The 224,370-nt window shown below is 62.2% G+C and carries 221 protein-coding genes, 1 other RNA gene, 3 pseudogenes and 1 riboswitch (1 of these 226 running past the window's edge); of the genes and pseudogenes, 106 read left to right on the top strand and 119 right to left on the bottom strand.

What is annotated here, in order from left to right; all coding sequences use genetic code 11:
• The first annotated feature begins 265 nt into the window (after positions 1-265).
• Together J3P96_RS02175 and J3P96_RS02170 are read left to right on the top strand one after the other, a co-directional pair.
• Positions 266-544: a ribbon-helix-helix domain-containing protein gene (locus J3P96_RS02175; protein ID WP_434602091.1), complete on the top strand. Its 279-nt coding sequence runs from the start codon at positions 266-268 to the stop codon at positions 542-544.
• Positions 544-857 (top strand): annotated as a pseudogene (locus tag J3P96_RS02170) (type II toxin-antitoxin system RelE/ParE family toxin). The gene J3P96_RS02175 and the pseudogene J3P96_RS02170 overlap by 1 nt, the downstream one beginning before the upstream one ends.
• 479 nt (positions 858-1,336) lie before the next feature.
• On the opposite strand, the gene fba reads toward J3P96_RS02170, so the two are convergent.
• From fba to tkt, 6 genes are all read right to left on the bottom strand, one after another.
• A complete protein-coding gene (gene fba / locus J3P96_RS02165) occupies positions 1,337-2,401 on the bottom strand; it encodes a class II fructose-bisphosphate aldolase (protein WP_003177554.1) in 1,065 nt (354 codons plus the stop codon).
• Between the two features lie 276 nt (positions 2,402-2,677).
• Positions 2,678-3,013, bottom strand: coding sequence for an MliC family protein (locus J3P96_RS02160; protein WP_434571249.1), 336 nt, complete (start codon positions 3,011-3,013; stop codon positions 2,678-2,680).
• Between the two features lie 56 nt (positions 3,014-3,069).
• On the bottom strand, positions 3,070-3,294 hold the full coding sequence (locus J3P96_RS02155) for a hypothetical protein (protein WP_434571247.1): 225 nt from the start codon (positions 3,292-3,294) through the stop codon (positions 3,070-3,072).
• A 31-nt stretch (positions 3,295-3,325) separates the two neighbouring features.
• On the bottom strand, positions 3,326-4,489 hold the full coding sequence (locus J3P96_RS02150) for a phosphoglycerate kinase (RefSeq protein ID WP_434655046.1): 1,164 nt from the start codon (positions 4,487-4,489) through the stop codon (positions 3,326-3,328).
• 24 nt (positions 4,490-4,513) lie between these two features.
• Positions 4,514-5,569 (bottom strand): erythrose-4-phosphate dehydrogenase, encoded by a 1,056-nt coding sequence (epd, locus tag J3P96_RS02145; protein WP_434655043.1) that lies wholly within the window; start codon positions 5,567-5,569, stop codon positions 4,514-4,516.
• A 150-nt stretch (positions 5,570-5,719) separates the two neighbouring features.
• On the bottom strand, positions 5,720-7,717 hold the full coding sequence (gene tkt, locus J3P96_RS02140; RefSeq protein ID WP_434571242.1) for a transketolase: 1,998 nt from the start codon (positions 7,715-7,717) through the stop codon (positions 5,720-5,722).
• A 254-nt stretch (positions 7,718-7,971) separates the two neighbouring features.
• Here tkt and J3P96_RS02135 point away from each other — a divergent pair, with 254 nt between their 5' ends.
• Positions 7,972-8,967, top strand: coding sequence for an ArsR/SmtB family transcription factor (locus J3P96_RS02135; protein WP_434655041.1), 996 nt, complete (start codon positions 7,972-7,974; stop codon positions 8,965-8,967).
• A 19-nt stretch (positions 8,968-8,986) separates the two neighbouring features.
• Positions 8,987-10,177, top strand: coding sequence for a methionine adenosyltransferase (metK, locus tag J3P96_RS02130; RefSeq protein WP_030137860.1), 1,191 nt, complete (start codon positions 8,987-8,989; stop codon positions 10,175-10,177).
• Between the two features lie 130 nt (positions 10,178-10,307).
• Here the strand turns inward: metK and J3P96_RS02125 are convergent, their stop codons facing one another.
• Positions 10,308-10,928, bottom strand: a complete 621-nt coding sequence (locus tag J3P96_RS02125) for a LysE family translocator (protein WP_434560370.1) — start codon at positions 10,926-10,928, stop codon at positions 10,308-10,310.
• Between the two features lie 206 nt (positions 10,929-11,134).
• On the opposite strand from J3P96_RS02125, the gene ligB reads away from it, so the two are divergent.
• Positions 11,135-12,805 (top strand): NAD-dependent DNA ligase LigB, encoded by a 1,671-nt coding sequence (gene ligB, locus J3P96_RS02120; RefSeq protein WP_434655037.1) that lies wholly within the window; start codon positions 11,135-11,137, stop codon positions 12,803-12,805.
• Positions 12,806-12,894: 89 nt separating this feature from the next.
• Positions 12,895-13,290, top strand: a complete 396-nt coding sequence (locus J3P96_RS02115; RefSeq protein ID WP_434655035.1) for a DUF1090 domain-containing protein — start codon at positions 12,895-12,897, stop codon at positions 13,288-13,290.
• 15 nt (positions 13,291-13,305) lie between these two features.
• Here J3P96_RS02115 and J3P96_RS02110 read toward each other — a convergent pair whose 3' ends face one another.
• Entirely contained in the window at positions 13,306-13,755 is a 450-nt protein-coding gene (locus J3P96_RS02110; RefSeq protein ID WP_434655032.1) for a c-type cytochrome, read from the bottom strand.
• Between the two features lie 122 nt (positions 13,756-13,877).
• Between J3P96_RS02110 and mltA the strand changes: the two genes are divergently transcribed.
• Positions 13,878-15,065 (top strand): murein transglycosylase A, encoded by a 1,188-nt coding sequence (mltA, locus tag J3P96_RS02105; protein WP_434655029.1) that lies wholly within the window; start codon positions 13,878-13,880, stop codon positions 15,063-15,065.
• A gap of 131 nt (positions 15,066-15,196) precedes the next feature.
• Here the strand turns inward: mltA and J3P96_RS02100 are convergent, their stop codons facing one another.
• Entirely contained in the window at positions 15,197-15,580 is a 384-nt protein-coding gene (locus J3P96_RS02100) for an MAPEG family protein (protein WP_249877090.1), read from the bottom strand.
• 285 nt (positions 15,581-15,865) lie between these two features.
• On the opposite strand from J3P96_RS02100, the gene J3P96_RS02095 reads away from it, so the two are divergent.
• On the top strand, positions 15,866-17,035 hold the full coding sequence (locus tag J3P96_RS02095) for an MFS transporter (protein ID WP_434655026.1): 1,170 nt from the start codon (positions 15,866-15,868) through the stop codon (positions 17,033-17,035).
• Here J3P96_RS02095 and J3P96_RS02090 read toward each other — a convergent pair.
• Positions 16,986-17,870, bottom strand: a complete 885-nt coding sequence (locus tag J3P96_RS02090) for a formate/nitrite transporter family protein (RefSeq protein ID WP_434560358.1) — start codon at positions 17,868-17,870, stop codon at positions 16,986-16,988. The two genes, J3P96_RS02095 and J3P96_RS02090, sit on opposite strands and share 50 nt — an antisense overlap.
• A 176-nt stretch (positions 17,871-18,046) precedes the next feature.
• The gene (locus J3P96_RS02085; RefSeq protein WP_030137870.1) at positions 18,047-18,448 is read right to left on the bottom strand and encodes an acyl-CoA thioesterase; all 402 of its coding nucleotides are present in this window, start codon (positions 18,446-18,448) and stop codon (positions 18,047-18,049) included.
• A 189-nt stretch (positions 18,449-18,637) separates the two neighbouring features.
• Positions 18,638-18,744: riboswitch (S-adenosyl-L-homocysteine riboswitch) on the top strand.
• 23 nt (positions 18,745-18,767) lie between these two features.
• On the opposite strand from J3P96_RS02085, the gene ahcY reads away from it, so the two are divergent.
• The 4 genes and pseudogenes from ahcY to J3P96_RS02065 all read left to right on the top strand — a co-directional run bounded on the left by ahcY (position 18,768) and on the right by J3P96_RS02065 (position 24,244).
• Positions 18,768-20,177 carry an adenosylhomocysteinase gene (gene ahcY / locus J3P96_RS02080; RefSeq protein ID WP_305498222.1) on the top strand — a complete coding sequence of 470 codons (1,410 nt, stop codon included), beginning with the start codon at positions 18,768-18,770 and terminating at the stop codon, positions 20,175-20,177.
• A gap of 169 nt (positions 20,178-20,346) precedes the next feature.
• Positions 20,347-21,192 carry a methylenetetrahydrofolate reductase [NAD(P)H] gene (gene metF, locus J3P96_RS02075; RefSeq protein ID WP_305498220.1) on the top strand — a complete coding sequence of 282 codons (846 nt, stop codon included), beginning with the start codon at positions 20,347-20,349 and terminating at the stop codon, positions 21,190-21,192.
• Positions 21,193-21,326: 134 nt separating this feature from the next.
• Positions 21,327-22,138 (top strand): annotated as a pseudogene (locus J3P96_RS02070) (substrate-binding periplasmic protein); the annotation flags it as partial.
• A 231-nt stretch (positions 22,139-22,369) separates the two neighbouring features.
• Entirely contained in the window at positions 22,370-24,244 is a 1,875-nt protein-coding gene (locus J3P96_RS02065) for a DEAD/DEAH box helicase (protein WP_434658063.1), read from the top strand.
• 244 nt (positions 24,245-24,488) lie between these two features.
• On the opposite strand, the gene J3P96_RS02060 is transcribed toward J3P96_RS02065, so the two are convergent.
• From J3P96_RS02060 to J3P96_RS02050, 3 genes are all read right to left on the bottom strand, one after another.
• The gene (locus J3P96_RS02060) at positions 24,489-25,070 is read right to left on the bottom strand and encodes a YceI family protein (protein WP_434655022.1); all 582 of its coding nucleotides are present in this window, start codon (positions 25,068-25,070) and stop codon (positions 24,489-24,491) included.
• A gap of 32 nt (positions 25,071-25,102) precedes the next feature.
• A complete protein-coding gene (locus J3P96_RS02055) occupies positions 25,103-25,654 on the bottom strand; it encodes a cytochrome b (protein WP_434655019.1) in 552 nt (183 codons plus the stop codon).
• Positions 25,655-26,268: 614 nt separating this feature from the next.
• Positions 26,269-28,029 (bottom strand): flavin monoamine oxidase family protein, encoded by a 1,761-nt coding sequence (locus J3P96_RS02050; protein WP_434655017.1) that lies wholly within the window; start codon positions 28,027-28,029, stop codon positions 26,269-26,271.
• 222 nt (positions 28,030-28,251) lie between these two features.
• Here J3P96_RS02050 and J3P96_RS02045 point away from each other — a divergent pair, with 222 nt between their 5' ends.
• Together J3P96_RS02045 and J3P96_RS02040 are read left to right on the top strand one after the other, a co-directional pair.
• Entirely contained in the window at positions 28,252-29,658 is a 1,407-nt protein-coding gene (locus J3P96_RS02045) for an adenosylmethionine--8-amino-7-oxononanoate transaminase (protein ID WP_434627430.1), read from the top strand.
• 181 nt (positions 29,659-29,839) lie between these two features.
• A complete protein-coding gene (locus J3P96_RS02040) occupies positions 29,840-30,559 on the top strand; it encodes a 16S rRNA (uracil(1498)-N(3))-methyltransferase (protein ID WP_434655014.1) in 720 nt (239 codons plus the stop codon).
• Between the two features lie 128 nt (positions 30,560-30,687).
• Here J3P96_RS02040 and trhA read toward each other — a convergent pair whose 3' ends face one another.
• A complete protein-coding gene (gene trhA, locus J3P96_RS02035) occupies positions 30,688-31,305 on the bottom strand; it encodes a PAQR family membrane homeostasis protein TrhA (protein WP_305498208.1) in 618 nt (205 codons plus the stop codon).
• A 282-nt stretch (positions 31,306-31,587) separates the two neighbouring features.
• On the opposite strand from trhA, the gene J3P96_RS02030 reads away from it, so the two are divergent.
• Positions 31,588-32,502: a LysR family transcriptional regulator gene (locus tag J3P96_RS02030; protein WP_305498207.1), complete on the top strand. Its 915-nt coding sequence runs from the start codon at positions 31,588-31,590 to the stop codon at positions 32,500-32,502.
• A 237-nt stretch (positions 32,503-32,739) separates the two neighbouring features.
• Complete coding sequence (locus tag J3P96_RS02025; RefSeq protein WP_434623735.1) at positions 32,740-33,687, top strand: IS110 family transposase; 948 nt, start codon at positions 32,740-32,742, stop codon at positions 33,685-33,687.
• A 104-nt stretch (positions 33,688-33,791) separates the two neighbouring features.
• On the opposite strand, the gene madM is transcribed toward J3P96_RS02025, so the two are convergent.
• The 17 genes from madM to J3P96_RS01940 all read right to left on the bottom strand — a co-directional run bounded on the left by madM (position 33,792) and on the right by J3P96_RS01940 (position 52,511).
• Complete coding sequence (gene madM, locus J3P96_RS02020) at positions 33,792-34,556, bottom strand: malonate transporter subunit MadM (RefSeq protein ID WP_014340652.1); 765 nt, start codon at positions 34,554-34,556, stop codon at positions 33,792-33,794.
• 5 nt (positions 34,557-34,561) lie between these two features.
• Entirely contained in the window at positions 34,562-34,954 is a 393-nt protein-coding gene (madL, locus tag J3P96_RS02015) for a malonate transporter subunit MadL (protein WP_434655011.1), read from the bottom strand.
• Between the two features lie 66 nt (positions 34,955-35,020).
• Entirely contained in the window at positions 35,021-35,941 is a 921-nt protein-coding gene (mdcH, locus tag J3P96_RS02010) for a malonate decarboxylase subunit epsilon (RefSeq protein WP_434655008.1), read from the bottom strand.
• Positions 35,938-36,561, bottom strand: a complete 624-nt coding sequence (locus J3P96_RS02005; protein WP_434655005.1) for a malonate decarboxylase holo-ACP synthase — start codon at positions 36,559-36,561, stop codon at positions 35,938-35,940. The genes mdcH and J3P96_RS02005 overlap by 4 nt, the downstream gene beginning before the upstream one ends.
• The gene (gene mdcE, locus J3P96_RS02000; protein WP_434655003.1) at positions 36,555-37,358 is read right to left on the bottom strand and encodes a biotin-independent malonate decarboxylase subunit gamma; all 804 of its coding nucleotides are present in this window, start codon (positions 37,356-37,358) and stop codon (positions 36,555-36,557) included. The genes J3P96_RS02005 and mdcE overlap by 7 nt, the downstream gene beginning before the upstream one ends.
• Positions 37,355-38,206, bottom strand: coding sequence for a biotin-independent malonate decarboxylase subunit beta (locus J3P96_RS01995; RefSeq protein WP_434655000.1), 852 nt, complete (start codon positions 38,204-38,206; stop codon positions 37,355-37,357). Before J3P96_RS01995 ends, mdcE begins: the two co-directional genes overlap by 4 nt.
• Positions 38,199-38,498, bottom strand: coding sequence for a malonate decarboxylase subunit delta (locus tag J3P96_RS01990; RefSeq protein WP_305498200.1), 300 nt, complete (start codon positions 38,496-38,498; stop codon positions 38,199-38,201). Before J3P96_RS01990 ends, J3P96_RS01995 begins: the two co-directional genes overlap by 8 nt.
• The gene (locus J3P96_RS01985) at positions 38,498-39,373 is read right to left on the bottom strand and encodes a triphosphoribosyl-dephospho-CoA synthase (protein WP_434654998.1); all 876 of its coding nucleotides are present in this window, start codon (positions 39,371-39,373) and stop codon (positions 38,498-38,500) included. Before J3P96_RS01985 ends, J3P96_RS01990 begins: the two co-directional genes overlap by 1 nt.
• Positions 39,374-41,044: a malonate decarboxylase subunit alpha gene (gene mdcA, locus J3P96_RS01980; protein ID WP_434654995.1), complete on the bottom strand. Its 1,671-nt coding sequence runs from the start codon at positions 41,042-41,044 to the stop codon at positions 39,374-39,376. It lies immediately after the preceding gene.
• Between the two features lie 219 nt (positions 41,045-41,263).
• Positions 41,264-41,686 carry a hypothetical protein gene (locus J3P96_RS01975; protein WP_434654992.1) on the bottom strand — a complete coding sequence of 141 codons (423 nt, stop codon included), beginning with the start codon at positions 41,684-41,686 and terminating at the stop codon, positions 41,264-41,266.
• Complete coding sequence (locus J3P96_RS01970) at positions 41,649-42,278, bottom strand: nucleotidyltransferase domain-containing protein (RefSeq protein WP_434654990.1); 630 nt, start codon at positions 42,276-42,278, stop codon at positions 41,649-41,651. The genes J3P96_RS01975 and J3P96_RS01970 overlap by 38 nt, the downstream gene beginning before the upstream one ends.
• A 65-nt stretch (positions 42,279-42,343) precedes the next feature.
• A complete protein-coding gene (locus tag J3P96_RS01965) occupies positions 42,344-42,805 on the bottom strand; it encodes a chemotaxis protein CheW (RefSeq protein WP_434654987.1) in 462 nt (153 codons plus the stop codon).
• Positions 42,798-48,719, bottom strand: a complete 5,922-nt coding sequence (locus J3P96_RS01960; protein ID WP_434654984.1) for an Hpt domain-containing protein — start codon at positions 48,717-48,719, stop codon at positions 42,798-42,800. The genes J3P96_RS01965 and J3P96_RS01960 overlap by 8 nt, the downstream gene beginning before the upstream one ends.
• A gap of 185 nt (positions 48,720-48,904) precedes the next feature.
• Positions 48,905-50,965, bottom strand: coding sequence for a methyl-accepting chemotaxis protein (locus J3P96_RS01955; RefSeq protein WP_305498193.1), 2,061 nt, complete (start codon positions 50,963-50,965; stop codon positions 48,905-48,907).
• 153 nt (positions 50,966-51,118) lie between these two features.
• Positions 51,119-51,658: a chemotaxis protein CheW gene (locus J3P96_RS01950; protein ID WP_434654981.1), complete on the bottom strand. Its 540-nt coding sequence runs from the start codon at positions 51,656-51,658 to the stop codon at positions 51,119-51,121.
• Positions 51,659-51,668: 10 nt separating this feature from the next.
• Entirely contained in the window at positions 51,669-52,034 is a 366-nt protein-coding gene (gene pilH / locus J3P96_RS01945; RefSeq protein WP_186612056.1) for a twitching motility response regulator PilH, read from the bottom strand.
• Between the two features lie 48 nt (positions 52,035-52,082).
• The gene (locus J3P96_RS01940; RefSeq protein WP_434571200.1) at positions 52,083-52,511 is read right to left on the bottom strand and encodes a response regulator; all 429 of its coding nucleotides are present in this window, start codon (positions 52,509-52,511) and stop codon (positions 52,083-52,085) included.
• Positions 52,512-52,735: 224 nt separating this feature from the next.
• On the opposite strand from J3P96_RS01940, the gene gshB reads away from it, so the two are divergent.
• From gshB to J3P96_RS01905, 7 genes are all read left to right on the top strand, one after another.
• Positions 52,736-53,689, top strand: a complete 954-nt coding sequence (gene gshB / locus J3P96_RS01935; RefSeq protein ID WP_434627385.1) for a glutathione synthase — start codon at positions 52,736-52,738, stop codon at positions 53,687-53,689.
• Positions 53,690-53,765: 76 nt separating this feature from the next.
• Positions 53,766-54,662 carry a TonB family protein gene (locus J3P96_RS01930; RefSeq protein WP_434571196.1) on the top strand — a complete coding sequence of 299 codons (897 nt, stop codon included), beginning with the start codon at positions 53,766-53,768 and terminating at the stop codon, positions 54,660-54,662.
• 214 nt (positions 54,663-54,876) lie between these two features.
• On the top strand, positions 54,877-55,446 hold the full coding sequence (locus tag J3P96_RS01925) for a YqgE/AlgH family protein (RefSeq protein ID WP_305498183.1): 570 nt from the start codon (positions 54,877-54,879) through the stop codon (positions 55,444-55,446).
• Positions 55,446-55,883 carry a Holliday junction resolvase RuvX gene (gene ruvX, locus J3P96_RS01920; RefSeq protein WP_305498182.1) on the top strand — a complete coding sequence of 146 codons (438 nt, stop codon included), beginning with the start codon at positions 55,446-55,448 and terminating at the stop codon, positions 55,881-55,883. Before J3P96_RS01925 ends, ruvX begins: the two co-directional genes overlap by 1 nt.
• An 82-nt stretch (positions 55,884-55,965) precedes the next feature.
• Positions 55,966-56,472 carry a bifunctional pyr operon transcriptional regulator/uracil phosphoribosyltransferase PyrR gene (gene pyrR / locus J3P96_RS01915; RefSeq protein ID WP_434654978.1) on the top strand — a complete coding sequence of 169 codons (507 nt, stop codon included), beginning with the start codon at positions 55,966-55,968 and terminating at the stop codon, positions 56,470-56,472.
• Between the two features lie 24 nt (positions 56,473-56,496).
• Positions 56,497-57,501 carry an aspartate carbamoyltransferase catalytic subunit gene (locus tag J3P96_RS01910; protein ID WP_434654976.1) on the top strand — a complete coding sequence of 335 codons (1,005 nt, stop codon included), beginning with the start codon at positions 56,497-56,499 and terminating at the stop codon, positions 57,499-57,501.
• Positions 57,498-58,769, top strand: a complete 1,272-nt coding sequence (locus J3P96_RS01905; RefSeq protein WP_434654974.1) for a dihydroorotase — start codon at positions 57,498-57,500, stop codon at positions 58,767-58,769. The genes J3P96_RS01910 and J3P96_RS01905 overlap by 4 nt, the downstream gene beginning before the upstream one ends.
• Before the next feature lie 132 nt (positions 58,770-58,901).
• On the opposite strand, the gene J3P96_RS01900 is transcribed toward J3P96_RS01905, so the two are convergent.
• Entirely contained in the window at positions 58,902-59,330 is a 429-nt protein-coding gene (locus tag J3P96_RS01900) for an NINE protein (protein WP_434571190.1), read from the bottom strand.
• A 249-nt stretch (positions 59,331-59,579) separates the two neighbouring features.
• On the opposite strand from J3P96_RS01900, the gene J3P96_RS01895 reads away from it, so the two are divergent.
• Positions 59,580-60,191, top strand: a complete 612-nt coding sequence (locus tag J3P96_RS01895; RefSeq protein ID WP_434654972.1) for a C40 family peptidase — start codon at positions 59,580-59,582, stop codon at positions 60,189-60,191.
• A 147-nt stretch (positions 60,192-60,338) separates the two neighbouring features.
• Here the strand turns inward: J3P96_RS01895 and J3P96_RS01890 are convergent, their stop codons facing one another.
• Positions 60,339-61,373 (bottom strand): type IV pilus twitching motility protein PilT, encoded by a 1,035-nt coding sequence (locus tag J3P96_RS01890; RefSeq protein WP_434571187.1) that lies wholly within the window; start codon positions 61,371-61,373, stop codon positions 60,339-60,341.
• 55 nt (positions 61,374-61,428) lie between these two features.
• Between J3P96_RS01890 and J3P96_RS01885 the strand changes: the two genes are divergently transcribed.
• From J3P96_RS01885 to J3P96_RS01845, 9 genes are all read left to right on the top strand, one after another.
• A complete protein-coding gene (locus J3P96_RS01885) occupies positions 61,429-62,121 on the top strand; it encodes a YggS family pyridoxal phosphate-dependent enzyme (protein ID WP_434654969.1) in 693 nt (230 codons plus the stop codon).
• Positions 62,122-62,149: 28 nt separating this feature from the next.
• Positions 62,150-62,968: a pyrroline-5-carboxylate reductase gene (gene proC, locus J3P96_RS01880; RefSeq protein ID WP_434571183.1), complete on the top strand. Its 819-nt coding sequence runs from the start codon at positions 62,150-62,152 to the stop codon at positions 62,966-62,968.
• Between the two features lie 10 nt (positions 62,969-62,978).
• Positions 62,979-63,569, top strand: coding sequence for a YggT family protein (locus J3P96_RS01875; protein ID WP_434571181.1), 591 nt, complete (start codon positions 62,979-62,981; stop codon positions 63,567-63,569).
• A gap of 239 nt (positions 63,570-63,808) precedes the next feature.
• Positions 63,809-64,948 (top strand): homoserine O-succinyltransferase MetX, encoded by a 1,140-nt coding sequence (gene metX, locus J3P96_RS01870; RefSeq protein WP_434654967.1) that lies wholly within the window; start codon positions 63,809-63,811, stop codon positions 64,946-64,948.
• Between the two features lie 7 nt (positions 64,949-64,955).
• On the top strand, positions 64,956-65,576 hold the full coding sequence (gene metW, locus J3P96_RS01865; RefSeq protein WP_305498166.1) for a methionine biosynthesis protein MetW: 621 nt from the start codon (positions 64,956-64,958) through the stop codon (positions 65,574-65,576).
• Between the two features lie 26 nt (positions 65,577-65,602).
• Positions 65,603-66,037, top strand: a complete 435-nt coding sequence (locus J3P96_RS01860; RefSeq protein ID WP_305498164.1) for a DUF4426 domain-containing protein — start codon at positions 65,603-65,605, stop codon at positions 66,035-66,037.
• Entirely contained in the window at positions 66,034-66,630 is a 597-nt protein-coding gene (rdgB, locus tag J3P96_RS01855) for an RdgB/HAM1 family non-canonical purine NTP pyrophosphatase (protein ID WP_434627368.1), read from the top strand. Before J3P96_RS01860 ends, rdgB begins: the two co-directional genes overlap by 4 nt.
• On the top strand, positions 66,627-67,826 hold the full coding sequence (gene hemW / locus J3P96_RS01850; RefSeq protein ID WP_434654963.1) for a radical SAM family heme chaperone HemW: 1,200 nt from the start codon (positions 66,627-66,629) through the stop codon (positions 67,824-67,826). The genes rdgB and hemW overlap by 4 nt, the downstream gene beginning before the upstream one ends.
• Before the next feature lie 18 nt (positions 67,827-67,844).
• On the top strand, positions 67,845-68,168 hold the full coding sequence (locus J3P96_RS01845) for a DUF3392 domain-containing protein (protein WP_014340681.1): 324 nt from the start codon (positions 67,845-67,847) through the stop codon (positions 68,166-68,168).
• A gap of 145 nt (positions 68,169-68,313) precedes the next feature.
• Here the strand turns inward: J3P96_RS01845 and trmB are convergent, their stop codons facing one another.
• From trmB to thiS, 3 genes are all read right to left on the bottom strand, one after another.
• Positions 68,314-69,039, bottom strand: coding sequence for a tRNA (guanosine(46)-N7)-methyltransferase TrmB (trmB, locus tag J3P96_RS01840; protein ID WP_434627364.1), 726 nt, complete (start codon positions 69,037-69,039; stop codon positions 68,314-68,316).
• Positions 69,040-69,048: 9 nt separating this feature from the next.
• Positions 69,049-69,843 (bottom strand): thiazole synthase, encoded by a 795-nt coding sequence (locus J3P96_RS01835; RefSeq protein WP_434654960.1) that lies wholly within the window; start codon positions 69,841-69,843, stop codon positions 69,049-69,051.
• Positions 69,844-70,033: 190 nt separating this feature from the next.
• Positions 70,034-70,234 (bottom strand): sulfur carrier protein ThiS, encoded by a 201-nt coding sequence (gene thiS / locus J3P96_RS01830; protein ID WP_434654957.1) that lies wholly within the window; start codon positions 70,232-70,234, stop codon positions 70,034-70,036.
• A gap of 242 nt (positions 70,235-70,476) precedes the next feature.
• On the opposite strand from thiS, the gene J3P96_RS01825 reads away from it, so the two are divergent.
• A complete protein-coding gene (locus J3P96_RS01825) occupies positions 70,477-72,462 on the top strand; it encodes an acyltransferase family protein (protein WP_434654954.1) in 1,986 nt (661 codons plus the stop codon).
• Positions 72,463-72,465: 3 nt separating this feature from the next.
• On the opposite strand, the gene J3P96_RS01820 is transcribed toward J3P96_RS01825, so the two are convergent.
• Positions 72,466-72,837 carry a DUF423 domain-containing protein gene (locus tag J3P96_RS01820; protein ID WP_434654952.1) on the bottom strand — a complete coding sequence of 124 codons (372 nt, stop codon included), beginning with the start codon at positions 72,835-72,837 and terminating at the stop codon, positions 72,466-72,468.
• 73 nt (positions 72,838-72,910) lie between these two features.
• On the opposite strand from J3P96_RS01820, the gene mtgA reads away from it, so the two are divergent.
• Complete coding sequence (mtgA, locus tag J3P96_RS01815; RefSeq protein ID WP_434627357.1) at positions 72,911-73,633, top strand: monofunctional biosynthetic peptidoglycan transglycosylase; 723 nt, start codon at positions 72,911-72,913, stop codon at positions 73,631-73,633.
• Positions 73,634-73,831: 198 nt separating this feature from the next.
• Here the strand turns inward: mtgA and rpoH are convergent, their stop codons facing one another.
• The 4 genes from rpoH to ftsY form a co-directional block, all read right to left on the bottom strand.
• Positions 73,832-74,686, bottom strand: coding sequence for an RNA polymerase sigma factor RpoH (gene rpoH / locus J3P96_RS01810; protein WP_305498153.1), 855 nt, complete (start codon positions 74,684-74,686; stop codon positions 73,832-73,834).
• Between the two features lie 112 nt (positions 74,687-74,798).
• Positions 74,799-75,821, bottom strand: coding sequence for a permease-like cell division protein FtsX (gene ftsX / locus J3P96_RS01805; RefSeq protein WP_305498152.1), 1,023 nt, complete (start codon positions 75,819-75,821; stop codon positions 74,799-74,801).
• Positions 75,818-76,489 carry a cell division ATP-binding protein FtsE gene (gene ftsE / locus J3P96_RS01800; RefSeq protein ID WP_024778908.1) on the bottom strand — a complete coding sequence of 224 codons (672 nt, stop codon included), beginning with the start codon at positions 76,487-76,489 and terminating at the stop codon, positions 75,818-75,820. Before ftsE ends, ftsX begins: the two co-directional genes overlap by 4 nt.
• Positions 76,486-77,919 carry a signal recognition particle-docking protein FtsY gene (ftsY, locus tag J3P96_RS01795; protein ID WP_434654949.1) on the bottom strand — a complete coding sequence of 478 codons (1,434 nt, stop codon included), beginning with the start codon at positions 77,917-77,919 and terminating at the stop codon, positions 76,486-76,488. Before ftsY ends, ftsE begins: the two co-directional genes overlap by 4 nt.
• Before the next feature lie 343 nt (positions 77,920-78,262).
• Between ftsY and J3P96_RS01790 the strand changes: the two genes are divergently transcribed.
• The 4 genes from J3P96_RS01790 to J3P96_RS01775 are packed head-to-tail and all read left to right on the top strand — an operon-like array spanning position 78,263 to position 82,738.
• On the top strand, positions 78,263-79,618 hold the full coding sequence (locus J3P96_RS01790; protein ID WP_434654946.1) for a M16 family metallopeptidase: 1,356 nt from the start codon (positions 78,263-78,265) through the stop codon (positions 79,616-79,618).
• Positions 79,611-81,101: a M16 family metallopeptidase gene (locus tag J3P96_RS01785; protein ID WP_434654943.1), complete on the top strand. Its 1,491-nt coding sequence runs from the start codon at positions 79,611-79,613 to the stop codon at positions 81,099-81,101. Before J3P96_RS01790 ends, J3P96_RS01785 begins: the two co-directional genes overlap by 8 nt.
• A complete protein-coding gene (rsmD, locus tag J3P96_RS01780) occupies positions 81,101-81,712 on the top strand; it encodes a 16S rRNA (guanine(966)-N(2))-methyltransferase RsmD (RefSeq protein ID WP_434654940.1) in 612 nt (203 codons plus the stop codon). Before J3P96_RS01785 ends, rsmD begins: the two co-directional genes overlap by 1 nt.
• A gap of 21 nt (positions 81,713-81,733) precedes the next feature.
• On the top strand, positions 81,734-82,738 hold the full coding sequence (locus tag J3P96_RS01775; protein ID WP_434654937.1) for a hydrolase: 1,005 nt from the start codon (positions 81,734-81,736) through the stop codon (positions 82,736-82,738).
• A 177-nt stretch (positions 82,739-82,915) separates the two neighbouring features.
• Here J3P96_RS01775 and J3P96_RS01770 read toward each other — a convergent pair whose 3' ends face one another.
• Together J3P96_RS01770 and J3P96_RS01765 are read right to left on the bottom strand one after the other, a co-directional pair.
• Positions 82,916-83,770 (bottom strand): sulfurtransferase, encoded by an 855-nt coding sequence (locus tag J3P96_RS01770; RefSeq protein ID WP_434654934.1) that lies wholly within the window; start codon positions 83,768-83,770, stop codon positions 82,916-82,918.
• 34 nt (positions 83,771-83,804) lie between these two features.
• Complete coding sequence (locus J3P96_RS01765; protein WP_434571157.1) at positions 83,805-84,476, bottom strand: TetR/AcrR family transcriptional regulator; 672 nt, start codon at positions 84,474-84,476, stop codon at positions 83,805-83,807.
• A 149-nt stretch (positions 84,477-84,625) separates the two neighbouring features.
• On the opposite strand from J3P96_RS01765, the gene J3P96_RS01760 reads away from it, so the two are divergent.
• From J3P96_RS01760 to J3P96_RS01740, 5 genes are all read left to right on the top strand, one after another.
• Entirely contained in the window at positions 84,626-86,056 is a 1,431-nt protein-coding gene (locus tag J3P96_RS01760; RefSeq protein WP_434654931.1) for a coniferyl aldehyde dehydrogenase, read from the top strand.
• Between the two features lie 26 nt (positions 86,057-86,082).
• The gene (locus J3P96_RS01755) at positions 86,083-86,628 is read left to right on the top strand and encodes a twin-arginine translocation pathway signal protein (protein ID WP_434627342.1); all 546 of its coding nucleotides are present in this window, start codon (positions 86,083-86,085) and stop codon (positions 86,626-86,628) included.
• A gap of 162 nt (positions 86,629-86,790) precedes the next feature.
• A complete protein-coding gene (locus tag J3P96_RS01750) occupies positions 86,791-88,386 on the top strand; it encodes a GMC family oxidoreductase N-terminal domain-containing protein (protein WP_434654929.1) in 1,596 nt (531 codons plus the stop codon).
• A 115-nt stretch (positions 88,387-88,501) separates the two neighbouring features.
• Positions 88,502-88,981, top strand: coding sequence for a pantetheine-phosphate adenylyltransferase (gene coaD, locus J3P96_RS01745; protein WP_007897855.1), 480 nt, complete (start codon positions 88,502-88,504; stop codon positions 88,979-88,981).
• A 133-nt stretch (positions 88,982-89,114) separates the two neighbouring features.
• Positions 89,115-89,366 (top strand): YfhL family 4Fe-4S dicluster ferredoxin, encoded by a 252-nt coding sequence (locus tag J3P96_RS01740; RefSeq protein ID WP_434571149.1) that lies wholly within the window; start codon positions 89,115-89,117, stop codon positions 89,364-89,366.
• Between the two features lie 149 nt (positions 89,367-89,515).
• Here J3P96_RS01740 and J3P96_RS01735 read toward each other — a convergent pair whose 3' ends face one another.
• The 3 genes from J3P96_RS01735 to J3P96_RS01725 are packed head-to-tail and all read right to left on the bottom strand — an operon-like array spanning position 89,516 to position 91,550.
• The gene (locus J3P96_RS01735; protein ID WP_305498139.1) at positions 89,516-89,836 is read right to left on the bottom strand and encodes a multidrug transporter; all 321 of its coding nucleotides are present in this window, start codon (positions 89,834-89,836) and stop codon (positions 89,516-89,518) included.
• Positions 89,837-89,891: 55 nt separating this feature from the next.
• Positions 89,892-90,704: a bifunctional DNA-formamidopyrimidine glycosylase/DNA-(apurinic or apyrimidinic site) lyase gene (mutM, locus tag J3P96_RS01730; RefSeq protein WP_434654927.1), complete on the bottom strand. Its 813-nt coding sequence runs from the start codon at positions 90,702-90,704 to the stop codon at positions 89,892-89,894.
• 30 nt (positions 90,705-90,734) lie between these two features.
• Positions 90,735-91,550, bottom strand: coding sequence for an HDOD domain-containing protein (locus J3P96_RS01725; RefSeq protein WP_434574069.1), 816 nt, complete (start codon positions 91,548-91,550; stop codon positions 90,735-90,737).
• Between the two features lie 231 nt (positions 91,551-91,781).
• Between J3P96_RS01725 and J3P96_RS01720 the strand changes: the two genes are divergently transcribed.
• The 4 genes from J3P96_RS01720 to ilvD all read left to right on the top strand — a co-directional run bounded on the left by J3P96_RS01720 (position 91,782) and on the right by ilvD (position 97,170).
• Positions 91,782-92,321, top strand: coding sequence for a type 1 glutamine amidotransferase domain-containing protein (locus J3P96_RS01720; protein ID WP_434654925.1), 540 nt, complete (start codon positions 91,782-91,784; stop codon positions 92,319-92,321).
• A gap of 109 nt (positions 92,322-92,430) precedes the next feature.
• Entirely contained in the window at positions 92,431-93,627 is a 1,197-nt protein-coding gene (locus J3P96_RS01715; protein WP_434654923.1) for a class I SAM-dependent rRNA methyltransferase, read from the top strand.
• A 228-nt stretch (positions 93,628-93,855) separates the two neighbouring features.
• Positions 93,856-95,061 carry an MFS transporter gene (locus J3P96_RS01710; RefSeq protein WP_434654921.1) on the top strand — a complete coding sequence of 402 codons (1,206 nt, stop codon included), beginning with the start codon at positions 93,856-93,858 and terminating at the stop codon, positions 95,059-95,061.
• A 267-nt stretch (positions 95,062-95,328) separates the two neighbouring features.
• Positions 95,329-97,170 carry a dihydroxy-acid dehydratase gene (gene ilvD / locus J3P96_RS01705; RefSeq protein ID WP_434654919.1) on the top strand — a complete coding sequence of 614 codons (1,842 nt, stop codon included), beginning with the start codon at positions 95,329-95,331 and terminating at the stop codon, positions 97,168-97,170.
• Positions 97,171-97,387: 217 nt separating this feature from the next.
• Here ilvD and J3P96_RS01700 read toward each other — a convergent pair whose 3' ends face one another.
• Positions 97,388-98,443, bottom strand: coding sequence for a haloacid dehalogenase-like hydrolase (locus J3P96_RS01700; RefSeq protein ID WP_305498132.1), 1,056 nt, complete (start codon positions 98,441-98,443; stop codon positions 97,388-97,390).
• 240 nt (positions 98,444-98,683) lie between these two features.
• On the opposite strand from J3P96_RS01700, the gene J3P96_RS01695 reads away from it, so the two are divergent.
• A complete protein-coding gene (locus tag J3P96_RS01695) occupies positions 98,684-100,075 on the top strand; it encodes an L-cystine transporter (RefSeq protein WP_434654917.1) in 1,392 nt (463 codons plus the stop codon).
• A gap of 119 nt (positions 100,076-100,194) precedes the next feature.
• Here the strand turns inward: J3P96_RS01695 and J3P96_RS01690 are convergent, their stop codons facing one another.
• Entirely contained in the window at positions 100,195-100,707 is a 513-nt protein-coding gene (locus J3P96_RS01690; RefSeq protein ID WP_434654914.1) for a dihydrofolate reductase, read from the bottom strand.
• 77 nt (positions 100,708-100,784) lie between these two features.
• Here J3P96_RS01690 and J3P96_RS01685 point away from each other — a divergent pair, with 77 nt between their 5' ends.
• On the top strand, positions 100,785-102,152 hold the full coding sequence (locus J3P96_RS01685) for a DUF2868 domain-containing protein (RefSeq protein ID WP_434654912.1): 1,368 nt from the start codon (positions 100,785-100,787) through the stop codon (positions 102,150-102,152).
• Positions 102,145-103,518: a GTPase/DUF3482 domain-containing protein gene (locus J3P96_RS01680; protein WP_434654910.1), complete on the top strand. Its 1,374-nt coding sequence runs from the start codon at positions 102,145-102,147 to the stop codon at positions 103,516-103,518. The genes J3P96_RS01685 and J3P96_RS01680 overlap by 8 nt, the downstream gene beginning before the upstream one ends.
• A 160-nt stretch (positions 103,519-103,678) precedes the next feature.
• Here the strand turns inward: J3P96_RS01680 and J3P96_RS01675 are convergent, their stop codons facing one another.
• Together J3P96_RS01675 and J3P96_RS01670 are read right to left on the bottom strand one after the other, a co-directional pair.
• Positions 103,679-104,170, bottom strand: a complete 492-nt coding sequence (locus tag J3P96_RS01675) for a DUF523 domain-containing protein (protein ID WP_434654907.1) — start codon at positions 104,168-104,170, stop codon at positions 103,679-103,681.
• 2 nt (positions 104,171-104,172) lie between these two features.
• Positions 104,173-104,805 carry a 2OG-Fe(II) oxygenase gene (locus J3P96_RS01670; protein WP_434654904.1) on the bottom strand — a complete coding sequence of 211 codons (633 nt, stop codon included), beginning with the start codon at positions 104,803-104,805 and terminating at the stop codon, positions 104,173-104,175.
• A gap of 140 nt (positions 104,806-104,945) precedes the next feature.
• Between J3P96_RS01670 and J3P96_RS01665 the strand changes: the two genes are divergently transcribed.
• Entirely contained in the window at positions 104,946-105,689 is a 744-nt protein-coding gene (locus J3P96_RS01665) for a DUF2059 domain-containing protein (RefSeq protein WP_305498122.1), read from the top strand.
• Between the two features lie 126 nt (positions 105,690-105,815).
• Here the strand turns inward: J3P96_RS01665 and J3P96_RS01660 are convergent, their stop codons facing one another.
• The gene (locus J3P96_RS01660) at positions 105,816-106,763 is read right to left on the bottom strand and encodes an alpha/beta hydrolase (RefSeq protein WP_434654902.1); all 948 of its coding nucleotides are present in this window, start codon (positions 106,761-106,763) and stop codon (positions 105,816-105,818) included.
• A 108-nt stretch (positions 106,764-106,871) separates the two neighbouring features.
• On the opposite strand from J3P96_RS01660, the gene J3P96_RS01655 reads away from it, so the two are divergent.
• The 14 genes from J3P96_RS01655 (at position 106,872) to J3P96_RS01590 (ending at position 116,612) form a co-directional block, all read left to right on the top strand.
• A complete protein-coding gene (locus J3P96_RS01655) occupies positions 106,872-107,447 on the top strand; it encodes a DUF6436 domain-containing protein (protein WP_434602146.1) in 576 nt (191 codons plus the stop codon).
• A gap of 406 nt (positions 107,448-107,853) precedes the next feature.
• Positions 107,854-108,777 (top strand): sigma 54-interacting transcriptional regulator, encoded by a 924-nt coding sequence (locus tag J3P96_RS01650; protein ID WP_434602147.1) that lies wholly within the window; start codon positions 107,854-107,856, stop codon positions 108,775-108,777.
• 92 nt (positions 108,778-108,869) lie between these two features.
• Positions 108,870-109,079, top strand: a complete 210-nt coding sequence (locus J3P96_RS01645; protein WP_003206573.1) for a hypothetical protein — start codon at positions 108,870-108,872, stop codon at positions 109,077-109,079.
• 59 nt (positions 109,080-109,138) lie between these two features.
• Positions 109,139-110,068 carry a type III secretion protein gene (locus J3P96_RS01640; protein ID WP_434654899.1) on the top strand — a complete coding sequence of 310 codons (930 nt, stop codon included), beginning with the start codon at positions 109,139-109,141 and terminating at the stop codon, positions 110,066-110,068.
• 28 nt (positions 110,069-110,096) lie between these two features.
• Positions 110,097-110,471, top strand: a complete 375-nt coding sequence (gene sctI / locus J3P96_RS01635) for a type III secretion system inner rod subunit SctI (protein ID WP_305498116.1) — start codon at positions 110,097-110,099, stop codon at positions 110,469-110,471.
• A 13-nt stretch (positions 110,472-110,484) separates the two neighbouring features.
• The gene (gene sctJ, locus J3P96_RS01630) at positions 110,485-111,360 is read left to right on the top strand and encodes a type III secretion system inner membrane ring lipoprotein SctJ (protein ID WP_434654895.1); all 876 of its coding nucleotides are present in this window, start codon (positions 110,485-110,487) and stop codon (positions 111,358-111,360) included.
• Positions 111,357-111,944 (top strand): hypothetical protein, encoded by a 588-nt coding sequence (locus J3P96_RS01625; RefSeq protein WP_434654892.1) that lies wholly within the window; start codon positions 111,357-111,359, stop codon positions 111,942-111,944. The genes sctJ and J3P96_RS01625 overlap by 4 nt, the downstream gene beginning before the upstream one ends.
• Positions 111,922-112,503: a type III secretion system stator protein SctL gene (sctL, locus tag J3P96_RS01620; RefSeq protein WP_434654889.1), complete on the top strand. Its 582-nt coding sequence runs from the start codon at positions 111,922-111,924 to the stop codon at positions 112,501-112,503. The genes J3P96_RS01625 and sctL overlap by 23 nt, the downstream gene beginning before the upstream one ends.
• A gap of 263 nt (positions 112,504-112,766) precedes the next feature.
• Positions 112,767-112,991, top strand: a complete 225-nt coding sequence (locus tag J3P96_RS01615; protein ID WP_434602154.1) for a serine kinase — start codon at positions 112,767-112,769, stop codon at positions 112,989-112,991.
• Positions 112,978-113,403 (top strand): type III secretion system chaperone, encoded by a 426-nt coding sequence (locus J3P96_RS01610; protein ID WP_434627297.1) that lies wholly within the window; start codon positions 112,978-112,980, stop codon positions 113,401-113,403. The genes J3P96_RS01615 and J3P96_RS01610 overlap by 14 nt, the downstream gene beginning before the upstream one ends.
• A complete protein-coding gene (sctC, locus tag J3P96_RS01605; RefSeq protein ID WP_434654887.1) occupies positions 113,396-115,546 on the top strand; it encodes a type III secretion system outer membrane ring subunit SctC in 2,151 nt (716 codons plus the stop codon). Before J3P96_RS01610 ends, sctC begins: the two co-directional genes overlap by 8 nt.
• The gene (gene hrpT / locus J3P96_RS01600) at positions 115,543-115,752 is read left to right on the top strand and encodes an HrpT family type III secretion system protein (protein ID WP_434571108.1); all 210 of its coding nucleotides are present in this window, start codon (positions 115,543-115,545) and stop codon (positions 115,750-115,752) included. Before sctC ends, hrpT begins: the two co-directional genes overlap by 4 nt.
• 6 nt (positions 115,753-115,758) lie before the next feature.
• A complete protein-coding gene (locus J3P96_RS01595) occupies positions 115,759-116,136 on the top strand; it encodes a type III secretion protein HrpV (RefSeq protein WP_434571107.1) in 378 nt (125 codons plus the stop codon).
• Positions 116,137-116,162: 26 nt separating this feature from the next.
• The gene (locus tag J3P96_RS01590; protein ID WP_434654882.1) at positions 116,163-116,612 is read left to right on the top strand and encodes a type III secretion system chaperone; all 450 of its coding nucleotides are present in this window, start codon (positions 116,163-116,165) and stop codon (positions 116,610-116,612) included.
• Between the two features lie 171 nt (positions 116,613-116,783).
• Here the strand turns inward: J3P96_RS01590 and J3P96_RS01585 are convergent, their stop codons facing one another.
• The 12 genes from J3P96_RS01585 to J3P96_RS01530 all read right to left on the bottom strand — a co-directional run bounded on the left by J3P96_RS01585 (position 116,784) and on the right by J3P96_RS01530 (position 127,783).
• On the bottom strand, positions 116,784-117,302 hold the full coding sequence (locus J3P96_RS01585; protein WP_434654881.1) for a type III effector: 519 nt from the start codon (positions 117,300-117,302) through the stop codon (positions 116,784-116,786).
• 116 nt (positions 117,303-117,418) lie between these two features.
• Positions 117,419-118,519 (bottom strand): type III secretion system export apparatus subunit SctU, encoded by a 1,101-nt coding sequence (gene sctU, locus J3P96_RS01580; protein ID WP_434654878.1) that lies wholly within the window; start codon positions 118,517-118,519, stop codon positions 117,419-117,421.
• Between the two features lie 15 nt (positions 118,520-118,534).
• Positions 118,535-119,332, bottom strand: coding sequence for a type III secretion system export apparatus subunit SctT (sctT, locus tag J3P96_RS01575; protein WP_434654877.1), 798 nt, complete (start codon positions 119,330-119,332; stop codon positions 118,535-118,537).
• A complete protein-coding gene (sctS, locus tag J3P96_RS01570) occupies positions 119,332-119,586 on the bottom strand; it encodes a type III secretion system export apparatus subunit SctS (protein WP_305498097.1) in 255 nt (84 codons plus the stop codon). Before sctS ends, sctT begins: the two co-directional genes overlap by 1 nt.
• A gap of 9 nt (positions 119,587-119,595) precedes the next feature.
• A complete protein-coding gene (sctR, locus tag J3P96_RS01565) occupies positions 119,596-120,249 on the bottom strand; it encodes a type III secretion system export apparatus subunit SctR (protein WP_305498095.1) in 654 nt (217 codons plus the stop codon).
• On the bottom strand, positions 120,246-121,346 hold the full coding sequence (gene sctQ, locus J3P96_RS01560) for a type III secretion system cytoplasmic ring protein SctQ (protein ID WP_434654875.1): 1,101 nt from the start codon (positions 121,344-121,346) through the stop codon (positions 120,246-120,248). The genes sctR and sctQ overlap by 4 nt, the downstream gene beginning before the upstream one ends.
• Positions 121,343-121,897 (bottom strand): type III secretion protein, encoded by a 555-nt coding sequence (locus tag J3P96_RS01555; protein ID WP_434654872.1) that lies wholly within the window; start codon positions 121,895-121,897, stop codon positions 121,343-121,345. Before J3P96_RS01555 ends, sctQ begins: the two co-directional genes overlap by 4 nt.
• Positions 121,887-122,306, bottom strand: a complete 420-nt coding sequence (locus J3P96_RS01550; protein ID WP_434602163.1) for a hypothetical protein — start codon at positions 122,304-122,306, stop codon at positions 121,887-121,889. The genes J3P96_RS01555 and J3P96_RS01550 overlap by 11 nt, the downstream gene beginning before the upstream one ends.
• Positions 122,293-123,651, bottom strand: a complete 1,359-nt coding sequence (locus J3P96_RS01545) for a FliI/YscN family ATPase (protein WP_434654870.1) — start codon at positions 123,649-123,651, stop codon at positions 122,293-122,295. The genes J3P96_RS01550 and J3P96_RS01545 overlap by 14 nt, the downstream gene beginning before the upstream one ends.
• Positions 123,651-124,544 (bottom strand): FHA domain-containing protein, encoded by an 894-nt coding sequence (locus tag J3P96_RS01540; protein WP_434654867.1) that lies wholly within the window; start codon positions 124,542-124,544, stop codon positions 123,651-123,653. Before J3P96_RS01540 ends, J3P96_RS01545 begins: the two co-directional genes overlap by 1 nt.
• Positions 124,545-124,703: 159 nt before the next feature.
• On the bottom strand, positions 124,704-126,791 hold the full coding sequence (gene sctV, locus J3P96_RS01535; RefSeq protein ID WP_434627275.1) for a type III secretion system export apparatus subunit SctV: 2,088 nt from the start codon (positions 126,789-126,791) through the stop codon (positions 124,704-124,706).
• Positions 126,788-127,783, bottom strand: coding sequence for a TyeA family type III secretion system gatekeeper subunit (locus J3P96_RS01530; RefSeq protein ID WP_434571086.1), 996 nt, complete (start codon positions 127,781-127,783; stop codon positions 126,788-126,790). The genes sctV and J3P96_RS01530 overlap by 4 nt, the downstream gene beginning before the upstream one ends.
• A 451-nt stretch (positions 127,784-128,234) precedes the next feature.
• Here J3P96_RS01530 and J3P96_RS01525 point away from each other — a divergent pair, with 451 nt between their 5' ends.
• Together J3P96_RS01525 and J3P96_RS01520 are read left to right on the top strand one after the other, a co-directional pair.
• Positions 128,235-128,786, top strand: a complete 552-nt coding sequence (locus tag J3P96_RS01525; protein ID WP_305498082.1) for an RNA polymerase sigma factor — start codon at positions 128,235-128,237, stop codon at positions 128,784-128,786.
• Positions 128,783-129,379 carry a GNAT family N-acetyltransferase gene (locus tag J3P96_RS01520; protein WP_434654864.1) on the top strand — a complete coding sequence of 199 codons (597 nt, stop codon included), beginning with the start codon at positions 128,783-128,785 and terminating at the stop codon, positions 129,377-129,379. The genes J3P96_RS01525 and J3P96_RS01520 overlap by 4 nt, the downstream gene beginning before the upstream one ends.
• Before the next feature lie 111 nt (positions 129,380-129,490).
• Here J3P96_RS01520 and J3P96_RS01515 read toward each other — a convergent pair whose 3' ends face one another.
• Positions 129,491-130,705: a cytochrome P450 family protein gene (locus J3P96_RS01515; protein ID WP_434654862.1), complete on the bottom strand. Its 1,215-nt coding sequence runs from the start codon at positions 130,703-130,705 to the stop codon at positions 129,491-129,493.
• Between the two features lie 166 nt (positions 130,706-130,871).
• Between J3P96_RS01515 and J3P96_RS01510 the strand changes: the two genes are divergently transcribed.
• Positions 130,872-132,029: a serine hydrolase domain-containing protein gene (locus J3P96_RS01510; RefSeq protein ID WP_434654859.1), complete on the top strand. Its 1,158-nt coding sequence runs from the start codon at positions 130,872-130,874 to the stop codon at positions 132,027-132,029.
• 160 nt (positions 132,030-132,189) lie between these two features.
• On the opposite strand, the gene J3P96_RS01505 is transcribed toward J3P96_RS01510, so the two are convergent.
• Entirely contained in the window at positions 132,190-133,308 is a 1,119-nt protein-coding gene (locus tag J3P96_RS01505) for a transglycosylase SLT domain-containing protein (protein WP_434627264.1), read from the bottom strand.
• Between the two features lie 149 nt (positions 133,309-133,457).
• Between J3P96_RS01505 and J3P96_RS01500 the strand changes: the two genes are divergently transcribed.
• From J3P96_RS01500 to J3P96_RS01485, 4 genes are all read left to right on the top strand, one after another.
• Positions 133,458-133,946: a CesT family type III secretion system chaperone gene (locus J3P96_RS01500; protein ID WP_434654857.1), complete on the top strand. Its 489-nt coding sequence runs from the start codon at positions 133,458-133,460 to the stop codon at positions 133,944-133,946.
• Positions 133,947-133,961: 15 nt separating this feature from the next.
• Entirely contained in the window at positions 133,962-136,085 is a 2,124-nt protein-coding gene (locus J3P96_RS01495; RefSeq protein WP_434654855.1) for a type III effector, read from the top strand.
• Positions 136,086-136,431: 346 nt separating this feature from the next.
• Positions 136,432-138,840 carry a penicillin acylase family protein gene (locus tag J3P96_RS01490; protein ID WP_434654852.1) on the top strand — a complete coding sequence of 803 codons (2,409 nt, stop codon included), beginning with the start codon at positions 136,432-136,434 and terminating at the stop codon, positions 138,838-138,840.
• Positions 138,841-138,929: 89 nt separating this feature from the next.
• On the top strand, positions 138,930-139,271 hold the full coding sequence (locus tag J3P96_RS01485; RefSeq protein ID WP_014340738.1) for a carboxymuconolactone decarboxylase family protein: 342 nt from the start codon (positions 138,930-138,932) through the stop codon (positions 139,269-139,271).
• 2 nt (positions 139,272-139,273) lie between these two features.
• On the opposite strand, the gene J3P96_RS01480 is transcribed toward J3P96_RS01485, so the two are convergent.
• The gene (locus tag J3P96_RS01480) at positions 139,274-140,239 is read right to left on the bottom strand and encodes a GlxA family transcriptional regulator (RefSeq protein ID WP_434654850.1); all 966 of its coding nucleotides are present in this window, start codon (positions 140,237-140,239) and stop codon (positions 139,274-139,276) included.
• A 185-nt stretch (positions 140,240-140,424) separates the two neighbouring features.
• Between J3P96_RS01480 and J3P96_RS01475 the strand changes: the two genes are divergently transcribed.
• Entirely contained in the window at positions 140,425-141,063 is a 639-nt protein-coding gene (locus tag J3P96_RS01475; protein ID WP_434658059.1) for an HD domain-containing protein, read from the top strand.
• A gap of 174 nt (positions 141,064-141,237) precedes the next feature.
• On the opposite strand, the gene J3P96_RS01470 is transcribed toward J3P96_RS01475, so the two are convergent.
• The 8 genes from J3P96_RS01470 to J3P96_RS01435 all read right to left on the bottom strand — a co-directional run bounded on the left by J3P96_RS01470 (position 141,238) and on the right by J3P96_RS01435 (position 150,428).
• Positions 141,238-142,125, bottom strand: coding sequence for an ABC transporter permease subunit (locus J3P96_RS01470; protein ID WP_305498066.1), 888 nt, complete (start codon positions 142,123-142,125; stop codon positions 141,238-141,240).
• Positions 142,122-143,042: an ABC transporter permease subunit gene (locus J3P96_RS01465; protein ID WP_434571068.1), complete on the bottom strand. Its 921-nt coding sequence runs from the start codon at positions 143,040-143,042 to the stop codon at positions 142,122-142,124. Before J3P96_RS01465 ends, J3P96_RS01470 begins: the two co-directional genes overlap by 4 nt.
• Positions 143,039-144,181 carry an ABC transporter ATP-binding protein gene (locus tag J3P96_RS01460; RefSeq protein ID WP_014340741.1) on the bottom strand — a complete coding sequence of 381 codons (1,143 nt, stop codon included), beginning with the start codon at positions 144,179-144,181 and terminating at the stop codon, positions 143,039-143,041. The genes J3P96_RS01465 and J3P96_RS01460 overlap by 4 nt, the downstream gene beginning before the upstream one ends.
• Before the next feature lie 71 nt (positions 144,182-144,252).
• Positions 144,253-145,350, bottom strand: coding sequence for a polyamine ABC transporter substrate-binding protein (locus tag J3P96_RS01455; protein ID WP_434627251.1), 1,098 nt, complete (start codon positions 145,348-145,350; stop codon positions 144,253-144,255).
• Positions 145,351-145,534: 184 nt separating this feature from the next.
• Complete coding sequence (locus tag J3P96_RS01450; RefSeq protein ID WP_434658057.1) at positions 145,535-146,632, bottom strand: polyamine ABC transporter substrate-binding protein; 1,098 nt, start codon at positions 146,630-146,632, stop codon at positions 145,535-145,537.
• A gap of 198 nt (positions 146,633-146,830) precedes the next feature.
• Positions 146,831-148,195, bottom strand: coding sequence for an aspartate aminotransferase family protein (locus J3P96_RS01445; protein ID WP_434627249.1), 1,365 nt, complete (start codon positions 148,193-148,195; stop codon positions 146,831-146,833).
• A gap of 57 nt (positions 148,196-148,252) precedes the next feature.
• On the bottom strand, positions 148,253-149,611 hold the full coding sequence (locus J3P96_RS01440) for a glutamine synthetase family protein (protein ID WP_434602179.1): 1,359 nt from the start codon (positions 149,609-149,611) through the stop codon (positions 148,253-148,255).
• 40 nt (positions 149,612-149,651) lie between these two features.
• Positions 149,652-150,428, bottom strand: coding sequence for a gamma-glutamyl-gamma-aminobutyrate hydrolase family protein (locus J3P96_RS01435; protein ID WP_434602180.1), 777 nt, complete (start codon positions 150,426-150,428; stop codon positions 149,652-149,654).
• Positions 150,429-150,706: 278 nt separating this feature from the next.
• Here J3P96_RS01435 and J3P96_RS01430 point away from each other — a divergent pair, with 278 nt between their 5' ends.
• Together J3P96_RS01430 and J3P96_RS01425 are read left to right on the top strand one after the other, a co-directional pair.
• On the top strand, positions 150,707-152,083 hold the full coding sequence (locus J3P96_RS01430; protein WP_305498052.1) for a glutamine synthetase family protein: 1,377 nt from the start codon (positions 150,707-150,709) through the stop codon (positions 152,081-152,083).
• Positions 152,084-152,361: 278 nt separating this feature from the next.
• Positions 152,362-152,994 (top strand): TetR/AcrR family transcriptional regulator, encoded by a 633-nt coding sequence (locus J3P96_RS01425; RefSeq protein WP_434571059.1) that lies wholly within the window; start codon positions 152,362-152,364, stop codon positions 152,992-152,994.
• Between the two features lie 77 nt (positions 152,995-153,071).
• Here the strand turns inward: J3P96_RS01425 and J3P96_RS01420 are convergent, their stop codons facing one another.
• The 7 genes from J3P96_RS01420 to J3P96_RS01390 all read right to left on the bottom strand — a co-directional run bounded on the left by J3P96_RS01420 (position 153,072) and on the right by J3P96_RS01390 (position 158,689).
• Positions 153,072-153,287: a TOBE domain-containing protein gene (locus J3P96_RS01420; protein WP_003177394.1), complete on the bottom strand. Its 216-nt coding sequence runs from the start codon at positions 153,285-153,287 to the stop codon at positions 153,072-153,074.
• A 24-nt stretch (positions 153,288-153,311) separates the two neighbouring features.
• Complete coding sequence (gene ssuB / locus J3P96_RS01415; protein ID WP_434654846.1) at positions 153,312-154,118, bottom strand: aliphatic sulfonates ABC transporter ATP-binding protein; 807 nt, start codon at positions 154,116-154,118, stop codon at positions 153,312-153,314.
• A complete protein-coding gene (gene ssuC / locus J3P96_RS01410; RefSeq protein WP_434571056.1) occupies positions 154,115-154,897 on the bottom strand; it encodes an aliphatic sulfonate ABC transporter permease SsuC in 783 nt (260 codons plus the stop codon). Before ssuC ends, ssuB begins: the two co-directional genes overlap by 4 nt.
• Positions 154,898-154,904: 7 nt before the next feature.
• Entirely contained in the window at positions 154,905-156,053 is a 1,149-nt protein-coding gene (gene ssuD / locus J3P96_RS01405) for an FMNH2-dependent alkanesulfonate monooxygenase (protein WP_434654843.1), read from the bottom strand.
• A 24-nt stretch (positions 156,054-156,077) separates the two neighbouring features.
• The gene (locus J3P96_RS01400; protein ID WP_434654840.1) at positions 156,078-157,043 is read right to left on the bottom strand and encodes a sulfonate ABC transporter substrate-binding protein; all 966 of its coding nucleotides are present in this window, start codon (positions 157,041-157,043) and stop codon (positions 156,078-156,080) included.
• A 91-nt stretch (positions 157,044-157,134) separates the two neighbouring features.
• A complete protein-coding gene (ssuE, locus tag J3P96_RS01395; protein WP_305498044.1) occupies positions 157,135-157,728 on the bottom strand; it encodes an NADPH-dependent FMN reductase in 594 nt (197 codons plus the stop codon).
• 322 nt (positions 157,729-158,050) lie between these two features.
• Complete coding sequence (locus J3P96_RS01390; protein WP_003206652.1) at positions 158,051-158,689, bottom strand: peroxiredoxin; 639 nt, start codon at positions 158,687-158,689, stop codon at positions 158,051-158,053.
• Positions 158,690-159,021: 332 nt separating this feature from the next.
• Between J3P96_RS01390 and mntA the strand changes: the two genes are divergently transcribed.
• Entirely contained in the window at positions 159,022-159,417 is a 396-nt protein-coding gene (gene mntA, locus J3P96_RS01385) for a type VII toxin-antitoxin system MntA family adenylyltransferase antitoxin (RefSeq protein WP_434654838.1), read from the top strand.
• A complete protein-coding gene (gene hepT / locus J3P96_RS01380; protein WP_434654836.1) occupies positions 159,407-159,835 on the top strand; it encodes a type VII toxin-antitoxin system HepT family RNase toxin in 429 nt (142 codons plus the stop codon). The genes mntA and hepT overlap by 11 nt, the downstream gene beginning before the upstream one ends.
• 79 nt (positions 159,836-159,914) lie before the next feature.
• Here hepT and J3P96_RS01375 read toward each other — a convergent pair whose 3' ends face one another.
• The 3 genes from J3P96_RS01375 to argE all read right to left on the bottom strand — a co-directional run bounded on the left by J3P96_RS01375 (position 159,915) and on the right by argE (position 164,256).
• Entirely contained in the window at positions 159,915-161,249 is a 1,335-nt protein-coding gene (locus J3P96_RS01375; RefSeq protein WP_305498041.1) for an OprD family outer membrane porin, read from the bottom strand.
• 418 nt (positions 161,250-161,667) lie between these two features.
• Positions 161,668-162,966 carry an amino-acid N-acetyltransferase gene (argA, locus tag J3P96_RS01370; protein WP_434571047.1) on the bottom strand — a complete coding sequence of 433 codons (1,299 nt, stop codon included), beginning with the start codon at positions 162,964-162,966 and terminating at the stop codon, positions 161,668-161,670.
• A 132-nt stretch (positions 162,967-163,098) separates the two neighbouring features.
• Positions 163,099-164,256, bottom strand: coding sequence for an acetylornithine deacetylase (gene argE / locus J3P96_RS01365; RefSeq protein ID WP_434654833.1), 1,158 nt, complete (start codon positions 164,254-164,256; stop codon positions 163,099-163,101).
• Between the two features lie 159 nt (positions 164,257-164,415).
• Between argE and J3P96_RS01360 the strand changes: the two genes are divergently transcribed.
• The gene (locus J3P96_RS01360; protein WP_434654831.1) at positions 164,416-165,783 is read left to right on the top strand and encodes an inorganic triphosphatase; all 1,368 of its coding nucleotides are present in this window, start codon (positions 164,416-164,418) and stop codon (positions 165,781-165,783) included.
• Positions 165,784-165,911: 128 nt separating this feature from the next.
• Here the strand turns inward: J3P96_RS01360 and J3P96_RS01355 are convergent, their stop codons facing one another.
• Positions 165,912-166,382, bottom strand: a complete 471-nt coding sequence (locus tag J3P96_RS01355; protein ID WP_434654829.1) for an Lrp/AsnC family transcriptional regulator — start codon at positions 166,380-166,382, stop codon at positions 165,912-165,914.
• Positions 166,383-166,508: 126 nt separating this feature from the next.
• Here J3P96_RS01355 and J3P96_RS01350 point away from each other — a divergent pair, with 126 nt between their 5' ends.
• The 3 genes from J3P96_RS01350 (at position 166,509) to J3P96_RS01340 (ending at position 169,190) form a co-directional block, all read left to right on the top strand.
• Positions 166,509-166,847, top strand: coding sequence for a hypothetical protein (locus J3P96_RS01350; protein WP_434602191.1), 339 nt, complete (start codon positions 166,509-166,511; stop codon positions 166,845-166,847).
• Positions 166,848-166,998: 151 nt separating this feature from the next.
• Entirely contained in the window at positions 166,999-168,783 is a 1,785-nt protein-coding gene (locus tag J3P96_RS01345; RefSeq protein WP_305498037.1) for a GspE/PulE family protein, read from the top strand.
• A gap of 86 nt (positions 168,784-168,869) precedes the next feature.
• Positions 168,870-169,190 (top strand): DUF2388 domain-containing protein, encoded by a 321-nt coding sequence (locus tag J3P96_RS01340; protein ID WP_186707601.1) that lies wholly within the window; start codon positions 168,870-168,872, stop codon positions 169,188-169,190.
• A gap of 170 nt (positions 169,191-169,360) precedes the next feature.
• On the opposite strand, the gene gcvH is transcribed toward J3P96_RS01340, so the two are convergent.
• The 8 genes from gcvH to J3P96_RS01300 form a co-directional block, all read right to left on the bottom strand.
• Positions 169,361-169,744 (bottom strand): glycine cleavage system protein GcvH, encoded by a 384-nt coding sequence (gcvH, locus tag J3P96_RS01335; RefSeq protein WP_434602192.1) that lies wholly within the window; start codon positions 169,742-169,744, stop codon positions 169,361-169,363.
• 52 nt (positions 169,745-169,796) lie between these two features.
• Complete coding sequence (gene gcvT, locus J3P96_RS01330) at positions 169,797-170,879, bottom strand: glycine cleavage system aminomethyltransferase GcvT (protein ID WP_434654826.1); 1,083 nt, start codon at positions 170,877-170,879, stop codon at positions 169,797-169,799.
• A 161-nt stretch (positions 170,880-171,040) separates the two neighbouring features.
• On the bottom strand, positions 171,041-172,663 hold the full coding sequence (locus J3P96_RS01325) for an ABC transporter permease (protein ID WP_434654824.1): 1,623 nt from the start codon (positions 172,661-172,663) through the stop codon (positions 171,041-171,043).
• 187 nt (positions 172,664-172,850) lie between these two features.
• Positions 172,851-173,855 carry an extracellular solute-binding protein gene (locus tag J3P96_RS01320; protein WP_434654821.1) on the bottom strand — a complete coding sequence of 335 codons (1,005 nt, stop codon included), beginning with the start codon at positions 173,853-173,855 and terminating at the stop codon, positions 172,851-172,853.
• 216 nt (positions 173,856-174,071) lie between these two features.
• Positions 174,072-175,289: a 2-octaprenyl-3-methyl-6-methoxy-1,4-benzoquinol hydroxylase gene (locus J3P96_RS01315; RefSeq protein WP_434658054.1), complete on the bottom strand. Its 1,218-nt coding sequence runs from the start codon at positions 175,287-175,289 to the stop codon at positions 174,072-174,074.
• A gap of 61 nt (positions 175,290-175,350) precedes the next feature.
• Positions 175,351-176,538, bottom strand: a complete 1,188-nt coding sequence (ubiH, locus tag J3P96_RS01310) for a 2-octaprenyl-6-methoxyphenyl hydroxylase (protein WP_434654819.1) — start codon at positions 176,536-176,538, stop codon at positions 175,351-175,353.
• Positions 176,535-177,869 carry a Xaa-Pro aminopeptidase gene (gene pepP, locus J3P96_RS01305; protein WP_434654817.1) on the bottom strand — a complete coding sequence of 445 codons (1,335 nt, stop codon included), beginning with the start codon at positions 177,867-177,869 and terminating at the stop codon, positions 176,535-176,537. Before pepP ends, ubiH begins: the two co-directional genes overlap by 4 nt.
• A 27-nt stretch (positions 177,870-177,896) precedes the next feature.
• The gene (locus tag J3P96_RS01300) at positions 177,897-178,451 is read right to left on the bottom strand and encodes a YecA family protein (protein ID WP_047226083.1); all 555 of its coding nucleotides are present in this window, start codon (positions 178,449-178,451) and stop codon (positions 177,897-177,899) included.
• A gap of 130 nt (positions 178,452-178,581) precedes the next feature.
• Between J3P96_RS01300 and J3P96_RS01295 the strand changes: the two genes are divergently transcribed.
• From J3P96_RS01295 to J3P96_RS01280, 4 genes are all read left to right on the top strand, one after another.
• Positions 178,582-178,791, top strand: a complete 210-nt coding sequence (locus J3P96_RS01295; protein ID WP_003177365.1) for a TIGR02449 family protein — start codon at positions 178,582-178,584, stop codon at positions 178,789-178,791.
• Complete coding sequence (locus tag J3P96_RS01290; protein ID WP_039590276.1) at positions 178,788-179,105, top strand: cell division protein ZapA; 318 nt, start codon at positions 178,788-178,790, stop codon at positions 179,103-179,105. The genes J3P96_RS01295 and J3P96_RS01290 overlap by 4 nt, the downstream gene beginning before the upstream one ends.
• Before the next feature lie 30 nt (positions 179,106-179,135).
• Positions 179,136-179,315: non-coding RNA, 6S RNA (ssrS, locus tag J3P96_RS01285), on the top strand.
• 119 nt (positions 179,316-179,434) lie between these two features.
• The gene (locus tag J3P96_RS01280; protein WP_434571030.1) at positions 179,435-180,040 is read left to right on the top strand and encodes a 5-formyltetrahydrofolate cyclo-ligase; all 606 of its coding nucleotides are present in this window, start codon (positions 179,435-179,437) and stop codon (positions 180,038-180,040) included.
• A gap of 32 nt (positions 180,041-180,072) precedes the next feature.
• Here the strand turns inward: J3P96_RS01280 and J3P96_RS01275 are convergent, their stop codons facing one another.
• Positions 180,073-180,219 carry a hypothetical protein gene (locus J3P96_RS01275; RefSeq protein ID WP_305498028.1) on the bottom strand — a complete coding sequence of 49 codons (147 nt, stop codon included), beginning with the start codon at positions 180,217-180,219 and terminating at the stop codon, positions 180,073-180,075.
• Positions 180,220-180,414: 195 nt separating this feature from the next.
• On the opposite strand from J3P96_RS01275, the gene J3P96_RS01270 reads away from it, so the two are divergent.
• Positions 180,415-180,867 (top strand): EVE domain-containing protein, encoded by a 453-nt coding sequence (locus J3P96_RS01270; RefSeq protein ID WP_434654815.1) that lies wholly within the window; start codon positions 180,415-180,417, stop codon positions 180,865-180,867.
• A gap of 132 nt (positions 180,868-180,999) precedes the next feature.
• On the opposite strand, the gene J3P96_RS01265 is transcribed toward J3P96_RS01270, so the two are convergent.
• Entirely contained in the window at positions 181,000-181,416 is a 417-nt protein-coding gene (locus J3P96_RS01265; RefSeq protein ID WP_434571024.1) for a flagellar basal body-associated protein FliL, read from the bottom strand.
• A 150-nt stretch (positions 181,417-181,566) separates the two neighbouring features.
• Between J3P96_RS01265 and J3P96_RS01260 the strand changes: the two genes are divergently transcribed.
• Both J3P96_RS01260 and glpT read left to right on the top strand, forming a co-directional pair.
• Positions 181,567-182,544 carry an NADPH:quinone oxidoreductase family protein gene (locus J3P96_RS01260; protein WP_434571022.1) on the top strand — a complete coding sequence of 326 codons (978 nt, stop codon included), beginning with the start codon at positions 181,567-181,569 and terminating at the stop codon, positions 182,542-182,544.
• A gap of 215 nt (positions 182,545-182,759) precedes the next feature.
• Positions 182,760-184,109: a glycerol-3-phosphate transporter gene (glpT, locus tag J3P96_RS01255; protein WP_434627207.1), complete on the top strand. Its 1,350-nt coding sequence runs from the start codon at positions 182,760-182,762 to the stop codon at positions 184,107-184,109.
• On the opposite strand, the gene J3P96_RS01250 is transcribed toward glpT, so the two are convergent.
• From J3P96_RS01250 to J3P96_RS01225, 6 genes are all read right to left on the bottom strand, one after another.
• Positions 184,085-184,753 (bottom strand): gamma-glutamylcyclotransferase, encoded by a 669-nt coding sequence (locus J3P96_RS01250; protein WP_434654813.1) that lies wholly within the window; start codon positions 184,751-184,753, stop codon positions 184,085-184,087. The genes glpT and J3P96_RS01250 overlap by 25 nt on opposite strands.
• A 309-nt stretch (positions 184,754-185,062) precedes the next feature.
• Entirely contained in the window at positions 185,063-186,031 is a 969-nt protein-coding gene (locus J3P96_RS01245; RefSeq protein ID WP_434654812.1) for a CDP-6-deoxy-delta-3,4-glucoseen reductase, read from the bottom strand.
• Entirely contained in the window at positions 186,031-187,497 is a 1,467-nt protein-coding gene (gene ubiD / locus J3P96_RS01240; protein WP_434571014.1) for a 4-hydroxy-3-polyprenylbenzoate decarboxylase, read from the bottom strand. Before ubiD ends, J3P96_RS01245 begins: the two co-directional genes overlap by 1 nt.
• A gap of 119 nt (positions 187,498-187,616) precedes the next feature.
• Positions 187,617-188,876, bottom strand: coding sequence for a transcription termination factor Rho (gene rho / locus J3P96_RS01235; protein WP_003206716.1), 1,260 nt, complete (start codon positions 188,874-188,876; stop codon positions 187,617-187,619).
• 241 nt (positions 188,877-189,117) lie between these two features.
• The gene (gene trxA, locus J3P96_RS01230) at positions 189,118-189,447 is read right to left on the bottom strand and encodes a thioredoxin TrxA (RefSeq protein ID WP_003206727.1); all 330 of its coding nucleotides are present in this window, start codon (positions 189,445-189,447) and stop codon (positions 189,118-189,120) included.
• A 121-nt stretch (positions 189,448-189,568) separates the two neighbouring features.
• Entirely contained in the window at positions 189,569-190,276 is a 708-nt protein-coding gene (locus J3P96_RS01225) for a FadR/GntR family transcriptional regulator (RefSeq protein ID WP_434571012.1), read from the bottom strand.
• Between the two features lie 254 nt (positions 190,277-190,530).
• Between J3P96_RS01225 and J3P96_RS01220 the strand changes: the two genes are divergently transcribed.
• From J3P96_RS01220 to ppx, 5 genes are all read left to right on the top strand, one after another.
• Positions 190,531-191,316 carry a transporter substrate-binding domain-containing protein gene (locus tag J3P96_RS01220; RefSeq protein WP_305498011.1) on the top strand — a complete coding sequence of 262 codons (786 nt, stop codon included), beginning with the start codon at positions 190,531-190,533 and terminating at the stop codon, positions 191,314-191,316.
• A 21-nt stretch (positions 191,317-191,337) separates the two neighbouring features.
• Entirely contained in the window at positions 191,338-192,006 is a 669-nt protein-coding gene (locus J3P96_RS01215; protein ID WP_434654810.1) for an amino acid ABC transporter permease, read from the top strand.
• Positions 192,003-192,653, top strand: coding sequence for an amino acid ABC transporter permease (locus tag J3P96_RS01210; RefSeq protein ID WP_434627201.1), 651 nt, complete (start codon positions 192,003-192,005; stop codon positions 192,651-192,653). The genes J3P96_RS01215 and J3P96_RS01210 overlap by 4 nt, the downstream gene beginning before the upstream one ends.
• A complete protein-coding gene (locus J3P96_RS01205) occupies positions 192,640-193,374 on the top strand; it encodes an amino acid ABC transporter ATP-binding protein (RefSeq protein ID WP_039590243.1) in 735 nt (244 codons plus the stop codon). Before J3P96_RS01210 ends, J3P96_RS01205 begins: the two co-directional genes overlap by 14 nt.
• A gap of 258 nt (positions 193,375-193,632) precedes the next feature.
• Positions 193,633-195,135 (top strand): exopolyphosphatase, encoded by a 1,503-nt coding sequence (ppx, locus tag J3P96_RS01200; RefSeq protein ID WP_434627199.1) that lies wholly within the window; start codon positions 193,633-193,635, stop codon positions 195,133-195,135.
• A gap of 197 nt (positions 195,136-195,332) precedes the next feature.
• Here the strand turns inward: ppx and ppk1 are convergent, their stop codons facing one another.
• Together ppk1 and hemB are read right to left on the bottom strand one after the other, a co-directional pair.
• Positions 195,333-197,549: a polyphosphate kinase 1 gene (gene ppk1, locus J3P96_RS01195; protein ID WP_434602202.1), complete on the bottom strand. Its 2,217-nt coding sequence runs from the start codon at positions 197,547-197,549 to the stop codon at positions 195,333-195,335.
• 17 nt (positions 197,550-197,566) lie between these two features.
• Entirely contained in the window at positions 197,567-198,580 is a 1,014-nt protein-coding gene (hemB, locus tag J3P96_RS01190) for a porphobilinogen synthase (protein ID WP_434571002.1), read from the bottom strand.
• A gap of 204 nt (positions 198,581-198,784) precedes the next feature.
• On the opposite strand from hemB, the gene J3P96_RS01185 reads away from it, so the two are divergent.
• Positions 198,785-199,408 carry a DedA family protein gene (locus tag J3P96_RS01185; protein ID WP_305498000.1) on the top strand — a complete coding sequence of 208 codons (624 nt, stop codon included), beginning with the start codon at positions 198,785-198,787 and terminating at the stop codon, positions 199,406-199,408.
• On the opposite strand, the gene J3P96_RS01180 is transcribed toward J3P96_RS01185, so the two are convergent.
• The gene (locus tag J3P96_RS01180; RefSeq protein ID WP_434654807.1) at positions 199,389-200,624 is read right to left on the bottom strand and encodes a sterol desaturase family protein; all 1,236 of its coding nucleotides are present in this window, start codon (positions 200,622-200,624) and stop codon (positions 199,389-199,391) included. The genes J3P96_RS01185 and J3P96_RS01180 overlap by 20 nt on opposite strands.
• Before the next feature lie 122 nt (positions 200,625-200,746).
• Between J3P96_RS01180 and elbB the strand changes: the two genes are divergently transcribed.
• Positions 200,747-201,415 carry an isoprenoid biosynthesis glyoxalase ElbB gene (gene elbB, locus J3P96_RS01175; protein WP_434570998.1) on the top strand — a complete coding sequence of 223 codons (669 nt, stop codon included), beginning with the start codon at positions 200,747-200,749 and terminating at the stop codon, positions 201,413-201,415.
• 119 nt (positions 201,416-201,534) lie between these two features.
• Here the strand turns inward: elbB and J3P96_RS01170 are convergent, their stop codons facing one another.
• Both J3P96_RS01170 and J3P96_RS01165 read right to left on the bottom strand, forming a co-directional pair.
• A complete protein-coding gene (locus J3P96_RS01170; RefSeq protein WP_434602204.1) occupies positions 201,535-201,990 on the bottom strand; it encodes a YaiI/YqxD family protein in 456 nt (151 codons plus the stop codon).
• 93 nt (positions 201,991-202,083) lie between these two features.
• A complete protein-coding gene (locus tag J3P96_RS01165) occupies positions 202,084-203,982 on the bottom strand; it encodes an FTR1 family protein (protein ID WP_434654805.1) in 1,899 nt (632 codons plus the stop codon).
• Between the two features lie 312 nt (positions 203,983-204,294).
• On the opposite strand from J3P96_RS01165, the gene J3P96_RS01160 reads away from it, so the two are divergent.
• The 4 genes from J3P96_RS01160 to J3P96_RS01145 all read left to right on the top strand — a co-directional run bounded on the left by J3P96_RS01160 (position 204,295) and on the right by J3P96_RS01145 (position 207,567).
• Positions 204,295-205,689, top strand: a complete 1,395-nt coding sequence (locus tag J3P96_RS01160) for a COG3014 family protein (RefSeq protein ID WP_434654803.1) — start codon at positions 204,295-204,297, stop codon at positions 205,687-205,689.
• A gap of 18 nt (positions 205,690-205,707) precedes the next feature.
• Positions 205,708-206,079, top strand: a complete 372-nt coding sequence (locus tag J3P96_RS01155) for a DUF1425 domain-containing protein (protein WP_434627189.1) — start codon at positions 205,708-205,710, stop codon at positions 206,077-206,079.
• A gap of 153 nt (positions 206,080-206,232) precedes the next feature.
• The gene (gene lpoB / locus J3P96_RS01150) at positions 206,233-206,820 is read left to right on the top strand and encodes a penicillin-binding protein activator LpoB (protein ID WP_305497989.1); all 588 of its coding nucleotides are present in this window, start codon (positions 206,233-206,235) and stop codon (positions 206,818-206,820) included.
• A 3-nt stretch (positions 206,821-206,823) separates the two neighbouring features.
• Positions 206,824-207,567, top strand: a complete 744-nt coding sequence (locus J3P96_RS01145; protein WP_434654801.1) for a penicillin-binding protein activator LpoB — start codon at positions 206,824-206,826, stop codon at positions 207,565-207,567.
• A gap of 140 nt (positions 207,568-207,707) precedes the next feature.
• On the opposite strand, the gene rhtB is transcribed toward J3P96_RS01145, so the two are convergent.
• The 3 genes from rhtB to abc-f form a co-directional block, all read right to left on the bottom strand.
• Positions 207,708-208,340 (bottom strand): homoserine/homoserine lactone efflux protein, encoded by a 633-nt coding sequence (gene rhtB / locus J3P96_RS01140; RefSeq protein ID WP_434570989.1) that lies wholly within the window; start codon positions 208,338-208,340, stop codon positions 207,708-207,710.
• A 94-nt stretch (positions 208,341-208,434) separates the two neighbouring features.
• Complete coding sequence (locus J3P96_RS01135; RefSeq protein WP_434654799.1) at positions 208,435-209,016, bottom strand: mechanosensitive ion channel domain-containing protein; 582 nt, start codon at positions 209,014-209,016, stop codon at positions 208,435-208,437.
• Positions 209,016-210,926, bottom strand: a complete 1,911-nt coding sequence (abc-f, locus tag J3P96_RS01130; RefSeq protein ID WP_434654797.1) for a ribosomal protection-like ABC-F family protein — start codon at positions 210,924-210,926, stop codon at positions 209,016-209,018. Before abc-f ends, J3P96_RS01135 begins: the two co-directional genes overlap by 1 nt.
• 50 nt (positions 210,927-210,976) lie before the next feature.
• Between abc-f and J3P96_RS01125 the strand changes: the two genes are divergently transcribed.
• Positions 210,977-211,441 carry a TIGR02444 family protein gene (locus tag J3P96_RS01125; protein ID WP_434602208.1) on the top strand — a complete coding sequence of 155 codons (465 nt, stop codon included), beginning with the start codon at positions 210,977-210,979 and terminating at the stop codon, positions 211,439-211,441.
• Here J3P96_RS01125 and J3P96_RS01120 read toward each other — a convergent pair.
• Positions 211,438-212,514 (bottom strand): AlgP family protein, encoded by a 1,077-nt coding sequence (locus J3P96_RS01120; protein ID WP_434654794.1) that lies wholly within the window; start codon positions 212,512-212,514, stop codon positions 211,438-211,440. The two genes, J3P96_RS01125 and J3P96_RS01120, sit on opposite strands and share 4 nt — an antisense overlap.
• 193 nt (positions 212,515-212,707) lie before the next feature.
• On the opposite strand from J3P96_RS01120, the gene J3P96_RS01115 reads away from it, so the two are divergent.
• The gene (locus J3P96_RS01115) at positions 212,708-213,373 is read left to right on the top strand and encodes an FKBP-type peptidyl-prolyl cis-trans isomerase (RefSeq protein WP_434654792.1); all 666 of its coding nucleotides are present in this window, start codon (positions 212,708-212,710) and stop codon (positions 213,371-213,373) included.
• 57 nt (positions 213,374-213,430) lie between these two features.
• Here J3P96_RS01115 and rsd read toward each other — a convergent pair whose 3' ends face one another.
• From rsd to J3P96_RS01080, 7 genes and pseudogenes are all read right to left on the bottom strand, one after another.
• Positions 213,431-213,889: a sigma D regulator gene (rsd, locus tag J3P96_RS01110; RefSeq protein ID WP_305497980.1), complete on the bottom strand. Its 459-nt coding sequence runs from the start codon at positions 213,887-213,889 to the stop codon at positions 213,431-213,433.
• Positions 213,890-214,053: 164 nt separating this feature from the next.
• Positions 214,054-214,608, bottom strand: a complete 555-nt coding sequence (locus J3P96_RS01105; protein WP_434654790.1) for a disulfide bond formation protein B — start codon at positions 214,606-214,608, stop codon at positions 214,054-214,056.
• A 252-nt stretch (positions 214,609-214,860) separates the two neighbouring features.
• On the bottom strand, positions 214,861-216,096 hold the full coding sequence (locus J3P96_RS01100) for a heme biosynthesis protein HemY (protein WP_434627172.1): 1,236 nt from the start codon (positions 216,094-216,096) through the stop codon (positions 214,861-214,863).
• The gene (locus J3P96_RS01095; protein WP_434574331.1) at positions 216,093-217,223 is read right to left on the bottom strand and encodes a uroporphyrinogen-III C-methyltransferase; all 1,131 of its coding nucleotides are present in this window, start codon (positions 217,221-217,223) and stop codon (positions 216,093-216,095) included. Before J3P96_RS01095 ends, J3P96_RS01100 begins: the two co-directional genes overlap by 4 nt.
• An 84-nt stretch (positions 217,224-217,307) precedes the next feature.
• Positions 217,308-217,946: pseudogene (locus tag J3P96_RS01090) on the bottom strand (uroporphyrinogen-III synthase); the annotation flags it as partial.
• A 56-nt stretch (positions 217,947-218,002) separates the two neighbouring features.
• Complete coding sequence (hemC, locus tag J3P96_RS01085) at positions 218,003-218,944, bottom strand: hydroxymethylbilane synthase (RefSeq protein ID WP_434570974.1); 942 nt, start codon at positions 218,942-218,944, stop codon at positions 218,003-218,005.
• A gap of 124 nt (positions 218,945-219,068) precedes the next feature.
• Complete coding sequence (locus J3P96_RS01080) at positions 219,069-219,815, bottom strand: LytR/AlgR family response regulator transcription factor (protein WP_305497976.1); 747 nt, start codon at positions 219,813-219,815, stop codon at positions 219,069-219,071.
• Positions 219,816-220,276: 461 nt separating this feature from the next.
• Here J3P96_RS01080 and argH point away from each other — a divergent pair, with 461 nt between their 5' ends.
• Entirely contained in the window at positions 220,277-221,671 is a 1,395-nt protein-coding gene (gene argH, locus J3P96_RS01075; RefSeq protein WP_434570970.1) for an argininosuccinate lyase, read from the top strand.
• Positions 221,672-221,796: 125 nt separating this feature from the next.
• Here the strand turns inward: argH and J3P96_RS01070 are convergent, their stop codons facing one another.
• A complete protein-coding gene (locus J3P96_RS01070; protein WP_434654787.1) occupies positions 221,797-222,456 on the bottom strand; it encodes a glutathione S-transferase family protein in 660 nt (219 codons plus the stop codon).
• Between the two features lie 124 nt (positions 222,457-222,580).
• Between J3P96_RS01070 and J3P96_RS01065 the strand changes: the two genes are divergently transcribed.
• From J3P96_RS01065 to J3P96_RS01055, 3 genes are all read left to right on the top strand, one after another.
• Positions 222,581-222,865 carry a hypothetical protein gene (locus J3P96_RS01065; RefSeq protein ID WP_434570967.1) on the top strand — a complete coding sequence of 95 codons (285 nt, stop codon included), beginning with the start codon at positions 222,581-222,583 and terminating at the stop codon, positions 222,863-222,865.
• Between the two features lie 238 nt (positions 222,866-223,103).
• Entirely contained in the window at positions 223,104-223,349 is a 246-nt protein-coding gene (locus tag J3P96_RS01060) for a TIGR02647 family protein (RefSeq protein ID WP_150724924.1), read from the top strand.
• A gap of 175 nt (positions 223,350-223,524) precedes the next feature.
• Positions 223,525-224,370, top strand: the 5' end (the start) of a protein-coding gene (locus tag J3P96_RS01055) for a class I adenylate cyclase (RefSeq protein ID WP_434654784.1). The gene runs 1,998 nt beyond the window's last position; 846 of the gene's 2,844 nt are visible here — the first part of the coding sequence; it begins with the start codon at positions 223,525-223,527; the stop codon falls past the right edge of the window.

Raw genomic sequence — 224,370 nt, 5'->3', positions numbered from 1 at the left:
AGGGCCGTCCCTGGCCCAGCGCGGCTAACCCGGCATCCATGCCGGGTTGCCCACTGCGCAATACCTGCGTTCGGCCAGCGTGGTTAACGGGGCGCCCGAGATCAACGTCCACCGCGAGGCGGCCTGGTAGCCGACCTGGTTCTTGATGGGGTCCGCGTTCCTCCTGTGGGAGCGAGCCTGCCAAGCTACAGATGATGACAGGAGGTCATGTGCATATTCTTCTGAGCAGAGTAGGATTAAATCCTATCTCCTCAAGGGGTCCGTCATGCGTAGCACTCAACAATTCAGCATCACCCTGCCCAACCAAATGGCCGACCTGGTGAAAGCCAAGGTGGCCGCTGGCGAGTACGCGACTGAAAGTGAAGTCATTCGCGATGGCCTGCGCGCGCTACTGGCTCGTGATCGTGCTTTGGAAAACTGGCTTATAGGCCAGGTAGCTCCTGCTTACGATGCCTTGAAAGTAGATCCGTCGCGTGCACTAAGCGCTGATGATGTGCGCTCCCGATTGGCGGCAGAGCACCAGAACCTCACTGCTGAATCCTGATGGTCTATACCGTCAAGTTTGCACCGGAAGCCCTTGAGCAATTAGCTGCGCTCTATCGCTACATTGCCGCAGCGGCTTCGCCGAAAATTGCCCATAGGTGTACCGACGCTATTGCAACCTACTGTGAAGACCTACGGACATTCCCGCACCGAGGGACCAGAGGGACGATATACGGCCGGGGTTGCGTATAACAAACTACCGCAAACGGACTGTGATCGCCTTTGTCGTTGAACCCGAACAGGTTTTCATCCTGGGCGTGTTTTACGGCGGACAGGACTTCAAGGTCGCTTTGCAGACCGAGCAGGAAGATTGACGCAAGCAGCTCACCAGGAAGCCTGCTTATCCAATATCCTCATCGACTGACACCCCGCCTTCGCGAGCAGGCTCGCTCCCACAGGGGCAACGCGAACCTCATCCAGAACCAGGTCGGCTACCAGGCCGCCTCGCGGTAGACGTTGATCTCGGGCGCCCCGTTAACCACGCTGGCCGAACGCAGGCATTGTGGAGTGGGCAACCCGGCATGGATGCCGGGTTAGCCGCGCTGGGCCAGGGACGGCCCTTCGCGGCGGGCCCACGGAGCAATGCCGGAGTGAGGGCATGCCGAGCCTAGGCGAGGCACCGAGTGGTGGGGCAAAAGCGCTTTGGTTACTTTCGCGCTTTTCGAAAGTGACCCGCTGTAAGAGCGGAACCATGAGCAGCCATCACCAAAAAAACGGATATATACACAAAACCACGACATCCCAAGCATAAAAAAACCCGCATCACTGCGGGTTTTTCAACAACGCTAAACCATCAATTAACCTTAGCGTTCAACTCACCCTTCAAATACCGCTGATACATGGCTTCCAGCGAGATCGGCTTGATCTTCGACGCATTACCCGCCGTACCAAACGCCTCATAACGCGCGATACACACATCACGCATCGCCGTCACCGTCGCACCGAAGAACTTACGCGGATCAAACTCGCTAGGATTGGTCGCCATCAGACGACGCATGGCACCGGTGGAAGCCAGGCGCAGGTCAGTGTCGATGTTGACCTTGCGCACGCCGTACTTGATGCCTTCGACGATTTCCTCGACCGGCACGCCGTAGGTTTCCTTGATGTCGCCACCGTACTGGTTGATGATCGCCAGCCACTCCTGCGGTACCGAAGAGGAGCCGTGCATCACCAGGTGAGTGTTGGGGATACGCTTGTGGATTTCCTTGATGCGGTCGATGGCCAGCACGTCGCCGGTAGGCGGCTTGGTGAACTTGTAGGCGCCGTGGCTGGTGCCAATGGCGATCGCCAGGGCGTCGACCTGGGTTTTCTTGACGAAGTCGGCGGCTTCTTCCGGGTCGGTCAGCATCTGGCTGTGATCCAGCACGCCTTCGGCGCCGATGCCATCTTCTTCACCGGCCATGCCGGTTTCCAGCGAGCCCAGGCAACCCAGCTCACCTTCCACCGAGACGCCGCAGGCGTGGGCCATGGCGACGGTTTGCTGGGTGACACGGACATTGTATTCGTAGTCGGTCGGGGTCTTGCCATCTTCGCCCAGGGAGCCGTCCATCATTACCGAGCTGAAGCCCAGTTGGATGGAGCGCTGGCAGACGTCAGGGCTGGTGCCGTGGTCCTGGTGCATGCACACCGGGATGTGCGGGAATTCTTCGATTGCCGCCAGGATCAGGTGACGCAGGAACGGCGCGCCGGCGTATTTGCGAGCGCCGGCCGAAGCTTGGACGATCACCGGGGAGTCAGTCTTGTCAGCGGCTTCCATGATGGCGCGCATCTGCTCAAGGTTGTTGACGTTAAAGGCTGGGACGCCGTAGCCGAACTCGGCTGCGTGGTCCAGCATCTGACGCATGCTGATAAGTGCCATTAGTGTGTCTCTCCCGGTCGAGGGTCGTTAATCGTGCCAGCCTGCCGGAGCGGCGGCGGCTATTCAAGTCATTGCGGGTCGGGGCTGGCCCGAGCCTGCGTGTTCCGTATCGCCAAACCCAAACATTGGCGCGATCCCTGTGGGAGCGAGCTTGCTCGCGATGAGGGTGGCACATTCAACATCTCTGTTGCCTGATAGACCGCTATCGCGAGCAAGCTCGCTCCCACATGGGATCTGCTTTCCCTATTCAGATCTGTGTGAATCAGCTGAATCCTGTCAATCGGCCTTGCAGCCCCGCCCAATCAGATCATTGGTGGCGACCCAATACGCCAGGCCTTCCTCACCCTTGATGTGCAACGCCAGCATGTCATCGCTGTACAGCGAACCTTCGGCGCCGGGCTCAAGCTTGAGGCGATAAACCTTGTCAGCGCCGCCCAGCCGGACATCGACTTCCTTGCGCGCTGCATCGGCATAACGCCAGAGCACCTTGGCCTCGCTGTCACATGTCCAACTCGTCCAGCCCTCTGCAGCAGGCTCGGACGACTGCAAAAAACCCAGTTGCGAGCAACCGGCCAACAATGCCAACGCCACGACGGCGATAAAGCCTTTCATCCGTGTTCCTCGACGGGCGGCCCGTGCCGCTCGCCATGAGTTAAGAGTCTGACCCGTCAAGGGCAACCATGTTCCTTGACCGGCGCCTGCGTCTCGTATTTATCCAGGCCGTCCGGCCCGGAACGCTTGTTCAGTACCGGGTTGGTCTCGGCCTGCCAGTCAGCCTGATAACAACCTTGCTCAGGCACTGGCGCCGCCGTATCCGGCGCGGTGGCTTGCGGGCTGCTCGAGCAAGCCACCAACAGCGTCGCGGCCATCAGCGACATGAACGTCTTGACCATCGGAACACTCCTTTGCCTGGTCAACGTCGCCTCAGGCCTTGGCCCGGCTTTCCAGGACTTCCACGGCAGGAAGCACTTTGCCCTCGACGAATTCGAGGAACGCGCCACCACCGGTAGAAATGTAGGAGATCTGCTCGGCTACGCCATATTTATCGATGGCAGCCAGGGTGTCGCCACCGCCCGCGATGGAAAACGCAGCGCTTTCGGCGATCGCCTGGGCCAGCACCTTGGTGCCGTTGCCAAACTGGTCGAACTCGAACACACCGACCGGACCGTTCCACAGGATGGTCTGGGAGGATTTCAGCAGTTCGGCGAAGTTCGCCGCGGTTTGCGGGCCGATATCGAGGATCATATCGTCCTCGGCCACATCGTCGATCAGCTTGACGGTGGCGGTGGCACTTTCGGCGAATTCCTTGGCAACCACCACGTCCACGGGCAACGGTACGCTGACCTTGGCGGCGATTTCACGGGCGGTGTCCAGCAGATCCGGCTCGTACAGGGACTTGCCTACCGGGTGACCGGCGGCGGCGAGGAAGGTGTTGGCGATGCCGCCACCGACGATCAACTGGTTGCAGACCTGGCTCAGGCTGTTGAGCACGTCCAGTTTGGTCGAAACCTTGGAGCCGGCAACGATGGCGGCCATCGGCTGGGCTGGCGAGCCCAGGGCCTTGCCCAGCGCGTCCAGCTCGGCCGCCAGCAATGGACCCGCGGCGGCGACTTTGGCGAACTTGGCCACGCCGTGGGTCGAGCCCTCGGCGCGGTGCGCGGTACCGAAGGCGTCCATCACGAACACGTCGCACAGGGCGGCATATTGCTGGGCCAGCTCATCGGCGTTCTTTTTCTCGCCCTTGTTGAAGCGCACGTTTTCGAACAGCACGACATTGCCAGCCTTGACGTCGACGCCGCCCAGGTAATCGGCGATCAACGGCACGTCGCGGCCCAGGGCCTTGCTCAGGTAATCCGCCACCGGCTTGAGGCTGTTCTCGGCCGAGAATTCACCTTCGGTCGGACGGCCCAGGTGCGAGCAGACCATCACCGCCGCGCCTTTTTCCAGGGCCAGCTTGATGGTCGGCAGCGAGGCCAGGATGCGCGCGTCGCTGGTGACAACACCGTCCTTGACGGGGACGTTGAGGTCTTCGCGAATCAGTACGCGCTTACCTTGCAGATCGAGGTCGGACATCTTCAACACGGTCATGGGTCGCAATTCCTGGGTAACTGTTTAGAGAGCAGGTTTATTGGAAGCGGTTTTCAGGTAATGCTCGGCAACGTCCAGCATACGATTGGCAAAACCCCATTCGTTGTCGAACCAGGCCAGGATGTTTACAAGCCTGGGCCCGGAAACGCGGGTCTGGCTGGCATCGACGATGGCCGAATGTGGGTCGTGGTTGAAATCACAACTGGCGTGAGGCAACTCGGTGTAGGCCAGGAGGCCTTTGAGCGGGCCGCTGGTGGCGGCTTCGCGCAGGATCCGGTTGACCTCGATGGCGTCGGTATCGCTCACAGTCTGCATCGTGATGTCGAGGCAAGACACGTTGACCGTCGGCACCCGCACGGCTTTGGCCTGAATTCGCCCGGCAAGTTCCGGCAACAGCCGTTCAATGCCGCGCGCCAGACCAGTGGACACCGGAATCACCGATTGGAAGGCCGAACGGGTACGGCGCAAATCCTCGTGGTGATAGGCGTCGATCACCGGCTGATCATTCATCGCCGAGTGGATGGTGGTGATCGACACGTATTCCAGGCCGATAGCCTGGTCCAGCAGGCGCAACAGCGGCACGCCGCAGTTGGTGGTGCAGGACGCGTTGGACACCAGCAGCTCTTCGCCGGTCAGGCAGTCCTGGTTCACACCGTAGACGATGGTGGCGTCAACGTCGGCCTCGCTGGCCATCGGCTGGGAGAACAGCACCCGTGGCGCGCCGGCAGCGATGAACCGCTGGCCATCGTCACGGGTGTTATAGGCGCCGGAGCACTCAAGCACCAGATCGACGTTCAGGGACGCCCAATCGATGCCTTCGGGCGTGGCGCTGCGCAGGACCTTCACGCAGTCGCCATTAATGTGCAGACAATCGCCCTCGACCCGCACTTCGCCGGGAAACCGGCCGTGGGTGGAGTCAAAGCGTGTCAGGTATTCGATGCTGGCCATGTCGGCCAGATCGTTGATGGCCACAATCTCGAACCCGGCCTCCGCCCCTCGCTCGAACAACGCACGCAAGACGCAACGACCAATGCGGCCGTAGCCGTTGAGTGCAACTTTGTAGGGACGCGGTTGGGGCATGGGGTTCTCGATTACCGTGGTGAATCCTTCAGCTCAGTATTGCCCGAGCCACCGCTTTCGCGAGCAAGCCCGCTCCCACATTGAAATGCAATCTCATGTGGGAGCGGGCTTGCTCGCGAAGGCGGCAGTCCAGACGACACAATTAGCGGATCAGTCTTCCAGCAGCTCTTCAGCCTGCCCCAGAATGTTCTCCAGGGTGAAGCCGAACTCTTCGAACAGCGCCGACGCAGGCGCCGACTCACCGTAGGTGGTCATGCCGATCACGCGGCCTTCCAGGCCGACGTACTTGTACCAGTAATCGGCGTGAGCGGCTTCGATGGCAATGCGCGCGCTGACCTGCAACGGCAACACCGCTTGCTTGTAGCCGGCATCCTGGGCGTCGAACACGCTGGTGCAAGGCATGGAGACCACGCGCACGTTGCGGCCCTGCCCGGTCAGCTTGTCGAAGGCCTGGACGGCCAGGCCGACTTCCGAACCGGTGGCGATCAGGATCAGCTCAGGCTCGCCGATGCAGTCCTTGAGCACATAGCCGCCACGGCTGATGTCGCCGATCTGGCCGGCATCGCGCTCCTGGTGCTGCAGGTTCTGGCGCGAGAAGATCAACGCCGATGGGCCATCGTTGCGCTCGATGGCGTGTTTCCAGGCCACAGCGGACTCCACGGCGTCGCATGGGCGCCAGGTGTCCAGGTTCGGCGTGCAGCGCAGGCTCGCCAGTTGCTCGATCGGCTGGTGAGTCGGGCCGTCTTCGCCCAGGCCGATGGAGTCGTGGGTGAACACGTACAGGATGCGTTTTTTCATCAGCGCCGACATACGCACAGCGTTGCGGGCGTATTCCATGAACATCAGGAAGGTCGCGCCGTAAGGCACCAGGCCGCCGTGCAGGGCAACGCCGTTCATGATCGCGCTCATGCCGAACTCACGAACACCGTAGTACATGTAGTTGCCGCTGGCGTCTTCGGCGGTTACACCCTTGCAGCCTTTCCACAGGGTCAGGTTGGAGCCGGCCAGGTCGGCCGAACCGCCCAGCAGTTCCGGCAGCAATGGGCCGAAGGCGTTCAGGGTGTTCTGGCTGGCCTTGCGGCTGGCGATGGTTTCGCCCTTGGCCGCGACTTCGGCGATGTAGGCAGAAGCTTTCTCGGCGAAATCGGCCGGCAACTCGCCGCTGAGGCGACGTACCAGTTCGTTGGCCAGCTCAGGGAATTCGGCGGAGTAGGCTGCAAAACGCTGGTCCCACTCGGCTTCGGCCGCGCGGCCTTTTTCCTTGGCGTCCCACTCGGCATAAATGTCGGCCGGGATTTCGAACGGGCCGTGTTCCCACTTCAGCGCGGCGCGGGTCAGGGCGATTTCCTCGGCACCCAGTGGCGCGCCGTGGCAGTCTTCCTTGCCCTGCTTGTTCGGCGAACCGAAACCGATGGTGGTCTTGCAGCAGATCAGTGTCGGCTGGGCGCTCTTGCGCGCAGTCTCGATGGCGATCTTGATTTCTTCCGGGTCGTGACCGTCGACGTTGCGGATCACCAGCCAGTTGTAGGCTTCGAAGCGCTTGGGGGTGTCGTCGGTGAACCAGCCTTCGACCTCGCCGTCGATGGAAATGCCGTTGTCATCGTAAAAGGCGATCAGCTTGTCCAGGCCCAGGGTACCGGCCAGGGAAGCGACTTCGTGGGAAATGCCTTCCATCATGCAGCCATCACCCAGGAACACGTAGGTGTGGTGATCGACGATGTCGTGGCCAGGACGGTTGAACTGCGCCGCCAGGACTTTTTCCGCCAAAGCGAAGCCCACGGCGTTGGCCAGGCCCTGGCCCAACGGACCGGTGGTGGTTTCAACGCCTGGGGTGTAGCCGTATTCCGGGTGGCCCGGGGTGCGGCTGTGCAGCTGGCGGAAGTTCTTCAGGTCATCGATCGACAGGTCATAGCCGGTCAGGTGCAGCAGCGAGTAGATCAACATCGAGCCGTGGCCGTTGGACAGCACGAAGCGGTCGCGGTCGGCAAACGATGGGTTGCTCGGGTTGTGCTTGAGGTAGTCGCGCCAAAGCACCTCGGCGATATCCGCCATACCCATGGGGGCACCGGGATGGCCGCTGTTGGCTTTCTGCACGGCATCCATGCTGAGGGCACGAATGGCATTGGCACGCTCACGACGGCTGGGCATCGCTGATCTCCTGGTTTTTGAATAACGAAACTGAAAAAGGCGAGCATTTTCCCTCACCCACCCGCCTCGGGGCAATCAGATACTCGTCCAAAGGCGATATTTGCGCCGGATAAAGCCGCATCGGTCAGGTGAAACCTTTCCGCTGTTGCTGGGTAGAGTCAAGCTGCTGCTGGGAAGTGCCATTTATCGAGCAATATCAAAACTTTTTGATATTGACCTTGCGATGCGCCAGACCCGTCACTAGACTGCCGCCCATGAATTTACGCGTGCCTTCCATTCGCCATGACGATTGCGATGAGCTGGCGGCCCTTTGCAAGGCCGGCGGCGATCCGCTGCGGCTCAATGTATTGCGCGCCCTGGCCAACGACTCGTTCGGCGTTCTGGAACTGGCGCAGATCTTCGGCATCGGCCAGTCCGGCATGAGCCACCATTTGAAGGTGCTGGCCCAGGCCGACCTGGTGGCGACGCGCCGTGAAGGCAACGCGATTTTCTACCGCCGCGCCCTGCCCCACACCGAACTGCTGGGCGGCAAGCTGCACGCAGCGCTGCTTGAAGAGGTGGACGAACTGGACTTGCCGCTGGACGTGCAAGCCCGCATCGCCCAGGTACACGGGCAACGAGCCGCCGCCAGCCAGGATTTTTTCGCCCGGGTGGCGGAGAAATTTCGCGCCCAGCAGGACCTGATCGCAGGACTGCCGCAATACCGTGACAGCGTCGTGGCGCTGCTGGACAAGCTCAGCTTCGAGCCCACCGCCACAGCGATGGAAGTCGGCCCCGGCGACGGTGCATTCCTGCCGGAACTGGCGCGGCGCTTCAGCCAGGTGACCGCGCTGGACAACAGCCCGGCGATGCTCGAACTGGCCCGCCAGGTGTGCGAACGTGAGTCCCTGGCTAATGTCCGCCTGCAACTGGCCGATGCCCTCAACGGTGTGAGCCTGCAGGTCGACTGTGTTGTATTGAACATGGTGCTTCACCATTTTGCCGCGCCGGCCGATGCACTCAAGCACATGGCCAACCTGCTGCAACCGGGCGGTAGTCTGTTGGTGACAGAGTTATGCAGCCACAACCAGAGTTGGGCCAAGGAGGCCTGCGGTGATCTCTGGCTGGGGTTTGAACAGGACGATCTGGCCCGTTGGGCCACCGCTGCGGGCCTCGTGCCCGGGGAAAGCCTCTATGTAGGCTTACGTAATGGTTTCCAGATCCAGGTTCGCCATTTTCAGCGACCGGCTGGCGACACTCACCATCGGTAACTTGTAGGAAAACATCGAGATGAGCGAATACTCCCTTTTCACCTCCGAGTCCGTGTCTGAAGGGCATCCGGACAAAATCGCCGACCAGATTTCTGATGCGGTGCTGGACGCCATCATTGCTGAAGACAAGTTCGCCCGCGTGGCGTGCGAGACTCTGGTGAAAACGGGCGTGGCGATCATCGCCGGCGAAGTCACCACCTCGGCCTGGGTCGACCTGGAGCAGATCGTTCGCGACGTGATCCTGGGCATCGGCTACAACAGCTCCGACGTCGGCTTCGACGGCGCGACCTGCGGCGTGATGAACATCATCGGCAAGCAGTCGCCGGACATCAACCAGGGCGTTGACCGCGCCAAGCCGGAAGACCAGGGCGCCGGCGACCAGGGCCTGATGTTCGGCTACGCCAGCAACGAAACCGACGTGCTGATGCCGGCACCGATCACCTTTTCGCACCAGCTGGTCCAGCGCCAGGCTGAAGCGCGCAAATCCGGCCTGCTGCCTTGGCTGCGCCCGGACGCCAAGTCCCAAGTGACCTGCCGTTACGAAGGTGGCAAGGTGGTTGGCATCGACGCGGTCGTGCTGTCGACCCAGCACAACCCCGAAGTGTCCTACAAAGACTTGCGCGAAGGCGTGATGGAGCTGATCGTCAAGCACGTGCTGCCTGCCGAACTGCTGTCCAAGGACACCCAGTTCCACATCAACCCGACCGGCCAGTTCATCATCGGTGGCCCGGTGGGTGACTGTGGCCTGACCGGTCGCAAGATCATCGTCGACAGCTACGGCGGCATGGCCCGTCATGGCGGCGGCGCGTTCTCTGGCAAGGACCCGTCCAAGGTTGACCGCTCGGCCGCCTACGCCGGTCGTTATGTGGCCAAGAACATCGTTGCCGCCGGCCTGGCCGAGCGCTGCGAGATCCAGGTGTCCTACGCCATCGGCGTCGCCCAGCCTACGTCGATTTCGCTGAACACCTTCGGCACCGGCAAGATTGGCGATGACAAGATCATCCAATTGGTCCGTGAAGTGTTCGACCTGCGTCCGTACGCGATCACCACCATGCTTGATCTGCTGCACCCGATGTACCAGGACACCGCAGCCTACGGCCACTTCGGCCGCACGCCGCAGACCAAGACGGTGGGTGACGACACCTTCACCACCTTCACCTGGGAAAAAACCGACCGCGCCGACGCCCTGCGCGCCGCTGCCGGCCTGTAATACCCCGCGGCTGTGAAAAGCCCCTGCCGACTCGGTCGCCAGGGGCTTTTTTACGCCTTCGTGGCGAGGGAGCTTGCTCCCGCTGGGGTGCGAAGCGCCCCCCTTCAAACCTCAGGGTGTATCAAGCTTTTCAAGTCCGCCGCGCCACCAACAAAAACGAAGCCGCGCTCGCCAGTAACCCCGCGCACATCCGGTTGAACAACCGCTTGCCACTCGGCCGGGCGAACAGCCGCCGGGCATAAATACCCATGTAGCAATACAAGCCAATGGCAACGCATTCCAATGCCAGGAACAGCCCGCCCAGCACCGCGAACTGCTGGGTGACGGTGCCCGCGCGGTCAACGAACTGCGGCAGGAAAGCGGTAAAAAGCAGGATTGCCTTCGGATTGCCGATCGCCACGAGGAATTCCTGGCGCGCCAGGCTGGCCATGCTCATCGAACTGGCCTCTGCCTCGCCGGCGGCTTCAGGTTGCGCACGCCACAACTGCACAGCGAGATAAAAAAGATAACCGGCACCGACGAGCTTGATGCCGAGGAACAACAGCTCCGAGGTGTGCAACACCGCCGTCAGCCCCACCGCCGCCAGGGCGATCATGATCGCAAACGCCAGCAGGCGGCCGATGCCACCGCTGCAGGCGCGAACGAAACCATAACGCGAGGCGTTGCTGATCGACAGCAGGTTGTTCGGGCCCGGCGCCATGTTCAGCGCAAAGCAGGCCGGGATAAAGACCGCGAGCGTGGTCAGGTCCATCGGTTGCACTCCTGGCAGAGCGGATCGAGTGTCCATTCTGCACCGCTCACCGACGTGTTCAAGGCACAGTTGCCCGAGCAAATCACCGCCGACTGTACCGCCACAGCTGCGCCATCGCGCTTGGCAAAACCCGGTAACGCACTGGACCTCGCGCCTTTTGCAACACTGACTAGCCTTCCAGTACTTCACCTGGCAAGGATGCTTCGATGCTGTCGTTATTGCGCGCACTTGTAGGCTTTTTACTGGCCATGCCCGTCATCGCGGCCCCCTGCCCGAGCGGGCCACCCGAACGCGCCCAGGCACAGGTCGACGTCCTCCAGCAACAGATTGACGCATGGGATGACGCCTATCACCGCCTCGGCCACTCCCTGGTGGCCGATGAGCTTTACGATCAGTCCCGGGCGCAACTGGAACATTGGCGCAACTGCCTTGGCCTCGAGTCGCCGGGCACGCCCTTGCGCTCCGCTGGCGGGAAAGTTGCCCACCCGATCGCTCATACCGGCCTGGATAAACTCAAGGACGCCGATGCCGTGCGCAGCTGGTTGGACGGTCGCGACGACGTCTGGGCCCAGCCGAAAGTCGATGGCGTAGCGGTTACCCTGGTTTATCGCAGTGGGCGCCTACACCAGGCGATCAGCCGCGGCGATGGCCTCCAGGGACATGACTGGACCAACACTGCACGAAAGATCCGCGACATCCCTCAACGGTTGCGCGAACCTGCGGACCTGCTCGTCCAGGGGGAGCTCTACTGGCGGCTCGACGATCACGTACAGGCCGTCAGCGGCAGCCTTAACGCTCGATCAATCGTGGCGGGACTGATGGCCCGCAAGGACCTGAGCGCGGAACAAGCGTCTGGCATCGGTCTGTTCGTGTGGGAGTGGCCGGAAGGGCCGGCGACCCTGCCTGAACGGATTGCCGCGCTGAACGAACTGGGTTTCGCCAATGCGACCGCTTATAGCCAGCCCATCCAGGCATTGGCCGATGCGCAACACTGGCGCAACCACTGGTACCGCACGCCGCTGCCGTTCGCCAGCGACGGGGTCGTCTTGCGCCAGAGTCGACGCCCGCCCGCCGACCGCTGGCAAGCCCGGGCGCCCTCGTGGAGCGTGGCCTGGAAATACCCACACGCCCAGGCGCTGGCCGAGGTGCGGGATGTGCGTTTCAAGATCGGCCGCACCGGGCGTATTACGCCGGTGCTGGAGCTTGCGCCGGTGATGCTCGACGACCGCCAGATTCGCCGGGTAAGCGTCAGCTCACTCAAGCGCTGGGAAGGCATGGATATCCGTCCCGGCGACCAGGTCGCCATCAGCCTGGCCGGGTTGACCATTCCGCGGCTCGACAGTGTCGTGCTGCGCAGTGTCGAGCGCCGGAGCCTCGACATCCCCGCCGCTGCCGATCATCACTTCTTGAGCTGCTGGCAACCGACGCCTGGCTGTGAAAGCCAGTTCCTCGCGCGCCTGAACTGGCTCAGCGGCAAGCACGGGCTCGCCCTGCCCCATGTTGGCCCCGGCACCTGGGAGCAACTGCTGGCCGCCGGCCAGCTCGACGGATTGCTGGATTGGTTGACCCTTGATGCCGCCGAGCTTGCTAACATTGCCGGTTTCGGCGAACGCAACAGCGCCCGTCTGCTCGCCAGCCTGGACAGCGCCCGGCAGCGCCCCTTCCGTCAATGGCTCAAGGCGCTTGGCGTACCGCCCACCGGAGGGGCAAGGCTCGAGGAGCGCTGGGAGGTCCTGGCTGAACGCGACACTGAACAATGGCAAGCCGAAACGGGTATCGGGCCGGGACGCGCCGCGCAACTGAGCGCTTTTTTTCGCGCCCCGCAGGTACTGGCCTTGAGTGAAACATTACGCACCGCAGGGGTCGATGGCTTCTAGTCCGGCCCGTGCGGTTGAACCCAAGAGACGGGAGGCGCTCCAACTGCGCATCTGTCCCGACCGCTCGTGAGTTTTTATACGGAGTTGCTATGAATTTCCTGTACCCCGTTGCCCTGCTGGCCTTATGCGGTGCCATGGCCGCCCCCTTGATGGCGGATGAACAGAGCCCGGAACTGACCGGTTGTGCAGCCAAGCGCCAAGGCATCATCAACCAGATCGAACTGGCCAAGTCCCGAGGCAATCAGGACCAGCAGGCCGGACTGGAAACAGCCCTGGCCGAAGTCACCACCCACTGCACCGATGCTTCCCTGCGCAAGGAGCGTGAAAACAAGGTGCTGGAGGCCAAGCATGAAGTCAGTCGCCGTCAGGCCGATTTGGAAAAGGCCATGAAAAAAGGCGATGCGGAAAAAATCAACAAGCGCAAGGACAAGCTGGCGGCGTCCCGCAAGGAGCTGCAGGAAGCGGTAGACGAGTTGGATAAATAAGCACCGGACTGGATTTCAATAGTCCCGGAATTCCTTATGACAGGCACTGCACGCATCCTCGACCTTCTGCACCGCCGGACCCAGGTTACTGGCCCGGTAGGGCTGGACCCGACTGGCGATCACCAATTCGGCGGTGGCCGCTTCGAGACTGCGGGCCAGTTCCTGGAAACGCGCCTGCTTCTGCCAGACTTCGTCCCGGGCGCTGGTGTGATCCTGCTCACGCACCTGCGGAAAATGTTTCCACGGTTCGTGGGAAAGTTGATCCAGTCGCACCGCGCCTTCGGCGAAACGCGTGCCATCGAACGGAACACGACCACGCAACATGCCACCCAACTCTTCGTTGGTCTTGAGCATATGCTTGAAAATCGTCTTGCGCTGGCCCAGTGGTGAGTTGGGATCGACACCACCACAGGCGGACAGCATCAGGCAGGCCAGCACTGCCATGGAAAACCGTCTTACAAACATTTTGGCCTCTGGACAGAAAACGACCGCTAGTATCCCCGGGTCGTCGGAAAACACCAATGGCCCTATCAACAATACGGGTGCCAGGCGCATGACAGCGCCTGGACGACCGCAAAGGAAATATCATGAACAGCCGCTTCAAGTCCTGGCGCACGGGCCTGGCGTTGACCTTACCGCTGATTGCACTGCTAGCCGGCTGCAACCGCGGCGAAAAGGTCGAGGAGCCTCAGACTCATGCCCTCGCCACCTACGTCAGCGCGCCCTGGGAGGCACTGCCGTCGGTAGCCGATGAAGACCTGCTGGCCGGCTTCGGCGCCTGGCGCAGCGCCTGCACCCGCCTCAAGGCCGATGCGGCCTGGGGGCCGAGCTGCGCGGCGGCGGCCAATGTGCCGCAAACCGCCGCGGCGGTACGCAATTTCCTGAAACAGAACCTCGACGTCTATGGCCTGCGCTCGGGCGACAACAGCCCCAACGGCCTGATTACCGGCTACTACGAGCCGGTCTATCCTGGCAGCCTCACGCAGACCGCCACGGCGAATATCCCGGTCTACGGTGTGCCTGAAGACATGATCGTCGTGGCGCTGGATAGCCTCTACCCGGAGCTCAAGGGCAAACGCCTGCGCGGGCGTCTCGAAGGCCGCGTGCTGAAACCCTACGACGACGCCAGCACCATCGAGACCAACGGCGTGAAGGCGCCGGTCATCGCCTGGCTCACCGACCCGATGAACCTGCAATTCCTGCAGATCCAGGGTTCGGGACGCATCCGGCTCGATGACGGCCGCCAGTTGCGCATCGGTTATGCCGACCAGAATGGCCACCCCTACCGGCCCATCGGCCGCTGGCTGGTGGAACAGGGCGAGCTGAAAAAAGAAGACGTGACCATGGGCACCATCAGTGCCTGGGCCAAGGCCCATCCGGAGCGGATCCCCGAGTTGCTGGGCAGCAACCCCAGCTATGTGTTTTTCAACCGCAACCCCGACAGCAACGAAGGCCCGCGAGGCTCGTTGAATGTACCGCTTACCGCCGGCTACAGCGTGGCGGTGGATCGCAAGGTGATTCCGTTGGGCAGCCTGCTGTGGCTGTCGACGAATCGCCCCGATGGCAGCGCCCTGAACCGTCCCGTCGCCGCCCAGGACACAGGGGGCGCGATCTCTGGCGAAGTCCGAGCGGATCTGTTCTGGGGCACCGGGGACGCGGCCGGGCAACTGGCCGGGGACATGAAACAGCAAGGTCAGATCTGGATGTTGTGGCCCAAGGGCATGGCGCTGCCGCAAGTGCCACAGGTAGCGAATGCGGTCAGCGCCAACCCCTAGCCCCATCGCGAGCAAGCTCGCTCCCACATTGGATCGGTGTCTACATCAGATTTGTATTCACCGGGATCAACTGTGGGAGCGAGCTTGCTCGCGATGAGGCCAGCAAAAACAACCATCATCAAAAACCATTCTCAGACCGAAACAAAGAAGAAACTCAGTACCAACCCTACCCCCACGAACCACACCAGCGAACGCAGGATCGCCCAGTCCGCCAGGTAGCAAATGATGTAGAGCAAGCGGCTGGTGATGAACAGCACCGCCAGCACATTGATGGTGACCAGCTCGGCATTGCCGGCCAGATGCGCGACGATCACGGCGGCGGCAAAAAACGGGGCGATTTCAAAGCTGTTCAATTGCGCGGCGTAGGCACGGCGGGGAGCGCCTTCGAGCGAGTCGAGAAAATCCCGGGGGTCGTGGTTATCTTGCAATCTGTATCTGCCGCCGGCCTTGGCGATGCCGATACACAGGTAAGGCAGGATAAAAGCAATCAAAACGCACCACAGGGCTACCGTCATACCGCATTTCCTTATTGAGTTTTATCGAGAATCGAGCGTCAAGCACCGCTAGAGCTTCATCACAGCATGCCAGCCCGCAGGCTAAGAGTCGCGGCCGGCCGAAAGGTTCTTTCAGCTAGCGCATGCCGAAAAGCACCACCACCGTTATACTGCACCCGACCACGCCGCACTCAGTTGCGCATAGATCAATTCCAATAATTCTGCTGCTGCCCGTTCATTCGAACCAAGGCATCGGCATGCGTATGCCTGATCAGAGCGTCAAGACTACAGACAGAGACCTTGCGCATGCCACTCGCCTTGCTTGCTTTGGCCGTCGCCGCTTTCGGCATCGGCACGACTGAATTCGTCATCATGGGGCTGTTGCCCGATGTCGCCCGTGACCTGGCCGTAAGCATTCCCCACGCCGGGCTGCTGATTACCGGCTATGCGCTGGGGGTGGTATTCGGCGCACCGATCCTGGCGATCGGCACCGCGAACATGCCGCGCAAGGCCACGCTGCTGGGCATGACGCTGATGTTCATTCTCGGCAACGTGCTCTGCGCCCTCGCGCCGAACTACGTCACGCTGATGGCTGCCCGAGTCATCACCGCCCTCTGTCACGGGGCATTTTTTGGCATCGGGTCGGTGGTGGCCGCCGGGCTGGTAGCACCGAACAAACGGGCCCAGGCGATTGCAATGATGTTCACCGGCCTGACCCTGGCGAATGTGCTGGGCGTGCCGCTGGGCACGGCCTTGGGTCAATACGCCGGCTGGCGATCGACGTTCTGGGCGGTAGCGGTCATCGGCGTGATTGCAGCCATCGCCCAATGGGTGTGGCTGCCCAAGGAAATTCCCATGGACAAGGCCAACCTCGCCAGTGAGTTCAAGGTGCTGGGCAAGGCCAATGTGCTGCTGGCGCTGGGCATGAGTGTGCTGGCTTCGACCAGCCTGTTCAGCGTGTTCACTTACATCGCACCGATCCTGCAGGACATCACTGGCGTGAGTCCCCACGGCATCACCGTCATGCTGTTGTTATTCGGCGTGGGCCTGACGGCGGGGAGTTTCTTGGGCGGACGCCTGGCTGACCGGCGCTTGCTGCCATCCCTTGTGGGCATGGCGCTGGCCGTGGTGCTGGTGCTCGCCGCGTTCAGCCAGACCAGCCAATCGGTGATTCCGGCGGCGATCACCCTGGTGTTGTGGGGCGTCTTTGCGTTCGCCCTGTGCCCGATCCTGCAATTGCTGATCATCGACCAGGCCCACGAAGCCCCCAACCTGGGCTCGACCCTGAACCAGAGCGCCTTCAACCTGGGCAACGCGGCCGGCGCCTGGATCGGCGGCCTGGTGGTCGCCAGCGGCGCCGACCTCGCCGATTTGCCGTGGACCGGCACCCTGGTCGGCGGACTCACCGTACTGACCGCGCTTTACTTCATTTATCGGCAACGTCACGTCGGCGCGGCGGCAGGCCCTGCCGACTGAGGGGCGTATTGGTTTCGCTACGCACCTGGGCGTGGCTGATCAGCGCAAAGATGAAGCTGCCGCCGATGATGTTTCCCGCCAGGGTCGGCGCGGCGAACACCATCCAGAAGTCCTCCCACGACAGCTGCCCGGCAAACACCAGGTAAGACACCTCGGCCGATCCCACGACGATGTGGGTGAAATCCCCAAGCGCCATGAGGTAGGTGATGAGGACAATGATCCACATCTTGGCGTTCTCCATGGAGGGGATCATCCACACCATGGTTGCGATCATCCAGCCGGAAATGATGCCTTTGGCGAACATCTGGCCGGTGTCGTTCTCCATCACCTTGCGGCCAATCTCCAGAAAGGCCAGGTCGGTGCGCCGGTCAAAGATCGGCAGGTGCAGCATCACATAGGCCACCAGCAAGGTGCCGCACAGGTTGCCCACCAGCACCACGCCCCATAACCGGAACAACCGGCCGAAATTGCCCAACGTGGGTTTGCTCATGATCGGCAGCACCGCCGTCAGGGTGTTTTCGGTGAACAATTGCTGTCGCGCGAGGATCACGGCCAGGAAGCCGGCGCAGTAGCCAAAACTGGCGATGACCTTGAAGCCTTCATGGTCCGGCAACCGGGAGTTGAGCAGCCCCATCGCCATCAGCGACAAGCCCATCGTCAAACCGGCCGCCAGGGCCGACCACCACAGGGCGGCGACACTGCGCTCCAGCTCCTGATCACCCTGGGTGCGAATGATTTCATGCAATACCGCCGCCCGTGGCGGCTGGTTGCGGTCGACCTCGTGCTGCTCCTCTGCCGAGAGGTCAGGGGTCTTGCCGTCTTTATGAGTGTCCATACAGCTCCTGAACCGGTGGCGTGATGTACCTACGACACGCGGCGCTCGGAGCTGTTCAGTAGTGGCTCGAATACAAATGTGGGAGCGAGCTTGCTCGCGAAGGCGGCGGGTCAGCTTGCATCGGAGTTGGACGTATAACCGTCATCGCGAGCAAGCTCGCTCCCACAGGGTTCGGCTTATTCGACGGTATCGTCCTTGAACTGATCCTTGACGTACTTGATCTCGGTCCGGCCATGGGGCGCGGGCAAGCCGTCTTCACCGAGGTTGACGAAAACCATCTTTTCCACCGTCAGGATGCTCTTGCGAGTGATCTTGTTGCGCACCTCGCAGGTCAGGGTGATGGACGTGCGGCCGAACTCGGTGGCGGTGATGCCCAGTTCGATGATGTCGCCCTGGCGCGAGGCGCTGACAAAGTTGATTTCGGAGATGTATTTGGTGACCACACGCTGGTTACCGAGCTGGACGATGGCATAGATCGCCGCCTCTTCGTCGATCCAGCGCAGCAGGCTGCCACCGAACAGCGTGCCGTTGGGGTTGAGGTCTTCGGGCTTGACCCATTTGCGGGTGTGGAAATTCATGTTCACTCCTGAGCGTCTGGCCGATGAATGCCGGCATCATGGCAGACCCGGCGGGCAGCCTCTACGTCGCCGCCCCTATGACGATCATCGGCATTTTTGATTTGCCGACAGAAACCCTTTGGAAGATCCGCTTAGCCCGTTATAATCGCCCCCGTTTCATCGGCCCACGCTTTGGGTCGTTCCCGCCACCTGTCCGAGGGGCGCTGCAGCAGGCTCGACCTGTCAGGCTCGGATGGGGCGTTGCTGGTACGGGGTTCCCCGCACTGGCACTAAACGCACAACGGCGCCCATTCGCATACATTACGAATGGAGGCTCTTCATGAGCGCTGTTATCACGCCTGCAGCTTTTACCGACTACAAAGTCGCCGACATGTCCCTGGCTGCCTGGGGCCGTCGCGAAATCATCATCGCCGAATCCGAAATGCCAGCCCTGATGGGCCTGCGCCGCAAATACTCTGGCGAACAGCCATTGAAGGGCGCAAAAATCCTCGGCTGCATCCACATGACCATCCAGACCGCCGTGCTGATCGAAACCCTGGTTGCCCTGGGTGCCGAAGTGCGCTGGTCGTCCTGCAACATTTTCTCGACCCAGGACCAGGCCGCTGCCGCGATCGCCGCTGCCGGCATCCCGGTTTTCGCCTGGAAAGGCGAGACCGAGCAAGAGTATGAGTGGTGCCTGGAGCAGACCATCCTCAAGGATGGCCAGCCATGGGACACCAACATGATCCTCGACGACGGCGGCGACCTGACCGAGCTGCTGCACAAGAAATACCCGGCCGTGCTGGACAAGGTCCACGGCGTGACCGAAGAAACCACCACCGGCGTCCACCGCCTGCTGGACATGCTGGCCAAGGGAGAGTTGAAGATCCCGGCCATCAACGTCAACGACTCGGTGACCAAGAGCAAGAACGACAACAAGTACGGTTGCCGTCACAGCCTCAACGACGCCATCAAGCGCGGCACCGACCACTTGCTGTCCGGCAAGCAGGCCCTGGTGATCGGCTACGGTGACGTGGGCAAGGGTTCGGCCCAGTCCCTGCGTCAGGAAGGCATGATCGTCAAGGTGTCCGAAGTCGACCCGATCTGCGCCATGCAAGCCTGCATGGACGGTTTCGAACTGGTTTCGCCGTTCATCGACGGCAACAACGACGGCACCGAAGCCAGCGTCGACAAGGCACTGCTGGGCAAGATCGACCTGATCGTGACCACCACCGGCAACGTCAACGTCTGCGACGCCAACATGCTCAAGGCCCTGAAAAAGCGCGCCGTGGTCTGCAACATCGGTCACTTCGACAATGAAATCGACACCGCTTTCATGCGCAAGAACTGGGCATGGGAAGAAGTGAAGCCACAGGTGCACAAAGTTCACCGCACCGGTACCGGCAGCTTCGACCCGCAGAACGATGACTACCTGATCCTGCTGGCTGAAGGCCGCCTGGTGAACCTGGGCAACGCCACCGGTCACCCAAGCCGCATCATGGACGGTTCGTTCGCCAACCAGGTCCTGGCCCAGATCTTCCTGTTCGGCCAGAAATACGCCGACCTGCCACCGGCGCAGAAAGCCGAGCGCCTGACCGTGGAAGTATTGCCGAAGAAACTCGACGAAGAAGTGGCCCTGGAAATGGTCCGCGGTTTCGGCGGCGTGGTCACCAAGCTGACCAAGCAACAGGCTGACTACATCGGCGTGACCGTCGAAGGCCCGTTCAAGCCGCACGCCTACCGCTACTGATCGGCGCGGCTCCCCCTGCGGGAGCCGGCTCCTTTGTGGGAGCGAGCCTGCTCGCGATGCAGACACCTCGGTCCAGCTGCCAGACCGAGGCGATGCCAATCGCGAGCAAGCTCGCTCCCACAAAGAGCCCGAGCGCCTCACCGGCCTACAAGTTTCCAAGGATATGACCATGTCCCAAGAACGTCGCTACAGCTTCGAGTTCTTCCCGACGAAGACCGATGCTGGGCATGAAAAACTGATTGCCACTGCCCGACAGCTGGCAGGCTACAACCCCGATTTTTTCTCCTGCACCTACGGCGCCGGCGGTTCGACCCGTGACCGCACGATGAATACCGTGCTGCAGCTTGAAAGCGAAGTCAAAGTCCCGGCCGCTCCGCACCTGTCCTGCGTGGGCGATAGCAAGGATGACCTGCGTAGCCTGCTGACCCAGTACAAGGCCGCCGGCATCAAGCGTATCGTCGCCCTGCGCGGTGACCTGCCCTCGGGCATGGGCATGGCCAGCGGTGAACTGCGCCACGCCAACGAGCTCGTCGAGTTCATCCGCCAGGAGACCGGCGAGCACTTTCATATTGAAATCGCCGCGTATCCGGAAATGCATCCGCAAGCACGCAATTTCGAAGACGACCTGAGCAATTTCGTGCGCAAGGCCAACGCCGGCGCCAACAGCGCGATTACCCAGTATTTCTTCAACGCCGACAGCTACTTCTACTTCGTCGAGCGTGTGCGCAAGTTGGGTGTCGACATTCCGGTGGTACCGGGCATCATGCCGATCACCAACTACAGCAAACTGGCGCGTTTTTCCGACGCCTGCGGCGCGGAAATCCCGCGCTGGATCCGCAAGCAACTGGAAGCCTACGGCGATGACACGGCCAGCATCCAACGCTTCGGCGAGGAGGTCATCACGCAGATGTGTGAACGACTGTTGCAAGGTGGCGCGCCGGGCCTGCACTTCTACACGTTGAACCAGGCCGAGCCGAGCCTCGCTGTGTGGAACAACCTCAAGCTGCCGCGCTAGGCACTGAAGTGCCGGTACGCAAAGGCCCTGGTGAAAACCCGGGCCTTTTTCATGCGCCTTGCAGGCAAAGGGCAACCAACCCGCGAGCCAGAGCGCTCTAGCTATTTGATGAGCTCTCATCGTAACCTCAGACAATGCCCGTCTTTACCCAACTCCTGACCGTCCTGTTACTCCTGTGCCTGAGCGTTTGCGCCCGGGCCGAGAAGCTGCGCATCGTCACCGAACCCTGGGCGCCCTACGTCTATGAGGAGAACGGCAGGGCCCTGGGCCTGGACTATGAAACCACCGCCATCGTGTTCAAGCGCCTGGGCGTTGATGTCGAATGGCAGTTCCTGCCTTGGAAGCGTTGCCTGGCGATGCTGGAACAGGGGCTGGCAGACGGTGCACTGGATATCTTTCGCAGCGAGGAGCGCGACTCCCTGCTGCTCTACCCGAGCGAACCGCTGTCGGACGTCGAGTTCGTGATGTTCTACGCCAACGCCCGGCCCCATCCGTTTCGCACGCTCGATGAGCTCGAAGGACTGACCGTCGGCACGTCTCCGGGTTATCTGTACAGCCAGGCGTTCAGGGAATCGACCCGGTTCAAGCGGGAAACCGCGCCCACCCATGAAGCCAATTTCGGCAAGTTGCAGTTGGGCCGGATCGACCTGCTCATCACCGACCGCCGAGTGGGCCGGCATGTGCTCAAGGCGCTGCAAATGGATGACCAGATCAGCGAAAATCCCACGGTCGTGAGCCGTCAAAGCCAATACCTGGCGGTACGGCGCAGCGCCGGCATGGATTTGCTGGTGCAGCGCTTCGGTGCTGAACTCAAGCGTTTCAAGCGCGAACCGGCCTATGCCGAGCTGAGCGCCCGCTATGGTGCCGACCCGGCCGGCAAGGCGGCACCGCAAGACCCGGTACCCCACTGAAATACACCGTTGAGCAGCAGGAAAGCGGCGCGCGGCGATTGCTCTGTTATACTCGGGCCTTCCCGCCAGGCTCACGCCCGGACGCCCGGTCTTGCAAAAGGCATCCCGACACCGCTACAGCGCAGCTTCCAGCCCGCGCGAGCCCTGTCCGGACCCGTCTTCCAGACCCGGCAGGACCGGACGGGATGACGTCTTTCAATGACCGTCATTTGCGCCAGGCAAGACTATCCCATTGGGCCAGGCCCTCACTAAAAACAGGATTACTCATGTCCTTTGCTTCCCTCGGTCTCTCCGAGGCTTTAGTCGGCGCCATCGAAGCCGCCGGCTACACCCAGCCTACCCCGGTGCAACAGCGGGCCATCCCCGCCGTGTTGCAAGGTCGCGACCTGATGGTCGCCGCACAGACAGGTACTGGTAAAACCGGCGGTTTCGCCCTTCCGATCCTCGAGCGGCTGTTCCCCAACGGTCACCCGGACAAATCCCAGCGTCACGGCCCGCGCCAACCCCGCGTGCTGGTCCTGACCCCAACCCGCGAACTGGCGGCCCAGGTCCACGAGAGCTTCAAGGTCTATGCGCGTGACCTGAAGTTCGTCAGCGCCTGCATCTTCGGCGGCGTCGGCATGAACCCGCAAGTCCAGGCCATGGCCCGTGGCGTCGATGTCCTGGTGGCCTGCCCCGGCCGCCTGCTGGACCTGGCCGGCCAGGGCAGCGTCGACTTGTCCCACGTGGAAATCCTCGTGCTGGACGAAGCCGACCGCATGCTCGACATGGGTTTTGTCCATGACGTGAAAAAAGTGCTGGCCCGCCTGCCGGCCAAGCGCCAGAACCTGCTGTTCTCGGCGACGTTCTCCAAGGACATCACTGACCTTGCCGGCAAGCTGCTGCACAACCCGGAACGCATCGAAGTCACGCCGCCGAACACCACGGTCGAGCGCATCGAGCAGCGCGTGTTCCGCCTGCCGGCCAGCCACAAGCGTGCCCTGCTGGCCCACCTGATCACCACGGGCGCCTGGGAACAGGTCCTGGTCTTCACCCGCACCAAGCACGGCGCCAATCGCCTGGCCGAATACCTGGACAAGCACGGCCTGCCAGCTGTGGCGATCCACGGCAACAAGAGCCAGAACGCCCGCACCAAGGCCCTGGCCGACTTCAAGGCCGGCGAAGTGCGCATCCTCGTAGCCACCGACATCGCCGCCCGTGGCCTCGATATCGACCAGTTGCCTCACGTGGTCAACTTCGAGCTGCCGAACGTCGATGAAGATTACGTCCACCGTATCGGCCGTACCGGCCGGGCCGGTCGTTCGGGCGAGGCGATTTCCCTGGTCGCGCCGGATGAAGAGAAGTTGCTCAAAAGCATCGAGCGGATGACCAAGCAGAAAATCCCTGACGGCGACCTGATGGGCTTTGATGCCAGCACCATCGAGGCCGAGAAGCCTGAAGTGCGTGAGCGTCCGGATGTGCGCAATCCGCGTAATCCTCGTGGCCCGCGCGGCGACGGCCCGAATGGCGGCGGTGGTGGCGGCGGTCGTAAGGACAAAGGCAAGGACAAGGGCAAGGAAAAATCGGCCAGCAACAGCAACGGTCGCGGCGAACGCCCAGCCCGCGAGCAGAAGCCCCGCGAAGGCACTCCGGCCCGTGAGCAGCAACGCCCGGCCCCGCGCGCCGCAGCGGCCGACCGCGCCCCGGACGAATTCCTCGACGACGATGTCGATAACTTCGGTAACCGCGTGGACTACGTGCCGCAGCAGAAACCGGCCCAGGGTCGCGGTCGCCGTCCGGGCGCCCCGGCAACAGGCGCAGGTGCTGGCGCCCCCCGCGGTGGCCAGCCACAGGGCCGCCAGAACGGACCGCGCAACAGCAACGGCTCGTCCACCGGCACTCCGCCAGGCAAGCGCAGCGGTCCGCGTAATGGCGCCCCACGTGACGGCCAGGCCCGCCGCGAAGAGTCCCGTCCACGCCGCCCGGCACGTGATGATGACCAGCCTCGTCAGGAACCTGTTGTGCAAAACCCGCGTGGCAACCAGCCGAAAATCATGCACAAGGAATCGAAAGTCGATCGTTTCCCGACGCCTGAACAGCTGGACCAATTGCCAAGCCGTCCACGTGGCGAAAAACCGGCCTTGCTGACGCGCAATCGCTGAGTTTTCCAAGCCATGAAAAATGCCCCGGTTCTTGCGAGCCGGGGCATTTTTTTGGCCCCACGCAATTCCAAATGTGGGAGCGAGCTTGCTCGCGATAGCGGTGGCTCAGTCACCATCAATGTGACAGAACTGACGCCATCGCGAGCAAGCTCGCTCCCACAGGGTTATCTGTGTCGCCGAAATCCGCACAATAAAAAACGCCCCAGGCCGCGAGACCAGGGGCGTTTTTTGTCAGGCGCGAACGTTACTTCTGCTGAACACCTTCAAACGTCACGTACAGCTCGACCACGTCGGATTTCGGACCCAGGTCTTTCTGCTTGCCGAAGTCGGAACGCTTGATCGTGGTAGTGCCTTCGAAGCCGGCACGGTAGCCACCCCATGGGTCCTTGCCTTCGCCCAGGAAGGTTGCCTTGACCACGACCGGCTTGGTCACGCCCAGCAGGGTCAGGTCACCGGTCACATCGGCGGTGTTTGCGCCGGTGGACTTGACACTGGTGGACACGAAGGTGGCCTTGCCGAATTTGCTGGCGTTCAGGAAGTCAGCGCTGGCGATGTGCTTGTCACGTTCGGCGTGGTTGGTGAACACGCTGGCGGTGTTGACGTTGAATTCGATCTTGCTGGCTTCAGGCTTGGCGGCGTCGAAGCTGAACTTGCCGTCGATGTCCTTGAAGGTACCGGTGATGTAGCTGTAGCCCAGGTGGCTGATCTTGAAGTCGACGAAGGCGTGCTGGCCTTCCTTGTCGACCACGTAGTCTGCGGCCATGGCCTGGCCGGCGGACAGCAGGGCAGAACCGATTGCCAGGGCGGCGAGCGTCTTTTTCAACATGCTTTCTATTCCTTTGGAGTCGAGGTTGAACATCAGGCTTGGCGTCCCAGCATGCGCTTGAGGGTCGCGTCACGGTCGATAAAGTGGTGCTTCAATGCTGCCAACGCATGGAGGCCGGAAAAAATTACCAGCGCCCATGCCAGGTAGAAGTGGATCTGGCCGGCGACGTCTGCCTGATCGGGCAGTCCGGACACCAGCGCGGGTACTTCAAACAAACCAAACACCGAGATCCCGACACCGTCTGCGGTGGAAATCAGGTAACCGGCAATCATCACGGCAAACAGCCCGAGATACAGTGCGCCATGGCCAAGCTTGGCACTGACGCGAGTCAGGCGTCCGTAGGTTTCCAGGGTCGGTGGCGGCGGGCTGACAAAACGCCAGATCACTCGCAGCACCATCACCGCCAACAGCACCAGGCCGATGCTCTTGTGGATGTCCGGCGCGTCTTTGCGCCAGGTGCTGTAATAATCCAGCCCGACCATCCACAGGCCCAGCGCGAACAGCCCATACACCGCCAAGGCAACGGCCCAGTGCGAAACGATGCTGACCCAGCCATAGCGAGAAGAAGAGTTGCGTAGCTGCATTGCTCATATCCTGTAAAAACTGTGACCAAGACTAGCGAGTTATCTATCGAATTAAAGCGGAAAATTTCGCTTTGAAATATCGAGAAATACGATCATCAGTCTGGGACGGGTGCGTTAAGGAAAGATTAAAGCGGATGCGCTGCGTGATGGCGGGGGAGCCAGGACATCAGCTTGGCCGGAGGGCCTCATCGCGAGCAGGCTCGCTCCCACCAGAGGCCCGGTTTTTATGAGCCAAAGCCTGTGATTATCAATTCACTGAGCATTTGGGGTGGTATGGGTCGAAGGTGCATTTGTAGGTCAACTGAGGGTCCCGTTCCGGAACCATCGGGATCATCAGGGGATCCCGACATTCACCATACACACACCCGTACAGCGAAACCGATACGAGCATTGCCATCAGTATTTTCATACGCACTCCTGTTTTTCAAGGAGCCTGAACGCATGGCCCGGCGAGCTCTATCGGCCGCTTCCGGTTAAAGGGTGGGAAGTTTCCGATATATCGTCGAGACATGCAGGACGTCGGCGTAATGATCGACCCGTGGCGAGGGAGTTTGCTCCCTCGCCACGAGTTATTGATTGCCTTAAGTGAACGGCAGCGTTCTTTCCACTTGACGTTACTGAGCCTTCGTCTCAGTAGTTGCCGCCGGTTTGGCGGCGGGTTTCTTCACTGGCTCAGCCTTTTTCACTGGTGCCTTGGCCGGGGCCTTTTTTGCCGGGGCCTTGGCCGCCGGCTTCTTCGTCGCTGGCTTGGCCGTGGCTTTCTTGGCTGGCTCGGTCTTCGCTGGCGCCGGCGCGGGTGGTTCCACCGGCGCAGGGGCTGGGACGGGGGCCGGTGCCGGCGCTGGAGGCGGTGCTACCGGCTCGGGAGCCTTGGCCGGCTCCGGCTTCTTGTCGTCATCCGAGCCGCCGAACAGGTTGCTGAAGAAGTTGCCTTTCTTCGCCGCCACCGCTCCGGCGGCAGCTGCTGCGGCCGGGGCGACCTTCGGTGGTTCGAACGACTTGCCCGCCGCCAGGTCTTCAACCTGGCTGGCGGCGCGCTGGCCGCTGCGCAGTGCGCCTTCCAGGGTGCCTGGGTACAGCGCGTCGGTGTGTTCGCCGGCAAAGGCGACGCGCTGCAATGGTTTTTCCCACAGGCGCCAGTACTTGCTGATCTGGCCCGGACCAAACGCCAGGTACGCGCCGCCCATGGAAGGGTCGGTGCTGTAGCGGCGGATTTCATAACCGGTGAAGGCACCGCGCGCCTGTGGATAAAACGCGTGGAGGCGGATCAACACCTGGTCGACCATCTGCTTGTCGCCGAAGGCCTGCATCACCCGTGCGTTGTCGCCAGACAGGTTGATGACAACGTTGGCGCCACCCTTCATGGCTGGCTCGATCCACATCATGCCCAGGCCGGCGTTGCTGTAGATCTCGCCCGACATGCGTGCCTTGCTGTCCCAGACCGGGTTCTTGAACTTGAGCATGATCTGGTCACGCCAGCCGTAGTTGGTGCCTTTGATCGCACCCAGGTGCTGGGCATCCAGGGCCGGGGTCAGTTGGATCTTGTTCAATGCTCGCAAGGGCACGGCCAGTACAACATAGTCGGCTTGGTAACCGACGCTGCCGACCTTGACGGTGACGCCGTCCTTGTCCTGGGAAATGGCCGACACCGGCGAGCTCGTCTTGATGGTTTTCAGTTGCTTGACGAACGCCTGGGCCAATACCGGGCTGCCACCGAGCAGGCGCGAGGCGCGCAGGTCACGGTCGGACACGCCGCGATAGACGCGGTTCTGCTGGGCGAAATACAGCAACGAGAGGCGCGACGGCTCGTCATAGCGCGTGCGGATTTCCTGGTTGACCAACTGTCGGGCGGTGGCCGGCAGTTGCAAACGGTCCAGCCAGTTGGACACGGTGATCTGGTCGAGCGCGTGTAACGTACTGGTAGCCGTCGGGTTCAGTGGGTCGTCGATGGAACGGGCCAGATCATCCAGGGTGGTTTCGTAGCGCTTGAGCGCCTCGGCCGTGGCTGGCTGCTTGGTCGCCAGGTCGGTGGCAGTAAAATAGGTGCCGTCGATCAGATAGCTGGGGGTGCGCACGAATTCCGGCGCCGGCGTGGTGCTCAGCTTGAAGGTCGAAACGTACTTGTTCAGTACCGGCTGGACCTTATCGTTGCCGATCCACTCGCTGGTGGCCATGCCCGAACGGCCGCCCAGGCTCGGTTTGGCTTCCAGCAGGGTCACGGCCCAACCCTTGTTCTGTAACTCGTAGGCCGCCGTGAGCCCGGCCAGCCCGCCGCCGATGACGATGGCCGTCGGTTGTTTGTCCTTGGCCAGCGCCGAAACGCTGAACAGCCCTATCATCACCAGCGCACAGGCGCGCAGCCAACCAGCAGACATTCAGCGAACTCCGGAATTACGTAAGAATTTTCGGTTTTTCGAGCCAGTCGGCTCCGGGAACGGCGAAGAATACGTCAGCCATCAAAACGCCGCCAGCGACGTCTATCACCTCACTGAAACGGGTGGGGACGACACAATGGGTTGTTCCCCGGCCCGCCATTGCATAGGCTTGCGCGATTGTTTTGCCCGCGCCCGCCGCGAGCCGCCTCGAGGAGACTGTACATGGGCCTGAATAACCAGTGGATGCAGCGCGATCTTGCCGTGCTATGGCACCCCTGCACCCAGATGAAAGATCACGAACAGCTGCCGCTGATTCCTATCCGGCGCGGCGAAGGCGTGTGGCTTGAGGACTTCGAAGGCAAGCGCTACCTCGATGCGGTGAGTTCGTGGTGGGTCAATGTGTTCGGCCACGCCAACCCGCGCATCAACCAGCGCATCAAGGATCAGGTCGATCAGCTTGAGCATGTGATCCTCGCCGGTTTCAGCCACCAGCCGGTGATCGAGCTGTCCGAACGCCTGGTGAAGATGACGCCCGAAGGCCTGACCCGGTGCTTCTATGCCGATAACGGCTCGTCCTGCATCGAAGTGGCGATGAAGATGAGCTTTCATTACTGGATCAATCGCGGCCGGCCCGACAAGAAACGCTTCGTTACCCTGAGCAACAGCTACCACGGCGAAACCATCGCGGCGATGTCGGTGGGCGATGTACCGCTGTTCACCGAAACCTACAAGGCGTTGTTGCTGGACACGCTCAAGGTGCCGAGCCCCGACTGCTACCACCGCCCCGAAGGCATGGGCTGGGAAGAACATTCGCGAAACATGTTCGCGGCCATGGAGCAAACCCTGGCCGAGCACCACGACACGGTGGCGGCGGTGATCGTCGAACCGCTGATCCAGGGCGCCGGCGGCATGCGCATGTACCACCCGGTGTACCTGAAGCTGTTGCGTGAAGCCTGCGACCGCTACGGCGTGCACCTGATCCACGATGAAATCGCGGTCGGCTTCGGCCGCACCGGGACGATGTTTGCCTGCGAACAGGCCGGTATCACGCCAGACTTCCTCTGCCTGTCCAAGGCTCTGACCGGCGGCTACCTGCCGCTGGCGGCGTGCGTGACCACCGATGAGGTCTACAGCGCGTTCTACGACGACTACCCGACCCTGCGCGCCTTCCTGCATTCCCACAGCTACACGGGCAATCCGCTGGCTTGCGCGGCGGCGCTGGCGACCCTGGATATTTTCGAAGACGACAACGTCATCGAAACCAACAAGGCCCTGGCCCAGCGCATGGCCAGCGCCACCGCCCACCTGGTCGACCACCCGAACGTGGCCGAAGTGCGCCAGACCGGCATGGTCCTGGCCATCGAGATGGTCAAGGACAAGGCGAGCAAAACCGCGTACCCATGGCAGGAGCGGCGCGGCCTGACGGTCTTCCAGCATGCCCTGGAGCGCGGCGCCCTGCTGCGGCCGCTGGGCAGCGTGGTGTATTTCCTGCCGCCGTATGTCATTACGCCGGAGCAGATCGATTTTCTGGCGGAAGTTGCCAGCGAAGGGATTGATATCGCCACCCGGGACAAGGTCAGCGTGGCGGTGCCGAAGGATTTTCACCCGGGGTATCGCGATCCGGGCTGATACGTCTGTGAACGAATTTCTCCGTGGCGAGGGAGCTTGCTCCCGCTCGATTGCGCAGCAATCGCAGGAATGGGACCGCTTCGCAGCCCAGCGGGAGCAAGCTCCCTCGCCACAAAAGCTTGCTCACCGCAAAGCCCCCGACCACGCAGCAATGCGCAATCCGATTGTGTAGAGACCAAACATGAGACTGTCCCGCTTTTTCATCGACACGCCCCTGAGCCTCGGCGATCACGAGCTGCCCGAAGCCCAGGCCCACTACATCGGCCGAGTGCTGCGCATGGCCGAGGGCGATGCGGTGCAAGTATTCGATGGCTCCGGACAGGAGTTTCGCGGCACCCTGGCCGAGGTCGGCAAGAAGCGCGTGCGCGTGCAGCTCGACGAGCAATTTGCCGGACAGGCCGAGTCGCCCTTGCGCATTCATCTCGGTCAGGGCCTGTCCCGGGGCGAGCGCATGGATTGGGCGATCCAGAAGGCCACGGAACTGGGTGTCAGCGAGATCACCCCGATTTTCACCGAGCGCTGTGAAGTGCGCCTCAAGGACGAACGCGCCGACAAGCGTCTGCTGCACTGGCGCCAGGTGGCGATCAGCGCTTGCGAGCAATGCGGGCGTTCCAGCGTGCCGGTGATCCATCCTCCGCTGCTGCTGGCCGACTGGTTGAAACAGACCGACGCCGAGCTGAAACTGGTCCTGCACCCGGTCGCCGAACCGCTGGTCAGTCATGCCAGGCCGTCGACCCTGGCGTTCCTGATCGGCCCCGAGGGCGGGTTGTCGGATGCAGAAGTCGAACAGGCCAGGACCGCCGGCTACCACGCCGCCCGCCTCGGTCCCCGGGTGCTGCGTACCGAAACCGCGCCAGTGGTGGCGCTGGCGGTGGCGCAGCAGTTGTGGGGGGATTTCTAAGGCTCCGCGACCACTGAAGATCACCTGTGGGAGCGAGCCTGCTCGCGAAGGCGATTCAACATTCAGCATCAATGCAAGCTGATCCACCGCATTCGCGAGCAGGCTCGCTCCCACGGGGACCAACGGCGCTAGAGCACGTAGAACAGAATCGCCACGAAATGCAAAAGGCTGCCGGCGATGACGAAAAGGTGCCAGATGCCATGGGCATGGCGCAGGCGATGGTCGAGCGCGAAGAAGATGATGCCGACGGTATACAGCACGCCTCCCGAGGCCAGCCAGGCAAACCCGGCGCTGCCCAGCGCCGCCAGTAGCGGTTTGACCGCCACCAGAACGATCCAGCCCATCACCGCATAGATGACGATCGAGAGGATCCGGGCTTCGGAACGCGGCTTGATTTCCTGCAGGATACCGATCACCGCCAGCCCCCAGACGATCCCGAACAATGTCCAGCCCCACGGCCCGCGCAGCGTTACCAGGCAGAACGGCGTGTAGCTGCCGGCGATCAACAGGTAGATCGAAAAGTGATCGACCTTCTGCATGATCTCTTTCTTGCGCCCGCGCACGCTGTGATAAACCGTCGATGCGCTGTAGAGCACCAGCAAGGTGAACCCGTAGATTGCCACGCTGACGATCTTCCACGGATCGCCGGCCATCCCGGCAATCACCAGCAGCCACACCGCACCGATAAACGCGGCGACCGCGCCCACCAGGTGCGTCCAGGCGTTGAGTCGCTCCCCGTGATACATCCAGACCCACCCCCCTATTACGAATTTGGCGCCAAGGCTCAGGCCTGGCGCCTGAAAGTGCAATGGTTTGCTTTTAACTTGCGATACCGCACCTGTGGCGAGGGAGCTTGCTCCCGCTTGACCGGGCTGGCGCTCCAGTGCGCAGCGCTCACAAGATTCTTGGGGCGGCTTCGCCACCCAGCGGGAGCAAGCTCCCTCGCCACAACAGCCCCCAAGCCACATAAATCGCGTCGCCAGGAAGACATGGGGCACAATCAGCCCATACGAACAAGAGTCCGCCCCATGCTCATCGACGAAGAATTGACCCTGAAGAAACTCGAGGTGTTCCTGGCGTTCATGCGCACCGGCAACCTGGCGCGGGCGGCGGTCGAGTTGCAGACCAGCAATGTCAGCGTGCATCGGGCCATTCACTCGCTGGAGAGCGCGTTGCGCTGTCCGTTGTTCAAGCACGAAGGCCGCAACCTCACGCCGCTGGAAAGCGCCTATGTGCTGGAGGAGCGCGCGCAGAAGCTGATTCAGGACGTGGTCGAAAGCGTACGCCTGACCCGCGAGGCGGCCGGCTTTTCCGCCGAGCGTTTCAAGCTGGGATCCTTGTATTCACTGACCGTCAAGACCGTGCCGCAACTGATCATGGGCCTGAAGATCCGGCGCAGCGAGCTCAATATCGATCTGATCATGGGCTCCAACATCGACCTGTTGTACAAACTCAAGAACATGGAGGTCGATGCGATCCTGGTGTCGCTGGACGACAGCGTCAACGACCCGGACTGCGAGCAGATCGCGCTGTTTTCCGATGACATTTTCCTCGCCACGCCCGCCGACTCGCCCTTTGCCCAACGCAGCGAGGTCGACCTGGCCGAAGTCCGCGACGAGACCTTCATCACCCTGACCCAGGGCTTCGCCACGCACCAGGACGGTATCCGGGTGTTCAGGCAGGCGGGGTTCGAGCCGAAAGTGGCGATGCAGGTCAACGACATCTTCACCCTGCTGAGCATGGTCAGCTCCGGGGTGGGTTATGCCCTGCTTCCCGGCCGGATCGCGGCGGTGTATGAGAACCGGGTGAAACTGATCCCGTTGCAGGAAAAGTACCGGTTGCAGCAGCACATCGGTGTGGTGTTCCTCAAGGCCAAGGAGCGCGACCCGAACCTGCTGGCGTTGTTGGCGGAATGCCGGATGTACGCCAATCGCCAGGCTTGAGACCGAGTCGCGCGTTTCGCGAGCAGGCTCGCTTGTATGGTAGGACTTGAAGGGAGGAGGAGGGACTAGGCTCGATTCTGACTGTTAGCCGCAGTACAGACCGTGGGAGATTTCGCCCCTCCTCCTTTCACCCAAGCGCCGATAAAGAATGCATCTGGCCTAGACCGACGATAGGAACAAGCCTGCGCCTCTGGGTGAACCCTTCAAGTGTTCAAACCTTAGCCCGGAGGATTTTCAATGGCAATGCCCGTCGCCACCGCCCAGCCGATCGTAGGTGTGGATGTCGCCAAAGATGAGTTGGTGATTTATCACGCCCAATCCGATCGACTCGAAACGATCCCCAACACCAAAGCTGATATCAAAAAGTGGCTCAAGGCATTACCTGCGCCAGTGGATGTCGCCATCGAAGCCACCAATATCTATCACCAGGACTTCGCCGATCTGGCTTATGCGCATGGCTGTGTGATTTATATGATCGGCGGTTACGAACTCAGTCATTACCGCAAAGGGGTGAAAGTGCGCGCTAAAACCGATGCGCTGGATGCTCGGTTGTTGGCTCGCTACTTGAACAACGAAGGCCACCAGTTGCACCCTTGGTCCCCGCCATCGCCCCTGTATTGCAGGCTTATAAGCCTTTTCCGGCGACGCGCAGCCTTGGTTCAGGCGCGTGTCAGCCTCAAGCAAAGCTGGTCGAACGAACCGTTGCTCAAAACGGCCTTTGAGAACCAGATAAAGGCCATGCAAAGACTCGAAATTTTGCTTGAGAAAACAATCCAGACGCAGTTGGATGCAGCCGGTTTGGGCAGTCAGCTCAAGCGCTGCATGAAAGTCGAAGGCATCGGTCTGTTAAGCGGTGCCCGTTTGCTCACGTCGTTTCAACGTGGAGATTTCAGAAATGCCGATGCCTTCATCGCTTTTCTGGGTCTGGACCTGCGCATATCGGACTCGGGAAAAAAGAAGGGACGCCGCTGCCTGTCTAAGCGAGGTGATCCGGAGGCACGCCGATTGATGCACAACGCCGCGATGTCGGCGAGTCGCACAGCGGCGTGGAAGGGTTTTTACGAGGGTTTGAGGTCCCGAGGGCTCAGCACAACCGAGGCATTGGTAGCGCTGGCCCGCAAGCTTGCCCGAGTGGTATTCGCTCTGTTGAAGAACCAGAGCGAATACTTACCAAAAGGCATTTAGGGGCTAGTCCTGCACCATAGAATCTCCCACAAGGGTGAACCCAATCAATGTGGGAGCGAGCCTGCTCGCGAAGGCGCCAGCGCGGTAAGCGAAAAGCCGAAGTCCTACCCCATCAGTCCCCGCATGATCAGGAACAACAGCGAAGGCCCGAGCAAGCAGCCAAGGGCGGTATAGAACGCCGCCGTCAGACAGCCATAAGGCACCAGCTTCGGATCGGTCGCCGCCAGGCCGCCGGCGACGCCGCTGGAGGTGCCCATCAGCCCACCAAAGATCACCGCGCTACGAGGGTTGTTGAGGCCGATGAGCGGCGCCACGAACGGCGTCGCCACCATGACCAGGATCGCCTTGATCAACCCGGCGGCAATCGACAACGCCATCACCTCGGAACTGGCTCCGATGGCCGCCCCGGTCACCGGCCCGACGATATAGGTGACCGCTCCGGCACCGATCGTGGTCAGGCTCACCACATCGGTATAACCGAAGGCCATCGCCACGCCGACGCCGGCAATGAACGAGGTGCCGACTCCGACGAACAAAGCCAGCACCCCAACGAAACCGGCGCGCTTGAGCTCCTCGACACTCACGCCGAACGCCGTGGCGACAATGGCGAAATCCCGCAGCATGGCGCCGCCCAGCAAACCAATCCCGGAAAGCAGTGGAATGTCCACCACACCTTTTTGCCCCCCGGTCATTGCACCGCCGATATACGAGAGCACCAACCCCAGCAGGATCGCGATGGCCGAACCATGCAGGCGGCCTTTGGTGAAGGTATTGCTGATCCAGTAGGACACCCACATGGTGATGCCGACAATGGCAAACCCGCTGATCAGACCGTAGCCGGTGATGACTTTCATCATGGATTCGTACATGGCAATCACCCGACCGTCTTGACGGAAACATCGGCCTGAGGGTCTTTGTTGCCGATGCGTACCAGCACCGGCACCAACGCAAAGGCAATCACCACCGCAAGGGTCCCGGCGAGGATCGCCATCGGCCCGCCTTTCAGTGCGCCATAGACGTTTTGCTGCGCCGCCATCGCCACCACGATCGGAATGTAGATGGCGCTCCAGAACTCCACGCCAGCTTCGGACTTGCCCCTGAACAAGCCGCGCTTGTTCAGGTAGCTGCCCAGGCCGATCAGCAATAGCATTGCAATGCCGACGCCGCCAACGTTGGCCGGTACGCCAATCAGTTTGCCCAGCAGCTCACCGATGAAAATGCCCACCAGGGTACAAAAAGCCAGAAACGCCACACCATAGATAATCATTGTTGTAGTCCTCAAAGTGCATCGTCGAAGTTGTTGTTTTTGTGCTTCGCCAGCTTGAGTCGGTGTCTAGGGTCGGCGGCTTCCCTCCTCTTGCAACAGCGCTTGCAGGGTGTCGAGCCGCGCGCCGTCATAAGCCATGACGGTGCCCTGCTCGAATACCCGGCGCGCCAGCCCGGTCAACACCGCGCCGGGCGGCAACTCGATCTGCAGACGCACGCCACGCTCGTAGGCGCTTTGCACCGTGCCGCGCCAGTCGACGACGCGGCACATGTTGAAGGCCAGGTCGTCGCGCAGCGCGTCGGCCTTTATCACCGGTCGGGCGCGACTGCCGCTGAGATAGCCCAGCGCCGGAGTTTTCAAGGGTACTTCGGCAAAGGCCTGGGCCAACGTCCGCGCCGGAGCCTCCAGCAGCGGGCAGTGGGACGGTACGCTGACCGCCAACCGGCAGGCCTTGCCGGCGCCCTGGTTGCGAGCCCGTTCGGCGACGCAGCCCATGGCTTCATCACTGCCGGCGATGACCACCTGGTTATCGGCGTTGATGTTGGCCAGGTACACCGGCGTTGTTGCGCTGTGCACCTGGGCGAGCAAGGTTTCCACGGCCGCGAGGTCCAGGCCGATGATTGCCGTCATGCCGTAGCCTTGCGGATACGCCTGCTGCATCAGTTCGCCGCGCAGGCTGACCAGCCGCAACGCGTCCTCGAACCCCAGCGCCTCGGCCACGACCGCCGCCGGGTACGCGCCGATGGACAGTCCCGCCACGTAATCCGGCGCGGGGGCCTGTTCCAGCAATCGACGGGAAGCGGCCACGCCGGCGATCAACAGGCACAGCTGCACGGCGCGAGTCGACCGCAGCGCCTGGGCAGTGTCGAGCTGCAAGACATCCTCCCCGAGCACGTCACTCGCCTCGTCCAGAATCTGCGGCGCCAAGCCACGGAGCATGCCTACGCGCTGCGCACCCTGGCCGGGAAAGACGAAGAGGCTGCTCACGCGACCTGCTCCAACGAAGGCTGCCAGGGATCGCTCACCAGCCGGGCCTGAACATCATCCTTGAGCAAGACCCGACGGGACGAGCCCGCCCATTCGCGCAAGGCCACGGCGCCGCAAGGGGTTTGCAACTGCATGTCCACGGCGCATACCGAAGCATCCAGTAGCGCCAGCAACTCCTTGGCCTTGAGACGATCCAGGCGCTGCGGCGTGCGCAAAATCAGATCCAGGTCGCTGCGCTCATGCAGTGCCTCGACACCGGTGGCAAGCTCAAACCCGGCACTGCCGCTGACGCCCCAGGTCCAGCCACTGGCGTCGAGCAACGGACGCAACTCGGCCAGCGCTTGCAAGGCGGGCAGGTCGCGCGGGGATTGGACATGGCAGAGGTCTTCAGGGCGCACCCGGCGCTGGATCGTCGCCACCGGCATTGATGCGGCGTAGCGCTGTTCGCGAGAGCGACCGCGCAAGCCCACGGCGATGTGTCCAGGCGAGGACAGCGCCCGGCGCACCGCGACCGGTTGCCCGAGGTCGAGCGACTCGACAGCCCAGCCCGGCGCATCCGCAGGCAACTGCAAAGCAGTCATCCCCCAGAGCAGGTCATGGGCCAGGAGCGTGCTCACCATTGCGCCCTCAACAATTGCCGAACGTGGCTGGACGCTGCCCGGTGAACAGCGCCCAGGCGACCGCTGAGATCCCGAGGCGTGCCCGCCACGTCGTTGATCGCCTGGAGCAAACAGTCGCTCACCCGCGCCAGATCCGCCGCCGTCGGCTGCTCGATCTGTTCTACCGACAAGGTCTCCCAGAGCAGTCCCAGGCTGGCGAAGCTGTCGATGTCGTAGGCCATCGGCGGCACGCTGGCGGCCAGGGCTTCGAGTTCCTCGACGCTGCGCAAGGTCACCCGTGCCGCCGAAGCCTTGCCCATCGCATGGACCATCACGCCCGGGTCGCGCAAGGCGATCAACCGGTTGGCCTGGTAGCCGTGGGCGAGGAACGCACCGGACATCGCCTTGCCTACCAGCAAGCCGATCACTGGATGCCCGGCCAGTCGGGCCCGCGCATAACTGTCCGCCGCGCCGGCCAAAGCCTGATGAATGCCCAGCGCTTCTTCACGCCGACCGTAGGCCTGGCTCGGTACGTCGACGATGGCGATGAGTACACGTTTGCTGGCCGCGTTGCGATCGGCCGCGATGGCGTCGTCCACGGCTTTGGCCAGGCCCCAGCCTTCGAGCAAACCGACTTCGCCATTGCGCGCCCGAGGGAAACGGTTGGCGGGATCGGCCACGACAGCCAACAGACGCGCGGTTTGTTCGCCGAGTTGGACATCGGCCACTTTCAGCGAAGCGGGCAAGCCTTCCAACGGTTTGACGCCACCGCTCAAGGCCTCGAACCAGCGCAGGCCCCTCAATGAATACGTATTCATGGACGTTCTCCCTGAAACAACTGGCGAACCGCTGCCGGTTCGATTTGCACCTCGGTGTCCAGGCGCGACAGGCGCTGGAGGAACAGTCTGGCTTGGCCACTGCGGTGTTCAGTGGGCACACCCAGATGCAACAGTTCGCAGACCTGACGACGAATCTGCGCCACGTCATCGGCGACGTAGCGGTCCACCAGCCCGGTCGCGAAACGTTGTTCGCCACCGGTCAGGCTCCAGATGAACGGACGGTCGCGGGAGTCGTACTCATCGATGCCAGCTTCCTGCTCGATCACCTGCGGACCGTTCAGCCCCAGCCGTGCTTCCTGCGTCACCAGCAGATAACTGCACAGCCCGGCAGCAATGGACATGCCGCCGAAACAGCCGACGCTGCCAGCGACTACGCCAACCACCGGCTGGTATTGGCGCAGGTCGATAATCGCCGAATGGATCTCGGCAATTGCCGCGAGCCCGAGGTTGGCTTCCTGTAAACGCACGCCGCCGGTCTCCAGCAGCAACACGGCCCGGGTCGGGATGCCTTTGCGATTGTCCTCGGCCGCCAGCTCCAGGGCACCGGCGATCTTTGCCCCGCCGACTTCGCCGAGGCTGCCACCCTGGAACGCGCCTTCGATAGCGGCGATCACCACCGGCAGGCCATCGAGCTCGCCCTTGGCGATCACTACGCCATCGTCGCTTTGCGGGACCACGCCCTGGCGCAGCAACCATGGCGACATGATCCGCTGGAACGGGTCGAGCAGTTCACGAAACGTACCGTCATCGAACAAGGCCCTGGCCCGTTGCCGGGCACCGAGCTCGACGAAACTGTGCTTGTTGAGCAACGCAGCGCTGTCAGTCATGGCCGATCTCCTCGAAGCCTTGTTCCAGGCGCAGGCGCACCACGCCGGGGGTGGCGCCGAAATCGTGGATTTCAATGGCCATCGCGGGGGGCGTCTGGCCGTCGAACATGCGCGCGAACAAGTGTTGCCAGCGTTGCTCGCTGCCATTGACCGAGGTCTGCACCTGGATGGTCAGCTTGCCCGCCAGCCCGGGCTCGATCAGCACTTCGAGATCGCCCGAGCCGACGCAGCCGACCAGCGCCCGGCCCCGTGGCGGCTGCCCGGCGGTGAATTCAAAGGATAAGGTTTGCATCAGCACACTCCTGGGAAGAGGCCATCACTGCGCTCGATACGGTCGAGAAACAGGCAAGCGGCGAGCAGGTCGGCAGCGCCGCCGGGCGAGGCGTTCAAGGCAATCAATTGTTGGTCCAGCACGTGCAGCTGGCGACGACCGCCCAGGCTCGCACTGCCTCCGGCGTCGAGCACCGCCCTGGCGCCCTGCTGCATCGCCTGCAAACCCGCTTCGCCGGCGCGATAGAGCACGCAGGTGTCGGCCAGGCGGGTCATGATTGCCAGCAAGGCGTCGAGGCGGGCGTTCTGTTCGCCGACGCCGGCCGCGCGGCTGCGCTTGAGTTGCGGCAGCCCCAGGGTTGTCACCGCCGGAAATGCCAGTTGCGCTTCCTCCCGGGCACCGCGTGCGCCGTAGCGCTGGGCCACTTGGGCGCCGTGGCTCAAGGGTTGAGGCGCATGACGGTCGTTGAGCAAGGCCAGGCGGGCGGCACGCAACGTGACGGCGCCAGCGCCACTGGATTCAGGTTCCAGCGCCGCCGCAGCGACCAACAGGCCCAAGGCCCAGATCGCGCCCCGGTGAGTATTCACACCGCCCGTGGTCGTGAGCATCGCGGCTTCACCTTCCCGGCCGATGCGCCCCAGGGCTTCACGCAGTGGCAAGCCGATCTCGCCGCAGTCGAGCGCGGCCTCGGCCATTTCCTTGAATGCCGGCCACAACGACAACGCCGAAGCGTGCATCAGGCCCAGGTGCAGATCGGTATGGGCGCCGCTGCCGCGACGGTCCACCAAGGCCGGTTTGGGCGAGAGGTCGGCTTCATCGATCAACGCGTCCACTGCCAGGTCGGCCAAACGCTCAGCTAGGGATAACGTCTTGGGTTGCAGATTAAGGGCGCGCATTTACCAGCTCCTGAACTTGGCGGGCGGGTTGTAGAGGCCACCGGACCATTCCACCAGATCGGCCACGCTCTTGGCCGCGAGCAGTTCGCGGGTGGCGTCGGTGCGGCGGATGCCGAGGTCTTCGGGCAAGGCGATCAGCCCTTCGCGGCGCATCCGCGCGGTGTCTTTCGGGTCGTGGCGCAGGCCGATGGCGGTGACCCCGGCCACGGCGGCGATCATCGCCTGGCGTTCTTCCAGGGAGCGGGCCTTGTACAGGTAGGCGATGCCTTCTTCGGTCAGCAGATGGGTGACGTCGTCGCCGTAGATCATGATCGGCGCCAGGGGCATGCCGGCTTTCTTCGCCACGTCCACCGCGTCGAGTGTGTCAACGAAGGTCGGTTTGCCGCCCTCCTGGAACGTCTCGACCATCTGCACCACCAGTTTTTTGCCGCGTTCGAGCAGCGGCGCCTCGCCGTCGCCATGACGCATGTCGAGCCAGGCCGGCGTGCCGTGACGGCGACCGCGCGGGTCGTGGCCCATGTTCGGCGCACCGCCGAAACCGGCCAGTCGGCCTCGGGTCACGGTGGAGGAATGGCCGTCGCCGTCCACCTGCAAGGTGGCGCCAATGAACAGGTCCACCGCGTACTGCCCGGCCAGTTGGCAAACCATTCGATTGGAACGCAGCGAACCGTCGTGCCCGGTAAAAAACACGTCAGGCCGGGCGGCGATGTAGTTTTCCATGCCCAGTTCGGTGCCGAAGCAATGCACGCTCTCGACCCAGCCGCTTTCGATGGCGGGGATCAGCGTCGGGTGCGGATTGAGCGTCCAGTTGCGGCAGATCTTGCCCTTCAGTCCGAGTGATTCGCCGTAGGTCGGCAGGATCAATTCGATGGCGGCGGTGTTGAAACCGATGCCGTGGTTGAGCGACTGGACGTTGTGTTTTTCGTAGATCCCGCGAATCGCCATCATCGCCATCAAGACATGCACGGGCTTGATGTGGCGCGGGTCGCGGGTGAACAACGGCTCGATGTAGAACGGCTTGTCGGCCACCACCACGAAGTCGACCCAGGATGCTGGAATGTCTACGCGGGGCAGGTCGCTGACGTCGTCCACCAACTGATTGACCTGAACAATGACGATACCGTCGCTGAACGCCGCCGGTTCGATCAGCGCCGGGGTGTCTTCGGTGCTGGGACCGGTATAGATATTACCGGCGCGGTCGGCCATGAAACCGGCCGAAAGCACCACGTTGGGAATCAAGTCGACCACCAGCCGCGCGTAGAGCTCGATGTAGGTGTGGATCGCGCCGATTTCCAGCAGGCCGTCTTCCAGCAATTGGCTGATGCGCAGGCTCTGCGTGCCGGCGAAGGAGAAATCGAGCTTGCGGGCGATGCCGCGTTCGAACAGGTCCAAGTGCTCGGAACGACCGACGCTGGGCATGATCATGTGCAAGTCATGCAGCTTCGAAGGGTCGACTTTCGCCAGAGAGCGGGACAGGAAGTCCGCCTGCTTCTGGTTATTGCCCTCCAGCACCACACGGTCGCCGGGCAGGATCAACGCCTCCAGCGCCGCGACGATCTTGTCGGTGGGCAGCACCACACCGTCGGCAAGCCCCTTCACCAACGCCAGGCGCCGCTGCTTTTCGCTGCGCCGCCGCGTCCATCGCGAGTCGGGGGATATTGTTGTTGTCATGACCACTCCACGGGTTCGCTGTCGTGGAGGTCACCTTAGAAGCGTTGTGGCGCGGGCATCAATCAAGCTCAGCGGCGGATCGTTACGGTGGGAGTAATGGTTAGCGCCGCAACGGGCAATGTCTTGTGGCGAGGAGCTTGCTCCCGCTCGGCTGCGCAGCAGTCGTCGCTTTGGGGCCGCTTCGCGGCCCAGCGGGAGCAAGCTCCCTCGCCACGGAAATCAGCTCTGGACCATCAACGGTCGGACTAGCCCGAGTAGTTCCTTAGCGCTCTCAATCAGCTGGGTAAGGAGCGCATCATCTTCGTCCATATAGCCTTCGTACTCGGCAAGGTTGCGTCGCTCATGGCACAGCGCAAATAACCGGACCTGTACTTTGCTGACGTCCGCCGTGTGAATGAGGCATTGGAACACCAGATAGCGCTTGTCTGACCGATAACCGCTCAAGCGTAATGCCGTAAGCGCCAAGGCATGAGCGGCGTTATATGCCAGGTCGAACCGGCTGGCGAAGGAAAGGGCAGTCGTTTGGGCATCCTTCAAGCGATCCGTTGCCGAACGCACCAGGCCCTCACATTCCCGGCGATCCGTCGGCTCGGCTTTCAGGCCGCTATTTAACAGGTTCTCCAGGCTTTCTTGCTTGCTCATCCTTGGTCCCCGATGGGCTTTCACCCAGCAAATCGATCTTATCCTGTTGTGCTACCCGCACCACAAAACTGTTACCCGCCGCAAATTTTGCCGCCCAGTCCTGAGGCGTATAAAGCGTTGGGTTCAGAGGGCGACCCAGTTGTTCTTCCAGCGGAAGAAGCCGCTCCATTACGTCACTGTAGTGCAGGTCTTCGCCGATCAGCATGAGGTCTATGTCGCTGGATGTGTTCGCATGGCCCTTCGCGATTGAGCCGTAGACGAACGCCCAGTGCAGTTGTTTTGTAAACGGCTCCAATGCCAGGCGTAACGGTTCGGCGATGCCAAAGGTTTTCTGCACGATGCTTAGCAATTCAGAGTAAATCGGACAGCGCGGGTTGGCTTGATAATGAGTTTGATTGCCCAGACGAGTCATGGTGAGCACCCCTGAGCGTTGCAGGCGCTCCAGCTCACGCATGAGACTGCCTTTCCCTACTTGAGCCCAGCGGGAAATTTCGTTGACATAGAAGCTTTGATCGGGCTTGCCGAACAGCAAGCCCAAGACCCGCTGCTGGGTGGTGGTGAACAAAGCGTTACTGAGGGAAAGCTGTTTCAAGGAAGCACCAAGAGTCCCAAAAAGGGAACAATAAGTCCCTTTTTGGGACTTTACAAGTCAGTGTCTCAGGACTTTACCAACCCCGCCGCAACCACCAGCTCTTCCAACGCCAGCAGATCCGGCACTTTCGCCACATGCTCGCCCACTTGCACGGCCGCCTGCTCCAATCCGCACAGCGGCACGTCGACGTAGCTCAACTGGGTGTCGAGCTTGCAGGAGCGTGGGATGCCCTGGACCAGCAGCGCGATGAAACGCAGTTCCGGGCGGCCGCCCAGGGCGTTGAGCACGACGATGCGGGCGCGCTCGCCGATCACGGTCTTCTGGCCGCAGGCTGACTCGAAGCTCAGCAGCGGGATCTGCCGTTCGCGCCAGCTTACCCAGCCCAGGAACCAGGGCGGGGTGTCCAGATCGAACACGCTGCTCTGGTAGTCGATCAACTCGGCCACGGCCACGTTCGGCAGGATCAGGTGCCGGTCGGCCAGGGGCAGCAACAAACCAGTGAGATGGCTGGTGCGGTGCTCATGCATGGGTCTTGCTCCAGTGGGCGATGCTGTCGAGCAGCACCGACTCCTGGTACGGCTTGCCCAGGTAGTCGTTGACGCCGATGGCCATGGCGCGGTCGCGGTGTTTCTGGCCGGTGCGGGAGGTGATCATGATGATCGGCAGATGCGCCAGGCGCGGGTCGTTGCGCACTTGCGTCGCCACTTCGAAACCATCCATGCGGGGCATCTCGATGTCCAGCAGCATCAGGTCCGGCGAATGTTCGGCCAGCAATGCCATGGCGTCCACGCCGTCCTTGGCGGTGAGCACATGCATGCCGTGGCGTTCCAGCAGACGACTGGTGACCTTGCGCACTGTTACCGAATCGTCCACCACCAGCACCAGCAAAGGCCGCTGCTGCTCGCCCTCGCCTTGCACCACGGCCGGACGGCGCGCCGCCTGGTTGGGCAAGGCGCGGATCGGCGCGAGCAGATCGAGAATCAACACCACCCGGCCGTCCCCCAGGATCGTTGCCCCGGACAAGCCCTGGACCGCCGAGAATTGCGGGCCGAGGCTCTTGACCACGATTTCCCGGGTGCCGGCGGTGGCGTCTACCTGCACGGCGACGTGTCGTTCGTTGCATTGCACCAGCAGCACCGGTAATGGCTGGCTCTGGCCGAGCAATTTCGGGCGGGCGCCGGTTTTCAGCAACTCGCCCAGGTAGCACAACTCATAACGTTGCCCGGCGTAGGTGTAGGTCGGCGGATCGAGCTGGTAGTAGCCATCCAGTTCGGCGGGCAATACCCGGACGATGCTCTCGATGGTGTTGAGCGGGATGGCGTATTGATCTTCGTGACACTGCACCATCAGCGCCCGGTTGACCGCCACGGTGAATGGCAGCCGGATACGAAAATGCACGCCCTTGCCCGGCGTCGAATCGATGACCATGCTGCCGCCCAGCTGTCGCACTTCTTCGTGGACCACGTCCATGCCAACGCCGCGCCCGGAGATCTGGGTGATTTTTTCCGCCGTGGAAAAACCTGGCTGCAGGATGAACTGCAGCACGTCGCGGTCGCTGATATCGCTGTCGGGCGCCAGCAGCCCACGCTTTATCGCCTTGCGCCGCACCGCGTCCAATGGCACCCCGGCGCCGTCGTCACGGATGTCGAAAATGATGTCGCCGCCTTCGCGGGACAGGTCCAGGCTGATGCGTCCCCGCGCCGGTTTGCCGGCTGCGATGCGTACATCGGCGGGCTCCAGGCCATGATCAACGGCATTGCGCAACATATGCTCCAGAGGCGCCGCCATGCGTTCGAGCACGTTGCGGTCCATCTCGCCCTCGGCATTGTCGACCACGAACTCGACGTCCTTGCCCAGCTCCTGCGCCACCTGCCGGACGATGCGCTTGAGGCGCGGCAGCATGCGCTCGAACGGCACCATGCGCGTACGCATCAGGCCTTCCTGGAGCTCGGTGTTGATGCGCCCCTGCTGTTGCAGCAGGTTTTCGGCGTCGTGGTTGCTGCGGTCTAGCGTTTCCTTGAGGTCAAGCAGGTCCGAGGCAGACTCGAACAGCGCCCGAGACAGTTGCTGCAGCTGGGAATGGCGGTCCATTTCCAGTGGGTCGAACTCTTCGTAGCCCAGTCGTTCGGCGTCCACCTGCTGGCGGCTGAGAATCCGCCCCTGGGTTTCGGTATCCAGGCGTCGCAGTTGATCGCGCATGCGCTCGATGGTCGTTTCCATCTCGTTCAGGGCGATGCGCGCATCGTTGACCTGTTGCTCGATGCGCCCACGGAAAATCGAAGTTTCCCCGGCCAGGTTGACCAGATCGTCGAGCAGTTCGGCGGAGACCTTGACCATGTCCGCGCCATCGCCCGGCGCGGCGGGCTCGGCTCGCATCGGCGGCGCGACCTGGGCCGGTGCCGGCTCGACCGGCGTAACGATCTGGGGCGCCTCGCTGTCCTGCGGATGATTGACCGCCTGGATCTGCGCGATCAGCCGGTCGGCCGGCGGGCACGGCTGCCCGGCACGGACGGCATCGAGCATGTGGGCCAGCCGGTCATGGCTGCCTTGCAGCAAGGCAAAAAGCGCCGGGCTCGGTTGTAACAGGCCCGCCGACAGCCCTTCGTAAAGGTTCTCCAGTTCGTGGGCAAGATCGCCGATGGGCCCGATCTCCACCATCCGCGCGCCACCCTTGAGGGTGTGCAGATCGCGCAGCAGGGTTTCCACCGCCTGACGGTTCGACGGCTCTTCCTGCCAGCGTTGCAACGCCGCCCCGGAACTGTCGAGGATATCGAAACCTTCCTCTAGAAAGATTTCCAGCAACTCCGGATCATGGCCCGCCGTGTCATTTTGCCGATGCCCCGCCACCTCGATGGCGTTCGGCTTGTCCTGGCGGAAACGATGAATGGCGTCGATCAACGCCACGGGATCGCCCAGCGGTTGGCCTTGTTGCAGTTGCCCGAGCAACAGATCGAGGCGTTCATGACTGCTGTTGAGCAGTTGCGCCAGCTCCTCGCTGTAACTGTAGCGGCGATCCACCAGCCCTTCGTATAGGGTTTCGAGCTCCCCGGCCAGGTCGCTCACCGGCCGCACATCCGCCATGCGTGCGCCGCCCTTGAGGGTGTGCAAGTCACGCTGCAGCGAGGACAACGGCGCGCCGTTCTCCGGGTCGGCGAGCCAGCGCTGCAAGGCCTGTGCGGCGCTTTCAAGAATATCCTGGGCCTCTTCGAGAAAGATCGCGGCGATATCGTCGTCCACCGAAACAGCCGCCGGCGAACTGCGCTCCATCTCAGCCGTCGCATGACCCAGCTCGCGGATGCTCAACGTGCGGCTGCCGTCACTGCGGATCAGTCCCGTGGCTGTCGGGTCTAGGCCTTCCTGGAGCAGGCTGCGCAGGGCCTGCACCCGGGCAGGTTGCGCACGCACGTGCTGGCCGGCAGCCAATTCGTCGAGCATGTCGATCAACGCTTCGTGAGCAAGCTGCGCCTCATGGAAAAACCTGTCGCTGACCGCCAGGCTGCTCTCCTCGACGGCACCATACAAGTCCAGCAAGGCTTCGCAGAGCTCGTCCACCGGGTGCAGGTCGGCCAGATGCGCGCCTTCGCCAAGGGTGGTCAACTCATCGAGCAGCGCGCTCAGCTCCTGGCCCTCGCCGGGGTGTTGCTGCCAGCGCCGCAGCAGGTTCTCCGCGTCCAGCAGGATATCCATGCCCTGGGCGAGAAAATTGTTGATCAATTGCGGGTCGCGCTTGGTCCGCACGCCCTGGTCCGGCGTGTTGAGAGCCGTTTGCAGGCGTTCGACGGACAGTGCCTGGGTTCGCTGGATCAGGCCCGCGGCGCCGGGAATCGCGGCCAGCGGCTCGTTGTGCAACTGGCGCAGACCACGGCGCAGCAGCCCTTCAGCCTCCAGCAGCAGCTCGATCTCATCCAGGTCAAAAGCGATCAGGTGTGCCTTGTATTCCCGGGCCATCTCGTCCATCGCCCCGGCCAGTTCGGCGATCGGCAGCACACCGGCCATCGATGCACTGCCCTTGAGCGTGTGCAAGGCCCTTTGCAGCTCGTCGCTGGCCTGCAATGGCAGATGTTCGGCGGCCTGGTCGAGGAATCGATCAAGCGCGGCCAGATGCCCCTGGGCTTCGTTGCCGAAGATTTTCAGCAGCAAGGGGTCGAGAGCGGCCACGTCCTGCTGGTCGTCATCTTCCTCATCGCCACCCTTGGCCAGGGCATGGGCGCGAGCGGCCAGACGGTCGACGTCGTCGCGCTGGCATTGGCGCTGGGCAGCGAATTCGGCGACCAGTTCCGGCAGCAATCGCACCGCGTCCTCAAGCAATTGCCGAACCGAAGCACCCGGCTCGACGCTGCGCTCCAGCACGCGGTTGAGCAGGTTTTCCACTGCCCAGGCCAACTCACCCAACACCAGCGCCCGAACCATTCGGCCGCTGCCCTTGAGGGTATGGAAGGCCCGGCGCAGCTCAGTGAGCGCGCCTTGGTCGTCGGGCTGCGCAGCCCAGCGCGGCAGGTATTCGCGCAGGACATCGAGCACCTCGTCGGTTTCCTCGAGGAAGACCTCCCGCAGCTCGTCGTCCACCGGATGCTCATCCACGGGCGGCGGCAGCAGGCTACCGGGCATGCCTTTGGCCGGCGGGTTGACCGCCGAGACCGGGCTGGCCAGAACATCAGCGAGGGATTGCACGGTCTGTGGGTCGTCCAGTTCCTGCAAATCCTGCATGACCTGGGCCTCGTTCGGGCTCAGCCGGTCATCGAGCAAGGGCACGCGGGCTTCGTCGGGAAAGTAGCCGAGGGCGCCCAGGCTCCGCTCGACGCCGTCGAGCAGATTCTCGGCGGGCATCAACGGGTCTTCGCTCAAACGCTCCAGGTAATATTCCAGGCCGGTAATCACATCGGCCAGGTGATCGAGTGCTTCCCACCCCGGCTGGGCTGGGTCGAGCAGCAGGTGTTCACGGATGAAATCGTTGCAAGCCTCCACCAGGCGGGCGGCGCGGCTCAGGGGAATCATCGCCAGCGCCCCGCGGACCTGGGTCAGCAGCGCCGGCAATGGCTCAAGCTGCGCGCTGTTCCAGTGTGCGTCGATGTAGTCGACGATCATGTCCTTGGCCTGTTGCAGGCAGGTATGGGCTTCCTTGATGACGATCTGATGGATCTGGGTCAGGTCGGTCGTCGGCAGGCGATTGTCTTCGCGGCTTTCAGGCTCGACGGTGCCGACCATTCCGGCCAGGGTTGCCTCGACATACAGCAAGGCCCCGGCAACGTCCATGAGCGTCGCGTCATCAGGCACGCGCTGGCCCTGGGCGAGGCTCAGTACGACGGCCAGTTGATCGATGATGACCTTGCGCGGCTGGCCGAAACCCAGCACCGCCAGGGTGTCGGCAATCTGCCGCAGGGGCGCCAGCAGGCTGTCCAGCTCCGAGGCATGCTGGCGGTCGCTGCGCACGAACAGGTCCAGGCGCTCCTTGACCCGTACCAGCTCCTCGCAGAGCGCTGCCAGCACCGAGCGCATGGCATCGCGGTCGGGCCCGGCCAGGCGCGCGCGTTCTTCATCGACCATGGCGCTGTCGGGCAGCGCGTCGTCCAGTGAGTAGCGTTCTTTCATGATCTGCATCTGCCCGCTGGGATGTTCGGCCTTGGCAATATAGAACAACAGACTCTTGAGCAGGTGTGGCGGGGCCGCTTGGTTGATGCCGGGCATGCCTTGCTCCAGCAAGCGTTTGAGTTCCTTGTCAGCATCCTTGAAAAGGCTGCGCAGCGCCGGGCTGTTGGCGATACGCCCCTCGCGCATGCCTTCTACTAACGCCGAAGCGACCTGCCACAACGCATTGAGCGGCGCTGCGGCGCAAAGCGCTTCAAGGCGCTGAAAGACTTTGGCGAGGTAACCGAGGTGAGTCGCGTCGTCCTGTTCGCGCAACAGGCCCACCAGGGCCACCTGCAGGGTCTGGCGCAATTTGCGCAAGGTGCCGGGCAGGTCCGCCGGCGCGAGCCGCTTCAAGGCGTCCTCGCCCAGCGGCGCGATATCGGGCAATTCCGGTCTGAACAGGCTGGTCTCCGACAACAGGCCCTCGCCCCGCGCACTGCGCAGGTCGTTGAGCAAGGGCAGCACCGCCAGCGGCAGGTCGCGACGAGCACCCTGCACGCGCTCGAGGTAGACCGGCAACTGGCCCAGGGCCTGGCGCAACAGGCTGATCGCCTCCTCGCGGTGGGCGATGCGGTTGTCCTGCAGCGCGCTGCACAGTTGTTCCATTTCCTCGGCCAGCAACGCCGCGCCGTAGAACTCGATCATCTGCAGGCCGCCATGGACCTGGTGAATGCAGGCCAGGCATTGGGCAAGCGCATCCGACGCCTGGGGGTCGTCCACCAGGCGATTGAGGGCCAGGTGGGCCTGCTTCAGCGTTTCGGCAATCTCGCCCTTGACCCATTCCAGGGCCACGTAGTCGTGCCGATCACCCATAACCACTCCAAATCAACAGGCGTATGCCTGTGGTACGGCCGAGGACTCCGTGGCGAGGGAGCTTGCTCCCGCTTGAGTGCGCAGCGCTCACAAAATCTTTGGGGCGGCTACGCCCCCCAGCGGGAGCAAGCTCCCTCGCCACAAAAGCGCCCTTGCCACAGGGACATATCCTCCCAGCAGCCCAATCACACCTTATCCTCATCCGCCACAGGTGCCGCGGGCAAGGTAAACCCGGACACCGAGCGGCGCAGCTGGCTGGCCATTTTTGCCAGGTTGCCGATGCTCTCGGCCGTGGCGGTTGAGCCGGACGAGGTCTGGCTGGTGATCTGCTGGATCACGTTCATGGTCAGCGAAATCTGTCCCGCCGAGGTGGTCTGTTGCTGCGCCGCGTTGGAGATGCTCTGGATCAGCGCCGCCAGGGTCTTGGAAACGCCCTCGATTTCCTCCAGGGCGACGCCGGCATCCTGGGCCAGTCGGGCACCGCGCACCACCTCGGTAGTGGTCTGCTCCATGGAGATCACCGCTTCGTTGGTGTCGGCCTGGATCGCCCGCACCAGCGTCTCGATCTGCCGGGTGGCCGCCGAGGAGCGCTCGGCCAAGCGCTGCACTTCGTCGGCCACCACCGCAAAACCCCGACCGGCATCGCCCGCCATGGACGCCTGGATCGCCGCGTTGAGCGCAAGGATGTTGGTCTGGTCGGCGATGTCATCGATCAGGCTGACAATATCGCCGATTTCCTGTGACGACTCGCCGAGGCGCTTGATGCGCTTGGCGGTGTCCTGGATCTGCTCGCGAATGTTGTCCATGCCATGAATGGTGTTGTGCACCACCTCGTTGCCCTTGTTGGCGATTTCCACGGAGCGCTCGGCCACCGCCGACGACTCGGCCGCGTTGGCCGATACCTGGTCGATGGACTGGGCCATTTCATTGATTGAAGTCGAAGCTTCGGAAATTTGCTGGGCCTGGTGTTCCGACGCCTGGGCCAGGTGCATCGCCGTGGCCTGGGTTTCCTGCACGGCGGCGGCCACCTGGCCGGCCGTGAGGTTGATGGTCGCCACCAGATCGCGCAATTGGTCCACCGAATAGTTGATGGAATCGGCGATGGTCCCGGTGAAGTCCTCGGTAACCGAGGCGGTGACGGTCAGGTCGCCATCGGCCAGGTCTTCGATTTCATCCAGCAGGCGCATGATCGCGTTCTGGTTGCGCTCGTTCTTTTCCGCGGTTTCGCGCAATTGGCGGTTGGTTTCACGCACCATCACCAGGCCGATGAGGATGATCGACATCAGTGCGAGCAGGCCCAGCACATACCCGCCGATGCTGTTGACGGAACGACCGCCGGCCAGGTTCTCGAAAGCTGTGGCCAGGTGAGAGGCTTCGTCGAGCAGGGTCTGCGACAGGTTGAAGATGTTGCCCGCCGACTCGCGGACCTTGAACAGCTCCGGGGAGGTCTCGAGGATTTCGTCCACCGACCCCGAGACGAATTCGAACAACTCGCTGATTTCCGTCAGGCGCGCCCGGGCGTCACGATCCTGGACCTGGGGGATCTTCAAGGTCGGGTCGCCTTGCAGCATGCCATTGAGCACCTGGCCAAAACGCGCGGCGTCACGGCCGAAGGTGTCGGCAGCCTGGCTGGCGTTCTCGTCGCCGGCCAATACGGTATTCACCGCGCCGAGAATACGCTCGGCCAGCAGTGACTGGCGCTGGGCCATGGCCACCTGTGAGGCCGGGGCGCCTCGCTGCAAGAGGATTTCGACAACTTTTTCGTATTCGACCTGCAGTTGCGGCACGGTTTCAGCGAGGGTTGCCGCCACCTGGTGCAGCGACAGGACGGTCTGCTCACTGGAAAGAATCGCATCGGTGTTCTTCAGCAGGCGCTCCCAGTCCAGCTGTACCGCGCGCATCTGCGGGCGCAGGGTGGCGGGCGCCGGAGGCAGGCCGGTCACCGGGTCACCCTGCTTCAGGTAACCCCAGCGCTGGGCGAAATCGTTGCGCGCATCACTCAGCAACTTGAACGCGGCGGCCTTGCCGGCCGCGGCTTCGGTGGCGTTCTTGGCAATGCGCTGGGACAGCACACGCAGCTCACCGGCGTGGCCGATGTACTGTTTGTCATAGGTGGACTGGGTGTTGAGGTACGCGAAGTTGGCGAATAACAGCATGATGAAGACAATCAGCGCGACGAACAGCACGATGATCTGCGACCGACTGCGCGACGCTTCCAGAGGCTTGCCTGTTTTTGCTTTGATCATCGGTACTCGCCTGTCCCCAAAACCTCAAACCACTGCCATTCCAATGTGGGAGCGAGCTTGCTCGCGATAGCGGCGGTACAGCTTGCATCAATGTTGACTGTACTGGCGCCTTCGCGAGCAAGCTCGCTCCCACAGAGGCCGCGCTGCGGCCTGTCAAACCGCCACATTCATGAACCCTGGCGAACGCGTCACGGCAAACGGGCTGAACACCTGCCACTGCCGATCGCCAGGAAAACGGCCCTGGACGAAGGCCGATTCCGGGCCATCGAGGTGGCCCGGCGAAACCGGTTCCAGGCTGCCCTGGGCGAAATGCTGCAGCCCGAGGACTTCGTCCACCAGCAAGCCGGCGAAGACTTCTTCGTTATCGACCACTAGCACCCGCCGCTGCTTGCGCACACTGGACAGCTCGTGACCGAAAAAACCGCACAGGTCCATCAGCGGCAATAAACGCCCGCGCAGGTTAGCCACTCCGCGAACCCATGGCTTGACCCCGGGCAACGACGTGTAGCGCGGCTCGTGCAGCACTTCGCTGACCTCGCCCATGGGCGCCACGTACCAATGCTCGCCGAGGCGAAAACCGATCCCGCTCCAGCTGTCGCGATGGGTTGGCTGGGACGGCAGGTCCGCGCCCAGCAGCCGACAGCGCCGATCGATCTGAAGCAACAGTTCGAATGCGGTCAGGGAGTGGCTCATGGCCGCGCGTTCAACCCGCCAGTACTTTGTTCAAGGTCGCGATCAGGGTTTCTTCGTCTACCGGTTTGGTCAGGTAGTCCTTCGCCCCTTGGCGGGTCCCCCAGACCTTGTCGGTTTCCTGGTCCTTGGTGGTGATGATGATGACCGGGATATGCCCCGTGTCCGGGTCCTTGGTCAGCTGGCGCGTGGCCTGGAACCCATTGAGGCCGGGCATGACGATGTCCATCAGCACTGCGTCGGGCTTTTCCTGGCGGGCCAGGGCCACGCCGTCGGCGCCATTCTCGGCTTTCAAGACCTGATGGCCGTGCTTTTCCAGCATGCCGGTCAATTTGTACATTTCGGTCGGCGAATCATCGACGATCAGAACTCGTGCCATGGTGTTCCCCATTTCTTCTGTAGACCCCAGGCCGAAGGCCGAGCGTCATTAATGTGCCTGGTGCGGCTGGACAGCGGCAAAACCCGGGACATGGGCCTGTATCGCGCCCAGCAATTCTTCCTTGCTGAAAGGCTTGGTCAGAAACTGATCGGAGCCGACGATGCGCCCCTTGGCCTTGTCGAACAGACCGTCGCGGGACGACAGCATGATCACCGGCGTCGCCTTGAAGGCGCTGTTGTTCTTGATCAGGGCACAGGTCTGGTAACCGTCCAGGCGCGGCATCATGATGTCGACAAAGATGATGCCCGGATGGTGGTCGACAATCTTGGCCATGGCGTCGAAGCCGTCGACCGCCGTGATGACCTCGCAGCCAACGTTGCGCAGCAAGGTCTCGGCGGTGCGGCGGATGGTCTTCGAGTCGTCGATGACCATGACCTTCAAGGCGCTGGGTTGCTGCTGCGTGAGATGCTCTGCCATTGCCACTGCAAACCGGTTTTTAACGCGTAAGTGTGATCGACAGCGCAAACCCTTGATGTTCAAGGCCCGCACGTCACATGGCAGCCTTTTTAGCACAGTCTCCATCGCCGATCTATCAGCCGCTCGGCACGGCGGTTTTTCCTTGACCGCCAAACTTCGGGGCGCCACTCTGACGCCACTTTTTCAAGCCATTCGTGCCCACCCCATTTTCGAGGAACCAAGCCATGAGCGTACGCGTCGGCATTGTCATGGACCCAATCGCCAGCATTTCCTATAAGAAGGATAGCTCGCTGGCCATGCTGCTGGCCGCTCAGAAGCGCGGCTGGGAGCTGTTCTACATGGAACAGCGCGACCTTTACCAGGCCGAGGGCCAGGCGCGCGCGCGAATGAAGCCGCTGAAGGTCTTCGCCAACCCTGAGAAGTGGTTCGAACTGGGCGCGGAAAGCGACGCGCTGCTGAGCGATCTGGACGTGATCCTGATGCGCAAGGATCCGCCGTTCGACATGGAGTTCGTCTACTCCACCTACCTGCTGGAGCAGGCCGAAAGCGCCGGTGTGCTGGTGGTCAACAAGCCCCAGAGCCTGCGCGACTGCAACGAGAAGCTGTTCGCCACGCTGTTCCCGCAGTGCACGCCGCCGACCATCGTCAGCCGTCGCCCGGACGTGCTGCGCGAATTCGCCGATCACCACGGCGATGTGATCCTCAAGCCGCTGGACGGCATGGGCGGCTCGTCGATCTTCCGTCACACCGCCGGCCATCCGAACCTGTCGGTAATCCTCGAAACCCTGACCTTGCATGGCAAGCAACAGATCATGATCCAGGGTTACCTGCCGGCCATCGTCGACGGCGACAAGCGCATCCTGATGATCGACGGCGAGCCGGTGGACTATTGCCTGGCGCGCATCCCGGCGGCCGGTGAAACCCGTGGCAACCTGGCGGCTGGCGGCCGTGGCGAAGCCCGCCCGCTGACCGACAAGGACCGCTGGATCGCCGCCCAGGTCGGCCCGACGCTACGCGAGAAAGGCCTGCTGTTCGTCGGCCTGGACGTGATCGGCGAGCACCTGACGGAGATCAACGTCACCAGCCCGACCTGCATCCGCGAGATCGACAATGCCTTTGGCACCGACATCGGCGGGATGCTGATGGATGCCATCGATCAGAAGCTCAAGGCGCGTTGATCCAGATCCTGATGAAGGAAACCCACATTGCGTTATCATGCCCGGCCTGAAAAAACGTGATGCTGGTTTCCTTGTCATGACACTCCCGTCCGATCTGCCCCAAGAGCTCGCCCATCGTGGCGTGCGCCCGGCTGATCGCCTCGGTTTTACGCTGTTCCTGGCGGCACTGATCCACCTGGCGGTGCTGCTGGGCGTCGGGTTTGCCACGGTCGAACCCAAGCAGATCAGCCAGACCCTGGAGATCACCCTGGCGACCTTCAAGAGCGAAACCAAGCCGCAGAAGGCCGATTTCCTTGCTCAGGAAAACCAGCAGGGCAGCGGCACCCTGGAAAAGAAAGCGATTCCCAAGACGACCGAAATCGCGCCGTTCCAGGACAACAAGGTCCAGAAGATCACCCCACCGCCGGCCGCCAAGCCGGAAGTTCAGGAAACCGCGCCCAAGGCCGCCGTGACCACTACCGCGCCGAAGCCGAAAAAGGCCCCGGTCAAGGAAGAGGTCAAGCCCGATCCCAAGCCCAAGGCGCCGGAACCGACCTTCGACAGCTCCCAGCTGTCCAGCGACATCGCCAGCCTGGAGGCCGAACTGGCCCAGGAACAGCAGCTGTACGCCAAGCGCCCGCGCATCCACCGCCTGAGCGCCGCGTCGACCATGCGCGACAAGGGTGCCTGGTACAAGGATGAATGGCGCAAGAAGGTCGAGCGTATCGGCAACCTGAACTACCCCGAGGAAGCCCGGCGCAAACAGATCTACGGCAATTTGCGGCTGATGGTTTCGATCAACCGCGACGGCTCGCTGTATGAAGTGCTGGTGCTTGAGTCTTCCGGCCAGCCGCTGCTGGACCAGGCCGCCCAGCGGATCGTGCGCCTGGCCGCGCCGTTCGCGCCGTTCACCGGGGACCTGTCGGACATCGACCGCCTGGAAATCATCCGCACCTGGAAATTTGCCCGGGGCGATCGGCTGTCCAGTAACTGATTTACATCGAGGGTGGACCAGAGCTTTGAGCTAGCCACGGAGCCCCTGTGGGAGCGGGCTTGCTCGCGAAGACGGCAGCCCTGCCACCAGAGATCCGTCGGCTGTGCCGGCCCCTTCGCGAGCAAGCCCGCTCCCACAATTGTTCGATGTCGCCGGCCAGATCGAAGCATTTCCCGGCTTGTCAGTTCGGCCATGCGCCGCCACACTAGCGCCTATGAAAAACGTCAGCCCCACGTACCTCAAGCATCACTTCCTGATTGCCATGCCGCACATGGCCGATCCGAACTTTGCCCATACCTTGACCTACATCGTCGAGCACACGGCCAATGGGGCCATGGGATTGGTGGTAAACCGCCCGCAGGAGCTGAACCTGGCGGATATCCTTGAGCAGCTGCGTCCCGAGGTCGAGCCGCCACTCCTGTGTCAGCACGTACCGATTTTCATCGGCGGCCCGGTGCAGACCGATCGCGGTTTCGTGCTCCATCCGTCGGGCCCCAAATTCCAGGCCACCGTTGATCTGAACGGCGTGTCGCTGTCCACCTCCCAGGACGTGCTGTTTGCCATCGCCGACGGCGTCGGCCCGGAAAAGAGCCTGATCGCCCTGGGCTATGCCGGTTGGGAACCCGGGCAGCTGGAAGCCGAGCTGGCTGACAACGCCTGGCTGACGTGCCCGTTCGATGCCGACATCCTGTTCAACACCAGCAGCGAGTTGCGCCTGGAAGCGGCGGCCAGCCGATTGGGCGTGAACCTGGGCCTGCTTACCAGCCAGGCGGGCCACGCCTGATGGCCCTGCGCCTGCTGCTGGGCTTTGATTACGGCACCAAACAGATCGGCGTCGCGGTCGGCCAGGTCATTACCGGCCAGGCCCGCGAGCTGTGCACATTAAAAGCGCAGAACGGCGTTCCGGACTGGAACCAGGTCGAAGCGCTGATCAAGGAATGGAAACCCGACGCCGTGGTGGTCGGCCTGCCATTGAACATGGACGGCACGCCCAGCGACATGTGCCTGCGTGCGGAAAAATTCGCTCGCCGGCTCAATGGCCGCTTCAATCTGCCTTTCTACACCCATGACGAGCGCCTGACCACCTTCGAGGCCAAGGGCGAGCGGCTGATGCGCGGCGGGCAGAAAGGCAGTTACCGCGACAATCCGGTGGACGCCATCGCCGCCGCCCTGCTGCTGCAAGGCTGGCTTGATGCCAACGCCGCCCTGTTCGAAACCTGATTTTTGAAAGCGCCGCCAAGGCGCTTTCTTCTAGCGACAAGCCGAGTCATGAGCACCGACCCGCAAACCTGAAGGAGCCAGCATGAGCCTGCCCAATCCTGCCGAACTGATCAGCCAGATGGCGATCCGTCTCACGGCGCACCTGGAACAACGTGGCATCAGCGAACCGCGCTACATCGGCATTCGCACCGGCGGCGTCTGGGTTGCCCAGGCCTTGCTCGATGAACTGGGCAGCGACTCGCCGCTGGGCACCCTGGACGTGTCCTTCTACCGCGACGACTTCAGCCAGAACGGCCTGCACCCGCAAGTGCGCCCTTCGGCGCTGCCGTTCGAGATCGAAGGCCAGCACCTGGTGCTGATCGACGACGTGCTGATGAGCGGGCGGACCATCCGCGCCGCCATGAATGAGTTGTTCGACTATGGTCGCCCGGCCAGCGTGACGCTGGTCTGCCTGCTCGACCTGGACGCCGCCGAACTGCCGATCCGCCCTAACGTGGTCGGCGCGACGCTTTCGCTGGCGGCCCATGAACGGGTCAAGCTGTCCGGCCCGGCGCCGCTGCAACTCGAACTGCAAGACCTCGCCCTTTAACTGCCCTTGCCAGAGTCCATCGCGATGACGCCTCTCGAAACCAAGCGCCCGCTGCAGCTCAACGATCAGGGCCAGCTGCGGCACTTCCTGTCCCTCGACGGCCTGCGCCGCGAGCTGCTGACAGAAATCCTCGACACCGCCGACTCGTTCCTCGAAGTCGGCGCCCGGGCGGTGAAAAAAGTCCCGTTGCTGCGCGGCAAGACCGTGTGCAACGTGTTCTTCGAAAACTCCACCCGCACCCGCACCACCTTCGAATTGGCGGCCCAGCGGCTGTCGGCGGACGTGATCACCCTGAACGTGTCGACATCCTCGGCGAGCAAGGGCGAAACCCTGCTCGACACGCTGCGCAACCTCGAAGCCATGGCCGCCGACATGTTCGTCGTGCGCCACGGCGACTCCGGCGCGGCGCATTTCATTGCCGAACACGTGTGCCCGCAAGTGGCGATCATCAACGGTGGCGACGGCCGTCACGCTCATCCGACCCAGGGCATGCTGGACATGCTGACCATCCGTCGGCACAAGGGCAGCTTCGAGAACCTGTCGGTGGCCATCGTCGGCGACATCCTGCACTCGCGGGTAGCCCGCTCGAACATGCTCGCGCTCAAGACCCTCGGCTGTCCGGACATCCGCGTGATCGCACCGAAAACCCTGCTGCCCATCGGCGTCGAGCAATACGGCGTGAAGGTCTACACCGACATGACCGAAGGCCTGAAGGATGTGGACGTGGTGATCATGCTGCGCCTGCAACGCGAGCGCATGGCTGGCGGCCTGTTGCCCAGCGAAGGCGAGTTCTACCGCCTGTTCGGCCTGACCACCGCGCGCCTGGCCGGCGCCAAGCCGGACGCCATCGTCATGCACCCGGGGCCGATCAATCGCGGCGTGGAGATCGAGTCGGCGGTGGCCGACGGGCCGCACTCGGTGATCCTCAACCAGGTGACCTACGGCATCGCCATCCGCATGGCCGTGCTGTCCATGGCCATGAGCGGGCAAACGGCCCAGCGCCAATTCGACCAGGAGAACGCCCAGTGAAGCTCAGCATTCTCGGCGCACGCGTGATCGATCCGGCCAGCGGCCTGGATCAAGTGACTGACATCCATATCGATGCCTGCAAGATCGTCGCCCTCGGCGCCGCACCGACAGGCTTCGTGGCGGCCGAGGTCCTCGACGCCCAAGGCCTGGTGGCCGCGCCCGGCCTGGTGGACCTGAACGTTGCCCTGCGCGAGCCGGGCTACAGCCGCAAAGGCAGCATCGTCAGCGAAACCCGCGCCGCCGCCGCTGGTGGCGTGACCAGCCTGTGCTGCCCGCCGCAAACCAAGCCGGTGCTGGACACCTCGGCCGTGGCCGAACTGATCCTCGACCGCGCCCGCGAGGCCGGCAACACCAAGGTCTTCCCGATTGGCGCACTGAGCAAAGGCCTGGAAGGCGAACAACTGGCCGAACTCATCGCCCTGCGTGATGCCGGTTGCGTGGCGTTCGGCAACGGCCTCAACAGTTTCCGCAATACCCGGACCCTGTGCCGCGCCCTCGAATACGCGGCGACTTTCGGCCTGACGGTGATCTTCAACTCCCAGGACCACGACCTGGCCGAAGGTGGCCTGGCCCATGAAGGCCCGACCGCCAGTTTCCTCGGCTTGCCGGGCATCCCGGAAACCGCCGAGACCGTGGCCCTGGCCCGGGACCTGCTGTTGGTTGAGCAGAGCGGCGTCCGTGCGCACTTCAGCCAGCTGACCAGTGCCCGTGGCGCCGCGCTGATCGCCCAGGCCCAGGCCCGAGGCTTGCCGGTGACCGCCGATGTGGCGCTGTATCAGTTGATCCTGACCGACGAAGCGCTGATCGATTTCAACAGCGTCTATCACGTCCAGCCGCCGCTGCGCACCCGCGCCGACCGCGACGGCTTGCGCGAGGCCGTGCAGTCCGGGGTGATCTCGGCCATTTCCAGCCATCACCAACCCCACGAGCGCGATGCCAAGCTGGCACCGTTCGGCGCCACCGAGCCGGGCATCAGCAGCGTTGAACTGCTGCTGCCGCTGGCCTTGACGCTGGTGGAAGACGGTTTGCTGGATCTGCCGACCCTGCTCGCACGCCTGAGCGCTGGCCCGGCCCAGGCGCTGCAGCTGCCAGCCGGGAAACTGGCGGTGGGCGCGCCGGCGGACCTGGTGCTGTTCGACCCGGCCGCCTCCACCGTGGCCGGCGAAGCCTGGCGTTCCAAGGGTGACAACTGCCCATTCCTCGGCCACAGCTTGCCGGGCGTGGTGCGCTACACCTTGATGGATGGGCGGATTACCCACCAGGCCTGACAAACCGCGTCGCCCTTTTCGCGAGCAGGCTCGCTCCCACAGGGATCTTCAGTGAACACATGATCTGTGGACACCTCGATCCAATGTGGGAGCGAGCCTGCTCGCGAATGCAGGCACCTCGATCTGACTGTCTTACTGGAAAGCCCCACGCTTCTGCGCATTACGAATCGACACCTGATCGTTCAGCGTCCAGAAGTCATACAGCACCCCCAGAAAAAACACCCCGCCAGTTAGCAGGTAGATGATCCCGCTGAGCCACTTGCCTTGATACATGCGATGCACGCCCAGCACCCCGAGAAACGTCAGCAGAATCCACGCGACGCTGTACTCGATCGGCCCTGGGGTAAAGCGCAGGTCGGCTTCGCGGTCCATGGCCGGGATCAGGAACAGGTCGATCAACCAACCGATGCCCAGCAGCCCGAAGGTGAAGAACCAGATCGTGCCGGTGACCGGCTTGCCGTAATAGAAACGGTGGGCGCCGGTAAAACCGAGAATCCACAGCAGATACCCGATGACTTTGCTGTGGGTATCGCGGATTGCGCCCTGCTGATAGCTGTTCATGAATGGCCTCTTTTGCCTCGATAGAAAAATTTGTTCGGATCTTTTGTGACTTTTACATGTCTCGCCGACAAGCGGTCATGAGCGACTCGCGTCGGGGAAACGCCCGGATTACGGGGACCTTGTCGGACAATCGGGTCAAATTGTCGCAATTATGCGGCGTTCACGCTGGGTTCCGGATCGACAAACGGCCTCGGAAAGGTGAAAAAAGCTGTTATAAAGTTGCGCGCTAACCTTTATGAGCCCTGCCTAATGCGTCCATTTTTCAAGACATGGCTGACCATTTGCCTATTATTGCCACTGGCCGCCCACGCCACCAACCGTGAGCAACGTCTTCCGAACATCAACGGCTATACGCCCAAATCCCACGTTTCTGCTCCAACGAGCAAAAACAGGCAAAACGTCCAGCGTGTGAGTAACGCTCACAGCCGGCTGGTGCCACCCATGGCGACCAAGACCACCAGCAATGTGCTGAGCCGCGCCGTGAATGTACTGGGCACACCTTACCGTTGGGGCGGCAGCAGCCCAAGTAAAGGTTTCGATTGCAGTGGTCTGGTGAAATACGCGTTCAATGACGCCACGTTCGACCTGCCGCGTACCTCCAATGCGATGGCTGCCGGCCATGGCGAGAAAGTCGAGCGCAAGGACCTCAAGCCCGGCGACCTGATTTTCTTCAAGCTCAAGAGCCGTCGGGTCAACCACGTGGCCATCTACCTGGGCAACGACCGCTTCATTCACGCCCCGCGCCGGGGCAAGTCGGTGACCATCGACACCCTGAACAAGCCGTACTGGAACACCCATTACGTGGTTGCCAAGCGCGTGCTGCCGAAAGAGCCGGGGGCGATGCGGGTCGTTCAGCGCTGATCCAGCATTTTTGCTCTAGCTGAGGCCCCCATCGCGAGCAAGCTCGCTCCCACATTTGATTTGCGGCGAACACAATTTCTGTGGTCACTGAAGATCAAGTGTGGGAGCGAGCTTGCTCGCGATGAGGCCTGCAAAAGCACCACTTCTCTAAAAATTATCCGGCGTACGCGCCCGCTCTCGCGCGTGCTCGCGGCTGATCAGGCCCTTGCTCACCAGATCCTTCAGGCACATGTCCAGCGTCTGCATCCCCAGCGAGCCGCCGGTCTGGATCGATGAATACATCTGCGCGATCTTGTCTTCGCGGATCAGGTTGCGGATCGCCGAAGTGCCCAGCATGATCTCGTGCGCCGCGATGCGGCCGCCGCCAATCTTCTTGACCAGCGTCTGGGAAATCACCGCCTGAAGCGACTCCGACAGCATCGAGCGGACCATCGACTTCTCGTCGCCAGGAAACACGTCCACTACCCGGTCAATGGTCTTGGCCGCCGACGTGGTATGCAGCGTGCCGAACACCAGGTGCCCGGTTTCGGCGGCGGTCAGCGCCAGCCGGATGGTCTCCAGGTCGCGCATCTCCCCCACCAGGATCACGTCCGGGTCTTCCCGCAGGGCCGAACGCAGCGCCGTGGAGAAACCCTGGGTATCGCGATGCACTTCACGCTGGTTGATCAGACACTTGCGCGGTTCATGCACGAATTCGATGGGGTCTTCGATGGTGAGGATGTGATGGTGCTTGTGGCTGTTCAGATAGTCGATCATGGCCGCCAGGGTGGTGGACTTGCCCGAGCCGGTCGGCCCGGTTACCAACACCAGCCCGCGAGGAACCTCGGTGATCTTGCGAAACACCTCGCCCATCCCCAGGTCTTCCATGGTCAGGACTTTTGAGGGAATAGTCCGGAACACTGCCCCCGCGCCCCGATTCTGGTTGAAGGCATTGACCCGAAATCGCGCCACGCCGGGTACATCGAAGGAAAAATCGGTTTCCAGAAACTTCTCGTAATCCACTCGTTGGCGGTCGTTCATGATGTCGTAGATCAGTTCATGAACCTGCTTGTGGTCCAGCGCCGGCAGGTTGATCCGCCGTACATCGCCGTCCACGCGGATCATCGGCGGCAGCCCGGCGGACAGGTGCAGGTCCGACGCCCCCTGTTTGGCGCTGAACGCCAGCAATTCAGTGATATCCATAGCGCTCCTCAATTCCAGTAGAATGCCGCGAACCTCAGACCGCTGGCCTCTCTTTATGACCACCATAGCAGACAACATTGCTCAGGTTAGATCGCGCATCCATGCCGCGGAGCAGGCCGCCCAGCGCCCAGGACACAGCGTCCAGCTGCTGGCGGTGAGCAAGACCAAGCCGGCCCAGGCCCTGCGCGATGCCCATGCCGCAGGCCTGCGGGACTTCGGCGAGAACTACCTGCAGGAAGCGCTGGGCAAGCAGGCCGAACTGACCGACCTGCCCTTGATCTGGCACTTCATCGGCCCCATTCAATCGAACAAGACGCGCGCTATCGCCGAACATTTCGACTGGGTGCACTCCGTGGATCGCCTGAAAATTGCCCAACGCCTGTCCGAGCAGCGCCCGGCCGACCTGCCGCCGCTGAACATCTGCATCCAGGTCAACGTCAGCGGTGAAGCCAGCAAGTCCGGCTGCACGCCAGCGGACCTGCCCGCCCTCGCCAATGCCATCAGCACGCTGCCTCATCTCAAGTTGCGTGGGTTGATGGCGATTCCCGAACCAACCGACGATCGCGCCGAACAGGATGCAGCTTTCGCCAAGGTTCAACAGTTGCAAGCCAGCCTGGACCTGCCGCTGGACACCTTGTCCATGGGCATGAGCCATGACCTTGAATCCGCCATTGCCCAAGGCGCCACCTGGGTGCGCATCGGCACAGCGCTGTTTGGGGCGCGTGACTACGGCCAAGCGCCCAGCTGACTCACTTATCTCTTTATAAGGACCTGTCATGAGTAACACGCGTATTGCCTTCATCGGCGCCGGCAACATGGCCGCCAGCCTGATCGGCGGCCTGCGGGCCAAGGGCCTGGACGCATCCATGATCCGCGCCAGCGATCCGGGTGAAGAGACCCGCAAGCGGGTGAGCGCCGAGCACGGCGTCGAAACCTTCGCCGACAACGCCCAGGCCATCGAGGGTGTGGACGTCATCGTGCTGGCCGTCAAGCCGCAAGCAATGAAGTCCGTGTGCGAGGCACTTCGGCCGCACCTCAAGCCTCATCAACTGGTGGTGTCGATCGCCGCCGGCATTACCTGCGCCAGCATGAATAACTGGCTCGGCGCCCAGCCGATCGTGCGCTGCATGCCCAACACCCCGGCACTGCTGCGCCAGGGCGTCAGCGGCCTGTTCGCCACCGCACAGGTGAGCGCCGAGCAACGCCAGCAGGCTGAACAGCTGCTGTCAGCCGTGGGCCTGGCGCTGTGGCTGGACACCGAGCAGCAACTGGACGCGGTCACCGCTGTCTCCGGCTCGGGCCCGGCGTATTTTTTCCTGCTGATCGAAGCCATGACCGCCGCCGGAGAAAAACTCGGTCTGAGCCGTGAGATCGCTGCCCAACTGACCTTGCAGACTGCTCTCGGCGCCGCTCACATGGCGGTGTCCAGCGATGTCGATGCAGCGGAATTGCGTCGCCGCGTGACCTCGCCGGCCGGCACCACCGAAGCGGCCATCAAATCTTTCCAGGCCGGGGGCTTCGAAGCCCTGGTGGAAAAAGCACTCGGCGCCGCCGCGCACCGCTCGGCCGAAATGGCCGAACAACTGGGCCAATAAGGAGCCATTCATGATTGGATTGAACACTGCAGCGGTCTACGTCCTGCAAACCCTCGGCAGCCTGTACCTGCTGATCGTGCTGATGCGCTTCGTGCTGCAACTGGTGCGCGCCAACTTCTACAACCCGCTGTGCCAGTTCGTCGTCAAGGCGACCCAACCGCTGCTCAAGCCACTACGCCGGATCATCCCGAGCCTGTTCGGCCTGGACATGTCGTCGCTGGTGCTGGCGATCCTCGTGCAACTGGCGCTGATGGCCCTGACTCTGCTGCTGACCTACGGCACCACCGGCAACCCGCTGCAACTGCTGATCTGGTCGCTCATTGGCGTCGCCGCGCTGTTTTTGAACATCTTCTTCTTTGCCATGATCATCAGTGTGATCCTGTCCTGGGTCGCGCCGGGCAGCCACAACCCGGGCGCCGAGCTGGTGAACCAGATCTGCGAGCCGGCCCTGGCGCCGTTCCGCCGCATCGTGCCGAACCTCGGCGGCCTGGATATCTCGCCGATACTGGCATTCATGGTGATCAAGCTGATCGACATGCTGGTAATCAACAACCTGGCGGCAATGACCATGATGCCGGAGATCTTGCGGGTGTTGATCTGACTTGCACCGCAACCGTGGCGAGGGAGCTTGCTCCCGCTGGGCTGCGTGAAGCAGCCCCAAACCAGGCGCCACCGTCTGCCAGACAGTCCCGGGCAGCAGGTTTCAGGGCCGCTTCGCGCCCCAGCGGGAGCAAGCTCCCTCGCCACGGGATTAATCGGCGGTAATCTACCCCGCCCTTTGCTTGCCGCTAACCCCAGCGGTCTTTAGACTTACGCCTCATTTCAACGAGAGCAGGGTCGATGCCAGCTGCCTTTCCCCCCGATTCCGTTGGTCTGGTGACGCCGCAAATGGCGCATTTCAGCGAGCCCCTGGCCCTGGCCTGCGGTCGTTCGTTGCCAGCCTATGACCTGATCTACGAAACCTATGGCACCCTCAATGCCACGGCGAGCAATGCCGTGCTGATCTGCCACGCGCTGTCGGGGCACCACCACGCCGCCGGCTACCACAGCGTCGACGATCGCAAGCCTGGCTGGTGGGACAGTTGCATCGGCCCCGGCAAGCCCATCGACACCAACCGGTTCTTCGTGGTCAGCCTGAACAACCTCGGTGGTTGCAACGGCTCCACCGGTCCCAGCAGTCTCAACCCGGACACCGGTAAGCCGTTCGGCGCCGATTTCCCGGTGCTGACCGTGGAAGACTGGGTCCACAGCCAGGCACGCCTGGCCGACCGCCTCGGTATCGCACAATGGGCGGCGGTGATCGGCGGCAGCCTCGGCGGCATGCAGGCGCTGCAATGGACCATTACCTACCCGGATCGCGTACGCCACTGCCTGGCGATCGCCTCGGCGCCCAAGCTGTCGGCCCAGAACATCGCGTTCAACGAAGTGGCGCGCCAGGCGATCCTCACCGACCCCGAATTCCACGGCGGCTCGTTCCAGGAGCACGGTGTGATTCCCAAGCGCGGGCTGATGCTGGCGCGGATGGTCGGACACATCACCTACCTGTCCGACGATTCCATGGGCGAAAAATTCGGCCGTGGGCTCAAGAGCGAGAAGCTCAACTACGATTTCCACAGCGTCGAGTTCCAGGTGGAAAGCTACCTGCGCTACCAGGGCGAGGAGTTCTCCGGGCGCTTCGACGCCAACACCTACCTGCTGATGACCAAGGCGCTGGACTACTTCGATCCGGCGGCGAACTTCGACGATAACCTGGCGAAAACCTTCGCCAACGCCACCGCCAGGTTCTGCGTGATGTCGTTCACCACTGACTGGCGTTTCTCCCCGGCCCGCTCCCGGGAACTGGTGGATGCGCTGATGGCCGCGCGCAAGGACGTCTGCTACCTGGAAATCGACGCGCCCCAGGGCCACGACGCCTTTCTGATTCCGATCCCGCGTTACCTGCAGGCGTTCGGCAACTACATGAACCGTATTACGCTGTGAGGACGCCATGAGAGCCGATCTGGACATCATCCAGGAATGGATCCCCGCCGGCAGCCGCGTGCTCGACCTGGGCTGCGGCAACGGCGAACTGCTGACCTGGCTGCGCGACAACAAGCAAGTCACCGGCTACGGCCTGGAAAACGACCCGGACAACATCGCCGAGTGCGTGGCCAAGGGCATCAATGTCATCGAGCAGGACCTGGACAAGGGCCTGGGCAACTTCGCCAGCAACAGCTTCGACATCGTGGTCATGACCCAGGCCCTGCAAGCCGTGCATTATCCGGACAAGATTCTCGACGAAATGCTCCGTGTCGGCCGCCAGTGCATCATCACCTTCCCCAATTTCGGCCATTGGCGCTGCCGCTGGTACCTGGCGAGCAAGGGGCGGATGCCGGTCTCGGAATTCCTGCCGTACACCTGGTACAACACGCCGAACATCCATTTCTGCACCTTCGAGGATTTCGAAGAACTGTGCCGCGAACGCAAGGCCAAGGTCATCGATCGCCTGGCGGTGGACCAGCAGCACCGCCACGGGTGGGCCAGCAAGCTATGGCCTAATCTGTTAGGTGAAATAGGCATCTATCGGGTCAGCAGCCCGGGCCTCGCCGACCACAAGGTCGCGGTGTGAGCACCGGCCTTTTTCAGGAGCACGACATGAAGCGTCTAGCGTTGTTCTTAATCACCACCTGCCTGAGCGTGGGCGCCATGGCTGCCGACGTCATCAAGGCCGAGCGCAAGGAAGTGTTCGGTGACGTGACCGTGCACTACAACACGTTCAATTCCACCTTCCTGACACCCGACATCGCCAAGGCCGCCGAGCTGATCCGCAGCAAGAACCAGGGCGTGATCAATGTCTCGGTGCTCAAGGGTGGCAAGCCACTGATCGCCCAGGTCAGCGGCACGGTGAAGGACCTGACCAGCAAGACAGTCACCCTCACCTTCCGCCAGGTCACTGAACCAGGCGCGATCTATTACATTGCCCAATATCCGGTGGACCAGCAGGAAACCCGGACTTTCGAGATCAAGGTGCAGACCGGCGACAAGATCAACACCATCAACTTCAACCAGGAACTGTTCCCGGGCCAATGATGAACCTCACCCAACTCGTGCTGGCCAGCCACAACGCCGGCAAACTCAAGGAACTCCAGGCCATGCTCGGCGGATCGGTGCAACTGCGCTCGATCGGGGAATTCAGCCAGGTCGAGCCGGAAGAAACCGGCCTGTCGTTCGTCGAGAATGCCATCCTCAAGGCCCGCAATGCCTCGCGCATTTCCGGGCTGCCGGCGCTGGCCGATGACTCCGGTCTGGCGGTTGATTTCCTCGGCGGCGCGCCGGGCATCTACTCGGCCCGTTACGCCGATGGCAAAGGTGATGCGGCAAACAACGCCAAGCTGCTTGAAGCCCTCAAGGATGTGCCCGAGGCCGAACGCGGCGCACAGTTCGTTTGTGTGCTGGCCCTGGTGCGCCACGCCGACGACCCGTTGCCGATCCTCTGCGAAGGCTTGTGGCACGGGCGCATCCTTACCGAGGCCAGCGGCGAGCACGGCTTTGGCTATGACCCATTGTTCTGGGTACCCGAGCGCAACTGTTCCAGCGCCGAGCTGGGGCCGGTGGAGAAAAATCAATTGAGCCACCGCGCCCGCGCCATGGCCCTGCTGCGTCAACGCCTGGGCCTGCAATGATCGACGACGCTCCCGCACCGCTGATTCATGGCGGTGTACAAACGCCCCGGACCCCGCTACCGGAGCTGCCGCCCCTGGCGCTGTATATCCACATCCCGTGGTGCGTGCGCAAATGCCCGTATTGCGATTTCAACTCCCACACCGCCAGCCCGCAGTTGCCGGAAGAGGAGTATGTCGACGCTCTGCTGGCCGACCTCGACCAGGATTTGCACGCGGTTCATGGTCGCTCGTTGAGCTCGATGTTTTTTGGTGGCGGTACCCCGAGCTTGTTCAGCGCCCGGGCCCTGGGCCGATTGCTCAAGGGTGTCGAGGCGCGGATAGCGTTCGCCCACGACATTGAAATCACCCTGGAAGCCAACCCCGGCACGTTCGAGCAGGAAAAATTCATCGCCTATCGGGCGTTGGGCATCAATCGCCTGTCCATCGGTATTCAGAGTTTCCAACAGGCCAAGCTTGAGGCCCTGGGGCGGATCCATAACGGTGACGAGGCGGTGCGCGCCGCCGGTATGGCTCGCCAGGCCGGCTTCGACAACTTCAACCTGGACCTGATGCATGGCCTGCCCGACCAGTCTCTCGACGACGCTTTGAGCGACCTGCGCCAGGCCATCGCCTTGAAGCCAACCCACCTGTCCTGGTATCAACTGACGCTGGAGCCGAACACGGTGTTCTGGAACCAGCCGCCGACCTTGCCGGAAGACGATACGCTGTGGGACATCCAGGAAGCCGGGCAAGCGCTGCTCGCCGAGCATGGCTACGCCCAGTACGAAGTCTCGGCCTATGCCCAGCCCGGACGGGCGGCGCGACATAACCTCAACTATTGGAGCTTCGGCGACTTCATCGGTATCGGTGCCGGTGCCCACGGCAAGCTCAGCCATCCGGACGGGCGCATCGTACGCACCTGGAAGACCCGTTTGCCGAAGGATTATCTCAATCCGGCCAAGCGCTTCCTGGCCGGGGAAAAGAGCCTCGCCAACGAAGAGCTGCCTTTCGAGTTCCTGATGAACGCGCTGCGCCTCACCGAAGGCGTGCCGTCGCGGCTGTATCCGCAGCGCACCGGGCTGACCCTGGAAAGCCTGGCCGAAGGCCGGCGCGAAGCCGAACAAAGCGGGTTGTTACAGGTCGAACCGTCACGTCTGGCGGCGACCGAGCGCGGACAGCTGTTTCTCAACGACCTGCTGCAAAAATTTCTGAGCTGATCAAAACAAGGAAATCGAATGGATCTGGTACTCGACCTGCTCGCCACCGTGTCCCGCTGGAGCCGCAGCAACCTGTCGGAAATCTCCCTGGCACTGGTAGGCTGCCTGCTGGTGTTGTTTGGCGCTGACATCAAGGGCTGGGTCGAACAACGCCTGGGCAGCATCGCCGGCGCCTTGCGCGTCCCGCTGATCGCCCTGCTGTGCATGATTGGCAGCGGCGCCGCGCTGATCTACGCCACGCCGTGGATCGTCCGGGGCTTGAGCCAGTTCAACAACTACAGCCTCGCGCCGGTGTTGCTGGTGGTTTTGGTGCTGATCGGCGTCGTGGCGGATCGGCGCTGAACCGACAGACACCACGAAACACATGTGGGAGCGGGCTTGCTCGCGAATGCGGCAGAACATTCAACATCCATGTCGACTGCTACACCGCTTTCGCGAGCAAGCCCGCTCCCACAGGGGATCCCATTTCAGCAGGGATTTCTGATGTTTAGGCCAACTTCTCGAACTTCAAATCCCAGACCCCATGCCCGAGCCGTTCGCCACGGCGTTCGAACTTGGTAATCGGCCGTTCCGCCGGACGCGGGACGTAGCGGCCATCTTCGGCCAGGTTGCGGTAGCCCGGCGCGACGTTCATCACTTCCAGCATGTATTCGGCGTACGGCTCCCAGTCGGTGGCCATGTGCAGCACACCGCCGACCTTCAACTTGCTGCGCACCAGTTCAGCGAACGATGCCTGGACGATCCGGCGCTTGTGGTGGCGACTCTTGTGCCACGGGTCCGGGAAAAACAGCATCAGCCGGTCGAGACTGTTGTCGGCCACGCAGCGGTTGAGCACTTCGATGGCGTCGCAATCGTAGACCCGCAGGTTGGTCAGGCCTTGAGTCAGTACGCCGTTGAGCAACGCACCGACACCCGGACGGTGCACTTCCACGCCGATGAAATCCTGGTCCGGCGCGGCCGCGGCCATTTCCAGCAGCGAATGGCCCATGCCGAAGCCGATTTCCAGCGAGCGTGGCGCCGAGCGGCCGAACACCTGGTCGAAGTCCACCGGCGCGTCGGCCAGCGGCAGGACATACAACGGCGCACCCTGCTCCAGGCCGCGTTGCTGGCCTTCAGTCATGCGCCCGGCGCGCATCACGAAACTCTTGATGCGGCGGTGCTGGCGCTCTTCGCCTTCTTCCGGGAGGACCGGCGTGTCGTTCGATTCAGTCATCAATGGCTCTTACTTGATCAGACCATCCAGCGGCGAGGATGCGCTGGCATAGAGTTTTTTCGGCATGCGCCCGGCCAGGTAGGCCAGGCGACCGGCAACGATGGCGTGTTTCATGGCTTCGGCCATCAGGACCGGCTGCTGGGCGTGGGCGATGGCGGAGTTCATCAGCACCGCTTCACAACCCAGTTCCATGGCGATGGTGGCGTCGGAGGCGGTGCCGACACCGGCATCCACCAGCACCGGGATCTTCGCTTCTTCCAGGATGATCTGCAGGTTGTACGGGTTGCAGATCCCCAGGCCCGTGCCGATCAGCCCGGCCAGCGGCATGACCGCGATGCAGCCGATTTCCGCCAGCTGACGAGCGATGATCGGGTCATCGCTGGTGTAGACCATCACGTCGAAACCTTCCCTGACCAGCGTTTCTGCGGCCTTGAGAGTTTCGATCACGTTGGGGAACAGGGTTTTCTGGTCCGCTAGCACTTCCAGCTTCACCAGGTTGTGACCGTCGAGCAGCTCACGGGCCAGGCGGCAGGTGCGCACAGCCTCGATGGCGTCGAAGCAACCGGCGGTGTTCGGCAGGATGGTGTAGCGATCCGGCGGCAGGATATCCAGCAGGTTCGGTTCGCCCGGATTCTGGCCAATGTTGGTCCGACGCACGGCGACGGTCACAATTTCGGCACCCGAAGCTTCAATGGCCTGGCGGGTTTCTTCCATGTCGCGGTACTTGCCGGTGCCTACCAGCAGACGCGACTGGTAAGTACGACCGGCCAGGACGAAGGGCTTGTCGCTACGAACGATGCTCATGGGAAATCCTCTGTTGGGGTGAGGTTCTTGCGAAATGCTTATTAGCCAAATGCTGTGAAAACGTCGCGAGCGAAGGAAAAAGACAAGGCAAAAACAGGCGAGGAAGCGGAGTTTACGGGTTGTAAATAAGCATTCCGAGCCTGTTTTTAACGCAGTATTTCTGAGCGCAGCAGTTTTCACAGTATTTGAATTAGCCGCCGCCGATGGCGTGGACCACTTCGACACTGTCGCCGTCGTTCAACATGGTGTCGGCGTGCTGGCTGCGCGGGACGATATCCAGGTTGAGCTCCACCGCGACGCGGCGTCCGGTAAGTTCCAGACGGGTCAGCAGGGCCGCGACGGTTTCGCCGTCGGGCAGTTCAAGGGGTTCGCCGTTCAACTGAATGCGCATGCCGGATGCCGCCATCATTTTTAGGGGCTGGCATTCTAGCCCGATCAGTCTGGACGACCCAAGCCATTCGTCATGAAATGGACCAGCCGGTCAGCCCGGCCTCCAGGCGGCGTCCGTGCGAAGAGCCGTGGGCGTTTGAAGCCTCGGACTGATTCCGCAACAAATGCGCCGCCCAGGCAGCGCTGGTCCGGTCTATATTTCCGGTCCCGCATGGACGCATCTATCAAGCACAAGGAGGACCTGTGCCCAGCGTCCATACAATGCCAAACATCCCCGCTATCGATGGCCTGCGCGCCGTCGCTGTCCTGAGCGTGATCATTTTCCATGCCGATTTCCTGAAACTGCCCGGAGGTTTCACCGGGGTCGACATGTTCTTCGTCATCTCGGGCTACGTCATCAGCCAATCGTTATACACCCGCTCCGACATGAGCTTTTCGGCTTACCTGGCGGACTTCTACCGGCGACGCTTCCTGCGCATCGTCCCGGCCCTGCTGGTGGTTCTGGTGGCGTGCGCCCTGGTCTCGGCGATGTTCGTACCCCAGGCCTGGCTCAGTGCGCAGAATGATCAAACCGGACTGGCGGCCTACTTCGGCCTGAGCAACTTCACGCTGGCGTGGAACACCGACACCTACTTCTCGCCGTCCGCCCAGCTCAATCCCTATACCCACACCTGGACGCTGGCCGTCGAAGAGCAGTTCTACCTGGTTTTTCCCCTGGTCTACTTCGTCTGGCTGCGTTTTCGCCAACGGCACAGTCTCGCCTGGGCCTTGCTGCCCTTGCTCGCGCTGGCGTCGCTGGCATTCAGCGTGGTGCAGACAGAGCAAAGCCCTCTCGAAGCGTTTTACCTGTTACCCAGCCGATTCTGGGAGCTGGCATCCGGGGCGGTCCTCTTCCAACTGCTGGTCACAGGACGCTTGCAACTGACCTCTGCGGCGACGCCTGCCGTGCTGTTCGCTGGGCTCGCCCTGGTGTCAGGCGGGTTGATTTTCGCCGACACGAAACACTTTCCGTTTCCCTGGGCCGCGCTGACCGTCGCTGGCACCCTGCTGACCCTGGCGGCCGTAGTACAGAAAACCAATACCCCCTCGTCGCTGCTGCGTCTTTTGCAATCGACACCCGCCACCTATGTCGGTCGGTTGTCCTACTCGCTTTACCTTTGGCATTGGCCGGTGCTGGTGTTCCTGCGCTGGACCATTGGCCTGGAGCAACTCGCCATACAACTGGCCTATCCAGTGATCGTCGCGGCACTCGCCGGCGCCTCCTATCACTGGGTCGAGACACCGCTGCGCACCGGCCGGTCGCTTTTTCAACGCCGCGCCTGGATCACCATTGCCTCATGCCTGGCGGCGCTCGGCCTGTCCTGGTCAGGTGCTCGCTGGATGAGTGAAAATCCTGAGGTACTGTCGCTGAGCCAGACCAGCGACACCTATACCTGGTTTTCCAGGAAATTACCGCAAGGGCTGGCCAGCGAGCCGATCAGCGACCCATCGCTGCAAGGCCGCCAACTGTTCGTGTTTGGCGATTCGCACGCGGCGGCATACCGCACCCTGCTGAGCCTCGTCTCGCGACAGCTGGGTATCAGCGTTGTGGAATACGAGCGCGGCGGCTGCGCGGTGGTCAGCCTCATGGCACCCGACCCACAAGGCGCCTGCACCCGAGCCAGGAATGAAGCCCTGCGTGACATCGAAGCGCGGGCAAAACCCGGTGATATCGTTTTCCTCGCCTCCCTGCGGATGCCGGAACTGGCAGGGCGCGACTGGGTACGTGGCGATGAAAGCGTGCTAAGCGAGGCCCTCGCCGAACTGTCCCCAGAGCAGGTCGACGGAGCCCGCCGCAGCGCAGAAGCAACGCTGAAGCGGCTTATGAATGCCGAGGTGCGGGTACTGATCGATGCCCCCATGCCGCTGTTCAAGGCGCCAGCCTACCGCTGCTCGGACTGGTTCAATCGGATGAATCCGATCTGCGCGCCTGGTTTCACCGTCGAGCGGGATCAGATCGAGCGGCTGCGAGCGCCACAAATGGCTTTGCTGAAGCATTTAACCCTTGAGTATCCGCTGCTTCGCGTCTGGGATCCGCTGCCATTGTTGTGCCCAGGCTCCACTTGCTCGGCTTACGACGACGGTCAACCACTTTTCCGCGACGGCGATCACCTTAGCGGATACGGTAACCGCCTCCTCGCGCCATCGTTCATCCAGGTCCTGCTCAATGGCTGGAGGCGCGCGACGTGACCGTCAGGCCAGACGCCAGGCGGCAAGACCGAGGAAAAGCCAACCCAGCAGAAACGCCACACCACCGAACGGCGTGATGATGCCCAGCTTGCTGATGCCCGTGAGCGTCAACAGATACAGGCTGCCAGAGAACAACAGGATACCGATGACAAAGGAAATACCGGCCCAGGTGACGATACGCCCGGGAATGTGCGTGGCCAGCAATGCGACGCCGAACAGCGCCAGGGTGTGCACCAGTTGGTAGGTGACGCCAGTGTGGAAAATCGCCAGGTAATCGGCGCTCAGACGGCTTTTCAGACCATGGGCGGCGAATGCTCCCAGCGCTACGCCGGTGAAACCGAAAAAAGCCGCCAGCATCAGAAAGCTACGCAACATGGGAACTCCAGTCAGACTCGGGGGACAGGGTCTGTATAATGGCCCGCTCGACGGGTTCGGCCAAGCCATCTCTATGCTGCGTACATTGTTTCGACGATTCGTTAAAGCCCTGCTCTGGTTCGCCGTCGGCAGCGTTGCGCTGGTGCTGCTGTTTCGCGTGGTACCGCCACCGTTCACCGCGCTGATGATCGAGCGCAAGGTCGAATCCTGGTTCGGCGGCGAGCCGATCGACCTGCAGCGCGACTGGCAGCCTTGGGACCAGATCTCCAATAACCTCAAGATTGCGGTGATTGCCGGCGAGGATCAGAAGTTTCCCGAGCACTGGGGTTTTGACATCGGCGCGATCCAGGCGGCGTTTGCCCATAACGGGCGCGGCGGCTCGATTCGCGGCGCCAGTACTCTCAGCCAGCAAGTCTCCAAGAACCTGTTCCTGTGGTCGGGCCGCAGCTGGCTGCGCAAAGGGCTGGAGGCGTGGTTCACCGCGCTGATCGAAGTGTTCTGGCCCAAGCAACGGATTCTCGAGGTGTACCTCAACAGTGTCGAGTGGGACGACGGCGTGTTCGGGGCTGAAGCGGCCGCGCGGCATCATTTTCGTGTAGGCGCCGGGGCCTTGTCCCGGCAACAGGCCAGCCTGCTGGCGGCGGTACTGCCCAACCCGCGGGTCTGGAGTGCCAGCCGGCCGAGCCCCTACATACTGCGACGCGCCAGCTGGATCAGGCAACAGATGAGCCAGTTGGGCGGTGATGGTTATCTGCTGGAGCTTGACCGCGCGCGCCGCGCGCCGTGGGCTCGGTAGCCTCAACAACACTCAAAGTCCCCTGTGGGAGCGAGCTTGCTCGCGATGGCGGTTAAACATTCAGCAGAGATGCCACCTGATCCACCGTCATCGCGAGCAAGCTCGCTCCCACAAGGGCGGGTGTTGAAGCTTGCATCACACAAACAAAAACGCCCCGATCATCACTGATCGGGGCGTTTTTCATGCCGGTAACACGGGTCAAGCCGCGATCGACACCTTGAGCTTGTTCATCGCACTTTTCTCAAGCTGGCGAATTCGCTCGGCCGACACGTTGTACTTCTGCGCCAGGTCGTGCAGCGTGGCTTTCTCTTCAGCCAGCCAGCGCTGATAAAGAATGTCACGGCTGCGCGCGTCCAACACTTCCAGCGCTTCGTGCAGGTTGGTGTTGGAGTTGTCGCTCCAATCGGCGTCTTCCAGTTGACGCGCCGGGTCGTACCGGTGGTCTTCCAGGTAGTTGGCCGGCGATTGGAAAGCGCTGTCGTCGTCGGCCTCGGCGGCCGGGTCGAAGGCCATGTCATGGCCGGTCAGGCGGCTTTCCATCTCGCGCACTTCCCGGGGCTCTACGCCCAGGCTTTCAGCCACGCGATTGACTTCTTCGTTGTTCAGCCAGGCCAGACGTTTCTTCTGGCTGCGCAGGTTGAAGAACAGCTTGCGCTGGGCCTTGGTGGTCGCGACTTTCACGATGCGCCAGTTGCGCAGGATGAATTCGTGGATTTCCGCCTTGATCCAGTGCACGGCGAACGACACCAGCCGCACGCCCATTTCAGGGTTGAACCGCTTGACCGCCTTCATCAGGCCGACGTTGCCTTCCTGGATCAGGTCGGCCTGGGCCAGCCCGTAGCCGGAATAGCTGCGGGCGATATGTACGACAAAACGCAGGTGGGCGAGCACCATCTGCCGAGCCGCCTCAAGATCCTGCTCATAATAGAGACTCTCGGCCAGTTCACGCTCCTGCTCGGGCGTCAGCAATGGAATGCTGTTCACCGTGTGCACATAGGCCTCAAGGTTCGCACCCGGGACTAGAGCATAAGCAGGTTGCAAAGAAGTGGTCATACGAAAAAACCTCCGACTCACATAACTCGTGCAGTTCAGCACTGCGAAAATTGACCGGGAACCGTAGGACAAGTTCCCACAAAAACTGAAAGGTCAATACGCGCAAAAAATACTATTTTGGAGCAAGCTCACGCAGGTGGCGTGCTACCGCAATCCATGCACCGATATAACCCAACAGCACCGCGCCAAGCAAGAGCGACACGCCGTCGGCGACTGGCACACCGGCCAGTGAAAAATCACTGCCGTACAAACCGGCCAATCCCACTACCGCATCGTTCAGCCAATCCAGGCCGAACGCCAATACCCCCCAGGACAGGATCCCGGCACCGAAGCCATACAGCGCCCCCATGTAGAGGAAGGGCCTGCGAACATAACTGTCCGTACCGCCGACGAGTTTAATCACTTCTATCTCTGTGCGGCGGTTTTCAATATGAAGACGAATGGTATTGCCTATCACCAAAAGTAATGCAGAAACCAGAAGCACCGTCAGACCAAAGACAAACCGGTCGCCGAGCTTGAGTATCGCCGCAAGACGCTCGACCCAGACTAGATCAAGTTGGGCCTGTTGTACCTTGGGCAGTTCCGAAAGTCTTTGTCTTAATGCTTCAAGGGTGGGCTTGTCGACCTCGTTCGGAGTCACCAGCACCACGCCCGGCAGCGGGTTCTCCGGGAGTTCCTTGAGGGCCTCGCCCAGGCCGGACTGCTGCTGGAACTCTTCGAGCGCCTGCTCGCGCCCGACGTATTCGGCGTCGGCTACGCCCGGCATGGCCTTGATCTGCTCACGCAACGCCTGCCCTTCGCCCGGTGTCGCGTCCAATTGCAGATAGAGGGAGATCTGCGCCGCGCGCTGCCAGGAGCCGCCCAGGCGCTCGACATTATTAAGCAGTAATGACAGGCCCATGGGCAGGCTCAGGGCCACGGCCATCACCATGCAGGTAAAGAAGCTGCCGATGGGCTGCTTGCCCAGGCGCCGCAGGCTGTCGACCAGGCTGGCACGATGGCTTTCGATCCAGGCGTGCAGCAGCGTGGCGAAATCCGGGCCGTCGTCATCGTCGCGTTTCTTTTTCTGCGGCTGCGGGTCGGAGGCCTTGGGAGCCACGCGCTCGGCCACTTTCGGGCTACGGGTTGCACTCATACACCCGCCTCCCCGTCGCCGATCAGTCGACCGCGCTGCAAGGTGAGCATGCGATGACGCATACGTGCGATCAGCGCCAGGTCGTGACTGGCGATCAGCACGCTGGTGCCCAAACGGTTGATATCTTCGAATACGCCCATGATTTCCGCCGCCAGTCGCGGGTCGAGGTTACCGGTGGGTTCATCCGCCAGCAGCAAGGCCGGGCGGTGGACGATCGCGCGGGCGATACCGACACGCTGTTGCTGGCCGGTGGACAGGTCGCCCGGATACAGGTCGGTCTTGTCCGACAGCGCTACACGCTCCAGTGCCGAGTCCACGCGCTTGTTGATCTCGGCCTTGGACAGCCCGAGGATCTGCAACGGCAGCGCCACGTTGTTGAACACTGTGCGATCGAACAGCAATTGGTGGTTCTGGAACACCACACCGATCTGCCGTCGCAGGTAGGGAATCTGGGCATTGCTGATGGTGCTCAGGTCCTGGCCGGCCAGCAGCAGCTTGCCGGTGGTGGGCCGTTCCATCGCCAGCAGCAGGCGCAGCAAGGTACTTTTACCGGCGCCGGAATGGCCGGTGACAAACAGAAACTCGCCCCGACGGACCCGAAAGCTCAGCTCATGCAGGCCGACGTGACCGTTCGGATAGCGTTTACCGACCTGTTCGAAACGAATCATGAATGCTCCCGCTCGGCAAACAGTGCCTGGACAAAAGGCTCGGCTTCAAAGGTGCGCAAGTCGTCGATGCCTTCGCCCACGCCGATGTAACGAATCGGCAAGCCGAATTGCTTGGCCAGGGCGAAGATCACCCCGCCCTTGGCGGTGCCGTCCAGCTTGGTCAGGGCCAGCCCGGTCAGTTCGACGGTCTGGTTGAACTGTTTGGCCTGGTTGATGGCGTTCTGGCCGGTACCAGCATCCAGCACCAGCAGCACCTCGTGAGGCGCCTCGGCGTCGAGCTTGCCGATGACCCGGCGGACCTTCTTCAATTCTTCCATCAGGTTGTCTTTGGTGTGCAGGCGACCGGCCGTGTCGGCGATCAACACGTCGATGCCACGGGCCTTGGCGGCCTGCACGGCGTCGAAAATCACCGAGGCGGAGTCCGCACCCGTGTGCTGGGCAATGACCGGGATCTTGTTGCGCTCACCCCACACCTGCAACTGTTCTACCGCGGCGGCGCGGAAGGTGTCGCCAGCGGCGAGCATGACTTTTTTGCCTTCGAGCTGAAGCTTCTTCGCCAGTTTGCCGATGGTGGTGGTCTTGCCGGCGCCGTTGACGCCGACGACCAGGATCACGAACGGCTTGTTCTGCGAAGCAATCACCAGCGGTTTTTCTACCGGCTTGAGCAGGCTGGTCAGTTCGCCTTGCAGGGATTTGTACAACGCGTCGGCATCGGTGAGCTGCTTGCGGGCGACCTTCTGGGTCAGGCTCTGGATGATGACGGAAGTGGCCTCGACGCCGACATCGGCGGTCAGCAGGCGGGTCTCGATGTCTTCCAGCAATTCGTCATCGATGACCTTCTTGCCGAGGAACAGGCTGGCCATGCCTTCGCCAATGCTGGCGCTGGTCTTGGACAGGCCCTGCTTGAGGCGGGCGAAGAAGCCGACTTTGTTTTCTTCGGCGCTGCGCGGCGGCTCGACCAGAGCCGGAACCTCAGCTGTTATAGCCTCTGGCTCAGGGGCGGGCTCGGGGGTGGCAGGCGCAACGACAACCGGTGTCTCGGTAATGGGCGCCTCGACCGGTTGCGTCGATGCCGGAATCGGTGGGGTGACATGCGCAGCCTGCTCATCTTCGACCAGCGCGACCGGTTCTTCGGCCACGGGCAAGGTCAGCCAGGGCGTTTGCCCGGCGGGCGGGGTCAGTGGCTGCTCGGCAACCGGCTCGGCGGCAACCTCAGGCTCGACCGGCTGCAGCACCGGTTCGGCAATCGGCAGGACGATCGGCGCGGTCTCTTCTACCGCGGTCTCGGCCACAGTCTCGGCGGCCGGCTCAGGCGGCAGTTGCGGCTGCTCGACGACGGTTTCCTGCGGCTTCTTGCGCAGCCATCCGAACAGGCCTTTTTTCTCGCCAGCCGCAGCTGGGGTCTTCTTGTCGTCGTTGGAACCAAACATGGAGGACGGCTATCTCACGGTAGCGACGCGCCAGGCAGGCGCCTCGGTGATAAATATTCGATGCTGAACAGACTGCGTTTCATCCAGCTTGTTCACGCGCAACATTTTGTAGAGTTGTCTCGCGGACAACTCAAGTCGCTTTTTTCGAAGGACTGGTGGGACATTTTCGGCGAAAACATCGGGAACAGCAGATAAACCCGAGGCTTCTTCCGCAAATCCAAACAGCCTCGCGCCGATAAAAGGCCCGATAGGCGTGGCCGCCAGTAAAACGGATCAGTATCCTAGCACCTCCTCGCCCGCCGAGGCTAAGGCCAAGCGGGCAGTCCAACAGGTTTAAACACGAATGAATGCTCTTGCCCGCCGCGCCGCTGGCCTGCTGCTCAGCACAGTTTGTCTGCCCTTTTCCGCCCTTGCTGCCGACCCGCAACCCACCCATGAATTTACCCTCGACAACGGTTTGAAGGTCGTCGTGCGCGAGGATCACCGGGCTCCGGTGGTCGTGTCCCAGGTCTGGTACAAGGTGGGCTCCAGCTATGAAACGCCGGGCCAGACCGGCCTGTCTCACGCCCTGGAACACATGATGTTCAAGGGCAGCGAAAAAGTCGGTCCCGGCGAAGCGTCGTTGATCCTGCGCGACCTTGGCGCCGAGGAGAACGCTTTCACCAGCGATGACTTCACCGCCTATTACCAGGTACTGGCCCGGGATCGCCTGGGCGTGGCCTTCGAGCTTGAAGCCGATCGCATGGCCAGCCTGCGCTTGCCGCCGGAGGAGTTCAGTCGCGAGATCGAGGTCATCAAGGAAGAGCGCCGCATGCGCACCGATGACAAGCCCATGTCCAAGGCCTACGAGCGATTCAAGGCCATGGCCTACCCGGCCAGCGGCTACCACACGCCGACCATCGGCTGGATGGCCGACCTGGACCGGATGAAGGTCGAGGAGCTGCGCCACTGGTACGAATCCTGGTATGCACCGAACAATGCGACCCTGGTAGTGGTCGGCGACGTGACACCAGACGAGGTCAAGACCCTGGCCCAGCGCTATTTCGGCCCGATTGCCCGGCGCGCCGTGCCGGCGGCGAAAATCCCGCTGGAGCTGGCCGAACCCGGTGAGCGCAAGATCACCCTGCATGTACAGACCCAACTGCCGAGCGTCATGCTGGCGTTCAACGTGCCGAGCATCGCCACGGCCACCGACAAAGTCCCGGTCAACGCCTTGCGGCTGATTTCCGCGCTGCTGGACGGCGGTTACAGCGGCCGGATCCCGGCCCAGCTGGAGCGCGGCGAAGAATTGGTGTCCGGCGGCTCGTCGAACTACGACGCCTACACCCGTGGCGATACCCTGTTCACCCTGTCGGCGACACCCAACACGCAGAAAAACAAGACCCTCGCCGAGGCCGAAGCCGGGCTGTGGCGCTTGCTCGAACAACTGAAGACCACCGCTCCCACCGCCGAGGAACTGGAACGCGTCCGCGCCCAGGTGATCGCCGGCCTGGTGTATGAGCGCGACTCCATCACCAGCCAGGCCACCGCCATCGGCCAGCTGGAAACGGTCGGCCTGTCCTGGAAGCTGATGGACACCGAGCTGGCCGAACTGCAAAGCGTGACCCCGCAGGATATCCAGAAGGCAGCCCAGTTGTATTTCACCCGCTCGCGCCTGAGCGTCGCGCACATCCTGCCCGAGGAGAAAGCTCATGAGTGAGCGCAAATCACCGCGCCTGGTGCTGATCGGCCTGGTATTGATCGCCGTGGTCGGCGCGCTGGCCTTTTACCTGTCGCCATCGACCAGCTCCAACGCCAGCCAGGCACTGGACAAGGCCAAGTCCGGCAACAAGCTGCAATCGCTGGCTGAACTGGACGACAAGGCGCCCAGCCATCGCCAGCTCGACGTGCAGACCTGGAAAACCGCCGGCGGCGCCAAGGTGCTGTTCGTCGAAGCTCGCGAATTACCGATGTTCGACCTGCGCCTGACCTTCGCCGCCGGCAGCAGCCAGGACGGCGACGCACCGGGCCTGGCGCAGTTGACCAACGCCATGCTCAATGAAGGCGTGGCCGGCAAGGACGTCAGTGCCATTGCCGAAGGCTTTGAAAGCCTCGGCGCCGATTTTGGCAACGGCGCCTTCCGGGACATGGCCGTGGCTTCGCTGCGCAGTCTCAGCGCAGCCGACAAGCGCGAGCCGGCGCTGAAGCTGTTTGCCGAAGTTGTCGGCCAGCCGACCTTCCCCGCCGACTCCTTCGCGCGCATCAAGAACCAGATGCTCGCCGGTTTCGAGTACCAGAAGCAGAACCCCGGCAAACTGGCGGGCCTGGAACTGATGAAGCGCCTGTACGGCGACCATCCGTATGCGCACTCCAGCGACGGCACGGCACAGAGCATCCCGCCGATTACCCTGGCCCAGGCCCGGGCCTTTCATGCCAAGGCCTATGCCGCCGGCAACGCGGTGATCGCCCTGGTGGGGGACCTGTCCCGTGCCGAGGCCGAAGCCATTGCCAACCAGATATCCGCCGCACTGCCCAAGGGCCAGGCCCTGGCGAAAACGCCGCCACCGGTGGAGCCGAAAGCGAGCGTCCACCATATCGAGTTCCCGTCCAAGCAGACCAACCTGATGCTCGCGCAACTGGGCGTCGACCGCGACGATCCGGACTATGCCGCCGTGTCCATGGGCAACCAGATCCTCGGCGGCGGTGGCTTCGGCACGCGGCTGATGACCGAGGTCCGGGAAAAACGCGGCCTGACCTATGGCGTCTATTCCGGCTTCACGGCGATGCAGGCTCGCGGCCCGTTCATGATCAGTCTGCAGACCCGTGCCGAGATGAGCGAAGGCACGTTGAAGCTGGTACAGGATGTGTTCGCCGATTATCTCAAGAACGGCCCGACCCAGAAGGAGCTCGACGACGCCAAGCGCGAGCTGGCCGGCAGCTTCCCGCTGTCGACCGCGAGTAACGCCGACATCGTCGGTCAGCTCGGCGCCATGGGCTTTTATGACTTGCCGCTGAGCTACCTGGAGGATTTCATGCGCCAGTCCCAGGCGCTGACGGTCGAGCAAGTCAGGACCGCGCTGAACAAACACCTGAGCACGGACAAGATGGTCATCGTCACCGCTGGCCCGACCGTGCCGCAAAAGCCGTTGCCGGCCCCCACTGACAAACCTGCCGAGCAGCCGCTCGGGGTTCCGGAGCATTAATGGCCCGTCCATCCAATTCCAGCAAGAAACCCGCGCACAACGGGGTTAACCAGTTGCGCATCATCGGCGGTGAGTGGCGCAGCCGGCGCTTGAGCTTCCCCGATGCCCCGGGCCTGCGGCCGACGCCGGACCGGGTGCGCGAAACCCTGTTCAACTGGCTCGCGCCGTATGTAGCGGGTGCCCGGGTACTCGACCCGTTCGCCGGCAGTGGCGCGCTGTTTCTCGAGGCCTTGTCCCGTGGCGCCGCCATGGGCCAGGCGCTGGACGCCAGCAGCCTGGCGGTCTCGAGCCTGAAAGAACACCTGGGCACGCTGCGTTGCACCGTCGGCCAGGTGCAGACGGCGGATGCGCTACGCTATCTCGACAGCCAGCCCGCGACACCTTTCGACCTGGTGTTCCTCGACCCGCCGTTCAACCAGAACCTGTTGCCGGCCGTCTGCGCGTTGCTTGAGGAACGGCAATGGCTGGCCGACGATGCCTGGGTCTACACTGAAAGCGAGACCGCCCCTTCGACCCTGGGCTTGCCGGCCAATTGGCGCCTGCATCGCGAGCAGAGATCCGGGCGGGTGTATTACGCATTGTGGCAACGTACGGCAGAGGCCGTTGGCTGAACCGCTGACCGTGCACCGAGAATGATCGTGTCCTGCGCACCTGAACGCTTCATACCCGCCCCGGGCCTTGGCAATCCACACTTGCAGACCTTGTGGGGCCCATTGTGGCGTAAAACCGTTCACATCGATCGCGAACGTGAGCGCCTCTGGCTGGACGATGGTGATTTCCTCGACCTCGACTGGCATGGCCCGCATAGCGCCGAAGCACCGCTGGTGCTGGTGCTTCATGGGCTGACCGGTTCCTCCAACTCACCCTACGTTGCCGGCCTGCAACGCGCGCTCAATGCTCAAGGCTGGGCCAGCGTCGCCCTGAACTGGCGTGGTTGCTCGGGCGAGCCGAACCTGCTGGCCCGCAGTTATCATTCCGGCGCCAGCGAAGATCTCGCCGCGGCTATCGAACATCTGCGGGCCCGACGCCCCTTGGCACCGCTGTTTGCGGTGGGCTATTCGCTGGGCGGAAATGTGCTGCTCAAGCATTTGGGGGAAGCCGGCAACGACAGCCAGCTGCAGGGCGCAGTGGCGGTCTCGGTACCGTTTCGCCTGGACCAGTGCGCCGACCGCATCGGACAGGGCTTTTCCAGGTTCTATCAGGCGCACTTCATGCGGGAAATGGTCGCCTACGTGCGCAACAAGCAACGCCAGTTCCAGCATGACGGACGCGACGAAGGGCTCGCGACCCTGGCAGCCCTGGGCTCGCTGGACAACATGCGCACCTTCTGGGATTTTGACGGCCGGGTGACAGCGCCGCTGCACGGCTTTTCCGACGCAGCGGATTATTACCGGCGCGCGTCCAGCCGCTATTTCATGGCGGGAATCAGTACACCGACGCTGGTCATCCAGGCCGCCGACGACCCATTTGTATTCCCCCACAGCCTGCCCGAACCCGGCGAGTTGTCGGCCTCGACCCACCTGGAACTGCACCTGCGGGGCGGGCATGTAGGATTTGTCGACGGAACCCTGCGCCGCCCGGGCTATTACCTGGAACGGCGGATTCCCGGTTGGCTGGCTAGCCTGGCACAAGGCTGAGCGTAGCAATGGCGGAAAGAGAGTCTGCAGGACTATACGAATCCCCTTGTGGGAGCGGGCTTGCTCGCGAAGGCGGTGGTTCAGCCAGTACTAATGTTGGATGTGCCGACGCCTTCGCGAGCAAGCCCGCTCCCACAAAGCTCGCTCCCACATTGATTTCGGGTGTCTTGTTATTCGTTATTCGCCCTTCGCCACGCCCCGCTGGGGATCGTTGATCCACTCGCTCCACGAGCCGGCATACAACCGTCCCAGCGGATAGCCCGCCAGGCACAAGGCAAACAGGTTATGGCACGCCGTCACGCCGGAGCCACAGTAAGCCACCAGCTCGGTGGGCGGACGCTCGCCCAGTTTTTCAGCGAAACGCAGCTTGAGTTGATCGGCCGGCAAGAAGCGTCCATCGGTCCCCAGGTTGTCGGTGAATGCTGCGCATGACGCGCCCGGGATATGCCCCGCCACCGGGTCGATCGGCTCGACTTCGCCCTTGAAACGCGGCAGCGCCCTGGCATCCAACAGAGTCATGTCCGCATCACCGAGGCGCTGCTGCAACGCCTGCGCACTGAGCAGCAAGCTCGCGTCCGGCGCGCCGCTGAAAGTCCCGCGAGCAGTCTGCGGCGGATCCAGGCTCAGGGGCAGGCCGGCCGCATGCCAGGCCTTGAGCCCGCCGTCGAGAATATGTACGCCATCGCGTTTGCCCAACCAGGCCAGCAGCCACCAGGCCCGGGCGGCATAGGCGCCGGGGCCGTCGTCATACAGCACGACCTCGCTGTCATTGTTGATCCCCCAGGCCCGGAGACGCTCAACCAGCGCCTCGGGCTCCGGCAGCGGATGACGTCCCGTGACGCCCTTGATGACCGGCCCGCTCAGATCCCGCTCAAGGTCGACGAACGACGCGCCGGCGATATGGCCCTCGGCGTAACTGCGCTGGCCATAGTCCGGGTCCTCCAGGGCAAAACGACAATCGAGGATCACCAGCCCGGGCTGTGATCTCCGCTGTTCCAGGGCCTGAGGGCTGATGAGTTGCGCGATGGGCATGGTGAGCTCCTGTGGCTGAATCGAGGGGTCCGATCTACTGCCCTTCCTCCAGGGTCTGGGCCAGCGGGACATAAAATTCTTTGAACAGCGCATCTACCGCTTCGCGGGCCTGCTCGGTCACAAACCCCGCCTCCAGCACCAGCACCTGATACACGCCGCGCTTGATCGCCTGTTCGCTCAGGTGACTGGAGTTTTCGCGCGTGGTGCAGAGGAACCGGACCCAGGACGTGAGGACAATCCAGGCATTGAGGGTCAGGGACTCGATCTGGACGCGGTCCATCGCCAGGATACCGGCGTCGACGAAGCCTTCGTAGATAGCCGTGCCATGGATCAGGCAGCGTTGGGAAAAGCGTCGGTAGCGAGCCGCCAGTTCCGGGTCGCTGTCGAGCAGGTGCTCCAGGTCCCGGTGCAGGAACCGGTAGCGCCACATCGCCGAGAGCAGCTCCTGCAGGTAGAAGCGTTTGTCGTCCACCGTGGCCGCCCGCCCCTGGGGTGGCCGCAGGAAGCTGTCCACCAGGTTTTCGTATTCGCTGAACAGCACGGCGATGATCGCCTGCTTGTTGGGGAAGTGGTAATAAAGATTGCCCGGGGACATGTCCATGTGGGCGGCAATGTGATTGGTGCTGACACTGCGCTCACCCTGCCGGTTGAACAACTCCAGGCTGTTCTGCACGATGCGCTCGCTGGTTTTTATTCGTGGGGCCATGGCTTGGGCTTAATTCGAAAAATCATGTGATGGGCATCTTACGACCTATCGGTCACGGGAGAAAACCCACGCCATCGCGGAGGCGGCATTTGACTTTTTAGAGCACAAGCTCTAGAAATCCACCATTCCAACAATAATCCGGTGCCGACATGCCAGCCGACGTTGCTTACCTGCACCAGTCTCAACAGCAGCTGGATGAAATTCGGACGATCTTCGAGGCCCAGCGCCGTGCTTTCGCCGCTCATCCCATGCCAACGGCCGAGCAGCGCCGGCAGTGGCTCAAGGCATTGCGCGAACTGTTGAGCAATGAACGGCAAGCCCTGATCGACGCGATCAGCCAGGACTTCAGTCACCGCAGCGCCGACGAAACCCTGCTGGCCGAGCTGATGCCGAGCCTGCACGGCATCCATTACGCCAGCCGCAACCTCAAGGGCTGGATGAAACCTTCCCGGCGCAAGGTCGGCATGGCCTTCCAACCGGCATCGGCCAAGGTGATCTACCAGCCATTGGGCGTGGTCGGGGTCATCGTGCCGTGGAATTACCCGCTCTTCCTGGCCGTGGGCCCATTGGTCGGCGCCTTGTCAGCGGGCAACCGGGTCATGCTCAAGCTCAGCGAGGCGACCCCGGCCACCGGGTTGCTGCTCAAGCGACTGTTCGCCCGTATCTTTCCCCAGGACCTGGTGTCGGTGGTGCTGGGCGAGGCTGACGTCGGCATTGCATTCTCCAGGTTGCCGTTCGATCACCTGTTGTTCACCGGCGCCACCAGCATCGGCAAGCATGTGATGCGTGCCGCCGCGGAAAACCTCACCCCCGTCACCCTTGAGCTGGGTGGCAAATCACCCGCCATCGTGTCCGACGACGTACCGCTCAAGGACGCCGCCGAACGCATAGCCTTCGGCAAGACCCTGAATGCCGGGCAGACCTGCGTCGCGCCGGATTACGTGCTGGTACCGCAGAGCCGCGTCGGAGCGTTCGTCGAGGCGTACCGCGAAGCGGTCCGCGGGTTTTATCCGACGCTGGCGGACAACCCGGACTACACCGCCATCATCAACGTTCGCCAACTGGCGCGGCTCAACGGCTACATCGGCGACGCCACCAGCAAAGGCGCGCTGCTGATCGAGCTGTTCGACCAGGGCCAGGGACGCCGCATGGCCCACAGCCTGTTGCTCAATGTCACGGATGACATGACGGTGATGCAGGATGAGATCTTCGGCCCACTGCTGCCCATCGTGCCGTATGAAGGCCTGGACCAGGCTTTTGCCTACATCAATCGGCGGCCTCGTCCGCTGGCGCTCTACTACTTCGGCTACAACAAGGCCGAACAGCAGCGAGTACTCAATGAAACCCATTCCGGCGGCGTCTGCCTGAACGACACGCTGCTGCATGTGGCCCAGGACGACATGCCGTTCGGCGGCATTGGCGCCTCGGGGATGGGCCACTATCACGGTCACGAGGGATTCCTGACCTTCAGCAAGGCCAAGGGCGTCCTGATCAAGCAGCGCTTCAACGCCGCCAGACTGATTTACCCGCCCTATGGCAAGCCTTTGCAGAAGCTGATCCAGAAGCTGTTCATCCGCTAACAAGCGTCTCCCGGGTAATAACAATAATGAGCCCAACCCTGACCGATACGCCCGCCCTGACACGGCGTGGTTTGCTGCAACTGAGCCTTGGCGCCAGCGTTTTCCTTGCCACCGTCGGCCTGGGCGCCAGCCTCAGCGGCTGTTCGTCCAGCCAACCGGCGGACGGCCTGAAGGCCCTGCGCGACAGCGACCTGGCATTTCTACGCGCCGTCATTCCGGTGATGCTCGACGGCGCAGTGACGGCAGGAACGATCCAGGCCGCCACCGATGCCACGCTGCAAAGCCTGGATCGCGGCCTGGCGCACTTGTCTGCGGCGATGCTCAAGCTCACGCATCAACTGTTCGACGTGCTTACGCTGGGCGTGACCCGCGGGCCGCTGACCGGAATCTGGGGTGGGTGGGAAAACGCCAGCGCCGATGACATTCAACAATTCCTGACACGCTGGGAAAACAGCTCGCTGAGCTTGTTGCGCCAAGGCCACAGCTCTTTGCTGCAAATGGTGATGATGGCCTGGTACAGCCGGCCCGAGGCCTGGGCACACTGCGGGTATCCGGGCCCGCCAACCGTCTGAAAGCCAGCCCCAATTCCTGTGGGAGCGGGCTTGTGTGGGAGCGGGCTTGCTCGCGAAGGCGGTGTATCAGCCGACATTAGTGTTGCCTGAATTACCGTTTTCGCGAGCAAGCCCGCTCCCACAAGGGCTCAGTCAGCTCACGACAACAAGGGAGTCTCAAGCATGCCCGTACCCGATCCGTTCCGCGAAGGCCTGGCCCGTGGCTGGACCACCTACAACGGCGCGCAACTGGCCCAGGACCTCATGCTGGAAGCCGACGTGGCGATCATTGGCAGCGGCGCCGGCGGTGGCACCACGGCGGAAATTCTCAGTGCCGCCGGCTACAAGGTATTGCTCATCGAAGAAGGCCCGCTCAAGACCAGCCAGGACTTCAAGCTGCTGGAGGATCAGGCTTACACCAGCCTGTACCAGGAAGGTCTCGGGCGAATGAGCAAGGACGGCGCCATCACCATTCTCCAGGGCCGGGCCGTGGGAGGCACCACGTTGATCAACTGGACCTCGAGCTTTCGTACGCCTGACCAGACTCTCGAACACTGGGCGACCGAGCATGCCGTCCGGGGCCACGGCCCCGCTGAGATGGCGCCCTGGTTCGAACGCATGGAGCAGCGCCTGGGGGTGGCGCCATGGCTAATTCCGCCCAATGCCAACAACGACGTCATTCGCAAGGGCTGCGAGCAATTGGGCTACAGCTGGCATGTGATCCCGCGCAACGTGCGTGGCTGCTGGAACCTGGGCTATTGCGGAATGGGCTGCCCGACCAATGCCAAGCAATCGATGCTGGTCACCACCATACCCGCCACGCTGGACCAGGGCGGCGCCCTGCTCTATCTGGCGCGGGCCGAACGCCTGATCATCAGCAACGATGCGGTAGTGGAATTGCGATGCCAGGCCATGGACGAACGCTGCGTGGCGCCAACCGGACGGTGCATAAGGGTCAAGGCGCGGCATTACGTGCTGGCCGGTGGCGGCATCAACAGCCCCGCCCTGCTGCTGCGCTCCGACGCGCCGGATCCGCATCGATGCCTGGGCAAGCGCACCTTCCTGCACTTGGTGAACATGTCAGCCGGACTGTTCGATGAAGTCATCAACCCTTTTTATGGGGCTCCACAGTCGATTTATTCAGATCATTTCCAATGGCAGGATGGCGTCACCGGCAAAATGTCCTACAAGCTGGAAGTCCCGCCTTTGCACCCGGCCCTCGCCGCCACGCTGTTGGGCGGCTTTGGTGCGCAGAACGCAGCGCACATGGCAAAGTTGCCCCACACCCACGCCATGCTGGCGTTACTGCGCGACGGCTTTCACCCGGACAGCGCCGGCGGCACCGTGGAATTGCGCAGCGACGGCACGCCCGTGCTCGACTATCAGGTCTCCCCCTACACTTGGGACGGTTTGCGCCGGGCATTCCACAGCATGGCCGAGATCCAGTTCGCCGCAGGGGCCAGGTCGGTCATGCCGATGCACAGCGATGCCCGGCACGTGAAAACCCTGGCCGAGGCCCGGGCGCTGATCGACGGGCTGGACCTGGCCCTTTTCCGTATCCGCCTGGGCAGCGCTCATGTCATGGGGGGTTGCGCCATGGGCGAAGAGCCGAAACACGCGGTGGCCGACAGCCTCGGCCGCCACCACCAACTGCGTAATCTTTCCATCCACGACGGCTCGCTGTTCCCCACCAGCATCGGCGCCAACCCGCAGTTGTCGGTGTACGGCCTGACCGCCAAACTGGCGACCTTGCTGGCCGAACGTCTGCAAAACACATGAAAAAACCGACTATTCGCAGCGCCTATAGTGCGTTCTTATCCCATCGCCGACTTGGCCGACCGAGTCGGCTGCGATACCATCCGACTCCCCAACGGACTCCCGCCAGGACGACGCGATGAACCGAGTGTTGTACCCAGGTACCTTCGACCCCATTACCAAGGGCCATGGCGATCTGGTCGAACGCGCCTCGCGCCTGTTCGACCATGTGATCATTGCCGTCGCCGCCAGCCCGAAGAAAAACCCGCTGTTCCCGCTGGAGCAACGTGTGGAGCTGGCCCGTGAGGTCACCAAGCACCTGCCGAACGTGGAAGTGGTCGGCTTCTCGACGCTGCTGGCGCATTTCGCCAAGGAAAAGAACGCCAATGTGTTCCTGCGCGGCCTGCGTGCGGTCTCGGATTTCGAGTACGAGTTCCAGCTGGCCAACATGAACCGCCAGTTGGCCCCGGACGTCGAGAGTCTCTTCCTGACGCCATCGGAGCGTTACTCCTTCATCTCGTCGACCCTGGTGCGGGAAATTGCGGCCTTGGGCGGCGATATCACCAAGTTCGTCCACCCGGCCGTGGCCGACGCGCTGACCCTGCGCTTCAAGAAGTAACCCGCCGACGCTGCGACTCGCTCGCAGCACAGCGCAGTCCATCGCCCCCGCGTGCACTGCGCTCGCCAATGCGGCACAATTGCGCCCATACGTTTTTCAGATGCCCGGGCTCAACGCCCCGGCCGGAGCTTGCATGTCCCTGATCATCACCGACGACTGCATCAATTGCGACGTCTGCGAACCCGAGTGCCCGAACGCCGCCATTTCCCAGGGCGAAGAGATCTATGTCATTGACCCGAACCTGTGCACCCAGTGCGTCGGGCACTATGACGAGCCTCAATGCCAGCAGGTCTGCCCGGTGGATTGCATCCCGCTGGACGAGGCTCATCCGGAGACTGAGGAACAGTTGATGGCGAAATATCGCAAAATCACTGGCAAGGAATGAATCGGTAATCTGTAGCGCCTTTACTGGCCTCATCGCGAGCAAGCTCGCTCCCACAGGGGATCTATGGACATCGCAGCATCTGCGTACTGAGCAAATACCTTGTGGGAGCGAGCTTGCTCGCGATAGCGCCATCAGCGACACCCAATACCTCACTCCTGCCGCTCAAACCCCTCCCCAACACACCCCAGGCACCGCACAAACGTCGCTTTCGCCGGGTCGACCACCAACGCTTTCCCCGCATCGCCAACCCCGCCACCCAGCGCCGTAAAGGGCAACGACACGACAAACGCCCCAGCACCGATCACGGTAGCAGCGAGCAGCAACGGACGAGCAATCAGCAAGTCGCCGAGCATGGCGTACGCGGGTGGATTCTGGATGGTGTAGCGCGGGTCACCGCTTTCGGTGTTCGCCAAGGCAGGCAAGCCGACACTCAGCGAGAGTGCCAGGAGGAAAGTTCGAAGCAGAGTCATGGGGCGATCCTTCGGCTGAAACAGTATGACTACTGACTATAGACCGTAAGACGAATCACCTCTGGCAGCGCGGACACCAGACGCTGGCGCGCTGGCCCAGGCGGATTTCCCGCAGCCCCGTGCCACAGATCTTGCACAACTCCCCACCCCGGCCGTACACGAACAGTTCCTGCTGGAAATAACCGGGCTGGCCGTCTCCACCGATGAAATCCCGCAGCGTGGTTCCACCGCGTTCGATGGCATGGGCAAGGATGCGCTTGATCTCGATCGCCAGTTTCAGATAGCGCGCCCGAGAAATGCTTCCGGCGGCGCGCCGTGGGTCGATTCCGGCGGCGAACAGCGCTTCGGTAGCGTAGATATTGCCCACGCCCACCACAACCGCGTTGTCCATGATGAACGGCTTGACCGCCATCGAGCGCCCACGGGAAAGCTGGAACAGCCGTTCGCCGTCGAACAAGTCGGTCAGCGGTTCCGGCCCGAGGCGAATCAGCAACTCGTGATTGAGCGGGTCAAGGCTCCAGAGCATCGCCCCGAAGCGACGCGGGTCGGTGTAGCGCAAGGCCAGCCCGGACTCCAGTTCGATGTCGACATGTTCATGCTTGAGGGCGGGCATGCCGATCTCGACCAGCCGCAGGTTGCCGGACATGCCCAGGTGGCTGATCAGCGTGCCAACCTCGGCATTGATCAACAGGTACTTGGCCCGCCGTTCCACCTGCACGATGCGCTGCCCCGAAAGACGCACATCGAGGTCTTCGGGAATCGGCCAGCGCAAGCGGCGGTCACGCACGACGACGCGGCTGACCCGTTGCCCTTCGAGGTGTGGCGCGATCCCGCGGCGGGTGGTTTCGACTTCCGGCAGTTCTGGCATAGGGCTCTCGAATCAAGCGAAAGCTGGCACTCAACGAGAGGCCAGGTCGCGGATTTCCTGTTTCTGGGTCTCGAAGTCGTACTCCGGCAGACCGATGTAATCGAGCACCAGTGGCCCGACGCAATTCCACTCGTGGTCCTCGGCCTGGTTGCCCAGCACGCGATGGGAAGCACAGATGTTCTCGGACATCTTCAGGATCGCCAACAGGTTTTTCAACTGACTGTTATTGCGCGAGGATTCGTCGCTGAAAATCGCCAGGGCGTTGTGGTGATTGGCGATGGCCTGGCTGACGTGGTCCGGCAGGCGCCAGGACTTGGAGGTGTAGTAACCGACCACCGCATGGTTGGTGTTGAACACGCGGTTTTCGGTGTCCACCACCCGGATCTCGGCGCTGGCATTGGCATAGGCCTCCTCCAGCACGCCCATGTAGGTGGGGAACTGCTTGAGCATCAGCGGCACGCCGCAGTCATGGAACAAACCCAGGGCATAGGCTTCGTCGCCGTTCTGCAGGCCGACGCGCTTGGCCAGGGTCAGGCAGGTCATGGCCACGTCCTGGGCGGTGTCCCAGAAGCGGTTCAAGGTGACAATGGCATCGTCGTGCAATTCGCCCTTGATCGACTGCGCGTTGATCAGGTTGATGATCGACCGGCTGCCCAGCAGGTTCACTGCGCGCTGGATCGAAGTGATCTTGTTGCTCAAGCCGTAGTACGGCGAATTGACGATCTTGAGCAAGGCACCCGAAAGGCCCGGATCCTGGGAAATCAGCTTGGCAATGGTTTCCAGGTCCGGGTCGGGCATGTACTGCTCCATCTGCAAATCCACCATGATTTGCGGCTGGGGCGGCACACTGATGCCCTGCAGGGACTGTTGGATCTGTTCGGCGGAAAGTTCTTTGGACATGGGTACACACTCTGGGTAAGGCCGGGAGTCTAACCCCTAAATCTGGATCCGACACACCACCGGTAAATTGGCGGAACTTTCGTACAAGCCTGAGCTTCGGAAGCTGTAGGACCAATGCCCAAGTCTTGTAATAAGGCTTAGGTCGGCAGCCAACCCATTCAGCTTTAGGAGATTTTCATGCCCGCTAATCTGAACAACAAGCGTGTCGCCATTCTGGTCACCGACGGTTTTGAACAGGCCGAACTGACCGGTCCCAAAGAGGCGCTGGAACAGGCCGGGGCCAAGGTCGACATCATTTCCGCCAGCGACGGCCAGGTCAAAGGCTGGAACCATGACAAGCCGGCCGACGACTTCAAGGTGGACCTGACTTTCAAGGCGGCGAATGTCGATCAGTACGAAGCGGTGGTGCTGCCCGGCGGCGTGCAGAATTCCGACACCATTCGCATCGACCCCGACGCGCAGAACCTGGTCAAGGGCTTCGAAGCGGCTGGCAAACCTATCGCGGTGATTTGCCATGGCGGCTGGTTGCTGGTGTCCAGCGGCCTGGTCAAAGGCAAGACCATGACCAGCTACAAGACGCTCAAGGATGATCTGGTCAATGCCGGCGCGAACTGGGTCGACCAGGAAGTCGTCCGGGACGGCACCTGGATCAGCAGCCGCCAGCCGGATGATATTCCCGCGTTCAACCGTGAACTGATCAACTCGCTGTCGGCCTGAAGCCCTTGTGGCGAGGCGAGCAGCGCAGGCTCCCTCGCCGCATGTCCACCGCCGGCCCCGCAAGGGTTGCAACACGGTATACTCCCGCTCTTTTTTCCGGAGCGACGTCATGTCCCTGCCCAGCCTGCGCCTCAAAGCCAACGCCGACCGTCGCCTGCGCGCCGGCCACCTGTGGGTCTACAGTAACGAAATCGATGTGGCCGCCACCCCGCTGCACGGCTTCAAGGCCGGCGACCTGGCGGTCCTCGAAGCCGCCGGCGGCAAGCCGCTGGGCATCGTTGCGATGAGCCCGAACAACCTGATCTGCGCACGCCTGCTGTCTCGCGACGCGAAGCTGGCGCTGGACAAATCCCTGCTGGTGCATCGCCTCAACGTGGCGTTGTCCCTGCGCGAGCGGCTGTTCGACAAGCCGTTCTATCGCCTGGTCTACGGTGATTCCGACCTGCTGCCGGGCCTGGTGGTTGACCGTTTCGGCGACATCCTGGTGGTGCAGATCGCCTCCGCCACCATGGAAGCCCACAAGGACGACGTGATCGCCGCCCTCACCCAGGTGCTCAAGCCTAGCGGCATCCTGTTCAAGAATGATTCCGCGGCACGCGACGCCGAAGGACTGGAGCGCTACGTCGAGACCGTGTTCGGCCTCGTCCCGGAGTGGGTCGCCCTGGAAGAGAACGGCGTGAAATTCGAAGCGCCGGTCATGCAAGGCCAGAAAACCGGCTGGTTCTACGACCACCGCATGAACCGTGCGCGCCTGGCACCCTACGCCAAGGGCAAGCGCGTTCTGGACCTGTTCAGCTACATCGGCGGCTGGGGCGTGCAAGCCGCGGCGTTCGGTGCCAGTGAAGTATTCTGCGTCGACGCCTCGGCCTTCGCCCTCGACGGCGTCGAGCGCAACGCCGCGCTGAACGGCGTCGCCGAGAAGCTGACCTGCATTGAAGGTGACGTATTCGAAGCCTTGAAGGAACTCAAGGCCAGCGAAGAGCGTTTCGACGTGATCGTTGCCGACCCGCCGGCCTTCATCAAGCGCAAGAAAGACCTGAAGAACGGCGAAGGCGCCTACCGCCGTCTCAACGAACAGGCCATGCGCCTGCTCAGCAAGGACGGCATCCTGGTCAGTGCGTCATGCTCGATGCACCTGCCCGAAGACGATCTGCAGAACATCCTGCTGACCAGCGCCCGTCACCTGGACCGCAACATCCAACTGCTCGAACGCGGCGGCCAGGGCCCCGATCACCCGGTACACCCGGCGATCGCCGAGACGCGCTACATCAAGAGCATCACCTGCCGGTTGCTGCCTAATAGCTGAGGCCGGACGGGGCCACAGCCGTAGCGCTGTGGCCCCCATCCATTAACAATCTGATCGCAGCCTTGGCTGCGATTTTTTTTGCGCCTGATCATGACTTCAGCTCAAGCAAGAACCTGTAGGAGGTCCCCCACGCAATTACCAGAGCCTTCCTACACAATCTCTGCGTGCCTGGCGGGCGTTAAGCATTAGGATTGAAAGCTACTCCTCAGGTGCGCCTTGGAACTCGTCATGACTGATCCGCAAACCCGCCTGGCTACTCGAAAACATGCCACCGTCGGCTTACTGCTGACGCTGACATTGCTCGGTGTTTTCCCGATTGATGTGGTGTTGCCCTCATTCCCTGCACTGTCCGAGCATTTTCAAAGTCCCTCATCCGATATTGCCCTGTCCGTTAGCCTGTTCGCGGTGGGCATCGCTCTTTCGCAACTGCTGATCGGCCCGCTTTCCGATGTCATGGGGCGGAAAAACCTGCTGCTGATCGGGATCGCCATTTCAGCGGTGGGAGCAACGGGTTGCGTGCTCGTCGACAGCTACTGGTCCTTTCTGTTCTTCCGTGTCATCCAGGCCTTGGGATGCGGTTGTTTCGTCCTGTCCCAAGCGCTGATCCAGGACCTGTTCACCGGCCAGGAACAGCAGCGGCTGCGAATTTTGCTGGTCACCTGCGGCGGTATTTTCATTTCCTTTTCGCCCCTGGCGGGCACTGGGCTGCAAAGCTGGATGGGTTGGCGAGGCAGTTTCCTGGTGTTCACTGCACTGTCGATTGGGGTGTTCGCAAGCGTCTGTCGTTTACTTGAGCACTCTCGGGTCGACGGTCATCCCAGGCGTTTCAACTTCGTCGCATCCTATCGAAAGGTCTTCGGTGACTTCAGCTTCCTGGCCTATTGGTTGATTTCGGCGCTGGCTTTTTCCTGCCATTTTTCATTCATCGTCATTTCACCGCTGATCCTGATAGACCAGTTGCACTTATCACCCGAGGCTTTTTCGCTGGTACTGCTGGGCTATGGGCTGGCCTACATTGGCGGCGGCCTCATCGCGACCGTGCTGAGTAACCGGATCGACCCGCAGACGCAAATCATGACGGGGCTGGGCCTGATCCTCGCCGCTGGCCTTCTGATGCTGGGGCTCGCCAACCAGCTGGGCTTGTCGGTGACCACTCTGTTGCTACCCATGATCGTATGCACCGCCGGAACGACCATCGCCCGGGCGGCAGCCAACAACCAAGCCATGACGCTGTTTCCGGGACAGGCCGGCACGTCCGCCTCGGCCGGTAGCGTACTGGTGTTCATCGTCGGCGGGCTGAGCAGTGCCGTGATCAGCCTCATACCGCTGGACTTGCAGGTAGCCCTGGCCCTGTGTCTGGTGTTGCTCAGCCTGCTCGGGCTGACGCTCAATGCCTTGGTCCGGCAACGTGACGGGGGGCTGTTGCCCGGCTGAACGCTGCCAGTCGTCATTCCAGGCGCGAGATTGGTCTCGATCGGCGCTTTGCGTCATTTCATCCTGACGCCAGCGGTGTAGAATCGCGACATTCATCGCCATTCATCCCCGGCGGGTTTATGAGCTCATGCTGAGGCGCGCAGCGATCCTGCAAAGTCATCAGCCACGTCCGGACTCACGGCCAACCCCGAGTGTTCCAGACGTCGACAGAAGCTCACTTCCCCATTGATACCTGATAAGTACCTGATTAGCCGCCCGGAGTGCTCCATGCCTGATTACCGTTCGAAAACATCCACCCATGGCCGCAACATGGCCGGCGCCCGTGCCCTGTGGCGCGCCACGGGGATGAAGGATGACGACTTCAAGAAGCCGATCATCGCCATTGCCAACTCCTTCACGCAATTCGTACCAGGCCATGTTCACCTCAAGGACCTGGGCCAACTGGTTGCACGGGAAATCGAACGCGCCGGCGGGGTTGCCAAGGAATTCAACACCATTGCCGTGGACGACGGCATCGCCATGGGTCACGACGGCATGCTGTATTCGCTGCCCAGCCGCGAGATCATCGCCGACTCGGTCGAATACATGGTCAATGCCCACTGCGCCGACGCCATCGTGTGCATTTCCAACTGCGACAAGATCACCCCCGGCATGCTCATGGCCGCCCTGCGCCTGAACATCCCGGTGATCTTCGTATCGGGTGGCCCGATGGAAGCCGGCAAGACCAAGCTCGCCAGCCATGGCCTGGACCTGGTGGACGCCATGGTGATTGCCGCCGACTCCAGCGCATCCGACGAGAAAGTCGCCGAGTACGAGCGCAGCGCCTGCCCGACCTGCGGTTCCTGCTCCGGCATGTTCACCGCCAACTCGATGAACTGCCTGACCGAGGCCCTGGGCCTGGCGTTGCCTGGCAACGGTTCGACCCTGGCCACCCACAGCGACCGCGAACAGCTGTTCCTGCAGGCCGGCCGGACCATCGTCGAGCTGTGCAAGCGCTACTACGGCGAAAACGACGAATCGGTGTTGCCGCGCAACGTCGCCAACTTCAAGGCGTTCGAGAACGCCATGACCCTCGACATCGCCATGGGCGGCTCGACCAACACTATCCTGCACCTGCTGGCCGCGGCCCAGGAAGCCGAGATCGATTTCGACCTGCGCGACATCGACCGCCTCTCCCGCCACGTGCCGCAACTGTGCAAGGTCGCGCCGAACATCCAGAAGTACCACATGGAAGACGTGCACCGCGCCGGGGGGATCTTCAGCATCCTCGGTTCGCTGGCCCGCGGCGGCTTGCTGCACACCGACCTGCCAACCGTACACAGCAAGACCATGGCCGAGGCCATCGCCAAGTGGGACATTACCCAGACCAGCGACGAAGCCGTGCGTCACTTCTTCAAGGCCGGCCCGGCGGGCATCCCGACACAAACCGCGTTCAGCCAGTCGACCCGTTGGGAAACCCTGGACGATGACCGTGAGAACGGCTGCATCCGCAGCGTCGAGCACGCCTACTCCAAGGAAGGCGGCCTGGCCGTGCTGTACGGCAACATTGCCCTGGACGGCTGCGTGGTGAAGACCGCCGGCGTCGACGAGTCGATCCATGTGTTCGAAGGCAACGCGAAGATTTTCGAAAGCCAGGACAGTGCCGTGCGCGGGATTCTCGCCGACGAGGTGAAAGCCGGCGACATCGTGATCATTCGTTATGAAGGTCCGAAGGGCGGCCCGGGTATGCAGGAAATGCTCTACCCGACTTCCTACCTGAAATCCAAGGGCCTGGGCAAAGCCTGTGCGCTGCTGACCGACGGCCGTTTCTCCGGCGGCACGTCGGGCCTGTCCATCGGCCACGCTTCGCCGGAAGCAGCGGCTGGCGGTGCCATCGGCCTGGTGCGCGATGGCGACAAGGTGCTGATCGACATTCCGAACCGTTCGATCAATCTGTTGATCAGCGATGAGGAACTGGCTGCACGCCGCGTCGAACAGGACAGCAAAGGCTGGAAGCCGGTGGAAGTGCGTCCGCGCAAAGTCACCACGGCCCTCAAGGCCTACGCCCTGCTTGCCACCAGTGCCGACAAGGGCGCGGTGCGCGACAAGGCGATGCTTGACGGGTTGTAAGCGCCCGAGCCACAAAAAATGCCCCGCCAAGTGCGGGGCATTTTTATTGGACCAGAGATATCCCTGTGGCGAGGGAGCTTGCTCCCGCTGGGCCGCGAAGCGGCCCCAAGATCCGCCAAATGCGGAGCATCAGAAACACCGCACCCGCCGCTTCACGACTCCTTCGCAGCCGAGCGGGAGCAAGCTCCCTCGCCACGGAAGCCGTAACTGATCCGGTTTACTGGATATCTTCCGGCTTGACGATCACCCAGTTCTTGTCCGCTGTCACGGGCAGCCCTTCCTTGGCCTGGGCGGCCGCGTGCTTGGCCATCATGCCGTTGATCTGGGTCATGTATTTATCCTTGCGATTGACCCACAAGTGGATGCCGCCCTTGGCCACGTCTACATCATGGAACAGCATGTAGCCGTCGCTGCTCGGCGTGTCACCAGCCACCAGCACCGGTTTTTTCCATTCATCGATATAGGTCAGGATCGCCGCGTGCTTGCCGGCCATCCAGGTCGCCGGCGTCCACAGGTACGGTGTGTACTCCAGGCCAAGATTGGCCTTTTCGTCATATTTGCCGTTGGTGATTTGCTTGCGGGCGGTGGTCAGTTCGCCGGTCTTGCGGTCCTTGAGCAGCGTGGTTACGCCAATGACGTTCTGCGGCTTGAGGTTGTAGCCATACTTCGGGTCCGAGGCAACCATGCGCACCAGCTCTTCGGAGGCGGCGGTCATGACATAGACCTCGATGCCGTTCTCCATCAGCTTGTTGTAGAGCTCGGCCTGCCCGGTGAATATCTTCGGTGGGTTGACGTTGTACTGGACCACTTTGTCGCCATCGTAATACGTGGTCGGTACCGGTTTGCCGGAAGCCATCAGCTCATCGACGTAGCCCTTCAGCTCCTTGAGGGTGTAGCCGGAAAACACCTGGGCCACCCACGGGTAGCAGACCATGTCGTCCACTTCGCAGAGTCGATAGTAATAACTGAACAGGCTTTCCTTGTGGTCGGCGGTGTCCTTGAATGGCATCAGCTTCAAGGACGGGTCCAGGCTTTCCCGGGTGATGAGCCCCTTGTTCTCCATGAACGGCAGCAACGATTCTTCGAGATCGTAGCGGTAGCTGGTGTTGTCCATGTCGAACACCGCGTAGTTACCTTTGTTGGCGTTGGCCGCGATCATCGCTTCCAGCGCCTTGGCCTGTTCCGCGGGCCAATGCTTGAGGTCAGTGGCGAGCGCCTGGCCGGCGAGGCCCAGGCCTATAGCGACAGCGAGCAAGCGAGGTACGAGCTTCATCGACATTTACTCCCAGGTTGTAGGAGCTCGACGCTAACAAATGCCTATGACAGATCCCGCCTGTGCGCGACCGCTTGCGTCTCGATAACGCCAGCGGCATACCCCTGGGCGCCAACGCCTTATTCCAAAAACGACAGTAAACATTCTTTTTAAGTATTAATTCTTTAGATATCAGGCTGTTAGGCTTTCCGGCTCACAGTCGCGTCGCTTGGCGGCTGGCAAAGTCTTTCGGAGTTTTTCATGAATCTACCGCTGATCCTCAATCTGTTGGTGTTCATCGCCTTGCTGTACGGCTTGGCGCAAACCCGTCACAGCACTTGGAGCCTGGCCAAAAAAGTGCTACTGGCGCTGGTCCTGGGCGTGGTGTTCGGTATCGCGCTGCACACGATCTACGGCGCAGGCGACCCGGTGCTCAAAGCCTCGATCGGCTGGTTCGACCTGGTGGGCAACGGCTACGTGCAGTTGCTGCAGATGATCGTGATCCCGCTGGTCTTTGCTTCGATCCTTAGCGCCGTGGCCCGCCTGCACAACGCCTCGTCCCTGGGCAAGATCAGCTTCCTGACCATCGGCACGCTGCTGTTCACTACCGCCATCGCCGCCCTGATCGGTATCGGCCTGACCAACCTGTTCGGCCTCACTGCCGAAGGCCTGGTGGCCGGAACCCAGGAGCAGGCACGGCTGCAAGTGATCCAGAGCGATTACGTCGGCAAGGTCGCCAACCTGAATATCCCGCAACTGCTGCTTTCGTTCATCCCCCAGAACCCCTTCGCCGACCTGGCCAGGGCCAAGCCGACGTCGATCATCAGCGTGGTGATCTTCGCAGCATTCCTCGGTGTCGCGGCGTTGCAATTGCTCAAGGATGACGCAGAGAAAGGCCAGAAAGTGATCAACGCCATCGACACCCTGCAAAGCTGGGTGACGCGCCTGGTGCGCCTGGTGATGAAGCTGACCCCGTATGGCGTACTGGCGCTGATGACAAAAGTGGTGGCTGGCTCCAACCTGCAGGACATCATCAAGCTCGGCAGCTTCGTGGTGGTGTCGTACCTGGGGCTGGGGCTGATGTTCGTAGTCCACGGCCTGCTGGTGTCCGCTGCCGGGATCAATCCGTTGCGCTTCTTCCGCAAGATCTGGCCGGTGCTGACCTTCGCTTTCACCAGCCGCTCCAGCGCGGCGACCATCCCCCTGAGTATCGAAGCCCAGACCAGCCGCCTCGGCATTCCCCGGGCGATCGCCAGCTTCAGCGCATCGTTTGGCGCCACCATCGGCCAGAACGGTTGCGCCGGGCTGTATCCAGCGATGCTGGCGGTCATGGTCGCGCCTACGGTGGGGATCAATCCACTGGACCCGGTGTGGATCGCGACGCTGGTGGCCATTGTGACCTTGAGTTCCGCGGGCGTGGCCGGTGTCGGCGGTGGCGCAACGTTCGCCGCGTTGATCGTGCTGCCGGCCATGGGCTTGCCGGTCTCGCTGGTGGCGCTGCTGATTTCGGTCGAGCCGTTGATCGACATGGGCCGTACCGCGTTGAACGTCAGTGGCTCGATCACCGCCGGGGCGATTACCAGCCAGGTGATGCAGCAGACGGACAAGGCCTTGCTCGATGCCGAGGAGCATGGGGAGTTGGTGCACGCTTGATTGGTGGCGCCAAGTAGATCGCCTTCGCGAGCAGGCTCGCTCCCACATGGATCAGCAGTGATCACAGAATTCGTGTACGCCAAAGATCCAATGTGGGAGCGAGCTTGCTCGCGATGCTGTTAGCGCTTCTCCCACACCTCAAAACTGTACGCCGGCTTGTCCCCTTCAGCCGGGTTCAGCTGGTTCGACACAAGTTTCCACTGGCTCGAAGCAAACTCCGGAAACCACGCATCCCCTTCCGGGCTCAGCGCCACGCGGGTCAGGTACAAGCGATCCGCCTGCTCCAGTGCCTGCGCGTAGAGCTGGGCGCCACCGATCAGCATCAGCTCGTCAACGCCCTGTTCCAACGCCCAGGACTCGGCCCGCTCCACTGCGGCCTCCAGCGAAGAAAAGACTTCCGCGCCTTCCAGCACCAGGCCCGGCTGGCGGCTGACGACAATGTTCAAGCGTCCCGGCAGCGGCCGACCGAGGGAATCCCAGGTCTTGCGCCCCATGATGATCGGCTTGCCCAGGGTGGTGGCCTTGAAGTATTTGAAGTCCCCCGGCAGGTGCCAGGGCATGCAATTGTCGATGCCGATCACACGGTTTTCACCGAGGGCTGCGATCAGGCTTAAGGGAAGAGTTTTTTTCATGACGGCGAGGATACCAGAGGCCCGGACCGGTGCCACAGCGGTTATGCTGATTGCTCATTCGAGCAACGGAAGCCCTCGTGACTGAACTGCAAAACCTCTGGTTGACCGAGACGATACGCCTGCGTGAAGAACATGCCGGCCCGCTCGAAGACCAGGAAGCCAATCGCCTGGCCCGCGCGGCCGGCGGCGATCTGTCCACGCGCATCCGTCATCGCGCCCACTGGCTGGCCGAGCGCGATGGCCTCATCCAGGCCCTGCGTCACTGGCTGCAAGGCGCACGGCTGGCACTGGTCGCATTGGCCGTGCTCGCCGTGGCCAGCGGCGCCGGCCTGGGCTTTGCCGCCCTCGGCGATGGACGCGCGCCGGTCAACGTATTCTGGGCCCTCGGCAGTCTGTTGGGGCTGAACCTGATCCTGCTGGTCGGCTGGGCCCTGGGCCTGCTGTTCGCCGGTGAGCAAGGCGCCACGCTCGGCCGCTTGTGGCTGTGGCTCAGCGAAAAACTCGCCCGCGACGCCAAGGCCGCGCAACTCGCGCCGGCCCTGCTGCTGTTGCTGCAACGGCACAAGCTCAACCGCTGGGCCCTCGGTGTGCTGGTCAACGGCTTGTGGTTGCTGGCGATGCTCAGCGCGCTGGTCATCGTTTTGTTGCTGATGGCGACCCGGCGCTATGGCTTCGTATGGGAAACCACCATTCTCGGTGGCGAGACCTTCGTCGCCATGACTCAGGCCCTCGGTGCGTTGCCCGCCCTGCTGGGCTTCAGCGTGCCGAGCGTCGAGATGATCCGCGCCAGCGGCGACGCCGCGCTGGACATCGAAAGCGCCCGCCAGGCCTGGGCCGCCTGGTTGGTGGGCGTGCTGCTGATCTACGGCGTGCTGCCGCGCCTGGGCCTGGCGCTGTTGTGCCTGTGGCGTTGGCGCCGTGGCCGCGCCAGCCTGCGCCTGGACTTGAACCTGCCCGGCTACGCTCAGTTGCGTGAGCGATTGATGCCAAGCAGCGAACGCCTGGGCGTCAATGACGCCGCGCCCGCACAATTGCATCACGTCGAAAGCGCCGTGGGCGCCATGGCAAGCGACGGCGCGCTGCTGGTGGCGATCGAGCTGGATGAACGTCCCTGGCCGCCGAAGCTGCCGGGCACCGTGAAAAGCGCGGGCATCCTCGACAGCCGCGAATCGCGCCACAAATTGCTCGAACAACTTTCGCGCTTCCCGCCCGCGCGCCTGGCGATTGCCTGCGATCCCCGGCGCTCGCCAGACCGTGGCAGCCTGGCATTGATCGCCGAACTGGCTCGCAGCGCCAGCGCCACCCGCGTCTGGCTGTTGCAGGCGCCGCCCGGCGAAGCACTGGATGCCGAGCGCCTGGGTGACTGGCACAGCGCGTTGCAGCAGCTGCAGTTGCCGTTCGCCGACTGCGCGCCGTTGAACTGGCTGGAGACGGGCCATGACTGAATCCATCAAGCCATTGAAGCTCGCCGTGGTCGGGCACACCAATGTCGGCAAGACCTCCCTGCTGCGTACCCTGACCCGGGATGTCGGCTTCGGCGAAGTCTCCCACCGCCCGAGCACCACCCGTCACGTCGAAGGCGCGCGCCTGTCGGTGGACGGCGAGGCGCTGCTGGAGTTGTACGACACGCCTGGGCTGGAAGACGCCATCGCCCTGCTCGATTATCTCGAACGCCTCGAGCGTCCCGGTGAACGCCTGGATGGCCCGGCACGCCTGGCCCGCTTCCTCGAAGGCAGCGAGGCGCGACAACGCTTCGAGCAAGAAGCCAAGGTGCTGCGGCAGTTGCTCGGCAGCGACGCCGGGCTTTATGTGATCGATGCCCGCGAACCGGTGTTGGCCAAGTACCGCGATGAACTGGAAGTCCTCGCCAGTTGCGGCAAACCGCTGCTGCCGGTGCTCAATTTCGTCAGCAGCGCCCAGCACCGTGAAGCCGACTGGCGCGAAGCCCTGGCGCGGCTGGGCCTGCATGCGCTGGTCCGTTTCGACAGCGTCGCCCCGCCCGAGGACGGCGAGCGACGTCTGTATGAAAGCCTGGCGTTGCTGCTGGAAAGCGCTCGCGGGCAATTGGAGCGGCTGATCGCCGATCAACAGGCCCAGCGTCTGGCACGCCAGCAGAGCGCCAGACGGCTGATTGCCGAATTGCTGATCGATTGCGCCGCTTGCCGGCGCAGCGTCGCCAGCGATGCCGAACTGGAACGCCAGGCCATCAGCGAACTGCGCAACGCGGTGCGCCAGCGCGAACAGCGTTGTGTCGAGGCCCTGCTCAAGCTCTACGCTTTCCGCCCTCAAGATGCGGCGGCCAGCGATCTTCCCTTGCTGGATGGTCGCTGGGGTGATGACCTGTTCAACCCCGACACACTCAAGCAATTGGGCGTGCGGGTCGGTGGCGGCATTGCGGCCGGGGCAGCGGCCGGAGCCGGTGTCGACCTGCTGGTGGGTGGCCTGACCCTGGGCGCCGCCGCCCTCGCCGGGGCGATTGCCGGCGGCGCGCTGCAAACGGCCCGCAACTATGGCGACCGGTTGATCGGCAAGCTCAAGGGCCAACGTGAACTGAGCGTCGATGACAACGTGCTGCGCCTGTTGGCCCTGCGCCAACGGCAACTGCTGCAAGCCATCGACCAGCGTGGCCATGCGGCGATAGAGAGCATCCATATCGCCACGCCCCAGGACAAGACCTGGCGCGAAGGCAAGCTGCCTGAAGCACTGGGCAAGGCCAGGGCGTATCCGCAGTGGTCGTCGTTGAATCCCCAGCCACGGCTGAGCCAGGCCGAACGACAGGAACAGATCGAACTATTGGCTGAACAGCTCTAGACACCAAAACTCCGGTGGCGAGGGGATTTATCCCCGCTGGGGTGCGAAGCGCCCCCAAAAAAATATCGAGCGCCGCCGGTTACCAGATAGAGAAGCCGGGGCCGCTTCGCGACCCAGCGGGGATAAATCCCCTCGCCACAAAAACGCTAATCGCCGGCCGCTATTCGGCGGTCAATGCCTTGAGCGTCAACGCCGCTTCAGCCAGTTCCAGCTCGCTGAACACCCGAACCCCATTGCGCTTGAGCAATGCCGCCGTCACGCCTTCACCTCGAATCTTGACCCCGCTGAACGTGCCGTCATACGTCAGCAGGTTGCCACACGAGGGGCTGTTGGCCTTGAGCACGGCGATGCGGATGCCGTGCTCGCGCGCCAACGCCAGCGCTTGATACGCACCAGATAGAAACTGCGCGCTCACATCCTCGCCCTCGGTGGTGATCACCGCCGCGTTGCCATCGAACACTCGCGCGCCCTGGCCGCCTGGAATCTCCGCCGCCGGCCGGGGCGTGGGCAGGCCGCCGGCGACTTCCGGGCACAGCGGTACGAGCCGACCTTCGTCGAGCCAATGCTGGAGCAGGTCGAACGGCCCGCTGGCGCCACCGTCGTAGCGCACGCGATGGCCGAGCAGGCAGCGGCTGACAAGGATCTTTTGCATGTTCAGAACAACTCGTTGCCACGGCGCCGGAACCAACCGGTCAAGGACAGCCGATCACGCGTGGCCGGCATGACTTCATGGGGTATATCCCCCGACAGGAACACCACCAGGCAGCCGCCCGTGGGCACCACGTCATGCTCCACGCCTTCATCCAGGTACATGCGCAACTGGCCGCCGTGCTCCGGCAGCCAGGCGTCATTGAGGTAGAGCACCGCCGAGACCATGCGCCGGTCATCATCGCGGAAACGGTCGACGTGCTTGAGGTAGAACGCACCCGGCGGGTACAAGGCGAAATGACTTTCAAAATCCTCCAGGCCCAGGAACAACCCCCGGTTCAAGGCCTCGCGCAGGCTGTCCATCAGCCCCAGGTAACGATCACAGGCCTCGACCTGGCCGGGCTCGATCCACTGGATGCGATCGCCACGAACCCCTTCGCGAATTTCCGAAAACGGCCCACGCCCCACCGCGGCTGGAGCCAGTTCGCCTTCGGCGGCGCGCTGGCGACATTCGGCCGCCAGCGCGCGGGTGAGCGCATCCGGCAAGAAGATGTTCTGCTGCGACCACCCGCGCTCGGCCAGGTCGTCGACGATACGTAACAGCAACGGATGATCAGAAGGTATTCGCATGGCGCGCATAGTATTCCTGTGCCTGCAAAACCGACAGCGCCGCGCAGCGGGTTGGCTGCGCCTGTCAGCACCGTCGTACGAACTTGATACGAATTCTCGACAAGACCCCGCCCCCCACGGAGAATAGTCGGCTGCTGACAGGAGTCCCTATGCGCCGTTTGCTTTTCTCACTGTTGATGTTCTGCGTATTGCCCGCCTGGGCAGACAGCTATGACCAGTTGTACAAGGTCGCCGGCTGGCCGGAACAGCGGGCGCATTTCAATGATGCCTTGAGCGCCGCGCAGCAGCGCTACCAGAGTAGCTTGCCGCCGGCGGTCTTCCAGGCGCTGGTGAACAACAGCAACCAGCGTTTCGCGCCCCAGGCCATGGACCAGCGGGCCGAGGCGCAACTGCGCAGCAATCTTGCCGACCCGAACCCGGCCCTGGCTTTTTTCCAGTCGCCACTGGGCCGCAAAGTCGTCGCCGCCGAACTGCTCGCCACCCGCCGCGACCAACTGGCGAAGAACGCCAAGGGCCTGCCGAAGATGCAAGCCAGCGACAATCGCCTGCTGATCATCGGCCACCTGGCCCAGGCCCTGCCTGCCCGCGAAGCCGGCGCCGAAGTCAGCCTGGCGATCGCCGGCGTGGCGGCCGACAGCTTGAGCTCGATGATTCCCGGCCTGCTCGGCGGCGGCCAGGCCCAGGGCATGCTGAACGGCCAGCGCCAGCGCCTGATGGATCAGATCGGCGCGGACCTGAACAACACGTTGCTTTACGTCTACCGCGACCTGACGGATACCGAACTGGAAGAATTCGCCACGTTTGCCGAGTCGGCCGAAGGGCAGGCTTATTACCAGGCGGCATTGGCGGCGATCCGGGCGGGGTTGGCGGTGGGGCAGAATCTGGGGCAGTAATCTTCAGCGCCTGTTGCATCGTCTTCGCGAGCAGGCTCGCTCCCACAGGAGCTGGTTAGGCCGGCGCTTGTAAATACCCCCCGATCCAATGTGGGAGCGAGCCTGCTCGCGAAGGCCATAGCCCGATTACCGCCGAATCCGACCCATCCGCTTGCTCAAAAACCCAAACATCTCCTGCCGTATCGCCAAGGTCTCGTTCGCCAGGTGATGCCGCCCCTCGGGCAACATCAAGACCTGCGGCCGATCGAACTTGCCGCGCAGCACTTGCAGGTTATGCCGCCAGTCCACGGTCATGTCCGCCTGCCCCTGCACGATCAAGGGTTGCCGCGAGCTGCTCGGCGCCGCCTCGATACGTCGGATCCACTGCGCCAGCGCCCCGACCCACGCGGTGGGCAGGCGCAGCGGTTGCAGCGGATCGGCCTGCAGGAACGGCAGGAAACCCGGGTCGCTGGAGTTCTCGCTGAAGCGCCGGGCGATGCCGCTCACAAAAGGTTTGAGCAAGTAATAACTGAGGCGCGACCAGCCCCAGGCCCGTGGCCGAACCAAGGGCGACAACAGGATGACCTGGCCCTGGGCCGGGCTGTCCGCGCCGTGGTGCAGCACATGGTCCACCACGATCGCGCCGCCGGTACTTTGCCCGCACAAGTGCCAGGGTTGCGGCAGGTCCAGCGTCCCGGCTTCGGCCAGCAAGCCGCGCAAGGTCGCCTGGTATTCGGCGAAATCGCCGATGCTGGCGCGTTCGCCACTGGACAGGCCGTGGCCCGGCAAGTCGCAGCTGATCACCACCCATTGCTGATCCAGCGCCCACTCGACCAAATGCCGGTACAGCCCCATATGGTCGTAATAGCCGTGAAAGAGGAACAGCGTCCCCACGGCTTTTTCCGGCCACCAGACCTGGCCGACCAGTTCATACCCGGCAATGTCGAAACGTCCCAGGCCCCTGCGCAGGGTGCGCGCCGGAAAGTCCAGCCCATAGAATTGCTGGTAGGCCTGCGCTTGCGCAGACAGCGGTTGCCACTGCGCCAGGGGTTGCAGGCTGGCGCGCAGGTGATCGGGGTCGAAGGAGGCGGGCATCAATATTCCAGGCAAATGCGCATCGCGCGAAAACAGGCGTTATACGCCTGCGATATTCATCTGTCGCGCCAGCCATGGCAAGCTACGCGGCTTCAGAGGATCGACTCCATGCGCCCGTCCCACCGCACAACCTTGCTTGCCAGCCTCCTCGCCCTGACGTGCGCCCTCATCCTGTGGTTCGCCTACGACTGGTTCCAGGGGCGTTTCCTCCGGGCGTTCAGTCAACACACGGCGGTGTTTTCCGGCGACCCGCTGCGCCTGCCCGCCGACCTCGCCGGTCCGGGCGCAATCCGCCTGGTGCACTTCTGGGATCCGGCCTGCCCATGCAACGTCGGCAATCAGCAGCACCTCTCCGAGCTGATCGACAAATATGCGCCGCAAGGCGTCGAGTTCTACGCCGTACAAAAGACTGGCAGCCAAGGCCACTTGCCCAGCACTTTGAGCAATCTCAAACCCCTGACGACGTTACCAGGCTCGGCACAGATTCCCGCCAGCCCCGCCGTGGCGATCTGGGACCGCAGCGGCAAGCTGGCGTACTTCGGGCCTTACAGCGAAGGCTTGACTTGCAACTCGAGCAACAGCTTTATCGAGCCAATACTCGAAGCACTCAATATTGACCGGGAAGTTAATGCGACTCATACGTTGGCGGTCGGCTGTTATTGCCCATGGTCGAACTCAAACTAATCCAACCCAACTACGATGCGTATTGTTTAAACGGCTGTAGGCGCCTTACAAAATCAGAGCTATTGCTCTTTTCTAGAGTACTTGCTCAAACAGCGAGCTGGCGCTGAACCGTTTGTCGGATCCAATTTTTCGAAAAGCCTCCGAGATCCCCCGGTTTTCGCTCCAGACGCCAACCAGGCCGGTCGCGCAGGGGGTTTCGGGGCGTTCTGGCTGCCGAGCTGAATCGTTTAACAACCGTCGGCGCTACGTGAACTTTTCTTTAATCGCTTCTCTAACCCTCGTACAGAAGATGTTGATTTTCTCTGCGATTGCGCGGCGGCGCTATATATCGAGGAAGTTGGATACGCCTTTTCATCGTTTTACTTGTCGACCCTCCTAAACCAAACAAAAAATGGAATCGTCAGTGATGCAAAAGTTGTTATGCGCTGCACTTTCCACTCCCACGAAAGAGGATGCTCTCAATCTTGAGGCGTTTGCCCAGTGCGTCGCCCCGCTAGGGGTCGATGTGCTGTTGCGCGGCGAGACCGGCACTGGTAAGGACACGCTGGCGGAAAAAATCCACCGCATGTCCGGCCGCTCCGGCAAGTTCGTCGCCATCAATTGCGCCGCCATTCCCGAGTCCCTTGCGGAGAGCCAACTCTTCGGAGCCAATACCGGCGCGTTTACCGGTGCCAGCCAGAATCGCGCGGGCTTCGTCGAAGCCGCGCACAACGGCACGCTGTATCTGGATGAGATCGACAGCATGCCGTTAGGGCTGCAAGCCAAGCTGCTGCGTGTCCTGGAGTCGAGGACTGTGCAGCGGCTGGGCTCGACCCAGAACATCCAGGTGGACATGCGGGTGATCGCCTCGGCCCAAAGCCCGTTGGCGGAAATGGTCGAGCGTGGCGAGTTTCGTCGGGATCTCTATTTCCGCTTGAACATCATCAGCCTCAAGCTGCCACCGTTGCGCAGCCGCAAGGAACGCATCGTGCCGCTGTTCCAGTCCCTGGTACGCCGGGAAGCCCAGGCACTCGACCAGCCCTACGTCGCGCCTTCGCCAGCGCTGTTGCGCCAGTTGCTCGGCTACGCCTGGCCAGGGAACATCCGCGAGTTGCAATCGGCCGCCAAGCGCTACGTGCTCGGCTTGCCCGCACTGCCCCGCGCCGAGCAACTGGAGCACAACAGCTCGACCCTCAAGCTCAAAGAGCACCTGCAGCAGTTCGAAAAGATCCTCATCGAGGACTGCATGCGTCGCCACCATCACTGCATCGATAAAGTCATCGCCGAGTTGGGCATCGCCCGCCGCACGCTCTATTACCGGATGAAATGCCTGCAAATATCGACGAGCTGAGTGGATTGGTGGAACCGTTTTCGCAGCGGTCGCCACTTATTCGTCGAGACGTTCACGATCGTCTCGCCATTCCACAATCCGGAGATACGACTATGAGTTTTGGTGGAGCTTCTCTCGCCGCCTCCACGGCAGCCATGCAACAGATGGACGCCACGTCGGCGGCGATGACGACCATGAAATCCCAATTCGACCAGAAAAAACTGGTTGCCGACACCATGAACGCAATCGCGGCAGGGTCGATGGACACCGCGACCAAGGCCATCACCGCCATGGGGGAGGCATCCAAGAACATACGCTTCTGACCCTCTCGCTCCAGCCCCGCTCCGGCGGGGAATCCCATGCGCGTCGAGGGAGAAACCCGATGCAGATCCATTCGCCAGACAACCTTCGTAGCACCAGAGATTTGCTCGGTGACGACCCGACACTGCGCCAGGCCTCGCCTGCGAACGGCCTGGCGGATCGGGTCGTCGAGCACCTGGCGCTGCACGGTGCGAGCGATCGGCTGCGCGAGTCGCTCGTCCAATGGAGCAGCGAACACGGCTCGACTGGCGGGCAGCCCCGGTCAGGTTTATCCACCCCGCAGGACAGACTGGCCGCCGAGACCCAGGCGCCTCTGCATCTGGTGCTCGAAGATATTCTTGAGGAGATCAACGGAGGTACCGGATCCACCCTCGATGTCGACAGCGACGATGCCTATTCCAACGAAGATCTGTTCAACGACCTGGCGCAGATGCTCGCCCACCGCCGGCAGCCCATCGGCGATAACGACGTCGACAGCCAGAGCGATTTCGGCAACGCCAACAACCCGTTCTGCGGTGCGCTGTTCGGCGCCTGGGAGCTGGAAGGCGACCGCGCCACGCGGCGCGACCGCTACGACACCAGCCTGTCGTTGTTGCTCAAGATCATCGCGGTGCTGGGCCGAAGGAAACTGCTGACCCTGCTGGACATCGACGAAGAACAAGGCCAGGCGCGTTATGAACAGGACGACCTGGACCTGCTGTTCGAGGTCGCGGCATTCATGGACCAGCACCCGTCGCGATACCCGCCACCGGCGAGCTTCGACGGGCAAAACTGGACATGGACCGAACGGATTGCCTGTGGCGCATGGCTGGAGGCTCAAGAGACACGGCTGTTCCAACTCGCACTTGAGGAACTGGACCTCGCTCTCGCCCGCCTGGCCGGCCAGCAGCCGTCCACGCAACGGCGCGGTCGACGCAGCCGGGAAGAAATCGAGTTTCATCTGAGCGTGACGGGTAGCGCTCGCAACGTCTTGAGGCTGATGTACGCCTGAAGGCCCACCTTGTAATCGGAGATATGCCATGACCGTACAAGCCATCGACACCACCAGCGTGGTTTCCACCGCAACCAAACCTGGCGCCAGTGCTCGGGCAGGTGCCGAGACCAGCGATGTCAGCTGGTTCAACGCGCAAATGCGCGAAAAAGCCCCCGCCCCCGACAGTGAAAACAACGTCGCGGCGAGGATCATCGATTCGTTGTCCAGCCGCTCCGGCGAATTGCAACGGCTGGACGATCGCGCCAACCGGGACATGCTCAAGGCCATCCGCACCGCCGATCCCCAGGACATGTTGCAGTCCAACCGGTCGCTGTCTTCCTTTCACCTGGAAAGCCTGATGACCGCAAAGATCGTCAGCAAGGGCTCCCAGGCGATAGAGAAGCTTACCAATCTCCAGTAAGGGAAAGCCGGTCATGTTCATGCGCGCATTCTCACCCCTAGTGCTGTGCCTGCTACTCGCCGGATGCGACGAGAGGACAGCGCTGCACAGCCATCTTTCCGAGCAGGATGCCAATGAAGTGATCGCGGAACTGGCGGACAAGAACGTCGGGGCCAGCAAGCAGGTCGATAAGGACGGGCTGACCGTGCTGGTCGAGCCAGCGGATATGAACAGTGCCGTACAGGTTCTCGAAGCCGCTGGGCTGCCGCGTCGATCGCGCTCCAGCCTGGGGGAAATCTTCCGCAAGGAAGGCGTGATTTCCACACCGATGGAAGAGCGTGCCCGCTACCTCTACGCGCTGTCTCAGGAGCTCGAATCGACACTGTCGCAAATCGATGGCGTGGTGCTCGCCCGGGTCCATGTGGTGCTGCCGGAACGGGTCGCTCCCGGCGAGCCGGTCCAGCCCGCGTCGGCCTCGGTGTTTATCAAGCACACCAGCGCGCTGGATCCTGACAGCATCACGCCGAGAGTGCGCAACCTGGTCGCCAGCGGAATTCCCGGCATGGCCGACGCGGCCCAGAACCCGGCCAAGCTTTCGGTGGTCTTCGTTCCCGCGGCGGCTTATCAGGAACGGCGCAAAATGGCGTATTTCGGGCCGTTCCTCATGCAGGCCGACGACATCGGCTATTGGCGGGGAGTAACCCTGGCGGCCGGCCTCACCTTGCTCGCCCTCCTGCTGGGCGCCTCGTACGGCCTCTACCGGTTGTGGCGCAACGGCATACTGGTGCTGCCGCGATTTTTCGAGCGCAAGGGCACAGCGCCGGCGGGCGCGCAAAACGGCACGGCGCCACCACTGTTCGCGGTGAAGAACCCGGGCGCCAAGCCTGACAGCAAGGGGACCGCTGCATGAATGCGGCACTTGAATGGGCTCGCTGGTGGAGCCTGGCGTGGCGCGAAGCAGACCGTGATTGGTACCCAGCGGCGCTAGGCCTGCTGACCGGGCCACAAATCGACGCCTTGGCCCGTGGGCATCACGCCGCATTGGCCCGCGGTTTCGGCATGACGCCGTGCACACCGCCACAGCCCGACCCGGCGGTGTTGTCACTCTGTTGCGGCACGCCCCGAACCTTGGTCCTGGCCTGCCAATTAGTGGCGAACACATGCTCGCCGTTGACAACGATGGACATGCTTTCGCCGCAGGACCGGGCGTGGTGCGAGCGCACCGCCAAGGCGTTGCGCCCCGGACACTGGCTCGAACAAGGCCACGACCCGCTTGTACTGCTGCGCGCCTGGCTGGGGGAGCGGACCTGGGAGCGTACGCGCCTGGCCTTCCCGCGCAGCAGGATCATTGCCCTCGAATCACAGCCCACCCCACGGCCGCCTGCCGCCAAGCTCAACACGCTCTGGCAGTCCGCGTGCTGGAAAGCCGAGCAAAGCCTGGCGCCAGCGCCCCCCCAAACGGAGATGCACGATGCTCGCTCGGCGCTCGCTTGACCTACGTCCCGGTGGCCAGGGCCTGTTGCAGCCCTGTATCCCTCGCGAAACCCTGGTGGATTGTGGCCGAGCACAGGCCGTTCTCGAACAGGCCCAGGCCCACGCCACGCAGCTGATCCAGGGTGCCGCCGAAGAGGCGGGCGCCGTAGTGCTCCAGGCACAGGCGCAGTTCTGGGAAACAGCCGAAACCGTGCTCGCCACCTGGGAAGCCGAGCGCCAGGCCATGTGGGAACGGATCGAGACCAGCGCCGCGCAGTTGGTCAACGAGGCGTTGGGAACGCTGTTGAGCGAAGTCCCGGATCAGGCCCGCATCGATGCACTCGTTCGTCAGCTTGCCTCGCGCCAGGATGGTTCGGTCAGTGCGACTCTTCGCTGTCATCCCGACGACTTGGCGAAGCTGAGCCAAAGTCTGGGCTCATCTGGCGAACGTCCCTGGACGCCGGTGGCGGATCCCAGCATGGAGGCGCATCAGCTGAAGCTGGAAACACCAGGCGGCACGTTCCTGCTCGATTGGGCCACGGCTGTTGAAGCGTTGCGCCTGCCAGAACCGCAGCGGTAGCCCAAACGACCCGAAACCCGTGGCGAGGGAGCTTGCTCCCGCTGGCCTGCGCAGCAGGGCTCAAATTTTATTCAGGCAGCCGCATCAGCCGGTTTTGCGACTGCTGCGCAGCCGAGCGGGAGCAAGCTCCCTCGCCACGGGGATTCGGATGTTTGACAGGTCCATCCTCGCCCCCCAACTGATCTTTTGCTCACTTTTCGCGGAACCGTCAGCGGCGTAATCGCCACTCATCCGGTGAATACGCTTACCTCGGAGCAACCGCCATGTCTTCTACCGATGCCATCCAGCGCCGTCTCGATACTTATTTCCAACGCGCCAGCGACAACGTCAACAACGCTGCAATGAACGCCGCCGAAAGCCAGTCACTCGACGATATGCACTCGTTCGTGACCAGCATGAACGGCATGTCAGTCGCGGTGAACGCGGCCACTCAACAGACCACCGCCCACCACAACCTCGCCAAGGCGATCATCGATGCAATGCCATGAGCTGCGCACACAGCTCGCCCGCTGGAACGCCGACGTCGACGGCGCGGAACATTTCGCCATCGTCATCGATGATGGCGAAGCGATCTTCAAGAAGCTGGATGACGGCCTGCTGGTATCGGTCGAGTTGAATTTCCCGCCGGGCAACGAAGGGTCCCTGGAAGACCTTCTGCGGCTGGCGCAGCCAAGCCTCTCGCGATTCCCCGGTGCGTTGGCCCTTTCGCCCCAGGACGAGCGTTTATGGCTACTGGCGCAACTGGCGACAGACGCGCACATCGACGACCTGGTCGAAGTGCTCGAAGCGCTGCTCAACCAGCGGGACACCTGGCAATCGATTCTCCATAAAGAACAACGTGCCGTGGCGCGACGCCCCTCGCACTTTCACTCGCTCGGAACAGGAATCCGCCATGCCTAACAGGTGGCTTGCACCGTACCGCTCGATGGCCGCCGGCCAGGTACACTTTCGCCGGTCCATCGTCCGTCGCTGGACCAAGGCATCGCTGCTTGCACTGGCATTGGCCGGCGCGCTGGGCGCGGGCATGCCGGTCGAAGCGGCGGTACCGACCGACTGGAAAAACACGCCCTACGCCTACGATGCCCAGAACACGCCCCTGCCCAAGGTACTTGGCGACTTTGCCAATACTTTCGGGGTGCAACTGGTGCTCGATGGCACCGTGAAAGGCAGCGTCGACGGGCGGATGCGCGCCGAAAGCCCCCAGGCATTCCTCGACCGGCTCGGTCTGGAAAATCGTTTCCAGTGGTTCATGTACGGCAACACCCTGTACGTCAGCCCTTTGCAAAACCAGGACTCCACGCGCCTGGAAGTGTCCGCCGATGCCGCGCCGGACATCAAGCAAGCCCTGACCGACATCGGCCTGCTGGACCCGCGTTTCGGTTGGGGTGAGTTACCCGACGAAGGCGTGGTGCTGGTCTCCGGCCCGGAACGCTACGTGCGCCTGGTGGCGCAGTTTGCCGAGGCGCGCAAGACACCCGAAGAGAAGCAGGAGGTGATCAGCTTCCCGCTGCGCTATGCCACCGCCGCCGACCGGAGCATCAAGTACCGCGGCGATACGCTGGTGATTCCCGGGGTTGCCAGCATTCTCAAAGGGCTGCTGGAAAGCCGCAGTGCAGTGTCCGGCGGAATGCAGGCGACCTCGCCCCAGGCCTCGTTCCAGAACATGCAGGCCCAGCAGTCCATGACGATGGGCAATATCGAGCAGTTGGCATTGAGCGGCATGGGCCGCCCGAACACCAACCGCGTGCAAGGCCCGGAAAGCGCTGGCAAGGGCGGCCGCGGTCGGATCCGCGTCGAAGCCGACGTGCGCAACAACGCAGTGCTCATCTACGACTCGCCCAAGCGTCGGGAGATCTACACGCCGCTGATCCGTGACGTGGACGTGCCACGCAAACTGGTAGAAATCGATGCGATCATTCTCGACATCGACCGCACCCAACTGGCCGAGCTGGCGTCGAACTGGAACGTCGAGAGCGGCGATCTGATCGGCGGCGCCTCGATGATTCGCCCAGGCGCCAGCTCGACGGTGTTCATCCAGGACTACGGCGACTTTTCCGCGCAACTGCGAGCACTGGAAGGTCGCGGCCTGGCCTCGGTCGTGGCGAATCCATCAGTACTGACCCTGGAAAACCAGCCAGCGGTCATCGACTTCAGCCGGACCGAGTACATCTCCGCCATTGGCGAACGGGTGGCCACCGTCGAGCCCATCACGGCCGGCACCAGCCTGCAGGTCGTGCCCCACACCATCGAGACCGGCGGCCGCAACCAGATCCAGATGTTCCTGGACATCGAAGACGGCAAGATCGAGCCCTCGGAGGTCGGCCAGCAGACGCCCAGCGTTCGGCGAGGAGTGGTCAGTACGCAGGCGGTGATGGGGGAAAGCCGATCACTGGTGGTGGGTGGTTTTCATACCGAGGAAACCGGCGACAACCTCGAACGGGTGCCGTGGCTCGGACGCATCCCGCTGGTCGGACCGCTGCTGTTTTCCTCGACCACCCGCGAGACCAGCCGCCGTGAACGCGTATTCATCCTGACGCCCCGTCTGATTGGCGACCAGGTCGACCCGGCCCGCTACATCTCCGAGCTCGATCGTGAACAGGTGGACAGCGCAATGGCACGCCTGGAAGAGCGGCGCAACGGCACTCGCCCCATCGGTCGCATCGAGATCAGCGACGTGCTCGCCCAATTGGCCGATGGCAACATTCCGCCGACGTTCAAGCAAGCCGCCTCGATTCCTTACTCGGCCGACACGCTGTGCGCGTTGCAACCGGGGCTATCGCTGGACGCCGGGCGCGCCCAGTGGTTTGCCGGGCCGGACTACGGCATCGCCGTGGGCGTGGTGCGCAACGATGGCGACCGACGGTTGCGCTTCGACGAGGCCAGTTGCAGCACCCGCTGGACCATGGCCACCTCCGCCTGGCCGAAGGTGTGGCTCGAGCCCGGTGAGGAAACCGAAGTGTTCGTCGTCATGAGACAACCCAAGCGCACACCAGGTGGCGGGCGCTCTTCCCTCTTGCAAACCAGTGCGAGGATCACGCCATGAGTCGCACCCCGATGCTGCTCGTCTTGTTGCTGTGCCTGCCGGTTTTCGCCGGCTGCGCAAACCGTTGGGGCTGCCAGGGCGATGCCTGTAGCCGCGCCGAACCCGACAACGGCCGTCTGGTGATCTGGTGGTCGCCGGGTATGCGCGGCGGCCTGGGCTCCCCCGAACATCCGCTCGACCATTCGGTCGTTCCACTGGAGAACTGAAACGGTATGTCTTTTTCGGTACACAGCGTAAGCACCCGCCAGGCCTTTCAGAAAAACATCATCGCCGGCATCGCGACGTATTGGGAAATAGCCCCAGGCATCGAGTTCTGCCTGCGACGCGAGCCCCACAGCTTGGGGCTTGCGTTACAGATACAAAGCCAGGCGCTAGGCGTGAGCCAGGTGCGACGGGCGCTCGAACGACGCTTTGCCCACCCGAGTGACTACGCGCAACTGTTCCTGTTTCTCGATCCGCAGCGCGCGCTGGTGGTCTGGCAGGCGCTGCCCGAATCACCGATCTCGTCGCAGATGCTCGACGAGATCCAGTCCCGGCAATTGTCGTTGCTGGGCCTGGAAGACCTTGACGATTATTCGGTTACTTACTGAAGGCCCGTGGCCGAGGGAGGCTTTGCATGACCACCACACCGCTCGCCCAGCGCTTGATCTCGGCCCTCGCGGAACACCTGCATGCGCAGCTGCAACTGGAGGGCGGCGTCTGCGCGCTGTATGACGCAAGCAACCGGGAAGCCGTGATCATCGAGCTGCCCGATCACGGCGATGTGGCAATCCTCCATTGCGCGATCGATGTGCCAGCCCATGCACCTGGCCTGCACAAGCGCCTGTTGGAGCTCAACTTTCGACTGGATCTGCTCGGCGGCAGTTGGCTGGCCCTGGACGAAAAGGGCAGCGTTCGCTTGTGTGCCCATTGCCCGTTGTCGATGCTCGACGAGGCGCGGTTCTGCCATTGGATCGTAGGTTTCATCGGCCAGGTCGGCGAAGTGCGCGCACGCTTGATGCCGTCAGCTACGTCAGCGGCCTCACGTCCAACCTCGCTCAACGCGAGCCGTACACGACTGGTCTAGACAGCGAAACCGTGGCGAGGGGATTTATCCCCGCTGGGCTGAACAGCAGCCCCAAAAGCAAACGAACTCATTTTTATTGGCACACCGAGTTGTCTGGTTGGGGGCCGCTGCGCAGCCCAGCGGGGATAAATCCCCTCGCCACGGGTCGTTTCTCCTGAGTCATTGCGAGCCTTACCGAAGCTTCATCGCCTCACCTCCCTCCTGCATGACTCTCCTCGCAGTGTCCATGAAGCCCTTGGTGACTTCCGTCACCGTGTCGCTCATCAACTTGGCCATGTCGGCCGAGCTCTTGACGATCATCATTTCGCTCTGACGCTCCTCCATTCGCATCTGCATATCGAATTGCTTTTCCATCAACTGTTTTTGACGGGTTTCCATCTCGCTCATGAACGAGTCGGGTGTGCGAGGCGGCGCGGTGGAACCGGGGCTTTGCGTGTCATCCAGCGGTCGATCGTCAGACGGCGTAGCCGTGCGCTCGGCACCCCGTGTCCGGGTCCGGCCGCGCTGGTGAACCGCAGGGGGCGACGAAGACGAGCGACCCCGCCCATGTAGGCTTTGAATGCCGGTACGCTGCTGGGCGTCGCGAGGCTGCTGGCTCAACGAGGGCGAGCGCGACGAGTGCAAGCCGTCGACGCCATGCAGGGCACCCGTGCCCCTTATGGAATTGGCCAGTGAATTGGGTTCAGGCATAGGGGAATCTCCACGAGTCGGTGTGTGCGGTGGGACTGCCGGCAAGCCGGCATCGCCCGGGCGATCCCGGGCTCACTACCTGAGTGGCATCCCGGTGCGCACCGGTTCCATCGACCTCAGCGCAGGTTCAGTTCCGGGATTTCGATCACCTCGCCCTTGGCCTCGTCATCCAGCTCGCGCAAGACCCGATAAATGTGCGCAACCGCCTGAAGCGTTTCCCGCGGGATATATCCGCCTACGTCTTCCTTGTAGATCGTTCGCGCCAGCCAGATGCATTGGATGACCGGGATACGCGCCGCCTTGGCTCGCTCGATCAGGGCACGCGCATCCGCATCGACGCCCTTGGTAATGAGCTGCGGCAACGGCGTTTCCTCCGGTCGATAGAGCAGCGCGACGGCGAAGTGCGTCGGGTTGACCACCAACACATCGGCCTCTTCCACCGGCTTGGTTTCCTTGCTGGCAGGTTGGTCGACCAACTGCCGGGCCAGGCTGCGTCGATGCATCTTGACGTGGGGATCGCCCTCCATTTCCTTGAATTCCTTACGCACCTCTTCTTCGCTCATACGCAGGCGCTTGGCGAAGAAATATTTCTGCAGGCCAAAATCGAGAATCGCCAGCACCAGCAACACGCCCAGACAGATGTGCATGATGTGCCGGAACAGGCTGGCGAGCCCGCGCCAATAGCCATGCAGGTCACCGTTGACCAGGCTGATCAACGACCCGAGGGCAGGCATAGTCACCAGGTAAAGCACGCTGGCGATGAACACTGCCTTGACCAGCCCCATGAACAGCTGGATCAGCGCCTGGGCGGAAAACATCTGCTGGGCCTGGTTCAACGGGTTCAAACGGTTCGGATCGGGGTGAAGAGCCTCGGGCGCGAACAGGAAGCCGAACTGTACCCAACCGGCGATCAGGCGCGTGGCGATTGCCAACCCGACGGTCATCAAGGTGAAACTGAGCAACACGCCACCGGCATGGGCCAGGGTTTCCTCGAAGGCGCGCACGAAGTCGCCGTCCAGCCGGTGCAACGGGAACGAAACCATTTCACCCAGCGCCTGCATGCTGTTGTCAGCCTGGGTCAATGCCACTTCGGTGACTGCCGTGAGTACCAACAGGCTGCTCAGGTCCTGGCTCTGGCCGACCTGGCCTTTTTTGCGGGCGTCACGGATTTTCTTCGGTGTCGCGCGCTTGGTCTTCTCCCCGCTGTCTTCACTCATGAACAAGCCCTTCCTTCAAGGCGCCTGCAACAGCAGGTGGAGCAGGTTGCGGATTTCCCCGTAACGGCCGAGACGGCCGGTCATCGCGTCCCATAACGTGGGCAGGTAGAACAGCAGGAAGCCCAGCCCGACCAGGCTTTTCGCCGGCATGGCGAGGACAAAGACCTGCAATTGCGGGCTATACAGGCTGAGCAAGGCCAAGGCGAACTCCACCAGCAACAGCAAGCCGATGAAGGGCGCCGCATAAAGCATCATGTGCATGAACATTTCGGCGAGCAGCCCGAGGAACACCCCGAAACCATCCGCGCCGGGCAACGGAAACCAGACCGTGGGCGACCAGACCAGGTAGCTGTCCCAGATCACCTGGGTCAGCGTGCCGATGCCCAGGGTGGCCACCAGCAACAGGATCGTCATCTCCTTGAACAGGTGGCCCAACGGCGTCGTATCCGTGCCGAGTGCCGGGTTCAACTGGCCGCCGATGAGCGCACCGCGCTGGTTATCGAGCAAGGCCCCCACCGACTCATACAGCCAGAACGGCATGGCCAGCAGCACCCCGAGCAGCAGGCCCAGCACCACCTCCTTGAACATCAACCCAGCCAGGGTCAGCCAACTGACCTGGGCATCAATCAGGGCCTGGCGGATGCCCGGCGCCGGCAACATGCCCAGGGCGAACACCACGGCATGGCGCGGCAGGCCTCGCAAATGCTGGAAGCAGAACACCGGGACCAGGTAAGCCACCGGATAGATACGCGCCATGCCAAGGGCGATCGACAGCAGCAAGTCGAAATAGGGAAGGAAGGCCTGGGTCGTCATCAGGTGCTGGCCATCAGTTCAAAAGCCCGACGCAACAGGCCCAGCAGCTCGGCGCCAATCCAGCGACCGGTGACCAGCAAGGTCAGCCCCACGGCCACCAGCTTGATGCCGAAGGGCAAGGTCTGGTCCTGAATCTGCATCAAGGCCTGCACCAGGGAAGTCAGCACGCCGACGATCACTGCGACGATCAGGGGCGGCGCGGACAGCAGGACCACCAGCAACATGCCTTCCTTGAACAACGTCATCGCGTCCATCGCATGCCCTCAGAGGTAGGAGTAGAACAGGCTGTCGAGCAATTGCGTCCAGCCTTGCACGAGGACGAACACCAGCAGCTTGAGCGGCAACGAAATGGTCATCGGCGCGACCATCTGCATACCGAGCGCCAGCAGCAGGTTGGACACGATCAGGTCGATGACAATGAACGGGATGTAAATCAGGAAGCCCATCTGGAAGCCGGCCTCGAGCTCCGACAACATGAAGGCCGGGATCAGCAGCATCAGGTCGTCGCGACTGGCTTGCTCGGCGCGCTCCTTGGGCCACATGCGCTGTGTGTTTTCCAGCAGGTGGGTGAGGATGTCTGGGTTGGTATTGCGCGACATGAAGGCTTGCAGCGGTTTTACCGCGTTCAAGGCAGAACCCTGCAGCGCCTCGGTATTGCTGAAATCCAGTGGCCGCTCCTTCAGCTCCTCGGCGATGTCGTGGCCGACCGGCGCCATGATGAACAACGTCGCTGCCAGCGCAATGGCATACAGCGCCATGTTCGGCGGCACCTGCTGCACGCCGATGGCGTTGCGGGTAATCGTCAATACGATGGCGATTTTCAGGAAGGCGCTGCAAATGATCAGCAACAAGGGAACCAATGAGATCCCGCCGATGAACAGCGCCAGCAGAAAGGGGTCGACCCCCTGGAAGCTCATCCAGCGACATCCACGCGAGTGATCTGCAGACCGAGCCGGCCATCCACTTCTACCAGTTCGCCGTGGGCCAAGGCCCGCTCGCCATGGAACAACGCCGCCGCGCCCGGCGCCACGCCCTGGACCTGGAGCACCGAGCCGGGTGCAAGGTCGCGCAACTCGCCGAGGGTCAGGCTCAAGTGGCCGCAACGTATCGTCAGCGCCAATGGCAGGTCGTCGAAACGCTCGCGGGTGGCGGCAGGATCTGCAACCGGCGCCTGCGTTGCATCGGAGTCGACGGGGTAAGGCGCTGGTTGCTCGTCGACTTCAGGTGCCTGGACGTCGGGTTCGTAGCGAGTGGTGTCGTCCCAGTCGGGCGTCAGGATGTCGGTGTCGGCGGTGGTGTTCATAGCGGTTTCCTCCAGAGCGAGCAAGGTCAGGCGCAACGGCGCGGCACGGTCGTATACCCGGACCCGCGCACATTGCCGGCCCAGGCGAATGATTCCCTGGCCGGATGGATCGAACAGGGCGGACTCCGGAACCAGCACGTCACCGGGGCGCAGCGCGGCCACGTGCCTGGCGGCCAACGTCAGGTGCCCCAATGGCAGCGGAACATCCAGCGCAAGGTCGTCGCCCCAGGGCACACCCCGACGCTGCCAGGGCGCTGCGCCAAGCACCCCCAGCAGCGTCGTCCCGGCGATTTGCAGATGGCTCGTGGCACGGGCCGCGCCTGTTTTCACCTCGATCCGGCAGGCGATGCCCTCGACGACGTGACCGGCCAGCGGTCTCAGAAAACCGAATGCCCGCCGCAAGGACTCGCTCAGGGTTTGCTGGAACAGCGCCCAGAACCAGGCGTCATCCGCGCAAGGCTCGGCGGGCAGGACCACTGGGCACTCGCCGAACAGGCTGAGTACCGGGCCGGGCTCGTCGAGGGCCAGGGCACCTTGCGCACACTCCAGCACAAACGGCGTCGCTCTCGCCGCGCCGCTGGCCGGGGTCAGTTCCACCACGCCCGCTTCGCCCGCCACCTCGAACGCCAGACTGACGCCAGCCCCCAAGCGCTGCCGGGCGGCGGCGTCATCGCTGCACATCGATCGCAGCGCCAATGCACGTACGCTCATGTCGCACTCGCCTCCTCTGCGGATGCCACGCGCACCGTCACCGGCTGGCCCAGGCTCTGACCCAACGCCTCTTCCAGGCGCCCGGACCGACTCGATAACCGCGCACGTACTTCTTCGGTTTCGCCACTCAGGCCAATGTCCCAGCCAGAGGTCCCGGTGAGACGCTGCGCAGAGACCCTGATCCGTCCCAGGTGGGGAAGGTGCAGCAGCAGGTCCAACTGCTGGTCGAGCGTGGCCCGCAGACGTGGCGACAGCTGATCGACAAAGGCGTCCACTTCGCCGCTCTCCAGGCCCACCCACCCCGACAGGGAGCCGGCGCCGGCGGTGTCGTCCTCGCAACTGCCCCGAGGTGCGTCGACCCACTGGCGAAACCAGTAGCCGTCGCTGCGCCCGGCGGTCACTTCGGGGTCGCGTTCGGAAGCGGGCGCAGGCTCGCGGGCCGCCGGACGGGTGGCCCGACTCACCTGGGCAGGCGCGTACTCATGCGCACGCGGCGCGTGCCGGGCGGATGCAGCCGGCGGTCCACCGCGTACGGTGCGTTCATTCATCATCGGGAACCTCCACCAGGTATTCCATCATGGCGCCGAGCTTTTCCAGGTCACGCCTGCGCCCTTGCAATCGCTGCTGCGCGGCTTCGGTATGGCGTGCTTGCTGCGCCTGTTCCTCGTCCAGCGCCTGCAAGGCCCGCGCTTGCTCCGCCAACTCGCCGATCAAGCGCCGCTCCTCGGTGCTCCAGGCATTGAGTTCGCAAATGCTCAGCGCCCGGCCACGGTGCTCGCCGTAGAGGGCCTCGCGCTGCGCCGCCTGCTGCTCACAGGCTGCCTGCCAGCGCGCCCGCGCGGCGGCGAACGCGGCCTGGCGCTCGCGCAAAAGCTCGCGCTGCTGGCGCCAGGCCCGTTCGGCTTGCGCCTCGCGATGCCGGCGCACCGGCGCCAGGGCGTCCAGATCAGCCCGGGACATAGGCGGTCAATTGCTGGAGGTGGGCCAATGTCGACGTGAACGTCTCCGGCTCACGCAAGTCCTGGCGCAGGAATGCGTCTAGGGCGCTGCGGGATTCCACCGCCAGGTCGGTCAAGGGGTCCGCGCCGGCCTGATATTCCCCCAGGCGCAGCATCAGTTCGATCTGCTCGTAGGCCGACAGCAACCGCCGCAGATTGATGCCTGCTCGAAGGTGCTCGGCCTCGGCGACATTGGCCAGGGTTCGCGAGAGACTGGCCAACACGTCGATCGCCGGGTAATGACCGCGCTCGGCGAGTTTGCGCGACAGCACGATGTGACCATCAAGCAGCGAACGCACTTCATCCGCCACCGGATCGTTCATCGAATCCTGTTCGATGAGCACCGTATAAAGCCCGGTGATCGCCCCCTCATTGCTCAACCCGGCCCGCTCGACCAGACGCGGCAGCAGGCTGTAGACCGAAGGAGGCAAGCCGCCGCGCCCCAGCGGTTCGCCAGCGGCGAGGCCGATTTCCCGTTGAGCCCGGGCGAACCGGGTCAGCGAGTCGATGAGCAGCAGGACGCGCTGGCCGCGGGCGCGAAAACCCTCGGCCAAGGCCGTGGCGGTAAATGCCGCGCGGGCCCGTTCCATGCTGGACCGGTCGGAGGTGGCGCATACCAGGACTGCACGAGCGCGCAATTCATCATCCAGTTCATGGTCGAGAAATTCGCGCAACTCGCGCCCACGCTCACCGATCAAGCCGAAGACAATGACATCGCAGTCAACGTTGCGGGCGATCTCCGCCAACAATGTGGTCTTGCCGCAGCCGGCGCCCGCGAACAACCCGACACGCTGGCCTTCGCCAAGTGTCAGCGGGCCGTCGATGGCGCGTACGCCGGTCATCAAGGGCTGTTGAATGCGCGGTCGCGCGGTCGGCGCAGGCGCCTCACCAATCACTTGCGAGGCCTGCAGCACCTGCGCCCCGGCGAAAGCGCCCACGCCACCGTCCAACAGGGGCCGACCGAAGCCGTCCAACACTTGCCCAAGCAATTGCGGGCCGACAGTCACCCGGTGGGGCATGCCCAGTGGTTCCACGACGGCGCCGACCCGCACGCCCTCCAGGCCACCCAAGGCGCTGAGCAAGGCATCGTGGCGGTCGAAGCCGACGATTTCGGCGAGCAACGGCTCGCGCGCGTCACGTTCGACCTGGCAGAGGTCACCGATCTGCGCTCCCGGCAGCCGGCATTGCAACAAGATGCCGCTGACCCGCTGTACCTGTCCGCGCACCATGACCGGCGAGAACCGGCGCAGATGCGCCCGTTGGCCGGCCTCCCAGGTTTCCAGTCGTGCAATAGCCGCCTGCGTCATCACCAGGTGACCTCGTAGCGTTGCTCACCTTCGAAGGTGACCTTGCCGGCATCGATCGCGGTCAGGCGCAGCCCATCGATCTGGTCGCCCAGAAACAACCGGCGGCCGTCGGACGTGACAACGTGGCCATGTTTGCCGCCGACGATCTGGGCGATCTGAAACGGCAGTTGACTCAGCCGCTCCCTGACGTTGGTCGTGATCGCGACCGACGTATCGTAGCGGGCATGGAAACGCTCGATCAGCCGTTCGACCATCGCCAGGCGTTGACGCGGCAACTCACCCACCAGGGCCAGTCGGCCGTCCTGGACCTCGGTCTGCACATGGGCATCCAGGTCACGCTCCTGAAGCATGCGATCGAGCTCCAGGCGGACCGCCTCGACAGTGTCCAGGGCCACCTTGGCCGGCTTGAGCTGTTGCACCGCGCCGGGCGCCACGGTCGGTGCCGGCTGGCTGGTGAAGGCCAAGGCGCTGGAGGCAACGGTGATCACCGCGGCAGCGATGCTCAGGCGCTTGGTCCAGGAAGGCCGCGCCGCGGCCCTTTGCGGTTCGCGCTCTACCGCCAGGTGCGCCGCATCATCCAGGGCTGCTTCTTCAGGCCAGGGCTGATCCGCCGAGGCCAGGCACAACCAGACGCCAGCGATAGAGAAAGGCGCATTGCTTGGCAACGCCCCGGCGGGAATCCAGGGCTGGCCTTGTGCATCACAGACCTTCCCCTCCAGCGAGTCCAGCAGCCATTGGCCCTGAACCTGCCTGAGGGCCACGTGATGTGCGCAGATACCTGGATCGTATAACGCCAGGTCGGCGTCTTCCGCCGCTCCCACTACCCATTGCTCGCCCACCAGCGGCAACGCCGCACCTCGGTGCAGACCACTCAATACACGCAGCTCGAACATGGCCAACTCCTCAAGGCGCGACGGGGGTGCGCCCACAATCCGGTTGAACGACGGGGCACGGGTAGCCCTCGTCCACTGTCACAGCCAGGCCATCGAACGCGCCTGGATTTACATCGTTACCCGTGGCAGCACTGCCCGCGCGCCGAGGGGAAAAAACCCTCATGCGGCGTCCTCGATCCGCAGTTGTTCCTGCTCGAGATCGAAGCGCCCCAGCACGGTGACCTGGGCATTGCTGTGCAACTCGCTGAAGGCAAGCACGGGTACGTGATTGAACTCGTCACGCAGCAAGTCACGCAGCGGCGCGCGCAAGTCCTGGGCGACCAACAGCACCGCCACGCGTTTGGCCCGCAACGGGAAGCCTTCGCGCAGCTGCAAGACCAAGGCGCGGGTATGTACGCTTTCCAAGGCAAAAAAGGTTTCCGTCTGGGTCTGGCGCAACGCGTCGCGCAGCAGCCCTTCGGTTTCCGGCGTGAGTAGCCAGACGTGCAAGCCGTCTTCATCGCGGTACTGGTGATAGATCTGCGACTTCAGGGCGATGCGGGCGTAGTCGGTGAGCGCACCGACATCGCGCTCGTGCTGCCCATGCTCGATCAACGACTCGGCGATCAATCGCACCGCCCGCAGCGGCACGCCTTCGCCTGCCAAGCGTTGCAGAACGGCGGCGAAACGGGCCAAGGGCATGGTCCGCTGCAGCTCCTGCACCAGCTCTGGCTGTCCGGCTTCGAGCCAGCTGAGGATCGACTTGCTTTCCTGCAGGCCGAGGAACTGCGGGCCGGTGGCAAACATGGCCCGGCTCATGCGTTCCACCAGCAGCTCCCCCGCCGGCACCGCTTCCACGCGCTCGTCCGCCAGCAGCGGGTCGTCGGGGGCCAGCCAAAGCCATTGATGCTCGTCACGCACCTCGCTGCCGACCCGGGCATCCTGCGGCTCGAATGGCAGCGGCCCGCGCGCCACTGCTACGCGGTCACCGAAGGTCGCCCGCAACATCGGCACTTCGTGCACGCAGAACCGGAACTCGTCGTCTTCCAGCTGCGTGCTGTATTCGATCTCGAAGGGCGGCAAGGTCAGGCCAAAACCTGCAACCAGCGCGTTGCGCTTTTTGCGAATCGACTGGATAACGTCCTCGGCGGCCGGGTTGCCTTCCATCGCCTTGGAAAATTGCAAGAGATAGGCCCGGGTCGGGTCGAAGCTGCGCAGGTCCTCGGCGCCATTGTGTTCCGGCGTGACGACCGTTTCAGACTGCTCCGCCTGGCGAGCCTGTTTTGCCCGGCCATGCAACTGGATGATGCCCGCCGTGCCGGTGATCAAGGCAATCACGATGAACACCAGCGTCGGCATGCCGGGCAACGCGGCGAAGCCGAGCATTCCCACCGAAGCGATGACCCAGGCCTTGGGCTCGGCGGTCAACTGCTTGGCGATTTCCTTGCCTACGCTGCTGCCGGCTGGCTGTCCTTCCGGCGAGACGCGGGTAATGATCATGCCGGCGGTCAGGGAAATCAGCAGGGCCGGGATTTGCGCGATCAGACCGTCGCCAATGGTCAACACGGCGTACAAGTGCATCGAGTCGGACGCGCTCATGTCATGCTGGACCATGCCGACCGAGAAGCCACCGATGAGGTTGATCACCACGATCACCAGGCCTGCGATGGCGTCGCCCTTGACGAACTTCATCGCCCCGTCCATCGCCCCGAACAGTTGGCTTTCCTTGTTCAGTTCCTCGCGGCGGCGGCGGGCCTCGCTGACATCGATGAGGTTCGCCCGCAAGTCGCTGTCGATGGACATCTGTTTGCCAGGCAGCGCGTCCAGCGTGAACCGCGCCGCGACTTCGGCGACCCGCTCGGAGCCCTTGGTGATCACCAGGAAGTTGACCACCGTCAGGATGAGAAAGATGACCAGCCCGACCGCAAGGTTGCCCCCCACCACGAAATTGCCGAACGCCTGGACGATATGACCCGCGTCGCCCTGGAGGAGAATCAAGCGCGTGGTCGCCACCGACAGCGCCAGCCGGAACAAAGTGGTCAGCAACAGCACCGCCGGGAACGAGGAAAACGCCAACGGACGCGGCAGGTACAGCGAGAGCACGATCAGCAGGCAAGAGATGCAGATGTTGATGGCGATCAGCGCATCGACCACCGCAGTCGGCAACGGCAGGATCAGCATGAACACGATGCCGAGCACCACGAACGCGCCGGCCACCTCGATACGTTGCACCGCCGCCTGGGCGACTTTGTTCAGCATGGCGATCATGGGCGCGCTCCAATAACCGGTTCGGCGGTCTGTCCACGGGTCTCGCCACGGGAACGCTCGTCGAGCAGCACCAGTAGATTCTTCAGCGCGCTCTGGCGGCTTTTCGCATCGCGCCAGAGCGCCAGCGGCAAACGCTTGAGCAAGGGGTACAAGCCGTTCAAGGAGACCAGTTGGTCGCGCTCCTGATCGCCGCCCAATTCACGGCCGATGCGACGCACCTCCGCCGAAGACAGGCCGCTGCTGACAAATCCCAGCATGCGCTGGAGCAACAGCACGGCCGTGAGCTGGCTGGCCGGGCAACTGTAGGCCAGTTGCTCGAGCAAACGGCGACAGCTTTGCAGCACGCTGCTCAGTTGCGTCGAGGCAGCGAGGCCGATCAGCAACGTACGCAACAGAGCGGTAGGCCGCGAAGGGGCATGGGCGGCGATGTCATCAGCCAGCGCGCGGCGCATCATGTCGAGCCCCGAGACGAATGCCGCTTCGCCGAACAGGCCAAGCAACGCCTGCATCATGGTCGGCAAGGATTGCTTGAGCACCACGGTGTCGTAATAGAGGCGCCGTACCGCCTGGCGCAGTTCCGGATCGCCACCGGAGGCCCGCAGGGCCTCGGCGATGTTCATGCCGGCCTGGATCTGCGCACCATAACGCTCGCGCAACAGTTGCAGATAGTCGCGGGCACGCTTGGCTTCGACGAGACGCCCCTGCGCCTCGGCGTCCAGCAGTGCCTGCTTCAGGATCAGGTCGGTGCGGGCCGGATCTCCGCCAGTCGATTGCACCAGTTCCTCAAGTACCGGCTGGCCACCGAGCAAGACGCCGGCCTGGGCAGCCATGGCCCCCAGGCTCTGCTTGCCTGGGTGGCCGAGTTGGTCGTACCACTCTTCCAGTTGTTCACGGGTCTCGACCCGCACCTGGCCCACCTCGCTGCGGGCATTACGGATGCGGCGCTGGTTCAGCGCCTTGGTATTGCGTTCCACATGATGGCTGAAGGTCATGCCGACCTCCTCCATCGAACTGGACTGCGTGGCCTGCGACGACTCGACAGGCCTGCCAACGCCCGCGACAGCCGAAACGGCCTGGGCGAGATTGGCGGCAATGTGCGCATTTGTCGGGGCTTCTACTTTCATGATGACCGGGAGCGTGGTTTCGGACGCTCAGTGGGTGGCGGTGATCCACCATTCGGTTCCATCGCCGTCACGAGCCTTATTCAAGGCGAACAACCGAGTCGTCCGCCGGCCGTTTTTTGCAGACCCGACCGGTGCAATTTCATGCAGTGGACTTCCGGAAAGCCGTGCACGCCCTTGCACAAATAGAGCACTTGCACTAATAAAAAGTCCTTAAATTTCATTTAGATAAGTGTTAAATCCGGCTTGGCACAGGTCCTGCTGAAGGGGAAACGTCGACACACCCGTCGACATCAGGGAACCCATTCAGAGGGATTTATTGATGAACAGCCTGAACCTCATGCTTCCCCCGCAAACCTCACCGACACGTCCGAGTGCGCCCGGTGTCAGCTTCGGCGAGGAGCGTAAGCTGCGTCTGTTTGTGCAAAAGCGTGTACTCAATCAAGACGACGCCGACGACATCATCCAACTCACGTATCTGGAAGCCTGGCGCAACCAGGAAAAATTCAAGGGGTTGGCCAAGCCGGACACCTGGCTATGCGGCATCGCCTTGAACCTGATACGCAATCACTTCCGCCGTTTCTATGCGCAACCGCCACTGAGCACGTTCGACGAAAGCGATTTTCACGAATCCAGCGACGACATCGACCTGAGTGAATTGTGCGACAACCGACGGCTGCTGGACCGCACGCTGCTGGCGATGGACGCCCTGCCCAAGGACATGCGCGACACCTTGTGGACCGCCGTGGACACCGAGAGCAGCTACCGCGATGCCGCCGAACGGCTGGGCGTGCCCATCGGCACCGTGCGCTCACGATTGTTTCGGGCCCGTGAACAACTCAAGAAAAGCGTCTATGGAGAAACCCGGCCATGACCAGGAATCGTTTGAACAGCCGAGCCGACCTGCCACGTGGCGTACGTCGCTATACGCCCGATGACCTGCCGGTGATGACGGATATCTTCAACGAAAGCGCTCTGGGGGGAACCAGTTCCCCCGTACTCAGAGCGTTTTCCCTGAAGGAAATGACGTTCTTCGTCGATTGTTTCGTCAAGGAAGGTGACCCGATCTACGTGCTCGAGCGAGGCGGCGAGGTGGTCGCCTGGTTGATCGTCAACCGCTTCTGTTGGGGTGCCCAGGCCTGCCGGTTGACCGGCGAAGTATCGATATACGTGCGCAACGACCACATTGGCAGCGGCGTCGGCATTCGCCTCGGCCAGGCCGCCGTGGTGTTGGCCAGACGTTATGGTTTCGAGACGCTGGTGGCCTGGATCATCGAGCACAACGAGGCGAGCAAGCGGGGCGTGCAAGGATTGGGAGCGACGCTATGGGGACGTTTCCCGGGTATCGCCCGATTCGCTGACAAACGTGCGGATGTGGTGCTCTATGGATTGGACCTGATGCCTATCGACACCACACCCGTCAGCGCTTCAGTGCCTGCGCAGACAAGGGAGGCCAGCCTGGCTTGAAACAACGGCTCGTCCGGCAAGAGGCCGGGCGAGCCGTTGCCATTTTTTGCACTGGCAACCGTTGATCTCGTGGCGAGAATTCCCCGCGGGCCCGACGCCTGGCCACCCGGATCAATCCACCGACCAACGCACCGGCAACGCATCCGGCCCCCTGAAATTGGGTACATAGCGCCAGCGTACGGCGCTGGGCTCCACCGCCAGTTGCAGCCCGGGACAACGCCGCAGCAAGGTCGCCAAGGCTATCTCCAGTTCCTGCCTCGCCAGCGAAGCCCCCAGGCAGTAATGAGTACCTTTGCCAAAAGACATGTGCGGGCAGGCCGGGCGAGTGATATCCAGTGTGTCCGGATCGGCGCACATCGCCTCGTCACGATTGGCCGCCCCCACCACCGCCACCAGCAGTTGCCCCCGCTGCAAACGCTGTCCGGCCAGTTCCGTGTCCTGGGTGACGAAACGAACCATGGCCCGTTCCACCGCCGAGTCATAACGCAAGAACTCTTCCACCGCGTCGGGCATCAATGTCGGCTCATCCCGCAATTGGATCAATGCCTCAGGATGCTGCACGAGCGTGTGCACGGCATTGCCAATCATCGATGCCGAAGTTTCGTGCCCGGCGATGATCAGCAGCGCGATCATGCTGCACAGCTCACTTCGGCTGAGCATACTGCCCTCTTCGTCGACCTGGGCCAGGGCCGACACCAGATCGTCGGCCGGTTGGGCCCGGCGCTGCTCGATCAAGGCGAGCATGTAGCTGGCAAATTCTTCGTAGCAGCGCTGCAGTTCGCTCAGGTCATGGCCTACCTGCCGGACAATCATGTGGGACCAGCGCCGGAAATCGTCGCGATCCTGAGCAGGGACGCCCAGCAGTTCGGCGATGACGGTAATCGACAAAGGGAAGGCATATTGGCTCACGACGTCCATCTGTCCGCTCGACTGCACTGCGTCCAGCAACGTCTCGGCGATTTGTTCGATGCGCGGTCGCATGGCGTTCACTGCCTTCAAGGTGAAGGCCTTGTTGACCAGGCGACGCAGGCGGCGATGGCTCTCCCCGTCGCGGTTGAGCATGTGCTCATTGAGAAATGCGATGGACTGCTCGCCGCCGAGCATCGCCGCGAACCGCGGATCGATGCGCGACGGATCACGGGCGAAGCGATCGTTGTCCAGCAGGACCTCTTCGACTTCCCGGGCACCGGTGACGTACCACATCGGCAACTGCCCGTCGGGCTGGCTGAGGAACACCGGAGACGACTGGCGCAGCGCCGCATAGTGCCGATAAGCCTCGCCGCGAAACGCGTCGCTATTCAAATCAAGGGTCCGCTCGTACGCCATGAACACTCTCCAGAGGAAGGAATCGTTGCCCATGAGTGGCTGGACTGGCGTAAAAAGATCCCTGCCAGAGCAAGCTCGCCCACCAGCCCCCTATCGCCTGTCACCGGATGAACCGTTTGCCCGGCCAGCGTCACTCAAGGGGAACCCAACCCCGCGTGGAGCTGACATGACGCATGCACTTGCCATCCATGGCCACTGTGACCCTCGCTTCGAGCCGGTCAGAGAGGCTTTTATCCAACTGATGAAAAGCCCTTTCGAACGCGGCGCCGCCCTGTCCATCCAGATCGACGGCGAAACGGTGATCGATCTATGGGCCGGAATTGCCGGGCCGGAACCGGACGTCCAATGGCAGCGCGACACCCTGCTCAACCTGTTCTCTTGCACCAAGCCGTTCACCGCAGTGGCGATCATGCAGCTGGTGGGCGAGGGACGCCTGGACCTCGACACGCCGGTCTGCCGCTACTGGCCCGAATTCGCCAACGCCGGCAAAGCATCCATCACCGTGCGCCAGGTACTGTGCCATCGCGCCGGGCTACCGGCGTTGCGCACTCCCCTCGCGCCGGAAACGCTTTACGACTGGGACACCATGGTCGACCTGATCGCCGAGGAGCAGCCCTGGGCCGACGCCGGCAAACAGCAGACCTATTCGCCGCTGCTGTTCGGCTGGATTCTCGGTGAATTGCTGCGCCGGGTGGATGGCATGGCCCCGGCGCAAAGCATCCGCCAGCGGGTGGCGCTGCCACTCGGGCTGGATTTCCACATGGGCCTGGACGACGCGGACATCGCTCGATGCGCCTACATGGCGCGCACCAAGGACGACGTCGATGACGAGGCCTTTGGTCGAGTGCTGCAGTTCGTGCTCAACGAGCCGACGGCCATGAGTTCATTGGCCTTCGCCAATCCGCCGATGGTGCTGGGGCGCAGTAACGAAACCGGTTGGAAGCGCATGACCCAGCCGGCGGCCAACGGCCACGGCAACGCCCGCAGCCTGGCGGCGTTCTACGCCGGCCTGCTGGACGGACGCCTGCTGGAATCACCGCTGCTCAACGAAATGCTGTGCGAGCACAGCGCCGAATACGACCCGACGATCCAGACAGCCACCCGTTTCGGCCTGGGCATCATGCTCGATCAGCCGGACGTGGCGAACGGCAGCTACGGCATGGGAACGAGCGCGTTCGGCCACATGGGCGCCGGTGGCACCATCGGCTTTGCCGACCCGGAGCGCGGCGTGGCCTTCGGCTTCGCCTGCAACACCATCGGCTCCTACGTCCTGATGGACCCTCGCGCACGCGGCCTGGCGAATGTTGCGATGGATTGTTTGTAAAATCCGAAATCGGCGATGGTCAATCCGTGGCGAGGGAGCTTGCTCCCGCTGGATTGCGCAGCGATCCCGTTTGTTTGATGGGCGCTACGCACCCAAGCGGGAGCAAGCTCCCTCGCCACGGGTTAGATATCAACAAGCGAATCGTATTGCTCCAGCGCTCTCACACCCCAGGTGGCACTGCCGCCTCGGCCACCTGCGGCTCGACCGTATCTGGCGAAGCGACCACTTGCTCTTCGCCATCGCCGACCCGGGGCAACGCGGCCTTGGCGATCATGTCCGGTTGCGCCAGCAACTTGCGCGATGCTTCCACCGGCATCAGCAAACGCCCCCTTACGCGGCCACGGCCGGCCGGGTTGAGCATGCGCAACTCCCGCTCATGCACCCCCGATAACTGCGCCAGCTGCGCCAGGTCCACCGGCTGCGCCAAGGCGACCATCTGGAAGTACGGCTGGTCGGCAATCGGGGCCAGGCTCACGCCGTAGTCTGCGGGAGTGTTGATCAGTTGCGACAAAGCCAGCAGCCGCGGCACATAATTCTGGGTCTCGCCGGGCAGCGACAGGTTCCAGTAACTGGTCGCCAGGCCACGGGCGCGGTTACGCGTGATGGCGTCGCGAACCCGCCCTTCCCCGGCGTTGTAGGCAGCCAGCGCCAGCAGCCAGTCGCCGTCGAAGTAATCGTGCAAGTAAGACAAGTAATCCAGGGCAGCCCGGGTGGAGGATGGAATATCCCGGCGCTCATCGTAGTCACCGTGCTGCTGCAATTGGTAACGGCGTCCGGTGGCTGGAATGAACTGCCAGAGCCCCAACGCCTGCGCAGGCGAACGTGCATTGGGATTGAATCCGCTTTCGATTGCCGGCAGCAAAGCCAGCTCCAGGGGCATGTTGCGCTTGTTCAGCTCGCCCACGATGAAGTGCAGGTAACGGCTACCGGCGCGGCCGGTCTGGGTAAGAAAAGCCGGGCGCTCCATCAACCAGCGACGCTGCTCGTCGATGCGGGCCACGCCCTGGGTTCTGGTCTGCAAGGAAAATCCCTGGCGCATGCGCGCCCACAGGCTGCCGCCGCTTTGCGGGGATGACTCGCCAATTTCGATGATCGTGTCCGTGGGCGCCGGCTCAAGCCAGCGTAGCTGCGCGCGGTAAGGCTCGTTGGCGAAACGGTCGCCAATGGTCAGCTGCGGTTCGAGATGCTGGCATCCGTACAGCAAGGTCCCCATGGCCAGCATGGACAAGCCTTTGGGGATGGATCGCAGAGCTGGCGAAGATGCAAGTGATCGGGACATGGGCGGTCAACCTTGAATGAGGTGGCGCCATTGGGTGGCAGATCACCGGCCAGCGGTTCCACCGGTCAGTGGAACCGAAATGCCCCGGCTGTCACTCATCAGGGGCAGCAGGCGCTCGTCGGTGCCTGAATGACAATGCGAGGTCCATCATGGCGTCACCCACCTATTGCAAGCTGATCGATCAGCTCTGCGAACTTACGATGATTCCCAGCCCGTCAGCGTTCTACGAAGAGGCGAACCTGTCGGTCAAGGATGTGGACTTTTCCTTGAAGCACACGCCTGGCGTGGGCGAGGGAGACGTCTTCATCTACTGCGGCTTCGGCCCCCTGCCCGTGGCGAATCGTGAAGCGGTCCTGCAACGGCTGCTGGAAACCAACCTGTATCTGCTCAGCGGCGCGTTCTGTCCATCGCTGTCGTACAACCGCGACAGCAAACAGGTGGTCCTGATCGGCCACGTCCCGCTGGACGGCCTCACAGCCGAGCGCCTGCTCGGGCTGATGGGGGGTGCCGCCGACATGGCGCTGATCTGGCGCGATGGCTACTTCTTCGACGGTGCCAGCCCAGACGACACCGCCAAGACCGCCCAGCCCAAACCCACCCCGCGTAGCGCAGGGCTCAACAACGCCCTGTCGATCTAGGAAGGAGAACACGACATGCCAGCAGTATCAGTAGGCGGAACCTCAAGTTCGGCGCCATTGCACCCGCAGCAGGACGATCGGATCCTGCCGGTGAGAACCAGCCTTTCCGAGCAGGTTCGCCCGTCCACGACCCCCCTTGTGCCGTATCACTTCGAAGGAAAGGCGTCCGACAAGACTCAGGAAACGCTCAGGGTCAAACAGGAGCGCTTGCAAGGAATGATCGGCAGGCTCGGTAAAAAAGATCCTGAGGGGGACCCCATCGGCTTTGCCCGTGAGCATATGAAACTGGAAGCAAAGGTATTGAGCTATGCGCCAGGGACAAGCTATCAAGACGTGCAAAAGCACCTCGCCGAACTCGGCGGCACGCCCCACCCGATGCTGTCAGGCCAGGAAGAAACCGAAGCATTCGCCAAGGATTTCAACGAGTACCTGGCCAAGAACGAGGGCGACAGGGAAGAGAGCGGAGGTTTCAAAGCGGTCTGGGACAAGCACTGCGAGCGCGTTGGTAATACCCTCGGCGCCTATCATTCGCTGTGTCAGGAAGTGATCGATCAAACCCCGGGAGAAGGCGATCTCAAGCTGCTGCGCAGCAGTCATGAAGCTTTTCGCGGTTATGCCAAAGGCGTCACGCAAGCCATGACGCAGGACATGCCCCAGCGGCTGAACACGTTCATGGAAAGCCGGATCGAGCACGCGCAACTAGCGGCGAACAACGAGAGCCTTCCCCAGGCCGACCGAGACAAGGCGAGGGATGAGTTAGGCCAGTTGCGTGAGGTCAACAAAGAGCTTGGCGGGTTGCTGAAGAAGGAGGACGACAAACCTAGCAAGCTGGCAGCGGCGACGAAAAAAAACGAGGTGCTGGACACCGCACTGAAGAACGTCGCACGCCAGGACTACGTGGCCGAACTCAAGACCCACAGCGGCTTCGTGACAGGCCTGGCTGTATTTGCCGACGCAGGAATCCCCCAAGGCTTCGCGTCTGCCGGACACTTCGGCGCCGCCACCGCGGCGATCGACGAGGCGATGGCGGACCAGTCCTTCGGCAAACATGTGGCGGCGACGTCAACCGTCCTGGGTTCCGCCCACAAGGTAATCAGCGATGGCCTGCGCCCGTTTGTCCAGGTCGTCGTCGACAAGACGATTGGCCGGGGGCTGGAAAAAGTCGACCCGCTGGCGGTATATCCCAAGGCCCTGCAAGACATCACCGTGAACGGACGCCGGGTTGCCAACGAGCAACGCGAAACCATCGACGCGACACAGAGCGACAAGCGCGCCGATTTCAAACTGAAACAGAACGCCAACAATTTTGGCACCATGAGCGGCGACTTCACCGGTTACCTCGCCTTCGGCGCGGCTCATGCGGTGAGGGACACGATAGATCAGTTCACGTCCGTCAACGCCTCCGGTATCGCGGCTCGCAGTGTCGCCTCTGCGGTAGGCGGCACCTTCATGGCGGGCGGACAGGCGGTTGCCAAATATGCCCAGACCCATGGCGATGAGCAAATCCCCACCTACCGCGTCACGAAGGAAAACCGTGAGTGGAAAGAACTCCTGCCCAAGGCGTTTGCCGAGGCGACTGGCAAGCTCAACCCGATCAGCATGGCCAATGTCAGTGACTTGGCCAACCGGATCGTGGGGGTGGGCCCAGGGATCGCCATGCGCACCGGCGTTGGGGATGCCGCCGCGGTGGGTGAAGACCCTGAAGTCAAAGAAAAAATGGAGCAGATCGTCACTACCTTCTTCTCGTCCGGCCTGACGCTGCTCCCATTCTTTGCCAACAGCGTGGCGGCACCGCTCGAGAACAAGGCACTGAGCGACGGCACTGACGACCTTGCCAAGCGGGCACAGGTACCGTGGCAGAACGTAACCAACCCTAACCGGGATACCCTGCCACACACCCAGACCGAAGGTTTGACCCGCAATCTGGAGAACGTCTATCACGTCACCCGCGGGCTGACCCAGATTGTTCCGCAGGGCAGCCTCTCCGCGCTCAACATCACCTCCGACTTTGCCAAGGGGTTGGTAACGAATCGGAAAAAAGCGCCCGCTGGCGACAACATGGAGCTGGCAGAACGCGGCGAAGCCCCGCCACAGAGCGGACCGTCCAACGAACCAACACCCACCCCTCGACCTAGCTGAGAAAGCCGCCGGACCATCGCTCGGTGGCCCGGCATCCCTCCGTCCACGCTGGCTGCAGGAACTCCCCTGTGCCAGCCCTCGCGACACACTCCGACCGCCCCCCCGTGGCGAGGGAGCTTGCTCCCGCTCGGCTGCGCAGCAGTCGTAAACCGGCCAATGCGATATGACTGAATTACCATGGTGCCTGGCGTCAGTTGCTGCTGCGCAGCCCAGCGGGAGCAAGCTCCCTCGCCACGGGGATTCGCTCGGGTTGGGAAAAATCCTTCCGAGGAGCGATGCGTCGGGAAGCGCTCGCGTGTTAAACAGGGGACCAACGGGACCGCTGCCACTCGCATAAGGAATGACCATGAAACGCCTGCTCGTCGCTTTCCTGTCACTGGTTGTCACCGCCATCATCGTCGCGGGCGGCTACCTCTACAGCAAGCAGCCCACCCGCCAGGGCACCGTGCAGCTGCAGGGGCTGCAAGGCTCGGTGACGGTGCGCTACGACGAACGTGGCGTGCCGCATATCCGCGCCGAGAACGAAACCGACCTGTACCGCGCCCTGGGTTATGTCCACGCCCAGGATCGACTGTTCCAGATGGAACTGATGCGCCGCCTCGCCCGTGGCGAGCTGGCCGAGATCCTCGGGCCGAAGCTGCTCGACACCGACAAGCTGATGCGCAGCCTGCGCATCCGCGAACGCGCTGCCAGCCATGTCGCCGAGCAGGATCGCCAGTCGCCGGCGTGGATCGCGACGCAGGCTTACCTGGACGGTATCAATACCTACCAGCAAACCCATACGCGGCCGCTGGAGTTCGATGTGCTGGGCATTCCCAAGCGGCCCTTCACCGCGGAAGACACCGCCAGCATCATCGGCTACATGGCGTACAGCTTCGCCGCCGCCTTTCGCACCGAACCGCTGTTGACTTACGTGCGTGACAAACTCGGTGCCGAGTACCTGAATATCTTCGACCTCGATTGGCAGCCTCAGGGCGTCCTTCAAAAAGATCCCGCAAGCGGTCCGTCCCTGACCAACAATGACTGGAAAGACCTCAACGCCCTGGCGCGCCTGAGCGAACAGGCCCTGGCCGAAAATGGCCTGCCGCAGTTCGAAGGCAGCAACGCCTGGGCGGTTTCCGGCAGCCGCACGCACAGCGGCAAGCCCTTGCTGGCGGGTGACCCGCACATCCGTTTTTCCGCGCCGTCGGTGTGGTACGAGGCGCATTTGTCGGCGCCGGGTTTCGAGCTCTACGGCCAATACCAGGCGCTGGTGCCCTTTGCGACGCTGGGCATGAACAAGGATTTCGGCTGGAGCATTACCATGTTCCAGAACGACGACCTGGACCTGATCGCCGAGAAGACCAACCCGGACAACCCCGAACAGGTCTGGTACCGCGACCAATGGGTGGACATGACCCGCAGCGAACAGCAGATCGCCGTCAAAGGCCAGGCACCCGTGCCCCTGGTGCTGCGCCAGTCGCCCCATGGCCCGATCGTCAACGATGCCCTCGGCGCCAATGCCGGCAAGACGCCGATCGCCATGTGGTGGGGGTTCCTGGAAACCCGCAACCCGATCCTCGAAGCCTTCTACCAGCTCAACCGCGCCGACACCCTCGCCAAGGCTCGCAGCGCGTCGGCCAGGATTCACGCGCCGGGCCTGAATGTGGTCTGGGCCAACGCCAAGGGTGATATCGGCTGGTGGGCCGCGGCGCAACTGCCCAAGCGCGCGGAGGGTGTGAAGCCCGGTTTCATTCTCGATGGCGGTAGCGCTGAAGCGGAAAAACCGGGCTTCCAGCCTTTCAGCAACAATCCTCAGGAAGAGAACCCGGCCAGGGGCTACGTTCTCTCGGCAAATTTCCAGCCAGTGCCGGCCAGCGGGATCGAGATTCCCGGCTACTACAACCTTGCCGACCGAGGCCAGGAGCTGGATCGGCAGTTGAGCGAAAAACAGGCCAAATGGGATATCCAGACCACCCAGAAGCTGCAACTGGGCACTACCACTGCCTATGGCCCGCGCCTGCTTGCGCCGCTGTTGCCGATACTGCGCGAAGCGGTCAGCGACCCGCAGGAGCGCAAGTGGCTTGAACAACTGGCTGGATGGAAGGGCGACTACCCGCTGGATTCCGTCAACGCCACGCTGTTCAACCAGTTCCTGTTCGAGCTGGCCGACGCCGCCCTGGGCGATGAACTGGGCGACGGCTTTTTCGAAACGGCATTGTCGACCCGGGTGATCGATGCCGCGCTGCCACGCCTGGCCGCCGCAAAAGACTCGCCTTGGTGGGACGACCGCTCGACGCTGGGCACTGAAACCCGCACCGATACGGTGATCAAGGCCTGGAACAAAAGCCTGGTGCACCTGAAAGCCACCTTGGGCGAGGACGCCAGCCAATGGCAATGGGGCAAGGCCCACACCCTGACCCACGGACATCCCTTGGGCCAGCAGAAACCGCTGGACCGGGTCTTCAATGTCGGCCCGTTCGCCGCCCCCGGTACCCATGAAGTGCCCAACAACCTCTCGGCCAGGATCGGCCCGGCGCCCTGGCCGGTGACCTACGGCCCCTCCACCCGGCGCATCATCGACTTTGCCGACCCGACCCACAGCGTCACCATCAATCCGGTCGGCCAAAGCGGCGTGCCGTTCGACAAGCACTATGAAGACCAGGCCGAAGCCTACATCGAAGGGCTGTATCACCAGGCGCACCTGGCGGAGGAGGAAGTCACGGCCAACACCCGCGGCACCTTGAAACTGTTGCCCGCCAGGGCGCAGCCCTGAATCTTTTCCTGACCGTCGGCAGGCTCGATCGCCATTGATGGTCAAGACTACAGGGGCCCAAACCCCGTTTACCTCAATGGAGTCATGCAATGTTCAATAACTGGTCCGAGCTGCTGCCCACCATCAAGAGCGCCTTTGGCGCCCTGGGAAAAAGCAATCCGAAAATGGTCAAGGCCTACATGGCCCTGGATGAAGCGGCGGCCGAGAACAACGTGCTCGATGCCAAGACCCGCGAACTGATTTCCATCGCCGTGGCGATCACCACTCGCTGTGATGGTTGCATCGGCGTGCACACCGATGCCGCCATCAAGGCCGGCGCCACTCGCGAGGAAATCGCCGCGACCCTGGCGACGGCGGTCTCGCTGAACGCCGGCGCGGCTTACATTTACTCGTTGCGGGCGCTGGAGGCCCATGACGCGCTGAAGAAGTGAACTCAAACCAGCGCGGCAAAATTCAGCCTGAACTGCTGCGGCGTCACGCCCAGCCTGCGATTGAATACGCTGCGCATGTGCTGGGCATCGCGAAAGCCGCATTGATACGCCACGGTCTTGAGCGGTGCCCGGGTGCTTTCCAGCATTACCCGCGCCGCGTCCACCCGGGCCTGCTCGACGAACTCCGCCGGCGTGACCTTCGCTTCCCGGGTGAACACCCTGGAGAAGTTGCGTTGGCTCATGTTCGCGGCATTGGCGAGGTCGGCGATGCCCAGGTCACCGTTGAGGTTGGCCATCACGTATGACTGAACCTGAGCCACCGCGGAGGCAGGCTCGGCGTGCGGTACGAGGAACGGACTGAACTGCGACTGCCCGCCCGAACGCTGGGTGAACACTACCAGCCGCTTGGCGACATTCAGCGCCACGTCCGGCCCATGGTCCTGCGCCAGCAGGAACAGCGACAGATCAATCCCCGCCGTGACACCCGCCGAGGTGTAGAGCGCGCCGTCCTGCACGTACAGCCGATCGGCTTCGACCCGGGTCGAGGGGCACATCCGCGTCAATGCCGATGCATCGCCCCAATGGGTCGTGACAGTCCGCCCTTCGAGCAAGCCGGCCCGAGCCAGCATGAACGCGCCGCTGCAAATCGAACCGAAGCGTCGCGCACGGGCGCAGGCGTCGCGCAACCAGGCATTGAACGCCGGGCCAAATTCCATGAATGGCAACTGCGGGCCGCCCGCGACCAGCAACAGGTCATACGCACCTGACGCCTCGCTGAAATGTCGGTGCGGGTTGAGGGACATGCCGTTGGAACAGGACATTGCACCGGGCTCGATACCGATCACTTCCAAGCGATAGTGATCATGCGGGGCGAGAAAGCGATTGGCTTCGCAGAACACATCCATGGGGCCGCTGATGTCCAGAGACTGGGCGCCTGTGAATACCACGATGGCGACGGTTTTTTCCATGGTCTGCGCTTACCTGTCCGGGTTGTCCAGCGAACCCTAGCCAATCCGGCGTGCAGAAGCCAGATGGCATGAAACCGGAGTTCATTGGCCGTAATCGCAGCCATGGCGCGATTGCTGCGCCGTACCCCGGCGAACAGACTGAAACCCTCAGCGCCGTTACGGCGTACCGCCAGGAGGAAAGCAGCATGAACAGCATCGCCGGCATCCGGATTCCCGACAGCGCCCTTGCCCGGGCCACCACCGAATATATCCGCGACATCGAATCAGACTTGCTTTATCACCATTCCCGCCGGGTGTTCCTGTTCGGCGCCTTGAGTGGCGAGCGCCGCCAATTGGCCTACGATCCGCAGCTGCTGTACGTCGGCGCGATGTTCCACGACCTCGGCCTGGTGGAAGGCTATCGCAGTGATGACGAGCGTTTCGAGGTGGACGGGGCAAACGCTGCCGCAGCATTTCTCAAACCCTACGGGCTGAGTGATGACGACATCGAACAGGTGTGGCTGTCGATTGCCCTGCACACCACGCCAGGCGTGCCGAAACACCTGCGCCCGACCGTCGCCCTGGTGACCGCGGGGGTGGAAATGGACGTGCTCGGCATGGACTACGCCGCGTTCCCCGCCGCACAGCGCGACGCCGTGGTGCATGCGCACCCGCGTGGAGAAGGTTTCAAGGAGTGCATCATCTGCGCCTTCGCCGACGGCTTGCGGCATCGTCCGCAGACCACTTTTGGCAACGTGAAGACCGATGTGCTGGTGGATCAGGAACCGGGGTTCAAGCCGATGAATTTCGTCGAGGTGATTCGCTCGTCGCCCTGGGTTTCGTAGCCGGCAGGTGCTACCGCCTTCGCGAGCAGGCTCGCTCCCACAGGTTTTTGTGGTGCTATCAATTCGCGACGCGGCTCGGATCCCCTGTGGGAGCGAGCCTGCTCGCGAACGCGGCCTGACAGTCACCCTTAAATCGACTGTCAAAGCGCTTTCGCGAGCAAGCCCGCTCCTGCATCAGGCCGAAGTGGTCTCGGGCCGGCGCACCTGCGGTTGTTTCCAGGAATCGGCGGCGCTTTCCTCGATGGCTTGCTGGATCGCTCGCTTGCGGTTTTCTTCGGCGCGGCGGCTGAAGTACCAGACCAGGAAGGTCACCAGCGACACCGCCAGCAGGATCAGGCTCGCCACCGCGTTGATTTCCGGCTTGACCCCCAGGCGTACCGCCGAGAAGACTTCCATCGGCAACGTCGTCGAGCCAGGACCGGAGACGAAACTTGCCAGCACCAGGTCGTCGAGGGACAACGCGAACGACATCATCGCGCCCGCCGCCAGCGATGGCGCGATCATCGGGATGGTGATCAAAAAGAATACCTTCCACGGCCGCGCACCGAGGTCCATGGCTGCCTCTTCGATGGACAGGTCCAGCTCACGCAAGCGCGCCGAGACCACCACCGCCACATAGGCCGCGCAGAACGTCGTATGGGCGATCCAGATCGTGACGATGCCACGCTCCTGTGGCCAGCCGATCATCTGTGCCATCGCCACGAACAGCAGCAACAGCGACAGGCCGGTGATCACTTCCGGCATCACCAACGGCGCGGTGACCAGGCCGCCGAACAACGTGCGGCCCTTGAAGTGGGTGATACGGGTCAGCACGAAGGCCGCCAGCGTACCCAGCGCCACCGCGGCGATCGCGGTGTAGCAGGCGATCTCCAGCGAACGCACCACCGAGCCCATCAGTTGCGAGTTGTCCAGCAGGCCGACGTACCACTTGACCGACCAACCGCCCCACACCGTCACCAGTTTCGAGGCGTTGAACGAAAAGATCACCAGGATCAGCATCGGCGCATAGATGAACAACAGACCCAGCACCAGCATCAGGCTTGAAAAACTGAAGCGCTTCATTCCTTGCCCTCCATTTCCTTGGCCTGACTGCGGTTGAACAGGATGATGGGCACGATCAGGATCGCCAGCATCACTACCGCCAGGGCGGATGCCACCGGCCAGTCACGGTTATTGAAGAATTCCTGCCACAGCACCTTGCCGATCATCAGCGTTTCCGGACCGCCCAGCAGTTCCGGGATCACGAACTCACCCACTACCGGGATGAACACCAGCATGCAGCCTGCGACGATGCCGTTCTTGGACAGCGGCACGGTGATTTTCCAGAAGCTGTTGAACGTGCTCGAACCCAGGTCGGACGCGGCTTCCAACAGGCTCGGGTCGTGTTTGACCAGGTTGGCGTACAGCGGCAGGATCATGAACGGCAGGTAGGAATAAACCACGCCGATATAGACCGCCAGGTTGGTGTTGAGGATCTGCAAGGGCTCGCTGATCCAGCCCATGCTCATCAGGAAGCCATTGAGCAGGCCGTTGTTGCTGAGGATGCCCATCCACGCGTAGACGCGGATCAGGATCGCGGTCCAGGTCGGCATCATGATCAGCAACACCAGCACCGTCTGCATCTCTTTGCGGGCGTTGGCGATGCCGTAGGCCATCGGGTAGCCGATCAGCAGGCACAGCACCGTGCTGATCAGGGCCATCTTCAGCGAGCCGAGATAGGCGGCGATGTACAGTTCGTCCTCGCTGAGCATCGCGTAGTTGGCGAGGTTGAGCAGCACTTGCAGCTTCTGGTCAACGTAGCTGTAGATCTCGGTGTACGGCGGGATGGCCACGTCGGCTTCGGCGAAGCTGATCTTCAGGACGATGAAGAACGGCAGCATGAAGAACAGAAACAACCAGATGAAGGGCACCCCGATGACCAACTGACGGCCACCGGGCGTTATTCGAGCGAGTCGGCGTTTGAGCTTGCGCATGTTCATGAGCGAAGCACCACGCCGCTGTCGTCTTCCCACCAGACGAACACCTGGTCGCCCCAGGTCGGGCGCTGGCCGCGGCGCTCGGCGTTGGCGACGAATGACTGCACCAGCTTGCCGCTTGGCAATTCGACGTAGAACACCGAGTGGCCGCCCAGGTAGGCAATGTCATGGACCTTACCGCTGGACCAGTTGTGCTCGCAGGTTGGCTGCTCGGAGGTGACCAGCAGCTTCTCCGGGCGAATGGCGTAGGTCACGGACTTGTCCTGCACCGAGGTGCTGATGCCGTGACCGACGTAGATATTGCGGTCAAGGTCCTTGCAGGTCAGCACCGCGTGGCCCTCGGCGTCGTCCACCACTTCGGTCTCGAAGATGTTGACGTTGCCGATGAATTCACAGACCAGGCGGCTGGTCGGGGTTTCGTAGATGTCGATCGGGCTACCGATCTGGGCAATCCAGCCCAGGTGCATGATCGCGATGCGCTCGGCCATGGTCATGGCCTCTTCCTGGTCGTGGGTCACCATTACACAGGTCACGCCGACCCGCTCGATGATCTCCACCAGCTCAAGCTGCATCTGCGAACGCAGCTTCTTGTCCAGGGCGCCCATCGGCTCGTCGAGCAGCAGCAGCTTCGGCCGCTTGGCCAGGGAACGGGCCAGGGCGACGCGCTGGCGCTGGCCGCCGGAGAGCTGGTGCGGCTTGCGCTTGGCGTACTGGCTCATCTGCACGAGCTTGAGCATCTCGGCCACGCGGGCATCGACCTCGGCTTTCGGGATCTTGTCCTGTTGCAGGCCGAAGGCGATGTTCTGCGCCACCGTCATGTGGGGGAACAAGGCGTAGGACTGGAACATCATGTTGATCGGCCGCTCGTAGGGCGGCATGTCGGTGATGTCCACGCCATCGAGGAAGATCCGCCCCTCCGTGGGCCGCTCGAAACCTGCCAGCATGCGCAGCAAGGTGGATTTGCCTGATCCCGAACCGCCGAGCAAGGCGAAGATCTCGCCTTTCTTGATTTCCAGGGACACATCGTCCACGGCAATCGTCTCGTCGAACTTCTTCGTGACCCGGTCGATCTTGACCAGCACCTGCTTGGGTGTCTGGTCGCCCTCGAGGGCTTTCTTATAGGCGCCGGAGGCAACTGCCATTTACGAAACTCCCACAAAATTTGCAGCTCGCCCCAGGTGGGCGAACCTTGGAAAAGTTAGAGCGCTTGACGCTATTTACCCGACTTGACTTTGGTCCAGCTGCGGGTCATGAGTCGTTGGATCTTGGGCGGCAACTCGGAATTGACGTAGAGCTTGTCGACGACCGCTTGCGGTGGGTAGACCGCTTCGTCGGTGCGTACGTCCTGGCTCATCAGTTCGCCAGCCTTCGGGTTCGGGTTGGCGTAACCGACGACGTCGCTCACCTGGGCGATGACCTCAGGCTTGAGCAGGTAGTTGATGAACGCATGGGCCTCCTTGGCGTTGCTGGCGTCGCGCGGGATCGCCAGCATGTCGAACCAGAGGTTGCCGCCTTCCTTGGGAATCACGTAGGCGATATCGACGCCCTTGCCGGCCTCGCTGGCACGTTCGCGGGCCTGGAAAATGTCCCCGGAGAAACCGGCGGCCACGCAGATCTCGCCGTTGGCCAGATCGGAGATGTACTTGGAGGAATTGAAGTAGGTGACGTAAGGCCGGATCTTGAGGAGCTGGGCCTCGGCCTTCTTGTAGTCTTCGGGGTTCTGGCTGTTGGGGTCCAGGCCCAGGTAGTTGAGCATGGCAGGAATCATTTCGTCGCCCGAGTCGAGGAACGAAACGCCGCAGCTGGAGAGCTTCTTGATATTTTCCGGTTCGAACAGCATGGCCCACGAGTCGATTTTCTCGACGCCCAATACCGCCTTGACCTTCTCGACGTTGTAGCCGATGCCGTTGGTGCCCCACAGGTAAGGCACGGCATATTGGTTGCCCGGGTCGTTTTTCTCCAGGCGCTTGAGCAGCACGGGGTCGAGGTTGGCGTAGTTGGGCAATTGCGCCTTGTCGAGTTTCTGGAACGCACCAGCCTTGATCTGCTTGCCCAGGAAGTGGTTGGACGGCACAACCACGTCGTAACCGGTACGACCGGCCAGCAACTTGCCTTCCAGGGTTTCGTTGGAATCGAACACGTCGTAGACCGGCTTGATCCCGGTGGCTTTCTCGAAGTCCGCCAGGGTGGTCTCGCCGATGTAGTCCGACCAGTTATAAATATGCACGGTGGAGGCGGCCTGGACACCGACGGCGAGCGTCAGGCCGGCACCGACCAGCAAAGCGTTGCGTAACAAAGAAAAGACAGGCACGTGGAGGTCCTCTTAAATAGTTGGGCCCAAGTTGCCCCCGTTACCGGGCAACGAAATGCCCTGCAACAAAACCGGCGCGCAACTTACCCTCGATAAACCGATCCAGCAAAACTTTTAGTTATTTAATTGCGCCTGTTGCCGCCGCCGTGACGACGCCGACAACAGGAGATTGCTTCAAGCCGGCTTATTTACCGGATTTGATCTTGGTCCAGCTGCGGGTCAGGATCCGCTGGGTCGCGGCCGGCTGGTCGGCAATCGCGTAGAGCTTGGCCTTAACTTCGTCCGATGGATAAATGCTCGGGTCACCGGAAATTTCCTTGTCCACCAGTGGGGTGGCGGCCTTGTTGCCGTTAGGGAAGCGCACGTTGTCGGTGATCTCCGCCATGATTTCCGGCTGCATGATGAAGTTCATCCACTTGTAGGCGCCTTCGACGTTTTTGGCATCCTTGGGAATGGCGACCATGTCGTAGAACGAACCGGCACCTTCCTTCGGAATGGTGTAGGCCACTTTCACCTTGCCGCCAGCCTCGGCAGCACGGCTCTTGGATTGCTCGATATCACCCGAGTAACCCACGGCCACGCAGATGTTGCCGTTGGCCAGGTCCGAGATGTACTTGGAGGAGTGGAAGTAGCCGATCGATGGACGCAGCTTGAGGAACAACGCTTCGGCCTCGGCCAGTTGCTTCTTGTCCTGGCTGTCGGTCGGGTAGCCGAGGTAATGCAGGGCCACCGGAATCATTTCGGTCGGCGAATCGAGGAAGCTCACCCCGCAGCTCTTGAGCTTGGCGATGTTCTCGGGCTTGAGCAGGGTGTCCCAGGAATCGATCTTGTCGATGCCCAATGCGGCCTTGACCTTCTCCGGGTTGTAACCGATGCCGATGGTGCCCCACATGTACGGGAAGGCGTGTTTGTTGCCCTGGTCGCTGGCATCGCCGACGGCCTTGAGCAGGTCGGTGTCGAGGTTTTTCCAGTTTGGCAGCTTGGACTTGTCCAGCTCCTGGTAGACCTTGGCCTTGATCTGTTTGGCGAGGAAGTTGTTCGACGGCACGACGATGTCATAGCCGGATTTGCCCGCCAGCAGCTTGGCCTCCAGGGTCTCGTTGCTGTCGAAGACGTCGTAGACGACCTTGATTCCTGTCTCCTTCTCGAACTTGGCGACCGTGTCCGGCGCAATGTAGTCCGACCAGTTGTAGACGTGCAGCACTTTGTCGTCCGCCTGGGCGGCGCCCGCCATCACGCCCGCCAGGGACATGGCGAGGAGGGTCTTGCCAGCTATCTTCATACCTAATGTCTTCATGCCTATTGCCTTCATGAAAAATTGCTCCAGTTATTCTTCTTGGCCACGGTTCAGTAGCCGGCTCTCTGGCAACTTGAACAGCAGGGGTAGTCTGGCAAGTTACAGGGCAGGCTTTCAACACAAGCCCAGCCTTTATTCACACCGGGCGAGGCCCATGTCGGCACCTCGCACAGAGCCTAGCATTCAGCCTTGCAGCGCACCGAGCGTCAGGTCCAGGCATTGCCGCGCCTTGGCCACCAATTCGTCGATCTCGGCCTTGCTGATCACCAGCGGCGGCGCAATGATCATGGTGTCGCCCACTGCGCGCATGATCAGCCCGTTATCGAAGCAGAACTGCCGGCAGATCATGCCCACGCCCTTGCCTTCGTAGCGTTTGCGCGTGGCCTTGTCCTGGACCAGTTCGATCGCCCCCAGCAAACCGACGCCGCGCACTTCACCCACCAGCGGATGGTCGTTCAGTTCCCGCAGGCGCTGCTGCAAATACGGTGCCGTTTCGCTGTGGACGCGCTCGATGATCTTTTCTTCGCGCAGGATACGGATATTTTCCAGGGCCACCGCAGCGGCCACCGGGTGACCGGAGTAGGTGAAGCCGTGGTTGAAGTCACCGCCTTCGTTGAGCACCGCGACCACATCGTCGCGCACGATCAGGCCGCCCATGGGGATGTAACCCGAGGTAAGGCCCTTGGCGATAGTCATCATGTGCGGTTTCAACCCGTAATGATCGGTACCGAACCACTCACCCGTGCGGCCAAAACCGCAGATGACCTCGTCGGCCACGAACAGGATGTCGTATTTGGCGAGGATTTCCTTCATGCGCGGCCAGTAGCTGTCCGGCGGCACAATTACGCCGCCGGCGCCCTGGATCGGCTCGGCAATGAACGCACCGACGTTGTCGACGCCGATCTCGAGGATCTTTTCTTCCAGCTGATTGGCGGCCCAGATGCCGAACTCTTCGGGGCTCATGTCGCCGCCTTCGCCAAACCAGTACGGCTGGGCGATGTGGACAATACCCGGGATCGGCAGGTCGCCCTGCTCATGCATATAGGTCATGCCACCCAGGCTCGCGCCGGCCACGGTCGAACCGTGATAACCGTTCTTGCGACTGATGATGACTTTCTTGTTCGGCTGCCCTTTGATCGCCCAGTAGTGGCGGACCATACGCAGCATGGTGTCGTTGCCTTCGGAACCGGAGCCGGTGAAGAACACGTGGTTCATGCCTTCCGGGGCGATGTCGGCGATGGCTTTTGACAGTTCCAGCACCGGCGGGTGGGCGGTCTGGAAGAACAGGTTGTAGTACGGCAGCTCGCGCATCTGTTGGCTGGCGGCGTCCGCCAGCTCATCGCGGCCGTAGCCGACCGCCACGCACCAGAGGCCGGCCATGCCGTCGAGGATCTTGTTGCCTTCACTGTCCCAGAGGTACACGCCCTTGGCGTGGGTGATGATGCGCGGGCCTTTCTCTTTGAGTTGTTTGAAGTCGCTGAACGGTGCCAGATGATGATCGCTGCTCAGGGCCTGCCATTCACGGGTTTGCGGGTTGTTGCGGGTCATGCGGATTCTCCTTTTATTCCATTGGGGGCGGGGCTTTCGGCGGCCCCGCCCGGCGCATCAGACGGCAAAGAGCAGGAATTCCCGCTCCCACGAACTGATGACGCGCTTGAAGTTTTCATGCTCGGCCCGCTTGACCGCGACGTAGCCCGTGATGAATTTCTTGCCCAGGTACTTCTCGATGGTGGAGCTGTTTTCCATGCGCTCCAGGGCATCTTCGATGGTCAGCGGCAAACGCAGGTTCCGGCGCTCATAACCACGGCCGACCACTGGCGCGCTCGGATCGATGCCCTCGACCATGCCGATGTAGCCGCACAACAGGCTGGCGGCAATCGCCAGGTACGGGTTGGCGTCGGCGCCCGGCAAGCGATTTTCCACACGACGGTTCTGCGGCCCCGCGTCCGGAACCCGCAAGCCCACGGTGCGGTTTTCTTCGCCCCATTCGACGTTCACCGGCGCCGAGGTGTCGGGCAGGAAGCGGCGGAACGAATTGACGTTGGGGGCGAACAGCGGCAGCAGCTCGGGAATGAATCTCTGCAGGCCACCGATGTGGTGCAGGAACAGCTCGCTCATGGTCCCGTCTTCGTTGGAGAAGACGTTCTTGCCGGTTTCCTTGTCGATGATGCTCTGGTGCAAGTGCATCGCACTGCCCGGCTCGCCGGTCATCGGTTTGGCCATGAAGGTGGCGGCCACATCGTGCTTGAGCGCCGCCTCGCGCATGGTGCGCTTGAACACCAGGATCTGGTCGGCCAGCGACAGTGCATCGCCATGACGGAAGTTGATTTCCATCTGCGCGGTGCCGTCTTCGTGAATCAGGGTATCGAGGTCCAGTTCCTGCAATTCGCACCAGTCATAAACGTCCTCGAACAACGGGTCGAATTCGTTCGCCGCTTCGATCGAGAAAGACTGGCGACCGGTTTCCGGGCGACCGGAACGGCCGATAGGCGGTTGCAGCGGAAAGTCCGGGTCGTCGCTGCGCTTGGTCAGGTAGAACTCCATCTCCGGCGCGACAATCGGCTGCCAGCCCTTGTCGGCGTACAGCTTGAGCACCTTCTTGAGCACGTTGCGCGGTGACAGCTCGATGGGGTTGCCTTGCTTGTCGTAGGAATCGTGGATCACCTGGGCGGTGGGCTCGATGGCCCAGGGCACCAGGAAGACTGCGTTTTCGTCCGGGCGGCAGATCATGTCGATGTCGGCGGGGTCGAGCAGTTCGTAATAGATGTCGTCTTCGACATAGTCGCCCGTTACGGTCTGGAGCAGAACGCTCTCGGGCAGGCGCATGCCTTTTTCGGCGATGAACTTGTTGGTCGGCGAGATCTTGCCCCGGGTAATGCCGGTCAGGTCGCCAATCATGCATTCGACTTCTGTGATCTTGTGGTCTTTCAACCAATCGGTGAGCTGGTCGAGGTTGTTACTCATAAATGCCTCTAGGCGTGAGTTTCCTGACTGCTATTAGTCGTCAGGCGTTGTTTGACGCATCGGCGTCGCGTTGTGTTGCCCTTGCTCGGCAGGCATCGCCAAATGCCTGGAAAATCGCAAGGTAGTGCGGGTTGGAGCCTACCGCCCATTCAGGGTGCCATTGCACTCCTAAAGCAAAAGCCTTGCCTTGTACCACCGAGACGGCTTCGATCAAGCCATCCGGCGCCAGCGCTTCGGCCCGCAGCCCCGAGGCCAGGCGCTCGATGCCCTGGCTGTGGATCGAGTTGACCTCGACCTGCGGCGGCAGCCCCAAAGACGCGAGGATACCGCCAGGCTGGACATGCACGGCATGGGCAGGACCATATTGGACCTCTACCGGCTGGGTGTCGTCTTCACGATGATCGATGAAGGTTCCGACTTCATGAACTTTCTGATGCAGGCTACCGCCAAAGGCAACGTTCATTTCCTGGAAACCGCGACAGATGCCCAGCACCGGAACGCCCGCGTCGACCGCTGCGCGGATCAGCGGCAGGGTAATGGCGTCCCGTGCAGGATCATGAGCGGTGCCTGGCGCGCTGGCCGGGCCCTGGTAGTGAAAAGGTTCTACATTGGAAGGGGAGCCGGTAAAAAGAATACCGTCCAGGGCGTCCAGAATATCGGACGGGGAGAACAGATCCGCCAGGGACGGGATCAGCACCGGCAAACCCTTGGCGGCCGTTGCGACAGCCCGCGCATATTTGTCGCCAGTGGTGTGATACGCATGCAGACCGATCTGCCTGGAGCAGGTGGTGATGCCGATTAACGGCAGGCGAGACATGAAGCACCCCGGTATTATTGCTGTTATGGGTTTGAATCGAGCTTAGCCTTGTTCATTTTTTTACACAACACCCCCGTAAAAAATACAACACGGCCCGCTCAAGCCTGCGGGGGACAAGCCCCTCAAAGGGAAAAAAACGCCCCAAATTGCCTCAAAAAAGCCCTGCAGGTGCTTTTTTAGGGCAAAAAAGGCCCTGCTTGACTTCGGCATGCCGTTCGGGTTGACTGGCTTTCGAAGAGATCAATGATTGATATTTTTAACAACAAAGGTGTTGCATCATGTCGGTACCCCCGCGTGCCGTTCAGCTTAACGAAGCGAACGCGTTCCTTAAGGAACATCCTGAGGTTCTGTACGTTGACCTTCTGATTGCGGATATGAATGGTGTGGTGCGCGGCAAGCGCATCGAACGCACCAGCCTCCACAAGGTTTACGAGAAAGGCATCAACCTGCCGGCCTCTCTATTTGCCCTGGATATCAATGGCTCGACGGTGGAAAGCACCGGCCTGGGCCTGGACATCGGCGATGCCGACCGCATCTGCTATCCAATCCCCGGCACTCTGAGCAACGAACCCTGGCAGAAGCGCCCCACCGCGCAACTGCTGATGACCATGCACGAGCTTGAAGGCGATCCGTTCTTCGCCGACCCTCGCGAAGTCCTGCGCCAGGTCGTGACCAAGTTCGATGAACTGGGCCTGACCATCTGCGCGGCATTCGAGCTGGAGTTCTACCTGATCGACCAGGAGAACGTGAACGGCCGTCCACAACCGCCCCGCTCGCCAATCTCCGGCAAACGCCCGCACTCGACACAGGTCTACCTGATCGATGACCTCGACGAATACGTCGACTGTCTCCAGGACATCCTGGAAGGGGCCAAGGAGCAAGGCATTCCCGCCGACGCCATCGTCAAGGAAAGTGCCCCGGCGCAGTTCGAAGTGAACCTGCACCACGTGGCCGACCCGATCAAGGCTTGCGACTACGCGGTACTGCTCAAGCGGCTGATCAAGAACATCGCCTACGACCATGAAATGGACACCACCTTCATGGCCAAGCCGTATCCAGGCCAGGCGGGCAACGGTCTGCACGTCCATATCTCGATCCTGGACAAAGAAGGCAAGAATATCTTTGCCAGCGAGGATCCCGAGCAGAACGCCGCGCTGCGTCACGCGATCGGCGGTGTGCTCGAGACCCTGCCCGCGCAGATGGCGTTCCTCTGCCCGAACGTCAACTCCTACCGTCGTTTCGGCGCACAGTTCTACGTGCCGAACTCGCCGACCTGGGGCCTGGACAACCGCACCGTGGCCTTGCGCGTACCGACCGGCTCCGCCGATGCCGTACGCCTGGAACACCGTGTCGCCGGCGCCGATGCCAACCCGTACCTGTTGATGGCGGCGGTCCTGGCGGGCGTGCACCATGGCCTGACCAACAAGATCGAGCCCGGCGCGCCGGTCGAAGGCAACAGCTACGAGCAGAACGAGCAAAGCCTGCCGAACAACTTGCGCGATGCCCTGCGCGAACTGGACGACAGCGAAGTCATGGCCAAGTACATCGATCCCAAGTACATCGATATCTTCGTGGCCTGCAAGGAAAGCGAGCTGGAAGAGTTTGAACACTCCATCTCCGACCTTGAGTACAACTGGTACCTGCATACCGTTTAAGCGGTTGCGGTAGAAAGGAACGCCGCAGGCCATCAGGGCTGCGGCGTTTTTGTTTTCGTCGTTCCCGTGGCGAGGGAGCTTGCTCCCGCTGGGCTGCGTAGCGGCCCCAAGATACTTAAGCGGTAAACCTGCATCATTGCAGTGGCTGATTTGAGGGCTGCTCCGCACCCCAGCGGGAGCAAGCTCCCTCGCCACAAAAGCTCGTCACCTCACGAGTGCAGGTATGGACCAGCCTCCCGGTCTGCGTACAATGCCCGGCAGCCCCGCAGGAGAGCTTCATGACACGCACCGCCACCCCTCGCAAACCCCGCGCCCGCAGCCAGGCCCGGATCGACTCGATCCTCGATGCCGCCCGCACGCTGCTCGCCGCCGAAGGCGTGGCCAGCCTGTCGATCTACAGCGTCGCCGAGCGCGCCGGGATCCCGCCCTCCTCCGTCTATCACTTCTTCGCCAGCGTCCCGGCCCTGCTCGAAGCCCTGACCGCCGACGTCCATGCAGCCTTTCGTGCCTGCCTTCAAACACCGATCGATCATGCAGCGCTGAACCATTGGCACGATCTGTCGCGGCTGGTGGAGCAACGGATGCTGGTGATCTACAGCGAGGACGCCGCCGCTCGCCAACTGATCCTGGCCCAGCATGGCCTGACTGAAGTCACCCAGGCCGACCGCCAGCATGACCTGGAACTGAGCGAGCTGATGCACACCGTCTTCGCCCGCCATTTCCAACTGCCGCCCTTGCCTGCCGATGTCGACGTGTTCGCCCTGGCCATGGAACTCGGCGACCGCGTCTACGCCCGCTCGGTACACCAGCACGGCCAGATTACCCCGCGCATGGCCGAGGAAGGCATGCGCGTGTTCGATGCGTACCTGGGGCTCTATCTCCCTCCGTTTCTGCCCAAGCGCTCTGATTGAATCGTTGCCACGCAGAGCGTGGGAACGAAAACGCCCCGAAGGGCTCAAGCCATCCGGGGCTGCAGGTCAAGCATCGTTCACAACTTGGCGATAGACACCTCGGTGGATTTGACGAAGGCAATCACTTCACTGCCAATCGCCAGTTCCAGCTCCTTGACCGAGCGGGTGGTGATGACCGAGGTGACGATGCCCGAGGCGGTCTGCACGTCGATTTCCGACAGCACGTCGCCTTCGACGATTTCCTTGATGGTGCCTTTGAACTGGTTGCGTACGTTGATGGCTTTGATAGTCATGATGTCGTTCCTGTCTGGATGAAGTTATTGCGCCCAACGCAGTTGCGTGGGCAAGGGTGAAACGGGTTCGGGTTCCGGCGGTTGGCCGGGCAAGGACAGCACGCGGTTGAGGACTTCGGTTTCCAGGCTCGCCAGGCGATGCGAGCCGCGGGCACGCGGGCGCGGCAAGTCGATGGCCAGGTCGAGGCCGATCTGGCCGTCTTCGATCAGGATCACCCGGTCGGCGATCGCCACCGCTTCGCTGACGTCGTGGGTCACCAACAGCACGGTGAAGTCGTGTTGCTGCCAGAGACGCTCGATCAGTTGCTGCATTTCGATCCGGGTCAGCGCATCGAGCGCTCCCAAAGGTTCGTCCAGCAATAGCAGGCGCGGTTGATGAATCAGCGCCCGGGCCAGGGCCACCCGCTGCTTCTGTCCGCCGGACAATGCCGCCGGCCACTCTTGTGCACGATCGGCCAAGCCCACGGCATCCAGCGCCTGCAACGCTTGTGGTCGCCAGTCGCCCTTGAGTCCGAGGCCGACGTTGTCGATGACCTTTTTCCAGGGCAGCAAACGCGCCTCCTGAAACATCAGGCGCGTGTCTTCCCGCGCAGCGCTCAACGATGCCGAACCGGCCAGCAACTCACCGCCCGAAGGCTGATCGAGGCCGGCCAGCAAGCGCAGCAAGGTACTTTTGCCGCAGCCGCTGCGACCGACCACCGCGACGAACTGCCCGGCCGGGATATGCAAGTCGATGTCACGCAACACCTGGCGCGAAGCAAAGGTCTTCTGCAGATTGCGCACCGCCAGCGGGATACCTCGCAGCAGGCGCGGCGGTTGTTGGGCGGTCATGCGACACCTCCCTTGTTCACCTGATAGGCCGGATGCCAGCGCAGCCAGACGCGTTCAAGCCCGCGAGCAGCAAGGTCGGCCAGTTTGCCGAGCACGGCGTACAGCAGAATCGCCAGCACCACCACGTCGGTCTGCAGGAATTCCCGGGCATTCATCGCCAGATAACCGATACCGGAGCTGGCCGAGATGGTTTCCGCGACGATCAGCGTCAACCACATGAAACCCAGGGCAAAACGCACGCCCACCAGGATCGAAGGCAAGGCGCCCGGCAGGATCACCTGGCGAAACAGGCTGAAGCCGGATAAACCGTAGCTGCGGGACATCTCCACCAGCGCCGGGTCGACATTGCGAATTCCGTGGTAGGTGTTGAGATAGATCGGAAACAGCGTGCCCAGCGCCACCAGGAAAATCTTCGCCGACTCGTCGATACCGAACCAGAGGATCACCAGTGGAATCAGCGCCAGGTGAGGCACGTTACGCACCATCTGCACGGAGCTGTCCAACAGCCGTTCGCCCCACTTCGACAGGCCGGTGATAAAGCCCAGGGCCAGGCCGATGCCGCCGCCAATCAGGAAGCCGACCGCCGCGCGCCAACCGCTGATAGCCAGGTGCGTCCAGATCTCACCGCTGCGCACCAGATTCACCCCGGCCTCGATCACCGCCACCGGCGCCGGCAGGATCCGCGTGGATAACCAGCCGGCCGATACCGACAATTGCCACACCGCCAACAACAGCAGCGGCACCGCCCACGGCGCGAGGTTGTGGATAAGTTTTTTCATGGCCGCCTCAGCTCTGCGAAGCAGCTTTGGGCAGGATATCGTTGGCGACCATTTCACCGAACGGGCTCACATAACCCTGGCTTTTCGGCAGTTCCGGGCGCTCCACATCGAGGTGCGGGAACAACAGTTCCGCCACCCGATAGGATTCTTCCAGGTGTGGATAACCCGAGAAAATGAACGTATCGATACCCAGGTTGGCGTATTCCTTGACCCGCTCAGCCACGGTCGGACCATCGCCCACCAGCGCCGTTCCAGCACCGCCGCGCACCAGGCCGACACCGGCCCAGAGGTTGGGGCTGACTTCCAGCTTGTCGCGCCGACCGCCGTGCAACGCGGCCATGCGTTGCTGACCCACCGAGTCGAAACGCGCCAGGGACGCCTGGGCGCGAGCGATGGTTTCGTCGTCCAGGTGCGAGATCAAGCGGTCGGCCGCTTGCCAGGCTTCGGCGTTGGTTTCCCGCACGATCACATGCAGGCGAATGCCGAAACGCACGGTGCGCCCAAGCTTCTCGGCCTTGGCCCGCACCTGGGCGATTTTTTCCGCGACGGCGGCGGGCGGTTCGCCCCAGGTCAAAACCATTTCCACCTGCTCGGCGGCGAGATCCTGGGCGGCTTCCGACGAGCCGCCGAAATACAATGCCGGACGCGGTTGCTGGATCGGCGGATAGAGCAGCTTGGCGCCCTTCACACTGATGTGTTCACCGTCGTAATCGACCGTCTCGCCCTCTAGCACCCGACGCCAGATCCGGGTGAATTCCACCGATGCCTGGTAGCGTTGCTCGTGGTCCAGAAACAGCCCGTCACCGGCCAGCTCGTCCGGATCGCCACCCGTCACCAGGTTGAACAGCGCCCGCCCGCCGGACAGCCGATCCAGCGTCGCGGCCTGACGCGCCGCCACCGTCGGGGAAATGATCCCGGGGCGCAGGGCAACCAGGAACTTCAGGCGCTGGGTCACCGGAATCAACGAAGCGGCTACCAGCCAGGAGTCTTCGCAGGAACGCCCGGTAGGAATCAACACCCCGCCGAAACCCAGCCGATCGGCAGCCTGGGCAACCTGTTGCAGGTAACCATGATCGACGGCGCGGGCGCCTTCAGCGGTGCCAAGGTAATGGCCGTCGCCGTGGGTGGGCAGGAACCAGAAAATATTGAGGCTCATGGAGTGGTCTCCTAAGGGATCGAATTATTGCGCGTTCGCAACGGCCGCCGGCGGCGTCCAGATCACGTCCTTGATGCTCAAGGGCTTGGGAATCAATTTGAGCTGATAGAAGCTGTCGGCGATTTTCTGCTGCGCCGCGACCACCTCCGTCGTCAGGAACAGAGCCCCATAGCCTTGGCGTTTCACCGACGTCAGGGTGATGTCCGCCGGCAGGCCGAGCAGCGGCGAGACCTGCCGGGTCACGTCTTCAGGGTTGGCCTTGGACCACTCCCCAACTGCACGCACCTCTTCCACCAACGTGGTGATGACCTGGGGATTTTTTTGCGCGTAAGGTTTGGTCGCCAGATAGAACTGGTGGTTGTCGACGATGCCCTTGCCGTCACGCAGGGTGCGTGCCTGCAACTGTTGTTCGGCGGCTGCCTGGTACGGGTCCCAGATTACCCAGGCGTCCACGCTGCCGCGCTCGAACGCGGCACGGGCATCCGCCGGCGGCAGGAAAACCGTCTGGATGTCGGAATATTTCAGGCCGGCATCTTCCAGCGCGCGTACCAGCAGGTAGTGGACGTTAGAGCCTTTGTTCAGCGCGACTTTTTTGCCCTTGAGCTCCTGCACCGACTGGATCGGCGAGCCCTTGGGCACCAGGATCGCCTCGCTGTTCGGCGCCGGTGGCTCGTAGGCGACATAAAGCAAATCCGCGCCTGCCGCTTGGGCAAACACCGGCGGGGTTTCGCCAGTCACGCCAAAATCGATCGAGCCTACGTTCAGGCCTTCAAGCAGCTGCGGGCCGCCGGGGAATTCGGTCCATTGCACGTCGACGCCTTGGGCGGCGAGGCGTTTTTCCAAGGTGCCCTTGGCCTTGAGCAGCACCAGCGTGCCGTACTTCTGATAGCCGATCCGCAAGGTTTCGGCCTGAGCCTGGGTGATGGCGCCGAAGGACACAGCCGCAGCAAACAGAGCGACCAGCCCGCGACGCAAAATGACAGTGCGCATGGCGCCTCTCCTTTTTGCTGTGGGGTTTTGGCTGCACCTGCTTGGCCGTTGACGGCTGAGTAAGGTGGAGTTGAATCAGGGATGTAGCGAGTCAGATGCTCCAGCGAGCACTCAACAGACGTTCGTTCAATACGCTGGGATCCAGCGGCTTGGGCCGCCGGGCCATGGCGCTGTAGAACTGTTCAAGCGCCTCGTCCAGACGCTGCTGCAGGGCCGGCGCCAATTGCGCCTGGGCGCTGCCTTCGCCGTAAGCGATCTGGTTGTCCTCGGCGAAAATCCCATGCAGCATTTCCTGGGCCTTGAGCGCCGACAACACCGGCTTAAGGGCGTAGTCCACCGCCAGCATGTGGGCGATGCTGCCGCCTGTCGCCATGGGCAGCACTACCTTATGGGCCAGCGCGCGTTCGGGCAGCAGGTCCAGTACCGTTTTCAACGCGCCGGAGAAAGACGCCTTGTAGACAGGCGTAGCGATCACCAGGCCGTCGGCGTTTTCGATCTGGGCCAGCAGGTCCAGTACCTTGGGGCTATCGAAGCGGGCATGGAGCAGATCCTCGGCGGGAAAATCACGCACCTGATAGCTCACCACTTCCACACCTTGCTGCTGCAACCAACGTTGCGAGCGCTCCAGCAGCACTCCTGATCGGGAGCGCTGGCTGGGACTGCCGCCGAGCGAGACAACCAACATGCCAACCATTCCTTGAATTCACGTGCGATTCGCGGTGGGCGATCTCGCTGTATGGAGCAAACCATAACAGGGCATTCATATATCTTTAAATCATATTTATTCATTTGGTTATGCATTTAAGAGATATATGGTCAGCTTTCCTTGAGGCAAAAAAAAGGCCGTCGAAACGGCCAAAACCCTTGGTGCACAGAAGATCAGCTGCGGGAGCGAGCCTGCTCGCGATAGCGGTGTGTCAGTCGACCTCAATACTGGCTGATCGACCGCCTTCGCGAGCAGGCTCGCTCCCACAGGCTCTGGTTCTGGTTCTGGTTCTGGTTTTGCCTCAGCGATTAGGCTGCGGCGTCAGGCGCAGGTATGGTTTGACGGCGCGATAGCCTTTGGGAAAGCGCTGCTTGAGTTCCTCCTCATCCTTGAGCGACGGCACGATCACCACTTCATCGCCATCCTGCCAGTTGGCCGGCGTGGCGACCTTGTAGTTGTCGGTCAGCTGCAAGGAATCGATCACCCGCAGGATTTCATTGAAGTTGCGCCCGGTGCTCGCCGGGTAGGTGATGGTCAGGCGGATCTTCTTGTTCGGGTCGATCACGAACAAGGAACGCACAGTCAATGTGTCGCTGGCGTTGGGGTGGATCAAGTCGTAGAGGTCGGACACCTTGCGGTCGGCGTCGGCCAGGATCGGAAAATTGACCACGGCATTCTGGGTTTCGTTGATGTCCTCGATCCACTTGTGATGCGAGTCCACCGGGTCTACCGAAAGGGCAATGGCCTTGACGCCGCGCTTGGCGAATTCATCCTTGAGCTTGGCGGTAAGGCCCAGTTCGGTGGTGCACACCGGGGTGAAATCCGCTGGATGGGAGAACAACACGCCCCAGCTATCACCGAGCCATTCATGGAAGCGAATCTTGCCGGCGCTGGAATCCTGTTCGAAATCGGGGGCGATGTCGCCAAGTCTGAGGCTCATGGTGCAGCTCCTGGTTGAGTAGTTGTGGCCCAACTGTGCACCGCTTTTCATTGCTTGAAAAAGAATGAATACCCATTTGTTTAGATCTTGATTGAATATAAAAAACTGTTCACTGGCGCCTTGGGGTATACCGGGCCAAGATCATTGTCGAGGTTCGAGAAGGCCTCGAATTGCTGAAAAGAGGAGAAGGTTCGGGGAAGGCTACAGGGGTGGGCCGGACCCGAAACGCAAAAGCCCGCCCGGCGTGCTGCCGGGCGGGGCTTTTTTTGTTCTGCATTTGCACTCCGCAAATTATTGCGGCGTTTTCAGAATGAGCGGCTAGGATAGGCAGCATGAACACTCAAGCCTTGTTGTCTTATCTGCATCACCATCTCCCTGGGCTGCTGGCGGTTTACCTGTTCGGTAGTCATGCACAGGGCACCGCGGGACCTGATAGCGACGTCGATCTGGCGGTGCTCGTGTCCGGCGAGGTCGATCCTGTTTCGCTGTGGCAGCTCTCAGGAGAGTTGGCGGATATCGCTGGCAGTCCGGTGGACCTTATCGATCTACGCGCGGCAACGACCGTCATGCAATATCAGATCGTGACCCGAGGTCAGCGGCTCTGGGCCAGAGACGTACAGGCGGGTTTGTACGAATGTTTCATTCTCAGCGAAAAAACCGCTCTGGATGAGGCTCGGGCAGGCTTGCTCAAGGATATTCAGGAAGAAGGCAGCGTGTATGGCCGATGATGTTTTGATCAACAAGGCAGCAAGTATCGAGCGTTGCGTCGCCAGGGTGCGGGAAGAATACGAGAAAGATCCCGCTACGTTTGCCACCGATTTCACTCGCCAGGACTCGGCAGTCCTGAACATCCAACGGGCGTGTGAAGCAGCACTGGACATGGGACAGCACTTGATTCGACGTGAGCGGCTGGGTGTTCCGCAAAGTGCTCGCGATACATTCGAGCTGCTTTTGCAAGGTGGCTGGCTGGAGGAAGGCCTGGTGAAAAACCTGAAGAACATGGTGGGCTTCAGGAACATCGCCGTGCATGACTATCAAGCCCTGCAACTGCCGATCATGATCGCGATCATTACCGGGCATCTGGATGATTTCCTGGCGTTCAGTGCATTCATCTTGCGAAAAGACGCGGCGGAGCACGAGGGATAAAAAAAATCCGCTCTTGCGCAAAACGTAAAAGCCCCGCTCGGCATGCTGCCGGGCGGGGCTTTTTTTGCTTCGCTACTTCTTACAGGAAGTTGTAAGTGTAGTTGAAGATCAGGCGGGTCTGATCCCGGTCCGCGCCGGAACCGCTACCGGTACCGCGATAAGAGCCGTGACGCAGAGTGGTGCCGAAACCTTTCAGAGCACCTTGCTGGACGACGTAATCCAAGCGCATGTCGCGTTCCCACTCGGACGAATCGCTTCCACCTGCGGTACGGGACTTGATGTCATCGCCACGCAAGTAGGCAACTGCAGCTTTAAGGCCTGGAACGCCGAGACCAGTAAAGTCGTACGAGTATTGACCAAACGTAGTGTTCTCACCTGCGCGGACGAACTGATGGATCATGCTATCGGTGAACAGGTAGAAGCTTGAACCGCCGGCGCCTTCGTTGCGACCGCTGTCATTGAGCAGGCTGCCCTGCCCCATGTAGACGAAACCGCCGTCATCACCGACTTGCTGGTGACCCAACATGAAGGCACTGCCACCCAGGGTATAGGTGAACATGGCGCTCCAAGTCTTGTTGTCGACCTCGCCCGGATTCTTGGCGTAACCACCGTTGTTATCGAACTGATAGCCTGCGTCGCCGTTGCGGCCATCCGAGCTGCTATCGAAGTAACGCAGGTCAGTCTTGAACGACTGGCCTTCGGTGATCGGGAACACATGTACCGCGCCCAGGAAGTGCTGCTTGTAGTAATCCTGCAGGTTGGCGTAGTAGTACTGCAGGGTCAGGTCCTTGGTGACCTTCCAATCAGCACCGGCATAACGGAACTGGTTGCTGTCCTCGGTACCGCCGCTCACGGCCAGGCCGGTGCTGTTGGTACCGGCACGGCCTACGGCGCGCTCCAGTTGGCCGGCGTTGAACGTCACGTTGTCCAGGTCCTTGGAGGTGATAGTGCCACCTTCGAAGGTTTGCGGCAGCAGACGGCCATCGTTGGCGACCAGGATCGGCAGGTTAGGCTGCAGTGCACCACCCAGGTGGGCCTCGGTCTTGGAGAAAAGCGCCTTCACGTTGGCCGACCCACGGCTCCAGCTGTGCTCCGCGGACCCGTCGGAGTCACTTGGCGAGAAGGAGTTATTGGCGTCTGGACGCTGACCTTTACCACCATCAAGGTGAAGACCAACCATCGCCTGGGCGTCGATACCAAAACCAACGACACCTTGAGTGAAGCCGGACTTGTAGTCGAACTTCAGGCCGGTCGCCGCCTCGCGCTGGTCCTCATCGCCTTCACGGTTGTCGTTGTCAAAGTACATGGTGCGAGAACTGACGGACGCCTTGCTGTCCTCGATGAAACCGGCGGCGCCTGCCTGCTGCGCCATTACCCCAACGGCCACAGCCAGGGCCAAGGTGGACTTCTTCATGTATCGCTCCTCTCGTTTTCTAATTCTTGTGTGTCTTTGGTTCCGGTTCGAACGCCCGGAATCCGCGGATGCGCGATTAGCGCCAGACCGTGACTGGCAAGTCAACCGTAACCCTTTCGGACTACGACCATGGTCTAACCCCGCGACACCGGCCGGAAGAATAATGGATTCTTTATAAATCCAAAAAGAATTGTTTCATCAGTTTTCAGCTCGTTTCGACATATGCTTGCCATCAAAGCGTCATCAAGCCCTGAATCGGCTTATCGGCGCCGCCGAGGATTCCTGAATGGTGATTCGTCGGTGCTCGCGCGCGACATGCCAATGCGTGCGCATGCCGCGATCTTGAGGCTTTCCAGACTAGTCGCTGATTGTCTGAAATCAAGAAAGTCGCGGCAGCGTGATTGGATAGGCGGGTTGTTTACAGGGATTTTTCGAAGATTTTCGAATTACGCTGATAGTTGTACAACGAAGCCCGCGCCGCCGGCAGGCGATCGACACTGCTGGGCTCGAAGCCGCGCTCGCGGAACCAGTGGGCGGTCCGGGTCGTCAGCACGAACAGGGTCTTGAGGCCCTGGGCGCGGGCCCGGGTTTCGATCCGCTCCAGCAGCTCATCGCCCCGGCCACCGTGGCGGTATTCCGGATTCACGGCCAGGCAGGCGAGTTCCCCGGCGTCCGAATCGGCGATCTGGTACAGCGCCGCGCACGCGATGATCATGCCTTCGCGCTCGACCACGCTGAATTGCTCGATCTCGCGCTCCAGCACCTCGCGGGAACGCCGTACCAGAATGCCCTGTTCCTCCAAAGGACTGATCAGGTCCAGCAAGCCGCCGACATCCTCGATGGCGGCTTCGCGCACCACCTCGAATTGTTCCTGGGCCACGAGCGTGCCGCTGCCATCGCGGGTGAACAGTTCGGCCAGCAGCGCACCGTCCTCGGCATAGCTGACGATGTGGCTACGCGCGACGCCGCCCCGGCAGGCCTGCGCCGCCGCATCCAGCAGCTCGGCCTGATAATCGCTGCCCAGACGTTGCATGTGGGCCGGGACCTGTTGCGGACGCAGCTCGCGAACCAGCCGCCCATCCTCGCCGATCAGGCCCTGCTCGGCGCCGAACAACAGGAGTTTGTCGGCGGCCAGATCGATGGCCGCCCGGGTCGCGACGTCTTCACACGCCAGGTTGAAAATTTCCCCGGTCGGTGAATAGCCCAACGGCGACAGCAGAACGATCGAGCGCTCATCCAACAGTCGGTTGATGCCCTTGCGGTCAACCCGACGCACTTCCCCTGTGTGGTGATAGTCCACGCCTTCGAGCACGCCGATCGGCCGCGCGGTAACCAGGTTGCCGCTGGCCACGCGCAACCGCGAGCCTTGCATCGGCGAAGAAGCCATGTCCATCGACAGGCGCGCCTCGATGGCAATGCGCAACTGGCCGACCGCGTCGATCACGCACTCCAGGGTCGCGGCATCGGTGATGCGCATGCCATGGTGGTAATGCGGCGTCAGGCCGCGGGCAGCGAGGCGGGTCTCGATTTGCGGACGCGAACCGTGCACCAGCACCAGCCTCACGCCGAGGCTGTGCAGCAACACCAGGTCATGGACGATGTTGCCGAAGTTGGGGTGCTCCACCCCGTCGCCAGGCAGCATGACGATGAAGGTGCAATCGCGGTGGGCGTTGATATAGGGCGAAGCGTGACGAAGCCAATTGACGTATTCGGGCATGAACCTGGGCCTGTAATAAATAACAGCCTAAAAAAGACGAAGCGGAACGCACAGCGGGCTGGTGGTTATCGTCGAAACAGGCTTGGCGACACGCGCGCTCTCCTCATGAATACGGGTCCGCAAGCGGACAATTTAACCGGCGCTGGCCGGTGTCAGGCAGTAATGGCCGATCAACTGTCGCAACAGCTGCACGGTAGGCTGCAAACGTGACATTTCAAGGTACTCGCCAGGCTGGTGGGCGCAGGCGATATCGCCAGGCCCCAATACCAGGGTTTCGCAACCGAGGCGCTGAAGATAAGGCGCTTCGGTGCCGAACGCCACTGCTTCGGCACGATGCCCGGTGAGCCGTTCGGCCACCCGCACCAGCTCGGCGTCCTCGGCCTGCTCGAACGGGGGCGCTTCGGGGAATAGCGGTGCGTAGTCGATCTTCACCTGATGGCGTTCGGCGATGGGGTCGAGCTTCTGCCGGATCGCCGCCCGCAGCACCTCTGGATCCATGCCCGGCAGTGGGCGCAGGTCGAACTCCATGGAGCATTGGCCGCAGATCCGGTTGGGATTGTCGCCGCCATGAATGCAGCCGAAATTCAGGGTCGGCTGCGGCACGGTGAACTGTGGATTGCGGAACTCACGCTGCCATTGCAGGCGCAGGCCACGCAGCTCGCCCATGGCGTCGTGCATCGCTTCGAGCGCGCTGCGGCCCAGGCTCGGGTCGGATGAATGGCCGCTGCGCCCGAGGATGTCGATACGCTCCATCATCACGCCCTTGTGCATGCGGATCGGCTTCAGCCCCGTCGGTTCGCCTATCACCGCCGCGCGTCCGAGCGGCCGCCCGGCCTCGGCCAGGGCACGGGCGCCCGCCATGGAGCTTTCTTCATCGCAGGTGGCGAGGATCAGCAACGGCTGCCTGAACGGCTGGTCCAGCAACGGCCGCACCGCTTCGATGGCCAGGGCGAAAAAACCTTTCATGTCACAACTGCCCAGGCCCACCCAGCGCCCGTCGACTTCGGTGAGCTTGAGCGGGTCGGTCTGCCACAACGCGCCATCGAACGGCACCGTGTCGCTGTGCCCGGCCAGCACCAGCCCGCCGGGCCCCGTGCCGAAGCTGGCGAGAAGGTTGAACTTGCCGGGGCTGACCTGCTGGATATCACAGGAGAATCCCAGTTCCGACAGCCAGCCTGCCAGCAGCTCGATCACGGCGCTGTTGGACTGGTCCAGCTTGGGCTGGGTACAACTGACCGAAGGCGCGGCGATCAGGGCAGCGAACTGATCTTTCATGGACGGCAAAGGCATCGCTGGCTCCCGGGCTTACAAATTGGGGGTCCATCATAGAACCATCGAGAGCAAGGATGGAACCGTTCGGCGCGGAGGACCGACGAGTCCTGTACACTGCACGACCCTGGCAGCCACATCTCCCCCCGGCTGCGCACCCGATTCCTGGATTTTCCGGCCATGCAGAAAGAAACCGAAATCAAACTCCGCGTCAGCCGCGAGACCCTGGCAGCCTTGCGCGAGCATCCGCTGTTGAAAAAACGCAACAAGAGTGGCTGGGAACGCCACGAATTGATGAACCAGTACTTCGACACGCCGGAACGTGACCTCGCCCGGGCCAAGGTTGCCCTGCGCCTGCGCCGCGATGGCGAAGAAGTCATCCAGACCCTCAAGACCCGTGGCCAGAGCGTTGCAGGCCTGTCCGAGCGCAACGAATACGACTGGCACCTGCCCAAGGCCAAGCTCGACCTGAAGAAGCTCGACGGCGAATGCTGGCCCGAGGCACTGGCGGAACTGGACAAAAAAACCCTCAAGGCAATCTTTACCACCGATTTCGTCCGCGAGCGCGCCGAAATTGCCTGGGGCCGTGGCAAAAGCAAGGTGGTCATCGAGGCCGCCCTGGACTTGGGCCACGTGGTGGTCGGCAAGCAGAAGGAAGAAATCTGCGAGCTGGAACTGGAACTGCGCGAAGGTGAACCCGCCGCCCTTCTGGAACTGGCCGCCGAACTGGCCGCGACCCTGCCCTTGATGCCTTGCGACATCAGCAAGGCTGAACGTGGCTATCGCCTGCATGATGCGAGCAGTTACGCCCTGAGCCTGCCGGCTCCGCAACTGACGGCCGAAACGCCGCTGGACGATGCTTTTGGCGCTTTGAGCTGGCATCTGCTGGGCAGCAGCCAGCGCCTGGCCGAGCAATATCGTTTCAACGGCCACTGGCGCCTGTTGCAGGACTGGGTGGAAAACCTCGCCGAACTGCGCGCATTGCTCAGCAGCCTCGGCCAGGCCGCGCCGCGCCAATCGACCCATGATCTGCGCGTCGCCCTGGATGCGCTGCTGGAAGACTGGCGTCCGCTGGTCCAGGCCGGCCTCGACGACGAAGACGTGCGCAAGGCGGCGCCGGAGCAATTCCTCGAAGAGCTGCAGGACCCGCGCTGGGGCCTCTTCTCCCTTGAAGCTTCGCGTTGGTTGCTCGCCCGCAGCTGGACCGCCGACCGCAACACCCGCGGCAATCGCCAGGGCGCGGCGCAACTGGGCAGCTGGCTGCCGCGCCTGCTCAGCGAAGAAGCTTCGTCGCTGCAACTGCAACGCTACCAGCAACAGCCGGAAGACCTGGCCGAGCAACTGCCGCGCATCGAACGTATCCAGGCCTGGCTGCATCATGCCCGCCAGGCGCTGGAAATTCCTGAGATGGACCGGCTCTACGGCGAATTGAACAAGCTGGCGCAATTGGCCAACGAACCGATCACCGACGAACTCTTGGATGCGCGCAAGCAGCAGGCGATTGCGGTTTACCAGAATCGGGCCTGGAAGACTTTGCTGCGCCTGTGATACCGCCTTCGCGAGCAGGCTCGCTCCCACAGGTCCAGCGTTGCACACAGATTTTGTGGCCGCTGAAGATCAACTGTGGGAGCGAGCTTGCTCGCGATGAGGCCAGCCCAAACATCGCAAAAACAAGCTCAGCACACCACCGGCAAACTCGTCGTCGACTTGATCTCCGACAGCGCCACGATCGAGTTTACCTCCTGAATCCCCGGCACCATCGACAGCTTTTCGAAAAAGAATCGCTCATACGCCTCGATATCCGCCGTGACAATGCGCAGCATAAAATCCACCGATCCCATCAGCACGTAGCACTCCAGCACCTCGGGAAATCCGCGGATCGCCTCGGTGAACTCGGTGAAATTCGAGCGACCGTGGGCGTTGAGCTTGATTTCCGCGAAGATCTGCGTGTTCAGGCCGATTTTCTTGCGGTCCAGCAGCGTCACCTGCCCCCGAATGATCCCCTCTTCCTTCATCCGCTGAATCCGACGCCAACAGGGCGACTGGGACAAGCCAACCTGCTCGGCGATCTGCGCGCTGGACAGCGAAGCATCCTCTTGCAGCAACGCCAGTATCCTGCGGTCGTAGCTATCCAGCTCACTGTGCATAAATAAACCTGTAGTTTTCCGATAAGCGAATCAATTTATTCACCATAGGCCCTAAATAGCTCATCTTAGGTAAGAAATACCCTTCTATGCATGTAAATATTTCTTCCGACCTCCAGGAGACCGAACATGCATTCACTCGCAACCGTATCCACCGCCCCGACCCGCGCCGACGCCTGGCACGCCGCCAACGCCCATTGCCGCGTGCATTATCAGATGCAGGCCGAAGCCGAACCGGACGTGCTGTGTCGAGCGTTGAATCTGTTCGCCTTGCAGGGCCTGACGCCACAGCAGGTCCACGTCGAGCGTCAAGACGATCTGCTGACGCTGGACATTGTCCTGGATGGGCTGAGCTGGCACCGTGCCCAGGTCATTGCTGAAAAATTACGTAACCTGATCAGCATGTGCTCGGTGGACCTGCAGGACGCCGATATCACGCGGGCCGGACGGGTCCTGGCGGCCGGTTGAGGGGTGCGCAGGCAAGAATTGGAAACGCATTGGTCGGGTAGTGGCCCAACGGTCCATAAGGTCGGGACTATTCTTTTGCACAACAAGCCGGGACGCCGAAGCGTCTGCATCGCGGCTTTGCTGCAACTGTCCAATAGGAACCCGAACGCCCATGTCCACCAAACACGCCACTCAGGACCGCTGGCTGGACCTTAACGATCTGCTCCGCCAACTGGTCGCCCAGGGCCTCATCAGCCAGGATTCAGCCGAAACCGCGCTCAACGCCCGGCGCCGGCATAACGCCAACAGCCAGTTGCACCCGCTGGAGTTCATCGCCAACCAGCACCTGGACGACCTCAGCCGACCCGGCAAGCGCCTGGACCTTGAGAACCTGACGCTGTGGCTGGCCCAGCAGGCCGACCAGCCCTACATGCGCATCGACCCGTTGAAGATCAACGTGGCGGCCGTTACGCCGCTGATGTCCTATGCCTTTGCGCAACGTCACAAGATTCTCGCAGTGGCGGTTGACCGTGACGCCGTCACCGTCGCCAGTGCCCAGCCTTACGTCAGCAGTTGGGAAGCCGACCTGACCCACGTGCTCAAGCTGCCGGTCAGGCGGGTGGTTGCCAACCCGGTGGATATCCAGCGCCTGAGCGTGGAATTCTATCGCCTGGCCAAATCCGTCAGCGGCGCTACCACCGTCGATCAGCAACCGAGCAACTTGACCAACTTCGAACAACTGCTCAACCTCGGCGCCAGCGACCAGGAGCCGGACGCCAACGACGCCCATATCGTCAACATCGTCGATTGGCTGTTCCAGTACGCCTTCCAGCAGCGGGCCAGCGATATCCACATCGAACCGCGCCGGGAGCAGGGCACCGTACGCTTTCGCATCGACGGGGTGCTGCACACCGTCTATCAGTTCCCGCCGCAGGTGACGATGGCGATCATCAGTCGCCTGAAAAGCCTGGGGCGCATGAACGTCGCGGAAAAGCGCAAGCCCCAGGATGGTCGCGTCAAGACCAAGACTCCCGACGGCAACGAAGTGGAGTTGCGCTTGTCGACCTTGCCAACCGCGTTCGGCGAAAAAATGGTGATGCGGATCTTCGATCCGGAAGTATTGCTCAAGGATTTCGACCAACTGGGCTTCTCCGCCGACGACCTGCGTCGCTGGCAGGACATGACCCGCCAGCCCAACGGCATCATTCTGGTCACGGGCCCCACCGGGTCCGGCAAGACCACGACGCTCTACACGACGTTGAAAAAACTGGCGACGCCGGAAGTGAACCTCTGCACCATCGAGGATCCGATCGAGATGGTCGAGGCCTCGTTCAACCAGATGCAGGTCCAGCACAACATCGAGCTGTCTTTCGCGGCGGGCGTACGTGCGTTGATGCGGCAGGACCCGGACATCATCATGATCGGCGAGATCCGTGACCTGGAAACCGCCGAAATGGCAATCCAGGCAGCACTCACCGGACACCTCGTCCTCTCGACCCTGCACACCAACGACGCGCCGAGCGCCATCAGCCGCCTGCTGGAGCTCGGCGTGCCGCATTACCTGATCAAGGCCACAGTGCTCGGAGTCATGGCCCAGCGCCTGGTGCGTACGTTGTGTCCGCATTGCAAGGCGCCCATCACCCTGGATGAAGACGACTGGCAAACCCTGACGAGGCCCTGGCAGGCCCCGCTGCCGACCAACGCCCAGCAGGCTGTCGGCTGCTCGGAATGCCGCGATACCGGCTACCGGGGGCGGGCCGGGGTGTACGAGATCATGCAGTTGAGCGACAGCGTCAAAGGCCTGATCCACCCAGACACCGACCTGCTCGCCGTGCGCCGCCAGGCCTTCAAGGAAGGCATGCGCAGCCTGCGGCTCTCGGGCGCGCAAAAGGTAGCGGCGGGCCTGACCACGGTCGAAGAAGTACTGCGGGTGACGCCACAGAGTGAACAGAAGTAGCTTGGTGCGAGGGCTGACTGACGGGTCATGGAACTGAATCGAGGCTGCGGCAATCCAAAGTCATAGTTAACCCTGTGGAGTCACCTATCATGCGTCTCAAACTTGCTGTCGCGACCCTGGCCTTGCTTTCTCTTCCTGTTGGCTCGGCAATGGCCGACACGTTTTGGCGTAACGTCATCTCATCCGGTGCGACCACCGGTTCTACCTACCTGACCTTCAAGGACAACAAGCTGATCGTCGCTGCCCAGGACGACGCCGGCAGCTTCGTCGCCAGTGACGGCGGCATCCGTGGCCCCTACCTGGAAGCCGCGATGCAGAAAGTCCGTGCCGACAACCCAGGCCTGCAAGCCACCGACATGGAACTGGCCAACGCGATCCTGGCGAAAAACGCCGTCGCCCAGGAATGATGTCCGGCCGATAAAAAATGCCGCTCGATTGAGCGGCATTTTTTTGCCCGACGGACATCTCACAAACCAACGTGGGAGCGAGCCTGCTCGCGAAAGCGGTGTGTCAGCCAACCTCGATGTTGCTGATTTATCGCCTTCGCGAGCAGGCTCGCTCCCACAGGTATCAAGTGTTACTCGCCGATAGCAGCCTTATAGCCGGCAGCATCGAGCAACTTGTCCAACTCGGCCTTGTCGCTTGGCTTGAGCTTGAAGATCCAGGCGCCGTACGGATCGGAGTTCAGCAGCTCCGGCGAGCCGCCCAACTCTTCATTGATCGCAATCACTTCGCCGGCAATGGGGGCGTAGATGTCGGAAGCGGCCTTGACCGACTCCACCACTCCAGCCTGATCACCAGCAGCAAAAACCTTACCGACCTCGGTCAGCTCGACAAACACCACATCGCCCAAAGCTTCCTGCGCATGGTCGCTGATGCCTACGGTGACGGTACCGTCGGCTTCCAGGCGGGCCCACTCGTGGCTTTCGGCAAAACGCAGTTCGGCGGGGATATCACTCATATTCTGTGTCCTCAAGAGAAAGTGTCAGCGGCCGGCGGCCCGCCGCAAAGGGTTAGATCAGGGTTTTGCCATGGCGGACGAAGGTCGGCTTGACCACCCGTACCGGGTACCACTTGCCACGAATTTCCACCTCGGCACGGTCGGCGGTAGCCATCGGAACACGCGCCAGGGCGATCGACTTGCTAAGCGTAGGAGAAAAACTACCACTGGTGATCTCTCCTTCGCCAATATTGGCGATGCGGACCACCTGATGAGCGCGTAGAACACCGCGCTCCTCAAGTACCAGCCCGACCAGTTTGTGCTGCACGCCAGCCGCCAGTTCGGCTTCCAACGCCGAGCGGCCGATGAACTGGCGACTCGCAGGTTCCCAGGCGATGCTCCAGGCCATGTTGGAGGCCAGCGGCGAAACATCCTGATGAATGTCCTGGCCATAGAGGTTCATGCCCGCTTCCAGGCGCAAGGTATCGCGAGCTCCAAGGCCGATGGGAGGAATGCCAGCGCCCACCAGATCGTTGAAAAAGCTCGGGGCTTCATGGGCCGGCAGGACGATTTCCAAACCATCTTCACCGGTGTAGCCGGTACGGGCAATGAACCAGTCACCGTCGGCACGACCTTCGAAGGGCTTGAGCTGCTGGATCAATTGGCCGCGTGATTGCGTGACCAGTTCGGCAATCTTGTGCCGGGCCTGCGGCCCCTGGATGGCCAGCATCGCCAGTTCGGGACGCTCGTGCAGTTGCACATCATATTCACCGAGCTGTGCCTGCATCCAGGCCAGGTCCTGGTCGCGGGTCGAGGCATTGAACACAAGCCGGTAGCCGTCCTCGACCCGGTAGATGATCATGTCATCGACAATGCCGCCGCGCTCATTGAGCATCGTGCTGTACAGCGCCCGGCCGGTGTCCTGCAAGCGATCGACGTCATTGGCCAGCAAGCGCTGCAGCCAAGCCTTGGCCTGGGGGCCGGCAACGTCGATCACGGTCATGTGGGACACATCGAACACACCGCAATCGCGGCGCACCTGATGGTGTTCCTCGACCTGCGAGCCGTAGTGCAAAGGCATATCCCAACCGCCAAAATCGACCATCTTCGCGCCAAGGGCGAGATGCAGGTCATACAGAGGCGTACGCTGTCCCATGGGTTTCTCCTTCCGGGCGTGGCGAAGGTGCGGACGGGTACTGCACAGCACGAACGCCTGAAAAAAAGCGCCCTCAGCTACCCGGTCCGACGGACGGACCGCACCGAATGCCGCGCATTGTATCCGCATGCCATGGCACTGGCACCTGGAGCCGCTCTCAATTAATTCAGAACGCGCCGATGAGCCGAGCGCCGTATCAATCCGATGACCGGCAACAGCCCGACCAGCACCAGGGTCAGCGCCGGCAATGCGGCCCGTGCCCACTCCCCCTCGCTGGTCATCTCAAAGACCCGCACTGCCAGCGTGTCCCAGCCGAACGGGCGCATCAGCAGGGTGGCGGGCATTTCCTTGAGCACATCGACAAACACCAGCAACGCCGCGCTCAACGTGCCAGGGAGTAGCAACGGCAGATACACTTTGAAAAACAGTCGTGGCCCACTGACGCCAAGGCTTCGTGCGGCCTCGGGCAATGACGGACGAATCCGCGCCAGGCTGCTTTCCAGCGGACCGTAGGCCACGGCCAGGAAACGTATCAGGTAGGCCAGCAGCAACGCCGACAAACTGCCCAACAGTAACGGCTTGCCCGCCCCGCCGAGCAGGGTCGATAGCGGAATGACCAACTCACGGTCCAGATAACTGAACGCAAGCATGATCGACACCGCCAGCACTGAACCCGGCAAGGCATAACCCAGGTTCGCCAGGCCGACACCGGCGCGGATCGGGCGGGTCGGCGCCAAGCGACGGGCGAAGGCCAGCAGCAAGGCCACGCAGACGGTGACCAGGGCCGCCAGGCCGCCCAGATAGAGGGTATGGATGATCAACCCGGCATAACGCTCGTCCAGGTCGAACCGACCGCGCTGCCAGAACCACACCACCAGTTGCAGCACCGGAATGACGAACGCGCACGCGAAAACCGACAGGCACCAGCTGCTGGCCGCCGCCGCCTTGAAACCGCGCAAATGGTAAAGCGCCTTGACCCGGGGCCGTTCGTTGCTGGCCCGCTGTGCTCCCCGGGCACGGCGCTCACCGTAGAGCACCACCATCACCGCCAGCAGCAAGAGACTGGCCAGTTGGGCGGCGCTGGAAAGACTGAAGAAGCCGTACCAGGTTTTATAGATGGCGGTGGTAAAGGTGTCGAAGTTGAACACCGACACCGCGCCGAAATCCGCCAGGGTTTCCATCAGCGCCAGCGCCACGCCCGCGCCGATTGCCGGTCGGGCCATCGGTAGTGCCACCCGCCAGAACGCCTGCCAAGGCGATTGGCCGAGGACCCGGGCCGCTTCCATCAATCCCTTGCCTTGGGCCAGGAAGGCGCTTCGCGCGAGCAGATAGACATACGGATAGAACACCAGCACCAACACCAGGATAACCCCACCGGTCGACCGCACCCGGGGCAGGCGCAAGCCGTTGCCGAACCATTCGCGCATCAGGGTCTGCACCGGGCCGGCAAAATCCAGCAGGCCGACGAAAACAAACGCCAGCACATAGGCGGGAATCGCGAACGGCAACATCAACGCCCAATCGAGCCAGCGCCGACCGGGGAATTCGCAAAGGCTGGTAAGCCACGCCAGACTGACCCCCAACAACGTCACGCCGACACCCACACCCAGGATCAGCGTCAGGGTATTACCCAGCAGGCGCGGCATCTGGGTCTCCCACAAGTGGGACCAGATCTGCGCGTCGATGCTCTGCCAGGACAGCAACAGCACGCTCAACGGCAACAGGACCAGCGCAGCGACGGCGAAGACCAGGGGATACCAGCGGCGTTGGGCGGGGTGGGTCAAGGAAAACTCTCGTAAGACAAACGGTCATGTGGCGAGGGAGCTTGCTCCCGCTGGAGGGCGAAGCCCTCCCGGGATATCTGCCAGGACCTATATGCCGGGGCATGATCTGGGGCTTTGGGGCTACTGCGTAGCCCAGCGGGAGCAAGCTCCCTCGCCACGGGTCGTCAATGAGCTGAAAGGGATCGTCTCAGTTCCAGCCGGCACGATCCATCAGGCGAATGGCTTCGGCCTGGCGTTTACCCGCGACTTCCACCGGCAGCGTATCGGCCTTGAACTGGCCCCAAGCGGCGACTTCCTTGGACGGCTGGACTTTCGGGTTGGCCGGGAATTCCTGGTTCACGTCGGCGAAGATGCTTTGCGCTTCAGGGGTGGTCATCCATTCCACCAGTTTTTTCGCGGCGTCCGGGTGCGGCGCGTGCTTGGTCAGGCCGATACCCGAGAGGTTGATGTGCACGCCACGGTCCGCCTGGTTCGGCCAGAACAGCTTGACCTTCAAGTCTGGCTTCTGCTGATGCAGGCGGCCGTAGTAATAGGTGTTGACGATGCCAACGTCGCACTGGCCGGCATTGATCGCCTCAAGCAGCGCGGTGTCGTCGGAGAATACGTCGGTGGACAGGTTCCTGACCCAGCCTTTGAGGATCTCCTCGGTTTTTTCAGCACCATGGGTTTCGATCAGGGTCGCGGTCAGCGACTGGTTGTAGACCTTTTTCGAGGTCCGCAGGCACAAGCGGCCTTCCCATTCCTTGCCGGCCAGCGCTTCGTAAGTAGTCAGCTCACCCGGTTTGACCCGGTCAGTCGAGTACGCAATGGTCCGCGCACGCAGGCTCAGGCCGGTCCAGGCGTGGGACGACGCACGATACTGAGGGGGAATGTTGGCATCGATTACCGGCGAGGTGAACGGCTGCAGAATGCCCATCTGCTCGGCTTGCCAGAGGTTGCCGGCGTCGACGGTCAGCAGCAGGTCGGCGGTGGCATTTTTGTCTTCGGCCTTGATCCGCTGCATCAGGGGCGCTTCCTTGTCGGTGATGAACTTCACCGCGACGCCGGTCTTCTTGGTGTAGGCATCGAAAACCGGTTTGATCAGCTCATCGATGCGCGACGAATAGACCACCACCTCATCGGCAGCCTGGGCGACGGAAGTGCCGATCAGGGTCAGTGCGAGGGCGGACAGCAGGCGTTTGGTGGCCGACATGGTAGCGGTCTCTCGATTGTGAACAGAGCGCAAATGATAAGGACTCACATTTAGCACCACAATCGAACAGTGGGTAGACACGTTTCCAAATGTTGCACAGGTGGAAGAGGTGGCTGTTCCGGCCCCATCGCGAGCAGGCTCGCTCCCCCATTTGATCCGGTGAAACCTGTGGGAGCGAGCCTGCTCGCGATGAGGCCATGAGCCCCAACACAACTCTCAGACCTTGGCCAGATCCGGCAGATCCCCGGTCAGCCCCAACGCCTCGCGTACGAACAGCGCCTTGGCTTCCGGCATGCGGTCTACCAGCTTCAGACCGGTATTACGCAACCAGCGCACCGGCAATGGATCGGCCTGGAACAGCCGCTCGAAGCCTTCCATCGCCGCCATCAGCGCCAGGTTATGGGGCATGCGCCGCCGCTCATAGCGGCTCAACACCTTGAGATCGGCCAACCGCTCGCCACGCCCGGCGGACTGCAACAGCACCTCGGCCAACACCGCGGCATCGAGGAAACCCAGGTTGACGCCCTGCCCGGCCAGGGGATGGATGGTATGCGCCGCATCGCCGATCAGCGCCAGCCCTTCGGCCACGTAACGCTTGGCGTGGCGTTGGCGCAGCGGTACGCAGACGCGAGGATCGGCGCCGAGCACCGCGCCTAGCCGGCCCTCGAAAGCCCGCTCCAGTTCGGCGCAGAAAGCGCCGTCATCCAGTGTCATCAAGCGCTGCGCTTCGCCAGGCGTGGTCGACCAGACGATCGAGCACCAGTCCTGCTCGCCATCGCGTGCCAGAGGCAGGAATGCCAGCGGACCATTGTCGGTGAAGCGTTGCCATGCGGTCTGGCGATGAGGTCCGGCGCAGCGCACGCTGGTGACGATCGCGTGATGCAGGTAGTCCCACTCGCGAGTGGCGACCCCCGTCAGTCGGCGCACGGCGGAGTTCGCCCCGTCGGCGGCAATCACCAGTGGCGCGCGCAAGGTGCGCCCGTCAGCCAGGGTCAGCAGCCAGTCGTCGCCGGAGCGGCGCATCTGCTCCAGGCGCGCATTGGCCAGCAGGCCCAGGTCGCAGTCATGCAACCGGTCCAGCAGTGCATCCTGAACGACGCGGTTCTCGACGATGTGGCCAAGCACTTCGGCATGCAGGCTGGCGGCGGAAAAATGAATCTGCCCCGTGCCGCTACCGTCCCAGACATGCATGTCGGTGTAGGGACTGGTGCGTCGGGCGACGATACCGTCCCAGACGCCCAGACGATCGAGAATCCGCTGGCTGGCCGCCGACAGGGCGCTGACCCGGGGTTCGAACGCTGCCAGGGAATCAAAGGGTTTGACGCTCAGCGGGCTGCCGTCGAGCAACAATACCTGCAATCCGCTGCCCTGCAACGCAAGCGCCAGGGCGCTGCCGACCATGCCGGCACCGACAATCAACAGATCTGCGCGCAATTCCATGCTTTAAGCCTGTGCTGCTGGCGACATGAGCCGCCGGTGAAAGGAATGAGCCGTATCAAGCATCGGGGCGAGTCCCCAAGCCCATGGCCTGGCGAGCGAACCAGCGCTTGGCCGGGGGCAGCAGGTCAAGGCCCAGCAGGCCGAGATTGCGGCCCACGGATACCAGCGGCAGATCGCTGCTGAACAGCCGCGTGACCTGGTCGGAGAAGCCGACGGTCAGGGCCTGGTCCATCCGCTGGCGCTCGCGATAGGCTTGCAATACAGAGAAGTCGCCAGGCGTGCTCTCACTCCCGAGCAACGCATCGGCCAACGCCTGCGCGTCACGCAAGGACAGGTTGAAGCCCTGGCCCGCTATCGGATGCAGGCTATGGGCAGCATTGCCGAGGATCGCCAGGTGCGGACGTACCTGCTCTTCGGCTTCTACCAGCGCCAGCGGATAAAGGTGTCGCGCACCCACCTGCTTCAACGTGCCGAGGCGATAGCCGAACACACTCTGCAGCTCACTGAGAAAACTACGCTCGTCGAGGGCCGCCAGCCGTTGCGCATCCATGCCCTGGCGAGTCCAGACCAACGCACAACGATTTTCCGGCAGCGGCAACAAGGCCATCGGGCCGTCGTCGGTAAAGCGTTCGAAAGCCACGCCGTTGTGGGCTTCGCTGGGTGTGAGGTTGGCAATCAACGCGCTCTGGTCGTAAGGGCGATTGCGCACACCGACGCCCAACTGCTCACGCAGTCCGGAGCGTCCACCGTCGGCCAGTACGGCGAGGTCGCATTCCAGCGTGGTTTCGTCATCCAGCGTCAAATGATAACCACCGACTAGCGGCTCCATCCGGGTGACTTGCGCCGGGCAGCGCCAGCTGACCACGTCCTTGTCCAGCCCTTGCCACAGGCATTGGCCGAGCCAGGCATTTTCCACCACGTAGCCGAGGGCCGGCACGCCCTCCTCCATGGCGGACAACCGCGCCGTGGAAAACCGTCCGCGGTCGGAAACATGAATCTGTTTGATCGGTTCTGCGCGGCGGGAAATTTCCTGCCAGAGGCCCAGGCGCTGATAAATTTGTCGAGCACCGAAGGAGAGCGCCGATGAGCGCGCGTCATAGCTCGGCTGCCAGGTGTCGCCGGGGGCGAACGGCTCGATCAGCATGATCTTCCACCCCCTGGCCTTGGCGCCTGCCTGCAAGGCGAGCGCCAGGCTCGCGCCGACCAGGCCGCCACCAATGATCGCCACGTTGACCCGGCTCATGCCGCTTGAGTCCGTGCAGCGGCCATCAGGGCCTCGATCTCGGCGACCGTTTTCGGCACGCCGCGGGTCAGGATTTCACAACCGGTCTTGGTCACTACCACGTCATCCTCGATGCGCACGCCAATGCCGCGCCATCTCTTCGCTACGCTGCGATTGTCCGGGGCAATGTAGATGCCCGGCTCCACGGTCAAGGCCATGCCAACCTCCAGCACGCGCCATTCGCCACCGACCCGGTATTCACCGACGTCGTGCACGTCCATGCCCAGCCAGTGACCGGCACGGTGCATGTAGAACGCCCGGTAGGCTTCGCTGGCGATCAACTGGTCCACCTCGCCTTCCAGCAGCCCGAGACGCACCAGGCCCTCGGTAATGACCCGGACCGTAGCTTCATGGGCCTGGTTCCAATGCTTGTTCGGGCCAATTTCAGCGAACGCCGCTTCCTGGGCCGCCAGCACGACCTCATAGATCGCCTTCTGCTCGGGCGAAAACTTGCCGCTGACCGGCCAGGTACGGGTGATATCGCTGGCGTAGCAGTCGATTTCGCAACCGGCGTCGATCAGCACCAGGTCGCCATCCTTGAGCGGCGCGTCGTTCTGCTGGTAATGCAGGATGCAACTGTTACGCCCCGCCGCGACGATGGAGCCGTAGGCCGGCATCTTTGCGCCGCCCTTGCGAAATTCGTAGTCGAGCTCGGCCTCCAGGCTGTATTCGTACAGCCCGGGGCGTGCCGCTTGCATGGCGCGGATGTGAGCCTGGGCGGAAATCCGCGCCGCTTCGCGCATCACTTTCACTTCCGCCGCCGATTTATACAGGCGCATATCGTGCAGCAGATGATCCAGGGCAACAAATTCGTTCGGCGGCTGGGCACCAAGGTGGGCCTTGGAACGAATCACGTTGATCCACTCCATCAGGTGCCGGTCGAATTCGGGGTTGCTGCCCATGGCCGAATAGACCCGGTCGCGACCTTCGATCAGGCCCGGCAGGATGTCGTCGATGTCGGTGATGGGAAACGCGTCGTCGGCGCCGTAGTCCCGGATCGCCCCTTCCTGGCCAGCACGCAAGCCATCCCACAGTTCACGCTCGGCGTTGCGCTCGCGGCAAAACAGGATGTACTCGCCGTGAGCGCGACCGGGCACCAGCACCAGCACCGCTTGCGGCTCGGGGAAGCCGCTGAGGTACTGGAAGTCGCTGTCCTGGCGATAGACGTGCTCGACGTCGCGGTTGCGGATCGCAACGGCGGCGGCGGGCAGGATTGCGATGCTGTTGGGTTCCATCTGCGCCATCAAGGCCTTGCGGCGACGACTGTATTCCGACTTCGGGATATGAATCATGGGCAGACGGCGTTCCCTTTCAAGCGATCAGTGCAGGGACGGCTTGGCAGCCGGTTCAGCGGTTTTTTTGGTCTCGGTAAACAGCAGCAACGGCGCGACCCGCAGGTACTCCATCACTTCCATGTAGTCGCTCTCGCCGTCGTCGGATTCTTCCAGGGCGTCCTGCACCTGGGAGATGGCCGCCAGGTCTTGCAACACTTCCTTGGCTTCATCGCTCAAGGCGTATTCGCGGCGGGTCAGGCCGAAGCCTGCCAGGAAACCCTGGCACCACTGACCCAGCGCAGCGGCGCGTTCAGCCAGCGGCGCGTCATCGGTGGGCAGCAACAGGACGACGGTCATGTCGTCACTGGTCAATTCACCCTTGACCATTTCCTGCAGGCCGATGAGCGCGTTGCGCACGTTGTCCGCCGGCTCGCCTTCAAGCAGTTCGGCGGCGTCGGCCAACCAGCCGTCAGCATCAAAACCGGCGCCGGCACAGCTGCGGCCGAGCAGCAGGCCATGCAGTTCGGCGGGCGAGACAGGGTGGCCGCTGGTGCTCAGCAGGGTGGCAAAGGCTTGGTACGGAGAATTCTGAATGGGCATGGGCAGCTAGGCGCCAGACGGCGCTATGTCTAGAATGGAGGCCTTGTATCCTACATCGACAGACTCGCCAAGACCATTAAAGGCTGTGCGACCCAAATCCCTCCATCAGACACATTCTTCAGTGGACACAATGGAAGACACCGACCTGCAAGCGCTGATGGCCAGACTCGAGCTGCTAATTGACCGGGTCGAGCAACTTAAGAGCCAAAACGGACTCCTATTAGCTCAGGAAAAAACCTGGCGCGAGGAACGCGCGCACCTCATTGAAAAAAACGAAATCGCCCGGCGTAAGGTCGAATCGATGATTTCGCGCCTCAAGGCCCTGGAGCAAGACTCATGAGTTCAAGCAATAGCGTTACCGTGCAGATCCTCGATAAAGAGTATTCGATCATCTGCCCCCAGGAAGAGCGCAGCAACCTGGTGAGCGCCGCCCGTTACCTGGATGGCAAGATGCGCGAGATCCGCAGCAGCGGCAAAGTCATCGGCGCCGATCGCATCGCCGTAATGGCCGCCTTGAACATTACCCACGACCTGCTCCACCGCCAGGATACGCCGGACGTACAGGTCAGCGGCTCGACCCGCGAACAGGTCCGCGACCTGCTCGATCGGGTGGATCTGGTACTGGCTACCGATCCGGACGTCAGCAAGGGCTGATTCGCGAGGCAGCCTGGGGTATACTTGCGTCACTCCCTGGGGTGCTTGCCAGTTGGTGATGTCCCTGAGCCGATACGCACAACCACGGGGGTTGCACGTTGGGGCCGGTGTGCATGTCCGCTTGACGGAAAGCCTTAACGCCTCCTGCAACTTCCACCTTGAACTTTCGGGTTCAAGGGCTAAGCCGACAGCGGTTCATCCGGGGAGCCTGATTCTTGAGACAATGCCAGTCATCATGACTGGCATTGTCGTTTCTGGCGTTTGGCGTTTTCTGGTCCCGCCGTTTGCGGTTACGCTGTGCCGATATCACCGTCTCGCGAAGCATCGATATGACCGAACCTGCGTTGCCGACCCGCCCACAACTTCGCCGCCTGCTACGCCAGGCCCGTCGTGCCCTGACCCCGGCCCAGCAACGGCAAGCCGCCCACGGCCTATATCGGCAACTGGCACAGCATCCGCTGTTTCGCCGCGCAAGACACATCGCCCTGTACCTGCCCAACGACGGTGAGATCGACCCACGCCTGCTGCTGCGCGCCGCCCAACGTCGGGGCAAGGCGACTTATCTGCCGGTGCTCAGTCCCTGGCCGCAGACCAGGATGGTGTTCCAGCGGATCCATCCCGGCGAAAAAATGCGCCCTAATCGTTTTCGCATCCCGGAACCACGCAAAAATATCGCCCGGCAGCGCAAAGTCTGGACATTGGACCTGGTATTGCTGCCGTTGGTGGGGTTTGATGATGCCGGCGGACGCCTGGGCATGGGCGGCGGCTTCTATGACCGCAGCCTGGCGTATCTGTCGCGACGCAAACAATGGCGCAAGCCGACGTTGCTGGGCCTGGCCCATGAGTGTCAGAAGGTCGAACGATTGGCGCAGGCAAGCTGGGATGTACCGTTACAGGGAACGGTCAGTGACAGGCGTTGGTATCTGGCGAGCTAGACGCCGCGAAACAGCGGCGTCCAGAAGACGGCTCAGCGCTTGAGTGCCGGCGCGGGCTGGGTGATTTCCATCGGTGCATCATTTTTGTTGGCCCATAAGCTCTGGGCATAACCCGTGGTGACGACACCCAGGCCGAACAGAATGACCAGGACCCACAACAAATCCGGTTTGCGTTTCATCGATTGCCCCCCTCAAGGCATATCACACACGATGACAGCAGCGGTTTTCTTATCTGGCCGTGCAGCAGCGTCAAGCTTGGAAGGCCGGCATTTTGCGGCAACGTGAACCGACACGCAAATGCTGGCGTCAACCGACTGTCGGTTTGTCATAAAATCGCTGAACCTTTTTATCGCCACCACCCAGGAGTAGAAATCATGGCCTACTGGCTGATGAAATCCGAGCCCGACGAATTGTCCATCCAGGGCCTGGAAAAGCTCGGCCAAGCGCGCTGGGACGGGGTTCGCAACTACCAGGCGCGCAATTTCCTGCGGGCCATGGCGGTAGGCGACTCATTTTTCTTCTATCACTCCAGCTGCCCGGAGCCAGGCATTGCCGGAATTGGCAAAATCATCAAGGCCGCCTATCCCGACCCAACGGCCCTGGAACCTGACGGTCATTACTTCGACGCCAAGGCCAGCCCGGAGAAAAACCCCTGGACCGCCCTCGACGTCGCCCATGTCGAGACATTCCCACGGGTGCTGAAGCTCGACTACCTCAAACAGCAGGCCGCCCTGGCCGAAATGCCGCTGGTGCAAAAAGGCTCGCGACTGTCGGTGATGCCGGTGACAGCTGAGCAGTGGGCGGCGGTCATTGCGTTGAAGCCCTGAGCCCTGAGCCATGCGGCGTCCGATCGGCCGCTATCGCGAGCAAGCTCGCTCCCACAGTGGACTGGCGTCGATCCGGCAATCCTTGTGGGAGCGAGCTTGCTCGCGATGACTGACTAACCGCCGCTACATGCCTTACTGAATGATCAGGTTGTTGAACAACAGATCATCCACCATCGGCTTGCCCGTCTCGTCGTTCATCACCTGCTGGGTCTGCTTCAACGCTTCCTGCCGCAGCTTTTCCTTGGCTTCAAGGTTGTTCATGGTTTCGGTCGTCTGCTGGGCGAACAGCGCCACCAACTGATTGCGAATCAACGGCTCGTTAGCCTTCACCGCCGCAGCGGCGGCGTCACCGGTCACGCGCAGGGCAACGTCGGCCTTGTAGACCTTCAGCTTAGTCGTTCCGTCCAGGCCATAATTGCCCACGAATGGCGGGCTGAGCGTGATGTAACTGACCTTCGGCGCCTCGCCTTCTTTGGCTTCCTTGGCTTCTTCGGCCATCGCCGCCACAGGCAACGACAGGGCCAGCATCAACATGATCCACGCTTTCACATTCGACTCCTCATCCGATTTGCGGCCCAGCATACCGCCCCCTCGTCCCAGCACAAGCTTATGGCCGGCTATCAGGGCGGGGCATGCTCGTTGACCCCTTCACTCTCACACCTACACTTATCGGCCATCACTCCCAAAGGAATAGCCCTGATGAAAGCCGTGCTGTGCAAAGAATTCGGCCCCGCCGAATCGCTGGTGCTGGAAGACGTCGCCAGCCCCGTCGTGAAGAAGAACGAAGTGCTGCTGGACGTGCACGCCGCCGGGGTGAATTTTCCTGATACGTTGATCATCGAAGGCAAATATCAATTCAAGCCGCCCTTCCCGTTTTCCCCCGGCGGCGAAGCAGCGGGTGTCGTCCGCGAGGTGGGAGAAAAGGTCAGTCACCTGAAAGTCGGAGACCGGGTCATGGCGCTGACCGGCTGGGGCAGTTTCGCCGAACAGGTGGCAGTCCCGGGCTACAATGTGCTGCCCATTCCTGCCGCCATGGAATTCAACACCGCCGCCGCTTTCAGCATGACCTACGGCACCTCGATGCATGCCCTCAAGCAACGTGCCAACCTGCAACCCGGTGAAACCCTGCTGGTGCTCGGTGCCTCCGGCGGCGTCGGCCTGGCGGCGGTGGAAATCGGCAAGGCCATGGGCGCCCGGGTGATCGCCGCCGCCAGCAGCGCGGAAAAACTCGCGGTAGCCAAGGCCGCCGGCGCCGACGAACTGATCAACTACACCGAAACCAGCCTCAAGGATGAAATCAAGCGCCTCACCGACGGCCAGGGCGCCGACGTGATCTACGACCCGGTGGGCGGCGACCTGTTCGACCAGGCGGTCCGCGCCATCGCCTGGAACGGCCGGCTGCTGGTGGTCGGCTTCGCCAGCGGGCGCATTCCCGAGCTGCCGGTGAACCTGGCCTTGCTCAAGGGCGCTGCCGTGGTAGGCGTGTTCTGGGGCTCCTTCGCCCAACGCCAGCCGCAGGACAACGCCGCCAACTTCCAGCAACTGTTTGGCTGGTTCGCCGAAGGCAAGTTGAAACCGTTGGTGTCGCAGGTCTATCCGTTGAGCAACGCCGCCCAGGCGATCAATGACCTGGGACAGCGCAAGGCGGTGGGCAAGGTGGTTGTGCAGGTTCGCTGATTGCCCAAGCTGTTTACCTGAACCGGGTCGCAGCGCTACGGCCCGGTTCCGCCATCCCCATACCGCCCTCCATTTATACCTGAGCGACATGTTCGTAAAAGAACATGCCATCTCCCACATTTCCGCTGTTTGGCCGATGCGAACCGGTGCTATTTTCGGTAATGAAACTGTAACATTCGCATCCGCAGTCAAAACAAGAAATCTGGAGCCCTTGAATGTTTGCTTTCTTTCGTCCCGCCGCACATCAGGCTCCATTGCCTGAAGAAAAAATAGACAGCACCTATCGGCGCCTTCGCTGGCAGATCTTCGCCGGCATTTTCATTGGTTATGCCGGTTATTACCTGCTGCGCAAAAATTTTACCCTGGCGTTTCCGGATCTGATCGCCCAAGGCTATACAAAGGGCCAGCTGGGGGTGGCGATATCGGCAATCGCGATCGCCTACGGTCTTTCCAAGTTCCTGATGGGCATCGTGTCCGACCGCTCCAACCCGCGTTATTTCCTGCCTTTTGGCCTGATAGTGTCAGCCGGAGTGATGTTCATTTTCGGTTTCGCACCGTGGGCAACCTCAAGCGTGACCATGATGTTCATCCTGTTGTTCATCAACGGCTGGGCGCAAGGCATGGGCTGGCCACCAAGCGGACGCACCATGGTGCACTGGTGGTCGCAGAAAGAACGCGGCGGTGTGGTTTCGGTATGGAACACCGCCCATAACGTCGGCGGCGGCTTGATCGGCCCGCTGGCAATACTTGGCATGGGCTGGTTCAACGACTGGCACAGCAAGTTCTACGTACCGGCAGCGGTGGCTTTGCTGGTCGCTGTATTTGCCTTCATCGTCATGCGCGATACGCCGCAATCGACAGGCTTGCCGCCCATCGAGAAATACAAAAACGATTACCCGGAAGGCTACGATGCCAGCCATGAAGAAGAATTCAGCGCCAGGGACATCTTCGTCAAATACGTGCTGCGCAACAAAATGCTCTGGTTCATCGCGCTGGCTAACGTTTTCGTCTACCTGTTGCGCTATGGCATTCTGGACTGGGCACCGACCTATCTCAAAGAGGTCAAGCACTTCGATTTCGACAAGACGTCCTGGGCTTACTTCCTGTACGAGTGGGCCGGCATTCCCGGCACGCTGCTATGCGGGTGGATGTCGGACAAGGTCTTCCGGGGCAACCGCGGCCTGACGGGCATGGTGTTCATGGCATTGGTGACCGTCGCAACAATCATCTACTGGCTGAATCCGCCGGGTAACCCGATGGTCGACATGATCTCGCTGTTCGCGATTGGCTTCCTGATCTATGGCCCGGTCATGCTGGTAGGTCTGCAGGCCTTGGAACTGGTGCCCAAGAAAGCAGCAGGTACGGCTGCCGGCTTCACCGGTCTGTTTGGTTATCTGGGTGGCTCAGTCGCAGCCAGCGCCATGATGGGCTACACGGTGGACTATTTCGGCTGGGATGGCGGCTTCATCCTGCTGGTCGGTGCCTGCCTGCTGGCCATGGCATTCCTCGCGCCAACCCTGCGGCACAAGCAGATCGCCAGTCAGAGCCGCGACGCGATCGCCTGATCCAGCGCTGACTTGCAGCGCTTGAGCCGCGCCTCCAGATTACGGTCTGGCATGGCGTGGCTGCGCAGGGCGTGGATGGTCTGCTCGACATAATCGCGAGTCGTGCCATACCGCCCGCAGGCGCTTTCGAACACCTGGCTCAGCACATGATCCGGCAGATTGCCGGCATAGCTGGGCAGGTGTCGCTCCAGGACAAAACCCAAGGCCTGAACCCGATTGCCATCTTCCAGCCGACAGTTGAGCCAGTGCGGCCGATAGGACGGCACGGGCATCTCGCGTTGCCACAGGGCCAACAGCGAATCCTGCAGGTTTTCTTCCGGCAACCGGTAGGCGAAACCGCTGCACGAGCCGCCGCGATCCAGCCCGAACACCAGCCCTGGCAATTCCGGGGTGCCTCGGTGTTCATGGGACCACAGATACAACCCGCGATGATAACCGTGCACTCGCCCGCGCATACGCTCCACCGCCGTGCATTCGGGCCGCCAGATCAACGAGCCGTAGGCGAACAGCCAGACTGGGCCGCCCTGGTGCAGGCTCATGGTCGAGTGCATCGACACAAGCAGTTGTTCCCGGGTCAGCTGTGGCCCCAACTCGAGTCGTGGCGGATACAGCGCGCAGGTGATGGCGGATTCGATAGCGGTCATGGCCGGTAGCGGATGGCTCCTCGCTGATTGTGAATGGCTTGGCAACGCCAAGGTACTGGCGTTTGAAGGAACGAAGGCAAGTTGGATGCCATCGGGCTTCTATATACGTTATCGGTATCTAGCTGACAGAACTAAATACCGAAACGAAATATGGGCCGTTATATCGATCGGCATTCGTTCTTGTGGCGAGGCAGCTTGCTCCCGCTGGACTGCGCAGCAGTCCCAGATGAGGCGGTCGCTGCGCAACCGAGCGGGAGCAAGCTCCCTCGCCACAAAGAGCTCACCGAGCCTGGATTGGACGAACGCGGTTCAAGCCCGCGGCGCGTACGCAAACACATCCGCACGCATCTGATGAGCGTCCATCCCGGCTTCCACCAGCGCATCAAGCGTGGCGTAGATCATCGCCGGTGAGCCGCTGGCGTAGACGTGGACGCTGGAAAGATCGCTGATGTCCTCGCACACGGCTTCATGGAGCATCCCGCAGCGCCCTTCCCAGCCGCACAAGTCGCTGACGACTTTGTGCAGGAACAAGTTCGGCAGTTTTTTCCATTCATCCCAATGCTCGATTTCATAGAAATCCTCCGGCCGCCGCACGCCCCAATACAAATGCACCGGGTATTTGAAACCGGCGGCCCGGCAGTGCTCGATCAGGCTGTGCATCTGCGCCATGCCGGTTCCAGCGGCGATCAGCACCAACGGGCCATCCGGCAACTCGGACAAGTGGGTATCACCGAACGGCATTTCGATGCGCACGGTAGGATTGCGCCGCAGTTGCTCCAGCAGCGCCAGCGCACTGCTTTCGCGCGCCAGTACATGTAGCTGCAGGTCCCGCCCCGAATGCGGCGCCGAGGCCAGGGAGAACGCCGATTTTTCGCCGTTCTCGCGCTCGATCATCAAGTATTGCCCAGCGTGATAGCGCGGCGGCTTGCCCGCCGGCGCCCGCAGGCGCACCCGCCAGACATCGCCGCCGACGTCACTGCATTCGGTAACCTGGCACGCCAGGTTGCGCACCGGCAGTTCACCCGGCGCCAGCACGCCATCCCAGAGCACCACGCAATCCTCCAGCGGCTCGGCAATGCAGGTGAAGATCTCGCCGTGATCACGCACCTCACCGGCCTGCGTCACGCGACCTTCCACCAGCAGCGCGCCACAGACGTGGCAATTGCCATTGCGGCAGCTCTGCGGACATTCGTAGCCCAGGCGCCGGGCGCCATCGAGAATCCGCTCCGCCGGCTGTATCTCCAGCACCGCGCCGGAAGGCTGCAAGGTTACACGCATCAATCTATTCCTAACTGATTCCAGATGGCATCGATCCGTTGGGTAACGGCTTCATCCTTGACGATAACCCGGCCCCATTCACGGGTGGTTTCACCGGGCCATTTATGCGTGGCATCGAGCCCCATCTTCGACCCCAGGCCGGACACCGGCGAGGCGAAGTCGAGGTAGTCGATCGGCGTATTCTCGATCATCACCGTGTCGCGCTTGGGGTCCATGCGCGTAGTGATGGCCCAGATCACGTCGTTCCAGTCCCGTGCGTTGATATCGTCATCAGTGACAATAACGAACTTGGTGTACATGAATTGTCGTAAAAACGACCAGACGCCCAACATCACCCGCTTGGCATGCCCCGGATACGACTTCTTCATGGTCACCACGGCCATGCGGTACGAGCAGCCTTCCGGTGGCAGGTAGAAGTCAGTGATCTCGGGGAACTGCTTCTGCAGGATCGGCACGAACACTTCGTTCAGCGCCACGCCGAGGATAGCCGGCTCATCGGGCGGACGTCCGGTGTAGGTGCTGTGGTAGATCGGCTTGATCCGATGGGTGATGCGCTCGACGGTGAACACCGGGAAGCTGTCCACCTCGTTGTAATAACCGGTGTGGTCGCCGTAAGGACCTTCATCGGCCATTTCGCCGGGGTGGATCACGCCTTCGAGAATGATCTCGGCGGTGGCCGGCACTTGCAGGTCGTTGCCACGGCATTTCACCAGCTCGGTGCGGTTGCCCCGCAGCAGGCCGGCGAAGGCATATTCGGAAAGGCTGTCCGGCACGGGCGTGACGGCGCCAAGGATAGTCGCCGGATCCGCGCCCAGGGCCACCGAAACCGGGAACGGCTGGCCAGGGTGTTTTTCGCACCACTCACGATAATCCAGCGCGCCACCCCGATGGCTCAGCCAGCGCATGATGACCTTGTTGCGGCCAATCACCTGCTGGCGGTAGATACCGAGGTTCTGGCGATCCTTGTTCGGCCCTTTGGTGACGGTCAGGCCCCAGGTGATCAGCGGCCCCACGTCGCCCGGCCAACAGGTCTGCACCGGCAGCATGGCGAGGTCGACAGCGTCGCCCTCGATCACCACTTCCTGGCAGATCGCGTCCTTGACGACTTTCGGCGCCATGGAAATGATCTTGCGGAAAATCGGCAGCTTCGACCAGGCGTCCTTCAGGCCCTTCGGCGGCTCCGGCTCCTTGAGGAACGCCAGCAGCTTGCCGATCTCGCGCAGTTCGCTGACAGCTTCGGCCCCCATGCCCAGGGCTACACGCTCCGGTGTGCCGAACAGATTGCCCAGCACCGGGATGTCATAGCCGGTCGGATTTTCGAACAGCAGTGCCGGGCCCTTTGCCCGCAGGGTGCGGTCGCAGACCTCGGTCATCTCCAGCACGGGGGACACCGGCACCTGGATGCGCTTGAGTTCGCCGCGCTGTTCCAGACCGCTGATAAAGTCGCGCAAGTCGCGATACTGCATGCAAAGCCTCATGGTGACCGTGGCGTTCGGGGGCCCGAGTTTAACGCCGCCCGTTCGCAATAGTGAATGCACAGACAGCAAAAAGCCGGGTTTCCCCGGCTCTTGCTGGCCTGCTCGACTTACTTGCGCTTCATCGACAGGAAGAACTCATCGTTGGTCTTGGTCGTTTTCAGCTTGTCGACCAGGAACTCGATGGCCGCGACTTCATCCATCGGATGCAGCAGCTTGCGCAGGATCCACATGCGCTGCAACTCGTCATCGGCCGTCAGCAATTCTTCGCGACGGGTACCGGAACGGTTGATGTTGATGGCCGGGAACACACGTTTCTCGGCGATGCGACGGTCCAGGGGCAGTTCCATGTTGCCGGTACCCTTGAACTCCTCGTAGATCACTTCGTCCATCTTCGAGCCGGTTTCAACCAGCGCAGTGGCGATGATGGTCAGCGAGCCGCCTTCTTCGATGTTCCGTGCGGCACCGAAGAAACGCTTCGGTTTCTCCAGGGCGTGGGCATCGACACCACCGGTCAATACCTTGCCGGAGCTCGGGATCACGGTGTTGTAGGCACGGGCCAGACGGGTGATGGAATCGAGCAGGATCACCACGTCCTTCTTGTGTTCGACCAGGCGCTTGGCCTTCTCGATCACCATTTCGGCAACCTGCACGTGACGGGTCGGCGGCTCGTCGAACGTCGAGGCGACCACTTCGCCGCGCACGGTGCGCTGCATCTCGGTCACTTCTTCCGGACGCTCGTCGATCAGCAGCACGATCAGATGAACTTCAGGATTGTTACGGGCGATGTTGGCCGCGATGTTCTGCAGCATGATCGTCTTGCCCGCTTTCGGCGGCGCCACGATCAGACCGCGCTGGCCTTTGCCGATAGGTGCGCACAGGTCGATGACACGACCAGTGAGGTCTTCGGTGGAACCGTTGCCGGCTTCCATCTTCATGCGCACGGTCGGGAACAGCGGGGTCAGGTTCTCGAAGAGAATCTTGTTCTTCGCGTTTTCCGGACGGTCGAAGTTGATCGTATCGACCTTGAGCAGCGCGAAGTAACGCTCGCCTTCCTTTGGAGGGCGGATCTTGCCAACGATGGTGTCACCGGTGCGCAAGTTGAAGCGACGGATCTGGCTCGGCGAGACGTAGATATCGTCCGGGCCGGCGAGGTAGGAAGCGTCCGCGGAGCGGAGGAAGCCGAAGCCGTCCTGGAGAATCTCCAGCACGCCATCACCGGAGATTTCCTCGCCGCTTTTTGCGTGCTTCTTGAGCAGGGAGAAAATCACGTCCTGCTTGCGCGAACGGGCCATATTTTCTATGCCCATCTGTTCGGCCAATTCGAGCAGTTCGGTAATCGGCTTTTGCTTGAGTTCAGTCAGATTCATATAGGAATGACGTAATCATTTATGGAGGGGGGAAATTAAGCTTTTGGCTTAATGAGGCCGCGCCGCAGAGAAGGCGACAGGATCGCGTACTTGTTCGAAAGGAGAGCGTCGGCGACGGCTTGCAGGGGGCAATGGAGAAACCAGTGCGGGGCCGAATGTAACACCTCGATTTACGAGCGTCTAGCCCTGGATAACGAAAAAGCCCCGCGATTTGCGGGGCTTTTGGCAGAACATTCGACGCTTAGATGTTGGCGTCGAGGAAAGCTGCCAGTTGCGACTTCGACAGCGCGCCGACCTTGGTGGCCTCGACGTTGCCGTTCTTGAACAGCATCAGGGTCGGGATACCACGCACGCCGTGCTTGGCCGGGGTTTCCTGGTTCTCGTCGATGTTCAGCTTGGCCACGGTCAGTTTGCCCTTGTAGGTCTCGGCAATTTCGTCCAGGACCGGAGCGATCATTTTGCAAGGACCGCACCACTCAGCCCAATAGTCGACCAGCACTGCGCCTTCGGCCTTGAGTACGTCAGCTTCGAAGCTAGCGTCGCTAACGTGTTTGATCAGATCGCTGCTCATGGAAATCTCCGGGGTAATCAGCAAAAAAACGTGGCCCATCATAGCTGCCCTTCCCAGGTTCAGGAAGCCGCAGTTGATTGAGTCTCGCTATGGAGATTGATGGCTTTGGGTATGGCCCGCTTCATGAAGCGGCCGGTGCGATGAATGAGATACCGGTACGCAATGCCGCATTACGTACATGTTCCTGCATGGTTTTTTGCGCCGAAACCGATGCCCGGCGGGCCAGGGCGCGAAGGATCTTGCGATGTTCCTGCCACGTCTCCATCGCCCGCTCCGCCCTGATGAACGGTAGTTTCTGGCTTTCCAGGAAGATATCGGCGCTGGCGGTGAGAATGCCCAGCATCGCCTGGTTGCCACTGGCCAGCAGGATCCGCCGGTGGAACTCGAAATCGAGCCGCGCCGCCGCGTCGAAATCCCCCGCTTTCAACTCTCGGCGCATGGCCTCGACATTGTCATCCAGGGCATCGAGCTCATCGGCGCTCAACGTGACGGCCGCCAACCCGGCCGCGAACCCCTCAAGGGCATAACGCAACTGAAAGATATCCACCGGCGAGGCCTGCGCGGCGAAGGGCCAACCCGGCGTTGGTTCGCTGCGTGGGGCTTGCGCCGGCGATTGCACGAATACCCCCCTGCCCGGCTGCACGCTGATCATGCCCAAGGCACTGAGCGATGAAAGCGCCTCGCGCAGTGAGGCCCGGCTCACCCCCAGCTGCAAGGCCAGCTCCCGTTGTGACGGCAGCGCATCCCCCGGGCCGAACCCTTGATCGGCGATCAGCTTGCGGATGCCTTGCAGGGCTACTTCCGGAACGGCACGAGAAATGGAATTCATGGTTTTTCAAGGAAACCGAGTCAATGAGCGGCTAGTTGTAAAGCTATTCGAAGCCCTCGGCAAGTCGTGCCCCAGCAGGGTTCGGCGGCTTGTATCAACGCTCGATAAAGGTGCGAAACGCGACGCAACTGTTCAGACCAGTCAGACCGATGCCCACCAGCAAAATCGCGGCTTTGGTGGATCAGCAAGGCCTTTGGCATGGCCTGTGCTCTGTCCGATCAGAGAAATCACATCATCGACTGCGGAGATTCACCATGATCCAGCGTTGCAGCGTCCTGCTCACTGCCCTGTTTGCCAGCCTGATGCTTTGCCAATTGCCCGCCCACGCCGATGGCCTGGAAGACGTGGTCAAGCGCGGTACGCTCAAGGTTGCGGTGCCTCAGGATTTTCCACCGTTCGGCTCCGTGGGTCCGGACATGAAGCCACGCGGCCTGGACATCGATACGGCGAAACTGCTGGCCGACCAGCTCAAGGTCAAGCTTGAACTGACGCCCGTCAACAGCACCAACCGCATTCCATTCCTGACCACTGGCAAGGTCGACCTGGTGATTTCCAGCCTGGGCAAGAACCCTGAGCGTGAAAAAGTCATCGACTTCTCCAGCGCCTACGCGCCGTTCTACCTGGCCGTATTCGGCCCGCCTGATGCCGCCATCAACGGCCTGGACGACCTCAAGGGCAAGACCATCAGCGTCACCCGTGGCGCCATCGAAGACATCGAGCTGAGCAAGGTCGCCCCCGAAGGCACCACCATCAAGCGCTTCGAAGACAACAACTCGACCATCGCCGCCTACCTGGCCGGCCAGGTGGACCTGATCGCCAGCGGCAACGTGGTGATGGTCGCCATCAGCGAGCGCAACCCCAAGCGCGTTCCGGCGTTGAAAGTGAAACTCAAGGACTCGCCGGTGTACGTGGGCGTGAACAAGAACGAGCCGGCGCTGCTGGACAAGGTCAACCAGATCCTCGCTACCGCCAAGACCGACGGCAGCCTGGAGAAAAACGCCCAGACCTGGCTCAAGCAGCCACTGCCGGCCGACCTCTGACCGTCGCTTGAGAGGCTGAGCATGGCTTATCAGTTCGATTTCCTGCCGGTGGTGCAAAACACCGAGCTGCTGTTGCGCGGCGCGCTGTTCACCCTTGAACTGACGACCATCGGCGCGTTGCTCGGGGTCGGCCTGGGCATCGTCGGGGCGGTGGTTCGGGCGTGGAATATCCGTCCGTTCGCGGCGATCTTCGGCGTGTACGTGGAACTGATCCGCAACACGCCGTTCCTGGTCCAGTTGTTTTTCATCTTCTTCGGCTTGCCGTCCCTGGGCCTGCAGATTTCCGAGTGGCAGGCGGCGGTGCTGGCGATGGTGATCAACCTCGGCGCGTATTCCACCGAGATTATCCGGGCCGGCATCCAGGCTATCCCGCGCGGGCAACTGGAAGCCGCCGCGGCACTCGCGATGAGCCGCTTCGAAGCGTTCCGCCACGTAGTCTTGCTGCCGGCACTGGGCAAGGTCTGGCCGGCGCTGAGCAGCCAGATCATCATCGTGATGCTCGGCTCCGCCGTCTGTTCGCAGATCGCCACCGAAGAGCTGAGCTTCGCCGCCAATTTCATTCAGTCGCGCAATTTCCGCGCGTTCGAAACCTACGCGCTGACGACGCTGATCTACCTGTGCATGGCGCTGTTGATCCGCCAGTTTCTCAACTGGGTCGGGCGTCGCTACATTGCCAGGAGCAGCCAATGAGCGATTTCACTTTCTGGGACGTGGTGCGCAACCTGCTCACCGGCCTGCAATGGACCCTGGCGCTGTCGCTGGTGGCGTTTATCGGCGGCGGTGTGATCGGCTTGCTGGTGATGGTGCTGCGCATCTCCAAACGCGCCCTGCCGCGTAATGTCGCCCGGACCTACATCGAGCTGTTCCAAGGCACGCCACTGTTGATGCAGTTGTTCCTGGTGTTCTTTGGCGTGGCCCTGGCCGGGGTGGAGATTTCCCCCTGGATGGCGGCGGCGATCGCCCTGACGCTGTTTACCAGCGCCTACCTGGCGGAGATCTGGCGCGGTTGCGTCGAGTCGATTTCCAACGGTCAATGGGAAGCGTCCGCGAGCCTGGCGCTCAACCCGCTGGAACAGTTGCGCTACGTGATCCTGCCCCAGGCGCTGCGGATTGCTGTGGCGCCGACCGTGGGCTTCTCCGTGCAGGTGGTCAAGGGCACGGCCGTGACGTCGATCATCGGCTTTACCGAACTGACCAAGACCGGCGGCATGCTCGCCAATGCCACGTTCGAGCCGTTCATGGTCTACGGCCTGGTGGCCCTCGGTTATTTCCTCCTTTGTTACCCCTTGTCCCTCAGCGCGCGCTACCTGGAAAGGAGACTGCATGCCTCTGCTTAGAATTTCCGCCCTGCATAAGTACTACGGCGATCATCACGTGCTCAAAGGCATCGACCTGAGCGTCGAGGAAGGCCAGGTGGTGGCGATCATTGGCCGCAGCGGTTCGGGAAAATCCACCTTGCTGCGCACCCTGAACGGTCTCGAATCGATTAACGACGGCGTGATCGAAGTCGATGGCGAGTACCTCGACGCGGCACGCGCCGACCTGCGCAGCCTGCGCCAGAAAGTCGGGATGGTGTTCCAGCAATTCAATCTGTTCCCGCACCTGACGGTCGGCGAGAACGTGATGCTCGCGCCGCAAGTCGTGCAAAAAGTGCCCAAGGCCAAGGCGGCCGAGCTGGCGCGGCAGATGCTGGAGCGGGTCGGGCTCGGCGAGAAATTCGACGCCTTCCCGGACCGTTTGTCCGGCGGCCAACAGCAACGGGTCGCGATTGCCCGCGCCCTGGCGATGTCGCCAAAGGTGCTGCTGTGCGATGAAATCACCTCGGCCCTGGACCCGGAGCTGGTCAATGAAGTGCTCAGCGTGGTGCGGCAATTGGCCAAGGAAGGCATGACGTTGATCATGGTCACTCATGAAATGCGCTTTGCCCGGGAGGTAGGGGACAAGCTGGTGTTCATGCACCAGGGCAAGGTGCATGAAGTGGGGGACCCGAAGGTACTGTTCGCCGATCCGCAGACGGCCGAGCTGGCAAACTTCATCGGGACGGTGGAGCCTGCCTGAACTTTGCTGGCAAGACCTTCTGTGGCGAGGGAGCTTGCTCCCGCTCGACTGCGCAGCAGTCGCAGGCCCTGCCAGCCGGTTTATTCTTGATGTATCGGGTTGATTCATTTGGGGCAGCTGCGCAGCCCAGCGGGAGCAAGCTCCCTCGCCACAGAAGCCAAGCCAAGCTGCTCCAGATCAGTGGTTTGGATCAGGCGCGTTGGCGTAAGCGATCGATCGTGGCAGGATGGCAAGGTTATCGACCGAGACTTTTTGACCATGCCGCTATCCCAAGCCAAGAATCTGTCCCTGATCGCTGCCATAGACCTGGGCTCCAACAGCTTTCACATGGTCGTCGCCAAGGCCCAGAACGGGGAAATCCGCATTCTTGAGCGACTCGGCGAGAAGGTCCAGCTGGCCGCCGGTATCGACGAAGAACGTCAACTGAGCGAAGAATCCATCCAGCGCGGCCTTGACTGCCTCAAACGGTTTGCCCAACTGATCAACGGCATGCCCCTGGGCGCGGTGCGCATCGTCGGCACCAATGCCCTGCGCGAGGCGCGCAACCGCGGCGAATTCATCCGGCGCGCCGAAGAGATCCTCGGCCATCCGGTGGAAGTCATCTCCGGCCGTGAAGAGGCCCGCCTGATCTACCTGGGTGTTTCCCACACCCTGGCGGACACCCCAGGCAAGCGCCTGGTGGCGGACATCGGCGGCGGTAGTACCGAATTCATCATCGGCCAGCGCTTCGAACCACTGTTGCGCGAGAGCCTGCAGATGGGTTGCGTCAGCTTCACTCAGCGCTACTTCCGCGACGGCAAGATCACCCCGGCCCGCTACGCCCAGGCCTACACGGCGGCGCGCCTGGAAATCATGAGCATCGAGCACGCGCTGCACCGCCTGACCTGGGATGAAGCCATCGGCTCCTCGGGCACCATTCGCGCCATCGGCCTGGCACTCAAGGCTGGCGGCCATGGCAGCGGCGAGGTCAACGCCGAAGGCCTGGCCTGGCTCAAGCGCAAAGTGTTCAAGCTGGGCGAATCGGACAAGATCGACTTCGAAGGTATCAAGCCTGATCGCCGGGCGATTTTCCCGGCGGGCCTGGCGATTCTCGAGGCGATTTTTGACGCCCTCGAACTGCAACGCATGGACCACTGCGAAGGTGCCCTGCGTGAGGGCGTGCTCTACGACCTGCTGGGGCGCCATCATCACGAAGACGTCCGCGAGCGCACCCTCGGCTCGCTCATGGAGCGTTACCACGTCGATCAGGAACAGGCGGCGCGGGTCGAGCGCAAGGCCCTGCACGCGTTCGACCAGGTAGCCGACGACTGGGACCTGAACGACGGTGTCTGGCGCGAACTGCTGGGCTGGGCCGCCAAGGTGCACGAAGTCGGCCTGGACATCGCCCACTACCATTACCACAAGCACGGCGCCTACCTGATCGAGCACTCGGACCTGGCGGGTTTCTCTCGCGAGGACCAGCAGATGCTTGCGCTACTGGTGCGTGGTCACCGGCGCAATATTCCCAAGGATAAATTCGCCGAGTTCGGCGATGACGGCATCAAGCTGATCCGCTTGTGCGTGCTGTTGCGCTTCGCAATCCTCTTCCACCACATCCGCGGCACCCAGGAAATGCCCCAGGTAACCCTGCATGCCAATGGAGATCAACTGGACGTGATATTCCCGGACGGCTGGCTGGAAGAAAACCAACTGACCCAGGCCGACTTCGCCCAGGAAGCGGAATGGCTGACCCGGGTTGGGATTGTGTTGAATATTCACTGATCGGCACAACGGCACGCTCCCCCGTGGCGAGGGAGCTTGCTCCCGCTCGACTGCGCAGCAGTCGCAGGATCTGCCTGAGATGCAAGTTTTCCTGATACACCGAGCTGAATGGCTTCAGGGCTGCTGCGCCCGAAGCGTCGGACCGACCCAGCGGGAGCAAGCTCCCTCGCCACAAAAGCTGAGCCTGCCTCCAGGCGTTAACGAACCGCCAAAACCGGGCTGCTAAGCCGATCCAGCAAGGTCGCCTGGGCACTGCGCGGGTTCTGGTTGCCGGTCGGCGTGTTGCGGATGTAACGGCCGTCCGACTGCAGGCTCCAACTGTGGGTGTTGTCGGTGAGGTAGCTTTCCAGCTCTTTCTTGACCCGCAGGATCAGCTTCTTGCCCTCCACCGGGAAGCAGGTCTCGACACGCTTGTCGAGGTTGCGCTCCATCCAGTCGGCACTGGAGAGGAACATTTGCTCCTCGCCGCCATTGAGGAAATAGAACACCCGCGTGTGCTCCAGGAAGCGCCCGATGATCGAGCGCACATGGATGTTGTGGGACACCCCCGGAATGCCAGGCCGCAGGCAGCACATGCCGCGTACCACCAGGTCGATGCGCACGCCCGACTGGCTGGCCTTGTAGAGCGCGCGAATGATCTTCGGATCAGTCAGCGAGTTGAATTTGGCGATGATGTGCGCGGGCTTGCCGTCCAGGGCGAACTGGGTTTCCCGGGCGATCATGTCGAGCATGCCCTTTTTCAGGGTGAACGGCGCATGCAGCAATTTTTTCATGCGCAGCGTCTTGCCCATGCCGATCAGTTGGCTGAACAGCTTGCCGACGTCCTCGCACAGCGCATCATCCGAGGTCAGCAGGCTGTAGTCGGTATACAGCCGAGCGTTGGCTGCATGATAGTTGCCGGTGCCCAAGTGCGCGTAGCGCACAATCTCGCCGGCCTCGCGCCGCAGGATGAGCATCATCTTGGCGTGGGTCTTGTAGCCAACCACGCCGTAGATCACCACCGCGCCGGCCGCTTGCAGGCGGCTGGCCAGTTGCAGGTTGGATTCTTCGTCGAAACGCGCACGCAATTCGATCACCGCGGTGACTTCCTTGCCGTTTCGCGCCGCGTCCACCAGGGCGTCGACGATCTCCGAGTTGGCGCCGCTGCGGTACAACGTCTGGCGCACCGCCAATACGTGGGGATCCTTGGCGGCCTGGCGCAGCAAGTCGACCACCGGTGTGAACGACTCGAAGGGGTGCAGCAGGAGGATGTCCTGCTTGCTGACCACACTGAAAATGTTCTCGCTGTTTTGCAGCAGTTTCGGAATCTGCGGCGTAAACGGCGAGTACTGAAGCTCCGGATGGCTGTCCAGGCCGGTGATGCTGAACAGCCGCGTCAGGTTCACCGGACCATTGACCTGATACAGCTCGGTCTCGTGCAGGTTGAACTGCTTGAGCAGGTAGTCGGACAGATGTTTCGGGCAGGTGTCAGCCACTTCCAGGCGCACCGCATCGCCGTAACGGCGGGAGAACAGCTCGCCGCGCAGGGCGCGGGCCAGGTCTTCGACGTCCTCGGTGTCCACCGACAGGTCGGCGTTACGGGTCAGGCGGAACTGGTAGCAGCCCTTGACCTTCATGCCCTGGAACAGGTCATCGGCATGGGCGTGGATCATTGACGACAGGAACACATAGTTGTCGCCAGGCCCGCCGACGTCTTCCGGCACGCGGATGATGCGCGGCAGCAGGCGCGGCGCCGGAATGATCGCAAGGCCGGAATCGCGGCCAAAGGCGTCAATGCCTTCCAGCTCGACGATGAAGTTCAGGCTCTTGTTTACCAGCAATGGAAACGGGTGCGTCGGGTCGAGGCCGATCGGGGTAATGATCGGGGCGATCTCGTCGCGGAAGTAACGGCGTACCCAGGTCTTGAGCTTGGTCGTCCAGTAGCGGCGACGGATGAAGCGGACCTGATGTTTTTCCAGCTCCGGCAGCAGGATGTCGTTGAGGATCGCGTACTGGCGGTCAACGTGGCCGTGTACCAGCTCGCTGATGCGCGCCAGGGCCTGGTGCGGTTGCAAGCCATCGGCACCGGCCTGCTCGCGGGCGAAGGTGATCTGTTTTTTCAGGCCGGCGACGCGAATCTCGAAGAACTCGTCCAGGTTGCTGGAAAAGATCAGCAAAAACTTCAGCCGCTCCAGCAGTGGATAGGACTCATCCAGTGCCTGCTCCAGCACGCGGATGTTGAATTGCAGTTGCGACAGCTCGCGGTGGATGTACAGGCTGCTGTCATCCAGGTTGGTGATCGCGATCGCCGGAGCAGGGGCCGGCTCGGGCACGGCCGCTGGAGCCGACTCCAGCTCCGGCGGCGTTTCGGCGGCTTGCTCGACCACGGGCTGAGCGTCTTTTACGGCAACTTCTGTGAGTCCTTCGGTATTCATCGCAAGTTCCTGGGAGGCTATTTCTGCTCTCGTAACAATTGGGCGGCGCGCACGGCAAAGTAGGTCAGGATGCCATCAGCACCCGCACGTTTGAAAGCGGTCAGGGACTCGAGAATCACCCCTTCGCTCAACCAGCCGTTCTGGATCGCGGCCATGTGCATCGCATACTCGCCGCTGACCTGATAAACAAAGGTCGGTACTTTGAATTCTTCCTTTACCCGGCAAAGAATGTCGAGATAAGGCATCCCCGGCTTGACCATGACCATGTCTGCGCCTTCTGACAAGTCGGCAGCCACTTCGTGCAAGGCTTCATGGGTGTTGGCCGGGTCCATCTGATAGGAGGCCTTGTTGGCCTTGCCCAGGTTCAGGGCCGAGCCGACCGCGTCGCGGAACGGACCGTAGTAGGCGCTGGCGTACTTGGCCGAGTAGGCCATGATGCGCACGTTGACATGGCCGGCCACTTCCAGGGCTTCGCGGATCGCCTGGATGCGACCGTCCATCATGTCGGATGGCGCCACGACCTGGGCCCCCGCTTCGGCGTGGGACAACGCTTGCCTGACCAGCGCATCGACGGTGATGTCGTTCTGCACGTAGCCTTCTTCGTCGAGAATGCCGTCCTGACCGTGCGTGGTAAACGGGTCCAGCGCTACGTCGGTGATCACGCCGAGCTCCGGGAAGCGCGCGCGCAGGGCACGGGTCGCGCGCTGGGCAATACCCTCGGGGTTCCAGGCTTCGGCGGCGTCCAGCGATTTGAGCGCTGGCGGGGTGACCGGGAACAGCGCCAGCGCCGGGATACCCAGTTCCACCCACTCGGCCGCCGCTTCGAGCAGCAAGTCGATGGTCAGGCGCTCCACGCCAGGCATCGACGCCACCGCTTCACGACGGTTCTCCCCGTCCAGTACGAACACCGGCAGGATCAGGTCATTGGTGGTCAGCACATTTTCACGCACCAGCCGACGGGAGAACTCATCACGGCGGTTGCGGCGCAGACGGGTGGCGGGGAACAGACGATTGGCGGGGGTAAAGCTCACGGCAGACTCCTGAGCCCGCAGACGGGCGAGCGTGACAGTTATAAGCGGTCATTATGACGAACGCATGACAGTTGTGCTGAAGCGCGACCACTAGTCGCAGTGATTGTCTTCTGTAGGAAATGTTCACGTCGAGACACATTTCGATACTTTCCTGAATGTGTCTGAAGGGTTAGGCTGCGCGTTCATTTCGCCAGCACCCAGACAATGCTCCAACAATTTCTGCATGACTTCGGCTACTTGGCCCTGTTTATCGGCACGTTCTTCGAAGGCGAAACCATCCTCGTGCTCGCAGGCTTCCTGGCGTTCCGTGGCTACATGGACATCAACCTGGTGGTGGTCGTGGCATTTTGCGGCAGCTACGCGGGCGATCAGCTGTGGTACTTCCTGGGCCGCAAACATGGTCGCAAGCTCCTGGCGCGCAAGCCGCGCTGGCAGTTGATGGGTGATCGCGCGCTGGAGCACATCCGCCGCCATCCGGACATCTGGGTACTGAGCTTTCGCTTCGTCTACGGTTTGCGCACGGTGATGCCGGTGGCGATCGGCCTCTCTGGCTATCCACCGGGCCGCTACCTGCTGCTCAACGGTATCGGCGCGGCGATCTGGGCCACGGCCCTGGCAGCTGCCGCGTACCACTTTGGCGCGGTGCTCGAAGGCATGCTGGGCAGCATCAAGAAGTACGAACTGTGGGTACTTGGCGCCCTGCTGGTTCTGGGCTTGGGCCTATGGCTGCGTCGACGCATCAAGAACGCACGGCTGGCCAGACAAGTCCTTGCGGCGGAACGTCTCGAACAAGCCAAGTCCGCCGAGACTACGACGCCAGGCGAGTAAGACGGTTGCGGCAATAGTACAAGCCGATGCCACTGATCAGGCTGTAGCTGAGCAAGCCAACCCAGGCCACCGGGCTGGCCGGCCATAACCCGGCCAGCGGCGCCAGCCACACCAGCGGCAGGTTCGCAGCCAGGCGCAAAAGCTCAAGCCTCAGCGCCCACGGGCGATTCTCCAGGGCCGCGCCCAACACGAACAGACCCAACGCTACCGCTCCCCACCCCAACACCAGGGCAGTGGCCGGCAGGCTGTTTTCCAGGTTCATCAAATAACTGCCCAGGGCGATGTAGAGGCAAAACTGCAGCGCCACGTACCCTTGCTGGCGTCCGGCCAGGGGCACTTCGAATTTGCGGAACCGGCTCAGGTCCGGCTTGTTCAGCGGGTACCTTGCGGCCACATCGGCTGGCCGCCAACCGGTGGGCATGAACCAGATCCGCAGCTTGTCCCACCAGCGCTCGGCGCGCCGGGCATCGGCCCACAGTTGCGCATAGAACTGCAGATTGGCCCACAACGGATTCCAGCTCGCCAGTGGCGTGGTCACGCCGAAAATGACCGGCTCGTTGTCGTCCTCTTCCTGGAAGGTGCCAAACAGACGGTCCCAAATAATGAACACGCCGCCGTAGTTGCGATCCATGTAGAGAGGGTTCTGTGCATGGTGGGCACGATGATTGGATGGCGTGACGAAGCACCACTCCAGCCAGCCGAGCTTGGGGATGTGCTGGGTATGCACCCAGAACTGATAAAGCAGGTTCAACGCCGCGACACTGACGAACACCAGCAGCGGCACGCCCAGCACCGCCAGCGGCAGGTAGAAGATCCAGCTCAGCAGGAAACCGGTGCTGGTCTGGCGCAACGCCGTGGAGAGGTTGTAGTCCTCGCTCTGGTGGTGCACCGAATGGGCGGCCCAGAGGATGTTGCGCTCGTGGCCCAAGCGGTGCAGCCAGTAGTAGCAGAAGTCATAGAACACAAAGGCGAATACCCAGGTCCAGGCCTGGTCGGTCGGCCATTGAAAGACCGCCAGATGCTCCAGGGCAAAGGCATAGGTCACCAGGCCCACGCCCTTGGTCAACAACCCCGTCGTGGTCGACAGCACACCGGTGCTCAAGCTGTTGATCGCGTCCGCCAGGCGATAGTGGCTCACGCCACGCCAGCGATCGGCCAGCAACTCGACGGCAATCAACACGAAGAAAAACGGCACGGCATACAGGATGAAATTCATGACGCGACCCGGGCATGCAAGGCAGGAAGGAGCTGGCAGATTAGGTTTAGCTGCCGGATCCCCCTATGGCAACGAGTGACAAATTAGTAGACATTTAACGCCATGAATCTGGAGAAAAGCCCATGAGCAAAAAAGTTGCAGTGATCCTTTCCGGCTGTGGCGTGTACGACGGCGCAGAGATCCACGAAAGCGTGATCACTTTGCTGCGTCTCGACCAGCGCGGCGCGCAGGTCCAGTGTTTCGCCCCCAACATCGCCCAATTGCATGTCATCAATCACCTGACCGGTGAGGAAATGCCCGAGAGCCGCAACGTGTTGGTGGAATCGGCGCGCATCGCCCGGGGAAATGTGAAAGACCTGCGCGAAGCCAGGGCCGAGGACTTTGATGCGCTGATCGTGCCCGGCGGCTTCGGCTCGGCGAAAAACCTCTCCAACTTTGCCGTCGAAGGCGCCGGTTGCAGCGTCCAGCCGCAAGTCCTGGCGTTGACCGAAGCCTTCGCCGAGGCCGGCAAGCCGGTTGGGCTGATCTGCATCTCACCGGCCCTGGCGGCGAAAATCTACGGCCCGGGGGTGACCTGCACCATCGGCACGGACGCCGACACCGCCGCTGCCGTGACCAAGATGGGCGGGACTCATGAAGAGTGCCTGGTCACCGATATCGTCGAAGACACCGCGCGCAAGCTGGTCAGCACCCCCGCCTACATGCTGGCGCAGAACATCAGCGAAGCGGCTTCGGGAATCAACAAGCTGGTGGACCGGGTGCTGGAGCTGACGCACGAGAACGATGAGTGACCACACACAATCAACTGTGGGAGCGAGCTTGCTCGCGATGGCGTCAACTCAGTCGCATAAGTGCTGACTGACACACCGCTATCGCGAGCAAGCTCGCTCCCACAGGGAATCGGACACATTCAGGAGATTCGAGACAACCGCGTCAATATCCGATCCAGCGCATTGGCAAATCCCTGCTTGTCCCGCTCGCTGTACGCCGCCGGGCCACCGCCCATGTGGCCCTGTTCCCGCAAGTCGGTGAACAGGTTGCGCACTGCCAGTCGATCGCCCATGTTTTGCGCGTCGAACTCCTTGCCCCTCGGGTCAAGGGCTGCGACGCCTTTCTTTACCAGGCGGTCGGCCAGCGGCACGTCGCTGCAGATCACCAGTTCACCCGGGACGGCATGCTCCACCAGATAATCGTCCGCCGCATCAGGCCCGCTGGGCACCACGATCAGCTTCACCAGAGCCAGGCCCGGCTTGATCTGCGGCTGCCCGGCCACCAGTACTACTTCAAACTGGCGCTTCAAGGCGAACTTGACCACCAGGTCCTTAGCGGCCTTGGGGCAGGCGTCGGCGTCGATCCATACACGCATCGGGTTATTCCTCTTCAAAAGCTTCGCGAGCGGGCTCGCTCCCACAGTGGATAGCCTACCTCCTGCGGGAGCGAGCCGGCTCGCGAAATGACTTCAGGAAACCTGCACCCGACGTTTCTCCGCCACCCAGCTGCGCCCGTACAGGACAACGATCGCGATGATCGCTACCGCCTGGGCCGCCAGGGAATAAGCATCGGCATGGATGCCCAGCCAGTCGAACTCGAAGAACGCCACCGGCCGCGTGCCGAAGATTCCGGCTTCCTGCAAGGCCTTCACGCCATGGCCGGCAAACACCACCGACAACGCACACAGCAAAGCGGCGTTGATGCTGAAGAACAGCGCCAGCGGCAATTTCGCCGAGCCGCGCAAGATCACCCAGGCCAGTCCCACCAGCAGCACCAGCGCCGTCGCGCCGCCGGCCAACACCGCGTCATGGCCGGCCGGGCCGGCCTGCAGCCACAGGGTTTCGTAGAACAGGATCACCTCGAACAGCTCCCGATAGACCGAGAAAAATGCCAGGATCGCGAAACCGAAACGGCCTCCGCCGCCGACCAGGCTGCTCTTGATGTAATCCTGCCAGGCCGCCGCGTGGCGCCGGTCGTGCATCCACACACCCAACCACAGCACCATCACGCTGGCGAACAACGCCGTCGCGCCTTCGAGCATTTCACGCTGCGCGCCACTGACATCGATTACGTATGCGGCGAGCGCCCAGGTCGCCAGGCCGGCCAGCAGCGCCAGGCCCCAGCCAACGTTGACGCTGCGCACCGCCGACTGCTGGCCAGTGTTGCGCAAGAACGCCAGGATCGCCGCCAGGACCAGGATCGCTTCCAGGCCTTCGCGCAGCAGGATCAGCAAGCCCGAAATGTAGCTCAGCGACCAGCTCAAGCCATCGCCACCGAGCAGGCCGGCGGACTCTTTCAACTTGGCCTTGGCCGCGTCCAAGCGTTGCTCGGCCTGCTCGACCGGCAAACCGTCCTGCAAGGACTGACGGTAGGCCATCAAGGCCTTCTCGGTATCTTTACGGACGTTGGCGTCGACATTGTCCAGTGAGCTTTCCACCAGCTCGAAGCCTTCCAGGTACGCCGCCACCGACAAGTCGTAGGCCTGGTCGTGGTCACCTGTGCGATACGCCGCGATGCTCTTGTCCAGGGTAGCGGCGGTGTAGTCAAGCAACTGCGCCGGGCCGCGCTGCACCTGCGGTGGCTGGGCGCGCTGGGCGCGGAACGTCGCCGCTGCCGCGGCCCCCTGGGCGGCGAGGACTTCGGCCGGGGTCTGGCGGGCCAGGTCGGCGAGGTTGAAGGCCTGCTCGCCCTTGGCCGCAGCCGGGTCGGCGCTGAAGCTGGCGATGTAGGTCGCCAGGTCCCAGCGCTGACGGTCGTCGAGCTGATCGGCGAAGGCCGGCATATCGGTGCCTTCGACGCCCATGCCCAGGGTGTTGTAGATCGCGTAGAGGCTCAGGCGATCCAGGCGCTGCCCGTCGCGCAGGTTCGAGGGCGGCGGCTCCAGGCCGACACCCGCCGGACCGTCGCCGGCACCGCTGTCACCATGGCACACCGAGCAGTTCTGGGCAAACAACGGCGCCCCGCGCGTCGGGTCCGGAGTGATCACCGGCGCCTGGCTGACCTCATAGGCTACGGCCAGCCTGGCCCCCAGCTGCCGCGCCAGACGGGCCACGTCAGCGCCGTCCTGGCGCTGGCTGATCGCACTGCGCAACGTACCGATGCCTTGCGTCAGCTCAGCTTTTTCCGGCTTGCCTGGCAGCGCGGCGACCAGCCCTTCCAGCACCTGAGTGAATTCCAGTTGCTCGCGGTATTCGGCATCGTCGATGACCTTCCCCGCGTCGACGGTCGCCGGGTAATCCGCCCCGATGTAATCCAGCAAGTGCAGCGCCTGTGGCGCGCCTTCAACAGTGTCAGCCAGCAGATCGGCACTGCAAAGCGCAAGCATTGGCAGCGCAATCCAGGCCAGAAAACGAAACGGGGCAGTCATGAATGACTCTCGATGGAAATAAGAAGTAACACATTGTTCACTTCCAATGCGCTTGGCTCAAGCACCGATGTGTTCCGGCCAAGCATTTTCATCGGATCTTCATGCTTTGAAGATGACATCACAAAAACATCATTTAGAAACTAAAAAGCCACTACATAGGCAAATCCACTGCTTATAATGCGCCGCCTTCTTATTAGAAGAAGGCATAAAAGCTCCTCTGGACTTGAGGAACCGACGGCGCAGAAGCGCCTGTCCGTGGATCGCCCCAGCCCGACCCGCACCCCCCGGCTGATACTCAGGGAAGAAGTGTTCATGGCATCCCGTGCTCTTTTCTCGGTCGCCCTCGGCGCGATCACCTTGCTGTCCGGCTGCTCGGCGTTTCGCAACTACGACAGCGAACTGGCCCAGACCAATCAGCAACTGGCCTCGGGCAACGTCGACGCGGCATTGACCCTGCTGGAAAAAAACAACACCAGCAAAGACAAAGACCTGCTCTATTTCTTCGAAAAGGGTGAGCTGCTGCGCGCCAAGGGCGACCTGTCCGGCAGCCAGACCGCCTGGACCAGCGCCGACCAGCAAGTCGGGCAGTGGGAAGACGCCGTCAAGCTCGATACCGCCAAGTACGTTGCGCAGTTCGGCAGTTTCCTGGTCAATGACAAAGTCCGGCGCTATGAGGGTTATGACTATGAAAAGGTCATGCTCACCACTCAGATGGCATTGAACCTGCTGGCGGTGAATGACTTCGACGGCGCACGGATGCAGATCAAGAAGACCCACGAGCGCGAAGCCGTGATCGCCGACCTGCGCGACAAGGAATACCTCAAGCGCGAGGAAGACGCGGAGAAACAGGGGGTCAAGACCGAATACAAGGACCTCAAGGGTTATCCGGTCTCCAGCCTTGACGCTCCTGAAGTGGTCAGCCTGAAAAACAGTTACCAGAGCGCGTTCAGCCATTACCTGGCAGGTTTCGTCTACGAAGCCCTGGGCGAGAAAGATCTGGCCGCGCCGGGTTATCGCAAGGCCGCCGAACTGCGCCCCAACACCCCGCTGCTGGAACAGGCGCTGCTCAACCTCGACAAGCCTGCCGCGAAGGACGACGACAGTGACGTCCTGATTGTGGTGCAGAGCGGCCTGGCGCCATCCCGTGACTCGATGCGAATCCCGCTGCCCTTGCCGATCAGCGGCAATGTGGTCATCACGCCATTGTCCTTCCCGCTGATCAAGCCGGACACCTCCACCGCGACCTTCGCCCAGATCGGCGTCGACGGTCGCCAGTTGGACCTGACCCAGCTCAACAGCACCACCGCCATGTCGCGCCGGGCGCTGCGCGACGACATGCCGGGGATCATCCTGCGCACGACCGTGCGGGCCATCACCCGTGGCGTCGCACAGAAACAGATCAACGAAACCAACCCGCTGGCCGGCCTGGCCGTGGGCATCACCTCGGCCGTGCTCGAAGGCGCCGACACCCGCACCTGGCGCACCTTGCCGGACTACACCCAAGTGGTGCGCCTGCGCCTGAAAAAGGGCGAACACCAGGTCACCCTGCCAAGCGCGGTAGGCGGCTCGGTGGTCAAGATCAAGGTTGATCAGCGTTACCAGGTCATCAGCCTGCGGGCGGTGGGCAGCCAGGTCTTCGCCGGCGGCCTCGCGGCCCAGGTGATCCCGAGCGCCAACCCGACCGCCATCGCCCTCAAGCAACCTTAAGAACGGAGTCTTGTTCACATGCGTTTAAAACTGATCGCCGTCGGCGCCCTGGCCTTGCTGGCCGGTTGCGCCACCCCACCACCACCGGAGCAGGGCACTGCCGCCAGCAAGGTCGTGGCGATGGGCAAGACAAAAAACATCGTGGTCGGCGCTATGCGCGTCGCCCGCGAAAACGGCTACATGACCGTCAACGTGCAGTTGAGCAATACCAGTTTCAATAACAAGACGATGTATTACCGCTTCGCCTGGCTGGGACCGGAAGGCTTCCCGATCGCCGAAGAGGAAAGCTGGAAAACCCTGACGCTGTATGGCGAACAGACCCGCTTCCTGCCGGCCATCGCACCGACGCCCAAGGCCGTGGACTTCCGTTTGGAAATCAATACCCCTTGAGGTGCTGGACCTGTGGGAGCGAGCTTGCTCGCGATAGCGTCGGGTCAGCCAGCGATGGAGTGAATGACACACAGCAATCGCGAGCAAGCTCGCTCCCACAGAAAAGCGCCTAGTGATTTCTACTCCTTTTTTCAGATTTTAGAGAGCACCAAAATGTTCCTACGCATCTCCTCCCTCGCCCTCGCCGCCCTGCTGGTCAGCGGCTGCGCCAACAACTCGCCGGTCCTGGGCAACAAGAACATCAGCTATGGCGACACCAAGGCCGTGGAAACCGTCACCAACGAATTCGGCTCCACTGACCTGCAGATGATCGCCGAGTCCATGACCCGCTCCCTCGCTCAGTCCGGCATCCTGCAGGGCCGTCCGGTGGTGCAGGTCTACGACGTGAAGAACAAGACCAGCGAGTACATCGATACTCGCGAGATCACTACCAGCATCAAGACCCAACTGATGAAAACCGGCGCGGCACGCTTTGCCAGTGACAACAATGCCATGGACAGCCAGGTCGACCAGCTCAAGCTGCAGAACCAGAGCGGCCTGTACAAAAAAAGCACAGTGGCCAAGACCGGCAACATGATCGCCGCCAAGTACCGCATCGAGGGTTCCATCAGCTCGATCGTCAAGCGCAGCGAAGACTACAAGGACGTCTTCTACAAATTCAGCCTGCAACTGATCGATGTTGAAAGCGGTCTGGCCGAATGGATGGACGAGAAAGAAATCCGCAAGACCACGGAGCGTTAAGCCATGCGTACATGGATCGGCATCATGGCCCTGGCCTGCGCATTCAGTGCGCAGGCGGCCCCAAGAGTCGCAGTGACTGACCTGGCGTACCAGCAACGCGTGGAAGAATACATCCACACCGTTTCCGCCCAGAGCAACTTCCGGGCGAACCCGTACAGCGCCAGCGCGTCGTCGAGCTACGAAGAGATGGAAGCGACCAGCAGCTACATCGAGCAAGGCGAACTGCGCAAGTTCACTGGCGACATCAAGGGCGAGATCCTGCGCAGCGGTATGTTCCAGCTGGTGCAGGGCACGCCGCACACCGCATCGTCCACGGGCGATGTCTATGACGTGATCAAGCGAATCAAGGCCGGGCATTTCAAGGGCGCCGACTATGTGCTGTTCGGCACCGTGTCGGACATCGATTTCACTCGGGACATCAACGAGCTGGGCACTGCCGACAGCTACTCGGCGGTGCTCGCACTGTCGCTGGTGGCGGATTTCAGCCTGATCAACACCAAGACCTATGAAATCACCTCGGCCTTCACCGCCATGGGCGAGGGCCAGGACACCAAGCTGTTGAACCACCGGGACGTGCGTATCAGCCTCAATCGTCCACGGGTCGTGCGCGAAGTGTCCAAGGCGTTGGGTGAAGACGTGGCGCGGCAGTTGAGCGAGCAGCTCGGTGGCCCGAGCCATGAACAGCCTGGCGAGCCGGTGCAGCGCAATAACCTGCCGAGGGATACCGCGCCGGTAATCCTGCGCTGAAGCGCATTGCCAGCTAAGTGCTTTCGTGGCGAGGGAGCTTGCTCCCGCTCGGTTGCGTAGCGAACGCCTCTTTTGGGGCTGCTACGCAGCCCAGCGGGAGCAAGCTCCCTCGCCACAAGAGCTCGCCTTCGCCACGGTAACTACACCGCAGCCCTGCGAATCGTCGCCAGCAGACCTGCCGCGCCAATGAACAGCCCGGCGAAGGTCCGGTTCATCCGCCGTTGCTGTTTCGGGGTACGCAACAGGCGCAAGACCTTGGATGCCAGCCCGGTGTACCCGGCCATGACAATGAGGTCGACGCAGATCATGGTCACGCCCAGGATCAGGTATTGCTTGACCAACGGGGCATGAGGATCGATGAACTGCGGCAGCACCGCGAGCATGAATACCAGCGCCTTGGGGTTGCTGACATTCACCAAGAAACCGCGAAACACCAAGGCCAGGGGTTTGCCGATGGGGCGCACCGCCGCGTCGTCGCTAAGGTCTGCGGGAATGGCCCGCCATTGCTTGACGCCCAGATAGACCAGGTACGCCACGCCGAACCACTTGATTGCGTAGAAGGCGGTAGCTGACGCGGTGAGAATCGCGCCAACACCGGCGGCGACAATCACGATCTGCAACGCCAGGCCCAATTGCAGGCCCAGGGCGTTCCAGTAGCCACGCCAGAAACCGTATTGCAGACCGCTGGACATCGATGCAATGGCACCGGCGCCCGGCGAAAGGCTGATGACCCAGCAGGCGGCGAAGAACGCCAGCCACGTTTCCAGCAACATCGCACACCTCGGCTCAGTTCCGTCGAAACGAATAAACTAATGCGCCGCCGTGCGGATAACCACCGTTTTTTTCAGAACCCGCCCAGGGATCGGACTATTCGACGAAACCGCCGACCGGAAACGCTTCGCTGCCGCGCCAGCGCCGGACCGAACGCTGGAAGAACAGGCTGTTGGGCACCTGCACCATGGAGCTGCCGGTACCGAGCTCCTCGGGTTCGATCAAGGTGGTGTAGAGCAGGTTGATCGCCACCACCCGCCCCTTGATGCCAGGCTTGTCGGTGGCCTCGACCAGCTCGACCACGTCACCCAGGCGGAACGGGCCGACGGTGTAGATCAGAATGGCGCAGAGCAGGTTCGACAGCACGCTCCAGATGGCGAAGAACGCCACCGCCGCAACGGCAACGAACCCCGACAGCGCGGTCCACAGCACCGTGGCCGAGACGCCGAGGCGTTCGAGCGCCACCAGTACCGCGCTGCCCATGATCAGCCAGCGCAGCACACCGCGCAGGATGATCACCAACTGGGACGGCAGTGGATAGCGCTCGCCGAGCCCGGTGAGGAAGCGCGCGACGACACGCTGGGCAACATAACCGACCAACAGAATCAGCAGGATTTGCACACCGAGCCAGATCGGCTCGATCCACATGACGGGTATAGGCAGGGACAACGCTTCCATCAGGACAACGCCTCCAGCTCCGCTTGCAGGTTTTCCAGCAACTCCAGGGCTTGCATCCACGCCTCCTCAAGTTCCGCTTCTCGAACTTTCAGCCTGGCCTGTTCAGCCAGCAGATCACGCAGCTCGTCCTTGCGCGCTGCCTCGTAGAGACCGCTGTCGCCAAGGCTGGTTTCGATTTTCTGCAGCTTTTCATGCAGCTTGCCCAACTCGGCTTCGAGCTTGTCGGCCTCGCGCTTGTGCGGCGCCAACTGCTGACGCAACGCTGCCGCGGCCTGGCGCTGGGCCTTCTTGTCGGTTTTGTCCGGGTTCACCGGGGTGCCGCTGACCGGTGCGTTGCGCTGGCGATATTCCACCAGCCAGCGCGCATAGTCTTCGAGATCGCCATCGAACTCCTCGACCTTGCCGTCGGCCACCAGGAAGAAATTGTCCGTGGTGCTCTTGAGCAAATGCCGGTCGTGGGAGACCACCAGCACCGCGCCGCTGAACTCTTGCAAGGCCATGGTCAGGGCCAGGCGCATTTCCAGGTCCAGGTGGTTGGTCGGCTCGTCGAGCAGCAACAGGTTCGGCCGGTCCCAGGCGATCAACGCCAGCGCCAGGCGCGCCTTCTCGCCACCGGAGAAATTCAGCACCGGCTCGTCGATACGCGCGCCGCGAAAGTCGAAACCACCGAGGAAATCGCGCAGAGTCTGTTCACGTTCGGTCGGCGCCAGGCGTTGCAGATGCAACAGCGGGCTGGCCTTGGCATCGAGCGAGTCCAACTGATGCTGGGCGAAGTAGCCGACCACCGTGTTTTCGCCGCGCGTCAGGCGTCCGGCCAAGGGCTGGAGCTCGCCAGAGAGGTTCTTGATCAGGGTCGACTTACCGGCACCGTTGGGCCCCAGCAGACCGATCCGCGCGCCTGGGGTCAGTTGCAGCTTGACCTTCTCCAGCACGGTCTTGTCGCCATAGCCCAGGCGCGCGTCGGACAGGTCGATCAGCGGACTGGAGATCTTGCTCGATTCGCGGAAGACAAAATCGAATGGTGAGTCGACGTGGGCCGCCGACAGTTCTTCCATCCGCTCCAGCGCCTTGATCCGGCTCTGGGCCTGGCGGGCCTTGGTAGCCTGGGCCTTGAAGCGGGCAATGTAGCTTTCCATGTGCGCACGTTGCGCCTGTTGCTTCTCGTAGGCCTGCTGTTGCTGGGCCAGACGTTCGGCACGGGCACGCTCGAAGGCACTGTAGCCACCGCGGTACAAGGTGAGCTTGCGCTGGTCGACATGAGCTACGTGATCCACCACGGCGTCGAGGAAGTCGCGGTCGTGGGAAATCAGCAGCAGTGTACCGGGGTAACTCTTGAGCCAGTCTTCGAGCCAGATGATCGCATCCAGATCCAGGTGGTTGGTCGGTTCGTCGAGCAGCAACAGGTCCGACGGACACATCAGGGCCTGCGCCAGGTTCAGGCGCATCCGCCAGCCACCGGAGAAGTCGCCGACCTGGCGATCCATCTGTTCGTTGGTAAAGCCCAGGCCGGCCAACAATTTACGTGCCCGGGCGTCCGCGGTGTAGCCGTCGGCGCTGTCGAGTTCCGAATGCAAGCGCGCCTGGGCGGCACCGTCATGGGCGGCTTCGGCCGCGGCGAGATCGCGTTGCACCTCACGCAGACGCAGGTCGCCATCGAGCACATAATTCACGGCCAGGCGCTCGAGTGTATCGACCTCCTGACGCATGTGGGCGATGCGCCAATCCGCCGGCAGGAAGCAATCGCCGGAGTCCGGGTGCAACTCGCCGCGCAGCAAAGCGAACAGGCTCGATTTGCCGGCGCCGTTGGCACCGATGAGGCCAGCTTTGTGGCCGGCGTGCAGGGTCAGCTCGGCGTCTTCTAGCAGACGTTGCGGGCCACGCTGTAAAGTCAGGTTCTGTAGTCGAATCATAATGGCGGCGGAGTCTACCAGCTTCGCTCGCAACTGGCGCGAGTAGCACGATGTCCTCTGATCTGTGGAGCTTTTCGATCAACCTTTATGCCAGGCCTGGCGTGGAAGCGGCGTGCCTGGCGTTGCAGGCAGAAGGCGCGAACGTCTGCCTGGTGCTTTGCGGGCTGTGGCTGGAACAACGCGGGGTAACCTGTGATGAGCAGAGGTTACAGCAGCTTCGGCACGTGGCCGGCCCCTGGGACGCAGCCGTCGTCCAGCCATTGCGGACGTTGCGCACACAATGGAAAGACCTCGCCCGCCAGGACGCCGGGCTGGGTAGCCTGCGCGAACAGATCAAGAAACTGGAGCTGGAAGCCGAACGACAATTGCTGGAGCGGCTGGAGGCCACGGCAGGGGACTGGCCCAAGGGCCAGGATGAAGCGACAGCGCAGTGGCTGCAGAGGCTGGTGGCGAATGCCGGCCAAACCAACCGCGACGCGCTGCATCGGCTGCGCGTCGCGGCAGTCACCCCTTAGGAAGCGCGGGGCGGAGTGGTGCTCGGCGCGGTGGTTACGCTTGGGTTCACCGCTGGCGCCGGCGTGCTGGTCGTTGGCGCAGGCGTCACTGCGGCCGCTGGTGCTGGCGCGGCAGGCTTGGCAACCGGAGCCGTCACCGGTTTTGCAGCAGCAGGCTTTTTCACGGCAGGCTTCGCAGCGGGTTTGGCTGCTGCGGGTTTTGCCACGGCCTTTACAGGTGCTTTGACGGGAGCCTTGGCAGCAGCAACCGGCTTGGCCGCCGATTTGACAGCAGGCTTGGCGGCAGCGGGTTTGGCAGCGGCAGCCTTGGCGGCCGGCTTCGCGGCAGCAGGTTTGGCCGCCGCTTTCGCAGCAGGCTTGGCAGCGGCGGTCTTCGTCGCAGCGGGTTTGGCAGCAGCGGTTTTAGCGGCAGGCTTGGCGGCAACTTTTGCGGCTGGTTTGGCGGCAACAGGCTTGGCAGCAGGAGCTTTAACGGCAGGCTTGGCAGCTGCTTTCACGGCCGGTTTTTTCGCCGCAGGTTTCGCAGCGCTGGCAGCGACTGGTTTTACGGCAGGTTTGGCAGCCGGCTTGGCGGCAACTTTGGCGACTGGCTTGACGGGCGCCTTGGCCGCAGTTTTCGCCGCGACAGGTTTAGCCGCTGGCTTCTTGGCCGATACAGCGGCAGGCTTGGCCGCGCGAAGGCTCAGCGCCTTGCTGGCGGCTTCTTGAACGCGACCGACACCTTGGGCCAGCTTCAGGCTTTCCTGGGCATCACGCTTGAGTTGCAGGATGTAGGCGCGGGTTTCGGATTGACGATCCTTCAAGGCATCGAGCAGGTCTTCGAGTTCCTTCACGGCATCCTTGGCCTTGGTTTGTGCCTTGGCCTTGCCGGCGGTTGCCGCGTCTTGCAGCTTGGTCCGCGACTTGTGCAGTTTTTCCTGCGCCTTGCCGCGTTGTTTTTCCAGCTTGGCGAGCAGTTTTTCAGCATCAGCCAGAGCTTGGGAGCAGGCATTTTCCAGATGCTCGAGCAAGCTGCCCGACAATTGTTGGAGCAAGTGCAACGGAGTGTTTACAGGCTTCTTGGTGGCCGACATGGTTTACCTCCTGACTGACGTGAGTGCGGCTCATACTAGACCTCTGCTGCAACCGCCGCTAGGGCATGTTGACACTACACAAGGCGTTGCGTTGCACGAGGCAAAAAATAGTCTGCAGCACTGCCAGGACAAATCGCTTTGAGCGTTATCGACACTGGCATAATCCCTAAAATCGAGGGCGGAGAACGTACACATGTCGCGTCACCTTTTTTTATTTCTTTGCATGGTTTGCTCCCTGGCTCAGGCCGCTGAAAAATCCGACGCCAACGACGGTCGCGACCTGGCCTACAGCCTCGGCGCCAGCCTGGGCGAGCGCCTGCGTCAGGACGTGCCGGACCTGGAGATCCAGGCGCTGGTCGAAGGCCTGCAGCAGGCTTATCTGGGTAAACCGTTGGCCCTGGCAGATGAACGCATCGAACGGATCCTGGCCGAACATCAGGCGCAACTCCTGGCGCAGTCGTCCACGCCGCAAACGCAAATGGCGCTGAAGAGCGAGCGGAAATTTCTCGATGAGGAAAAAGGCCGGCCGGGCGTCCAGCAATTGTCGGACGGCATCCTGCTGACCGAACTCAAGCCGGGCAGCGGCGCGAAGGCCGGCCCCCACGGCAAGGTCCAGGTGCGGTATGTCGGTCAATTGCCGGACGGCACCGTTTTCGATTCAAACCATCAGGCGCAGTGGTTCAATCTTGACAGCGTGATTGATGGGTGGCGCAGCGCACTGCCGCAGATGCCGGTGGGCGCGAAGTGGCGATTGGTGATTCCTTCGGCCTTGGCCTATGGCGCCGAAGGTGCCGGGGACGTGATTCCACCCTTCACGCCGCTGGTGTTCGAAATTGAATTGCTGGGCGCAACGACCTGAAGCCGTTAAACGAAAAACGGCGCGCAAAGCGCACCGTTTCCTGTCACCGCCAAGCCCTCAAGCCTGGGCGGTAGCCTCTTCCTTGTGGGCGTTGTGCAGCACCTCGATCAGGCAATCCTCCAGCTCGAAACGCTCATGCAACAAACCGCCCAGTTCCTTGAATTTTTCCGCTACGCATTTACCTTCATCACAGAGGTCATTGAAGGCCAACAGCTTCTCGGTGATGACATCGATGCGCGGATAAATCGTATCAGCCAGTTCCAGGCCGCGTTTGTCATTGAAGGCCTTGGCCTCGCCCGTCAGTTGCTCGTAGATCTCGAAATGACCGGCCGACACATAGTCCACCAGCACACCGCAAAATTCCTGCAAAGGCTTGCGACTTTCACTCAGTGCTTCAGGCTTGTCGCCAAGAGCATCATAGGCTCGAACCAGTTCATGACGCTCCTGCAACCAGCGGTCGATCAGCAGATGCACCCCACCCCAGCGTTCCTGAGCATTCTGACAACTTTCGAGCATGGTGATTTCTTCCCTTCTGAGTCACACCCCTCGCAGTCTGGAGCACACCTGGATGACCAGGAACGAGCCAGACACAACCAGATCGAGTGGCATGATTCCAATGATACGTGCCGGCCAGATTATGCCCGCACGACAACTGCTTCAAGGTACGCAGGCTATAAAGTTCATACAAGTGTTTGATCCAGCCTTCGGACCAACTGCGACGTCTCGTCGCCGAGCGGTGGCACCAGGGCATTCCAGGCCAGGCGCAGCAGCAGATAAGTCATCGAGATGAAGAGCGCGATAAAAAACAGCAGGCTCCATTCAGGGATGCTCAGACGAAACAGCGTCCAGGAGACGCTCGTGCAATCGATCGCTCCGTCAAGCGCGCGATGCATGGCGTGCCACCACAGATCGGCGCCCCTGAGCTTGGCGAGGCAGTCGGGCAACAGCTCGATCGAATCGCTCTGCGCAAGGACGTGGTACCACGCCAGCGCCAGCCCTCCCGAGACGAAGGCCACGCCCACCGCCGCATACACAACGCTAGCTCTCAGAGCCGGGCCATGCACGCAAGCGGCAAGACAGGTCATCAGGAGCAGCGTCAGGCATAACCGCTGCAAAATGCACAGGCTGCACGGGGTCAGACCGACCGCATATTCCAGATAAAACGTGATCCCCAAAACCAGAGCCGCGGCGATGGAAGCCAGGAGAAACAGAGAGCGAGAGCTGGCCAAAGACATGGCGGTTCCGTAACAGAAAAGACAAGCGGTTACGGTAGAGGAAAGCCCTCGGACCTTTCAAGACGAGGCGTTGCGGAGACTTCGTCAAAGATGTAAGGAATACCCGACAAGCACCACGAGACTTGGCGCAGCAGGCTGTAGGATTTTACTGAAGAGAGCTTCAGCGGCCGCATAACGGACCCAATTCACCCTCGACGGGATGGAAATGCGGCAAGGAAGCAAGCTTCCTCGCCACGATGATTCATTAGCAATTCAAGTGCTCGGAACCGGCAAGGGTGCCGCCAGCAAGCGCTCGTCCAGCAGTCCCAGCCCCTCTTGGAATAACTGGTTGCTGCGCTCCGCATCGCCCAGTTGCGCCAGCAAGCGGGCCAGTTCGGCACAAGCCTCAGGGTTGCGCTGGATGCGCAGGCTGCTTTCGAGATAATCCCGCGCCTTGCCCCACAAGCTGTTTTGCAAGCACAGACGCCCCAGCGTCAGGAGCAGGCTCGGGTCATTCGGATGCTCCTTGAGCCAGCCCTCGGCCGCTTGCAACTGGCGGCTCGGGTCAGCGCCGCGAACCAGTCCGTACAAACGCGCCAGGTGGCTGTCGTAGTGCCGCTTGAGCGCAACCCGCAATACCTCCTCAGCCTGCGCCTGGGCGCCCAGCTGACGAAGTTGCTCGGCATAGGCGAGCACCATTGCCGGTTCCTGGCGCTGGGCTGAGGTGAGCTGTTGCCAGGCCCGATCGAGCGATTGCAAGCCGACGCTTCCGTCAGCTTCGCGATGGGCAGCCAAGGTGAGGTTTTCACCCCAGGCCCGCCGTTCCAGCTCAGCCAGTTCGGCGGGCGGCAGGACCTTGTCCTTGCGCAGCTCCGGCAACAGCCGGATCACCGCCGACCAGTCACCGCGCTGCTGGTGCAAGCGCTGCAACTGACGCAGGGTCTGGGCATTGTGAGGATGGCGTTCATGCATGGCTTGCAGCGTGCTCAACGCACCGTCGGTGTCACCCCGGTCCGTCTGCAACTGGGCGTGAGTCAGCGCGATGGCCAGCTCGGCCTGGGGCTGCCGCTCCAGGGCGCGCTCAAGCAGACTGTCGCTTTGCTCATAGAGGCCTTGTTCATTGGCCGCGCGGGCGGCGCCGAGGTAATACAACAAGGGCTGGCGCTCGGCTTCGGCGGCGCGGTGAAGATGCCGCTGGGCGCTGGCCCAACGGCCTTCGGCCAGGTCCAGCTGGCCATGTTCGATTGCAACTTGTACGCGACGACTGCGGTTGCGTCGCGACCACGGGTTAACCACGCCAGTGGACGTGGTTACCAGCCCGACCAGAGCAAACACTGCGCGCCACAACAACCAGATCACCGCGATCAGTGCGAGGGTGACCCACAGGCCGGCTTCGTAGCGGAAGCTCTTGTACGCCACCAGCACGTAACCCGAATGCTCGGAAATCGCCACGCCCAGCAAGGCTGCGGCCGCGATGACCACGAACAGAATCACGTAGAGACGCTTCATGGCGCGGTCTCCTGCCCGCCCGCCTTGGGCAGCGGCTTGACCGAGTCTTCAGCATTCAGGTTGCGGCGCTCGAGGTAGGCCTGGACGGCGCTCAGGGTGCCGGTCAGGTCCGGCGTGACCACTGTCACTGGCAACTTGCTCAACTCGCCAACCCGCTCGAGCATGATCTTGCTTTGCGGGTTGTCCTGGTTGAAGTTGTTCCTGAGCACGTCACGCGCCTCGGCCAGCGCCTGGGTGTACACCGCCGCCTGACCATTGAGCGCGGCCCATTGCGCCTGCTCCAGCGCCAGGCTCAAGGCCAGGCGCACCTGGACCAGGCTCTGTCCGGCCAGGAGTGGACGGACGTTTTCATCGGCATTGAAATCGATGCGGATATAACGCGAGATCCGGTCCCACCACTGCGCCCAGCGACTGGCACCATCGCCGTCGCTCGTCAGTCCCAGCAGCGACTCGCCACGATCCTTGTATTCGGGCGCAAGCTCGGTCAGCTGCAGCACCTGGTCACGCAAGGCACCCAGTTGCAGGAACAGCCCGGTGCGATCCGGCTGCTCGGTGCTGCGCAGCGCAGCGAGGGTCTTGGCCAATTGTTCGCGGGCAGCGAACGAGCCCGGGTCGTTCTGCTCGCGCAGGATTTCATCGGCGCCCTGTACCAGTGCCTGGGCACTGCTGATGTCCTGCAGGGCGGAAAGACGCAGGCTGGCCAGGCGCAACAAATGCTCGGCTTCGGCCAGGCGCCAATCCTTGCGGCTGGCACCCAGCACGGTTTCCAGGCGCTGGTTGAGACGCTGCTGGTCGCCTTGCAACTGGGCAACCTGGCGGCGGCGCTCCTCCAGTTCTTCGGCCGGAGGCAATTGCTCGAGGCGCGCGCTCAGGCGTTGCTCATTGAGCTTGAGGCCCTGGGCCTGGTCATTGAGCGACTGGACCTGCGCGGATTGCTGCTGGGTGTTGGCTTGCAGATGACGCACTTGCCATACACCCCAGCCACCCACGGCGACGCCGGCAGCCCCCAACAACAACGCGACAATCGCCAGCCCGTTGCCGCGACGCGGTGCTATCGGCGGCGCCGTTTCAAGCGGCGCATCGAGCGCTGGCTGGTCCTGATCTTTTGGCAAGGCTGTTTCGCTCACGTATCCATCCTTTGCATTGGAAAACGGCACGGATTGTTCCCGTAATGCCGCCAGCAAAGCCGCGGCGCTGGCGCCACGGCAATCAATAACTGTCCGGGCCCCGGCGGCACGCGCCATGTCGGCGACCCTGGGGCTTGGAACGAACAACGGCAGCCGCGCCAGGGCGGGCCACGCTTCACCGGCGAGCCGGCGCAGATGCTCGAAGCTCTGCCCACTGCTGACCACCAGCGCGTTCAAGCGTTCCGCTTCGACCCTGGCCGGCAGTTCGCCCTCGGCGTATTGCGGCAGGCCGCGCCGGTACAGCTCAAGATAGTCGACACTAGCACCTTGCTCGCGCAAACGCTCTGCCAGCAAGCCGCGTCCACCCTCACCACGGACGATCAAGACACGCGGATCGGGCCGGTCGAGTACCTGGCGCAACGCCCCGAGCTCAAGCAAGGCTTCGCTGTCGTCGCCGTTATCGGGATAAAACACGCTGAGGCCGGCATCGGCAAGAATCTGTCCGGTAGCGGCGCCCACGCTGAACCATGGCAAATCCGGAGGTTGCGGCCAATACTGACGCAACAGCTCCACGCACAAGCGCGCGGCGGGCTTGCTGACCACGATCACGGCGCAATAGTGATTCAATTCACGGAGGATCGCCTGCCCGGATTCGGTCACCGGGACCGGCTCGATATCCAGCAGCGGCAGGCTGCTGCTGTAGATTTCCGCATCCGCCAGCACAGCCGCCAGGGCCGCCGATTCGTCCGTCGGCCGGGTCAGCAGCAGCCGCCAGCCCGTCACGCGTGGCCAGCCTCGCCGTAGACTTTCTTGAGGATGTCATCGGCGCCCTGGCTCAGCAGGTCTTCGGCCACCCGCACGCCCAGCGCCTCGGCATCGCCGCGCGGTGCTCGGGCCTGGGCGCTGAGCAGTTGGCCGCCGCTGGGATCGCCCACCAGGCCACGCAGCCAGACCTGCTCGCCTTCGAGCACGGCGTAGCAGGCAATCGGCACCTGGCATCCGCCGTTCAGATGCTTGTTCAGGGCGCGCTCGGCGAAGACCCGCGTGGCGGTGTCGTCGTGGTGCAGCGGCGCCAGCAGTGCATGGATTTCGCTGTCGGCGCTACGGCATTCGATGCCCACCGCGCCCTGCCCACCGGCCGGCAGGCTGTCATCGACGCTGATGGCCGAGGTGATGCGATCTTCAAACCCGAGCCGGATCAGGCCGGCGGCGGCGAGGATGATCGCGTCGTATTCGCCAGCATCGAGCTTGGCCAGGCGCGTGTTGACGTTGCCGCGCAGGAAGCGGATCTGCAGGTCCGGACGCCGCGCCAGCAACTGCGCCTGGCGACGCAGGCTGGAAGTGCCGACCACACTTCCCGGGGGCAATGCTTCAAGACTGGAAAAGCTGTTGGAGACAAACGCATCACGCGGGTCTTCCCGCTCGCAGATGCAAAAAAGGCCCAGGCCTTCGGGGAAGTCCATGGGCACATCTTTCATCGAATGCACGGCGATGTCGGCTTCGTTGTCCAGCAGCGCGGTTTCCAGCTCCTTGACGAACAGGCCCTTGCCACCGATCTTCGACAGGGGCGAATCGAGCAGTTTGTCACCGCGACTGACCATCGGCACCAGCGATACGATCAGGCCAGGGTGGGCCGCTTCCAGGCGGGTTTTGACGTACTCGGCCTGCCAGAGAGCCAAGGCGCTTTTACGGGTGGCGATGCGGATCTCGCGAGGGGACATGGATCAATCCGTACTTAAAAGATACGGCAGATAATAACAGCTCAGCCAAATCCGCTTTGACTTGAATCACGACGCAAAGGCCTCCCGGGCCGCCAATCCTGAAGATTGAACGCTGCGGAACACGCTAAAGCTGTTGCATCATCTTGCGCACGCCCGCCACATGCCGCCGGCTAACGATCAGCGCGTCGCCATTGAGCCCCTTGAGGTAAAGCTGGAAGTGCCCGAGGGGGGTGCGTTGCAAACGCTCGATACGCTCGCGAGCCACCAAGGCGTTGCGGTGGATGCGCACGAACCGTTCGCCGAACTCGTCCTCCAGCGCCTTGAGCGGCTCGTCCAGCAGCACTTCTCCGCTTTCGTGGCGCAAGGTCACGTATTTGTGGTCGGCAATGAAGTAGACCACCTGGTTCAACGGAATCAGCTCGATACCTTTTCGGGTCCGTGCGCTGATATGGCTGCGCGGGCCGCTGCCGCTCTCGGCGGCCGGGCGGGTAAGCGCCGCCAGTTGCACGCGGTTCGGTCGCTCAGCCTTGCGCAACGCTTCTTCCAGCGCCTCGACGGAAACCGGCTTGATCAGATAGCCCACGGCACCGGCCTGCAACACCTCCGGAGGAAAATCGTCCCGGGTGGTACAGAACACCACTGCGGGAGGCGACTCGCGCTCGCACAGCTTGGCCGCGACCTGCAGCCCGTCCAGGCCAGGCATGCGGATGTCGAGCAGCACGATATCCGGCTTGTGGCTGTCGATAAGGGCCAACGCCTCTTCGCCATTGGTGGCGCTCGGCTCCAGGACACTGTAACCCTCGAGTTCGCCAAGCATTCGGCTCAGGCGCTCGCGGACCAGTGGTTCGTCGTCAACGATCAGGACATTCATATTGCGCTGGATTCCTGCGTGAGTCTCGCACAAGGATAGCGTAGACAGGGGAAGTGACATCCGTCACCGCGATCCACGCTAAGACTCGTCCGAGGGCCAAAAAGTGCCGCGAGGTGGTTGCCTATCTTTACCAGCGCTTGCCTACCGGAGCTCGAGGCCTGTTGTCGCACAACGTCGCCACAGGGACTGTTAACACTCGATCTGATCAATATGAGCACCCCCATTTTTTTGGTGCGTCCGATGCGTCCAAGATGAAAAAGCAAAGCCCTACGTCCACTGTAGACGGTTGCCACGACGATATTGCTCAATCGAAAAATATCGTTGTGCAAAAACCCGGCAAATGCGTGGCTTTTCCGGGTAAAAAACCTGCCGACCATTGCCAGCGCCAGCCCCGGCAACCCTGCTATCATCCGCTGCAGCCTTAACCGCTACTTTTTCTTCAGCCGATCACGAGCGAATTCATGAGCACTGACAAGACCAATCAGTCCTGGGGCGGCCGCTTCAGTGAACCCGTCGACGCCTTCGTCGCCCGCTTCACCGCCTCCGTCAATTTTGACCAGCGCCTGTATCGCCACGACATCATGGGCTCGATCGCCCACGCCACCATGCTGGCCAAGGTCGGCGTGCTGACCGATGCCGAGCGCGACAGCATCATCGATGGCCTGAAGACCATCCAGGGCGAGATCGAGGCCGGCCAGTTCGACTGGCGCGTGGACCTTGAAGACGTGCACATGAACATCGAAGCGCGCCTGACCGACCGCATCGGCGTGACCGGCAAGAAGCTGCACACCGGTCGCAGCCGTAACGACCAGGTCGCCACTGACATCCGCTTATGGCTGCGTGATGAAATCGACCTGATCCTGGCTGAAATCACCCGCCTGCAAAAAGGCCTGCTGGAACAGGCCGAGCGCGAGGCGGAGAGCATCATGCCGGGCTTCACGCACTTGCAAACCGCGCAACCTGTAACGTTTGGGCATCACATGCTCGCCTGGTTCGAGATGCTCAGCCGCGACTACGAGCGCCTGGTCGACTGCCGCAAACGCACCAATCGCATGCCCCTGGGCAGCGCCGCGCTCGCCGGCACGACCTATCCGATCGACCGTGAATACACCGCGCAACTGCTGGGCTTCGATGCGGTGGGCGGCAACTCGCTGGATAACGTTTCGGACCGCGACTTCGCCATCGAATTCTGCTCCGCCGCGAGCATCGCGATGATGCACCTGTCGCGCTTCTCCGAAGAGCTGGTGCTGTGGACCAGCGCGCAATTCCAGTTCATCGATCTGCCCGACCGCTTCTGCACCGGCAGCTCGATCATGCCGCAAAAGAAAAACCCCGACGTGCCGGAGCTGGTACGGGGCAAGAGCGGCCGGGTATTCGGCGCGCTGATGGGCCTGCTGACCCTGATGAAAGGCCAGCCACTGGCCTACAACAAGGACAACCAGGAAGACAAGGAGCCGCTGTTCGACGCCGCCGATACCTTGCGCGATTCGCTGCGCGCGTTCGCCGACATGATCCCGGCCATCAAGCCCAAGCATGCGGTCATGCGCGAAGCGGCCCTGCGCGGCTTCTCCACCGCCACCGACCTGGCCGATTACCTGGTCCGCCGTGGCCTGCCGTTCCGTGATTGCCATGAGATTGTCGGCCATGCCGTGAAGTACGGCGTCGACAACGGCAAGGACCTGGCGGAAATGAGCCTGGAAGAACTGCGCCAGTTCAGCGACCAGATCGAGCAGGACGTGTTCGCGGTGTTGACACTGGAAGGCTCGGTCAATGCCCGTGATCATGTTGGCGGTACGGCGCCGGCGCAGGTAAAAGCAGCGGTCGTTCGTGGCCAGGCGCTTCTCGCCAGCCGCTAAAGCAAGAGCATCGCGAGCAAGCTCGCTCCCACAGGGATTTCAGTGAACACAAATTTTGTGAACATGGAGATCAAATGTGGGAGCGAGCTTGCTCGCGATAGCGGTCGTCAGGACAACGAAACCACTCACTTCCTGGCAGCAATCTTCGCCAGGAACGCCGGCATTTCAGCCTCTCGATCCGCCGCAATCCGCTGCACGTGCGGATTTTGCCCGAGCAGCTCCATCAATGCCCTGGCCTTCGGCATCTCTGCCAGCAAGTCGATATCGAAAACCTTCTTGCCCACCGGCAAGGCCAGCGAAAGGCTGTAGTAGAAATACAGGTCGGCAATGCTCAAGCTGTCACCCGCCAAATAAGGCGAGAATTTTCCGTGCCGGCCAAGCGAGGCAAACCCGAGCAATAACTCGCCCTTGGCCTTGTCCTTGATCGCCTCGGGCACCGCCATGCCAAAAAACGCTTCGGGATAGCAGGCACGTCCCGGCAGCTCGATGTACAACTCGATTTCCCGGCACAAGGCCAGCACCTGGGCGCGCTCGAACGGGTCGTTGGGCAGCAGGGCCTTGCCCGGCTGGGTTTGCTCGATATATTCCAGAATGACGCTGGTCTCGTTGATAAAGCCCTGCTCGGTCTTCAATACCGGCACCTTGCCGCGCGGGCTGATGGCCAGGGCTTCCGGGGTCTGGGCGCCAAAGAACTGGACCTCTTCGAAGGGCAGCCCCTTCTCCAGCAGCGCCAGCTTGACCATGTTGTAATAATTGCTGACAGAAAAACCATAAAGCTTGAGCATTCCATAGCCTCCAGGCCGTGCGGGGTTGGCAGCCTTGGGTTATAGACCGGCGGGACATTTCGCGCCAGGCGCATCACGCTGCTGAATGCAGGTAAACTGGCGGCCTTTTCCACAGGAGGCTGCCATGAGCGAGCCAAGCGATATCGAACATGACGAAGAAGAATTCGTCGAATCCACGCTGATCCAGGCCATCGAGAACCAGATCGAAAGCGACAACCCGCCAGCGGCCAAGGCCACCTTCAACAAGTTGACCCTGGTCGGTTATGAGCGTGACGAAATCCTCAACCTGATGGCCCACGTGCTGGCGGTTGAAATCGACGCGATCCTGGAAGAAGACCGTCCGTTCAATACCGAGTGGTACGAAGCCGCCCTGCGCGCCTTGCCTGAGCTGCCGCCGGAAAAGAAATGACCCGACGGGCAACGCCGCTCTTGTGGTGAGGGAGCTTGCTCCCGCTCGGCCGTCCGACGCTTCGGGCGCAGCAGTCGCAAATTTTCGGGATCGCTTCGCAACCCAGCGGGAGCAAGCTCCCTCGCCACAAAAAAATCGCTTTAAACAAAAAAGCCCCACACTGACACTGGACAGCTCGGCCGAGTGCGCTCACCTTAGTGACGCTGTCGACCAAATTCCTAGAAAGTCTGGAGTCCTTATGTCGCTTACCCCTGAGCTGGTTGCCGAACTGGAAATCCTTGCACTCTTCAACCTGGACAGTTCCCAGGAAGGCCTGAAAATTCATCAGACCGCTGCCCCGAAAGCCATCGCCGCTGCCAAGCGCCTGTTTGAAAAAGATCTGATAGACCAACCCGATGGCGGTTATCTGACCAGTCTGGGGCGTGATGCCGCGCAAAATGTGCAAACTGTCCTGACGATACTCCGCGCCGAAGAAACCGCCTGATCTCCTCCCGCCCACGGAAATCCCTTTGCCTCGGGGTTTCCGCAGGCGCACGGCTTCTTTCGTAAAAATCCTGACGTCAAAATCATTATCAGCTCAAGAATTCCACGATTCGGGCGTTAACCTGCCATCACTTGTGCTTCCCCACGTGCGACGCCGCGAGCCGGTTTGAGCTGACATGACCCGCAATCACGAAATACGCCCCGATCTGGACCAGGGAATCGACCGCAAGGTCCTGAGCCAGTTGCGCGCGCGTTTCCTCAAGCTCAATTCCGGCCGCATGGAGCGCGCCCTCGAAGGGTTGTCGACCCGCCAGCAGGGCGTATTGACGCTGCTTCCGCTGTTCTTTCACGTCAACCATCCACTGCTGCCCGGCTACGTCTCCGGCAGCACGCCCGCCGGGTTGTCGAATTACGAGCCCGACGCCAATGTCCTCGCCGAGGCCCAGCGGCTGACCCGCTCGTTTTCGTATAAGCCGCGCCATGGCAGCAACCCTCCGCGGCCAATCCTCGGCCTGTTCCTGATGGGCAGCCTCGGCACGCTCGCCCAGGCCGACCAGAGCGACATGGACGTATGGGTGTGCCACGGCCCGGACTTGAGCGAGGATGAACTCGCCGAGCTACGCAAGAAATGCCAGCTGCTGGAAATCTGGGCCGCCACCCAAGGCGCCGAGGCTCACTTTTTCCTCATTGACCCGGCGCGATTCGTCCGCGGCGAACGGGACAACCAGCTCAGCTCCGATGACTGCGGCACCACCCAGCATTATCTGTTGCTGGACGAGTTCTACCGCACCGCCATCTGGCTGGCCGGGCGCACGCCGATCTGGTGGCTGGTGCCGGTCTATGAAGAAGAGAATTATCAGCAATACACCCACACGCTGATCTCCAAGCGCTTCATCCGTGCCGACGAAACCCTGGACCTGGGGCATCTGGCCTACATCCCGCCGGGCGAATTCATCGGCGCCGGGCTCTGGCAGCTGTTCAAGGGCATCGAGTCGCCCTACAAATCCGTGCTCAAACTGTTG

The sequence above is a fragment of the Pseudomonas sp. R3-56 genome (assembly GCF_051132075.1).
GTDB lineage: Bacteria > Pseudomonadota > Gammaproteobacteria > Pseudomonadales > Pseudomonadaceae > Aquipseudomonas.
Note: the sequence above shows the minus strand (reverse complement) of the source record. Positions and strands in the feature narration are given on the sequence as shown.

Excerpts from the sequence above, each read along its gene's own strand:
- J3P96_RS02175 (WP_434602091.1), top strand. The coding sequence starts at position 266 with ATGCGTAGCACTCAACAATTCAGCATCACCCTGCCCAACCAAATGGCC.
- fba (WP_003177554.1), bottom strand. The coding sequence starts at position 2,401 with ATGGCACTTATCAGCATGCGTCAGATGCTGGACCACGCAGCCGAGTTC.
- J3P96_RS02160 (WP_434571249.1), bottom strand. The coding sequence starts at position 3,013 with ATGAAAGGCTTTATCGCCGTCGTGGCGTTGGCATTGTTGGCCGGTTGC.
- J3P96_RS02155 (WP_434571247.1), bottom strand. The coding sequence starts at position 3,294 with ATGGTCAAGACGTTCATGTCGCTGATGGCCGCGACGCTGTTGGTGGCT.
- J3P96_RS02150 (WP_434655046.1), bottom strand. The coding sequence starts at position 4,489 with ATGACCGTGTTGAAGATGTCCGACCTCGATCTGCAAGGTAAGCGCGTA.
- epd (WP_434655043.1), bottom strand. The coding sequence starts at position 5,569 with ATGCCCCAACCGCGTCCCTACAAAGTTGCACTCAACGGCTACGGCCGC.
- tkt (WP_434571242.1), bottom strand. The coding sequence starts at position 7,717 with ATGCCCAGCCGTCGTGAGCGTGCCAATGCCATTCGTGCCCTCAGCATG.
- J3P96_RS02135 (WP_434655041.1), top strand. The coding sequence starts at position 7,972 with ATGAATTTACGCGTGCCTTCCATTCGCCATGACGATTGCGATGAGCTG.
- metK (WP_030137860.1), top strand. The coding sequence starts at position 8,987 with ATGAGCGAATACTCCCTTTTCACCTCCGAGTCCGTGTCTGAAGGGCAT.
- J3P96_RS02125 (WP_434560370.1), bottom strand. The coding sequence starts at position 10,928 with ATGGACCTGACCACGCTCGCGGTCTTTATCCCGGCCTGCTTTGCGCTG.
- ligB (WP_434655037.1), top strand. The coding sequence starts at position 11,135 with ATGCTGTCGTTATTGCGCGCACTTGTAGGCTTTTTACTGGCCATGCCC.
- J3P96_RS02115 (WP_434655035.1), top strand. The coding sequence starts at position 12,895 with ATGAATTTCCTGTACCCCGTTGCCCTGCTGGCCTTATGCGGTGCCATG.
- J3P96_RS02110 (WP_434655032.1), bottom strand. The coding sequence starts at position 13,755 with ATGTTTGTAAGACGGTTTTCCATGGCAGTGCTGGCCTGCCTGATGCTG.
- mltA (WP_434655029.1), top strand. The coding sequence starts at position 13,878 with ATGAACAGCCGCTTCAAGTCCTGGCGCACGGGCCTGGCGTTGACCTTA.
- J3P96_RS02100 (WP_249877090.1), bottom strand. The coding sequence starts at position 15,580 with ATGACGGTAGCCCTGTGGTGCGTTTTGATTGCTTTTATCCTGCCTTAC.
- J3P96_RS02095 (WP_434655026.1), top strand. The coding sequence starts at position 15,866 with ATGCCACTCGCCTTGCTTGCTTTGGCCGTCGCCGCTTTCGGCATCGGC.
- J3P96_RS02090 (WP_434560358.1), bottom strand. The coding sequence starts at position 17,870 with ATGGACACTCATAAAGACGGCAAGACCCCTGACCTCTCGGCAGAGGAG.
- J3P96_RS02085 (WP_030137870.1), bottom strand. The coding sequence starts at position 18,448 with ATGAATTTCCACACCCGCAAATGGGTCAAGCCCGAAGACCTCAACCCC.
- ahcY (WP_305498222.1), top strand. The coding sequence starts at position 18,768 with ATGAGCGCTGTTATCACGCCTGCAGCTTTTACCGACTACAAAGTCGCC.
- metF (WP_305498220.1), top strand. The coding sequence starts at position 20,347 with ATGTCCCAAGAACGTCGCTACAGCTTCGAGTTCTTCCCGACGAAGACC.
- J3P96_RS02065 (WP_434658063.1), top strand. The coding sequence starts at position 22,370 with ATGTCCTTTGCTTCCCTCGGTCTCTCCGAGGCTTTAGTCGGCGCCATC.
- J3P96_RS02060 (WP_434655022.1), bottom strand. The coding sequence starts at position 25,070 with ATGTTGAAAAAGACGCTCGCCGCCCTGGCAATCGGTTCTGCCCTGCTG.
- J3P96_RS02055 (WP_434655019.1), bottom strand. The coding sequence starts at position 25,654 with ATGCAGCTACGCAACTCTTCTTCTCGCTATGGCTGGGTCAGCATCGTT.
- J3P96_RS02050 (WP_434655017.1), bottom strand. The coding sequence starts at position 28,029 with ATGTCTGCTGGTTGGCTGCGCGCCTGTGCGCTGGTGATGATAGGGCTG.
- J3P96_RS02045 (WP_434627430.1), top strand. The coding sequence starts at position 28,252 with ATGGGCCTGAATAACCAGTGGATGCAGCGCGATCTTGCCGTGCTATGG.
- J3P96_RS02040 (WP_434655014.1), top strand. The coding sequence starts at position 29,840 with ATGAGACTGTCCCGCTTTTTCATCGACACGCCCCTGAGCCTCGGCGAT.
- trhA (WP_305498208.1), bottom strand. The coding sequence starts at position 31,305 with ATGTATCACGGGGAGCGACTCAACGCCTGGACGCACCTGGTGGGCGCG.
- J3P96_RS02030 (WP_305498207.1), top strand. The coding sequence starts at position 31,588 with ATGCTCATCGACGAAGAATTGACCCTGAAGAAACTCGAGGTGTTCCTG.
- J3P96_RS02025 (WP_434623735.1), top strand. The coding sequence starts at position 32,740 with ATGGCAATGCCCGTCGCCACCGCCCAGCCGATCGTAGGTGTGGATGTC.
- madM (WP_014340652.1), bottom strand. The coding sequence starts at position 34,556 with ATGTACGAATCCATGATGAAAGTCATCACCGGCTACGGTCTGATCAGC.
- madL (WP_434655011.1), bottom strand. The coding sequence starts at position 34,954 with ATGATTATCTATGGTGTGGCGTTTCTGGCTTTTTGTACCCTGGTGGGC.
- J3P96_RS02005 (WP_434655005.1), bottom strand. The coding sequence starts at position 36,561 with ATGGTGAGCACGCTCCTGGCCCATGACCTGCTCTGGGGGATGACTGCT.
- mdcE (WP_434655003.1), bottom strand. The coding sequence starts at position 37,358 with ATGAATACGTATTCATTGAGGGGCCTGCGCTGGTTCGAGGCCTTGAGC.
- J3P96_RS01995 (WP_434655000.1), bottom strand. The coding sequence starts at position 38,206 with ATGACTGACAGCGCTGCGTTGCTCAACAAGCACAGTTTCGTCGAGCTC.
- J3P96_RS01990 (WP_305498200.1), bottom strand. The coding sequence starts at position 38,498 with ATGCAAACCTTATCCTTTGAATTCACCGCCGGGCAGCCGCCACGGGGC.
- J3P96_RS01985 (WP_434654998.1), bottom strand. The coding sequence starts at position 39,373 with ATGCGCGCCCTTAATCTGCAACCCAAGACGTTATCCCTAGCTGAGCGT.
- mdcA (WP_434654995.1), bottom strand. The coding sequence starts at position 41,044 with ATGACAACAACAATATCCCCCGACTCGCGATGGACGCGGCGGCGCAGC.
- J3P96_RS01975 (WP_434654992.1), bottom strand. The coding sequence starts at position 41,686 with ATGAGCAAGCAAGAAAGCCTGGAGAACCTGTTAAATAGCGGCCTGAAA.
- J3P96_RS01965 (WP_434654987.1), bottom strand. The coding sequence starts at position 42,805 with ATGCATGAGCACCGCACCAGCCATCTCACTGGTTTGTTGCTGCCCCTG.
- J3P96_RS01960 (WP_434654984.1), bottom strand. The coding sequence starts at position 48,719 with ATGGGTGATCGGCACGACTACGTGGCCCTGGAATGGGTCAAGGGCGAG.
- J3P96_RS01955 (WP_305498193.1), bottom strand. The coding sequence starts at position 50,965 with ATGATCAAAGCAAAAACAGGCAAGCCTCTGGAAGCGTCGCGCAGTCGG.
- J3P96_RS01950 (WP_434654981.1), bottom strand. The coding sequence starts at position 51,658 with ATGAGCCACTCCCTGACCGCATTCGAACTGTTGCTTCAGATCGATCGG.
- pilH (WP_186612056.1), bottom strand. The coding sequence starts at position 52,034 with ATGGCACGAGTTCTGATCGTCGATGATTCGCCGACCGAAATGTACAAA.
- J3P96_RS01940 (WP_434571200.1), bottom strand. The coding sequence starts at position 52,511 with ATGGCAGAGCATCTCACGCAGCAGCAACCCAGCGCCTTGAAGGTCATG.
- gshB (WP_434627385.1), top strand. The coding sequence starts at position 52,736 with ATGAGCGTACGCGTCGGCATTGTCATGGACCCAATCGCCAGCATTTCC.
- J3P96_RS01930 (WP_434571196.1), top strand. The coding sequence starts at position 53,766 with ATGACACTCCCGTCCGATCTGCCCCAAGAGCTCGCCCATCGTGGCGTG.
- J3P96_RS01925 (WP_305498183.1), top strand. The coding sequence starts at position 54,877 with ATGAAAAACGTCAGCCCCACGTACCTCAAGCATCACTTCCTGATTGCC.
- ruvX (WP_305498182.1), top strand. The coding sequence starts at position 55,446 with ATGGCCCTGCGCCTGCTGCTGGGCTTTGATTACGGCACCAAACAGATC.
- pyrR (WP_434654978.1), top strand. The coding sequence starts at position 55,966 with ATGAGCCTGCCCAATCCTGCCGAACTGATCAGCCAGATGGCGATCCGT.
- J3P96_RS01910 (WP_434654976.1), top strand. The coding sequence starts at position 56,497 with ATGACGCCTCTCGAAACCAAGCGCCCGCTGCAGCTCAACGATCAGGGC.
- J3P96_RS01900 (WP_434571190.1), bottom strand. The coding sequence starts at position 59,330 with ATGAACAGCTATCAGCAGGGCGCAATCCGCGATACCCACAGCAAAGTC.
- J3P96_RS01895 (WP_434654972.1), top strand. The coding sequence starts at position 59,580 with ATGCGTCCATTTTTCAAGACATGGCTGACCATTTGCCTATTATTGCCA.
- J3P96_RS01890 (WP_434571187.1), bottom strand. The coding sequence starts at position 61,373 with ATGGATATCACTGAATTGCTGGCGTTCAGCGCCAAACAGGGGGCGTCG.
- J3P96_RS01885 (WP_434654969.1), top strand. The coding sequence starts at position 61,429 with ATGACCACCATAGCAGACAACATTGCTCAGGTTAGATCGCGCATCCAT.
- proC (WP_434571183.1), top strand. The coding sequence starts at position 62,150 with ATGAGTAACACGCGTATTGCCTTCATCGGCGCCGGCAACATGGCCGCC.
- J3P96_RS01875 (WP_434571181.1), top strand. The coding sequence starts at position 62,979 with ATGATTGGATTGAACACTGCAGCGGTCTACGTCCTGCAAACCCTCGGC.
- metX (WP_434654967.1), top strand. The coding sequence starts at position 63,809 with ATGCCAGCTGCCTTTCCCCCCGATTCCGTTGGTCTGGTGACGCCGCAA.
- metW (WP_305498166.1), top strand. The coding sequence starts at position 64,956 with ATGAGAGCCGATCTGGACATCATCCAGGAATGGATCCCCGCCGGCAGC.
- J3P96_RS01860 (WP_305498164.1), top strand. The coding sequence starts at position 65,603 with ATGAAGCGTCTAGCGTTGTTCTTAATCACCACCTGCCTGAGCGTGGGC.
- rdgB (WP_434627368.1), top strand. The coding sequence starts at position 66,034 with ATGATGAACCTCACCCAACTCGTGCTGGCCAGCCACAACGCCGGCAAA.
- hemW (WP_434654963.1), top strand. The coding sequence starts at position 66,627 with ATGATCGACGACGCTCCCGCACCGCTGATTCATGGCGGTGTACAAACG.
- J3P96_RS01845 (WP_014340681.1), top strand. The coding sequence starts at position 67,845 with ATGGATCTGGTACTCGACCTGCTCGCCACCGTGTCCCGCTGGAGCCGC.
- trmB (WP_434627364.1), bottom strand. The coding sequence starts at position 69,039 with ATGACTGAATCGAACGACACGCCGGTCCTCCCGGAAGAAGGCGAAGAG.
- J3P96_RS01835 (WP_434654960.1), bottom strand. The coding sequence starts at position 69,843 with ATGAGCATCGTTCGTAGCGACAAGCCCTTCGTCCTGGCCGGTCGTACT.
- thiS (WP_434654957.1), bottom strand. The coding sequence starts at position 70,234 with ATGCGCATTCAGTTGAACGGCGAACCCCTTGAACTGCCCGACGGCGAA.
- J3P96_RS01820 (WP_434654952.1), bottom strand. The coding sequence starts at position 72,837 with ATGTTGCGTAGCTTTCTGATGCTGGCGGCTTTTTTCGGTTTCACCGGC.
- mtgA (WP_434627357.1), top strand. The coding sequence starts at position 72,911 with ATGCTGCGTACATTGTTTCGACGATTCGTTAAAGCCCTGCTCTGGTTC.
- rpoH (WP_305498153.1), bottom strand. The coding sequence starts at position 74,686 with ATGACCACTTCTTTGCAACCTGCTTATGCTCTAGTCCCGGGTGCGAAC.
- ftsX (WP_305498152.1), bottom strand. The coding sequence starts at position 75,821 with ATGAGTGCAACCCGTAGCCCGAAAGTGGCCGAGCGCGTGGCTCCCAAG.
- ftsE (WP_024778908.1), bottom strand. The coding sequence starts at position 76,489 with ATGATTCGTTTCGAACAGGTCGGTAAACGCTATCCGAACGGTCACGTC.
- ftsY (WP_434654949.1), bottom strand. The coding sequence starts at position 77,919 with ATGTTTGGTTCCAACGACGACAAGAAGACCCCAGCTGCGGCTGGCGAG.
- J3P96_RS01790 (WP_434654946.1), top strand. The coding sequence starts at position 78,263 with ATGAATGCTCTTGCCCGCCGCGCCGCTGGCCTGCTGCTCAGCACAGTT.
- J3P96_RS01785 (WP_434654943.1), top strand. The coding sequence starts at position 79,611 with ATGAGTGAGCGCAAATCACCGCGCCTGGTGCTGATCGGCCTGGTATTG.
- rsmD (WP_434654940.1), top strand. The coding sequence starts at position 81,101 with ATGGCCCGTCCATCCAATTCCAGCAAGAAACCCGCGCACAACGGGGTT.
- J3P96_RS01775 (WP_434654937.1), top strand. The coding sequence starts at position 81,734 with ATGATCGTGTCCTGCGCACCTGAACGCTTCATACCCGCCCCGGGCCTT.
- J3P96_RS01770 (WP_434654934.1), bottom strand. The coding sequence starts at position 83,770 with ATGCCCATCGCGCAACTCATCAGCCCTCAGGCCCTGGAACAGCGGAGA.
- J3P96_RS01765 (WP_434571157.1), bottom strand. The coding sequence starts at position 84,476 with ATGGCCCCACGAATAAAAACCAGCGAGCGCATCGTGCAGAACAGCCTG.
- J3P96_RS01760 (WP_434654931.1), top strand. The coding sequence starts at position 84,626 with ATGCCAGCCGACGTTGCTTACCTGCACCAGTCTCAACAGCAGCTGGAT.
- J3P96_RS01755 (WP_434627342.1), top strand. The coding sequence starts at position 86,083 with ATGAGCCCAACCCTGACCGATACGCCCGCCCTGACACGGCGTGGTTTG.
- J3P96_RS01750 (WP_434654929.1), top strand. The coding sequence starts at position 86,791 with ATGCCCGTACCCGATCCGTTCCGCGAAGGCCTGGCCCGTGGCTGGACC.
- coaD (WP_007897855.1), top strand. The coding sequence starts at position 88,502 with ATGAACCGAGTGTTGTACCCAGGTACCTTCGACCCCATTACCAAGGGC.
- J3P96_RS01740 (WP_434571149.1), top strand. The coding sequence starts at position 89,115 with ATGTCCCTGATCATCACCGACGACTGCATCAATTGCGACGTCTGCGAA.
- J3P96_RS01735 (WP_305498139.1), bottom strand. The coding sequence starts at position 89,836 with ATGACTCTGCTTCGAACTTTCCTCCTGGCACTCTCGCTGAGTGTCGGC.
- mutM (WP_434654927.1), bottom strand. The coding sequence starts at position 90,704 with ATGCCAGAACTGCCGGAAGTCGAAACCACCCGCCGCGGGATCGCGCCA.
- J3P96_RS01720 (WP_434654925.1), top strand. The coding sequence starts at position 91,782 with ATGCCCGCTAATCTGAACAACAAGCGTGTCGCCATTCTGGTCACCGAC.
- J3P96_RS01715 (WP_434654923.1), top strand. The coding sequence starts at position 92,431 with ATGTCCCTGCCCAGCCTGCGCCTCAAAGCCAACGCCGACCGTCGCCTG.
- J3P96_RS01710 (WP_434654921.1), top strand. The coding sequence starts at position 93,856 with ATGACTGATCCGCAAACCCGCCTGGCTACTCGAAAACATGCCACCGTC.
- ilvD (WP_434654919.1), top strand. The coding sequence starts at position 95,329 with ATGCCTGATTACCGTTCGAAAACATCCACCCATGGCCGCAACATGGCC.
- J3P96_RS01700 (WP_305498132.1), bottom strand. The coding sequence starts at position 98,443 with ATGAAGCTCGTACCTCGCTTGCTCGCTGTCGCTATAGGCCTGGGCCTC.
- J3P96_RS01695 (WP_434654917.1), top strand. The coding sequence starts at position 98,684 with ATGAATCTACCGCTGATCCTCAATCTGTTGGTGTTCATCGCCTTGCTG.
- J3P96_RS01690 (WP_434654914.1), bottom strand. The coding sequence starts at position 100,707 with ATGAAAAAAACTCTTCCCTTAAGCCTGATCGCAGCCCTCGGTGAAAAC.
- J3P96_RS01680 (WP_434654910.1), top strand. The coding sequence starts at position 102,145 with ATGACTGAATCCATCAAGCCATTGAAGCTCGCCGTGGTCGGGCACACC.
- J3P96_RS01675 (WP_434654907.1), bottom strand. The coding sequence starts at position 104,170 with ATGCAAAAGATCCTTGTCAGCCGCTGCCTGCTCGGCCATCGCGTGCGC.
- J3P96_RS01670 (WP_434654904.1), bottom strand. The coding sequence starts at position 104,805 with ATGCGCGCCATGCGAATACCTTCTGATCATCCGTTGCTGTTACGTATC.
- J3P96_RS01665 (WP_305498122.1), top strand. The coding sequence starts at position 104,946 with ATGCGCCGTTTGCTTTTCTCACTGTTGATGTTCTGCGTATTGCCCGCC.
- J3P96_RS01660 (WP_434654902.1), bottom strand. The coding sequence starts at position 106,763 with ATGCCCGCCTCCTTCGACCCCGATCACCTGCGCGCCAGCCTGCAACCC.
- J3P96_RS01655 (WP_434602146.1), top strand. The coding sequence starts at position 106,872 with ATGCGCCCGTCCCACCGCACAACCTTGCTTGCCAGCCTCCTCGCCCTG.
- J3P96_RS01650 (WP_434602147.1), top strand. The coding sequence starts at position 107,854 with ATGCAAAAGTTGTTATGCGCTGCACTTTCCACTCCCACGAAAGAGGAT.
- J3P96_RS01645 (WP_003206573.1), top strand. The coding sequence starts at position 108,870 with ATGAGTTTTGGTGGAGCTTCTCTCGCCGCCTCCACGGCAGCCATGCAA.
- J3P96_RS01640 (WP_434654899.1), top strand. The coding sequence starts at position 109,139 with ATGCAGATCCATTCGCCAGACAACCTTCGTAGCACCAGAGATTTGCTC.
- sctI (WP_305498116.1), top strand. The coding sequence starts at position 110,097 with ATGACCGTACAAGCCATCGACACCACCAGCGTGGTTTCCACCGCAACC.
- sctJ (WP_434654895.1), top strand. The coding sequence starts at position 110,485 with ATGTTCATGCGCGCATTCTCACCCCTAGTGCTGTGCCTGCTACTCGCC.
- J3P96_RS01625 (WP_434654892.1), top strand. The coding sequence starts at position 111,357 with ATGAATGCGGCACTTGAATGGGCTCGCTGGTGGAGCCTGGCGTGGCGC.
- sctL (WP_434654889.1), top strand. The coding sequence starts at position 111,922 with ATGCTCGCTCGGCGCTCGCTTGACCTACGTCCCGGTGGCCAGGGCCTG.
- J3P96_RS01615 (WP_434602154.1), top strand. The coding sequence starts at position 112,767 with ATGTCTTCTACCGATGCCATCCAGCGCCGTCTCGATACTTATTTCCAA.
- J3P96_RS01610 (WP_434627297.1), top strand. The coding sequence starts at position 112,978 with ATGCAATGCCATGAGCTGCGCACACAGCTCGCCCGCTGGAACGCCGAC.
- sctC (WP_434654887.1), top strand. The coding sequence starts at position 113,396 with ATGCCTAACAGGTGGCTTGCACCGTACCGCTCGATGGCCGCCGGCCAG.
- hrpT (WP_434571108.1), top strand. The coding sequence starts at position 115,543 with ATGAGTCGCACCCCGATGCTGCTCGTCTTGTTGCTGTGCCTGCCGGTT.
- J3P96_RS01595 (WP_434571107.1), top strand. The coding sequence starts at position 115,759 with ATGTCTTTTTCGGTACACAGCGTAAGCACCCGCCAGGCCTTTCAGAAA.
- J3P96_RS01590 (WP_434654882.1), top strand. The coding sequence starts at position 116,163 with ATGACCACCACACCGCTCGCCCAGCGCTTGATCTCGGCCCTCGCGGAA.
- J3P96_RS01585 (WP_434654881.1), bottom strand. The coding sequence starts at position 117,302 with ATGCCTGAACCCAATTCACTGGCCAATTCCATAAGGGGCACGGGTGCC.
- sctU (WP_434654878.1), bottom strand. The coding sequence starts at position 118,519 with ATGAGTGAAGACAGCGGGGAGAAGACCAAGCGCGCGACACCGAAGAAA.
- sctT (WP_434654877.1), bottom strand. The coding sequence starts at position 119,332 with ATGACGACCCAGGCCTTCCTTCCCTATTTCGACTTGCTGCTGTCGATC.
- sctS (WP_305498097.1), bottom strand. The coding sequence starts at position 119,586 with ATGGACGCGATGACGTTGTTCAAGGAAGGCATGTTGCTGGTGGTCCTG.
- sctR (WP_305498095.1), bottom strand. The coding sequence starts at position 120,249 with ATGAGCTTCCAGGGGGTCGACCCCTTTCTGCTGGCGCTGTTCATCGGC.
- sctQ (WP_434654875.1), bottom strand. The coding sequence starts at position 121,346 with ATGAGCGTACGTGCATTGGCGCTGCGATCGATGTGCAGCGATGACGCC.
- J3P96_RS01555 (WP_434654872.1), bottom strand. The coding sequence starts at position 121,897 with ATGATGAATGAACGCACCGTACGCGGTGGACCGCCGGCTGCATCCGCC.
- J3P96_RS01550 (WP_434602163.1), bottom strand. The coding sequence starts at position 122,306 with ATGTCCCGGGCTGATCTGGACGCCCTGGCGCCGGTGCGCCGGCATCGC.
- J3P96_RS01545 (WP_434654870.1), bottom strand. The coding sequence starts at position 123,651 with ATGACGCAGGCGGCTATTGCACGACTGGAAACCTGGGAGGCCGGCCAA.
- J3P96_RS01540 (WP_434654867.1), bottom strand. The coding sequence starts at position 124,544 with ATGTTCGAGCTGCGTGTATTGAGTGGTCTGCACCGAGGTGCGGCGTTG.
- sctV (WP_434627275.1), bottom strand. The coding sequence starts at position 126,791 with ATGATCGCCATGCTGAACAAAGTCGCCCAGGCGGCGGTGCAACGTATC.
- J3P96_RS01530 (WP_434571086.1), bottom strand. The coding sequence starts at position 127,783 with ATGACCTTCAGCCATCATGTGGAACGCAATACCAAGGCGCTGAACCAG.
- J3P96_RS01525 (WP_305498082.1), top strand. The coding sequence starts at position 128,235 with ATGAACAGCCTGAACCTCATGCTTCCCCCGCAAACCTCACCGACACGT.
- J3P96_RS01520 (WP_434654864.1), top strand. The coding sequence starts at position 128,783 with ATGACCAGGAATCGTTTGAACAGCCGAGCCGACCTGCCACGTGGCGTA.
- J3P96_RS01515 (WP_434654862.1), bottom strand. The coding sequence starts at position 130,705 with ATGGCGTACGAGCGGACCCTTGATTTGAATAGCGACGCGTTTCGCGGC.
- J3P96_RS01510 (WP_434654859.1), top strand. The coding sequence starts at position 130,872 with ATGACGCATGCACTTGCCATCCATGGCCACTGTGACCCTCGCTTCGAG.
- J3P96_RS01505 (WP_434627264.1), bottom strand. The coding sequence starts at position 133,308 with ATGTCCCGATCACTTGCATCTTCGCCAGCTCTGCGATCCATCCCCAAA.
- J3P96_RS01500 (WP_434654857.1), top strand. The coding sequence starts at position 133,458 with ATGGCGTCACCCACCTATTGCAAGCTGATCGATCAGCTCTGCGAACTT.
- J3P96_RS01495 (WP_434654855.1), top strand. The coding sequence starts at position 133,962 with ATGCCAGCAGTATCAGTAGGCGGAACCTCAAGTTCGGCGCCATTGCAC.
- J3P96_RS01490 (WP_434654852.1), top strand. The coding sequence starts at position 136,432 with ATGAAACGCCTGCTCGTCGCTTTCCTGTCACTGGTTGTCACCGCCATC.
- J3P96_RS01485 (WP_014340738.1), top strand. The coding sequence starts at position 138,930 with ATGTTCAATAACTGGTCCGAGCTGCTGCCCACCATCAAGAGCGCCTTT.
- J3P96_RS01480 (WP_434654850.1), bottom strand. The coding sequence starts at position 140,239 with ATGGAAAAAACCGTCGCCATCGTGGTATTCACAGGCGCCCAGTCTCTG.
- J3P96_RS01475 (WP_434658059.1), top strand. The coding sequence starts at position 140,425 with ATGAACAGCATCGCCGGCATCCGGATTCCCGACAGCGCCCTTGCCCGG.
- J3P96_RS01470 (WP_305498066.1), bottom strand. The coding sequence starts at position 142,125 with ATGAAGCGCTTCAGTTTTTCAAGCCTGATGCTGGTGCTGGGTCTGTTG.
- J3P96_RS01465 (WP_434571068.1), bottom strand. The coding sequence starts at position 143,042 with ATGAACATGCGCAAGCTCAAACGCCGACTCGCTCGAATAACGCCCGGT.
- J3P96_RS01460 (WP_014340741.1), bottom strand. The coding sequence starts at position 144,181 with ATGGCAGTTGCCTCCGGCGCCTATAAGAAAGCCCTCGAGGGCGACCAG.
- J3P96_RS01450 (WP_434658057.1), bottom strand. The coding sequence starts at position 146,632 with ATGAAGATAGCTGGCAAGACCCTCCTCGCCATGTCCCTGGCGGGCGTG.
- J3P96_RS01445 (WP_434627249.1), bottom strand. The coding sequence starts at position 148,195 with ATGACCCGCAACAACCCGCAAACCCGTGAATGGCAGGCCCTGAGCAGC.
- J3P96_RS01440 (WP_434602179.1), bottom strand. The coding sequence starts at position 149,611 with ATGAGTAACAACCTCGACCAGCTCACCGATTGGTTGAAAGACCACAAG.
- J3P96_RS01435 (WP_434602180.1), bottom strand. The coding sequence starts at position 150,428 with ATGTCTCGCCTGCCGTTAATCGGCATCACCACCTGCTCCAGGCAGATC.
- J3P96_RS01430 (WP_305498052.1), top strand. The coding sequence starts at position 150,707 with ATGTCGGTACCCCCGCGTGCCGTTCAGCTTAACGAAGCGAACGCGTTC.
- J3P96_RS01425 (WP_434571059.1), top strand. The coding sequence starts at position 152,362 with ATGACACGCACCGCCACCCCTCGCAAACCCCGCGCCCGCAGCCAGGCC.
- J3P96_RS01420 (WP_003177394.1), bottom strand. The coding sequence starts at position 153,287 with ATGACTATCAAAGCCATCAACGTACGCAACCAGTTCAAAGGCACCATC.
- ssuB (WP_434654846.1), bottom strand. The coding sequence starts at position 154,118 with ATGACCGCCCAACAACCGCCGCGCCTGCTGCGAGGTATCCCGCTGGCG.
- ssuC (WP_434571056.1), bottom strand. The coding sequence starts at position 154,897 with ATGAAAAAACTTATCCACAACCTCGCGCCGTGGGCGGTGCCGCTGCTG.
- ssuD (WP_434654843.1), bottom strand. The coding sequence starts at position 156,053 with ATGAGCCTCAATATTTTCTGGTTCCTGCCCACCCACGGCGACGGCCAT.
- J3P96_RS01400 (WP_434654840.1), bottom strand. The coding sequence starts at position 157,043 with ATGCGCACTGTCATTTTGCGTCGCGGGCTGGTCGCTCTGTTTGCTGCG.
- ssuE (WP_305498044.1), bottom strand. The coding sequence starts at position 157,728 with ATGTTGGTTGTCTCGCTCGGCGGCAGTCCCAGCCAGCGCTCCCGATCA.
- J3P96_RS01390 (WP_003206652.1), bottom strand. The coding sequence starts at position 158,689 with ATGAGCCTCAGACTTGGCGACATCGCCCCCGATTTCGAACAGGATTCC.
- mntA (WP_434654838.1), top strand. The coding sequence starts at position 159,022 with ATGAACACTCAAGCCTTGTTGTCTTATCTGCATCACCATCTCCCTGGG.
- hepT (WP_434654836.1), top strand. The coding sequence starts at position 159,407 with ATGGCCGATGATGTTTTGATCAACAAGGCAGCAAGTATCGAGCGTTGC.
- J3P96_RS01375 (WP_305498041.1), bottom strand. The coding sequence starts at position 161,249 with ATGAAGAAGTCCACCTTGGCCCTGGCTGTGGCCGTTGGGGTAATGGCG.
- argA (WP_434571047.1), bottom strand. The coding sequence starts at position 162,966 with ATGCCCGAATACGTCAATTGGCTTCGTCACGCTTCGCCCTATATCAAC.
- argE (WP_434654833.1), bottom strand. The coding sequence starts at position 164,256 with ATGCCTTTGCCGTCCATGAAAGATCAGTTCGCTGCCCTGATCGCCGCG.
- J3P96_RS01360 (WP_434654831.1), top strand. The coding sequence starts at position 164,416 with ATGCAGAAAGAAACCGAAATCAAACTCCGCGTCAGCCGCGAGACCCTG.
- J3P96_RS01355 (WP_434654829.1), bottom strand. The coding sequence starts at position 166,382 with ATGCACAGTGAGCTGGATAGCTACGACCGCAGGATACTGGCGTTGCTG.
- J3P96_RS01350 (WP_434602191.1), top strand. The coding sequence starts at position 166,509 with ATGCATTCACTCGCAACCGTATCCACCGCCCCGACCCGCGCCGACGCC.
- J3P96_RS01345 (WP_305498037.1), top strand. The coding sequence starts at position 166,999 with ATGTCCACCAAACACGCCACTCAGGACCGCTGGCTGGACCTTAACGAT.
- gcvH (WP_434602192.1), bottom strand. The coding sequence starts at position 169,744 with ATGAGTGATATCCCCGCCGAACTGCGTTTTGCCGAAAGCCACGAGTGG.
- gcvT (WP_434654826.1), bottom strand. The coding sequence starts at position 170,879 with ATGGGACAGCGTACGCCTCTGTATGACCTGCATCTCGCCCTTGGCGCG.
- J3P96_RS01320 (WP_434654821.1), bottom strand. The coding sequence starts at position 173,855 with ATGTCGGCCACCAAACGCCTGCTGTCCGCCCTCGCACTGACCCTGATC.
- ubiH (WP_434654819.1), bottom strand. The coding sequence starts at position 176,538 with ATGAGCCGGGTCAACGTGGCGATCATTGGTGGCGGCCTGGTCGGCGCG.
- pepP (WP_434654817.1), bottom strand. The coding sequence starts at position 177,869 with ATGATTCATATCCCGAAGTCGGAATACAGTCGTCGCCGCAAGGCCTTG.
- J3P96_RS01300 (WP_047226083.1), bottom strand. The coding sequence starts at position 178,451 with ATGCCCATTCAGAATTCTCCGTACCAAGCCTTTGCCACCCTGCTGAGC.
- J3P96_RS01295 (WP_003177365.1), top strand. The coding sequence starts at position 178,582 with ATGGAAGACACCGACCTGCAAGCGCTGATGGCCAGACTCGAGCTGCTA.
- J3P96_RS01290 (WP_039590276.1), top strand. The coding sequence starts at position 178,788 with ATGAGTTCAAGCAATAGCGTTACCGTGCAGATCCTCGATAAAGAGTAT.
- J3P96_RS01280 (WP_434571030.1), top strand. The coding sequence starts at position 179,435 with ATGACCGAACCTGCGTTGCCGACCCGCCCACAACTTCGCCGCCTGCTA.
- J3P96_RS01275 (WP_305498028.1), bottom strand. The coding sequence starts at position 180,219 with ATGAAACGCAAACCGGATTTGTTGTGGGTCCTGGTCATTCTGTTCGGC.
- J3P96_RS01270 (WP_434654815.1), top strand. The coding sequence starts at position 180,415 with ATGGCCTACTGGCTGATGAAATCCGAGCCCGACGAATTGTCCATCCAG.
- J3P96_RS01260 (WP_434571022.1), top strand. The coding sequence starts at position 181,567 with ATGAAAGCCGTGCTGTGCAAAGAATTCGGCCCCGCCGAATCGCTGGTG.
- glpT (WP_434627207.1), top strand. The coding sequence starts at position 182,760 with ATGTTTGCTTTCTTTCGTCCCGCCGCACATCAGGCTCCATTGCCTGAA.
- J3P96_RS01250 (WP_434654813.1), bottom strand. The coding sequence starts at position 184,753 with ATGACCGCTATCGAATCCGCCATCACCTGCGCGCTGTATCCGCCACGA.
- J3P96_RS01245 (WP_434654812.1), bottom strand. The coding sequence starts at position 186,031 with ATGCGTGTAACCTTGCAGCCTTCCGGCGCGGTGCTGGAGATACAGCCG.
- ubiD (WP_434571014.1), bottom strand. The coding sequence starts at position 187,497 with ATGCAGTATCGCGACTTGCGCGACTTTATCAGCGGTCTGGAACAGCGC.
- rho (WP_003206716.1), bottom strand. The coding sequence starts at position 188,876 with ATGAATCTGACTGAACTCAAGCAAAAGCCGATTACCGAACTGCTCGAA.
- trxA (WP_003206727.1), bottom strand. The coding sequence starts at position 189,447 with ATGAGCAGCGATCTGATCAAACACGTTAGCGACGCTAGCTTCGAAGCT.
- J3P96_RS01225 (WP_434571012.1), bottom strand. The coding sequence starts at position 190,276 with ATGAATTCCATTTCTCGTGCCGTTCCGGAAGTAGCCCTGCAAGGCATC.
- J3P96_RS01220 (WP_305498011.1), top strand. The coding sequence starts at position 190,531 with ATGATCCAGCGTTGCAGCGTCCTGCTCACTGCCCTGTTTGCCAGCCTG.
- J3P96_RS01215 (WP_434654810.1), top strand. The coding sequence starts at position 191,338 with ATGGCTTATCAGTTCGATTTCCTGCCGGTGGTGCAAAACACCGAGCTG.
- J3P96_RS01210 (WP_434627201.1), top strand. The coding sequence starts at position 192,003 with ATGAGCGATTTCACTTTCTGGGACGTGGTGCGCAACCTGCTCACCGGC.
- J3P96_RS01205 (WP_039590243.1), top strand. The coding sequence starts at position 192,640 with ATGCCTCTGCTTAGAATTTCCGCCCTGCATAAGTACTACGGCGATCAT.
- ppx (WP_434627199.1), top strand. The coding sequence starts at position 193,633 with ATGCCGCTATCCCAAGCCAAGAATCTGTCCCTGATCGCTGCCATAGAC.
- ppk1 (WP_434602202.1), bottom strand. The coding sequence starts at position 197,549 with ATGAATACCGAAGGACTCACAGAAGTTGCCGTAAAAGACGCTCAGCCC.
- J3P96_RS01185 (WP_305498000.1), top strand. The coding sequence starts at position 198,785 with ATGCTCCAACAATTTCTGCATGACTTCGGCTACTTGGCCCTGTTTATC.
- J3P96_RS01180 (WP_434654807.1), bottom strand. The coding sequence starts at position 200,624 with ATGAATTTCATCCTGTATGCCGTGCCGTTTTTCTTCGTGTTGATTGCC.
- elbB (WP_434570998.1), top strand. The coding sequence starts at position 200,747 with ATGAGCAAAAAAGTTGCAGTGATCCTTTCCGGCTGTGGCGTGTACGAC.
- J3P96_RS01170 (WP_434602204.1), bottom strand. The coding sequence starts at position 201,990 with ATGCGTGTATGGATCGACGCCGACGCCTGCCCCAAGGCCGCTAAGGAC.
- J3P96_RS01165 (WP_434654805.1), bottom strand. The coding sequence starts at position 203,982 with ATGACTGCCCCGTTTCGTTTTCTGGCCTGGATTGCGCTGCCAATGCTT.
- J3P96_RS01160 (WP_434654803.1), top strand. The coding sequence starts at position 204,295 with ATGGCATCCCGTGCTCTTTTCTCGGTCGCCCTCGGCGCGATCACCTTG.
- J3P96_RS01155 (WP_434627189.1), top strand. The coding sequence starts at position 205,708 with ATGCGTTTAAAACTGATCGCCGTCGGCGCCCTGGCCTTGCTGGCCGGT.
- lpoB (WP_305497989.1), top strand. The coding sequence starts at position 206,233 with ATGTTCCTACGCATCTCCTCCCTCGCCCTCGCCGCCCTGCTGGTCAGC.
- J3P96_RS01145 (WP_434654801.1), top strand. The coding sequence starts at position 206,824 with ATGCGTACATGGATCGGCATCATGGCCCTGGCCTGCGCATTCAGTGCG.
- rhtB (WP_434570989.1), bottom strand. The coding sequence starts at position 208,340 with ATGTTGCTGGAAACGTGGCTGGCGTTCTTCGCCGCCTGCTGGGTCATC.
- J3P96_RS01135 (WP_434654799.1), bottom strand. The coding sequence starts at position 209,016 with ATGGAAGCGTTGTCCCTGCCTATACCCGTCATGTGGATCGAGCCGATC.
- abc-f (WP_434654797.1), bottom strand. The coding sequence starts at position 210,926 with ATGATTCGACTACAGAACCTGACTTTACAGCGTGGCCCGCAACGTCTG.
- J3P96_RS01125 (WP_434602208.1), top strand. The coding sequence starts at position 210,977 with ATGTCCTCTGATCTGTGGAGCTTTTCGATCAACCTTTATGCCAGGCCT.
- J3P96_RS01120 (WP_434654794.1), bottom strand. The coding sequence starts at position 212,514 with ATGTCGGCCACCAAGAAGCCTGTAAACACTCCGTTGCACTTGCTCCAA.
- J3P96_RS01115 (WP_434654792.1), top strand. The coding sequence starts at position 212,708 with ATGTCGCGTCACCTTTTTTTATTTCTTTGCATGGTTTGCTCCCTGGCT.
- rsd (WP_305497980.1), bottom strand. The coding sequence starts at position 213,889 with ATGCTCGAAAGTTGTCAGAATGCTCAGGAACGCTGGGGTGGGGTGCAT.
- J3P96_RS01105 (WP_434654790.1), bottom strand. The coding sequence starts at position 214,608 with ATGTCTTTGGCCAGCTCTCGCTCTCTGTTTCTCCTGGCTTCCATCGCC.
- J3P96_RS01100 (WP_434627172.1), bottom strand. The coding sequence starts at position 216,096 with ATGAAGCGTCTCTACGTGATTCTGTTCGTGGTCATCGCGGCCGCAGCC.
- hemC (WP_434570974.1), bottom strand. The coding sequence starts at position 218,944 with ATGTCCCCTCGCGAGATCCGCATCGCCACCCGTAAAAGCGCCTTGGCT.
- J3P96_RS01080 (WP_305497976.1), bottom strand. The coding sequence starts at position 219,815 with ATGAATGTCCTGATCGTTGACGACGAACCACTGGTCCGCGAGCGCCTG.
- argH (WP_434570970.1), top strand. The coding sequence starts at position 220,277 with ATGAGCACTGACAAGACCAATCAGTCCTGGGGCGGCCGCTTCAGTGAA.
- J3P96_RS01070 (WP_434654787.1), bottom strand. The coding sequence starts at position 222,456 with ATGCTCAAGCTTTATGGTTTTTCTGTCAGCAATTATTACAACATGGTC.
- J3P96_RS01065 (WP_434570967.1), top strand. The coding sequence starts at position 222,581 with ATGAGCGAGCCAAGCGATATCGAACATGACGAAGAAGAATTCGTCGAA.
- J3P96_RS01060 (WP_150724924.1), top strand. The coding sequence starts at position 223,104 with ATGTCGCTTACCCCTGAGCTGGTTGCCGAACTGGAAATCCTTGCACTC.